Origin of the sequence: Pseudomonas sp. P5_109, assembly GCF_034009455.1 — a bacterium.
In the GTDB taxonomy this organism is placed as follows: Bacteria; Pseudomonadota; Gammaproteobacteria; order Pseudomonadales; family Pseudomonadaceae; genus Aquipseudomonas.
In genome coordinates this window covers 5,263,422-5,494,107 of record NZ_CP125380.1, presented here as the reverse complement: position 1 = coordinate 5,494,107, position 230,686 = coordinate 5,263,422, and the positions used below count along the sequence as shown (strand labels likewise).

The 230,686-nt window shown below is 59.8% G+C and carries 201 protein-coding genes, 12 tRNA genes, 3 rRNA genes, 1 pseudogene and 1 riboswitch (2 of these 218 only partly in view); of the genes and pseudogenes, 157 read left to right on the top strand and 60 right to left on the bottom strand.

Translation table 11 applies throughout. The features are described 5' to 3' along the window. Positions 1-1,217 carry the 3' portion of an alkaline phosphatase family protein gene (locus QMK54_RS24310; protein WP_223589418.1) on the top strand. It extends 2,287 nt beyond the left edge of the window, so only the last 1,217 of its 3,504 coding nucleotides appear in the window; its start codon lies off the left edge, out of view; the stop codon is at positions 1,215-1,217. Between the two features lie 306 nt (positions 1,218-1,523). Here the strand turns inward: QMK54_RS24310 and QMK54_RS24305 are convergent, their stop codons facing one another. Then, positions 1,524-2,237, bottom strand: a complete 714-nt coding sequence (locus QMK54_RS24305) for an HNH endonuclease (protein WP_223589420.1) — start codon at positions 2,235-2,237, stop codon at positions 1,524-1,526. A 715-nt stretch (positions 2,238-2,952) separates the two neighbouring features. Between QMK54_RS24305 and QMK54_RS24300 the strand changes: the two genes are divergently transcribed. The 5 genes from QMK54_RS24300 (at position 2,953) to rrf (ending at position 8,174) form a co-directional block, all read left to right on the top strand. Continuing rightward, positions 2,953-4,487, top strand: a 16S ribosomal RNA gene (locus QMK54_RS24300). A 121-nt stretch (positions 4,488-4,608) separates the two neighbouring features. Beyond that, positions 4,609-4,685 (top strand) — tRNA-Ile (locus tag QMK54_RS24295). A 10-nt stretch (positions 4,686-4,695) separates the two neighbouring features. Continuing rightward, positions 4,696-4,771 (top strand) — tRNA-Ala (locus tag QMK54_RS24290). Positions 4,772-5,010: 239 nt separating this feature from the next. Then, positions 5,011-7,902: ribosomal RNA gene (locus QMK54_RS24285) — 23S ribosomal RNA — on the top strand. Positions 7,903-8,058: 156 nt separating this feature from the next. Beyond that, a 5S ribosomal RNA gene (rrf, locus tag QMK54_RS24280) occupies positions 8,059-8,174 on the top strand. The 16S, 23S and 5S rRNA genes sit together here with 2 tRNA genes alongside, the layout of an rRNA operon. 584 nt (positions 8,175-8,758) lie before the next feature. Here the strand turns inward: rrf and QMK54_RS24275 are convergent. From QMK54_RS24275 to QMK54_RS24265, 3 genes are all read right to left on the bottom strand, one after another. Further along, positions 8,759-10,006, bottom strand: coding sequence for a ribonucleotide-diphosphate reductase subunit beta (locus QMK54_RS24275; protein WP_007978181.1), 1,248 nt, complete (start codon positions 10,004-10,006; stop codon positions 8,759-8,761). A gap of 527 nt (positions 10,007-10,533) precedes the next feature. Then, a complete protein-coding gene (locus QMK54_RS24270) occupies positions 10,534-10,809 on the bottom strand; it encodes a hypothetical protein (RefSeq protein WP_110662287.1) in 276 nt (91 codons plus the stop codon). 191 nt (positions 10,810-11,000) lie between these two features. After that, positions 11,001-11,264 (bottom strand): DUF2790 domain-containing protein, encoded by a 264-nt coding sequence (locus QMK54_RS24265; RefSeq protein WP_110662288.1) that lies wholly within the window; start codon positions 11,262-11,264, stop codon positions 11,001-11,003. Positions 11,265-11,739: 475 nt separating this feature from the next. Here QMK54_RS24265 and acs point away from each other — a divergent pair, with 475 nt between their 5' ends. The 7 genes from acs (at position 11,740) to argR (ending at position 19,799) form a co-directional block, all read left to right on the top strand. Beyond that, the gene (acs, locus tag QMK54_RS24260) at positions 11,740-13,695 is read left to right on the top strand and encodes an acetate--CoA ligase (protein ID WP_151214011.1); all 1,956 of its coding nucleotides are present in this window, start codon (positions 11,740-11,742) and stop codon (positions 13,693-13,695) included. A gap of 703 nt (positions 13,696-14,398) precedes the next feature. Continuing rightward, positions 14,399-15,175, top strand: a complete 777-nt coding sequence (locus QMK54_RS24255) for an ABC transporter substrate-binding protein (RefSeq protein ID WP_103397762.1) — start codon at positions 14,399-14,401, stop codon at positions 15,173-15,175. A 91-nt stretch (positions 15,176-15,266) separates the two neighbouring features. Continuing rightward, on the top strand, positions 15,267-15,956 hold the full coding sequence (locus QMK54_RS24250) for an ABC transporter permease (protein WP_034151464.1): 690 nt from the start codon (positions 15,267-15,269) through the stop codon (positions 15,954-15,956). After that, a complete protein-coding gene (locus tag QMK54_RS24245) occupies positions 15,953-16,651 on the top strand; it encodes an ABC transporter permease (RefSeq protein WP_110658833.1) in 699 nt (232 codons plus the stop codon). The genes QMK54_RS24250 and QMK54_RS24245 overlap by 4 nt, the downstream gene beginning before the upstream one ends. A gap of 1 nt (position 16,652) precedes the next feature. Continuing rightward, entirely contained in the window at positions 16,653-17,777 is a 1,125-nt protein-coding gene (locus QMK54_RS24240) for a M14 family metallopeptidase (RefSeq protein WP_110658831.1), read from the top strand. A 27-nt stretch (positions 17,778-17,804) separates the two neighbouring features. Continuing rightward, positions 17,805-18,569 carry an ABC transporter ATP-binding protein gene (locus QMK54_RS24235; protein ID WP_110658829.1) on the top strand — a complete coding sequence of 255 codons (765 nt, stop codon included), beginning with the start codon at positions 17,805-17,807 and terminating at the stop codon, positions 18,567-18,569. Positions 18,570-18,818: 249 nt separating this feature from the next. Next, on the top strand, positions 18,819-19,799 hold the full coding sequence (argR, locus tag QMK54_RS24230) for a transcriptional regulator ArgR (protein ID WP_110658827.1): 981 nt from the start codon (positions 18,819-18,821) through the stop codon (positions 19,797-19,799). 12 nt (positions 19,800-19,811) lie between these two features. On the opposite strand, the gene QMK54_RS24225 is transcribed toward argR, so the two are convergent. Next, a complete protein-coding gene (locus QMK54_RS24225) occupies positions 19,812-24,752 on the bottom strand; it encodes a dermonecrotic toxin domain-containing protein (protein WP_320401465.1) in 4,941 nt (1,646 codons plus the stop codon). A gap of 310 nt (positions 24,753-25,062) precedes the next feature. Here QMK54_RS24225 and QMK54_RS24220 point away from each other — a divergent pair, with 310 nt between their 5' ends. The 7 genes from QMK54_RS24220 to astE all read left to right on the top strand — a co-directional run bounded on the left by QMK54_RS24220 (position 25,063) and on the right by astE (position 32,973). Continuing rightward, positions 25,063-26,283: an aspartate aminotransferase family protein gene (locus QMK54_RS24220; protein ID WP_110658823.1), complete on the top strand. Its 1,221-nt coding sequence runs from the start codon at positions 25,063-25,065 to the stop codon at positions 26,281-26,283. Positions 26,284-26,508: 225 nt separating this feature from the next. Then, positions 26,509-27,528, top strand: coding sequence for an arginine/ornithine succinyltransferase subunit alpha (gene aruF, locus QMK54_RS24215; protein WP_110658821.1), 1,020 nt, complete (start codon positions 26,509-26,511; stop codon positions 27,526-27,528). Between the two features lie 70 nt (positions 27,529-27,598). After that, positions 27,599-28,624 (top strand): arginine N-succinyltransferase, encoded by a 1,026-nt coding sequence (gene astA / locus QMK54_RS24210; RefSeq protein ID WP_110658819.1) that lies wholly within the window; start codon positions 27,599-27,601, stop codon positions 28,622-28,624. Further along, on the top strand, positions 28,621-30,090 hold the full coding sequence (astD, locus tag QMK54_RS24205) for a succinylglutamate-semialdehyde dehydrogenase (protein ID WP_320402943.1): 1,470 nt from the start codon (positions 28,621-28,623) through the stop codon (positions 30,088-30,090). Before astA ends, astD begins: the two co-directional genes overlap by 4 nt. A gap of 164 nt (positions 30,091-30,254) precedes the next feature. Then, positions 30,255-31,601, top strand: coding sequence for an N-succinylarginine dihydrolase (astB, locus tag QMK54_RS24200; RefSeq protein ID WP_110662226.1), 1,347 nt, complete (start codon positions 30,255-30,257; stop codon positions 31,599-31,601). A 61-nt stretch (positions 31,602-31,662) separates the two neighbouring features. Continuing rightward, positions 31,663-31,950, top strand: a complete 288-nt coding sequence (locus QMK54_RS24195; RefSeq protein WP_108215213.1) for a topoisomerase II — start codon at positions 31,663-31,665, stop codon at positions 31,948-31,950. A gap of 12 nt (positions 31,951-31,962) precedes the next feature. Next, positions 31,963-32,973, top strand: a complete 1,011-nt coding sequence (gene astE / locus QMK54_RS24190; protein WP_110662227.1) for a succinylglutamate desuccinylase — start codon at positions 31,963-31,965, stop codon at positions 32,971-32,973. A 143-nt stretch (positions 32,974-33,116) separates the two neighbouring features. Here the strand turns inward: astE and QMK54_RS24185 are convergent, their stop codons facing one another. Then, positions 33,117-33,629: a 6,7-dimethyl-8-ribityllumazine synthase gene (locus QMK54_RS24185; protein WP_110660495.1), complete on the bottom strand. Its 513-nt coding sequence runs from the start codon at positions 33,627-33,629 to the stop codon at positions 33,117-33,119. 103 nt (positions 33,630-33,732) lie between these two features. Further along, positions 33,733-33,903: riboswitch (FMN riboswitch) on the bottom strand. 197 nt (positions 33,904-34,100) lie between these two features. Between QMK54_RS24185 and ltaE the strand changes: the two genes are divergently transcribed. The 7 genes from ltaE (at position 34,101) to QMK54_RS24150 (ending at position 40,065) form a co-directional block, all read left to right on the top strand. Next, positions 34,101-35,105, top strand: coding sequence for a low-specificity L-threonine aldolase (ltaE, locus tag QMK54_RS24180; protein WP_223594298.1), 1,005 nt, complete (start codon positions 34,101-34,103; stop codon positions 35,103-35,105). Positions 35,106-35,251: 146 nt separating this feature from the next. Next, complete coding sequence (gene alaS / locus QMK54_RS24175) at positions 35,252-37,870, top strand: alanine--tRNA ligase (protein ID WP_223594300.1); 2,619 nt, start codon at positions 35,252-35,254, stop codon at positions 37,868-37,870. Positions 37,871-37,962: 92 nt separating this feature from the next. After that, entirely contained in the window at positions 37,963-39,204 is a 1,242-nt protein-coding gene (locus QMK54_RS24170) for an aspartate kinase (protein ID WP_007971040.1), read from the top strand. A 186-nt stretch (positions 39,205-39,390) separates the two neighbouring features. Next, positions 39,391-39,579, top strand: coding sequence for a carbon storage regulator CsrA (csrA, locus tag QMK54_RS24165; protein ID WP_002554426.1), 189 nt, complete (start codon positions 39,391-39,393; stop codon positions 39,577-39,579). Between the two features lie 62 nt (positions 39,580-39,641). Further along, positions 39,642-39,732: transfer RNA gene (locus QMK54_RS24160), tRNA-Ser, on the top strand. A gap of 107 nt (positions 39,733-39,839) precedes the next feature. Then, positions 39,840-39,916, top strand: a tRNA-Arg gene (locus QMK54_RS24155). Positions 39,917-39,988: 72 nt separating this feature from the next. Beyond that, positions 39,989-40,065 (top strand) — tRNA-Arg (locus tag QMK54_RS24150). A 20-nt stretch (positions 40,066-40,085) separates the two neighbouring features. Here QMK54_RS24150 and QMK54_RS24145 read toward each other — a convergent pair. After that, positions 40,086-40,604: a cell envelope protein SmpA gene (locus tag QMK54_RS24145; protein WP_110660498.1), complete on the bottom strand. Its 519-nt coding sequence runs from the start codon at positions 40,602-40,604 to the stop codon at positions 40,086-40,088. Positions 40,605-40,926: 322 nt separating this feature from the next. On the opposite strand from QMK54_RS24145, the gene mgtE reads away from it, so the two are divergent. Continuing rightward, positions 40,927-42,369, top strand: coding sequence for a magnesium transporter (gene mgtE / locus QMK54_RS24140; RefSeq protein ID WP_110660499.1), 1,443 nt, complete (start codon positions 40,927-40,929; stop codon positions 42,367-42,369). Positions 42,370-42,751: 382 nt separating this feature from the next. On the opposite strand, the gene QMK54_RS24135 is transcribed toward mgtE, so the two are convergent. From QMK54_RS24135 to QMK54_RS24125, 3 genes are all read right to left on the bottom strand, one after another. Beyond that, positions 42,752-43,078 (bottom strand): Arc family DNA-binding protein, encoded by a 327-nt coding sequence (locus QMK54_RS24135; RefSeq protein ID WP_003178899.1) that lies wholly within the window; start codon positions 43,076-43,078, stop codon positions 42,752-42,754. A 413-nt stretch (positions 43,079-43,491) separates the two neighbouring features. Continuing rightward, entirely contained in the window at positions 43,492-43,671 is a 180-nt protein-coding gene (locus QMK54_RS24130; RefSeq protein ID WP_110662656.1) for a PA3371 family protein, read from the bottom strand. 23 nt (positions 43,672-43,694) lie between these two features. Then, the gene (locus QMK54_RS24125) at positions 43,695-43,928 is read right to left on the bottom strand and encodes a hypothetical protein (protein WP_110662655.1); all 234 of its coding nucleotides are present in this window, start codon (positions 43,926-43,928) and stop codon (positions 43,695-43,697) included. A gap of 291 nt (positions 43,929-44,219) precedes the next feature. On the opposite strand from QMK54_RS24125, the gene QMK54_RS24120 reads away from it, so the two are divergent. The 5 genes from QMK54_RS24120 to QMK54_RS24100 all read left to right on the top strand — a co-directional run bounded on the left by QMK54_RS24120 (position 44,220) and on the right by QMK54_RS24100 (position 49,834). Then, a tRNA-Arg gene (locus tag QMK54_RS24120) sits at positions 44,220-44,296 on the top strand. Positions 44,297-44,638: 342 nt separating this feature from the next. Continuing rightward, on the top strand, positions 44,639-46,243 hold the full coding sequence (locus QMK54_RS24115; RefSeq protein ID WP_223594303.1) for a tetratricopeptide repeat-containing response regulator: 1,605 nt from the start codon (positions 44,639-44,641) through the stop codon (positions 46,241-46,243). Next, positions 46,240-46,932, top strand: a complete 693-nt coding sequence (locus tag QMK54_RS24110; protein ID WP_223594305.1) for a sensor histidine kinase — start codon at positions 46,240-46,242, stop codon at positions 46,930-46,932. Before QMK54_RS24115 ends, QMK54_RS24110 begins: the two co-directional genes overlap by 4 nt. A 201-nt stretch (positions 46,933-47,133) precedes the next feature. After that, positions 47,134-48,378 (top strand): glutamine synthetase family protein, encoded by a 1,245-nt coding sequence (locus QMK54_RS24105; RefSeq protein ID WP_181432002.1) that lies wholly within the window; start codon positions 47,134-47,136, stop codon positions 48,376-48,378. A gap of 70 nt (positions 48,379-48,448) precedes the next feature. Beyond that, the gene (locus QMK54_RS24100; protein ID WP_110658341.1) at positions 48,449-49,834 is read left to right on the top strand and encodes an MFS transporter; all 1,386 of its coding nucleotides are present in this window, start codon (positions 48,449-48,451) and stop codon (positions 49,832-49,834) included. A gap of 63 nt (positions 49,835-49,897) precedes the next feature. On the opposite strand, the gene QMK54_RS24095 is transcribed toward QMK54_RS24100, so the two are convergent. From QMK54_RS24095 to flgA, 4 genes are all read right to left on the bottom strand, one after another. Then, positions 49,898-50,644 carry a flagellar brake protein gene (locus tag QMK54_RS24095; RefSeq protein WP_110658342.1) on the bottom strand — a complete coding sequence of 249 codons (747 nt, stop codon included), beginning with the start codon at positions 50,642-50,644 and terminating at the stop codon, positions 49,898-49,900. Positions 50,645-50,737: 93 nt separating this feature from the next. After that, positions 50,738-51,205, bottom strand: a complete 468-nt coding sequence (locus tag QMK54_RS24090; protein ID WP_110658343.1) for a flagella synthesis protein FlgN — start codon at positions 51,203-51,205, stop codon at positions 50,738-50,740. A 48-nt stretch (positions 51,206-51,253) separates the two neighbouring features. Further along, positions 51,254-51,580, bottom strand: coding sequence for a flagellar biosynthesis anti-sigma factor FlgM (gene flgM / locus QMK54_RS24085; protein ID WP_110658344.1), 327 nt, complete (start codon positions 51,578-51,580; stop codon positions 51,254-51,256). 167 nt (positions 51,581-51,747) lie between these two features. Continuing rightward, positions 51,748-52,506 (bottom strand): flagellar basal body P-ring formation chaperone FlgA, encoded by a 759-nt coding sequence (gene flgA, locus QMK54_RS24080; RefSeq protein ID WP_320401464.1) that lies wholly within the window; start codon positions 52,504-52,506, stop codon positions 51,748-51,750. Between the two features lie 83 nt (positions 52,507-52,589). On the opposite strand from flgA, the gene QMK54_RS24075 reads away from it, so the two are divergent. The 7 genes from QMK54_RS24075 (at position 52,590) to flgE (ending at position 59,150) form a co-directional block, all read left to right on the top strand. Next, a complete protein-coding gene (locus tag QMK54_RS24075; protein ID WP_007980130.1) occupies positions 52,590-53,522 on the top strand; it encodes a chemotaxis protein CheV in 933 nt (310 codons plus the stop codon). A 45-nt stretch (positions 53,523-53,567) separates the two neighbouring features. Continuing rightward, positions 53,568-54,395 (top strand): protein-glutamate O-methyltransferase CheR, encoded by an 828-nt coding sequence (gene cheR / locus QMK54_RS24070; protein ID WP_110662516.1) that lies wholly within the window; start codon positions 53,568-53,570, stop codon positions 54,393-54,395. Between the two features lie 122 nt (positions 54,396-54,517). After that, complete coding sequence (locus tag QMK54_RS24065) at positions 54,518-55,849, top strand: IS4 family transposase (RefSeq protein ID WP_320401463.1); 1,332 nt, start codon at positions 54,518-54,520, stop codon at positions 55,847-55,849. A 345-nt stretch (positions 55,850-56,194) separates the two neighbouring features. Continuing rightward, the gene (flgB, locus tag QMK54_RS24060; protein ID WP_008051530.1) at positions 56,195-56,602 is read left to right on the top strand and encodes a flagellar basal body rod protein FlgB; all 408 of its coding nucleotides are present in this window, start codon (positions 56,195-56,197) and stop codon (positions 56,600-56,602) included. Between the two features lie 3 nt (positions 56,603-56,605). Further along, on the top strand, positions 56,606-57,049 hold the full coding sequence (gene flgC / locus QMK54_RS24055) for a flagellar basal body rod protein FlgC (RefSeq protein WP_007980123.1): 444 nt from the start codon (positions 56,606-56,608) through the stop codon (positions 57,047-57,049). Between the two features lie 15 nt (positions 57,050-57,064). Next, entirely contained in the window at positions 57,065-57,787 is a 723-nt protein-coding gene (flgD, locus tag QMK54_RS24050) for a flagellar hook assembly protein FlgD (RefSeq protein ID WP_320401462.1), read from the top strand. A gap of 31 nt (positions 57,788-57,818) precedes the next feature. Further along, positions 57,819-59,150 carry a flagellar hook protein FlgE gene (gene flgE, locus QMK54_RS24045; RefSeq protein WP_317851686.1) on the top strand — a complete coding sequence of 444 codons (1,332 nt, stop codon included), beginning with the start codon at positions 57,819-57,821 and terminating at the stop codon, positions 59,148-59,150. A gap of 176 nt (positions 59,151-59,326) precedes the next feature. Here the strand turns inward: flgE and QMK54_RS24040 are convergent, their stop codons facing one another. Further along, positions 59,327-62,221: a ribonucleoside-diphosphate reductase subunit alpha gene (locus tag QMK54_RS24040; RefSeq protein ID WP_320401461.1), complete on the bottom strand. Its 2,895-nt coding sequence runs from the start codon at positions 62,219-62,221 to the stop codon at positions 59,327-59,329. 737 nt (positions 62,222-62,958) lie between these two features. Between QMK54_RS24040 and QMK54_RS24035 the strand changes: the two genes are divergently transcribed. Beyond that, positions 62,959-63,681, top strand: a complete 723-nt coding sequence (locus QMK54_RS24035; protein WP_110662302.1) for a winged helix-turn-helix domain-containing protein — start codon at positions 62,959-62,961, stop codon at positions 63,679-63,681. Continuing rightward, positions 63,678-65,288, top strand: coding sequence for an ATP-binding protein (locus tag QMK54_RS24030; protein ID WP_103397728.1), 1,611 nt, complete (start codon positions 63,678-63,680; stop codon positions 65,286-65,288). The genes QMK54_RS24035 and QMK54_RS24030 overlap by 4 nt, the downstream gene beginning before the upstream one ends. Positions 65,289-65,389: 101 nt before the next feature. On the opposite strand, the gene QMK54_RS24025 is transcribed toward QMK54_RS24030, so the two are convergent. Both QMK54_RS24025 and QMK54_RS24020 read right to left on the bottom strand, forming a co-directional pair. Further along, positions 65,390-66,115, bottom strand: a complete 726-nt coding sequence (locus QMK54_RS24025; protein ID WP_320401460.1) for a 4'-phosphopantetheinyl transferase family protein — start codon at positions 66,113-66,115, stop codon at positions 65,390-65,392. A 198-nt stretch (positions 66,116-66,313) separates the two neighbouring features. Continuing rightward, positions 66,314-67,105 (bottom strand): dienelactone hydrolase family protein, encoded by a 792-nt coding sequence (locus QMK54_RS24020; protein WP_320401459.1) that lies wholly within the window; start codon positions 67,103-67,105, stop codon positions 66,314-66,316. A gap of 145 nt (positions 67,106-67,250) precedes the next feature. Here QMK54_RS24020 and QMK54_RS24015 point away from each other — a divergent pair, with 145 nt between their 5' ends. The 3 genes from QMK54_RS24015 (at position 67,251) to QMK54_RS24005 (ending at position 70,077) form a co-directional block, all read left to right on the top strand. Beyond that, entirely contained in the window at positions 67,251-67,853 is a 603-nt protein-coding gene (locus QMK54_RS24015) for a hypothetical protein (protein WP_110660824.1), read from the top strand. Between the two features lie 203 nt (positions 67,854-68,056). Beyond that, positions 68,057-68,734, top strand: coding sequence for a response regulator transcription factor (locus QMK54_RS24010; RefSeq protein WP_320401458.1), 678 nt, complete (start codon positions 68,057-68,059; stop codon positions 68,732-68,734). Then, positions 68,731-70,077 (top strand): ATP-binding protein, encoded by a 1,347-nt coding sequence (locus tag QMK54_RS24005; protein WP_110660822.1) that lies wholly within the window; start codon positions 68,731-68,733, stop codon positions 70,075-70,077. The genes QMK54_RS24010 and QMK54_RS24005 overlap by 4 nt, the downstream gene beginning before the upstream one ends. 134 nt (positions 70,078-70,211) lie before the next feature. Here QMK54_RS24005 and QMK54_RS24000 read toward each other — a convergent pair whose 3' ends face one another. Next, positions 70,212-71,210 (bottom strand): AraC family transcriptional regulator, encoded by a 999-nt coding sequence (locus tag QMK54_RS24000; RefSeq protein WP_223594723.1) that lies wholly within the window; start codon positions 71,208-71,210, stop codon positions 70,212-70,214. A gap of 338 nt (positions 71,211-71,548) precedes the next feature. Here QMK54_RS24000 and QMK54_RS23995 point away from each other — a divergent pair, with 338 nt between their 5' ends. Together QMK54_RS23995 and QMK54_RS23990 are read left to right on the top strand one after the other, a co-directional pair. Then, complete coding sequence (locus QMK54_RS23995) at positions 71,549-72,883, top strand: dicarboxylate/amino acid:cation symporter (RefSeq protein WP_110660820.1); 1,335 nt, start codon at positions 71,549-71,551, stop codon at positions 72,881-72,883. Between the two features lie 144 nt (positions 72,884-73,027). Next, positions 73,028-74,209, top strand: coding sequence for a CaiB/BaiF CoA transferase family protein (locus QMK54_RS23990; RefSeq protein ID WP_110660819.1), 1,182 nt, complete (start codon positions 73,028-73,030; stop codon positions 74,207-74,209). 120 nt (positions 74,210-74,329) lie between these two features. On the opposite strand, the gene QMK54_RS23985 is transcribed toward QMK54_RS23990, so the two are convergent. Next, positions 74,330-74,824, bottom strand: coding sequence for a SprT family zinc-dependent metalloprotease (locus tag QMK54_RS23985; RefSeq protein ID WP_110662642.1), 495 nt, complete (start codon positions 74,822-74,824; stop codon positions 74,330-74,332). Positions 74,825-74,981: 157 nt separating this feature from the next. Next, positions 74,982-75,584, bottom strand: a complete 603-nt coding sequence (locus tag QMK54_RS23980; RefSeq protein ID WP_103397719.1) for a Yip1 family protein — start codon at positions 75,582-75,584, stop codon at positions 74,982-74,984. Positions 75,585-75,876: 292 nt separating this feature from the next. On the opposite strand from QMK54_RS23980, the gene ttcA reads away from it, so the two are divergent. Together ttcA and QMK54_RS23970 are read left to right on the top strand one after the other, a co-directional pair. After that, entirely contained in the window at positions 75,877-76,701 is an 825-nt protein-coding gene (gene ttcA / locus QMK54_RS23975) for a tRNA 2-thiocytidine(32) synthetase TtcA (protein ID WP_110662643.1), read from the top strand. Positions 76,702-76,878: 177 nt separating this feature from the next. Then, positions 76,879-77,553, top strand: a complete 675-nt coding sequence (locus tag QMK54_RS23970; protein WP_110662564.1) for a DNA-3-methyladenine glycosylase I — start codon at positions 76,879-76,881, stop codon at positions 77,551-77,553. Positions 77,554-77,642: 89 nt separating this feature from the next. Here QMK54_RS23970 and QMK54_RS23965 read toward each other — a convergent pair whose 3' ends face one another. Genes QMK54_RS23965 through arsC form a run of 3 tightly spaced genes read right to left on the bottom strand, consistent with a single transcriptional unit; the run spans position 77,643 to position 79,016 of the window. Continuing rightward, entirely contained in the window at positions 77,643-78,068 is a 426-nt protein-coding gene (locus QMK54_RS23965) for a DUF2069 domain-containing protein (protein ID WP_110662563.1), read from the bottom strand. Position 78,069: 1 nt separating this feature from the next. After that, positions 78,070-78,666, bottom strand: coding sequence for an NAD(P)H:quinone oxidoreductase (gene wrbA / locus QMK54_RS23960; RefSeq protein WP_008003645.1), 597 nt, complete (start codon positions 78,664-78,666; stop codon positions 78,070-78,072). Continuing rightward, on the bottom strand, positions 78,663-79,016 hold the full coding sequence (arsC, locus tag QMK54_RS23955) for an arsenate reductase (glutaredoxin) (RefSeq protein WP_150672588.1): 354 nt from the start codon (positions 79,014-79,016) through the stop codon (positions 78,663-78,665). The genes wrbA and arsC overlap by 4 nt, the downstream gene beginning before the upstream one ends. A 114-nt stretch (positions 79,017-79,130) precedes the next feature. Between arsC and QMK54_RS23950 the strand changes: the two genes are divergently transcribed. Then, entirely contained in the window at positions 79,131-79,598 is a 468-nt protein-coding gene (locus QMK54_RS23950; RefSeq protein ID WP_110662561.1) for a TlpA disulfide reductase family protein, read from the top strand. Positions 79,599-79,796: 198 nt separating this feature from the next. Here the strand turns inward: QMK54_RS23950 and QMK54_RS23945 are convergent, their stop codons facing one another. From QMK54_RS23945 to QMK54_RS23930, 4 genes are all read right to left on the bottom strand, one after another. Then, complete coding sequence (locus tag QMK54_RS23945; RefSeq protein ID WP_110662484.1) at positions 79,797-80,201, bottom strand: META domain-containing protein; 405 nt, start codon at positions 80,199-80,201, stop codon at positions 79,797-79,799. Then, complete coding sequence (locus tag QMK54_RS23940) at positions 80,201-80,635, bottom strand: hypothetical protein (RefSeq protein WP_007988765.1); 435 nt, start codon at positions 80,633-80,635, stop codon at positions 80,201-80,203. Before QMK54_RS23940 ends, QMK54_RS23945 begins: the two co-directional genes overlap by 1 nt. Before the next feature lie 77 nt (positions 80,636-80,712). Then, positions 80,713-81,705, bottom strand: coding sequence for a 2-hydroxyacid dehydrogenase (locus QMK54_RS23935; protein ID WP_110662485.1), 993 nt, complete (start codon positions 81,703-81,705; stop codon positions 80,713-80,715). 145 nt (positions 81,706-81,850) lie between these two features. Beyond that, on the bottom strand, positions 81,851-84,604 hold the full coding sequence (locus QMK54_RS23930) for a response regulator (RefSeq protein ID WP_223594733.1): 2,754 nt from the start codon (positions 84,602-84,604) through the stop codon (positions 81,851-81,853). A gap of 215 nt (positions 84,605-84,819) precedes the next feature. Between QMK54_RS23930 and QMK54_RS23925 the strand changes: the two genes are divergently transcribed. The 3 genes from QMK54_RS23925 to QMK54_RS23915 all read left to right on the top strand — a co-directional run bounded on the left by QMK54_RS23925 (position 84,820) and on the right by QMK54_RS23915 (position 87,523). Continuing rightward, positions 84,820-85,539, top strand: a complete 720-nt coding sequence (locus QMK54_RS23925) for a response regulator transcription factor (RefSeq protein ID WP_110657506.1) — start codon at positions 84,820-84,822, stop codon at positions 85,537-85,539. After that, complete coding sequence (locus tag QMK54_RS23920) at positions 85,529-86,887, top strand: sensor histidine kinase (protein ID WP_223594734.1); 1,359 nt, start codon at positions 85,529-85,531, stop codon at positions 86,885-86,887. The genes QMK54_RS23925 and QMK54_RS23920 overlap by 11 nt, the downstream gene beginning before the upstream one ends. A 132-nt stretch (positions 86,888-87,019) precedes the next feature. Continuing rightward, entirely contained in the window at positions 87,020-87,523 is a 504-nt protein-coding gene (locus tag QMK54_RS23915; RefSeq protein ID WP_223594735.1) for a hypothetical protein, read from the top strand. A 50-nt stretch (positions 87,524-87,573) separates the two neighbouring features. Here the strand turns inward: QMK54_RS23915 and QMK54_RS23910 are convergent, their stop codons facing one another. After that, on the bottom strand, positions 87,574-87,954 hold the full coding sequence (locus QMK54_RS23910; RefSeq protein WP_110657512.1) for a hypothetical protein: 381 nt from the start codon (positions 87,952-87,954) through the stop codon (positions 87,574-87,576). Between the two features lie 413 nt (positions 87,955-88,367). Between QMK54_RS23910 and cysM the strand changes: the two genes are divergently transcribed. From cysM to QMK54_RS23880, 6 genes are all read left to right on the top strand, one after another. Beyond that, positions 88,368-89,270 carry a cysteine synthase CysM gene (gene cysM / locus QMK54_RS23905; RefSeq protein ID WP_015096444.1) on the top strand — a complete coding sequence of 301 codons (903 nt, stop codon included), beginning with the start codon at positions 88,368-88,370 and terminating at the stop codon, positions 89,268-89,270. Further along, complete coding sequence (rlmD, locus tag QMK54_RS23900) at positions 89,270-90,622, top strand: 23S rRNA (uracil(1939)-C(5))-methyltransferase RlmD (RefSeq protein ID WP_110657514.1); 1,353 nt, start codon at positions 89,270-89,272, stop codon at positions 90,620-90,622. Before cysM ends, rlmD begins: the two co-directional genes overlap by 1 nt. Positions 90,623-90,744: 122 nt before the next feature. Continuing rightward, complete coding sequence (gene relA / locus QMK54_RS23895; RefSeq protein ID WP_110657516.1) at positions 90,745-92,988, top strand: GTP diphosphokinase; 2,244 nt, start codon at positions 90,745-90,747, stop codon at positions 92,986-92,988. A gap of 135 nt (positions 92,989-93,123) precedes the next feature. Further along, the gene (mazG, locus tag QMK54_RS23890) at positions 93,124-93,957 is read left to right on the top strand and encodes a nucleoside triphosphate pyrophosphohydrolase (RefSeq protein WP_110657518.1); all 834 of its coding nucleotides are present in this window, start codon (positions 93,124-93,126) and stop codon (positions 93,955-93,957) included. 28 nt (positions 93,958-93,985) lie between these two features. Beyond that, on the top strand, positions 93,986-94,528 hold the full coding sequence (locus QMK54_RS23885; RefSeq protein WP_110657520.1) for a DUF2058 domain-containing protein: 543 nt from the start codon (positions 93,986-93,988) through the stop codon (positions 94,526-94,528). A 186-nt stretch (positions 94,529-94,714) separates the two neighbouring features. Then, complete coding sequence (locus tag QMK54_RS23880; protein ID WP_223594736.1) at positions 94,715-95,662, top strand: hypothetical protein; 948 nt, start codon at positions 94,715-94,717, stop codon at positions 95,660-95,662. Positions 95,663-95,722: 60 nt separating this feature from the next. Here the strand turns inward: QMK54_RS23880 and QMK54_RS23875 are convergent, their stop codons facing one another. From QMK54_RS23875 to QMK54_RS23850, 6 genes are all read right to left on the bottom strand, one after another. Further along, positions 95,723-95,911 (bottom strand): hypothetical protein, encoded by a 189-nt coding sequence (locus tag QMK54_RS23875; protein WP_110657524.1) that lies wholly within the window; start codon positions 95,909-95,911, stop codon positions 95,723-95,725. 356 nt (positions 95,912-96,267) lie between these two features. Continuing rightward, positions 96,268-97,488, bottom strand: a complete 1,221-nt coding sequence (gene fabB, locus QMK54_RS23870; protein WP_007974551.1) for a beta-ketoacyl-ACP synthase I — start codon at positions 97,486-97,488, stop codon at positions 96,268-96,270. A gap of 11 nt (positions 97,489-97,499) precedes the next feature. Next, complete coding sequence (fabA, locus tag QMK54_RS23865) at positions 97,500-98,015, bottom strand: 3-hydroxyacyl-[acyl-carrier-protein] dehydratase FabA (RefSeq protein WP_003227150.1); 516 nt, start codon at positions 98,013-98,015, stop codon at positions 97,500-97,502. A gap of 247 nt (positions 98,016-98,262) precedes the next feature. Next, a complete protein-coding gene (locus QMK54_RS23860) occupies positions 98,263-100,164 on the bottom strand; it encodes an ATP-binding protein (RefSeq protein ID WP_110657526.1) in 1,902 nt (633 codons plus the stop codon). Then, positions 100,161-101,081, bottom strand: a complete 921-nt coding sequence (locus QMK54_RS23855; RefSeq protein ID WP_223593641.1) for an ABC transporter substrate-binding protein — start codon at positions 101,079-101,081, stop codon at positions 100,161-100,163. The genes QMK54_RS23860 and QMK54_RS23855 overlap by 4 nt, the downstream gene beginning before the upstream one ends. A 1-nt stretch (position 101,082) precedes the next feature. Next, positions 101,083-103,206, bottom strand: a complete 2,124-nt coding sequence (locus QMK54_RS23850) for a TonB-dependent receptor plug domain-containing protein (RefSeq protein WP_320401457.1) — start codon at positions 103,204-103,206, stop codon at positions 101,083-101,085. Between the two features lie 195 nt (positions 103,207-103,401). Between QMK54_RS23850 and QMK54_RS23845 the strand changes: the two genes are divergently transcribed. From QMK54_RS23845 to QMK54_RS23800, 10 genes are all read left to right on the top strand, one after another. Further along, positions 103,402-104,427 (top strand): NAD(P)H-dependent glycerol-3-phosphate dehydrogenase, encoded by a 1,026-nt coding sequence (locus QMK54_RS23845; protein ID WP_110657532.1) that lies wholly within the window; start codon positions 103,402-103,404, stop codon positions 104,425-104,427. Positions 104,428-104,458: 31 nt separating this feature from the next. Continuing rightward, a complete protein-coding gene (locus tag QMK54_RS23840) occupies positions 104,459-104,806 on the top strand; it encodes a DUF4389 domain-containing protein (protein ID WP_110657534.1) in 348 nt (115 codons plus the stop codon). Beyond that, a complete protein-coding gene (sixA, locus tag QMK54_RS23835; RefSeq protein ID WP_110657536.1) occupies positions 104,803-105,255 on the top strand; it encodes a phosphohistidine phosphatase SixA in 453 nt (150 codons plus the stop codon). Before QMK54_RS23840 ends, sixA begins: the two co-directional genes overlap by 4 nt. Before the next feature lie 198 nt (positions 105,256-105,453). Continuing rightward, complete coding sequence (locus QMK54_RS23830) at positions 105,454-107,121, top strand: AMP-binding protein (protein WP_110657538.1); 1,668 nt, start codon at positions 105,454-105,456, stop codon at positions 107,119-107,121. Positions 107,122-107,153: 32 nt separating this feature from the next. After that, on the top strand, positions 107,154-107,597 hold the full coding sequence (locus tag QMK54_RS23825) for a hotdog fold thioesterase (RefSeq protein ID WP_110657540.1): 444 nt from the start codon (positions 107,154-107,156) through the stop codon (positions 107,595-107,597). A gap of 252 nt (positions 107,598-107,849) precedes the next feature. Beyond that, positions 107,850-108,656, top strand: coding sequence for an alpha/beta fold hydrolase (locus QMK54_RS23820; RefSeq protein ID WP_110657542.1), 807 nt, complete (start codon positions 107,850-107,852; stop codon positions 108,654-108,656). Beyond that, positions 108,653-109,507, top strand: a complete 855-nt coding sequence (locus QMK54_RS23815; RefSeq protein WP_110657544.1) for an alpha/beta hydrolase — start codon at positions 108,653-108,655, stop codon at positions 109,505-109,507. Before QMK54_RS23820 ends, QMK54_RS23815 begins: the two co-directional genes overlap by 4 nt. A 50-nt stretch (positions 109,508-109,557) precedes the next feature. Continuing rightward, a complete protein-coding gene (locus tag QMK54_RS23810) occupies positions 109,558-110,217 on the top strand; it encodes a glutathione S-transferase family protein (protein WP_110657546.1) in 660 nt (219 codons plus the stop codon). A gap of 8 nt (positions 110,218-110,225) precedes the next feature. Further along, positions 110,226-111,032, top strand: coding sequence for a DUF4892 domain-containing protein (locus QMK54_RS23805; RefSeq protein ID WP_320401456.1), 807 nt, complete (start codon positions 110,226-110,228; stop codon positions 111,030-111,032). A gap of 69 nt (positions 111,033-111,101) precedes the next feature. After that, entirely contained in the window at positions 111,102-112,157 is a 1,056-nt protein-coding gene (locus tag QMK54_RS23800) for an AI-2E family transporter (RefSeq protein ID WP_110657550.1), read from the top strand. Between the two features lie 182 nt (positions 112,158-112,339). Here QMK54_RS23800 and QMK54_RS23795 read toward each other — a convergent pair whose 3' ends face one another. Together QMK54_RS23795 and QMK54_RS23790 are read right to left on the bottom strand one after the other, a co-directional pair. After that, on the bottom strand, positions 112,340-113,389 hold the full coding sequence (locus QMK54_RS23795; RefSeq protein WP_110657552.1) for a sensor histidine kinase: 1,050 nt from the start codon (positions 113,387-113,389) through the stop codon (positions 112,340-112,342). Beyond that, positions 113,389-114,147, bottom strand: coding sequence for a response regulator (locus tag QMK54_RS23790; RefSeq protein ID WP_110657554.1), 759 nt, complete (start codon positions 114,145-114,147; stop codon positions 113,389-113,391). The genes QMK54_RS23795 and QMK54_RS23790 overlap by 1 nt, the downstream gene beginning before the upstream one ends. A 295-nt stretch (positions 114,148-114,442) precedes the next feature. Between QMK54_RS23790 and pyrF the strand changes: the two genes are divergently transcribed. Next, positions 114,443-115,141 carry an orotidine-5'-phosphate decarboxylase gene (pyrF, locus tag QMK54_RS23785; RefSeq protein ID WP_320401455.1) on the top strand — a complete coding sequence of 233 codons (699 nt, stop codon included), beginning with the start codon at positions 114,443-114,445 and terminating at the stop codon, positions 115,139-115,141. A 140-nt stretch (positions 115,142-115,281) separates the two neighbouring features. On the opposite strand, the gene QMK54_RS23780 is transcribed toward pyrF, so the two are convergent. Further along, positions 115,282-116,286 carry an NADP-dependent oxidoreductase gene (locus QMK54_RS23780; RefSeq protein ID WP_110662289.1) on the bottom strand — a complete coding sequence of 335 codons (1,005 nt, stop codon included), beginning with the start codon at positions 116,284-116,286 and terminating at the stop codon, positions 115,282-115,284. 236 nt (positions 116,287-116,522) lie between these two features. Between QMK54_RS23780 and QMK54_RS23775 the strand changes: the two genes are divergently transcribed. The 5 genes and pseudogenes from QMK54_RS23775 (at position 116,523) to ltrA (ending at position 123,152) form a co-directional block, all read left to right on the top strand. Then, entirely contained in the window at positions 116,523-117,284 is a 762-nt protein-coding gene (locus QMK54_RS23775; protein WP_110662290.1) for an SDR family oxidoreductase, read from the top strand. Positions 117,285-117,544: 260 nt separating this feature from the next. Then, positions 117,545-118,930: a PLP-dependent aminotransferase family protein gene (locus QMK54_RS23770; protein ID WP_320401454.1), complete on the top strand. Its 1,386-nt coding sequence runs from the start codon at positions 117,545-117,547 to the stop codon at positions 118,928-118,930. A gap of 108 nt (positions 118,931-119,038) precedes the next feature. Continuing rightward, positions 119,039-120,142 (top strand): annotated as a pseudogene (locus tag QMK54_RS31285) (HAMP domain-containing protein); the annotation flags it as partial. Then, entirely contained in the window at positions 120,122-121,003 is an 882-nt protein-coding gene (locus QMK54_RS31280) for a methyl-accepting chemotaxis protein (RefSeq protein WP_411740856.1), read from the top strand. The pseudogene QMK54_RS31285 and the gene QMK54_RS31280, both read left to right, overlap by 21 nt. A gap of 832 nt (positions 121,004-121,835) precedes the next feature. Beyond that, complete coding sequence (ltrA, locus tag QMK54_RS23760; protein ID WP_320401452.1) at positions 121,836-123,152, top strand: group II intron reverse transcriptase/maturase; 1,317 nt, start codon at positions 121,836-121,838, stop codon at positions 123,150-123,152. Positions 123,153-123,249: 97 nt separating this feature from the next. Here the strand turns inward: ltrA and QMK54_RS23755 are convergent, their stop codons facing one another. Then, positions 123,250-124,008, bottom strand: coding sequence for a hypothetical protein (locus QMK54_RS23755; protein WP_320401451.1), 759 nt, complete (start codon positions 124,006-124,008; stop codon positions 123,250-123,252). A gap of 383 nt (positions 124,009-124,391) precedes the next feature. Here QMK54_RS23755 and QMK54_RS23750 point away from each other — a divergent pair. From QMK54_RS23750 to QMK54_RS23725, 6 genes are all read left to right on the top strand, one after another. Beyond that, positions 124,392-124,467: transfer RNA gene (locus QMK54_RS23750), tRNA-Glu, on the top strand. Between the two features lie 2 nt (positions 124,468-124,469). Then, a tRNA-Gly gene (locus QMK54_RS23745) sits at positions 124,470-124,545 on the top strand. 104 nt (positions 124,546-124,649) lie between these two features. After that, positions 124,650-124,725: transfer RNA gene (locus QMK54_RS23740), tRNA-Glu, on the top strand. 3 nt (positions 124,726-124,728) lie between these two features. Further along, a tRNA-Gly gene (locus tag QMK54_RS23735) sits at positions 124,729-124,804 on the top strand. Positions 124,805-124,843: 39 nt separating this feature from the next. After that, positions 124,844-124,919 (top strand) — tRNA-Glu (locus QMK54_RS23730). Positions 124,920-124,923: 4 nt separating this feature from the next. Continuing rightward, a tRNA-Gly gene (locus QMK54_RS23725) sits at positions 124,924-124,999 on the top strand. 70 nt (positions 125,000-125,069) lie between these two features. Here QMK54_RS23725 and QMK54_RS23720 read toward each other — a convergent pair. The 4 genes from QMK54_RS23720 to QMK54_RS23705 all read right to left on the bottom strand — a co-directional run bounded on the left by QMK54_RS23720 (position 125,070) and on the right by QMK54_RS23705 (position 128,672). Further along, complete coding sequence (locus QMK54_RS23720) at positions 125,070-125,339, bottom strand: DUF3613 domain-containing protein (protein WP_110661229.1); 270 nt, start codon at positions 125,337-125,339, stop codon at positions 125,070-125,072. Positions 125,340-125,357: 18 nt separating this feature from the next. After that, positions 125,358-126,068 carry a tetratricopeptide repeat protein gene (locus tag QMK54_RS23715; protein ID WP_110661230.1) on the bottom strand — a complete coding sequence of 237 codons (711 nt, stop codon included), beginning with the start codon at positions 126,066-126,068 and terminating at the stop codon, positions 125,358-125,360. A 119-nt stretch (positions 126,069-126,187) separates the two neighbouring features. Then, the gene (locus tag QMK54_RS23710) at positions 126,188-127,411 is read right to left on the bottom strand and encodes a type II and III secretion system protein family protein (protein ID WP_110661231.1); all 1,224 of its coding nucleotides are present in this window, start codon (positions 127,409-127,411) and stop codon (positions 126,188-126,190) included. Between the two features lie 634 nt (positions 127,412-128,045). After that, the gene (locus QMK54_RS23705) at positions 128,046-128,672 is read right to left on the bottom strand and encodes an alanyl-tRNA editing protein (RefSeq protein WP_223593610.1); all 627 of its coding nucleotides are present in this window, start codon (positions 128,670-128,672) and stop codon (positions 128,046-128,048) included. Positions 128,673-128,761: 89 nt separating this feature from the next. Here QMK54_RS23705 and QMK54_RS23700 point away from each other — a divergent pair, with 89 nt between their 5' ends. Beyond that, entirely contained in the window at positions 128,762-129,760 is a 999-nt protein-coding gene (locus QMK54_RS23700; RefSeq protein WP_110662825.1) for a LysR family transcriptional regulator, read from the top strand. A gap of 877 nt (positions 129,761-130,637) precedes the next feature. Here QMK54_RS23700 and QMK54_RS23695 read toward each other — a convergent pair. Together QMK54_RS23695 and QMK54_RS23690 are read right to left on the bottom strand one after the other, a co-directional pair. Next, complete coding sequence (locus QMK54_RS23695) at positions 130,638-131,045, bottom strand: PA2817 family protein (RefSeq protein ID WP_007991629.1); 408 nt, start codon at positions 131,043-131,045, stop codon at positions 130,638-130,640. A 74-nt stretch (positions 131,046-131,119) separates the two neighbouring features. After that, entirely contained in the window at positions 131,120-133,567 is a 2,448-nt protein-coding gene (locus tag QMK54_RS23690) for an acyl-CoA dehydrogenase (RefSeq protein WP_223593607.1), read from the bottom strand. Positions 133,568-133,771: 204 nt separating this feature from the next. On the opposite strand from QMK54_RS23690, the gene QMK54_RS23685 reads away from it, so the two are divergent. The 4 genes from QMK54_RS23685 to QMK54_RS23670 all read left to right on the top strand — a co-directional run bounded on the left by QMK54_RS23685 (position 133,772) and on the right by QMK54_RS23670 (position 136,939). Beyond that, complete coding sequence (locus tag QMK54_RS23685) at positions 133,772-134,431, top strand: transglutaminase family protein (RefSeq protein ID WP_320401450.1); 660 nt, start codon at positions 133,772-133,774, stop codon at positions 134,429-134,431. Between the two features lie 43 nt (positions 134,432-134,474). After that, on the top strand, positions 134,475-135,098 hold the full coding sequence (locus QMK54_RS23680) for a glutathione S-transferase family protein (RefSeq protein ID WP_223593605.1): 624 nt from the start codon (positions 134,475-134,477) through the stop codon (positions 135,096-135,098). A 132-nt stretch (positions 135,099-135,230) separates the two neighbouring features. Next, complete coding sequence (locus tag QMK54_RS23675) at positions 135,231-136,163, top strand: ABC transporter ATP-binding protein (RefSeq protein WP_223593603.1); 933 nt, start codon at positions 135,231-135,233, stop codon at positions 136,161-136,163. Further along, positions 136,160-136,939, top strand: coding sequence for an ABC transporter permease (locus tag QMK54_RS23670; RefSeq protein WP_223593593.1), 780 nt, complete (start codon positions 136,160-136,162; stop codon positions 136,937-136,939). The genes QMK54_RS23675 and QMK54_RS23670 overlap by 4 nt, the downstream gene beginning before the upstream one ends. 152 nt (positions 136,940-137,091) lie before the next feature. Here QMK54_RS23670 and QMK54_RS23665 read toward each other — a convergent pair whose 3' ends face one another. Next, positions 137,092-137,607, bottom strand: coding sequence for a DUF2062 domain-containing protein (locus QMK54_RS23665; protein ID WP_320401449.1), 516 nt, complete (start codon positions 137,605-137,607; stop codon positions 137,092-137,094). 134 nt (positions 137,608-137,741) lie between these two features. Between QMK54_RS23665 and QMK54_RS23660 the strand changes: the two genes are divergently transcribed. The 12 genes from QMK54_RS23660 (at position 137,742) to QMK54_RS23605 (ending at position 150,214) form a co-directional block, all read left to right on the top strand. Further along, the gene (locus QMK54_RS23660; protein ID WP_320401448.1) at positions 137,742-139,976 is read left to right on the top strand and encodes a DNA internalization-related competence protein ComEC/Rec2; all 2,235 of its coding nucleotides are present in this window, start codon (positions 137,742-137,744) and stop codon (positions 139,974-139,976) included. 98 nt (positions 139,977-140,074) lie between these two features. Next, on the top strand, positions 140,075-140,710 hold the full coding sequence (locus QMK54_RS23655) for a MotA/TolQ/ExbB proton channel family protein (RefSeq protein WP_110660228.1): 636 nt from the start codon (positions 140,075-140,077) through the stop codon (positions 140,708-140,710). Then, positions 140,707-141,135: an ExbD/TolR family protein gene (locus QMK54_RS23650; protein ID WP_223593586.1), complete on the top strand. Its 429-nt coding sequence runs from the start codon at positions 140,707-140,709 to the stop codon at positions 141,133-141,135. Before QMK54_RS23655 ends, QMK54_RS23650 begins: the two co-directional genes overlap by 4 nt. Beyond that, positions 141,135-142,145, top strand: coding sequence for a tetraacyldisaccharide 4'-kinase (gene lpxK, locus QMK54_RS23645; RefSeq protein ID WP_320401447.1), 1,011 nt, complete (start codon positions 141,135-141,137; stop codon positions 142,143-142,145). The genes QMK54_RS23650 and lpxK overlap by 1 nt, the downstream gene beginning before the upstream one ends. 24 nt (positions 142,146-142,169) lie before the next feature. Further along, complete coding sequence (locus QMK54_RS23640) at positions 142,170-142,355, top strand: Trm112 family protein (RefSeq protein WP_003179363.1); 186 nt, start codon at positions 142,170-142,172, stop codon at positions 142,353-142,355. After that, positions 142,352-143,116, top strand: coding sequence for a 3-deoxy-manno-octulosonate cytidylyltransferase (kdsB, locus tag QMK54_RS23635; protein WP_320401446.1), 765 nt, complete (start codon positions 142,352-142,354; stop codon positions 143,114-143,116). The genes QMK54_RS23640 and kdsB overlap by 4 nt, the downstream gene beginning before the upstream one ends. Next, the gene (locus QMK54_RS23630) at positions 143,116-143,580 is read left to right on the top strand and encodes a low molecular weight protein-tyrosine-phosphatase (protein ID WP_320401445.1); all 465 of its coding nucleotides are present in this window, start codon (positions 143,116-143,118) and stop codon (positions 143,578-143,580) included. Before kdsB ends, QMK54_RS23630 begins: the two co-directional genes overlap by 1 nt. Continuing rightward, on the top strand, positions 143,577-144,596 hold the full coding sequence (murB, locus tag QMK54_RS23625; RefSeq protein WP_223593574.1) for a UDP-N-acetylmuramate dehydrogenase: 1,020 nt from the start codon (positions 143,577-143,579) through the stop codon (positions 144,594-144,596). The genes QMK54_RS23630 and murB overlap by 4 nt, the downstream gene beginning before the upstream one ends. A gap of 1,259 nt (positions 144,597-145,855) precedes the next feature. Continuing rightward, on the top strand, positions 145,856-146,326 hold the full coding sequence (locus QMK54_RS23620; RefSeq protein ID WP_008046998.1) for a (2Fe-2S)-binding protein: 471 nt from the start codon (positions 145,856-145,858) through the stop codon (positions 146,324-146,326). Then, positions 146,323-148,644 carry a xanthine dehydrogenase family protein molybdopterin-binding subunit gene (locus QMK54_RS23615; protein WP_320401444.1) on the top strand — a complete coding sequence of 774 codons (2,322 nt, stop codon included), beginning with the start codon at positions 146,323-146,325 and terminating at the stop codon, positions 148,642-148,644. The genes QMK54_RS23620 and QMK54_RS23615 overlap by 4 nt, the downstream gene beginning before the upstream one ends. Beyond that, a complete protein-coding gene (locus QMK54_RS23610; protein WP_320401443.1) occupies positions 148,644-149,627 on the top strand; it encodes an XdhC family protein in 984 nt (327 codons plus the stop codon). Before QMK54_RS23615 ends, QMK54_RS23610 begins: the two co-directional genes overlap by 1 nt. Continuing rightward, positions 149,624-150,214 (top strand): nucleotidyltransferase family protein, encoded by a 591-nt coding sequence (locus tag QMK54_RS23605; RefSeq protein ID WP_320401442.1) that lies wholly within the window; start codon positions 149,624-149,626, stop codon positions 150,212-150,214. The genes QMK54_RS23610 and QMK54_RS23605 overlap by 4 nt, the downstream gene beginning before the upstream one ends. A 184-nt stretch (positions 150,215-150,398) precedes the next feature. Here the strand turns inward: QMK54_RS23605 and rne are convergent, their stop codons facing one another. Continuing rightward, on the bottom strand, positions 150,399-153,650 hold the full coding sequence (gene rne, locus QMK54_RS23600; RefSeq protein WP_320401441.1) for a ribonuclease E: 3,252 nt from the start codon (positions 153,648-153,650) through the stop codon (positions 150,399-150,401). Positions 153,651-154,351: 701 nt separating this feature from the next. On the opposite strand from rne, the gene rluC reads away from it, so the two are divergent. Genes rluC through QMK54_RS23585 form a run of 3 tightly spaced genes read left to right on the top strand, consistent with a single transcriptional unit; the run spans position 154,352 to position 156,977 of the window. After that, positions 154,352-155,314, top strand: coding sequence for a 23S rRNA pseudouridine(955/2504/2580) synthase RluC (gene rluC / locus QMK54_RS23595; RefSeq protein ID WP_320401440.1), 963 nt, complete (start codon positions 154,352-154,354; stop codon positions 155,312-155,314). After that, positions 155,301-155,963: an HAD-IA family hydrolase gene (locus QMK54_RS23590; protein WP_110660034.1), complete on the top strand. Its 663-nt coding sequence runs from the start codon at positions 155,301-155,303 to the stop codon at positions 155,961-155,963. The genes rluC and QMK54_RS23590 overlap by 14 nt, the downstream gene beginning before the upstream one ends. Before the next feature lie 24 nt (positions 155,964-155,987). Further along, positions 155,988-156,977, top strand: a complete 990-nt coding sequence (locus QMK54_RS23585; RefSeq protein ID WP_320401439.1) for a S49 family peptidase — start codon at positions 155,988-155,990, stop codon at positions 156,975-156,977. A 129-nt stretch (positions 156,978-157,106) separates the two neighbouring features. Here the strand turns inward: QMK54_RS23585 and QMK54_RS23580 are convergent, their stop codons facing one another. Next, positions 157,107-157,685: a Maf family protein gene (locus tag QMK54_RS23580; RefSeq protein WP_223591091.1), complete on the bottom strand. Its 579-nt coding sequence runs from the start codon at positions 157,683-157,685 to the stop codon at positions 157,107-157,109. 105 nt (positions 157,686-157,790) lie between these two features. Here QMK54_RS23580 and QMK54_RS23575 point away from each other — a divergent pair, with 105 nt between their 5' ends. The 26 genes from QMK54_RS23575 to QMK54_RS23450 all read left to right on the top strand — a co-directional run bounded on the left by QMK54_RS23575 (position 157,791) and on the right by QMK54_RS23450 (position 182,398). After that, entirely contained in the window at positions 157,791-158,318 is a 528-nt protein-coding gene (locus QMK54_RS23575; protein WP_008050439.1) for a YceD family protein, read from the top strand. A gap of 13 nt (positions 158,319-158,331) precedes the next feature. Further along, on the top strand, positions 158,332-158,514 hold the full coding sequence (gene rpmF / locus QMK54_RS23570; protein WP_003179396.1) for a 50S ribosomal protein L32: 183 nt from the start codon (positions 158,332-158,334) through the stop codon (positions 158,512-158,514). Between the two features lie 4 nt (positions 158,515-158,518). Continuing rightward, positions 158,519-159,529: a phosphate acyltransferase PlsX gene (gene plsX / locus QMK54_RS23565; RefSeq protein WP_110662400.1), complete on the top strand. Its 1,011-nt coding sequence runs from the start codon at positions 158,519-158,521 to the stop codon at positions 159,527-159,529. A gap of 125 nt (positions 159,530-159,654) precedes the next feature. Beyond that, positions 159,655-160,593 (top strand): ACP S-malonyltransferase, encoded by a 939-nt coding sequence (fabD, locus tag QMK54_RS23560; RefSeq protein WP_223591093.1) that lies wholly within the window; start codon positions 159,655-159,657, stop codon positions 160,591-160,593. Positions 160,594-160,609: 16 nt separating this feature from the next. Further along, positions 160,610-161,350, top strand: a complete 741-nt coding sequence (gene fabG, locus QMK54_RS23555; protein ID WP_223591095.1) for a 3-oxoacyl-ACP reductase FabG — start codon at positions 160,610-160,612, stop codon at positions 161,348-161,350. Positions 161,351-161,546: 196 nt separating this feature from the next. Next, a complete protein-coding gene (gene acpP / locus QMK54_RS23550) occupies positions 161,547-161,783 on the top strand; it encodes an acyl carrier protein (protein ID WP_003175607.1) in 237 nt (78 codons plus the stop codon). 111 nt (positions 161,784-161,894) lie between these two features. Next, positions 161,895-163,139, top strand: coding sequence for a beta-ketoacyl-ACP synthase II (fabF, locus tag QMK54_RS23545; protein WP_007977050.1), 1,245 nt, complete (start codon positions 161,895-161,897; stop codon positions 163,137-163,139). Continuing rightward, positions 163,139-163,954, top strand: coding sequence for an aminodeoxychorismate lyase (gene pabC / locus QMK54_RS23540; protein WP_223591097.1), 816 nt, complete (start codon positions 163,139-163,141; stop codon positions 163,952-163,954). Before fabF ends, pabC begins: the two co-directional genes overlap by 1 nt. Before the next feature lie 3 nt (positions 163,955-163,957). Further along, complete coding sequence (gene mltG, locus QMK54_RS23535; protein ID WP_223591099.1) at positions 163,958-165,187, top strand: endolytic transglycosylase MltG; 1,230 nt, start codon at positions 163,958-163,960, stop codon at positions 165,185-165,187. A gap of 19 nt (positions 165,188-165,206) precedes the next feature. Further along, positions 165,207-165,839, top strand: a complete 633-nt coding sequence (gene tmk, locus QMK54_RS23530; protein WP_110663211.1) for a dTMP kinase — start codon at positions 165,207-165,209, stop codon at positions 165,837-165,839. Further along, positions 165,832-166,818 (top strand): DNA polymerase III subunit delta', encoded by a 987-nt coding sequence (locus tag QMK54_RS23525; RefSeq protein WP_320401438.1) that lies wholly within the window; start codon positions 165,832-165,834, stop codon positions 166,816-166,818. The genes tmk and QMK54_RS23525 overlap by 8 nt, the downstream gene beginning before the upstream one ends. 65 nt (positions 166,819-166,883) lie before the next feature. Continuing rightward, on the top strand, positions 166,884-167,669 hold the full coding sequence (locus QMK54_RS23520; protein WP_110661222.1) for a TatD family hydrolase: 786 nt from the start codon (positions 166,884-166,886) through the stop codon (positions 167,667-167,669). Positions 167,670-168,011: 342 nt separating this feature from the next. Further along, a complete protein-coding gene (locus QMK54_RS23515; RefSeq protein ID WP_008050425.1) occupies positions 168,012-168,650 on the top strand; it encodes a TetR/AcrR family transcriptional regulator in 639 nt (212 codons plus the stop codon). Positions 168,651-168,787: 137 nt separating this feature from the next. After that, positions 168,788-169,756, top strand: a complete 969-nt coding sequence (locus QMK54_RS23510; RefSeq protein WP_110661221.1) for a GTP 3',8-cyclase MoaA — start codon at positions 168,788-168,790, stop codon at positions 169,754-169,756. A gap of 262 nt (positions 169,757-170,018) precedes the next feature. Next, a complete protein-coding gene (locus tag QMK54_RS23505; protein ID WP_320401437.1) occupies positions 170,019-170,627 on the top strand; it encodes a DUF4823 domain-containing protein in 609 nt (202 codons plus the stop codon). A gap of 16 nt (positions 170,628-170,643) precedes the next feature. Further along, positions 170,644-171,204, top strand: coding sequence for a DUF1285 domain-containing protein (locus QMK54_RS23500; protein ID WP_320401436.1), 561 nt, complete (start codon positions 170,644-170,646; stop codon positions 171,202-171,204). Positions 171,205-171,396: 192 nt separating this feature from the next. After that, positions 171,397-172,113 (top strand): FadR/GntR family transcriptional regulator, encoded by a 717-nt coding sequence (locus QMK54_RS23495; RefSeq protein ID WP_056727210.1) that lies wholly within the window; start codon positions 171,397-171,399, stop codon positions 172,111-172,113. A gap of 45 nt (positions 172,114-172,158) precedes the next feature. Further along, on the top strand, positions 172,159-173,034 hold the full coding sequence (locus tag QMK54_RS23490) for an SMP-30/gluconolactonase/LRE family protein (protein ID WP_223591106.1): 876 nt from the start codon (positions 172,159-172,161) through the stop codon (positions 173,032-173,034). A gap of 273 nt (positions 173,035-173,307) precedes the next feature. Further along, positions 173,308-174,126 (top strand): SDR family oxidoreductase, encoded by an 819-nt coding sequence (locus tag QMK54_RS23485; protein WP_223591108.1) that lies wholly within the window; start codon positions 173,308-173,310, stop codon positions 174,124-174,126. 142 nt (positions 174,127-174,268) lie between these two features. Next, a complete protein-coding gene (locus QMK54_RS23480; RefSeq protein WP_110662397.1) occupies positions 174,269-175,273 on the top strand; it encodes a substrate-binding domain-containing protein in 1,005 nt (334 codons plus the stop codon). A 65-nt stretch (positions 175,274-175,338) separates the two neighbouring features. Next, the gene (gene araG, locus QMK54_RS23475) at positions 175,339-176,877 is read left to right on the top strand and encodes an L-arabinose ABC transporter ATP-binding protein AraG (RefSeq protein ID WP_110662396.1); all 1,539 of its coding nucleotides are present in this window, start codon (positions 175,339-175,341) and stop codon (positions 176,875-176,877) included. 12 nt (positions 176,878-176,889) lie between these two features. Further along, a complete protein-coding gene (gene araH / locus QMK54_RS23470; protein ID WP_223591171.1) occupies positions 176,890-177,858 on the top strand; it encodes an L-arabinose ABC transporter permease AraH in 969 nt (322 codons plus the stop codon). Between the two features lie 219 nt (positions 177,859-178,077). Then, positions 178,078-178,791, top strand: a complete 714-nt coding sequence (locus tag QMK54_RS23465; RefSeq protein WP_223591112.1) for a GntR family transcriptional regulator — start codon at positions 178,078-178,080, stop codon at positions 178,789-178,791. After that, entirely contained in the window at positions 178,788-179,786 is a 999-nt protein-coding gene (locus QMK54_RS23460) for an ADP-ribosylglycohydrolase family protein (protein WP_320401435.1), read from the top strand. Before QMK54_RS23465 ends, QMK54_RS23460 begins: the two co-directional genes overlap by 4 nt. Positions 179,787-180,009: 223 nt before the next feature. Then, positions 180,010-181,476 (top strand): purine-cytosine permease family protein, encoded by a 1,467-nt coding sequence (locus QMK54_RS23455; protein ID WP_320401434.1) that lies wholly within the window; start codon positions 180,010-180,012, stop codon positions 181,474-181,476. Then, positions 181,469-182,398 carry a PfkB family carbohydrate kinase gene (locus tag QMK54_RS23450; RefSeq protein WP_320401433.1) on the top strand — a complete coding sequence of 310 codons (930 nt, stop codon included), beginning with the start codon at positions 181,469-181,471 and terminating at the stop codon, positions 182,396-182,398. Before QMK54_RS23455 ends, QMK54_RS23450 begins: the two co-directional genes overlap by 8 nt. An 87-nt stretch (positions 182,399-182,485) precedes the next feature. On the opposite strand, the gene QMK54_RS23445 is transcribed toward QMK54_RS23450, so the two are convergent. Together QMK54_RS23445 and QMK54_RS23440 are read right to left on the bottom strand one after the other, a co-directional pair. Then, the gene (locus tag QMK54_RS23445) at positions 182,486-182,809 is read right to left on the bottom strand and encodes a hypothetical protein (protein ID WP_223591120.1); all 324 of its coding nucleotides are present in this window, start codon (positions 182,807-182,809) and stop codon (positions 182,486-182,488) included. 81 nt (positions 182,810-182,890) lie between these two features. Next, positions 182,891-184,096: an MFS transporter gene (locus QMK54_RS23440; protein WP_320401432.1), complete on the bottom strand. Its 1,206-nt coding sequence runs from the start codon at positions 184,094-184,096 to the stop codon at positions 182,891-182,893. A 351-nt stretch (positions 184,097-184,447) separates the two neighbouring features. On the opposite strand from QMK54_RS23440, the gene QMK54_RS23435 reads away from it, so the two are divergent. The 6 genes from QMK54_RS23435 (at position 184,448) to QMK54_RS23410 (ending at position 190,256) form a co-directional block, all read left to right on the top strand. Next, positions 184,448-184,930 (top strand): GNAT family N-acetyltransferase, encoded by a 483-nt coding sequence (locus QMK54_RS23435; protein ID WP_057713732.1) that lies wholly within the window; start codon positions 184,448-184,450, stop codon positions 184,928-184,930. Positions 184,931-185,080: 150 nt separating this feature from the next. Continuing rightward, positions 185,081-186,073 carry a 2-dehydro-3-deoxygalactonokinase gene (locus tag QMK54_RS23430; RefSeq protein ID WP_110661750.1) on the top strand — a complete coding sequence of 331 codons (993 nt, stop codon included), beginning with the start codon at positions 185,081-185,083 and terminating at the stop codon, positions 186,071-186,073. Between the two features lie 19 nt (positions 186,074-186,092). Continuing rightward, a complete protein-coding gene (locus QMK54_RS23425) occupies positions 186,093-186,713 on the top strand; it encodes a 2-dehydro-3-deoxy-6-phosphogalactonate aldolase (RefSeq protein WP_223591124.1) in 621 nt (206 codons plus the stop codon). Between the two features lie 48 nt (positions 186,714-186,761). Further along, on the top strand, positions 186,762-187,910 hold the full coding sequence (gene dgoD, locus QMK54_RS23420; RefSeq protein ID WP_102671668.1) for a galactonate dehydratase: 1,149 nt from the start codon (positions 186,762-186,764) through the stop codon (positions 187,908-187,910). Positions 187,911-188,081: 171 nt separating this feature from the next. Continuing rightward, a complete protein-coding gene (locus QMK54_RS23415) occupies positions 188,082-189,392 on the top strand; it encodes an MFS transporter (RefSeq protein ID WP_110663167.1) in 1,311 nt (436 codons plus the stop codon). Between the two features lie 60 nt (positions 189,393-189,452). After that, complete coding sequence (locus tag QMK54_RS23410) at positions 189,453-190,256, top strand: IclR family transcriptional regulator (protein WP_223591125.1); 804 nt, start codon at positions 189,453-189,455, stop codon at positions 190,254-190,256. Here the strand turns inward: QMK54_RS23410 and QMK54_RS23405 are convergent. Further along, the gene (locus QMK54_RS23405; protein WP_320401431.1) at positions 190,253-191,305 is read right to left on the bottom strand and encodes an NAD(P)-dependent alcohol dehydrogenase; all 1,053 of its coding nucleotides are present in this window, start codon (positions 191,303-191,305) and stop codon (positions 190,253-190,255) included. The two genes, QMK54_RS23410 and QMK54_RS23405, sit on opposite strands and share 4 nt — an antisense overlap. Before the next feature lie 180 nt (positions 191,306-191,485). Here QMK54_RS23405 and QMK54_RS23400 point away from each other — a divergent pair, with 180 nt between their 5' ends. Continuing rightward, on the top strand, positions 191,486-192,376 hold the full coding sequence (locus QMK54_RS23400; RefSeq protein ID WP_110662841.1) for an AraC family transcriptional regulator: 891 nt from the start codon (positions 191,486-191,488) through the stop codon (positions 192,374-192,376). A gap of 172 nt (positions 192,377-192,548) precedes the next feature. On the opposite strand, the gene QMK54_RS23395 is transcribed toward QMK54_RS23400, so the two are convergent. Further along, positions 192,549-194,213 carry an electron transfer flavoprotein-ubiquinone oxidoreductase gene (locus QMK54_RS23395; protein ID WP_320401430.1) on the bottom strand — a complete coding sequence of 555 codons (1,665 nt, stop codon included), beginning with the start codon at positions 194,211-194,213 and terminating at the stop codon, positions 192,549-192,551. A 253-nt stretch (positions 194,214-194,466) separates the two neighbouring features. Continuing rightward, a complete protein-coding gene (locus QMK54_RS23390) occupies positions 194,467-194,763 on the bottom strand; it encodes a hypothetical protein (protein ID WP_146242066.1) in 297 nt (98 codons plus the stop codon). On the opposite strand from QMK54_RS23390, the gene QMK54_RS23385 reads away from it, so the two are divergent. From QMK54_RS23385 to QMK54_RS23330, 12 genes are all read left to right on the top strand, one after another. Then, on the top strand, positions 194,762-195,511 hold the full coding sequence (locus tag QMK54_RS23385) for an electron transfer flavoprotein subunit beta/FixA family protein (protein ID WP_007945693.1): 750 nt from the start codon (positions 194,762-194,764) through the stop codon (positions 195,509-195,511). The genes QMK54_RS23390 and QMK54_RS23385 overlap by 2 nt on opposite strands. Beyond that, positions 195,512-196,441: an electron transfer flavoprotein subunit alpha/FixB family protein gene (locus QMK54_RS23380; protein WP_320401429.1), complete on the top strand. Its 930-nt coding sequence runs from the start codon at positions 195,512-195,514 to the stop codon at positions 196,439-196,441. A 199-nt stretch (positions 196,442-196,640) separates the two neighbouring features. Continuing rightward, entirely contained in the window at positions 196,641-197,477 is an 837-nt protein-coding gene (locus QMK54_RS23375) for a substrate-binding periplasmic protein (protein WP_110662558.1), read from the top strand. 9 nt (positions 197,478-197,486) lie between these two features. Beyond that, entirely contained in the window at positions 197,487-197,843 is a 357-nt protein-coding gene (locus QMK54_RS23370; protein ID WP_223591131.1) for a DUF4398 domain-containing protein, read from the top strand. Next, positions 197,840-198,652 (top strand): OmpA family protein, encoded by an 813-nt coding sequence (locus QMK54_RS23365; protein ID WP_110662560.1) that lies wholly within the window; start codon positions 197,840-197,842, stop codon positions 198,650-198,652. The genes QMK54_RS23370 and QMK54_RS23365 overlap by 4 nt, the downstream gene beginning before the upstream one ends. Positions 198,653-198,853: 201 nt before the next feature. Then, a complete protein-coding gene (locus tag QMK54_RS23360; protein ID WP_008050371.1) occupies positions 198,854-200,293 on the top strand; it encodes a PLP-dependent aminotransferase family protein in 1,440 nt (479 codons plus the stop codon). A gap of 80 nt (positions 200,294-200,373) precedes the next feature. Then, complete coding sequence (locus tag QMK54_RS23355) at positions 200,374-200,853, top strand: translation initiation factor 2 (RefSeq protein ID WP_110661188.1); 480 nt, start codon at positions 200,374-200,376, stop codon at positions 200,851-200,853. Between the two features lie 166 nt (positions 200,854-201,019). Further along, entirely contained in the window at positions 201,020-201,274 is a 255-nt protein-coding gene (locus QMK54_RS23350) for a YkgJ family cysteine cluster protein (RefSeq protein ID WP_007973695.1), read from the top strand. A 41-nt stretch (positions 201,275-201,315) separates the two neighbouring features. Beyond that, on the top strand, positions 201,316-201,921 hold the full coding sequence (locus QMK54_RS23345) for an START domain-containing protein (RefSeq protein ID WP_110661187.1): 606 nt from the start codon (positions 201,316-201,318) through the stop codon (positions 201,919-201,921). A gap of 337 nt (positions 201,922-202,258) precedes the next feature. Beyond that, positions 202,259-204,352, top strand: coding sequence for an LTA synthase family protein (locus tag QMK54_RS23340; protein WP_320401428.1), 2,094 nt, complete (start codon positions 202,259-202,261; stop codon positions 204,350-204,352). A 444-nt stretch (positions 204,353-204,796) separates the two neighbouring features. Further along, complete coding sequence (locus QMK54_RS23335) at positions 204,797-208,900, top strand: DUF1592 domain-containing protein (protein ID WP_320401427.1); 4,104 nt, start codon at positions 204,797-204,799, stop codon at positions 208,898-208,900. Positions 208,901-208,902: 2 nt separating this feature from the next. After that, positions 208,903-210,267 carry a DUF1552 domain-containing protein gene (locus QMK54_RS23330; protein WP_110662222.1) on the top strand — a complete coding sequence of 455 codons (1,365 nt, stop codon included), beginning with the start codon at positions 208,903-208,905 and terminating at the stop codon, positions 210,265-210,267. 76 nt (positions 210,268-210,343) lie between these two features. Here the strand turns inward: QMK54_RS23330 and QMK54_RS23325 are convergent, their stop codons facing one another. Then, complete coding sequence (locus tag QMK54_RS23325) at positions 210,344-210,496, bottom strand: DUF3309 family protein (RefSeq protein WP_007973689.1); 153 nt, start codon at positions 210,494-210,496, stop codon at positions 210,344-210,346. 285 nt (positions 210,497-210,781) lie between these two features. Between QMK54_RS23325 and QMK54_RS23320 the strand changes: the two genes are divergently transcribed. The 3 genes from QMK54_RS23320 (at position 210,782) to csrA (QMK54_RS23310) (ending at position 212,334) form a co-directional block, all read left to right on the top strand. Continuing rightward, a complete protein-coding gene (locus tag QMK54_RS23320) occupies positions 210,782-211,597 on the top strand; it encodes an SDR family oxidoreductase (RefSeq protein ID WP_008048965.1) in 816 nt (271 codons plus the stop codon). Positions 211,598-211,661: 64 nt separating this feature from the next. After that, positions 211,662-211,994, top strand: a complete 333-nt coding sequence (locus tag QMK54_RS23315; RefSeq protein WP_320401426.1) for a YnfA family protein — start codon at positions 211,662-211,664, stop codon at positions 211,992-211,994. Between the two features lie 154 nt (positions 211,995-212,148). Beyond that, positions 212,149-212,334, top strand: coding sequence for a carbon storage regulator CsrA (gene csrA, locus QMK54_RS23310; RefSeq protein ID WP_150717519.1), 186 nt, complete (start codon positions 212,149-212,151; stop codon positions 212,332-212,334). 4 nt (positions 212,335-212,338) lie between these two features. On the opposite strand, the gene QMK54_RS23305 is transcribed toward csrA (QMK54_RS23310), so the two are convergent. The 5 genes from QMK54_RS23305 to mnmC form a co-directional block, all read right to left on the bottom strand. Then, positions 212,339-212,566, bottom strand: a complete 228-nt coding sequence (locus QMK54_RS23305) for a YheU family protein (protein WP_056727184.1) — start codon at positions 212,564-212,566, stop codon at positions 212,339-212,341. Between the two features lie 184 nt (positions 212,567-212,750). After that, positions 212,751-213,941, bottom strand: coding sequence for an osmoprotectant NAGGN system M42 family peptidase (locus QMK54_RS23300; RefSeq protein ID WP_223591135.1), 1,191 nt, complete (start codon positions 213,939-213,941; stop codon positions 212,751-212,753). A gap of 170 nt (positions 213,942-214,111) precedes the next feature. Continuing rightward, positions 214,112-215,860: an N-acetylglutaminylglutamine synthetase gene (ngg, locus tag QMK54_RS23295; protein ID WP_320401425.1), complete on the bottom strand. Its 1,749-nt coding sequence runs from the start codon at positions 215,858-215,860 to the stop codon at positions 214,112-214,114. A gap of 3 nt (positions 215,861-215,863) precedes the next feature. Further along, the gene (locus tag QMK54_RS23290; RefSeq protein WP_320401424.1) at positions 215,864-217,636 is read right to left on the bottom strand and encodes an N-acetylglutaminylglutamine amidotransferase; all 1,773 of its coding nucleotides are present in this window, start codon (positions 217,634-217,636) and stop codon (positions 215,864-215,866) included. Positions 217,637-217,805: 169 nt separating this feature from the next. Further along, positions 217,806-219,785: a bifunctional tRNA (5-methylaminomethyl-2-thiouridine)(34)-methyltransferase MnmD/FAD-dependent 5-carboxymethylaminomethyl-2-thiouridine(34) oxidoreductase MnmC gene (mnmC, locus tag QMK54_RS23285; protein ID WP_320401423.1), complete on the bottom strand. Its 1,980-nt coding sequence runs from the start codon at positions 219,783-219,785 to the stop codon at positions 217,806-217,808. Positions 219,786-220,128: 343 nt separating this feature from the next. On the opposite strand from mnmC, the gene pap reads away from it, so the two are divergent. The 3 genes from pap to QMK54_RS23270 all read left to right on the top strand — a co-directional run bounded on the left by pap (position 220,129) and on the right by QMK54_RS23270 (position 224,143). Further along, positions 220,129-221,652, top strand: a complete 1,524-nt coding sequence (gene pap, locus QMK54_RS23280; RefSeq protein ID WP_320401422.1) for a polyphosphate:AMP phosphotransferase — start codon at positions 220,129-220,131, stop codon at positions 221,650-221,652. Positions 221,653-221,754: 102 nt separating this feature from the next. Beyond that, complete coding sequence (locus tag QMK54_RS23275; protein ID WP_320401421.1) at positions 221,755-222,939, top strand: thiolase family protein; 1,185 nt, start codon at positions 221,755-221,757, stop codon at positions 222,937-222,939. 244 nt (positions 222,940-223,183) lie between these two features. Further along, entirely contained in the window at positions 223,184-224,143 is a 960-nt protein-coding gene (locus QMK54_RS23270) for a DMT family transporter (RefSeq protein ID WP_110657209.1), read from the top strand. 97 nt (positions 224,144-224,240) lie between these two features. On the opposite strand, the gene QMK54_RS23265 is transcribed toward QMK54_RS23270, so the two are convergent. Further along, positions 224,241-225,635 carry a class II fumarate hydratase gene (locus QMK54_RS23265; protein WP_320401420.1) on the bottom strand — a complete coding sequence of 465 codons (1,395 nt, stop codon included), beginning with the start codon at positions 225,633-225,635 and terminating at the stop codon, positions 224,241-224,243. A 192-nt stretch (positions 225,636-225,827) separates the two neighbouring features. On the opposite strand from QMK54_RS23265, the gene QMK54_RS23260 reads away from it, so the two are divergent. The 5 genes from QMK54_RS23260 to QMK54_RS23240 all read left to right on the top strand — a co-directional run bounded on the left by QMK54_RS23260 (position 225,828) and on the right by QMK54_RS23240 (position 230,157). Beyond that, positions 225,828-226,352: a DUF2059 domain-containing protein gene (locus tag QMK54_RS23260; RefSeq protein ID WP_320401419.1), complete on the top strand. Its 525-nt coding sequence runs from the start codon at positions 225,828-225,830 to the stop codon at positions 226,350-226,352. 12 nt (positions 226,353-226,364) lie between these two features. After that, positions 226,365-226,664 (top strand): BolA family protein, encoded by a 300-nt coding sequence (locus tag QMK54_RS23255; RefSeq protein ID WP_320401418.1) that lies wholly within the window; start codon positions 226,365-226,367, stop codon positions 226,662-226,664. A gap of 102 nt (positions 226,665-226,766) precedes the next feature. After that, positions 226,767-227,708 (top strand): rhodanese-related sulfurtransferase, encoded by a 942-nt coding sequence (locus tag QMK54_RS23250; RefSeq protein WP_110657203.1) that lies wholly within the window; start codon positions 226,767-226,769, stop codon positions 227,706-227,708. A gap of 36 nt (positions 227,709-227,744) precedes the next feature. Further along, positions 227,745-228,347 carry a DsbA family protein gene (locus tag QMK54_RS23245; RefSeq protein WP_110662241.1) on the top strand — a complete coding sequence of 201 codons (603 nt, stop codon included), beginning with the start codon at positions 227,745-227,747 and terminating at the stop codon, positions 228,345-228,347. Continuing rightward, the gene (locus QMK54_RS23240) at positions 228,340-230,157 is read left to right on the top strand and encodes an ABC transporter ATP-binding protein (RefSeq protein WP_320401417.1); all 1,818 of its coding nucleotides are present in this window, start codon (positions 228,340-228,342) and stop codon (positions 230,155-230,157) included. Before QMK54_RS23245 ends, QMK54_RS23240 begins: the two co-directional genes overlap by 8 nt. Positions 230,158-230,159: 2 nt before the next feature. Here the strand turns inward: QMK54_RS23240 and QMK54_RS23235 are convergent, their stop codons facing one another. Further along, a protein-coding gene (locus tag QMK54_RS23235; protein ID WP_320401416.1) for a deaminase domain-containing protein crosses the window boundary here: on the bottom strand, positions 230,160-230,686 show its 3' end. Its footprint extends 4,120 nt past the window's final position; only the last 527 of its 4,647 coding nucleotides appear in the window; its start codon lies beyond the right edge, outside the window; it ends in the stop codon at positions 230,160-230,162.

Sequence of the window (230,686 nt, the reverse complement as noted above, 5' to 3'; positions counted from 1 at the left end):
ACCCCAACGACGGCTTGCTGACCCGACCTGTCACCTCACCTGACTCGGCGCGGGTCGACCTGCAAACCGAATTCACTCTGCCACTGCGTGATGACCTGCTCGACCTCAATCACGCCGCCCAGGCCTACTTGTCGTCACCCACCAGCCAGACCGGCCTGTGGCCGCAACTGGCCCGCGATGTGGTGGTGGCGCGGGCGCTGGAGGTGCCGGCGTTCCTGTCCCGCAGCGGCCAGCGCAAACGTCGCGCCCTGGTGGTCGGCATCAACGACTATCCTGACCCAAGTGCACGCCTCGATGGCTGCATCAACGACACTTACCTGATCAGCCGCATGCTCCAGGAAAGCGGCTACGACGCTGGCGACATCCGTTTGCTGCACGACGCCCGGGCAACCCGGGCCAACTTCGTCGAGCGCCTCGAATGGCTGGTGGAAGGCGCACGCGCCGGGGACGAGCGAGTGCTGTTCTACTCCGGTCACGGTACCCAGTTGCCGGTCTACAGCAGCAGCGGCGAAGCCGATTGCATGGATGAAACCCTGGTACTCCACGACTTCGACTGGGACGACGGGAGCACCCACTTCACCGACAAACTGTTCCGCCAGTTCTATAGTCACCTGCCATTCGACCCGGACGGCCACGGCGCCAAACTCACCGTCATGTTCGACTGCTGCTACGCCGGCGGCATGACGCGCGGCAACGGCCGCGTGCGCGGCATCACGCCACCCAGCGACATCCGCCACCGCATGCTGCGCTGGGACCCCTACGCCGGTGACTGGGATCGCCGCGTCTACGCCGTCGACAGCGACCGCCGCGACTTCAGCGAACAAGACAACAAAACCCGCGGCCTCACCCGCACCCGCACCACCCAAGGCGCCGCCACCGGCCTGCGCCCCGAGAAAAAAGCCCAACTGCTGCGCCAAGGCAAACTCTACGGCCACCACGGCCCGTACATGCCCCTGATGCTTTACGCCGCGCGGGAAAACGAAAAGGCCAATGAGTATGAGGTGGGCTCCAACAGCTACGGCGCCTTCACCTACGCCCTGGTTGAGCAACTGCGCAAATTGCATCAGGAGAATGCGACGTTGGGGTTTGATCAGTTGATTGAGCGGGTGGGGAGTGTGTTGAGCGCCAGGTCGCTGGGGCAGACACCGGAGATTGTCGGACCGAATGGGGTGAGGGCGGCGGATTGTCCTTGGCGGATTAGTGGGTTGGGGAGGTGAGGTTTTAGCTTTGTTGCGGGCGAAGAAAAGGGTCGCAGGAAGATCCAGCGACCCTTATTAGCATCAAAACTCTAAAGCCTTTCTCTGATCTCTTGTGGGAGCGAGCCTGCTAGCGATTCCCAACATCAACACAGCAACCATGCCAGGCACCAACCTTGTGGCGAGGGGGCTTGCCCCCGTTGGGCTGCGAAGCGGCCCTTAATGCTGCAAGTCGGGAGTATCAGACAAACTGAGTCGCGCGGATTTACGACTCCTGTGCAGCCGAACGGGGGCAAGCCCCCTCGCCACAGGTTTTGTTCCGCTCGGTTATTCGGGTTTCAACCGTTTCACCTTTATATAAAGCGAAGCGGTGAACTCCTCCCGGTCACTCGAATGGTGACAACGACGATGGCAGTTCGGGCACAGCGCTACAGCATTGCTCGGACGATCTGAACCTTCCTGTGCCAAATGCTTAACGTGATGAACCTCAAGAAACGGCCTGCCCGACTTTTCAAATGGAGCAGGCTCGCCACACCCTTCGCACTTGCCTTCAGCCTGTTGGCGCACCCACGCTCTCACTTCCGGATCGCGAACATAAGACTTTCCGCTGGACTGAGTTTGCTCTGGTTTCTCAATCCCCTTCGGCTCATCTTTGATCGGCTTTCGCTCAAGCTTTGCAGCTCGCTGCTCCAGTGTGGCCTCGTCGGCTGTCGGGGCGAGGTCTTCGGGAGTTGCAGGACCTGGAGCATTGAGTGCGTCACGAATGCTCTTCGCAACATTGGCGCCGACATTCTTGGCGGGTTTGTATCCCTTGATAGGTTTTCGATCCAGTTCGACCATAACCGTAGAAATGTTCTGCATCCGAAACTCAACCGAACCTTTGGTCCGTCCGGCCAAAGCACCTTCGCGCAAGGTGCGATTTTCGTGAGCCTTGTTGATCGCCTGGCCGTTCTGCTCCCGCGCAAGCATGCTGAGATAGGCATCGACCGCAGCCTGAATCTCTAAGTCACTCCAATCGCTGTTGCTCTTTTCCGTATCCATACATTCGCCGAGGGTAGAAAACCCTTGGACGATACTGAGTGGCCACTACGACTGTCCACGAAAAATCCTACACAAAACAGAGACGAATCTCGCGGGCGATCCTACAAGTACATCATCTGATCCATCGAATGCTTCGACGACAGAAACACCCGCGCAACCTTCCGCCACCAAGGTTTAACCACGGGCATCCGCCGTTGCGTGTGATCAAGCAACAGGTAAGGCAGCATGGTTGGTTTTCCAGGAGGAGGGCATAGCGAGAGGGTGAAGACGTGGTCTGGCCTCTCTGCTGCCCTGATGCTTTGTACAGACGCTGGAAGTATTCACAGTGGCAACCTGGGCTCTTTAGTAAGGAAAAGAATTTTCAGGCGGGGGTTGACCATGCATTTTAATGCTGTACTATTCGCCTCCCGCTAACGAGCAGTTTGCTGCTGGTTACGGGGTAAGTGGTTGAAGTTACAAAGGAAACTTTGAAAGCTTCTGAAAAATACCACTTGACAGCAAATGAGGCTGCTGTAGAATGCGCGCCTCGGTTGAGATGAAAGATCTTAACCAGCCGCTCTTTAACAACTGAATCAAGCAATTCGTGTGGGTGCTTGTGGAGTCAGACTGCTAGTCAACAGATTATCAGCATCACAAGTTACTCCGCGAGAAATCAAAGATGTAACCAACGATTGCTGAGCCAAGTTTAGGGTTTTCTCAAAACCCAAAGATGTTTGAACTGAAGAGTTTGATCATGGCTCAGATTGAACGCTGGCGGCAGGCCTAACACATGCAAGTCGAGCGGATGACAGGAGCTTGCTCCTGAATTCAGCGGCGGACGGGTGAGTAATGCCTAGGAATCTGCCTGGTAGTGGGGGACAACGTTTCGAAAGGAACGCTAATACCGCATACGTCCTACGGGAGAAAGCAGGGGACCTTCGGGCCTTGCGCTATCAGATGAGCCTAGGTCGGATTAGCTAGTTGGTGAGGTAATGGCTCACCAAGGCGACGATCCGTAACTGGTCTGAGAGGATGATCAGTCACACTGGAACTGAGACACGGTCCAGACTCCTACGGGAGGCAGCAGTGGGGAATATTGGACAATGGGCGAAAGCCTGATCCAGCCATGCCGCGTGTGTGAAGAAGGTCTTCGGATTGTAAAGCACTTTAAGTTGGGAGGAAGGGCATTAACCTAATACGTTAGTGTTTTGACGTTACCGACAGAATAAGCACCGGCTAACTCTGTGCCAGCAGCCGCGGTAATACAGAGGGTGCAAGCGTTAATCGGAATTACTGGGCGTAAAGCGCGTAGGTGGTTTGTTAAGTTGGATGTGAAAGCCCCGGGCTCAACCTGGGAACTGCATTCAAAACTGACAAGCTAGAGTATGGTAGAGGGTGGTGGAATTTCCTGTGTAGCGGTGAAATGCGTAGATATAGGAAGGAACACCAGTGGCGAAGGCGACCACCTGGACTGATACTGACACTGAGGTGCGAAAGCGTGGGGAGCAAACAGGATTAGATACCCTGGTAGTCCACGCCGTAAACGATGTCAACTAGCCGTTGGGAGCCTTGAGCTCTTAGTGGCGCAGCTAACGCATTAAGTTGACCGCCTGGGGAGTACGGCCGCAAGGTTAAAACTCAAATGAATTGACGGGGGCCCGCACAAGCGGTGGAGCATGTGGTTTAATTCGAAGCAACGCGAAGAACCTTACCAGGCCTTGACATCCAATGAACTTTCCAGAGATGGATTGGTGCCTTCGGGAACATTGAGACAGGTGCTGCATGGCTGTCGTCAGCTCGTGTCGTGAGATGTTGGGTTAAGTCCCGTAACGAGCGCAACCCTTGTCCTTAGTTACCAGCACGTTATGGTGGGCACTCTAAGGAGACTGCCGGTGACAAACCGGAGGAAGGTGGGGATGACGTCAAGTCATCATGGCCCTTACGGCCTGGGCTACACACGTGCTACAATGGTCGGTACAGAGGGTTGCCAAGCCGCGAGGTGGAGCTAATCCCACAAAACCGATCGTAGTCCGGATCGCAGTCTGCAACTCGACTGCGTGAAGTCGGAATCGCTAGTAATCGCGAATCAGAATGTCGCGGTGAATACGTTCCCGGGCCTTGTACACACCGCCCGTCACACCATGGGAGTGGGTTGCACCAGAAGTAGCTAGTCTAACCTTCGGGAGGACGGTTACCACGGTGTGATTCATGACTGGGGTGAAGTCGTAACAAGGTAGCCGTAGGGGAACCTGCGGCTGGATCACCTCCTTAATCGACGACTCAGCTGCTCCATGAGCTCCCACACGAATTGCTTGATTCATTGAAGAAGACGATAGAAGCAGCTTTAAGCTCCAAGCTGATAGCTCACGCTAACAGTTACAAGCTCGAAATTGGGTCTGTAGCTCAGTTGGTTAGAGCGCACCCCTGATAAGGGTGAGGTCGGCAGTTCGAATCTGCCCAGACCCACCAATTTTGTTATGGGGCCATAGCTCAGCTGGGAGAGCGCCTGCCTTGCACGCAGGAGGTCAACGGTTCGATCCCGTTTGGCTCCACCATAAACTGCTTCGAAGTTTAAGAGTTTAGAAATGAATATTCGGTAATGAATATTGATTTCTAGTCTTTTGATTAGATCGTTCTTTAAAAATTTGGGTATGTGATAGAAAGATAGACTGAACGTTACTTTCACTGGTAACGGATCAGGCTAAGGTAAAATTTGTGAGTTCTCTTAGTTGAGAAATTCGAATTTTCGGCGAATGTCGTCTTCACAGTATAACCAGATTGCTTGGGGTTATATGGTCAAGTGAAGAAGCGCATACGGTGGATGCCTTGGCAGTCAGAGGCGATGAAAGACGTGGTAGCCTGCGAAAAGCTTCGGGGAGTCGGCAAACAGACTTTGATCCGGAGATGTCTGAATGGGGGAACCCAGCCATCATAAGATGGTTATCTTGTACTGAATACATAGGTGCAAGAGGCGAACCAGGGGAACTGAAACATCTAAGTACCCTGAGGAAAAGAAATCAACCGAGATTCCCTTAGTAGTGGCGAGCGAACGGGGACTAGCCCTTAAGTGGCTTTGAGATTAGCGGAACGCTCTGGAAAGTGCGGCCATAGTGGGTGATAGCCCTGTACGCGAAAATCTCTTAGTCATGAAATCGAGTAGGACGGAGCACGAGAAACTTTGTCTGAATATGGGGGGACCATCCTCCAAGGCTAAATACTACTGACTGACCGATAGTGAACTAGTACCGTGAGGGAAAGGCGAAAAGAACCCCGGAGAGGGGAGTGAAATAGATCCTGAAACCGTATGCGTACAAGCAGTGGGAGCCCACTTTGTTGGGTGACTGCGTACCTTTTGTATAATGGGTCAGCGACTTATTTTCAGTGGCGAGCTTAACCGAATAGGGGAGGCGTAGCGAAAGCGAGTCTTAATAGGGCGTCTAGTCGCTGGGAATAGACCCGAAACCGGGCGATCTATCCATGGGCAGGTTGAAGGTTAGGTAACACTGACTGGAGGACCGAACCGACTACCGTTGAAAAGTTAGCGGATGACCTGTGGATCGGAGTGAAAGGCTAATCAAGCTCGGAGATAGCTGGTTCTCCTCGAAAGCTATTTAGGTAGCGCCTCATGTATCACTGTAGGGGGTAGAGCACTGTTTCGGCTAGGGGGTCATCCCGACTTACCAAACCGATGCAAACTCCGAATACCTACAAGTGCCGAGCATGGGAGACACACGGCGGGTGCTAACGTCCGTCGTGAAAAGGGAAACAACCCAGACCGTCAGCTAAGGTCCCAAAGTTATGGTTAAGTGGGAAACGATGTGGGAAGGCTTAGACAGCTAGGAGGTTGGCTTAGAAGCAGCCACCCTTTAAAGAAAGCGTAATAGCTCACTAGTCGAGTCGGCCTGCGCGGAAGATGTAACGGGGCTCAAACCATACACCGAAGCTACGGGTATCACTTAGGTGATGCGGTAGAGGAGCGTTCTGTAAGCCTGTGAAGGTGAGTTGAGAAGCTTGCTGGAGGTATCAGAAGTGCGAATGCTGACATGAGTAACGACAATGGGTGTGAAAAACACCCACGCCGAAAGACCAAGGTTTCCTGCGCAACGTTAATCGACGCAGGGTTAGTCGGTCCCTAAGGCGAGGCTGAAAAGCGTAGTCGATGGAAAACAGGTTAATATTCCTGTACTTCTGGTTATTGCGATGGAGGGACGGAGAAGGCTAGGCCAGCTTGGCGTTGGTTGTCCAAGTTTAAGGTGGTAGGCTGAGATCTTAGGTAAATCCGGGATCTTAAGGCCGAGAGCTGATGACGAGTGTTCTTTTAGAACACGAAGTGGTTGATGCCATGCTTCCAAGAAAAGCTTCTAAGCTTCAGGTAACCAGGAACCGTACCCCAAACCGACACAGGTGGTTGGGTAGAGAATACCAAGGCGCTTGAGAGAACTCGGGTGAAGGAACTAGGCAAAATGGCACCGTAACTTCGGGAGAAGGTGCGCCGGTGAGGGTGAAGCATTTACTGCGTAAGCCCACGCCGGTCGAAGATACCAGGCCGCTGCGACTGTTTATTAAAAACACAGCACTCTGCAAACACGAAAGTGGACGTATAGGGTGTGACGCCTGCCCGGTGCCGGAAGGTTAATTGATGGGGTTAGCTAACGCGAAGCTCTTGATCGAAGCCCCGGTAAACGGCGGCCGTAACTATAACGGTCCTAAGGTAGCGAAATTCCTTGTCGGGTAAGTTCCGACCTGCACGAATGGCGTAACGATGGCGGCGCTGTCTCCACCCGAGACTCAGTGAAATTGAAATCGCTGTGAAGATGCAGTGTATCCGCGGCTAGACGGAAAGACCCCGTGAACCTTTACTATAGCTTTGCACTGGACTTTGAATTTGCTTGTGTAGGATAGGTGGGAGGCTTTGAAGCGTGGACGCCAGTTCGCGTGGAGCCAACCTTGAAATACCACCCTGGCAACTTTGAGGTTCTAACTCAGGTCCGTTATCCGGATCGAGGACAGTGTATGGTGGGTAGTTTGACTGGGGCGGTCTCCTCCTAAAGAGTAACGGAGGAGTACGAAGGTGCGCTCAGACCGGTCGGAAATCGGTCGTAGAGTATAAAGGCAAAAGCGCGCTTGACTGCGAGACAGACACGTCGAGCAGGTACGAAAGTAGGTCTTAGTGATCCGGTGGTTCTGTATGGAAGGGCCATCGCTCAACGGATAAAAGGTACTCCGGGGATAACAGGCTGATACCGCCCAAGAGTTCATATCGACGGCGGTGTTTGGCACCTCGATGTCGGCTCATCACATCCTGGGGCTGAAGCCGGTCCCAAGGGTATGGCTGTTCGCCATTTAAAGTGGTACGCGAGCTGGGTTTAGAACGTCGTGAGACAGTTCGGTCCCTATCTGCCGTGGACGTTTGAGATTTGAGAGGGGCTGCTCCTAGTACGAGAGGACCGGAGTGGACGAACCTCTGGTGTTCCGGTTGTCACGCCAGTGGCATTGCCGGGTAGCTATGTTCGGAAAAGATAACCGCTGAAAGCATCTAAGCGGGAAACTTGCCTCAAGATGAGATCTCACTGGGACCTTGAGTCCCCTGAAGGGCCGTCGAAGACTACGACGTTGATAGGTTGGGTGTGTAAGCGCTGTGAGGCGTTGAGCTAACCAATACTAATTGCCCGTGAGGCTTGACCATATAACACCCAAGCAATTTGACTACTCGAAAGAGCATCAGATTGCGGTGTGTGAAGACGAAAGAACCGAAAGTTCGAAATACTCACAAAACACCAAACTATCACATACCCAATTTTCTGAAGCGAGGCCAACTGGCCACGACTCAGTACCCGAATTTCTTGACGACCATAGAGCGTTGGAACCACCTGATCCCATCCCGAACTCAGCAGTGAAACGATGCATCGCCGATGGTAGTGTGGGGTTTCCCCATGTGAGAGTAGGTCATCGTCAAGATTAAATTCCGAAACCCCTATCTGCGTATGCAGGTAGGGGTTTTGTTTTTGCGCCTCTGTACACCTCGAACGCTGTTCCCTGTAGGAGCGAGCCTGCTCGCGAAGAACTTCAGGGCACCGCGTTACCCCAGACAACCCGCGTCATCATTGACGACCTTCGCGAGCAATACAGGGTCAATCGAAATAGTATTCTCCAAGTAAGCCTTTATGCCGGGCGCGACGTCCCTCAGCGGTGCTTCACGGCAACCGCCTGGACGGGGTTGCGCTGGTATCACCGATGGCAGCAATGGACGCGTTGGCGATTATGAGCATGATCCATATGCCTGATGCAGCTTCTTGTAGGTATTCAGCCCGATGCTTTGTTTCTGCTGCGTCAGGGCTGAGAGGCCAGCGCTGTGCTGCCTAAGGATCAAGGTGGGGGGAGATTGCTGGGCGCTTACTGGATTCAATGTGCGCTTCAAATTGCGCCCACAAAAAAGCCACCTTTGCCTTTGGGCTTAGGTGGCTTTTTACATCTATTGCTTAGGAGCAGGCCAGCGTTGCTGAAAACAGTCTAACGCTGGCTGAAAATCAGGAGCCAGGGAATCAATCCCAGCTCAACGCCCCACCAGTCTGGTACTCAATAACCCGAGTCTCAAAGAAGTTCTTCTCTTTCTTCAAGTCCATGATCTCGCTCATCCAAGGGAACGGGTTAGTCGTTCCTGGGTACTCTTCTTTCAAGCCGATCTGGCTCAGACGACGGTTGGCGATGAACTTGAGGTAGTCCTCCATCATCGCCGCGTTCATGCCCAGTACGCCGCGAGGCATGGTGTCACGAGCGTATTCGATTTCCAGTTGGGTACCTTGCAGGATCATCTGCGAAGCTTCTTCCTTCATCTCGGCATCCCACAGGTGCGGGTTTTCGATTTTGATCTGGTTGATCACATCGATGCCGAAGTTCAGGTGCATGGATTCGTCGCGCAGGATGTATTGGAACTGCTCGGCGACGCCGGTCATTTTGTTGCGGCGGCCCATGGAGAGGATCTGGGTGAAGCCGCAGTAGAAGAAGATGCCTTCCAGAACGCAGTAGTAGGCGATCAGGTTGCGCAGCAGTTCTTTGTCGGTTTCGACTGTGCCGGTTTCGAACTTCGGATCGGAGATCGAGCGGGTGTACTTCAGGCCCCAGGTGGCTTTTTTAGCGACCGAAGGGATCTCGTGGTACATGTTGAAGATTTCGCCTTCATCCATGGCCAGCGATTCGATGCAGTACTGGTAGGCGTGGGTGTGGATCGCCTCTTCGAAGGCCTGGCGCAGGATGTACTGGCGGCATTCCGGGTTGGTGATCAGGCGGTACACGGCCAGCACCAGGTTGTTGGCAACCAGGGAGTCGGCGGTGGAGAAGAAGCCGAGGTTGCGCATCACGATGCGGCGCTCGTCGTCGGTCAGGCCTTCCGGGTTTTTCCAGAGGGCGATGTCGGCGGTCATGTTGACTTCTTGCGGCATCCAGTGGTTTGCGCAGCCGTCCAGGTACTTCTGCCAGGCCCAGTCGTACTTGAAGGGTACGAGCTGGTTGAGGTCGGCGCGGCAGTTGATCATGCGCTTTTCGTCAACGGCGACACGGGCGGAGGCGCCTTCGAGTTCGGCGAGGCCTTCAGCGACGTCGAGGGAGTCCAGGGCGGCTTTGGCACGGGCAACGGCGGCGGAGTCAGCAGCGGTCACGGCACGGGCTTCCAGGGCGGCGGCACCGCCGGCGCTGTCGAGACGGTCCATGTTGGCTTCGGTGGCGTGGCCAGCGTTGGCGCTCTTGACTGCTACTTCCGTGTCTTCTTTGTCGAATTCGTCCCAGCTCAGCATGACGTGTCGTCTCCTGCGTGAGGGCCAGAGTGCCCGTGTGAAAATGGATAGGTTGGTTTTTCACACGGCCTTACTGGCCGCGGTGGATCTAAAGGAATCGTTTTTTGCAGCAGCTATACGCAGGCATCAAACAGAATTTTGTACGGGGTTCCGAGAGCCACTGATGGGCGCAGCAAGCGGCAAACGCTTGTGCGGGGCTTCAGACTGGCTTTTCATCCCTGTAAGGGGATATTGCAGGCCCGTTTAAGGCCGCATTATAGGGAAGTTTTGCGTGCTGTGGTGCGGCGAAATGGCTCACGGATCGGTCGACGGCGCCCGTTTTTCGGTCAGAGCGAGGGTTTACAGGGCTTTGGACGAGGTTGGCGGGAGAAGATTTTTTTTCTTAAATTTTTGCCCCTGATTATTTTTGTTCAATAAATAACCAAAAAAGGCTTTTTTCACTACATCTTGTGTTTCGGCGGGGTTTTCTCAGGCTCCAGACACAACTAAGCCCGACCGAAGTCGGGCTGTGAAGTCACGCTCGTGGATCAGCTCAGGCGAGTGGCACCGACGTGATCGGCACCATCGGCGGCGAGGCGGGCGGCACCGGTGTGGTCAGAGCCGTCGGAGGCCAGTTTGCCAGCACCGACGTGATCGGCACCATCGGCCGCGAAGGATGCTGAGCCGGTGTGGTCGTAACCGTCGGAAGCGACAGCAGCTTCAGTGGTGTAAGCGGCCGAGCCGGTGCGGTCGTAACCATCGGCGGCGAAGGTGTTGGCAGCCAGGACGGAAAGGGTCAGGGCGAGGATCAGTTGGGTTTTCATGGTCGTTGCTCCAGTTTCGCAGGCGTTGTTTGTCTTGGGTTGCAGTTGATTCTACGCCGACAAATTCGATTAAAAAGCGCAAATAAATGCTTAAAACGATCTACTTAATAGATCATATTGCGTCGGCGTTTCACCTGCCTGAATGTGGCGGGTGGGTCGAACCTTTTTGGGGGAGGGGGTGAAGCAGGAGATCAGCCGTTAGAGCAGCCATTGCCCATCATGCTGTAGCGCAGGATATGTCGTTGGCCATGGGAGTCTTCGTATTCCATTGTCATCGGCACAACTTCACAAACGTTCGGCGCTTCGCTCATCGAGATAACTTTGGCGATGTCCAGATGGGTGGAGTAAGTGTATTCCTCTATTGCCGGTTGTTGCTTCGCGACATCAGTCGGGACCTCGCCGGCCATGGCGGTAAGGCACACGCTGCTGAGGGCCAGAACTAATAAAGCTTTCATTCGGATTTACCTTTTAGAGGTCGGGAGGGGGCACGCAATCCTTTTGGGATTGCGTGTGGAACTTCAGTACCAGGGTGTTTGATTAACTGCCTTCGTGGGGGCTGCAACTTGGTTAATCAGGTTGCCTTGTCGGCGTGGCTGATTTTAGGTGTGTGCGCCTCGTCCATATAGCCGTGGATTTGATAAACACTTTTGACAGATCCTGTAACAATCCCTGAATAGCCTGTTCTTTTGTAGGAGCGAGCTTGCTCGCGATGAGCCAGAGAGCACCGCGGGGTGTCAGATTTGGGCGCGTTATCGTTGACGACCATCGCGAGCAGGCTCGCTCCCACAGGAGCCGCGGCGGCACTGGCTTCATAGGGATTTTCACGACAGTTTGTAGGGGCTTGTTACTACCATCGTCGAATGGTTCTATAGGCCCGGCCCGGCTACAACTGGGCCATACAAAAACAACTATTCCACCGAGGTAAGAAAGATGAGTGCGGCTTCCCTGTATCCCGTTCGTCCCGAGGTTCTGGCCAATACGCTGACCGACGAGGCGACCTACAAGGCCATGTACCAGCAGTCGGTCGTCAACCCGGACGGCTTCTGGCGCGAGCAAGCCAAGCGCCTCGACTGGATCAAGCCTTTCACCACGGTGAAACAGACCTCCTTCGACGATCACCATGTCGACATCAAATGGTTCGCCGACGGCACCTTGAACGTTTCCTACAACTGCCTCGACCGTCATCTGGCCGAGCGCGGCGATCAAGTGGCGATCATCTGGGAGGGCGATGACCCTGCCGAAAGCCGCAACATCACCTACCGCGAACTGCACGAGCAAGTCTGCAAGTTCGCCAACGCCCTGCGTGGCCAGGATGTGCACCGCGGCGACGTGGTGACTATCTATATGCCGATGATCCCCGAAGCCGTGGTCGCCATGCTGGCCTGTACCCGGATCGGCGCGATTCACTCCGTGGTGTTCGGCGGCTTCTCGCCAGAAGCCCTGGCCGGTCGCATCATCGACTGCAAATCCAAAGTGGTGATCACCGCCGACGAAGGCATTCGTGCCGGCAAGAAAATCCCGCTCAAGGCCAACGTCGACGACGCACTGACCAACCCGGAAACCAGCAGCATCCAGAAAGTCATCGTGTGCCAGCGCACCGGTGGCGACATCAAGTGGAACCAGCATCGCGACATCTGGTTCGAGGACCTGATGAAAGTGGCCGGCACCGTTTGCGCGCCGAAAGAGATGGGCGCCGAAGAAGCGCTGTTCATCCTTTACACCTCCGGCTCCACCGGCAAGCCGAAGGGCGTGCAGCACACCACTGGCGGCTACCTGCTGTATGCAGCCATGACCCACGAGCGCGTGTTCGACTACCGCCCGGGTGAGATCTACTGGTGCACCGCCGACGTCGGCTGGGTCACCGGTCACAGTTACATCGTCTACGGCCCGCTGGCCAACGGCGCGACCACGCTGCTGTTCGAAGGCGTGCCGAACTACCCGGACATCACCCGGGTGGCGAAGATCGTCGACAAGCACAAGGTCAACATCCTCTACACCGCACCGACCGCGATCCGCGCCATGATGGCCTCGGGTACTGCTGCGGTTGAAGGTGCCGATGGCAGCAGCCTGCGCCTGCTCGGTTCGGTTGGCGAGCCGATCAACCCGGAAGCCTGGGACTGGTACTACAAGAATGTCGGCAAGTCGCGCTGCCCGATCGTCGACACCTGGTGGCAGACCGAAACTGGCGGCAACATGATGAGCCCGCTACCGGGCGCGCATGCGCTCAAGCCAGGCTCTGCGGCGCGTCCGTTCTTCGGCGTGGTACCGGCACTGGTGGACAACCTGGGTAACATCGTCGAAGGCGAGGCCGAGGGCAACCTGGTGATTCTCGATTCGTGGCCAGGCCAGGCGCGTACGCTGTTTGGCGACCATGACCGCTTCGTCGATACTTACTTCAAGACCTTCCGTGGCATGTACTTCACCGGTGACGGCGCCCGTCGCGACGCCGATGGTTACTACTGGATCACCGGTCGCGTGGACGACGTCCTCAACGTGTCCGGCCACCGCATGGGCACCGCCGAGATCGAAAGCGCGATGGTCGCGCACCCGAAAGTCGCCGAAGCCGCTGTGGTCGGTGTGCCGCACGACATCAAGGGGCAGGGCATTTATGTCTACGTCACCCTGAAAAATGGTGAAGAGCCGAACGAGCAACTGCGCCTGGAACTGAAAAACTGGGTGCGTAAAGAGATCGGTCCGATTGCTTCGCCGGATGTCATCCAGTGGGCACCGGGGCTGCCGAAGACCCGTTCAGGCAAGATCATGCGGCGGATTCTGCGCAAGATTGCGACGGCTGAATATGATGGGTTGGGTGATATCTCCACCCTGGCTGACCCGAGTGTGGTGCAGCATTTGATTGATACGCACAAGACCATGAATGTCGCTTAAACGGCGGGAGTGAGTCACTGAAAGCCCTGTCAGGTGTTGGGCCTGGCAGGGCTTTTTTGTGCCTGGGGTTTTTGTGTTGGCCGGGCTGGCCTCTTCGCGGGCAAGCCCGCTCCCACAGGGGATCTCCAGTGGATGCACATTGTGTAGTCCACACAAAATCAGTGTGGGAGCGGGCTTGCTCGCGAAGGCGATCTGCCATGCGTCGAAGCAACATCTACCAATAATTATCGGGTTCCGCTGTCGGTGTTTTCCTACTGTTACCCGCGATCTTTCAGGTTACTGAATGTGTAACCGCATCGTATCAATACGGGGTATTGGGAAACGCCAGGCCCTGTATCCGGCCCTGAAAACCACGGCTGAAAAATAAGACTCCACGCTACGCTTGCCGGATTAGAAGGGTTTGCCAATAATAGGCCCGCAATTTGCAACATAGATCGGTTCAATGTCTTTTGCTCTTGCATGATTTTGCAGGGCTGTCAACGCGCTAAAACGGCTTTCTCGGTGCTTCTGTAATTAGTTGTCGCATTGAAGAAATATCGGCCTCGGGCCTGTCGTTAGAATGCCGATCACTCGCTCGTCGTTGCCCGTGTTGAATTTCAACACCCGCTTCCTAGGACGCAGCACTGCTTTCTGGTTCCACTCATTCGCATATTGGGCTGTTGCTCACTCTGCCGTTTTTGCCCTTTACCGATGGAGTCCCAAGATGAAGAAACTCGTGCTGCTTGGCGCCCTGGCACTGTCCGTGCTGTCCCTGCCAACCTTCGCCGATGAAAAACCTCTGAAAATTGGTATCGAGGCGGCTTACCCTCCGTTCGCTTCCAAGGCACCGGACGGCAGCATCGTTGGTTTCGACTACGACATCGGCAACGCTTTGTGCGAAGAGATGAAGGTCAAGTGCGTATGGGTCGAGCAAGAGTTCGACGGTCTGATCCCGGCACTGAAAGTGCGCAAGATCGACGCGATCCTGTCGTCCATGTCGATCACTGAAGATCGCAAGAAGTCCGTGGACTTCACCAACAAGTACTACAACACCCCGGCTCGCCTGGTCATGAAGGCCGGCACCCAGGTCAGCGAAGGCCTGACCGAGCTCAAGGGCAAGAACATCGGCGTGCAACGTGGTTCGATCCACGAGCGTTTCGCCCGCGAAGTCCTGGCCCCGCTGGGTGCCGAGATCAAGCCATACGGTTCGCAGAACGAAATTTACCTCGACGTGGCCGCCGGCCGCCTCGACGGTACCGTGGCAGACGCTACGCTTCTGGATGACGGTTTCCTGAAAACCGACGCCGGTAAAGGTTTCGCATTCGTCGGCCCTGCGTTCACCGACGTCAAATACTTCGGCGACGGCGTAGGCATCGCGGTTCGCAAGGGTGACAAAGCTGAGCTGGACAAGCTCAACGCAGCCATCGCCGCCATTCGCGAGAACGGCAAATACAAGCAAATCCAGGACAAATACTTCGCCTTCGATATCTACGGCAAGTAACACGTCCAAGCGACAAGTCCGAAATGGCGCAAGCAACAGGATCTCTGAGGTTTGCGCCATTTTTTCATCCCAACTTTCGAGGACCTGAATCATGTTGAAAGGCTACGGGGCTGTCATCCTCGATGGCGCTTGGTTGACGCTTCAGCTCGCCTTGTCGTCCATGGCCCTGGCCATTGTTCTGGGCCTGATCGGCGTGGCACTGCGTCTGTCGCCGGTACGCTGGCTGGCCTGGCTGGGCGATCTGTACTCCACGGTGATCCGCGGTATTCCCGACCTGGTGCTGATCCTGCTGATTTTCTACGGCGGCCAGGACCTGCTCAATCGCGTCGCACCGCTGCTCGGTTTTGACGATTACATCGACCTGAACCCGTTGGCCGCCGGTATCGGCACCCTGGGCTTCATCTTCGGTGCGTACCTGTCGGAAACCTTCCGTGGCGCCTTCATGGCGATCCCCAAAGGTCAGGCCGAAGCCGGCATGGCCTACGGCATGAGCAGTTTCCAGGTGTTCTTCCGGGTGTTGGTGCCGCAGATGATTCGTCTGGCGATTCCGGGTTTTACCAACAACTGGCTGGTTCTGACCAAGGCCACCGCGCTGATTTCGGTGGTGGGTCTGCAAGACATGATGTTCAAGGCCAAGCAGGCGGCCGATGCCACCCGCGAACCTTTCACCTTCTTCCTCGCAGTGGCGGCGATGTACCTGGTGATCACCAGTGTGTCGTTGCTGGCATTGCGTCACCTTGAGAAGCGCTACTCGGTAGGCGTAAGGGCGGCTGATCTATGATCTTCGACTACAACGTCATTTGGGAGGCCTTGCCGCTGTACTTCGGCGGCCTGGTGACCACCCTCAAACTGCTCGCGCTGTCGCTGTTCTTCGGCCTGCTATGTGCATTGCCCCTGGGGCTGATGCGTGTCTCGAAGAACGCGGCCGTCAACATGTCGGCGTGGCTCTACACCTATGTGATCCGCGGTACGCCGATGCTGGTGCAGCTGTTCCTGATCTACTACGGTCTGGCGCAATTCGAGGCGGTTCGTGAAAGCTTCCTCTGGCCGTGGCTGTCCAGCGCAACGTTCTGTGCGTGCCTGGCGTTCGCGATCAACACCAGCGCCTACACCGCCGAAATCATCGCCGGCAGCCTGCGGGCCACGCCGGCCGGTGAGATCGAAGCGGCCAAGGCCATGGGCATGTCGCGCTACAAGATGTACAAGCGCATCCTGCTGCCGTCGGCCCTGCGCCGTGCGCTGCCGCAGTACAGCAACGAAGTGATCATGATGCTGCAGACCACCAGTCTGGCGTCCATCGTGACCCTGATCGATATCACCGGTGCCGCGCGCACGGTCAACGCCCAGTTCTACCTGCCGTTCGAGGCGTACATCACTGCCGGCGTGTTCTACCTGTGCCTGACCTTCATCCTGGTGAAGCTGTTCAAGATGGCCGAACGCCGCTGGCTGGGCTACCTGGCCCCGCGGAAGCACTGATATGGAACGTATCGATCATGTTTTGCCGTGGAGCCACCTGGGCAGCGAGCGCCATATTTCGGTGTTCTGTTTCGGCAATAGGGAGCGCAGTGGCGGGCGCAAGGCCTACATCCAGGCCAGCCTGCACGCCGATGAGCTGCCGGGCATGCGCACAGCCTTCGAGCTGAAAAAGCGCCTGGCCGAACTCGAAGCCCAAGGCTTGCTCAACGGTGTGATCGAACTGGTGCCGGTGGCCAATCCACTGGGCCTCGGTCAACTGCTGCAGGGCAATCATCAAGGGCGTTTCGAGGCGGGCAGCGGCAAGAACTTCAACCGCGATTTCGTCGAGCTGAGCGCACCGGTTGCGGCTGCATTGGCAGAAAGCCTTGGTGATGATCCGCACGCCAACATTCGCCTGATCCGTCAGGCGATGGCCGATCACCTGGCCGCTTTGCCAGAGGCGAGCAGCCAGTTGCAGGGTATGCAGCGCGTTCTGCTCAGTCACGCCTGCACCGCCGATGTGGTGCTGGATCTGCATTGCGATGCCGAGGCGGCGCTGCACCTGTACGCCTTGCCGCAACACTGGCCACAGTGGCGTTCGCTGGCTGCGCACCTGAACGTGCGGGTGGGGTTGCTGGCCGAAGATTCCGGCGGCAGTTCGTTCGACGAAGCCTGTTCGTTGCCGTGGTTGCGTCTGTCGCGTCTATTCCCGGATGCCCGGATTCCGCTGGCCTGCCTGGCGACTACCATTGAACTGGGTGGTCAGGCCGACACCGGTCGCGAGCAAGCGTGCGCCCACGCCGAAGGCATTCTGGCGTTCCTCGCCGAGCAAGGCTTGATCGGCGGTGAATGGCCAAAACCTGCGCAAGATCCTTGCGAAGGCATGCCGTTCGAAGGCACCGAGTTGTTGTTGGCACCACACCCGGGTGTGGTGAGTTTCCTGCGCAGACCCGGTGAATGGGTTGAAGCTGGCGACGAGATTTTTGAAGTGATCGATCCGTTGGCGGATCGGGTCAGCACGGTGTGTGCTGGTACGTCCGGGGTGCTGTTTGCCATTGAACGGCTGCGTTATGCCCAACCCGGTTTCTGGCTGGCCAAGGTGGCGGGGCGCGAAGCGCTGCGTCACGGGCGCTTGCTCAACGACTGACTGACTGTTTTTGTGAGAACCGACCGCATGTACAAACTTGAAGTCCAAGACCTGCATAAACGCTATGGCAGTCACGAAGTGCTCAAGGGCGTGTCCCTGAAAGCGGCAGCCGGCGATGTGATCAGCATCATCGGCTCCAGTGGCTCCGGCAAAAGTACTTTCCTGCGCTGCATCAACCTGCTGGAACAGCCGCACGCGGGCAAGATCCTGCTCAATAACGAAGAGTTGAAGCTGGTGGCGAACAAGGACGGCGCGCTGAAGGCGGCCGACCCGAAACAGCTGCAACGCATGCGTTCGCGGCTGTCGATGGTGTTCCAGCATTTCAACCTGTGGTCGCACATGACCGCGTTGGAAAACATCATGGAGGCGCCGGTGCATGTGCTCGGCGTATCCAAGGCCGAAGCGCGCGAAAAAGCCGAGCACTACCTGAACAAGGTCGGCGTGGCCCATCGCAAGGACGCTTACCCTGGCCACATGTCCGGCGGCGAGCAGCAGCGCGTGGCGATTGCCCGTGCGCTGGCGATGGAACCGGAAGTGATGCTGTTCGACGAACCGACCTCGGCCCTCGACCCGGAGCTGGTTGGCGACGTGTTGAAAGTCATGCAGGCCCTGGCCCAGGAAGGCCGGACCATGGTGGTGGTGACCCACGAAATGGGCTTCGCCCGTGAAGTGTCGAACCAGTTGGTGTTCCTGCACAAAGGTGTGGTTGAAGAAAGCGGCGACCCGCGCGAAGTGCTGGTGAACCCGCAATCCGAGCGTCTGCAGCAATTCCTCTCGGGTAGCCTGAAGTAATCAGAACTGCCGTTGTGCACCGCGATAGTGCATGCTTCGCAACTTAACGGCTGGCCCCGATTCCTTGTAGGAGCCGGCTTGCTGGCGATGGCGGTATGTCTGTGAAAGATATGCATACTGACCCATCGCTATCGCCAGCAAGCTGGCTCCTACAGGTTTGATCTCTGCCGGTTTTGAGATTTGCGTTCATTTACGGGCTAGCATTGGCCCATGCCTTCATCACTGTTCTTCGCTTCGGATCGCTCGCCCATGACTGCCCATCGAATTGGTTTCCTGATTTGGCCCAGCACTAAAGCACTGACGCTTGCGCTGGCTGAGGAGGCCTTGCGTGTTGCCCAGCGTGTGCATCCGGACGTGGTTTACGAGCTGTCATTCCTGCAGGCAGAACCACCGAGCGAAAGCGCCTGGCAATTGCCGGGTGAGGCGTGGACCGGCAAGCTCGAAAACTTCCAGAAACTGTTCCTGCTCGCTGACGAACCACCGACCGCTCTGGCGCCGGCGCTCAGCAGTGCGCTCAAACAGCTGGTGCGTTCCGGTTGCGTGATCGGCGGACTGTCGGCCGGTGTTTACCCGCTGGCACAGCTGGGTTTGCTCGATGGTTATCGCGCGGCTGTGCATTGGCGTTGGCAGGACGATTTCGCCGAGCGCTTTCCGAAGGTGATCGCCACCAGTCATCTGTTCGACTGGGATCGCGATCGCCTGACCGCGTGCGGCGGCATGTCGGTGCTCGACTTGTTGCTGGCAGTGCTGGCCCGTGACCACGGTGCCGAACTGGCCGGTGCGGTATCCGAAGAACTGGTGGTCGAGCGTATCCGCGAGGGCGGTGAGCGCCAGCGCATTCCGTTGCAGAATCGCCTCGGCTCCAGCCATCCGAAGCTCACCCAGGCCGTGCTGCTGATGGAGGCCAACATCGAAGAGCCGCTGACCACCGACGAGATCGCCCAGCATGTGTGCGTGTCCCGTCGGCAGCTGGAGCGCATCTTCAAGCAATACCTCAACCGTGTGCCGAGCCAGTACTACCTGGAGCTGCGCCTGAACAAGGCCCGGCAGATGTTGATGCAAACCAGCAAGTCGATCATCCAGATCGGCTTGTCCTGCGGTTTCTCCTCGGGGCCGCATTTCTCCAGCGCCTATCGCAACTTCTTCGGTGCCACGCCGCGGGAAGATCGTAACCAGCGGCGCAGCAGTAGCCCGTTCGAATTGTCATCGGTGCCGCCGGAACGCGGCTGAGTCAGTTGCCGGTTATTCGTCCGGTTCGGAATCCCCTGAGGTCGATACTTCCAATTCAGCCTGTTCGATCACGGCTTCGACGCCAAAATCGGTGCTGGTTTTTTTGAAGTAGGCGATCAGTGTCTGCACGCTTTGCGCATCCAGCGGATTGCCCCTGAGGTTGATGCTTTCTGCAATTTCCAGGGGCAGTTCGAGAATGTCGTCGGGGATGTGACTGATAGCGTTGTTGTTCAGGTCAGCGACATCCAGGCTCGTCAGCTTCAGCAGGCCTGGCGGCAGTTCAGTGATTCCCGTGCGAGACAGATGCAGTGACGACATGTTCGGCATCTGACTGACATCGGGAGTCAGCCCCAGCGGATTGTTGCTCAGGTCGAGGTAGTCGAGGCGATCCAGTTGGGCCAGCGCCAGCACCGATTGTGTGTTCAGGGTGATGTCGCACTCGCTCAGCGACAGTGAAGTCAGCTTGCCCATGGTGAATACGGCCTCAGGTATCTGGTGCAAGGCGTATTCGCGGATGGTCAGGTGCTTCAGCTGAGGAAAACTCCGCAGAAAACCCTCGACACCGCTGGTCAGCCCGGCGTCGCTGTGCATGTACAGCAGTGAGACGTGGCTGAAGTCCGCATGCAGTTCAGGCAGTTCGCCGGTGATGATGGTGGTCAGCGCTAGCTCGAAGTTGGGGTCAAGTTGCTGATTGAGATCGTCCAGCTCGGTCTCTCGACGCCAGCAGCGCTCCACCAGTTGTTTGAATTCATCACGGGTGGCGTGTTCGACCAACAATTGCTGCGGGGTAAAGGGTTCACCGGTGTCCGGGTGCAGCGCGGGGATGTCGGCGGTCCAGGCGGCCAGTACGGTACGAAGGGTGTCGTACTCGGTTTCCAGGCGCGTTATTTCGATTCGACCCTCGGCCAGGGTTCCAGGCAGGCGATAGATGAATGCGCTGGCCTCTTCCTGATCCAGTAGCGGGTAGAGCCTTTGCAAACGCTGGATGTCGGCCTGTTCGGCAAAGATGCCAAAGTCGCGACCGGTCTGATTGAAATGGATCTTTATCCGTTCGCGGTCGGCGGAGGAAACGGGATTGCCACCCAGATCGAAACCTTCTTGAGTTTTGCCGGGCAACTTGAACAGCGCGGGGGGTAGTTCCTCGATCCGGTTGTTATTGAGCAGGGCGGTCCGCAGGCGTGGTCGCGTCAACAGGCCGGGAGGCAGCTCGGACAGTTCGGTGCCGGAAAGATCGACGTAGTTGAGGTACGGCATGTTCTCCAGGGACGGGCACAGGCCGAGCGGGTTTTTGTACAGGTCGAGCGCGCTCAATCGGCTCAGGGCCGAAAGGGTGGTGCGACTCTGCTCTGTGAGGGTCACGGCGCAGTCGCTGAGGATAAGTGCTTCGAGTTGTGGCCATTGTGCAATGGCCTCCGGTAACTGACCCAGTTCGAAGTTGCGTAGTGCCAGGCGGTTGAGCCCGGAAAACCCTCTCAGGAAATCATTCACACCGCGGGTGGCACGATGGCCTTCAAGCATCACACTGCGCACCTGAGGGAAATCGACGTTCAGCCTTGGCAGCTCGCCAAAAATCGGCGGGGAAAACTCAAAGGAAACCGGTTCGCCATGGGCGCTGTCGTAGGTGGCCTGACGCCGCCAGCAGTCGAGCAACCGGGCTATGAATTGCCGGCGTGCATGCCGTTGACTGACGATTTGTTCGACCGTCAACCGGGTCTGCGTGCCCGGAACATACAGCGGGATCTCATCGCGCCAGACGCTCAATTCGTCAAACAATTGCGTGTGTTGATTAAACAGGCGCTGGAGTTCTACGCGCGGTCCGCCGGGACTTCGTTGCAATCGTGCGGCAAAGGCCTCGAGTTCCTCTGCATTCAAATGGGGAAACATCCGATGGATGTGGTTTTGTAATGAAGGGATATTGGTCGGCATCCGTTGGTAACCATCGAGCCCGCCGAGCAAACGCATCACCGCCGGATCGTAGGCTGGCTTGAGAGTCGTTTGCTGCGCCAGCAGCATACGCAATGCTTCGCGAGTGAGGGCGTGGGTGCGAATCATCTGCTTGAGCTTTTCGCCCTCGCCGATGTTGATGTTCAGGGCGATTCGCTCGCTGTCGGGCAGTGCTTGCAACAGACTGGCATAAAGCGAGTCGGTGCTGCTGAGCTGTTCACCGGCGTCATCGTAGGCCTGATAAGCCCCTTCATCGGTCAACACCAGCACCTTGCGCAAGGGCGCGTCCGGCTCGCCAATGCTGTCGATCAGCGGTCCGGTGTGCGTGTATTGGCGGATTTCCAGGCGCAGTTGCCCCGACCAGCCAGGCAGGCGTTCCAGCGTGTGCAGCGCCAGGCGATCGGTGTCGAGGTTGTTGCGCGTCGAATGCAGGTCGAACCCTTCATAAGCGCGAGAGACGCGCACCTGCAAACCGGCCTCCTGTGCCAGTTCAGTGAGGCGTTTGGACAAAGTTCCACGCTCCAGTAGCTGGCGTTCCTCGGCGCTGGCGCTGTCGAGCAGCGCTTCGGCGAGGCTGGTTGGCAAGCCGGGTTCGCTGTCGATAATGCGCTGGACCAAGGCGCGCGCACCTTGTTCGATTTTGCGGTAGCGCTCACTGAAGAGCATTTCCCGTTTCTCTGCGGCGAGCGTTGCCAGATTGCGGCGCAATGATCTTGCGTCAGATTTGTCGAGGTGGTGCAGCAGGGTTTTGATCAGGTCGCCATCGTCCAGTTGCGCTTGATTGATCTGCACCACGACCGGGTTATCAATGACGCGCTCCCAGACGGTGTTTCCCGTTGCATCGAGCAGCCGCAGCCCCTTGTCCGCTGGCCAGTCACCGTAGTCGCACAGCAACTCCAGTTGCATGACCGGATCGGCCTGCAGGTATTGCTCTGGACGTTCGCTGCCGATTCTCTCGATGAAAATCTGCAGGTCCTGATCGATCTTGAAGCGTTTGAGTGTGTCGGCCAGCAGTGGCGGTACCTGTTCAGTGTTGACATGCATCTTGCGCAAAGCGTTTTCGTGGCAGCCGCTGATGCTGAGGATGCGCTCGCGCTCGGTCGGCGAAAAACGCTGCATGTCCGGACCGATGCGTCGCAGCAGGGTGGCCTGGTCCCAGGTCAGCGGCTGGTCGAGCTCGGTTTGCCAGGCCCCATTGCCGTTATGCTTTAGGGCCGGTTGGTAAGCGTCGGGACGAGTGGGGTGCTGGATGCGATGCTGCCCGGTCAGTGGATCTTCGGTCACTGAGTAAAGGCTGTTTTCCAGCGTCAGCAGGGTTTTGCCTTGATGGGCGTGCAGTCCCGTCGCGTCGGGTTTCGCGTCTTTGGCAATCGCGACGCTTTGTTCGTAAAACGTCAGATCGGGTTTCCAATAGCGGGTTTGGCCATCGGGGCGTTTCACCGAGTTGAAGCGGTCGATGAATTGCACGACTTCCCGGGGCAGGACCGCGCGAAACTCGTTGGCGGCAATCGCGCCTCCTGCCGCAAAAGTGCCCAGTTGCACTGCAGATTCAACCATCCCCATGAAATGCTCGAAGGCTTCGCTGGTCAGGCCTTCTGCCCAGTCGACAACACCTTCGAATGTCTCCTCAACCAGCTGATAGGCAATGTAAGCCAGCATCAGCTCGCCAAGAAAGGGTACAAACGGCAAAGCGATGAAGGCGGCGATGTTCAGCAGTGCCGAAGCGATTTCCGTGAAGGAGTCCCATAAAGCCCATCGGGCCTTGCGGTCGACCGTGGCCGTCGACACTGCGATGACGCGGGCATCATTGAGGATCTTGTCGAGTTTGCGTTGATAGAGATGAACCCACAGGTCGCCTCCGATCGGTATGACTGCCATTTGCAGATCGGGGCGCTGGTTGGGGCTTTCTCTCCAGGTCGGCCGTGGATCGCCAGGCGGGACCGGTTGCCAGGTGATGGGGTCGAGCCTGTTGTTCAGCTCGGCGAAGAAGTAACCGCGGTCTTCATGATTGATAAAACGACTGAAAAACTGTTGGTAGTCGGGCTCCCGCAATCGCTGGCTCAGTTCCTCGGCGAATGCCGCCGATGAGGGGTATTCCTTGATTGGATGCTCGGGGTCGTCAGGAATCCAGGCCACTACCCGCACCGCTTCGCGGGCGCGCTCCAGTTCCGGGGCGAACAGCACGATGCCGGTCAGGCGGGCATTCATGATGGTCAGTTCATGAGGTTTCCAGGATTGTCCGTGCGCAGCGGTGAGCAACTGATGTACGTCGCTGGCCAGCAGGTTTTGCATCTGCGCCATATGCAGGGCAGCGGTCAGCGCGGTTTTTTGGCTTTCGCGAATTTTCGGTTGCAGGATCGCCGCGGCCACCGGGTTGCTGATGCCCAGATTGTCTTCCAGGTAACTTTTATAGCGCTCGCCAATGTCGAGCTCGCGGCAAAGCCGGGTGAACGCCGCGATGGGCATCTTTTCCAGAATCAGGGGCAGGGTACTGAACTGTCCGGTGGAAGAGGGCGCCGAGATGTAAGTCGAGGCGGACTCAAAGGCGTCGGCTTCGGTTTCGGCGCTTTCGAAGTTGTGCAACGCGGCATCCAGCAGCGATACGGTCCAGGTGCGTGCGGCCCCGGACTTCAGGCGCAACCAGGGTATGTGCGCGGGAATGTAAAGACGCACAAAGATGTTACTGACGTCCGCTTCCAGGCCGAAACGTGTCTTGAGTGCGCCCTTGAGCATGGGTTCGGCGAAGGCTGCGGGGTTCAGCAGATTCGCCAGTGCCAGATCAACCTGGTTCTGGCTTGTCGTCTGCAAGCTAATGAGTTGGCCGAGTTCGGCGCGCTGATCTTCAGATATATCCCTCAAGCGGGTGGGCAACCCTGGCTTGATGCTGCTCAGCGCTTCGCGCCGTTGTGGCGTCGATTGACGAAGCCAGGGGGGAATGACGTTCATCAGATGCTGATAATGCGCGTCGGGCCTGAAGGTCTCGGGGATGTCGGGATTTTCGGTGTTCATGCGGATAGGTCCACCATCGCGGTTGAGAGACCGTCAGGAAAACCCGTAAACGCAGACGACACGCGGTACATATCTACCGCATTCATTGAATCGGCATCGGTTACAGCACAGCGACCTGCCGCAAACGCCAGCCGCCAGTTAAACTGCGCCTTTGCGACCCTATATGTCGCATTGCCGTAAACCCGGGAAAATCCGGGGTTTGCGCTATAAGAAGTTGTCGCTTGGCGGCAAGGCCGGGCTGAAAACTGTCCTTACAATCCTCACCAAGCTCGCCAGTTTCAGGCGAGTGTTTTCTCTTCAGGAGACTCCGATGTCCGTTGAGCACGCTGCGGTACAACGCGCCGATTTCGATCAGGTAATGGTTCCCAACTATGCGCCTGCCGCATTCATTCCTGTGCGTGGCGCTGGCTCCCGCGTTTGGGACCAGTCCGGTCGCGAGCTGATCGACTTCGCCGGCGGGATTGCCGTTAACGTATTGGGCCACGCACATCCGGCGCTGGTGGGTGCCTTGACCGAGCAGGCGAACAAGCTGTGGCACGTGTCCAACGTGTTCACCAATGAGCCGGCCCTGCGCCTGGCGCACAAGCTGGTCGACGCCACCTTTGCCGACCGCGCCTTCTTCTGCAACTCCGGCGCCGAAGCCAACGAGGCCGCCTTCAAGCTGGCCCGTCGTGTCGGTTTCGACCGTTTCGGCAGCGAGAAGTACGAGATCATCGCCGCGCTCAACAGCTTCCACGGCCGTACCCTGTTCACCGTGAACGTCGGTGGCCAGTCGAAGTACTCCGACGGCTTCGGTCCGAAAATCACCGGCATCACCCACGTGCCGTACAACGATCTGGCCGCGCTGAAAGCCGCCATTTCCGACAAGACTTGCGCCGTGGTGCTGGAACCGATCCAGGGCGAAAGCGGTGTGATCCCGGCTGAGCTGGAATACCTGCAAGGTGCCCGCGAGCTCTGCACCGCGCACAACGCGCTGCTGATCTTCGACGAAGTGCAAACCGGCATGGGCCGTACCGGCCACCTGTTCGCCTACCAGCATTACGGCGTGACTCCGGACATCCTGACCAGTGCCAAGAGCCTGGGCGGTGGTTTCCCGATCGCGGCGATGCTGACCACCGAAGACCTGGCCAAGCACCTGGTCGTCGGCACCCACGGCACCACTTACGGCGGCAACCCGCTGGCGTGTGCTGTCGCGGAAGCCGTGATCGACGTGATCAACACCCCTGAGGTGCTGGCCGGCGTCAACGCCAAGCACGACAAGTTCAAGGCGCGCCTTGAGCAGATCGGCGAGAAGTACGGCCTGTTCACCAAGGTTCGTGGCATGGGCCTGTTGATCGGTTGTGTGTTGAGCGATGCCTGGAAAGGCAAGGCCAAGGACATCTTCAACGCCGCTGAGCAAGAAGGCCTGATGGTCCTGCAAGCCGGCCCGGACGTGGTGCGTTTCGCCCCGAGCCTGGTGGTGGAAGACGCCGATATCGATGCCGGTCTGGACCGCTTCGAACGTGCCGCAGCAAAACTGACGCAAGCTTGATAGTCCCTTCGACGCCCGAGTTTTTCGGGTGTCGAACCCAATTTTGTATGCCGGATCCGCTCTGACTCACCACACCTGTAGGAGCCGGCTTGCTGGCGATGAGGCCCGAAAGCCTTGCGGCGATCAACCTGCCGCCATCGCCAGCAAGCCGGCTCCTACAAGGGGTGTTTCAGGGTGAACCCGGTGTTTTTTCCTATAAGAGTTTTACGAGAAAGGAGTGACACCATGCTGGTGATGCGCCCCGCGCAAATGGCTGATCTGGGCGAGGTACAGCGTCTGGCTGCGGACAGTCCGATTGGTGTCACTTCCTTGCCGGATGACGTTGAGCGCCTGAGCGACAAGATCGCGGCAAGCGAAGCCTCGTTCGCCGCCGAAGTGAGCTTCAACGGTGAGGAAAGTTACTTTTTCGTCCTCGAGGACAGTACCACCGGCAAGCTGGTCGGTTGCTCGGCCATCGTGGCGTCGGCCGGTTACTCCGAACCGTTCTACAGCTTTCGCAACGAAACCTTCGTGCACGCTTCGCGCGAGCTGAAGATTCACAACAAGATCCACGTGCTCTCGCAGTGCCACGACCTGACCGGCAACAGCTTGCTGACCAGTTTCTACGTGCAGCGCGACCTGGTGGGTTCGCCGTGGTCGGAACTCAATTCCCGTGGCCGTTTGCTGTTCGTGGCCAGCCATCCGGAGCGTTTTGCCGATTCCGTGGTGACCGAGATCGTCGGTTACAGCGATGAAAACGGCGACTCGCCATTCTGGGATGCCATCGGTCGCAACTTCTTCGACCTCAACTACGCCGAAGCAGAGCGTCTGTGCGGCCTGAAGAGCCGGACGTTTCTCGCCGAACTGATGCCGCATTACCCGATCTACGTGCCCCTGCTGCCGGACTCCGCGCAAGAAGCGATGGGCCAGGTGCACCCGCGGGCGCAGATCACCTTCGACATCCTGATGCGCGAAGGCTTCGAGACCGATCACTACATCGACATCTTCGACGGCGGCCCGACCCTGCATGCCCGCGTCTCGGGGATCCGTTCGATCGCCCAGAGCCGTGTGGTGCCGGTGAAGATCGGCGAGCCGGTCAAAGGTGTCGGTCGCCAGTATCTGGTGGCCAATGCCCAGTTGCAGGATTACCGCGCAGTGATGCTCGAGCTCGATTACGCACCGGGTAAACCAGTGACCCTGGACCTGGAAGCGGCCGAAGCCCTGGGCGTCGGCGAGGGTGCCAGCGTGCGCCTGGTGGCGGTTTAACGTCGCAATTGATGCCTAGAAAGCAGCGAAGTTTCACGGGTGGCGCAAGCGGCCCGTTTGAGGAGATAGCATGATCGTTCGTCCCGTACGCAGCAGCGATTTACCCGCTCTGATCGACCTGGCCCGCAGCACCGGCACCGGCCTGACTACCTTGCCGGCCAACGAAGAGCGTCTGGCCCATCGGGTCGGCTGGGCCGAGAAGACCTTTCGCGGCGAAGCCGGGCGGGGCGATGCGGACTACCTGTTCGTGCTCGAAGATGACGACGCTCGCGTGGTGGGCATTTCCGCCATTGCCGGCGCCGTCGGCCTGCGTGAGCCCTGGTACAACTTCCGGGTCGGCCTGACGGTCAGCGCTTCGCAAGAGCTGAACATCTATCGCGAAATCCCGACGCTGTTCCTGGCCAACGACCTGACCGGCAACTCCGAGCTGTGCTCGCTGTTCCTGCATGCCGATTATCGCAGTGGCCTCAATGGCCGCATGCTGTCCAAGGCGCGGATGCTGTTCATCGCCGAATTCCCGCAGTTGTTCGGTAACAAGATCATTGCCGAAATGCGCGGCGTTTCCGACGAAGCCGGGCGCTCGCCGTTCTGGGAAAGCCTGGGCCGGCACTTCTTCAAGATGGAGTTCAGCCAGGCCGACTACCTGACCGGTGTGGGCAACAAGGCGTTCATCGCCGAACTGATGCCGAAATTCCCGCTGTACACCTGCTTCCTGTCGCCGGATGCGCGCAACGTCATCGGCCAGGTGCACCCGGACACCGAGCCGGCACTGGCCATGCTCAAGAGCGAAGGGTTCAGCTACCAGGGCTACGTCGACATTTTCGACGCAGGTCCTGCGATCGAGTGCGAAACCGGCAAGATCCGCGCCGTGCGTGACAGCCAGGCACTGGTGCTGGCCGTCGGCACTCCGGGTGACGACGCCACGCCATTCATCATCCACAACCGCAAGCGCGAAGACTGCCGCATCACTGCTGCACCAGCACGTCTGGCCGCCGGCACCCTGGTGGTCGATCCGCAGACCGCCAAACGTCTTCAACTCAACGCTGGCGATCAAGTGCGCGCCGTGGCGTTGTCCGCAGCTCGGGAGTCGAAATAATGAAGTCGCTTTACATCGCAGGTGAATGGCTGGCCGGGCAGGGCGAAGTCTTCGAGTCGCTGAACCCGGTGACCCAGCAAGTGCTGTGGTCCGGCGCTGGCGCCACCACCGCTCAGGTCGAGTCGGCCGTACAAGCGGCACGTCAGGCGTTCCCGGACTGGGCGCGGCGTACCCTGGAAGAGCGTATCTCGGTGCTGGAAGCCTTTGCCGCCGCGTTGAAGAATCATGCGGACGAACTGGCTCATACCATCGGCGAAGAAACCGGCAAACCCCTGTGGGAAGCGGCGACCGAAGTCACCAGCATGGTCAACAAGATCGCCATCTCGGTGCAGAGCTACCGCGAACGTACCGGCGAGAAGAGCGGCCCGCTGGGCGATGCCACCGCCGTATTGCGTCACAAACCCCATGGCGTGGTTGCTGTGTTCGGTCCTTACAATTTCCCGGGTCACCTGCCGAACGGCCACATCGTACCGGCCCTGCTGGCGGGTAACAGCGTGCTGTTCAAACCGAGCGAGCTGACGCCGAAAGTCGCCGAACTGACGGTCAAGTGCTGGATCGAAGCCGGTCTGCCAGCGGGCGTGTTGAACCTGCTGCAAGGCGCTCGCGAAACCGGCATCGCCCTGGCGGCGAACCCGGGTATCGACGGGCTGTTCTTCACCGGTTCCAGCCGCACTGGCAATCATCTGCACCAGCAGTTCGCCGGTCGTCCGGACAAGATCCTCGCGCTGGAGATGGGCGGTAACAACCCGCTGGTGGTCGATCAGGTCGCCGATCTCGATGCCGCGGTGTACACCATCATTCAGTCGGCCTTCATCTCCGCCGGCCAGCGCTGCACCTGTGCCCGCCGCTTGCTGGTGCCGCAGGGTGCCTGGGGCGATTCGTTGCTGGCGCGCCTGGTGGCGGTCACCGCGACTATCGAAGTCGGTGCTTTCGATCAACAACCGGCGCCGTTCATGGGCTCGGTGGTTTCCCTTGGCGCTGCGAAAGCGTTGATGGATGCGCAAGAACAACTGCTGGCCAACGGCGCCGTGGCGCTGCTGGAAATGACTCAGCCTCAGGCTCAATCGGCCTTGCTGACCCCGGGCATCCTGGACGTGAGCGCCGTTGCCGATCGTCCAGACGAAGAGCTGTTCGGCCCGTTGCTGCAAGTGATCCGCTACGCTGATTTTGCAGCGGCGATCGCTGAAGCCAACGACACCGCCTACGGTCTGGCCGCAGGTCTGCTATCGGACTCCGAAGCGCGTTACCAGCAATTCTGGCTGGAAAGCCGGGCCGGCATCGTCAACTGGAACAAGCAGCTGACCGGTGCGGCAAGCAGCGCGCCATTCGGCGGCGTCGGCGCCTCGGGCAACCACCGCGCCAGCGCTTACTACGCGGCGGATTACTGCGCGTACCCGGTGGCTTCGCTGGAAACGCCGAGCCTGGTGATGCCTGCGGCCCTGACGCCTGGCGTGAAGATGGCGTAACGCCCATTCGCGGGCAAGCCCGCTCCCACAAGGACAGCGTCGAACACAAAATATGTGAACACTGCTGAACCTGTAGGAGCTGGCTTGCCAGCGATCGGTCGCGAAGCGGCCGCCAATCCTTTGTTACTGATGCCTATAAAAAACAGATTCGTGGAGCCTCGCTGATGAAATCCTATGAAGTCAATTTTGACGGTCTAGTGGGGCCGACCCATAACTACGGCGGCCTGTCCTACGGCAACGTCGCGTCCCAGAGCAACAGCCAGCAGTCTTCCAACCCCAAGGAAGCTGCGCTGCAAGGCCTGGCGAAGATGAAAGCGCTGATGGAAATGGGTTTCCAGCAAGGCGTGCTGGCACCGCAAGAGCGCCCGGATGTGGCCGCACTGCGTCGCCTGGGCTTTGGCGGTACCGACGCGCAAGTGATCGAGCGCGCTGCCAAAGACGCGATGCCGCTGCTGGTGGCCAGTTGCTCGGCCTCGAGCATGTGGGTGGCCAACGCCGCTACCGTCAGCCCGAGCGCTGACACGGCTGACGGTCGCGTGCATTTCACCGCCGCCAACCTCAACTGCAAATATCACCGCAGCATCGAACACCCGACTACCAGCCGCGTGCTGGGGGCGATGTTCGCTGACCAGCAACACTTCGCCCACCACGCCGCCTTGCCGGCCGTGGCGCAGTTCGGTGACGAAGGCGCGGCCAACCACACGCGTTTCTGCCGTGAGTATGGCGAAGCCGGCGTCGAGTTCTTCGTGTTCGGCCGCAGCGCGTTCGACACCCGCTACCCGGCACCACAGAAGTACCCTGCGCGCCAGACCCTTGAAGCGTCCCAGGCCGTTGCCCGTTTGCACGGCTTGAGCGATGACGGCGTGGTCTACGCCCAGCAGAACCCGTCGGTGATCGATCAGGGCGTGTTCCACAACGACGTGATCGCCGTCGGTAACGGCGAAGTGCTGTTCTATCACGAGGACGCGTTCCTCGAGACCGAAAAGATGCTGGCCGAGTTGCAGGGCAAACTCGCCAAAGCCGGTGGGAAATTTCAGTCGGTCTGCGTACCGCGTTCCGCGGTAAGCGTGGAAGACGCCGTTCGTTCCTACCTGTTCAATAGCCAACTGCTGTCGCGTCCTGACGGCTCCATGCTGTTGATCGTGCCGGAAGAATGCCGTGGCAACGAGCGTGTCTGGCAATACCTGCAGGGTTTGACCAGCTCCGGCGGGCTGATCCGCGAAGTGAAAGTCTTCGATCTCAAGCAGAGCATGCAGAACGGCGGTGGCCCGGCTTGCCTGCGGTTGCGCGTCGCACTCAACGAAACCGAACTGGCGGCCGTCAACCCAGGGGTTATCATGACGGCACCGTTGTACGGCACTCTGACCGAATGGGTCGAGAAGCACTACCGCGACCGCATGACCGAAAACGATCTGGCGGACCCGCAATTGCTGCTTGAGTGCCGGACGGCACTGGATGAACTGACGCAAATCCTTAAACTGGGCGCGGTTTATCCATTCCAGATCAATTGATCGACGGCGCGCTGCCTTGCATGGCAGCGCGTCGCTTCATCTCAAACGAGAGCGTAAAGACATGAGCGATACCCTGCAGCTGATCCTTGAAGACACCGACGGCACGCAACTGGAGACTTCCTGTACCCGTGTCGCGGTCATGTGGCAAGGCAAAGAGCTGTGGATCCAGCAGGACGGCCGTGGTCAGTTGCTGATCGGCGTGGACGTCGAAGAAGGCGATGCCGAATACGCCAACCTGCTGCTGCGCCCATTGGCGACTAATCTGGTAAGTCTGCAACTGGAGATGGAACCTGCCGACCTCACCGACGAGGAACACGTTCACGGCCCGGATTGCAACCACGATCACTAAGGAAACCGCTCTATGCTCGCCCTCGGCAAACTGCTTGAACTGACCCTCGCCGGCCGCGAACCGGCGGAGAAGACTCAACTGACTGTCGAAGGCGTGCGCATGCGCTGGTTGAGCGAAGGTGCGCTGGAAGTCCGGCCACCTGAAGCGCGTGACAATGGCCTGGACCTGCTGCTGTCGGCGGGGATCCATGGCAATGAAACAGCGCCGATCGAATTGCTCGATCGCCTGTTGCACGACATCGCCCGCGGCGACTTGAAGCCGCGCGCACGTATTCTGTTCCTGTTTGGCAATCCTGAAGCGATTCGCAAGGGCGAGCGTTTTATCGAGCAGGACGTCAATCGGCTGTTCAATGGCCGTCACGAACAAAGCAGCGGTTGCGAAGCCCTGCGCGCCTGTGAACTGGAGCGTCTGGCCGCCAGCTTCTTCAGCCTGCCGGACCGTCAGCGGTTGCACTACGACCTGCACACGGCAATTCGTGGCTCGAAAATCGAGCAGTTCGCCTTGTATCCGTGGAAAGAAGGCCGCCAGCATTCGCGTCAGGAACTGGCGCGTCTGCGCGCCGCCGGCATGGAAGCGGTGTTGCTGCAGAACAAGCCGTCCATCGTGTTCAGCTCCTACACCTACGACAAGCTCGGTGCCGAGGCCTTTACGCTGGAATTGGGCAAGGCGCGGCCGTTCGGGCAGAACGCCGGGGTCAATGTCTCGCTGCTGGAGGCGCGCCTCAAGCAGATCATCGAAGGCACTGAACCGGAACTGACGGAAGATGCACTGGACGGGTTGCAGCTGTACAGCGTGGCACGGGAAATCATCAAGCACAGCGACAGTTTCCGCCTGAACCTGCCGGCGGACATCGAGAATTTCTCCGAGCTGGAAGTGGGTTACCTGCTGGCGGAAGACATCGCCAATACCCGCTGGATCATCGAGGAGGAGGGCGCCCGGATCATCTTCCCGAATCCCAAGGTGAAGAACGGCTTGCGTGCCGGCATTCTGGTCGTACCGACCACCGACGAAAACCTGGCCTGACACCAGCATAGAACCAATGTGGGAGCGGGCTTGCTCGCGAAGACGGTGGCACATCCAGCATTGATGTGACTGTTACACCGCTTTCGCGAGCAAGCCCGCTCCCACATTTGGTTTTGAGTGAGGCCATAGACCTCACTTAGTGTTTAGACGGCCACCGCGCGTGGCTCAGTGCGGCGCAACGTACGAATCTTGTGCAGCGTATCGGCACAGGTCTTTGCCGCTTCCTGGCCTTTGTGCACGAAGTGATCGAAGAAGAACTTGTGATGCAGTTCTTCGCCGGCATGGAAGTGGTGCGGGGTCAGGGACACCGAGAACACCGGCACTTCAGTTTCCAGCTGTACCTGCATCAGGCCGCTGACCACCGACTGGGCGACGAACTCATGACGGTAGATCCCGCCATCCACCACCAGGGCGGCCGCGACGATGCCGGCATAACGACCGGTCTTGGCCAGCAGTTTGGCGTGCAGGGGCATTTCAAAGGCGCCGCCGACTTCGAAGAAATCGATGTCGGACTCCTGATAACCCTGGGCAATCATTTCGGCGACAAAGCCTTTACGGCTCTGATCGACAATGTCCTTGTGCCAGCAGGCCTGGATGAACGCAACGCGCTCGCCGTGATGGTTTTTGCTTTTGCTGTCGATTGCGGTGGGTTGCATGTTCTGACTCCTGTTTGTGTAAAAAACAGGGCGTTATGAATCGAAGGGGATCTGAGGGTGCGCACGCTCACACGAATGCTGGCGGACGGCCCTTTGGTGCCAATCCCGTTCTCTCTTCATCCGGACTATGACCGTCGGCCCCGGGATCACACCGGGTCTGCTGACCTTGCCGTCAGGCACCGCCGAAGCCGTGCTGTCACCAAGCGCTCGCGGGCTATGCGCATTGCGCGCAATTACCGCCGGTGGGGAGTTGCACCCCGCCCTGAGAACGTTTTTGCCGCCGGAATGTTTGGCGGCGCAGCGTTTTTATCACATATTTGCGGTGTGCGCATGGCCCCTTTTGGATGATTGTCATCGAGTATTTCGCTGTATTAGCGGGCATTATCCTGGTCCAAGGGTTGAATATTCACCGTCATGCCCGCAGTAATTCCTTCCTGAAAGGGATTTCCCCTGCTTACCGAGGCCAGATTCATGAGCGTTATCGATCTTCGCAGCGACACCGTCACCCAACCATCCGCCGGCATGCTCGACGCGATGGCCAAAGCAGCCACTGGCGACGACGTGTATGGCGAAGACCCGACGGTCAATCACCTGGAAGCCGAACTGGCCAAGCGCCTGGGTTTTGCCGCGGCGCTGTTCGTGCCGACCGGGACCATGAGCAATCTGCTGGGGTTGATGGCCCATTGCGAGCGCGGTGACGAGTACATCGTCGGCCAGCAGGCCCACACGTATAAATACGAAGGCGGTGGCGCGGCGGTGCTCGGTTCGATCCAGCCGCAGCCGCTGGAAGTGCAGGCTGACGGTTCGCTGGACCTGGCCCACGTCGCCGCAGCGATCAAACCGGACGACTTCCATTTCGCCCGCACCCGACTGCTGGCGCTGGAGAACACCATGCAGGGCAAGGTCCTGCCGCTGGAATACCTGGCCCGGGCGCGCAGTTTTACCCGCGAACAGGGTTTGCAGTTGCACCTGGACGGCGCACGTTTGTACAACGCGGCGGTGAAGCTGGGTGTCGATGCCCGGGAAATCACCCAGTATTTCGATTCGGTCTCGGTGTGCCTGTCCAAAGGCCTGGGCGCACCGGTCGGTTCGGTGCTGTGCGGCTCGGTCGAGTTGATCGGCAAGGCTCGACGCCTGCGCAAGATGGTCGGTGGCGGCATGCGTCAGGCCGGTATCCTCGCGGCGGCGGGCCTGTATGCGCTGGATAACAACGTCCAGCGCCTGGCCGATGACCATGCCAATGCGCAGTTGCTGGCCGAAGGCCTGCGTGCGGCTGGTTTCGAGGTCGAGCCGGTGCAGACCAATATGGTATATGTGCAGATGGGCGACCAGGCCGAGGCGCTCAAGGCGTTTGCCGCCGAGCGCGGGATCAGGCTCAGTGCCGCCGCTCGTCTGCGCATGGTCACGCACATGGACGTCAGCCGTGCGCAAATCGGGCAAGTCGTCGCGACATTCGTCGACTTTTCGCGCAAGTGATAGCGTTAGCGCTCCAATTGACCGTTTCTATCGTATAAACACGCTGTACCCCGCGCGCAGGGCCGATATAATGCGGCCCTTTGCCGTCGCTTCGTCTGTTGACGTTTCGAACAGGCCTTTGGCCGCAGCCTCCGTGGAAGAACCTAATGAAAAGCGCAGAAATCCGTGAAGCCTTCCTTCGCTTCTTCGAAGAGCAAGGCCACACCCGTGTAGCCTCCAGCTCTTTGATTCCGGGCAACGACCCAACCCTGCTGTTCACTAACGCGGGGATGAACCAGTTCAAGGACTGCTTCCTGGGCCAGGAAAAGCGCGCGTACACCCGCGCCACCAGCAGCCAGAAATGCGTACGTGCCGGCGGCAAGAACAGTGACCTGGAAAACGTCGGTTATACCGCTCGTCACCACACCTTCTTCGAAATGCTCGGTAACTTCAGCTTCGGTGACTATTTCAAGCACGACGCAATTACCTTCGCCTGGACCTTCCTGACCGGTGTCCTGAAACTGCCGAAGGAAAAACTCTGGGTCACCGTCTACGCCTCGGACGATGAAGCGTATGACATCTGGACCAAAGAAATCGGCGTGCCGGTCGAGCGCATGATCCGCATCGGCGACAACAAGGGCGCGCCATACGCTTCCGACAACTTCTGGACCATGGGCGATACTGGCCCGTGCGGCCCATGCACCGAGATTTTCTACGATCACGGCGACCACATCTGGGGTGGCCCGCCGGGTTCGCCTGAAGAAGACGGCGACCGCTACATCGAGATCTGGAACAACGTCTTCATGCAGTTCAACCGCACCGCCGATGGCGTGTTGCATCCGTTGCCAGCGCCGTCGGTCGACACCGGCATGGGCCTGGAGCGGATCAGTGCGGTGATGCAGCACGTCAATTCCAACTACGAAATCGACCTGTTCAAGAACCTGCTGAGCGCGTCGGCCGAGGCGATCGGCTGTGAAAATGGCGATCAGTCTTCGCTGAAAGTTGTTTCCGACCATATCCGTTCGTGCGGTTTCCTGATTGCCGACGGTGTCCTGCCGTCCAATGAAGGCCGTGGCTACGTGCTGCGCCGGATCATTCGTCGTGCTTGCCGTCACGGTAACAAGCTGGGCGCCACCGGCAGCTTCTTCTACAAGATCGTTGCCGCGCTGGTCGCCGAGATGGGCGAAGCCTTCCCGGAACTGAAGAAGCAGCAGAGCAACATCGAGCGCGTACTCAAGGCCGAAGAAGAGCAGTTCTCCAAGACTTTGGAGCACGGCCTGAAGATTCTCGAACAGGACCTGGCTGAACTCAAAGGCACCGTGGTGCCGGGCGACGTGGTGTTCAAACTGTATGACACCTATGGTTTCCCGATGGACCTGACCGCCGACATCGCCCGTGAGCGCGAGCTGACCATCGACGAAGTCGGCTTCGAGCGTGAGATGGAAGCCCAGCGTGTTCGTGCGCGTTCGGCCAGCTCGTTCGGTCTGGACTACAACACCTTGGTAAAGGTTGATGTGGCCACCGAATTCACCGGCTACACCGATACCAGTGGCTCGGCAAAAATCGTTGCCCTGTACAAGAACGGCCAGTCGGTCGACGTATTGAGCGAAGGCGACGAGGGCGTGATCGTTCTCGACAAGACGCCGTTCTACGCCGAATCCGGTGGCCAGGTCGGTGACTGCGGTTACCTGCAGGCTGGCGCTTCGCGTTTCGACGTGCGTGACACCACCAAGACCGGCGGCGCGTTCCTGCACCACGGCGTGCTGGCCTCCGGCAGCCTGATCATTGGCGCACCGGTGGAGACCCACGTCGAGGCCGACGTGCGTCACGCCACTTCGCTGAACCACTCGGCCACCCACTTGCTGCACGCAGCATTGCGTAAAGTGCTGGGCGATCACGTTCAACAGAAAGGCTCGTTGGTCGACAGCCAGCGCCTGCGCTTCGACTTCAGCCACTTCGAAGCGATCAAGCCTGAGCAGATCAAGGCGCTGGAAGACATCGTCAACGCCGAGATTCGCAAGAACTCCGCTGTTGAAACCGAAGAAACCGACATCGAAACCGCCAAGCAAAAAGGCGCCATGGCGCTGTTCGGCGAGAAGTACGGCGACAACGTGCGCGTACTGAGCATGGGCGGCGATTTCTCCGTCGAGCTGTGCGGCGGTATCCACGCCAACCGTACCGGCGACATCGGCCTGCTGAAAATCATCAGTGAAGGCGGTGTGGCTTCGGGTGTGCGTCGTATTGAGGCAGTCACCGGTGCGCAAGCGCTGGCCTACTTGAACGCGGCGGAAGAACAACTCAAGGAAGCGGCCAACCTGGTCAAGGGCAGCCGCGACAACCTGATCGACAAGCTGTCGGCTGTGCTGGAGCGCAACCGTCTGCTGGAGAAGCAACTCGAGCAGTTGCAAGCCAAGGCTGCCAGTGCCGCGGGCGACGATCTGTCGGCCCAGGCGCTGGACGTCAAGGGCGTGAAAGTGCTGGCCGTGCGTCTGGACGGTCAGGATGGCAAGGCGCTGCTGGCGCTGGTCGATCAACTGAAAAACAAACTCGGCCGCGCAGTGATCCTGCTCGGCAGTGTCCATGAGGAAAAGGTCGTTCTGGTTGCAGGCGTAACCAAAGACCTGACTGGCCAACTCAAAGCCGGTGATTTGATGAAGCAAGCCGCTGCGGCAGTGGGCGGGAAGGGTGGTGGTCGTCCAGACATGGCGCAAGGCGGCGGTACCGACGCTGGCGCACTGGATGCGGCACTGGCCCTGACCGTTCCGTTTGTAGAGCAGGGTCTATAAGGCAGTTTCTTGCGGCTCGTAGTCTAGTGGCGGGCCGCAACGCTGTTTGAGTGATTATTTGGGCGCCCTTCATGGGCAGAGGCGGCTTTGAAATGGCTTTGATCGTACAGAAATTTGGAGGCACCTCGGTCGGCACTGTCGAGAGAATCGAGCAGGTCGCCGACAAGGTTAAGAAATTCCGCGATGCCGGCGATGACCTGGTGGTTGTGCTGTCTGCAATGAGCGGCGAAACCAACCGTCTGATCGATCTGGCCAAGCAAATCAGTGGTGACGGCCAACCGGTTCCGCGCGAGCTGGACGTGATCGTTTCCACCGGTGAGCAGGTGACGATTGCCCTGTTGGCCATGGCGCTGATCAAGCGTGGCGTGCCAGCGGTGTCGTACACCGGCAACCAGGTGCGGATTCTGACGGATAGCGCGCACAATAAAGCGCGTATCTTGCAGATTGATGACCAGAAGATTCGTGGTGATCTGAAGGCAGGTCGTGTGGTGGTTGTCGCCGGTTTCCAGGGCGTCGACGAGCACGGCAACATCACCACCCTCGGTCGTGGCGGTTCCGACACCACCGGCGTGGCGCTGGCGGCAGCCCTGAAGGCTGACGAATGCCAGATCTACACCGACGTCGACGGCGTCTACACCACCGACCCGCGTGTGGTGTCCGTGGCCCAGCGCCTGGACAAGATCACCTTTGAAGAGATGCTGGAAATGGCCAGCCTCGGTTCCAAGGTGTTGCAGATCCGCGCGGTCGAGTTCGCCGGCAAGTACAACGTTCCGCTGCGCGTACTGCACAGCTTCAAGGAGGGTCCGGGCACCCTCATTACTATTGATGAAGAGGAAACCATGGAACAGCCGATCATTTCCGGTATCGCTTTCAACCGCGATGAAGCCAAGCTGACCATCCGTGGCGTGCCAGACATCCCGGGCGTTGCCTTCAAGATTCTCGGCCCGATCAGTGCCGCGAACATCGAAGTCGACATGATCGTGCAAAACGTCGCGCACGATAACACCACCGACTTCACCTTCACCGTGCACCGCAACGACTACCAGGCGGCGCAAGCCGTGCTGGAAAAGACCGCTGGTGAGCTGGGTGCCCGTGAGGTCGTGGGCGACACCAAGATCGCCAAGGTGTCGATCGTTGGCGTTGGCATGCGCTCTCACGCAGGCGTGGCCAGCCGCATGTTCGAATCCCTGGCTAAGGAAAGCATTAACATCCAGATGATCTCGACCTCGGAAATCAAAGTCTCCGTAGTGATCGAAGAGAAGTACCTGGAACTGGCTGTGCGCGCCCTGCATACGGCTTTCGAACTGGATGCACCGGCCCGCCAGGGCGAGTGATGCGTTTGCCAAAGGGCGCGGTCTGACCGCGCCCTTTGTTTTTTGAAAGGCGCGACCCGTTGGCTGTTCTTTTGCTCGCGCTAGTCAATACTCAGGCATGTAGGACTTCGACCGTTTTGGTTGTAGGTCGAGTGCCTTTTTTTTGCAGACGGTTGTCCCTGAAATGAAATGCGTGAGGAGAAAGGTATGCTGATTCTGACTCGTCGGTGCGCAGAAAGCCTGATTATCGGTGATGGCGAAATCACCGTGACCGTGCTCGGCGTCAAAGGAAATCAAGTGCGCATCGGTGTTAATGCCCCCAAAGAGGTGGCTGTTCACCGGGAAGAAATTTACCTGCGTATCAAGAAAGAGAAGGACGAAGAACCAAGCCATTAATTTTTATCGTTTTTTATGTTTGCAAACGGGGAAGAAGCTGGTTAATATACGCCCCGTGTTGCGGAGAGCTGGCCGAGTGGCCGAAGGCGCTCCCCTGCTAAGGGAGTACACCTCAAAAGGGTGTCGGGGGTTCGAATCCCCCGTTCTCCGCCATTATTTGCGTAGTACGTTGTAATCTGGCTTCTTCGGTAAGTTGTTGAAATTACTAGAAAAAGTGTTTGACATAGAGATTAGACGGCCTATAATGCGCGGCAACAAATGCACTCGTAGCTCAGCTGGATAGAGTACTCGGCTACGAACCGAGCGGTCACAGGTTCGAATCCTGTCGAGTGCACCATTTAAGAGTTAGTTACAGCGATGTAAGTAACTTGGCTTCAACCAGTTGTGATCTGGTATAAAAACACAAATTGCACTCGTAGCTCAGCTGGATAGAGTACTCGGCTACGAACCGAGCGGTCACAGGTTCGAATCCTGTCGAGTGCACCATACAAACAAAAAGCCCGCATTTAATGCGGGCTTTTTGCCGTCTGGGATTTGGCTTTTCCTTTCGTGCATCCCCTCTCGTCGAACTCCACCTGAGCGCTGCGGCCTCGCAGGGTGTCGTAACGGTAGCTCGTGGCTGAATTGCGAATACTGATCTTGTCCGGCTTGCCGAGCGCGCTTTCGACGTCTTGCTGGCTCATGCCGGCGATTACTCGTCGATTGATGATCGCCTCTCGGCGCTGCCTGGCACTGATCAGGTTTCCACACTTGTCCTGCACCTGACCGACCACGGTCGGCTCTTTCCTTTGGATTTTCATTCCTGATGTTTCGCGGGGTTCGGCTGGCGGCATAAGCGCCCTCGTGCTGCCTGGCGTAAAGGCGCGGGCGTCCTGAAGTGAAACATTCTCTCCCGCGGCACAACCCAGTGTGGTGAAGGTAGTGCGCCCATTGGCCGCCTCGCAGCGCTGAACAGTGGTAGCGAGCGCCGGGGGCAGGGGGTTGAGCAGGGTGAAAAGCAAAAAGAATCGTGCAACTGATGGCATCAGGCGTCCTCCATGACGTTCCTTATCAAGGGTAGCGGCTACAATTTTCGAAAAGGAGGTGTGTTTTCTTTTCTGGATGCGTCGTCGCATTTTCACGGATCAGGACGATGCTCAAGTTTGTTGTGCAAGCGCTTGTTTCAGCCGAGATTTTTTAACGTTTAAAACCGTCAGGCGGTGTATCATTGCGCCCGTCAGCCCCGCCGGGGCTTGTGGAATACCTCCATGGACTTACCCAGTAGTTACTCAGTACCCCGTTTTACCAATCATGAATTGACTGATTGATCCTTCCGGCGTGCCCCGCTGCTGGGAGTGGAGTTCGCCTATGTCTGAAATCGAAGTAAAGAAAACGCAGGAAAGCTTGCAGGATCGCCTGGCTCAGGTGGTTGAATTGCTGCAGCGCCAGCGAGTAGTAGAAGACCTGACTCACCGCCAGGAAGGCCCGCATCATGACCGGGTCGAGAACCTGGTCCACCGGCAGAATCTCGTCGAGTTGCAACGCAAGCTCGATGACCTGCACTCCGCCGACGTTGCCTACATCCTTGAAGCCTTGCCGCTGGATGATCGTCTGACGCTCTGGCAACTGGTCAAGGCCGATCGCGACGGCGACATCCTCCTTGAAGTATCCGATTCGGTTCGTGAGTCGCTGATCGCCGACATGGACGATCACGAGCTCCTGGCTGCCGCCAAGGACATGGATGCCGACGAACTCGCTGACCTGGCCTCCGAGCTGCCGCGAGACGTCGTTCATGAGCTCATGGAGACCCTCGACCAGCAACAACGCGAGCGCGTGCGTTCGGCTCTGTCCTATGACGAGGAGCAGGTCGGTGCGCTGATGGACTTCGAGATGGTGACCATCCGCGAGGATGTCAGCCTTGAAGTGGTCTTGCGTTATCTGCGCCGTCTCAAGGAGTTGCCGGGCCACACCGACAAGCTGTTCGTGGTCGATTACGACGGCGTCCTCAAGGGTGTGTTGCCGATCAAGCGCTTGCTGGTCAACGACCCGGACAAACAGGTGTCCGAGGTGATGGCCAGCGACCCGGTGAGCTTTCATCCGGACGAAGACGCCTACGATGCCGCCCAGGCGTTCGAGCGTTACGACTTGATCTCCGCGCCCGTGGTCGACAAGAACGGCAAGCTGATCGGCCGTCTGACCATCGATGAAATGGTCGACCTGATCCGTGAAGAGAGCGAAAGCGAAGTTCTCAACATGGCGGGTCTGCGTGAAGAAGAAGACATTTTTGCCTCGGTCTGGAAATCCCTGCGTAACCGTTGGGCCTGGCTGGCGATCAACCTGATTACCGCGTTCGTGGCCTCCCGGGTCATCGGTCTGTTTGAGGGTTCGATCGAGAAGCTCGTGGCGCTGGCGGCGTTGATGCCGATCGTGGCGGGCATTGGTGGCAACTCGGGTAACCAGACCATCACCATGATTGTTCGCGCCATGGCGCTGGACCAGGTGAGCACCGGCAACACCTCGCGCCTGATGCGCAAGGAGTTGGCGGTCGCGCTGATCAACGGTGTGATCTGGGGCGGGGTGATTGGTGTGGTTGCCTACCTGCTTTATGGCAGTTGGTCATTGGGCGTGGTGATGACCGCAGCGATGACGCTCAACCTGCTACTGGCGGCGTTGATGGGGGTCTTGATCCCGATGACCCTGGCGAAGATGGGGCGCGATCCGGCAATGGGTGCGAGTGTGATGATTACCGCCATGACCGACAGCGGCGGCTTTTTCATCTTCCTCGGGCTTGCGACAATCTTCCTGCTCTGAAGTCCTGCTCATTGAAAACCCGCCAATTGGCGGGTTTTTTGTGCCCGGATTTCGGGCAACCCCGGGAAGCACCGATAACGCAATCCCCGTAGGAGCCGGCTTGCCGGCGATGGACCCAGGTGCGCCGCGTTTATCCAGGTCACACGCGTTATCGTTAACGACCATCGCTGGCAAGCCAGCTCCTACAAGTGACTGCGTTTGAGCGCTGGGGAACTGTAGGAGCCGGCTTGCCGGCGATGGACCCAGGTGCGCCGCGTTTATCCGGTTCGCACGCATTATCGTTGGCGACCATCGCTGGCTAGCCAGCTCCTGCAGGAGGCTGCGTCCAGTAAAAGCCCAAAAAAAAGCCAGCGATCAGGCTGGCTTGAGCTTTCAGGCTGAATCAGGACGCGTCGGCGGCCATTTCAGCATCATGAGCGATCAGCGAAACAAGGGCGTTCTGCTGTCGATGGGAGAGTTGGCGGAAGCGTTGCAGCAGCTCGCGCTCATGCAAGGAAAGCTCCGGGCTGTCCAGGCGCATGCTCAACTCTTCTCCCAGTGCGCCTTCCTGAATAAGACTCTGCTCAAGGCGCGCAATGATTTCGGAGTTCATGCTGCGATGATGATTGCGAGCCACCTCGGCAATGCGTTCACGCATTCCGTCTGGCAGACGTACGACGAACTTGTCAGCCGTACGGCTGGAATAAATTGCCTGTTTCAATGGGCGCATATATTTAACCGGTTAGTTCAGGGGAGCGGTTTTCGGGATTGGCCGCAGGATGTCTGGTAGGACAAGCGCTCTGACCAAATGTTCAACCTGAATTGATAGAGGCGCGCATCATGCCTCAAACCAGCCAGATCCTTGGCGTCAATTCTGTGACAAATATTGAACTGGATAAAGGCGTTATGCCAGCACCAATTATCAGAAATGCGGACTGGTTTGAAAAGTTCGACCGGGCCGTATCGCTTAGCGCTTTCTCCGCCCGACGAAAGGTGTCCGGCGGGCAGGAAACAGCGCACTCGATCACTGTTCCTTACCTCTACAGAATAGTGGCAAATGGCCGATTTACTAGGGGGAGTCGTATAGAGGGGCTGAATTGGGGATGGATGGCAGGCCCTCGCACCGGGTCTGCCAAGCCAAGATTAACGCAGCACCGGATCAAACTTGATCTTGCGCCCGGCAATCAATGCGAGCACGAACAAAGCAGTGAATACACCACAGGCGATCAGGGGGAGGGTGACGACCATGTCCTGGGTCAATGACAGATGAAAAATGCCACTCGACAAGGCGAGGATGAAGAAACTCGCGGCTGATTTGGACATGCTGTGCTCCTGGTGGGGGTCATTCAAAAAACCAAACGTTCGGCAGGTGGAGTCGGCAGTGGGATGTTTTCCTGGCTGACCTCCTGGCTGACAAAGCCGTGCTGGTCGCTCATCACGGCCAACTGCGGCGCTTTTTGCAGTTGGAGGTAATGTGGCATCCGCTGGGCAACCTGCGTAGCACCACTCTCGGGGATAAAATGAAAACCCAACAAAACCGTCAGGGCGATTGCATTCGAGAGTAAAAGGGCACTGTTCATGAGGCGGGCCTCCGTTGTTCTGTGGAGAACAGCAGAAGCAGCTCGCATGCCAGAGTCTATCGGCAATTAAATTCTTTAAAAACAATGAATTAACATATTTACGCGAAAGCTCGATCTTGCATTTTGCAATGATGGCTTTTTGAGGTGATGCAATTTGCACGGTAAACAAGTCCGCGCCCGGCCGAGGCGTCTGCCTACACTTAAAAAGCCTACGGACGACATGACAAAAGCAGGCCCGGCCGTTAACATGCACGCCGTCCATCGCGTCGCGTTTCTTCGCGGCCGACTTGTGTCTCAGTAGCTCAATTGGATAGAGCATCCCCCTCCTAAGGGGAAGGTTGGCAGTTCGAACCTGCCCTGGGACACCATCATTCATCAGCACTTTGCTGTCCGGAAAAGCCCCGTCGGAAATTTGCATCCGGCGGGGCTTTTTTGTGCGCGATATCTCGTTTTCAGTAACGCCTCTACTTATTCAGGGTAAGCGTTGGGGAAGGTTCTCAAGGTAACGCCATTGTTGGCCGATAACCCGGACAGTCAGGGGCCACTTGGTCTTTTGCGGTTGGCTTGGGCGGGCTCATCTCTATGAGAAGGTGTTTGATAGCCTAGTGCCACCAGTTATCATCTGCGCGCCAAAACAGGGGCTGCGAAGCTGAGTCCGTCCGTGTATTTGCCTTTGGGTTCTTCTTCTAACAATTGCCTGGAAATCTTCGATGCTGTCGTATCACCAAAAGCGTTTTTTGATCGTCGATGATTTCTCGGACTTCCGCAGTTCGGTCAGGTCGATGCTGCGCGAACTGGGCGTCAAGGAAGTGGACACTGCCGATACCGGCGAACAGGCGCTGAAAATGTGTTCGCAGAAGGCCTACGATTTCATCCTGCAGGACTTTCATCTGGGCGACGGCAAGAAGAACGGCCAGCAGGTGCTCGAAGACCTGATGGAAGAAAAGCTGATCAGCCATGAAGCGGTGTTCGTCATGGTCACCGCCGAAACCAGCCAGGCCATGGTGCTCAGTGCGCTGGAGCATGAGCCCGATGCCTACCTGACCAAGCCGTTCAACCGTTCCAGCCTGGCCCAGCGCCTGGAGCGCCTGGAGCAGCGCAAGACCCTGCTCAAGCCGATCCTGCAGGCCCTCGACCGGGGCAAACCGATGGAGGTGCTCAACGCCTGCATCGCCCTGTGCAAGCAAGACATCCGCTATTCGCCCCTGTGCCTGCGCTATCGTGCCGATGCCCTGCGCGACCTCAATCAGAACGAAGCGTTGGAGCGGCTGTACGACGGCATCATTGCCGACCGTCCTTTGCCATGGGCGTTTGCCGGGTTGGGCAAGTTGCTGTTCAAACGCGGCCAGGTCGGGCAGGCCAAAGGCATTTACGAGAAAGCCCTGAAAGTCTTCCCGATGATGCCGTCGCTGTATGACGGCATGGCTGACGTGCTGGTCGCCGAAGGCGACACCAAGGGTGCGCAGCGCGTTCTGGAAGAGGCGATTCGCTTGTCGCCGCTGGCGGTGCGCCGGCAAGCGATGCTCGGCAAGCTGGCGATGACCAACGAGGACTTTGACACCGCCTCCAAAGCCTATCGTCAGGCTGTAGCCCAAGGCGCGCAGTCGCGTTTCAAGGATCCTGAAAGCAACCTCGGCCTGGCTCATGCCTTGATCAGCAAGGGCAGCGACAGGGGGCTGGACACCCGCACCCGACTGGAAATCAATACCACGCTGAGCGCAGTGGCCAAGGACAACCCTGGCGACCCTGGCCTGCAAATTCGTGCGCGCTTGATGAAGGCCACCAGCATGCTGATCAATGATGCGGAAACGGCTGACAAGCTCACCGAGCAGGCGCTGTTGCGCCTCGATGGCATGGAGCAATTCATGAGCGCCGAAGCGGCGTTGCTGGTGGCCAAGCAGCTGAAAATGCTCGGGCAGACCGAAGCCGGCACCGCGATGCTGAAAAACTGCGTGGAAATCTACGGCGACGATCCGGCGGTCATGAAGGACATCGCCAAGCAGACCGACGACCCGAACATCCTCAATTCCGGCAACGCCGCCGCGGAACTCAACCGTCAAGGTGTGCGCGTGTACAAGACCGGCAATCTGGTGGAGGCCCGGCAGGTGTTCCGCAAAGCCCTGGCGATGCAACCGAAGAACATCAGTATTGCCCTGAACCTGGCGCAGTCGTTGTTGCACGGCACCGATACCAGCGCTCCTTCGGCCGAGCTGGAAGAATGCCGGACCTGCCTGAAAATGGTCGGCCTGATGCCCGACTCCGACGCGCGCTATCCGCGTTATCAGAAGCTTAAAAGCAAGGCGTTTGGCCAATGAATGACAATGAGCAGGCACTGGATTTCTCCACGGTAATCGCTTCTACCGTGCACGACATGAAGAACTCGCTGGCCATGCTGATGCAGGCCCACAGCCAGTGGCTGGCGCGGTTGCCGGCGTCGGCGCAACAGACGCCGGAGCAGGGCGTGATCGACTTCGAGTTCGCCCACCTCAACGGCATGCTGGTGCAGTTGCTGGGGCTGTATAAGCTTGGCGTCAACCGGTTGCCGTTGCAGCCGGCCTACCATGAACTGGACGACTTCATCGAAGCGCAACTGGCTTGCCATCAGGAAGTGTTCGCCAGCCGCGGCATCATGGCTACCTTTGAAGTGGACCCGTTGAGCCCGCTGGGTTTCTTCGACCGTGAGTTGATCGCGTCGGTATTGGCCAACTGCATCAACAACGCGATCCGCTTTGCACGGCATGCCGTTCTGATCAGCGTCAGCGACGAAGCCGGGCAGTTGGTGTTGACCATCAATGACGATGGCCAGGGGTATCCGGCGCAGATGATCGAGCGTCAGGCCGATTACGTGCAGGGCATCAATCAAACCACCGGCAGCACCGGGTTGGGCCTGTACTTTGCCGGGCGTATTGCCGCGTTGCATCAACGCAACGGCGTCGGCGGGCGTACCGAAATCAGCAATGGCGGACCGTTGGGTGGTGGTGTGTTCCGCCTGTACCTGCCCTGACAGGTAGCATATTTATCGACGCTGCTTGAAATTCCGAACACGCGGAGCCTATTTTGTACGGTCGCCGTTCGCGGCCCGCACAATAACAAGGATAGCGTCATGACGACCGTTGGCCTGAGTTCACTCGCGCAGCGATTGACGGGCATTGATGAAGTTGAATGTGTCACGCCGGATTTGAATGGCGTTCCACGGGGCAAGGTGATGACCAGCGAGGGTTTTCTCGACGGTCGACGTTTGCAGCTGGCGCGGGGTGTGCTGCTGCAATGCATCATGGGCGGATACCCGCCAGCGCGGTTTTACGGCAGCGATGATGGTGATCTGGCGCTGATCCCGGACCCTGCACAAATCCATCGCCTGCCCTGGAGCAACCCACCACGGGCCTTCGCCATTTGCGACGCGGATGAACTGGGCACGACCACCAGCTCCAATCTGTCGACCCGTGGCCAGCTCAAGGCGGTCATCGCCCGTTACGCCGCTCGCGGCCTGGCGCCAGTGGTGGCAACCGAGCTCGAGTTTTTTATCTTCGCCCCCAATACCGATCCGACTCAGGCGTTCCAGCCGCCGCTGGGGCTGGACGGTCGTCGCGAGGACGGTCAGTCGGCGTTCAGCGTCAGCTCCAACAATGGGCTGCGCCCCTTTTTCAATGAGGTCTACGCGTGCATGGCGGCCCTGGGCTTGCCTCGCGATACCTTCATGCACGAGATGGGCGTGAGCCAGTTCGAGATCAATCTGCTGCACGGCGATCCATTGCTGCTGGCTGACCAGACGTTCCTGTTCAAGCACTTGCTCAAGGAAGTTGCCCTCAAGCACGGCCTGAGCGTGGTGTGCATGGCCAAGCCGTTGGCGCATACGCCGGGCAGTTCGATGCATATTCACCAGAGCGTCGTCGAAATTGATTCGGGGCGTAACGTATTCAGTGATGAGGCGGGGCAGGAGACGGCCATCTTCCGGCACTTCATTGCCGGTCAGCAGGCCTGCATGGCCGACTTCACTGCGTTGTTTGCGCCGAACGTGAACTCCTACCAGCGCTTGTGCCACCCATACGCCTCACCGAATAATGCCTGCTGGTCCCACGACAACCGTGCGGCTGGCCTGCGTATTCCGGCCAGCCTGCCGGTGGCCCGTCGGGTCGAGAACCGCTTGCCGGGGGCCGATGCCAATCCGTATCTGGCGATTGCCGCCAGCCTGGCGGCGGGTTTGCATGGCATCGAGAACGCGTTGGAACCGAGCGCGCCGATCCAGGGTGAGTTCCAGGTGCCGGACAATCTTTCGTTGCCGTGTACCTTGCATGCGGCACTGGAGCGTCTGAAACGTAGCCAGTTGGCCAAGGAACTGTTCGGTACGGAATTCATCGAAGGCTACATCGCCTCGAAGACCCTGGAACTGACCAGCTTCTACGATGAAATTACTCCCTGGGAACGGCGTGTTTTAGCCGCCCAGGCCTGACGATCCGTCGACATCCGGCTATCGTTTAGCGATAGCCGATTCTCACTGCAAGGAGCCGCTCGGAACGCCGATGCGCCAAATCTGGAAATCCTTTCGAGCGCTGTATTTCGCCTCGCTGATGATGTTGATCGGCTCGGGCCTGTTGAGTACCTACCTGGGCCTGCGCCTGGCTGCCGACCATGTCGACAGCCTGTGGGTTGGTGCGCTGATGGCCGCCAACTACTTCGGCCTGGTGCTGGGGGGCAAGATCGGTCACCGGTTGATTGCCCGGGTCGGGCATATCCGGGCCTATTCGGCCTGTGCCGGGATCGTCGGCGCGGCGGTGTTGGGGCATGGCCTGATCGATTGGCTGCCGGCCTGGTTGTTCCTGCGGGTGATCGTCGGCCTCGGCATGATGTGCCAGTACATGGTGATCGAGAGCTGGCTGAACGAGCAGGCCGAGGCCAAGCAGCGCGGGTTGGTGTTCAGCGGCTACATGATTGCCTCTTACCTGGGCCTGGTCATGGGGCAACTGATTCTGGTCATGCACCCGGCGCTGGGGCTGGAGCTGCTGATGCTGGTCGCCCTGTGTTTCGCCCTGTGCCTGGTGCCCGTGGCGTTGACCCGCCGGATTCACCCGGCACCCTTGCATCCGGCACCCATGGAGCCACGGTTCTTTATCAAGCGCGTGCCGCAGTCATTGAGCACGGTGCTCGGGGCGGGCCTGATCGTCGGTTCGTTCTACGGTCTGGCGCCGCTGTATGCCTCGCAGCAAGGGTTATCCACGGAGCAGGTCGGTCTGTTCATGGGTAGCTGCATTTTTGCCGGGTTGCTGGTGCAGTGGCCGTTGGGCTGGTTGTCCGACCGTTACGATCGGGCTGTGTTGATCCGCAGTTTCGCTTTCAGCCTGGCCCTGGCTGCACTGCCGCTGGCGATCATGCCGCAGGTGCCGCTTGAGGTTCTGTTTATTGCCGGTTTTATCTGTTCGCTGGTGCAGTTCTGCCTGTATCCGTTGGCAGTAGCGTTCTCCAACGACCACGTCGAAGGCGATCGCCGGGTGTCCCTGACGGCGATGTTGCTGGTGACCTACGGTGTTGGCGCGAGTATCGGGCCGCTGGTGGCTGGTGTGCTGATGAAGCTGTTCGGCAGCCAGATGCTGTATGCCTTCTTCAGTTTCTTTGCGTTGGTGCTGGTGTGGCGGATTCGCCCGAAAGCGGTGACCAACCTGCATCAGGTGGAAGATGCGCCGCTGCATCACGTGGCCATGCCAGACAACATGACGAGTTCACCACTGGTGGCTTGCCTCGACCCGCGTGTTGATGAGCAGGTGGTGCAGGATCAGATGCAAAACCCGGTGAGTGCCGGGCCAGAGCCTGAATCAGAACCTGAGGCTGATGTAACCGAAGCTGAAACCGATCAACCACCGCAAGACCCTGATACAGGGCGGGACCCTAACTTCAGTGAGGCCAGGCCTTAAATCCAGGGCATAAAAAAACGGGCAGTCACCGCAAGGGACTGCCCGTTTTTTGTTGGCGCTCTGTTACATGTCGTCTTTGTCGAACCGACGTGCTTCGCGCTGCAACTGGTAGACGAAGCGTTCGACCTGACGCTGCACCAGTCCGCTCATGTTGTGGAAGCGAACGCCGGCGAACGTAGTGGAGATCCTTTCTTCGAAGTGCAGGTAACGCAACTCGACTGGAGCGGTCATCTTGCCAAAGGGCAGGTCGGCGTTGAAGCGATCGTAAACCTGGCCCAGTTGCAGGCTGCCGGTGATGTCGCCGTCGAAACGCAATTTGCACCCGGTAGCGGAAATATCCAGCAGCTTGCCGCTGATGGGCGCCTTGAGCTTTTCGCCGTCGAGGTTGACGTTGACCAGTTGTGCCAGCTTCAACGCCGCGCGGAACGCATTGCGGCGCTGGTGGTACGAGACTTCATCGGGCAGGGGGCCGCGATAGCAGCGGCTGCCACCGGATTCGTCGATGGTCAATTGGCCGTTGCTTTCCCAGGCGATGCGCACGCCTTCGTGGAAGCCTTCGACCCTGAATGGTTCGCCGGCCATCAGGTAGCGTTCGCCATCGCGGGGGATCATTTCGTCCAGGGCAATCATGTTGCTGTCACGGTCCAGGTCCACCAGATAACTCTGGAAGCGCTGGCTGCGCTCGTGGAACGTGATGATCAGCGGGTCATGGCTTTCGAGCAGCTGGCGCAGGTTGCTGGAGATTTCCAAGGGCGTGGAGAGCACCTTGGGTGGCTGCGGCGAATCATCCACGGATAAGGCATTGGACACGGTTAATCAATCTCCAGACAAAATTTGACTACGACTGGCCAGCATTTTGCCAGCATCTTTCGCGTCTTGGATAGAGCGGGCTCATCGAGCGGCCTAAGCCTGACTGAGCGGCCTCGGCTTAGCAAGCTTGGAGAATGTTCCGCTGGCATCGTAAAGCGCCGGGGTTTCACCGCCATTGAGGATTTTCAGCTGGGTGGCCGTAGCGGCCTGCTGAGTGAGGATCGATTGACCGTTGTTGGCGTTGATGGCCTGGCACTGGGCCAGGAGATCGGTCAGCACGTCACTTTGCGCCAGCAACTGGTCGCCAATGCTCGACTGGCCGGCCAATTGCTCAAGACCGCCGCGGTTGGTCGGCAGGTTGAGGCTGGCGAGAATTTCACTGCGCTTGCGGCCATGCTGTTCGAGCAGGACGATCAATGCCTGTTTCTGCGCCAGGATGTCCTCGAGCAATGGCAGGTCGCGGCCATGCAAGGCGAGGGATTCGGTGCGCAGTAATTCCAGCAAGTGTTGCGCTGGAGCAAAGTCGTCGGTGATCAGTTGCAGTAGATTAGTGTCGTGCATGGCTGGCCTTGGGTTTTAAGCGTCCAAAAGCCTGGCGCCGGCGGTGGCCTAGCGCTGGGCTTCGAAGTTGAGCAGTTTGCTGGCTACGCGGTTGCTGTCGACTTTATAGCTGCCATCGGCAATCGCTGCTTTCAACTCGGCCACGCGGGCGTTGTCGACGGCGGGCTGATCGCGCAGCTTGTCGGTGACCTTCTGCAACTGCTGAGCCTCATTGCTGAGATGTACCGATTCCCCGCTTTTGACGGTACCGGCCTGTTCGGCCGCGGACTCCAGCGGCGCGGATTTGCCGGTTTCGGCGCTTTCCTTGCTGGCGCTGGTACGTGTACTGCCCGTAAGGGACGAGGAGCTGTTCAATCGGCTGAAATCGATGACCATGATAAAAAACCTCTGGGAATTTGGACGCTTGCCATGGTTTCGGCCATTCCCTGGAAAACTTTAGGCTCATTTATCAATGAACCTCGCGCGCGTCAGCGCTTGCCCTGCATGGAGCACAGTCTAGGGAACAGCCGCGGCAAGCGCCACATTCTGATGAGCAGAGAGCCTTACATGGACACTTCCACCTGCCCTGGCGCCATGACCTGCGCCTTGATGACCCGTTGGGAGTTGAGGTTTTTCACCCGTATCTGTTCGCTCAGGCTGCCGTTTGACAGGGCTTCGCCTGGCATTCGCACGCTGAGCGTACCGCTGCGGGCAGTAATCACCACCTGATCACCCTTGCGGATAACCTCGGCCTGTTCGATATGCACCAGGGTAATTACCTGGTCGGCGACCATTGGTCGGGTCAGTCGCTGCCCGATCGCCTGGTCGAGGGAGGTCAGGTAGCCCTGGCTGATCAGGCTGATATCGCGCTCGCGCAGCACCACGTCGCCAGGCTCGACAATGGCGGCGCGGCGCAGTGGCCGGGCGGTGCTCACGACATCGCGAAACAGGCGGACTTGAGCGGGTACGAACACGGTCCAGGGGGAGGCGCCCTCGCAGCGCACCTTGACCGTGACCCGTCCCAGTGGCTTGGGACTCTCCAGCGTTGCTGTCAATTCCTTGTCGCACATCGGCATGTGCATGCGCGGATCAAGCTGCTTGACCTCGATCTCGTAGCGACCTTCCGTTTGACTGGTAGCCAGATAGTCTTCTACGGTGAATTCAAGAAAGCCCTGAGTGACGCCGATAAGCATGTCAGGCAAGGTAACCGCGTCAGCAAGGGCAGGGCTGCCAACGTTGAACAGGCAAACAGCCGCCAGCACGCCGAGTAATTTGCGATAGGGTGTGATCAGGCGTCGAAAAAATGTCGGTTCTGTGTTCATAACGATTAAAAAAGCAAGCGCCGTGCCGTTCAGTGATGAAGGTGCGTCGCAACAACACTTGGCGTTGGTGTAGGAGTCTGGGCATGGCTGGTGTAATGGATTCGGTAAACCAGCGCACGCAACTGGTGGGGCAGAATCGCCTTGAGCTGTTGTTGTTCCGTCTCGACGGCCAGCAGCTATACGGGATCAACGTCTTCAAGGTTCGGGAGGTGCTGCAATGCCCCAAACTGACGCTGATGCCCAAGTCCAGTCCTGTCGTGTGCGGCGTGGCGAACATCCGGGGGGCGACCATTCCGATCCTTGATCTGGCGATGGCGACCGGCTCCGGTGCTTTGAAGGACAAGAACAACCCCTTCGTGATCATCACGGAGTACAACACCAAGACCCAGGGTTTCCTGGTCCGCTCGGTGGAACGCATCGTCAACATGAACTGGGAGGAGATCCATCCGCCACCCAAGGGCACCGGACGCGATCACTACCTGACGGCGGTGACGCGGGTCGACAATCAGTTGGTCGAAATCATCGACGTCGAAAAAGTGTTGGCGGAAGTGGCGCCGACGCCGGAAGCGATTTCCGTCGGCGTGGTGGATGTCGAAACCCAGCACAAGGCGCTGTCGTTGCGCGTGCTGACGGTCGACGACTCGTCGGTGGCGCGCAAGCAGGTCACGCGTTGCCTGCAAACGGTCGGCGTCGAAGTGGTGGCGTTGAACGACGGTCGGCAAGCGCTGGACTACCTGCGCAAACTGGTCGACGAGGGCAAGAAGCCGGAAGAAGAGTTCCTGATGATGATCTCCGACATCGAGATGCCGGAGATGGACGGGTATACCCTGACGGCGGAAATCCGCAACGACCCGCGCATGCAAAAGCTTCATATCATCCTGCATACTTCGTTGTCGGGGGTTTTCAATCAGGCGATGGTCAAGAAGGTCGGTGCCGATGACTTCCTGGCCAAATTCCGTCCTGATGACCTGGCATCCCGGGTAGTCGACCGGATCAAAGCAGCAGATATCAGCTAGGGGCCCGCGCCCCTGGCAGTCAACACGATTTAAGAGGCGGCATCATTGTCTACGGGTAATTTGGATTTCGAACAGTTCCGGGTATTCCTGGAAAAAGCCTGTGGCATTTTGCTCGGTGAAAACAAGCAATACCTGGTCTCCAGCCGTCTCAACAAACTGATGGAACAGCAAGGCATCAAGTCTTTGGGTGAGCTGGTTCAGCGCATGCAGACCCAGCCGCGCAGCGGTTTGCGCGAGCAGGTGGTGGATGCCATGACCACCAACGAAACCCTGTGGTTTCGTGATACCTACCCGTTTGAAGTCTTGAAGAACAAGGTACTGCCCGAAGCGATCAAGGCCAGTCCCGGCCAGCGCCTGCGCATCTGGTCGGCGGCATGCTCGTCGGGCCAGGAACCGTATTCGCTGTCGATGTCCATCGACGAGTTCGAGCGGGTCAACATGGGGCAGTTGAGGATGGGCGTGCAGATCGTTGCCACCGATCTGTCCGGCACCATGCTGAACAACTGCAAGACCGGCGAGTACGACAGCCTGGCCATCGGCCGCGGCCTGTCGCCCGAGCGCCTGCAGCGTTATTTCGATCCGAAAGGACCGGGACGCTGGGCGATCAAGGCGCCGATCAAGAGCCGGGTGGAGTTCCGCTCGTTCAACCTGCTGGACAGCTACGCAGCCCTGGGCAAGTTCGACATCGTGTTCTGCCGCAACGTATTGATCTACTTCTCCGCCGAGGTGAAGAAGGACATCCTGTTGCGCATCCACAGTACGTTGAAGCCGGGCGGTTACCTGTTCCTCGGTGCTTCCGAAGCGCTGAACGGTTTGCCGGATCATTACCAGATGGTCCAGTGCAGCCCGGGGATCATTTACCAGGCGAAGTGATTTGTTGGTGTTGTCAAAAAACGGGAGCCCTTTGGGGTAATGCCGATCAGTTAAGCCTTCTCGCTTGACCTTTGGCCGCAAGAAATCAAAATCCGATGCCTGTACTGGCATCGGATTTTTTTATGCGTCTCGCTCGGGCACTGGAACTGACCCACAACATCGCCTCCACTCCCAACACCATCGAGGGATTGGATTCCTTACTCGACCCTTCTTTGGTCGAACAGGCACTTGAGCAGGCCGGTGTAGCTACCCTGCGCAAGCGGCGTTTGCCGCTGGAAATGATGCTTTGGTGCGTGATCTCCATGGCGTTCTTTCGACGTATGTCGGCCTGGGATGTGGTCAGCCGCATGAACATCATGCTGCCGGGACAGCGTCCGCTGGTAGCGCCCAGCGCCGTAGTCCAGGCCCGTCAGCGATTAGGCAGCGAAGCTGTACGACAGGTCTTCGATCTGACTCAGAAAAGTTGGCATGAAGCAGCCGCTCATCCAACTTGGGCCGGTTTGCGCTTACTGGGCGTCGACGGTGTCGTCTGGCGAACACCCGATACCCCCGAAAACCGTGCGCATTACGACTCGGCCAGTAACCAGCATGGCGACACTGGTTTCCCTCAGGTGCGCATGGTCTGCCAAATGGAGTTGACCAGTCACTTGCTGATCGGCAGCGCGTTTGACGGCTATCGCAGCAACGAAATGAAGCTGGCAGAACAACTGATCGAAACCACGCCCGATCACTCGTTGACGCTGTTCGATCGCGGCTTTTATTCCTTGGGTTTGCTGCACCAGTGGCAGCAGGCCGGCTCCGAGCGCCATTGGCTGATGCCATTGCGCAAAGGTGCGCAGTACGAAGTGGTTCAGCGTCTGGGTCGCCAGGATGCGGTGGTTTCGTTAAGCACTTCGCCGCAGGCTCGCAAGCAATGGCCGGGGCTGCCGGAGCGTCTGACCGCGCGACTCCTGAGCAAAACCGTCAAAGGCAAGGTATGTCAGATCCTGACCTCAATGGCCGACCCGCTGCGCTTCCCGTCCGACGAAATCGTTGATCTGTACAGTCAGCGATGGGAGATCGAATTAGGCTTTCGGGAAATGAAACAGACGCTGCTCAACAGCAGCTATACGTTGCGCAGCAAAACGCCCGAGATGATCGAGCAGGAATTATGGGGAGTGTTGTTGGGCTACAACTTGTTGCGCTATCAAATGGTGGAAATGAGTCGCCACTGCCCCGGCATTTACCCATGTGAAATGAGTTTTACCGCCTGCACCTGGGCGATCCTCGGGTTTATCAACAGCGTCTCGGCCGACCGCTCCGGGAACATCCCCAAGTACCTGGCCGAGCTGCATGCCTCAGCCCCGCAGTATGTACTGCCTCATCGACGGGCGGAGCGCATTTACCCCCGGGCCATCAGGCTCAAATCCCCGAAGTATCCGATCAAAAATAAAAATGCCAGTCAGCTTAACTGACTGGCATTAGCCCTTTGGGGCTCCTTTTTTTGTGGCCGATAATTTCCAACTTACACCGCGTGCCCTTGTAGGAGCCGGCTTGCTGGCGATCCAGGCGCCGCGGTCATCCAGGCAGACTGTGTCATCGTTCATCGCCAGCAAGCCGGCTCCTACAAGGTGACACGGTGTTCTTTTGATCGTACCAAGCGGCAGAAAAGCGGCAGGCGGCGGAAAACCGTTGCCGCTTTTCTGGCATTGCCGCGTTGCCATGGCCGGCAAAGCCCCGGTTTCCGGGCTTTTTTGAATTGGCATGGGGCTTGCTAAGTTGATCCTACGAAAAATCAGGTCACCCGAAGGTTTCCCGACATGAGCATCAGCTTCGATAAAGCGCTCGGTATCCACGAACAAGCCCTGGGCTTCCGCGCCCAGCGTGCCGAAGTCCTGGCCAACAACATCGCCAACGCCGATACCCCGAACTACAAGGCTCGGGATCTGGACTTTTCGAAAGTGCTCGCCGAGCAGAACGAGAAAACCAAGAGCGGCACTTTCGCCTTGAACATGACCAACAGCCGTCATATCGAAGCTGAAGGCCTGGGCAATGGCGACGAGTCGTTGCTGTATCGCACGCCAATGCAACCGTCGATCGACCAGAACACCGTGGACGCTCAGCTGGAGCAGTCGAACTACGCGGAGAACGCGATCGGCTTCCAGGCCAGCTTCACCCTGCTCAACAGCAAATTCAAAGGGCTGGTATCAGCCCTGCGCGGAGAGTAAGCCATGTCTCTATCCAGTGTTTTCAACATTGCCGGTAGCGGCATGAGTGCGCAGACCACGCGTTTGAACACCGTCGCTTCGAACATCGCCAACGCCGAGACGGTTTCGTCGAGCATCGACCAGACCTACCGCGCGCGTCACCCGGTATTCGCCACCATGTTCCAGGGCGGCCAGAGCGGCGGCAGCGACTCGCTGTTCCAGAGCCAGGATGCCGCCGGCCAAGGCGTGCAGGTACTGGGCGTGGTCGAAGACCAGAGCAACCTCGAGGCACGCTACGAGCCGAATCATCCGGCAGCCGATGCCAAGGGCTACGTCTACTACCCGAACGTCAACGTGGTTGAAGAAATGGCCGACATGATTTCCGCGAGCCGTTCCTTCCAGACCAACGCCGAAATGATGAACACCGCCAAAACCATGATGCAGAAGGTCCTGACCCTCGGTCAGTGATAAGGGGCGACTCACATGAGTGTTAGCGATTCCACCAGCGGTTTGAGCCTCAACGACATCCTGGCCAACTCCTCGATCAAGACCAACACCACGACTGACGGCCTCGCGTCGGCAGCCGGTAGCGCTTCGGGCAACAAGGCGCTGGGCAAGGATGCGTTCCTGCAATTGCTGGTGACCCAGCTGAAAAACCAGAACCCGCTGGAGCCCCAGGACAACGGCGCGTTCGTGGCCCAGTTGGCGCAGTTCAGCAGCCTGGAAGGCATCACCACGCTCAACGATACCGTGAGCGGCCTGGCCAGCAACTACAACTCGTCCCAGGCCTTGCAGGCGTCGTCGCTGGTGGGCCGTTCGGTCATCGCGCCGGGCGACAAGGCCGTGGTCGATACCACCAAGAGCCTCAGCGGCACGGTGGTGGTTCCGTCTTCGGTGGCGTCCGCCACCTTGAAGATCACCGACTCGACCGGCAAGACCGTGCGCACCATCGACCTCGGTTCGCAGAAGGCCGGCAACGCCAGCTTCATCTGGGACGGCAAGAACGATGCGGGTGAGACGGTACCTGCCGGTACCTACACCTTCGGCGCCACGAGCACGATCGATGGCAAGTCCGTCGCGTTGATCACCAACCTGCCCGCGACCGTCAACAGCGTGACCATCAGCCAGACCGGCGGTGAGTTGATGCTCAATCTGGCCGGGCTGGGCAGCGTTGCCCTGTCCAAAGTACAAACCATTGGTATGTAAAGCCGACTAACCCGGCATAAAGGAGTGGATGATGTCTTTCAATATCGGCCTTAGCGGTCTCTTTGCAGCCAACAAACAACTGGACGTTACCGGCAACAACATCGCCAACGTCGCGACCACCGGTTTCAAATCGTCCCGTGCAGAATTCGAAGACGTGTACTCGGCGACCCGCCTGGGCACCGGCAGCAAGACCGTCGGCAACGGCGTGCGCCTGGCCAACGTTTCCCAGCAGTTCACCCAGGGTGACGTGAGCAACACCGGCAACGTGCTCGACATGGGTATCCAGGGTAGCGGCTTCTTCGTCATGAGCAACAACGGTTCGCTGACCTACACCCGTGCCGGTACGTTCAAGACCGACAAGGACGGCTACGTCACCAACAGCGACGGCACTGCCCGCCTGCAAGGCTACGGTGTAGATGCCAACGGCAAGATCGTCAACGGCGTGCTGACCGACCTGCGGATCGACACCTCCAACCTGGCGCCGAAGTCCACCAGCAGCGTGTCATCGATCATCAACCTGAACTCCACGGCGCCGGTGATCGACCAGACAGTTGCGGCGAACAAGTTCGATCCGTCCAAGACCGAGACCTTTACCAAGTCGTTCAGCACCCCGGTCTTCGATACTCAGGGTAACCAGCACCCCATGGATCAATACATGGTCAAGACTGGTCCGAATACTTGGGACACCTACACGCTGATCGATGGTCGCAACCCCGATGGCAGTGATCCAACCGTTACCGCTCCGGTTCCTTCGACCATGACGTTCGATTCCGCCGGCAAACTGACTTCGGTCAGCACACCGGTGACGCCGCCGACCACACCACCGACTTCGGTGATCAGCAGTGACCTGAAGATCACCAACTGGACCCCAGGCAGTGTCACCAATGGCGTCTGGACGGCCAACGGCGCGTCAGCCGACCCGGCTGGCGTGACCATCGCCATGGCCAGCACCACCCAGTTCAACGCCGACACCGCGCGTTCGATTCCATCGCAGAACGGTTATGCCACTGGCCAGATCACCAACCTGACCATCGACGGCAGCGGTGTGTTGCTGGCCAACTTCAGCAACAACCAGACCAAGCCCATCGGCCAGATCTCCCTGGCCAGCTTCACCAACGAGCAAGGCCTGCAGCCGGTAGGCGGCACCAGTTGGAAAGAGACCTACACATCGGGCATCCCGGGCTACGATGCGCCGCAGACTGGCACCCTGGGTTCGATCGTTTCCAACTCCCTGGAAGAGTCCAACGTCAACCTGACCAACGAACTGGTCGACCTGATCAAGGCGCAGAGCAACTACCAGGCGAACGCCAAGACCATCTCCACCCAGAGCACCATCATGCAGACCATCATCCAGATGGCTTGATGCTGGAAAGTGCTGCACAAAAAAGCCCCTCGAGAGAGGGGCTTTTTTGTGCTCGTGAAACCTGTAGGTGTAGGAGCGAGCTTGCTCGCGATGGTCGTCAACGATAACGCGTGTTGTCTGAAAACACGCGGCGGCCTCAAGACCATCGCGAGCAAGCTCGCTCCTACAGGCTCAGCTTACTGGCAAGCTTCGCAATCCGGTTCGTCGATGGCGCAAGCCTTCGGCACTGGAGCAGGGCCGGCAGGTGCTGCCAGGACCGAATCTTCACCGTGGTTGCCGCCGCTGGAAACAGCGTTCAGCTTGCCGGTGTTGATGGTCGACTTCTCGGTGCTGGTCGCGGCCAGGGCACGGAGGTAGTAAGTGGTTTTCAGGCCACGGTACCAGGCCATGCGGTAGGTCACGTCCAGCTTCTTGCCCGAGGCGCCGGCGATGTACAGGTTCAGCGACTGGGCCTGGTCGATCCACTTCTGGCGACGGCTGGCGGCGTCGACGATCCACTTGGTGTCCACTTCGAAGGCGGTCGCGTAGAGCTCTTTGAGTTCTTGCGGGATGCGCTCGATCTGCTGCACCGAACCGTCGTAGTACTTCAGGTCGTTGATCATGACCGAGTCCCACAGACCGCGAGCCTTGAGGTCGCGAACCAGGTACGGGTTGATCACGGTGAATTCGCCCGACAGGTTCGATTTCACATAGAGGTTCTGGTAGGTCGGTTCGATCGACTGCGAGACGCCGGTGATGTTGGCGATGGTCGCGGTCGGTGCGATGGCCATGATGTTCGAGTTACGGATGCCTTTCTGTACACGGGCGCGAACCGGTGCCCAGTCCAGGGATTCGTTCAGGTCGACATCGATGTACTTCTGGCCACGGGCCTCTATCAGGATCTGTTGCGAATCCAGCGGCAGGATGCCCTTGGACCACAGCGAACCCTGGAAGGTGTCATAGGCGCCACGCTCATCGGCCAGGTCGCAGGAAGCCTGGATCGCGTAGTAGCTGACCGCTTCCATCGACTTGTCGGCGAACTCGACGGCAGCGTCGGAACCGTAAGGGATGTGCTGCAGGTACAGCGCGTCCTGGAAGCCCATGATGCCCAGGCCGACCGGACGGTGCTTGAAGTTGGAGTTCTTCGCTTGCGGCACCGAGTAGTAGTTGATGTCGATCACGTTGTCGAGCATGCGCACGGCGGTGTTCACGGTGCGTTGCAGCTTGGCGGTGTCCAGCTTGCCGTTGACGATGTGGTTCGGCAGGTTGATCGAGCCCAGGTTGCAAACGGCGATCTCGTCCTTGTTGGTGTTCAAGGTGATCTCGGTGCACAGGTTCGAGCTGTGGACCACGCCCACGTGCTGCTGCGGGCTGCGCAGGTTGCACGGGTCCTTGAAGGTCAGCCATGGGTGGCCGGTTTCGAACAGCATGGACAGCATCTTGCGCCACAGGTCTTTGGCCTGGATGGTCTTGAACAGCTTGACCTTGCCCGGGTACTCGGTCAGGGCTTCGTAGTACTCGTAGCGCTCTTCGAAGGCCTTGCCGGTCAGGTCGTGCAGGTCCGGTACTTCGGACGGCGAGAACAGGGTCCACTTGCCGTCATCGAAGACGCGCTTCATGAACAGGTCAGGGATCCAGTTGGCGGTGTTCATGTCGTGGGTACGACGACGGTCATCACCGGTGTTCTTGCGCAGCTCGATGAACTCTTCGATGTCCATGTGCCAGGTTTCCAGGTAGGCACAGACAGCGCCTTTGCGCTTGCCACCCTGGTTAACGGCAACGGCGGTGTCGTTCACTACTTTCAGGAACGGTACGACGCCCTGGGACTTGCCGTTGGTGCCCTTGATGTACGAACCCAGCGCACGAACCGGAGTCCAGTCGTTGCCCAGGCCGCCAGCAAATTTCGACAGCATGGCGTTGTCGTGGATCGCGTGGTAGATGCCCGACAGGTCATCCGGCACGGTGGTCAGGTAGCAGCTCGACAGCTGTGGACGCAGGGTACCGGCGTTGAACAGGGTCGGAGTCGAAGCCATGTAGTCGAAGGACGACAGCAGGTTGTAGAACTCGATCGCGCGATCTTCTTTGTTCTTCTCTTCGATCGCCAGGCCCATGGCCACGCGCATGAAGAAGATCTGCGGCAGTTCGAAGCGGATACCGTCCTTGTGGATGAAGTAACGGTCGTACAGGGTCTGCAGGCCCAGGTAGGTGAATTGCTGGTCGCGCTCGTGGTTGATCGCCTTGCCCAGTTTTTCCAGGTCGAAGGAGGCCAGCACTGGGTTCAGCAGTTCGAACTCGATACCTTTGGCGATGTAGGCCGGCAGTGCCTTGGCGTACAGGTCGACCATCTCGTGGTGAGTGGCGCTCTCGGCCACTTCGAGGAAGCCCAGGCCTTCGGCACGCAAGGTGTCCATCAGCAGGCGCGCGGTCACGAACGAGTAGTTCGGCTCGCGTTCAACCAGGGTACGGGCGGTCATCACCAGGGCGGTGTTGACGTCGTTCAGGGCTACGCCGTCGTACAGGTTCTTCAGGGTTTCGCGCTGGATCAGGTCGCCGTCGACTTCTTCCAGGCCTTCGCACGCTTCGGTGACGATGGTGTTCAGGCGACCCATGTCCAGAGGAGCAAAGGTGCCGTCGGCACGGGTGATGCGGATCGACGGGTGAGCGTTGACCGCTTCCTCGGCCGGCGCGTGGGCGGCACGTTCTTTCGAACGACCGTCACGGTAGATCACGTAGTCGCGAGCCACTTTCTGCTCGCCGGCGCGCATCAGGGCCAGTTCGACCTGGTCCTGGATTTCTTCGATGTGGATGGTGCCGCCCGATGGCATGCGACGCTTGAAGGTCGCGGTGACCTGTTCGGTCAGGCGGGCAACAGTGTCGTGGATTCGCGACGAGGCAGCAGCGGTGCCGCCTTCAACTGCGAGAAACGCTTTGGTGATGGCGACGGTGATTTTGTCATCGGTGTAGGGAACGACAGTGCCGTTACGCTTGATCACGCGCAGTTGGCCAGGCGCGGTGGCGGACAGATCCGAATTCGAATCAGCGGCCTGCGGCAAGGTGCCCTGCGGGTTCTCGCGAGTTGTGTCGGTTTGCATGGGGGGGTGTCTCCACATTCTCTATGTTTGTTTGGGCACCATCACGGTGCCCACCGTTCTGTCCTGAAGCACTACAACCGACTTGGCGTCGGGCATAACAACTTCGGGACAGTAGGAAAAAGGCTAATGATGCCGCTTCCGTGCCGAAGTCTTTGGCCCCGAGCCTGAGCTCGAAGCCGGATTCCTTTCTGGGGTGCCAGTCATGACTGCAACACCCGTACCGTTCCGGCCATGCGGGCCTGAAAAAACGGTGCCATCCGCCTGTGCGGTTTGGGCTTGTAAAATCGTGCTTGGTTCAACCATAAACTGGCAATAAAGCGCTTGAGTTTGTGGTCTGAAATGTGGTTGGGCTTTTAAGCTAAAACCCTACATGTAGGGTTTTTTTAGCGCCCAGGTACAAGATAATGCGTTTTTGAGGGGGTTGCAACGTACTGCCTGTGGATAAACCTGTGCGTAAATTGTGTGTGAAAGATGGAACGGGCGTGTAGGCCGCGAGCTAGCTGGAGCGGACTGTTTTTCACTGATTTTCAGCGATTGAAAACAGCCGTTCGGATTTTTAAGGGCGCGAACCCTATCACAAAAAACACTGTTGTCCGAACGCATTTGCCCGCTTGTGTTCTCGACGGGCGGCGTTTATACAATCGGCCCAGCGTGTATACATATTTGTCCCCCCGAATCATTACAAAAAGACGGGCGGATCCTTCCTTATTAGTGTTTTTGGCAAGCAGAGGTCACCCGTGGAGCAAGAAGCCTGGCAGGTATTGATTGTGGAGGACGACCAGCGACTGGCCGAACTGACCCGCGATTACCTGGAAGCCAATGGCCTGCGTGTATCGATCGAAGGGGATGGTGCCCTCGCTGCGAACCGCATCATCAAGGAACAACCGGACCTGGTGATCCTCGACCTGATGCTCCCCGGTGAAGATGGCCTGAGCATTTGCCGCAAGGTCCGCTCCCGCTACGACGGCCCGATCCTGATGCTCACCGCCCGCACCGATGACACCGACCAGATTCTCGGCCTGGACCTGGGTGCTGACGACTACGTGTGCAAACCGGTACGGCCACGCCTGCTGCTGGCGCGCATCCAGGCGTTGCTGCGGCGCAGTGAAGCACCCGAAGTCGCCCCGGAAAAACAGCGGCGTCTGCAGTTCGGCCCGCTGATCGTCGACAACGCCCTGCGCGAAGCCTGGTTGCAGGGCAACGGCATCGAATTGACCAGCGCCGAATTCGACTTGCTCTGGCTGTTGGTGGCCAATGCCGGGCGCATTCTGTCCCGGGAAGAGATCTTTACCGCGCTACGGGGCATCGGTTATGACGGTCAGGACCGCTCCATCGATGTGCGCATCTCGCGTATCCGCCCGAAGATCGGCGATGACCCGGAGCATCCACGGCTGATCAAGACCGTGCGCAGCAAAGGCTATCTGTTCGTTCCCGAGGCTTGCGTAGACCCATCCCTGTGAACTCCATCTTCCTGCGCATCTATGGCGGCATGTGCGCCGCGTTGATTCTGGTGGCGGTGCTTGGCGTGCTGGCGTTGCACCTGCTCAATCAGGTGCGCAGCGAGCAGTACCGCGAGCGCCTGGCCCACGGCACGTTTTCGCTGATGGCCGACAACCTGCAACCGATGAACCAGACCGAACGCCACCGCGCCTTGCTGGTGTGGGAGCGCTTGCTGGGTATTCCGCTGGCGCTGAAAACCTTTGCCGAGACTGACCTCGACCTGACCCAGCGTACCCGTGTGTTGCGCGGCCAGGCATTGGTGGAACAGACCGGGCCGCACGCGGCGAAGGTCTACAAGCTGGTCAGCGACAAGGAACAGTTGATGCTCACCGGGGAAGTGCAGCAGATCAGCGAGCAACTGGCCCGGGCGACGATCTACCTGCTGACCGATGAACTGGTGCGCACCCCGGTCGCCGACCAGCCCTTGCGCCTGGCGCAATTGAAGGAGAACAAGGGGTTCGGCTTCGACCTGCGCCTGGTCACGGTAGATGAAGCCGATATGGACGAAGACCAGAGCCGTCGGGTGTCCGAGGGCGACACCGTGATGGCGCTGGGCAAGGGGGGCGATTCGATCCGGGTGTTTGCCGGCATGGTGGGCACGCCGTGGGTCCTGGAAATCGGCCCCCTGTACCAGATGAATCCTTATCCGCCGGAGTGGCTGGTGCTGATCGCCGCGCTGGGCCTGACGCTGATCGGTTTGATTGTCTATCTGTTGGTGCGTCAACTGGAGCGCCGCTTGCGCGGTCTGGAGGCCGCCGCCACGCGCATTGCCAAGGGCAGCCTGGAAACCCGCGTGCCGGCTCGCGGCGCGGACTCGGTGGGACGGTTGGCCTCGGCGTTCAACGGTATGGCCGAGCACTTGCAGCAGTTGCTGGCGATCCAGCGTGAACTGGTGCGAGCGGTGTCCCACGAGTTGCGCACGCCGGTGGCGCGCCTGCGCTTTGGCCTGGAAATGATCGGCTCGGCCACCACGCCGCAAGCCCTGGAAAAGTACTGCCAGGGCATGGATCACGACATCGAGGACCTCGACCGACTGGTGGACGAGATGCTGACCTATGCGCGGCTGGAGCAGGGCTCGCCGGCGCTGAACTTCCAGCGGATCGATCTGGATGCCTTGGTCAATCAGGTGATCGAAGAGCTGGCGCCGTTGCGCGCTGACGTCACGGTGCAGCGCGGGTTATGCCTGTCGGCGGCGGATAACGACGACGCCTGGGTCGAGGCCGAACCTCGCTATCTGCATCGGGCGATCCAGAACCTGGTGAGCAACGCCATGCGTCATGCGCAATCACGGGTGACCATCAGCTATCAGGTGGGGCAGCAGCGATGCCGGGTGGATATCGAGGATGACGGTCCGGGTGTGCCGGAGTCGGCGTGGGAGAAGATTTTTACGCCGTTTCTGCGACTTGATGACAGTCGCACCCGTGCTTCCGGAGGCCATGGGTTAGGCTTGTCCATTGTGCGACGTATCATCCATTGGCATGACGGGCGCGCGTTGATCGGCAAGAGCAAGAGCCTGGGCGGGGCGTGTTTCAGCCTGAGTTGGCCACGCAATCAGGAGAAGCGTTGAGATATGCGGTGGATGCTCGACCGCCATCGCCGGCAAGCCGGCTCCTACAAAAGTGAATACACCGCTGACCTGTAGGAGCCGGCTTGCCGGCGATGGCGTCCTCAGGCCTTGATACTGACCAGGCTCAACAATTGCCCATCCTTGACCCCGAACTGCGCATCCAGTTCGGTGCCGTTACGCCATTCGCTGGACAAATCCGTGAGCAGCCGCAAGCGCACCTCGCCCGACTCACGCCACTCCAGCACTTCGGCGTGTTCGAAATAAAAGCGTTTCTCAACGATCGGATAGAGCGCCTTGAACAGGCTTTCCTTGACCGAGAACGTCAGGGTGATCAGCAACGCCATTTGTTCGCGAGGACCGGCCGCCATGCGCTGTAGCTCCGGCGGGTTGAGGATTTCGCTGGCCAGGCGTTCGGCCCGATCGGCATTGAGCAGGTTTTCCAGGTCCATGCCCAGGCCGCGCCAATGGCTTTTGTTCGCCACGATGGCCGCCGCCCGGCCGGTGCTGTGGGTGATCGAGCCGGCGATATGAGCAGGCCAGACCGGTGCCCGATCTTCACCAATGGCCGGAATGAAGCTCAAGCCTTCGAGCCGCTGTAACGCGGCCCGGGCGCACACCCGCCCGGCGAGAAACTCCGCCTGCCGTTTGGCCACTGAGCGCTGGATGCTCGCGGGTACCTCGATGGCACTGCGCTGAAAGTCATCGCTGGTCAGTCGGGTGCTGTCGAAGTGAGTGCTCAACAGGACCGTATCGGGCAGCACAAATGGCAGCGGCCAATGGTCATCGAGGGGCGTGCAGCAGACGGGCAGGGCGGGGGCAGGATTCATGTCGGCATTTTGCCGATAAGCGCCAGGACTGGGTAGTAGTAGCGTGGCTTTTGTGGCGAGGGAGCTTGCTCCCGCTGGGTGGCAAAGCCACCCCCAAAACCTGCAGTCGCATTGTTGTGTCAGACAGGGCGCGGTTGCAGGATTTACGACTGCTTCGCAGCCGAACGGGGGCAAGCCCCCTCGCCACAGAGGGTGGTGTCAGCTGAAGATCTTCTTGAAAAACGCCTGCATGTCCGCCCAGGATTTTTCATCCGCCGCCTTGTTGTAACCGATGTCCGGCCCGCCATGATCGCCATGGCTCAACCGATCGGCATCCGGGTTGGTGAAACCATGCTTGGCGCCGTCGAGGCTGACGAATGTGTAGTCGGCCCCCGCCTTGTCCATCTCACTCTTGAAAGCGGTGATGTTTTCCGGGGTGACGATGCTGTCCAGCGCCCCGTGTTCCACGAGGATCTTCGCCTTCACGCTGCCGGGTGTTGCTGGCGTATTGGTCGCCAAGGCGCCATGGAAACTCACCACCCCCGCCAGTGGCACACCCTGGCGCGCGGCATTGAGCACCACGCCACCGCCGAAGCAGTAGCCGATGGCGGCGATCCTGTCCGGATCGGTTTGCGCTTGTTTTTTCAGCAGGTCGAGCCCGGCCTGGAACCTTGCGCTCGACACGGCACTGTCTTTTGCCACGGCTTGCATGAAGGCCATGGCATCTTTGGGGTGCTCGGTATTTTTGCCGTCGCCGTACATGTCAATGGCCAGGGCGCTATAGCCCAAGCCGGCGAGATCCCGGGCGCGACGCTTGGCGTAGTCGTTCAACCCCCAGAACTCATGCACTACCAACACCCCGGGGCGCGGGCCCTTGAGGGTGTCGTCGTAGGCGTAGTAGCCAATCATTTTTGTGCCATCGGCACTTTGGTAGGGGATTTCCCGAGTCTGGATGGCGGCCTGGCCGAGCCCGCTCAAGGCCATTAGGAGGACAGCGAAGAACATGCGCATGGTCGAATCTCCTGTTGAAACGTGTCGAAACATTCGCGAGGGGGCGGTTCAGCCCAGGTTCAGAGTGCGTTCAGGGGGAGTTCAGGGCGCGGTACGTAACCTTGCCCCGTACCCAAAAAACAAACGGCACATGAGGAACTCCCCAATGACTGGATTCAAAAAACTGCTACTGGCATTCACGGTTCTGGGCGCAAGCACCGCAGCCTTCGCGTCCGACGACAACTTCGCCAGCCTTACTCTTGGACAGACCAGCGACAAGGTCAAAAAATCCCACGCCCTGAACGATAACCTCAATCACCCGAACGCCGATGGCGTGATCGGCAAGGACACCACCTGGGGTGTTCGTCTGGGCCAGCAAAACACCCAGGGCCGCTACTACGCCACTTACGACAATGTGTCGGGCTCGCACAACGGCATTAAACTGCGTCAGGAAAACCTCCTGGGCAGCTACGATCTGTTCTACCCGGTGGGCGGCAGCACCAAGCTGTTCGGTGGTGCCACGGCCGGCCTGACCAAAATGACTCAGGAGTCGTCAGGCTTCAGCCGCGACAGTGATATCGGCTACGCCATCGGTGGCCAGGTGGGTGTGCTGCAACAGGTTTCGCAGAACACCTCGGTTGAACTGGGTTACCGTTACCTGCGCACTAACGCCAGCACCGAGATGAGTGAGCGCGGTGGCAGCAAGCAGGGTTCGCTGGACCTGACCAGCAGCGCCCAGACTTACCTGTCCGCCAACTACGCTTTCTGACAAGCGTTTGCGCCAACGCGATACCTGTAGGAGCGAGCTTGGTCGCGAAAGTGGTGTGTCAGGCAACATCAATGTTGACTGTGCCGCCGTCTTCGTCGGATCGCCGCCCGGAGCAAGCTCGCTCCTACAGTGACCATTGCCATGTTAGCTATTGAGGTGCGACGTTGCGCCTCTGGAGATGTTGATTTGCCCGGGAGAGCAATATGAAACTGCTGGTCGTCGAAGATGAAGCGCTGCTGCGTCATCACCTGCAAACCCGCCTGACGGAGAGCGGCCACGTGGTCGAGTCCGTGGCCAACGCCGAGGAGGCGCTGTACCAGACCGCCCAGTTCAACTTTGACCTGGCGGTAATCGACCTCGGTCTGCCGGGCATGAGCGGGCTCGACCTGATCCGCCAGTTGCGTTCAAGTGGCAAAACCTTCCCGATCCTGATCCTCACCGCGCGCGGTAACTGGCAGGACAAGGTCGAAGGCCTGGCCGCCGGTGCCGACGATTACGTGGTCAAGCCGTTCCAGTTCGAAGAACTGGATGCCCGCCTGAATGCCTTGCTGCGTCGCTCCAGTGGTTTCACCCAGTCGACCATCGTTGCCGGTCCCTTGCTGTTGGATCTTAATCGCAAGCAGGCGTCCCTCGATGACCAGCCATTGGCGCTGACCGCGTACGAATACCGCATTCTCGAATACTTGATGCGCCACCATCAGCAAGTGGTGCCCAAGGACCGCTTGATGGAACAGCTCTACCCCGATGACGACGAGCGTGATCCGAATGTGATCGAGGTGTTGGTCGGCCGTCTGCGCCGTAAACTGGAGGGGCCGGGCGGATTCAAGCCGATCGACACTGTGCGCGGCCTGGGCTACCTGTTCAATGAGCGTTGCACTTGATCCGTTCGCTGCGCATTCGCTTGATGCTCGCCGCCACGCTGTTGGCGGTGTTGTTCATGCTGGCGTTGCTGCCGGCGATGCAGGGTGCCTTCAGCCTGGCGCTGCAGGACTCCATCGAGCAGCGTCTGGCATCGGACGTGACCACGTTGATCTCCGCCGCCCGGGTGGAGAACAACAGCCTGCAGATGCCGGCGCAATTGCCCGACGAGCGCTTCAATCTCACCGACAGCCGACTGCTCGGTTACATTTATGACCGTGAAGGGCATCTGGTCTGGCGTTCGAAGGCGACCCAGGAAGAACGCATCAACTACAAGCCGCGCTATGACGGACGAGGCAACGAGTTCGCGCGGATCCGCGAAGCCAATGGCGAGGAGTTCTTCGTCTACGACGTCGAGGTCAAGTTGCTCGGCGGCAAAAGTGCAGCCTTCAGTATCGTTGCCCTGCAGCCGGTTCGCGAGTACGAACTGACCCTCGAAGGCCTGCGGGAAAATCTCTATCTGGGTTTTGGCGCGGCATTGCTGGTGCTGTTGGCATTGCTGTGGATCGGTCTGACCTGGGGCTTGCAGGCGTTGCGGCGCTTGAGCCAGGAACTGGACGAGATTGAAGGTGGTACACGAGAAAGCCTCAGTGAAGAACATCCCCGGGAATTGCTGCGCCTGACCGGTTCCCTCAACCGTTTGCTGCACAGTGAGCGTGAGCAGCGCAGTCGCTATCGTGATTCCCTCGATGACCTGGCCCATAGCCTGAAAACGCCGCTGGCGGTGTTGCAAGGCGTCAGTGAAGACATGGCCCAGCGTCCCGAAGATCGCGATCAGGCCTGGGTACTGCAAGCCCAGATCGAACGCATGAGCCAGCAGATCAGCTACCAGTTGCAGCGCGCCAGCCTGCGCAAAAGCGGTCTGGTACGTCATCAGGTGCGCTTGCATCCGGTGCTGAAAAGCCTGTGCGACACGCTGGACAAGGTCTATCGCGACAAGCGCGTGCACGTCGCGTTCGACCTGCCCGACCCGTGCTACGTACCGATCGAGCAGGGCGCTCTGCTGGAGATGATGGGCAACCTGCTGGAAAACGCCTATCGCCTGTGCCTCGGTGAAATACGCATCAGCGTGCGTGAAACCCTCAGTGGCACCGAGTTGTGTGTCGAGGACGACGGTCCCGGCGTACCGCAGGATCAGCGCGCACGGATTCTCGAGCGCGGCGAGCGTCTGGATCGTCAGCACCCGGGGCAGGGCATTGGCCTGGCGGTGGTCAAGGACATCATCGAGAGCTACAGCGCCCAACTGACCCTGGGTGATTCACCGATGGGCGGGGCGGCGTTCCGGATTCATTTTCCGGTGGTTTGACTTGAGGTTTGATGGTGCATTCGCTGGCCCCTTCGCGAGCAAGCCCGTTCCCACAAAGGCTTGCGAAAAACCTGTAGGAGCGAGCTTGCTCGCGAAGGGGCCAGTGAATTCACCCTGTAACTGAGCCTTGAACCTCAGTTTTCCTGCGCCCGATAAGCCCCTGGCGTCAGCCCCGTCCACTTCTTGAACGCCCGGTGAAACGCCGACGGCTCGGAAAACCCCAGCTGCTCGGCGATTTGTTGCAACGACAGGTCGGCACGGCTCAGGTGATAAATCGCGATGTCCCGACGCAACTGGTCCTTCAATTCCTGAAAACTCGAACCCTCTTCCCGCAAATGCCGGCGCAAGGTCTGTGGGCTGATGTGCAGGTGGGCGGCCACGGCTTCCAGGTCGGGCCAGTGTGAACTGTCGCGACTGAGCAAGCGCCGCAAACGGCTGCTCAAACTGTCGCCGTCATCCGGGCGCGAGAGCAGGTCGGCGGGGGAGCGTTCGAGGAAATGCTTGAGGGTGCGTTCGTCCTGCAGCAGCGGCATGGCCAGGTAACGGCTGTGAAACAGCAGGCTGCTCTGGTCCCTGGAAAACTCCAGTGGACAGGAAAACAGCAGGTCGTACTCGGCGCCGTGTTCAGGGCGCGGGTAGCTGAACGTGGCCTGTTCCAGGCGAATGCGCTGGCCGATCAGCCAACTGCCGAAACGGTGCCAGATCACCAGCAGGCTTTCGCTGAGGAAATGATCCGGGTCCCAAAACTGCGAGTCGTCGAGACTCAGGCGAACCCATTCATCTTCGCGGCTCAGGGTCAGGCGCGGAGCCCCGGGGAATAGGCTATAAAACAATAAGCCGCGATTGAGTGCCTTATCCAGGCTGCGGCAGTGAATCACGGCATGGCACATCATCGCGAAGCTGCCCGGCCTGCTCGGGGCTTGCCCGAACCCCAGGTACTCGTCGTCCAGTGCCAGCCATAAGGCCTGAATCAGTTGGGTGAATTGCTCAGGAGCGATGCGCGCCCGCGGCTCGTCCAGCAACTCGGGGCTGATCCCCAGTTGTTGTAGCAGTCCTGAATAGTCGTAGGCGTGTCGACGCGCGCCCCCGAGAACGGCGCGGGCGAAATGACTGGCGATGGTGCGTTCGCGCATGGCAGCAGATCTGACCGTTGAGCGACGGATGGTAGCTGCGCACTGCGGGCATGAACAGGGCGGATATCCGCCAAATTGCAGGATGACTTTTAATGGAAGGGCGGAAATCCGCCACATGCTTGTAACCGTCTGGTGACAGGGAATTTGCCGCGACCCCTGATATCAAAAGGCTTGCAGGGATTTTACCGAAGGTGGCACGGGCCTTGCGATACAACGAGTAGATGCCTGCCGTTGCGCAGCTCGAAAAAACAAATCCCTCCAGTGCAGGAGGGTTCGCAATTGCGGTGTTGCGGGCAACAGATGGATGTTGTCACCGGGCACCCTTGAGGAACTTTGCAATGACGACTCGTCAGCCACTGTACAAATCCCTGTATTTCCAGGTGATCGTTGCAATTGTCATCGGTATCGCGCTCGGTCACTTCTACCCACAGCTCGGCGTGGCCGTTAAGCCACTGGGTGACGGGTTCATCAAGCTGATCAAAATGATCATCGCCCCGATCATCTTCTGTACCGTTGTCAGCGGTATCGCCGGTATGCAGGACATGAAATCGGTCGGCAAGACCGGTGGCTACGCGCTGCTGTACTTCGAGATCGTTTCGACCATCGCACTGCTGGTCGGCCTGGTCGTGGTCAACATCGTGCAGCCGGGCAATGGCATGCACATCGATGTCGCCACCCTCGATGCCTCCAAGGTTGCCGCTTATGTTGCGGCCGGTGCTGACCAAAGCGTCGTCGGTTTCCTGCTGAACGTGATCCCGGCCACCATCGTCGGTGCCTTCGCCACCGGTGACATCCTGCAAGTGCTGATGTTCTCGGTGATCTTCGGTTTTGCCCTGCATCGCCTGGGTGCCTACGGCAAGCCGTTGCTGGACTTCATCGATCGCTTCGCCCACGTGATGTTCAACATCATCAACATGATCATGAAGCTCGCGCCAATCGGTGCCTTCGGCGCCATGGCGTTCACCATCGGTGCCTACGGTGTCGGCTCGCTGGTGCAGCTGGGTCAACTGATGGCCTGCTTCTATATCACTTGCCTGCTGTTCATCCTGGTCGTGCTGGGCTCCATCGCCCGCCTGCACGGTTTCAGCGTGCTGAAAATGATCCGCTACATCCGTGAAGAACTGCTGATCGTACTCGGTACTTCTTCTTCGGAATCGGTGCTGCCACGCATGCTGATCAAGATGGAGCGTCTGGGCGCGCAGAAATCTGTCGTGGGCCTGGTGATCCCGACCGGCTACTCGTTCAACCTCGACGGTACTGCGATCTACCTGACCATGGCCGCGGTGTTCATTGCCCAGGCCACCGATACGCACATGGACATCACGCACCAGATCACCCTGTTGGTCGTGTTGCTGCTGTCGTCCAAGGGGGCTGCGGGCGTGACCGGTAGCGGTTTCATCGTACTGGCTGCCACCCTGTCCGCCGTGGGTCACCTGCCGGTTGCCGGCCTGGCGCTGATCCTCGGTATCGACCGTTTCATGTCCGAAGCCCGTGCCTTGACCAATCTGGTCGGTAACGCCGTGGCCACCATCGTTGTGGCCAAGTGGGTCAAGGAACTGGACACCGATGTGCTGCAAGCTGAGTTGGCCTCGGGCGGTCGCGGCATTGCCGACGAGCCTAAGGGTGATGTTCTGGGCCACGTCGAAGGGGCAACCCCGACGAGCGCCAAGTAAGCCTTGTTGTAATGAAAAACCCGCTTAGGCGGGTTTTTTCATGCCTGCTGTTTGAGCACAACGGTCACTGCGCATGGCACATAAGGTGATTGCTGCAATGCCAATGGCTGCCTAGGCTGGGTGCATCGTTAAGGGAGAACATTCATGCTCGGTCCACTGGCATCACTCAAGGTTCTGGATTTCTCGACATTGCTGCCGGGGCCGTTCGCCTCGTTGTTGCTGGCGGACATGGGCGCCGAAGTGCTGCGTATCGAATCACCGACGCGCATGGATCTGCTGCGCGTGTTGCCGCCCCACGATCAAGGTGTGTCAGCCAGCCATGCCTACCTCAACCGCAACAAGCGCAGCCTCGCCCTGGACCTCAAACAGCCTGAAGCGCTGGAGGTGATCAGGTCGTTGCTGGAGGACTATGACATCGTGCTCGAGCAGTTCCGCCCGGGTGTCATGGAGCGTCTGGGCCTGGGTTACGAAGCCCTGAAGGCAATCAATCCAAAATTGATTTATGTGTCGATCACCGGCTACGGCCAGACCGGTCCCTACAAGGACCGCGCTGGCCATGACATCAACTACCTGGCCTTGTCCGGGCTGGCGAGTTACACCGGCCGGGCCGACAGTGGGCCGCTGCCGTTGGGCATGCAGGTAGCGGATGTCGCCGGTGGCTCGCTGCACGGAGTGATTGGCTTGCTGGCGGCGGTCATTGCCCGGCAGCAGACCGGTCAGGGCCAGCACCTGGATGTCAGCATGACCGACTGCGCGTTCAGCCTGAACGCGATGGCGGGTGCCGGGTATCTGGCCTGCGGTATCGAGCCGGGGCCGGAAAACCAGGCGCTCAATGGCGGCAGCTTCTACGATTACTACCGTTCCCGGGATGGGCGCTGGCTGTCGGTGGGTAGCCTGGAGCCGGCCTTCATGAAACAGTTGTGCACGGCATTGGGGTTAGAGGAATTGGCCGGCCTCGGCCTGTCACCGCAACCGGTGCACCAGAAGCAGCTTAAAGATGCGCTGAAGGTCGAATTCGAAAAGCACGACTTTGCCGAGTTGCGCGCGTTGTTCGCCGAACTGGACGCTTGTGTCGAGCCGGTGTTGAGTCTGGGAGAAGCGCTAAGTCATCCGCAGTTGCAGGCGCGGGAGTTGGTGGCCGATGTGCCTCGTGGTGATGGTTCGAGCCAGGCGCAGATGGCATGCCCGCTGAAGTTTTCCGATGGCTTGCCTGAGCCGAAGCATATCGGTGCGGCGTTGGGGCAGCATACGGATCAGGTGTTGGGGGAGTTGGGGTTCAGTGCTGAGCGGATTGCTCAATTGCGCTTCGCCAAGGTAATTCTCTAGCGTCTGCTCCGGCCTCTTCGCGGGCAAGCCCGCTCCCACACTGGTTTTGTGTCACGCCACAGATCCCCTGTGGGAGCGGGCTTGCTCGCGAAGGGGCCGATATGGCCACCACACATCCCGCTACTCGACCCGCATCTCCCCACTGAACACCAGGGTATGGCGACACCGCCGGCACAAGTACCGCCGACCCTGTCGAACCAGGCTATGGCGCTGGGCCGAGAACGGAAAGTCGCTGTCGACGCACGGGCACTTGTAGATGTAGCGGGTCACGCTGCGGCGTTTGACGTCATAGGTGTGGCAGCGGTTGGGCGGCAGTTCGTACACCCCGCGCATGATCAATTGCCACTCTTCGCCATGGGGCTGGATGCGGTCGCCGAACAGTTGGTGGGCGATCAGGTGCGCGACCTCATGGGCCACGGTCTGCTTGAGGAAATCTTCGGTGTTTTCCCGGTACAGCTGCGGGTTGAAGCGCAGCAGGTTCTCGTGCAAATGCGCGACACCGGCTTTTTGCCCACGCAGCTTGAGGCTCACCACGGGGCGCTTGAAAGGTCGTTTGAAAAAGGATTCAGCTAATTGGAAACAGTCTTCGACGCGGGTATTGAGTTGCTCGGGCATGCTTGATGGATCTCCAGAGCGCTCGAGTATGCCGTAACCCTCGGACCTTGCGAATCGCCAAGTTGCCGAATGGTCGTGTGCCGTCTCGTTGCTGAAGAATGAAAAGGCCGCCTTGCGGCGGCCCTTGTCGGCAGTTCTGATTTTCAGTGTTGTGCGTCTAGCTGGTATAGACCGGCCCCACGCCGAGTCCCCAGACAATCACAGTGAATGCCATGATGGCGACCAGCACCACCAGGCCTACGGCGAGAACCGAGCTTGAAAACAGGAAGCCCTCGTCAGATGGAATGTTCATGAACGTCGGTAAACCCACGTACAGCAAGTACACCGTGTAGCAGATGGCGGCGGTGCCGATGATCATCCCCAGCCACAAGTGCGGGTACAAGGCGGCGAGGCCACCGATGAACAGCGGTGTAGCGGTGTAGGTTGCAAACGCAATGCAGCGGGCGAGGCTTGGGTTGGCGTCATAAGTGCGGGCCATCCAGTGGATGAATGCGCCCATGACCGCGACACCCCCGAGCATCGCCAGATACGACATGACCGTCATCCATATCGCGCTTTCTACGGTCAGCATCACGGGAGGCCGATTGCCGATGACCCAGCCGACCTGCGTGGTGCCAATGAAGGCCGACACTGCGGGGATCGCCGCCAGGATCAGGGTATGAGTCAGGTACATGTGGCTGATGCTTTCCTCCTGGTCGCCACGGATTTCTTTCCATTCTTGGTCAGGGTGGGTGAAGAGCCCCACTACGTGATGGATCATGCCAGTCACTCCTCTTGTCTTTACCGTCGCCCCCCAGTGGAGCGCCTACGGGCCAATGCGGCCAAGCAAGTCACAGGTCTGAAATTTGTATGCGACCTTATGTCGCAGTATAGGGAGGAGTTTCCCCAGAGGGAGTAGGGGCTTTAGAGCAAATCGCGCTGTAAACACCACTGTTAATCGCCGTCGGGTCTGTAGGGGAATTGATGATGGGGAAGCTTTCTGTGGCTCGCCACAAGTGCAAAGAATTTGCGTAAAATGCCCGCCTTTCGTCACACCTCACGGATTCCGCGTCATGGGCACTCTCACGGTCAACCAGAACAAACTGCAAAAGCGCCTTCGCCGACAGGCCGGTGAGGCGGTTGCCGATTTCAATATGATTGAAGACGGCGACAAGGTCATGGTCTGCCTGTCCGGTGGCAAAGACAGCTACACCATGCTCGATGTGCTGATGCACTTGCAGAAGGTCGCGCCGATCAAGTTCGAGATCGTGGCCGTGAACATGGACCAGAAGCAGCCGGGCTTTCCGGAGCACGTGCTGCCGGCCTACCTCAAGGAACTGGGCATCGAGTACCACATCGTCGAGAAAGACACTTACTCGGTGGTCAAGGAACTGATTCCGGAAGGCAAGACTACGTGCTCGCTGTGCTCGCGCCTGCGTCGCGGCACGCTCTACACCTTCGCCGATGAAATTGGCGCGACCAAGATGGCCCTCGGTCATCACCGCGACGACATCGTCGAGACGTTCTTCCTGAACATGTTCTTCAACGGTTCGCTCAAGGCCATGCCGCCAAAACTGCGCGCCGATGACGGGCGCAACGTGGTGATCCGCCCGTTGGCCTACTGCAACGAAAAAGACATCCAGGCCTATTCGGACCTCAAGCAATTCCCGATCATCCCGTGCAACCTCTGTGGTTCCCAGGAGAACCTGCAGCGTCAGGTGGTCAAGGACATGCTGCGGGACTGGGAGCGCAAGACCCCGGGTCGTACCGAGAGCATTTTCCGCAGCCTGCAGAACGTGATCCCGTCGCAACTGGCGGACCGCAATTTGTTTGACTTCACCAGCCTCAAGATTGACGAAAGCGCCGCATCGCGCTTCGTCAATGTGGTCAATCTCTAACCACAACGGTGGGAGCAGACCTGTGGCGAGGGGGCTTGCCCCCGTTGGGCTGCGAAGCGGCCCCAAATCTCTGAAGAGCCAAAGATTTTGTGAGTGCTACGCACTCAAACGGGGGCAAGCCCCCTCGCCACAGCCCGCTCCCACATTTGAATATCGTTTTATTCCTCAGGAGAGGGCATGCGCGATTACAAGTGGCTTAACGAGTACTGTCTGAACCGCTTCGGTTCGGCGGCTGAACTGGAAGCCCATCTGCCCGTTCCCAAGACTCCCGCGCAACTGCGCAAGATCAGCGACGATCGCTACCTCTCGACGATGGCGCTACGGGTATTTCGCGCCGGGCTCAAGCACAGCCTGGTGGATGCCAAGTGGCCGGCCTTCGAAGAAGTGTTCTTCAAGTTCGATCCGGAGAAAGTCGTGCTGATGAGCGCCGAACATCTTGAGCGGCTGATGCAGGACACGCGAATCATCCGCCACCTGGGCAAGCTCAAGAGTGTGCCGCGCAATGCGCAGTTCATATTGGACGTGGCCCATGAAAAGGGTAGCTTCGGCGCATTGATCGCCGACTGGCCGGTGACCGATATCGTCGGCCTCTGGACCTTCCTGAAAAAACGCGGTCATCAGTTGGGCGGGCTGTCCGCCCCGCGCTTCCTGCGGATGATCGGCAAGGATACCTTTGTGCCGAGCTATGACGTGGTGGCGGCGCTGAATGCGCAGGACGTCATCGACAAGGTGCCGAGCAGTCTGCGCGACCTGGCGTTGGTGCAGGACGTGTTCAATCAGTGGCATGAGGAAAGTGGCGGCCGGCCGATGAGCCAGATTTCGATGATGCTGGCTTACACCGTGAACCATTAAGACCGGGTCGCTCCCTTCGCGAGCAAGCCCGCTCCCACATTTGAAATGCGATCAAATGTGGGAGCGGGCTTGCTCGCGAAGGCGTCGGATCAGGCAACAGAGATTTCGCCTTCACCCGCCAGCTTGCGGTTCAACTGATACCGCCAGCGTACATACAACAGCGCCGAGCAGAACACTGCCAGGCTCGCGCCCATCTCCAGCAAACCGAAGATCTGCCGGTTCGGGTCATAGGCCGCCAATGCGCCCTTGATGAAATACAGGTTCACCACAAAGCACATCCACGAGTGCCCGCGCGGGCTGCCGACGATCATGCCTGGCGCCAGTATCAGCAGTGGCACCAACTCGATCAGCAGGATCACCCAGGGGCGTGCCCCATGCAGATCGGCAATCGCCAGGTAGTAAACACACAACAGTCCCACCAGACCGAGAAAGCACAGCAGGCTGATGGCGCGCATCGCCTTGACGCGTGGTTCGAGCCATTCGCGGGCAGGCAGAATCTTTGGCTTTTTCGCCACCTCAGCTCTCCAGTTTCTGTGCAGTCTTCGCCAGGCGCATGCCCAGGGCGCGGCACAGTGCCACTTCATGGGTATCCAGGCCGCTTTTGCCGTCGGCACCGGCGTGATGGCTGGCGCCGTATGGCGTGCCGCCGCCCTGGGTTTCCAGCAGTGCCGATTCGCTGTACGGCAGGCCGGTGATCAACATGCCGTGGTGCAGCAACGGCAGCATCATCGACAGCAGGGTGGTCTCCTGGCCGCCGTGCAGGCTCGCCGTAGAGGTGAACACACCCGCCGGCTTGCCCACCAGGGCGCCGGTCAGCCACAGGTTGCTGGTGCCATCGAGGAAATACTTCAGGGGGGCCGCCATGTTGCCGAAGCGGGTCGGGCTGCCGAGTGCCAGGCCGGCGCAGTTCTTCAGGTCGTCGAGGCTGGCATACAGCGCGCCTTCGTCGGGAATTTCCGGGGACACGGCTTCGCATTCGGTGGAAATCGCCGGCACCGTGCGCAGGCGCGCTTCAAGCCCGGCCTGTTCGACACCACGGGCGATCTGCCGGGCCATTTCGTTGGTCGAGCCGCTGCGGCTGTAGTACAGAACCAGAATGTACGGTGCACTCATGGCAACAGTTCCAGGATCTGTTCCGGTGGACGGCCGATGATGGCCTTGTCGCCGACTTCGAGAATCGGGCGTTCCATCAGTTTCGGGTGGGCGGCAATGGCGGCGATCAATTGCGCTTCGCTCAGGCTGCTGTCAGCCAGGTCAAGGGTCTTGTACTCGTCCTCGCCGGTGCGCAGCAATTGCCGGGCGCTGATTCCGAGTTTGCCCAGCAGGCTCTGGATCTGCGCGGCGTCCAGCGGGGTTTCCAGGTAGCGGACCACGGTCGGCGTCAGGCCACGGGCTTCAAGCAGTTCGAGCGCACCGCGGGATTTCGAGCAGCGCGGGTTGTGATAAAGCGTCAGATCGGTCATGAGCGGGTCGCATCTTGCGTAAGGTGGCGGCTATTCTAACTGTGCAGCGCGCAATCCAGAACCGTGAGAGGCGATGGGTCGCAGGCGCATTCAATTTTTGACAAGGAACACGACATGACAAGGCGACTGGCAGCAGCATTGGCGATCATCGGAACGTTGATGCTGGGGGGCTGCGGGAATGACTATGGCATCGACCAGGACGGTCATAAAATCGCCGCTGACCGCCTGGACGGCAAATGGCTGGTGCTCAACTATTGGGCGGAGTGGTGTGGGCCTTGCCGCACCGAAATTCCGGAGCTGAATGCCCTGGCGGAGCAGCTCAAGGACAAGAAAATCGGTGTGTTCGGGGTCAACTTCGACAACGTCCAGGGGCAAGAGCTGAAGGGCGCGAGCGAGAAACTGGGGATAAAGTTCACCGTACTGGCCCAGGACCCTTCCGAACTGTTCGAGCTGCCGCGCAGCGAGGCGTTGCCGGTGACCTACATCATCGATAACAAGGGCAAGGTGCGTGAGCAGTTGATGGGTGAACAGACGGCGGCGGGGGTGATGGCGAAGCTTGAGGCGTTGCAGGCGAAAAACTGATCATTCACGTGGCCAGGGGCTTTTTGTGGCGAGGGGGCTTGCCCCCGTTCGGCTGCGCAGCAGTCGCAATGCCGGTATACGCGGTTAACCTGATCAATCGCGGTGACTGGATTTAGGGCTGCTTCGCAGCCCAACGGGGGCAAGCCCCCTCGCCACACAAGCCCCCTCACCACAGTCATTCACATGAAGCAGAGGGGATCAACCCTCTTCAAGCCACCAGCGCAGCGGCTTGCCTTCGGCTGGCCAGAAGCGGATCTGCTCGATCGGGGATACGTCCCAGCGCTGGACGTTTTCCAGGGCCTGAAGGAAACGTTTTTCCTGTTCCATCAGCGCCGGCGCGCACAGTTTGCGGGTGCTGCCGACTTTGCCGAAGGTCAGTTTGTCGCCATCCAGGGTATACGGTGCGAACCAGTGGTTGCAGCCGCCATTGCCATAGGCCCGGCCATCTTCGCCGAGGGTGATGGTCAGGTGGCTGTAATCCATCAATGGCCGCTCGCCGATCCATTCCAGTATGTAGCTGCGATTGTGTTCAAGTTGCACCGGATCGGCGGCGCAGCCCATCAGGCTGGCACCGACCATTCCAGTCAGGGCAAGGCGTTTCATCACGCAGGCTCCTGGCATTTCGGGCACAGGTGTTTCTCGCCAACGGTGGTCCAGCCCAGCTCGGCAATCCGCGCGGTGGCGGCAGGCTTTTCGGCCTTGTTGCCCAGCTTGGCGTCGACGGCGAACTCGAAGCTCAGCTCTTTGGCGCAGCTGTCGCAGTTCACTTGCCAGGTGTGGATCGCCAGTTCACCGAACACCGGGCCACTGGCCACCGCGACCCATTGGCCGGGCGGGTTGATCAGGTGGCGAACCGTTTCGACGGTCAGGCGCATGGACAAGTCCTTGGCACCCTTGAGGGTCACGACCAGCACGTCGTTGTTGCGAATCGAGCCACCGTTGCCGGTGACCTGATAACGCCCCGGCACCAGGGCGCGGCATTCGGTGAGGGTGTGTTGCGGGTTCATCAGGCTGTAGCGGAAATCATGTTCGACCATGGGTCCTCCAAATATGCGCGATATGCTAGCACGGGCTTGCACGCCGCATCGCGCAGGCAGATGACCTTCGATCCGTTTCAGTCTCCCGTCACCAGGTTTTCCGGGGTGCCTGCCGCCCAGGCGGAAATGTTGCGCAATGTGATGGTGGCAATCGCGTCCAACGCTTCGCGGGTCAGGAAGGCCTGGTGCGCGGTGACGATCACGTTAGGAAAGGTCAGCAACCGTGCCAGCACATCGTCTTGCAGCGGCAGGTCGGAACGGTCCTCGAAGAACAACTGCGCCTCTTCCTCATACACATCCAGCCCCAGGTAACCCAGGCGACCGTCTTTCAGGGCGTCGATCAGCGCCGGGGTGTCCACCAGGCCGCCACGCCCGGTATTGATCAGCATCGCGCCCGGTTGCATATGCGCCAGTGATTGGCGGTTGATCAAGTGCTTGCTCTGTTCGTTGAGGGGGCAATGCAGGCTGATGATCTGCGATTCGGCCAGCAGCTGCGGCAGGCTCAGGTAGCGCGCGCCGAGGGCTTCGACCTGCGGGTTGGGGGAGGGGTCGTAGGCCAGCAACCGGCAGCCAAAACCGTTCATGATCTTGGCAAAGGTGGCGCCGATCTGCCCGGTGCCGACCACGCCGACGGTCTTGCCTACCAGGTCGAAACCGGTCAGCCCTTGCAGTCTGAAATCCCCTTCGCGTGTGCGGTTATAGGCTCGGGGCAAGCGCCGATTCAGGGCGAGGATCAGCGCTACTGCATGTTCGGCCACGGCGTGGGGCGAATAGGCCGGGACGCGCACGATGGCCAGCCCCAGGCGCTTTGCCGTTGGCAAGTCGACGTGGTTGTAACCGGCCGAACGCAGGGCGATCAGGCGTGTGCCACCGGCGGCCAGGCGTTCGAGTACCGCCGCGCCGAGGTCATCATTGATGAACGCGCAGACCGCTTCATACCCCTGGGCGAGCGCCACTGTGTCGAGGCTCAGGCGCGCGGGTTGAAATTGCAGTTCGATGCCGGCCGGTTGTTCGGCCGCGAGAAAACTGTCGCGGTCGTAGTTCTGGCTGCTGAAAAGAATCGTACGCATGATTTCCTCTTTGTCCCATTTCTGTCGGAGCTGGCTTGCCAGCGATGGCGGCCTCAAGGGCTACATGGATTTTGAGGCCGTCATCGCCGGCAAGCCGGCTCCTACAGAGTTTGCGCTGATGTTTGATTTGCACGATTGCGCTGCATCAAGCGTTCATGCGCGCGTGGGCTGCCAGGCGATTGATCGCCCGGTCGAGCTCGTCCAGTGCCACGCTGGCTTTCGGATCTTGTTGCTTGAGCAGGGTTTCGCTGCGTTGGCAGGCCGCCCGCAATTGCGGTACGCCGCAGTAACGCGTCGCGCCATGCAGGCGATGGACCCGTTCGATCAGGGCGTTGTGGTCGTTGCTTTGCTGAGCGAGGCGAATGGCTTCGCGGTCTGCTTCCAGGGACGCGAGCAGCATCGCCAGCATGTCCGCCGCCAGATCAGCCTTGCCGGCGGCCAGGCGCAATCCTTCCTCGTGGTCGAGTACCAATAGGTCATGGGCACCCGCGTGCCCTTCGCCGGAGCGCTCGGGGCTGTGATTGCGCAGCGCCAGGCCGCTCCACTTCAGCACCACCTGGGCCAATTGCCGTTCGCTGATCGGTTTGGTCAGGTAGTCGTCCATGCCGCTTTGCAGTAGCGCGCGTTTTTCGTTGGCCATGGCGTGGGCGGTGAGGGCCACGATCGGCAACGGCGTGCTATGTCGTTCGCTTTCCCACTGGCGGATCGCCTCGGTGCTCTGGCGGCCGTCCATGCCAGGCATCTGCACGTCCATCAACACCAGATCGAATGTCTCGTTCTGCACCGCCTTGACGGCGGCATAACCGCTTTCCACCGCGAGCACCTTGGCGCCCATGTCTTCGAGCAGGGTCTGCACCAGCATCAGGTTGGCCGGATTGTCGTCGACGCATAGCACTTTCGGGGCGCGGCTGGACACCGGCTCGCCCGGCTCGCTGCGCATCGGGCGCGGGCTGACCAGATCAGACAGGGAGCGCCGCAGTTTGCGGGTGCAGGCCGGTTTCGCCTGGAGCTGGCTGTGGGGGTTGGGCACGGAAAGATGGAACAGCGTCTGTTCCGTGGTCGGGCACAGCACCAGCACTTTGCAGCCAAGATGCTCGAGGTCCCAGATGTGCTGGTTGAGGCGTTCCGGCGGCATGTCGTTGCTGGTGATGCCGAGCACGGCGAGGTCGATCGCCTGATCGGTCTGGTGGGCGGCGGTGACGCCATTGGTCAGGCTTTCCAGGGTATTGAACGGCGTGGTGCTCAGGCCGCAGTCTTCCAGTTGATGCTGCAACGCCTGCCGTGCCAGCTCGTGGTTTTCCAGCACCGCCACCCGGCGCCCGAGAAGCGGCGCGGCGGGCAGGTCTTCGGCATCGTCGCGGGTTTTCGGCAGGCTCAGGCTGATCCAGAATTCCGACCCTTCTCCCGGCGTACTGTCGACGCCGATTTCACCGCCCATCTGTTCGATCAGGCGTTTGGAAATCACCAGGCCCAGGCCAGTGCCGCCGGGTTGCCGCGACAGCGAGTTGTCGGCCTGGCTGAAGGCCTGGAACAGGGCGCGCACGTCCTGGTTCGACAGCCCGATGCCGGTGTCCTGAATGCTGATGCGCAACTGCACCGTGTCTTCGTGTTCTTCTTCGAGCATGGCGCGGGCGACGATGGTGCCTTCGCGAGTGAACTTGATTGCGTTGCTCACCAGGTTCGTCAGGATCTGCTTGAGCCGTAGCGGGTCGCCCACCAGTGACAGCGGTGTGTCCCGGTACACCAGGCTCACCAGTTCCAGCTGCTTGGCGTGGGCGGCGGGGGCGAGGATGGTCAGGGTGTCTTGCAGCAGGTCACGCAGGTTGAACGGAATATGGTCGAGCACCAGCTTGCCGGCCTCGATTTTCGAGAAGTCGAGAATCTCGTTGATGATGCCCAGCAGGCTGTCGGCGGATTTTTCGATGGTGCCCAGATAGTCGAGCTGGCGCGGGGTGAGCTCGCTTTTTTGCAACAAGTGAGTGAAACCGAGAATGCCGTTGAGCGGTGTGCGGATTTCATGACTCATGTTGGCCAGGAATTCGGATTTGATCCGGCTCGCTTCCAGAGCTTCCTTGCGCGCCAGGTCCAGCTCGATGTTCTGGATTTCGATGGTTTCCAGGTTCTGGCGCACGTCCTCGGTGGCCTGGTCGATGCTGTGCTGCAATTCTTCCTGGGCATTTTGCAGGGTGCCGGCCATGCGGTTGATGCCGGAGGCCAGCTCGTCCAACTCCTGACTGCCGAGGGGCGGCAAACGGGTTTCCAGATGACCGTCCTTGAGTTGAGCCACGGCCTGCTTGATCTGGCTCAGCGGCCGATTGATCGTGCGCCCCATGCGCAGGGCCAGCAGTGCCGCACCGATCAGTCCCCCTGCGATCAACATCAGGCTGGCGAACAGGCTGCGGTAACCGCGCAACAGCATGCCGTTATGGGACAGTTCAAGTTCGACCCAGCCCAGCAGGCGGTCGGCTTCTTCGGGAATCACGTCGCCGGCGAGATTGCGGTGCTTGCCGAATACCGGCAGCAGATAGCGGGTCGCATCACTGCCGCTGCGGCGCAGCATCTGCGTGCCACTGCCGGAGGGCGTCTGGTTGAGCATGGTCGGGCCGGCGTGGGCCAGCAGCGTGCGGTCGGGGGACAGGAAGGTCACGGCCCGTACGTCGGTTTGTTCCAGGGCCTGGGTGGCGATGCGTTCGAGCAGTTCGTTGTCCTGATGGCCCATGGCTGGCGCCGCCAGTGGAGCCAACTGTTCGGCGATCATTTCGCCGCGCTGCATGAGTTGGGTTTGCAGGTCAGCCTGTTGCATCCAGGTAAAATAACCCCCCAGCACCAACGCCATCAGGCTGGTTGGCAACAGGGTCAGCAACAGCACGCGGCCTTTTATTCCCAGTTTCTTGAGCACGCATCTCTCCTGCATCCCGCTATTTATAGACCGGCACATGCATCCGCCTGGCACCCCTTGCGCAGTGTAGCGATTTGCTCGCGGGCAATCTTCGTAAAAATGGCGATGTCATTCGTCGGCCCGGGTGGCTCATTGGCGGTACAGCCAAGCTGTGGGTTGCCCCGGACGAGGCAATCTTGAATAATCATTCAACTGAGAATTGTTTGCAGATAGCCATGACTCCCATCACTGCTGGCCTCCCCCGAATCCTGTCCATCGAAGACGACCTTGTGCTGGGTGCCTACGTACATGAGCACCTGGACCGCAGCGGCTTCCATGTGACCTGGTGCCAGAACGGCCAGGAAGGCCTGGAGATTGCCCGCCGGCAATCTTTCGACGTGGTGCTGATGGATATTCTGCTGCCGGGCATGGACGGTCTGGCGGTACTGACCCAATTGCGCCAGAGCCATTCCACCCCGGTGTTGCTGATGTCAGCCCTCGGTGCCGAGGCCGACCGCATCAGCGGCTTTCGCCTGGGCGCCGACGATTACTTGCCAAAGCCCTTCAGCATGGTGGAGTTGCGGGTGCGCATCGAAGCCATTCTGCGGCGGGTGGCACTCGACCGCCGGCCGATACCGACAGTGCCTGTCCCTTCGATGGACAGCCTGCGCTTCGACGATGAAAGCTTCGAGGTCTTTTATGGCGAACAGGCCGGCGGCCTGACCCGCAGCGAGTATCGGTTGCTGGAAACGCTGCATCGCAGCGCCGACGAAGTGTTGAGCAAAGCCTTCCTTTATCAACAGGTGTTGCAGCGCGGATACGCGGCCCATGATCGCAGCCTGGACATGCACATCAGCCAGATCCGCCGCAAGCTCAAGGCCATTGGCTACACCGAGCGCGAAGTGCGCACGGTATGGGGCAAGGGTTACATCCTGAGCGCCGCCGATGAAATGTAAACTGCCGGGCAGGCATTCGCTGTTCTGGAAACTGGCTTTTTTATTGGTCGCTTTCTGTTTGCTGATGATCTGGTTGAGTTGGTCCTGGGGCCGCTACATGGAGCAGCGCAACCAGTTCCTCTCCGATGAGGCCCGCGGCACCCTGACGCGCTACGCCGCCGAAGCCGAGCAGGCCTGGCAACAGCGGCAGAGCACTGGCGTTGATGATTGGTTACAGGGTATCCGGCAGCACGAAGACAGTTGGATCGGGGTGATCGGCGGTGATTTGCAGTCGTTGAGCAGCCAGGCGCTGACGGACATGGAAATTCAGCACCTGACGTTCCTGCGCGGCCTCGATTGGCCGATCCATAAGAAGGGCCGGCCGTGGATGCGGATACCGTTTCCCGGTGATCCCTCCACCGGCAGCCTGGTGATCGAGTTGCCCAAGCGCTTCGTACCCGGGCATTACCGGGTGTTCTGGCGGGTCATCACCAACGGCGTGATTCCGGGCCTGTTCACCTTGCTGCTGTGCGTCGGCCTGTACCGCTTGCTGGTGGTGCCGCTCAATCATTTGCGCGCGCAGGCCAATGCCTGGCGTGCCGATCAACTGAACGTACGGCTGTCGACCCGGACCACCAATCGATCGGATGAGTTGGGTGAATTGGGCCGGGCGTTCGATCACATGTCGGAACGCCTGCAAAGCACCGTGGCCTTGCAGCAACAGTTGCTGCGCGACCTTTCCCATGAATTGCGCACACCCTTGAGCCGCCTGCGGGTGGCCAGTGAAAGCGAGCAGGGCCTGGAGCAATTGCGCGAACGCATCGGCCGCGAAGTCGATGGCATGCAGCGCCTGGTGGAAGACACGCTGCAACTGGCATGGCTGGACACCGAGCGCACCCGATTGCCCGACGAAGCGATCCAGGTCCAGGCCCTGTGGGAAATGCTCACGGAAAATGCTTGCTATGAAAGTGGCTGGCCCGACACTCAGTTGCAATGCACGGTGGATGCATCCTGCTGGGTTCGAGGACACCTCAACACCCTGGCCCAGGCATTGGAAAACATTCTGCGTAACGCGATTCGCCATTCGCCCGAGCGCGCAGTGGTCCACCTTGGCGGACGGCGCGAGGGACAATATTGGCATCTGTGGCTGGAGGACCAGGGCGGCGGTGTGGCGGAAGCTGATCTTGAGCGGATCTTCCTGCCGTTTACCCGTCTCGACGGTTCAAGGCCGGGGGATGGCGGATTCGGTCTGGGCTTGAGCATCGCCCGCAATGCGGTGCAGCGTCAGGGTGGACAGCTTTGGGCGCAAAACACCGGGGCCGGGTTGCGGCTGAACATGCGGTTGTTGGTTCATACGTCGCCGGCTTAAGCGGCGATGTTCAGATTTTGTTTTGAATTGATTCGCAACATCTTCGCGGAGCGTTCAGTGAGTAAAGTTCTCAAGCTTTAAAGTTTAATGGCGATATCTAACTTGAGAATAAAAAAGCTAAGGAGATGTTTGATGAATGTTAATTTTCCGGCGTTGTCGATGAAAGCAGATGCCTACGTCGTCAAGAACCCTCTTGAGACCACCAATAGCTATACAAAGAAGAATGCCGAAGATGCTGTTGTTGTGCTGAAATTGTTTGACGAATCTTCATTGGGTGAGTTGAAAGATTCGTTGCGGGGCTACGATTTTACATCTGTCAGTACAAATGAGCTGACGAAGATTGGGCAGACGCTCTATCACGATGGCTTGATCGATATTTTTATGTACGATTTCCTTTCTTTGGGCAATATGGCGTTTGATGAGTTTGGCCATAAAGCTGAGACAGACGTGAAATTTAATGCGATTGCGATGTTCAATCAGCGACTGGAAGAAAGGCAGGCAATTGGCAGGTCGGAATCTGCGTCGATGTTTCATGAGATAACGCGTGCCTTGGTACGCGTAAATCATGTACTGGGTGCACTGTCTTTTTTTGCAAACACCACTCAGAATCACCTAGCCGTCAACATTGAGGCCTGATTAGACCGGTGCACGATGATGAGTTCCGCGTGCACCGGCAGACCACCTATTTAGCGGCCATAACGTGTAGTGCCGGAATACCCTCTGGCTACGTTTTGGTCATTTTTCAGGCGAACCCTGTAGCTGCCCAGTTCACCAAGAGTCGACACATTACTTCTATTTCCTCCATCGACCTCAGTCCAGGTTGAACCATCCAGTCTGTCAATGAATTGGCTTGGGGGAGTACCAACCCCTAAGGCCGTAATAGTAGAGGTGATATTTGCTTTTTGGCATCCGTTTGCGCCAGTGATGGTGAAGGGGCCCTGAACGATAATTTCCGAGTCGGCAGGCAGGATTCCGCTATAGGTATTCTGAATGTAAACACATGCAGCAGAGACTTGTTCGCTCGCAATTATCAGCGCGGCAAAGGGTAGGGCGAGTAAAGTCTTCATTGGTTTTCTTCCTTGATATAAATCCGGCTTGGCAAAAAAGTTTAAGGTGTGAGCATCGCAAGCGAGTTGTCGCTTGTCCGACACCCTATGAACAGTCAGACGTCTTGTTTGACTGACCATTGAAAAAATATTATCTGCTGCTTCTAACGCGCACTAGTTCATGCATTCCGTTGCAATGCGCGGGAAGTTTCCGATGAGTGCATTCTTTTTTCCTACAGAAAGCAGCATAACCTGACAGCGATTTCTTACCCTGTGCTTTCAGGATGAGCCGGAAGACTGCGACCAGACCCTCCCATGGATCGCCGAATCCGCTCTTATTCCCATAAGCCATAAGCTCCACACTTTGCGTGATATGGCTTGGGAACGTTTGCCGGTATGATAGGCGCCCCCGCAGTCTGGATTGCGAATACGCCATGACCTTGCAGTACCCAACCATCGCCGATTGCGTCGGCAACACTCCGCTGGTCCGTTTGCAGCGCCTGCCCGGCGCCACCAGCAACACCCTTTTGCTCAAGCTCGAAGGGAACAACCCGGCGGGTTCGGTCAAGGACCGTCCGGCGCTGTCGATGATCACCCGCGCCGAACTGCGCGGGCAGATCCATGCCGGCGATACGTTGATCGAAGCGACCTCGGGCAACACCGGGATCGCCCTGGCCATGGCCGCCGCGATCAAGGGTTACAAGATGATCCTGATCATGCCGGACAACTCCAGCGCCGAGCGCAAGGCGGCCATGACCGCCTATGGCGCCGAGCTGATCCTGGTCAGCCAGGAACAAGGCATGGAAGGCGCCCGTGACCTCGCGCAGAAGATGGAAGCCGAAGGTCGCGGCAAGGTACTGGACCAGTTCGCCAACGGTGATAACCCCGAGGCTCACTACACCACTACCGGCCCGGAAATCTGGCGCCAGACCGAAGGCACCATCACCCATTTCGTCAGCTCCATGGGCACCACGGGCACCATCATGGGCGTGTCGCGCTACTTGAAAGAGCAGAACGACAACGTGCAGATCATCGGCCTGCAACCGATGGAAGGTTCGGCGATCCCGGGTATCCGTCGCTGGCCTCAGGAATACCTGCCGAAGATCTACCAGGCTGATCGCGTGGACCGGATCGTCGACATGGCCCAAAGCGAAGCCGAGGACGTGACCCGTCGCCTGGCCCGCGAAGAAGGCATTTTCTGTGGCGTGTCCTCCGGCGGTGCCGTGGCGGCAATGCTGCGCCTGTCCAAAGAAGTTGAAAACGCGGTGATCGTCGCGATCATCTGCGACCGTGGCGACCGTTACTTGTCGACCGGCATTTTCGACGCGCCCAACTGATGGCCAAGCATGAAAGAGGCCTGCGCTTCCAGCCCACCGGCGGCAGCAAGGCCCCGCAAATCCCGACCGGCAAAAAGCAGCGCCTGACTATCGAGCGCCTGGCCAATGACGGTCGCGGCATCGCGTTTTTCGAAGGCCGCACCTGGTTCGTCATCGGCGCATTGGCCGGTGAAGAGATTGAAGCGCGTGTGCTCGGCGCCCACGGCAAAGTGGTCGAGGCGCGCACCGAACGGGTATTCAAGGCCAGCGAATTGCGCCGCCCCGCACCCTGTGCCCATGCTGGCCGTTGCGGCGGTTGCAGCGTGCAGCATCTGCCTCATATCGAACAACTCGCCCTGAAACAGCGCATGCTCGCCGAGCAGTTGTCGAAGGTTGCGGGCGTCGAACCCGAAGAGTGGGCGGCGCCTTTGAGTGGTCCCGAGTTCGCTTACCGTCGCCGCGCCCGCGTGGCGGTGCGCTGGGACATGAAGGCGAAAAAACTCGAAGTCGGTTTCCGCGCAGCCGGCAGCCAGGACATCGTTGGTATCAATGAATGTCCGGTGCTGGTACAGCCTTTGCAACCGATCATGACCCGTTTGCCGGAGATGCTCCGTCGCTTGAGCAAACCCCAGGCGCTCGGGCATGTGGAATTGTTCAGTGGTTCATCGCTGGCAGTTTTGCTGCGACACATGGCGCCGTTGTCTGAAAGTGACATGACCATCCTCAAGGAATTCTGCGCGTTCCACGAAGCCCAATTGTGGCTGCATGGCGAGGGCGAACCGCAACCGGTCGAGGCTGAACAGTCGCTGGGCTATCGTCTTGAACAGTGGGACCTGGAACTGGCTTACCGACCTGGGGATTTCATCCAGGTCAACGCTGGCGTCAACGAAGCAATGGTCGCCCAGGCGCTGGATTGGTTGAGGCCGACGGCGGATGAGCGTGTACTCGATCTATTCTGTGGCCTGGGCAACTTTGCCTTGCCATTGGCCAAGGCCGCTCGCGAAGTGGTGGCGGTCGAAGGCGTGCAGGTGATGGTCGATCGAGCAGCGGCGAATGCGGCTAGCAACAATCTGCATAACGCGAAGTTTTTTCAGGCCGATTTATCCCAGCCTTTGACGGACGCCGAATGGGCCGCCGAGGGCTTTTGTGCGGTACTCTTGGACCCACCGCGTGACGGTGCTTTCGAGGTTGTGCGCAAGCTCAAGACCCTGGGCGCCGAACGGTTGGTGTATGTGTCATGCAACCCGGCAACTCTGGCGCGCGACACGGTCGAATTGATCAAGCAGGGCTACCGGTTAAAACGTGCCGGGATTCTCGATATGTTTCCTCAAACGGCACATGTCGAGGCCATGGCGTTATTTGAAGCGAGCTAGGATGCTCGTCTGGTCCGACTGGCCCGCCCGTGCAGCCACGCAACCAGCCCGACGTGGGCGCACGGGCAACGAAGGTCAGCGATTTGACGCATTGAATCTGCGTCGTAGGGAAGGTAAGCAAGATGGTACAGGTGAGAGCACACCAGCCGATCAACACCGACGGCAGTATCAATCTCGAGGCTTGGCTCGATCACGCGGTGAGTGTCGATTTGGCACTGGATCGCGAAGCCTTGAAAGAAGCCTGCGAGTACGCTCGCGAGGCTGAGCAGCAAGCCAATGCTGCACAGAATCTGTGGTCGGAAGGGAACTCCACGTTCCGTACCGGCCTTGAGATCGCCGAGATTCTCGCCGATCTCAAACTCGATCAGGATTCACTGGTCGCCGCGATCCTGTATCGAGGCGTGCGCGAAGGTCAGATCAAGCTGCCGGCCGTCAGCCAGCGCTTCGGTCCGGTGGTGTCCAAGCTCATCGATGGCGTGCTACGCATGGCCGCGATCAGCGACAGCCTGAGCCCGCGCAAATCCCTGGTGCTGGGCACCCAGGGCCAGGTGGAAAACCTGCGCAAGATGCTGGTGGCCATGGTCGACGATGTTCGCGTCGCCCTGATCAAGCTGGCCGAGCGGACTTGCGCCATCCGTGCGGTGAAAACCGCCGACGACGAAAAGCGCAACCGCGTCGCCCGTGAAGTCTTCGACATCTACGCGCCACTGGCCCATCGCCTGGGTATCGGTCACATCAAGTGGGAGCTGGAGGACTTGTCCTTCCGTTACCTGGAGCCGGACCAATACAAGCAGATCGCCAAGTTGCTCCATGAGCGGCGACTTGATCGCGAGCGCTTCATCAGCGAGGTGATGAGCCAGCTGAAAAACGAATTGCAGGCCACCGGCGTCGATGCCGACATCAGCGGCCGGGCCAAGCACATCTATTCGATCTGGCGCAAAATGCAGCGCAAGGGTCTGGAGTTCAGCCAGATCTACGATGTGCGTGCCGTGCGCGTGCTGGTGCCGGAAATGCGCGATTGCTACACCGCGCTCGGTATCGTCCACACCCTGTGGCGACACATCCCGAAAGAGTTCGACGACTACATCGCCAACCCCAAGGAAAACGGCTACCGCTCGCTGCACACGGCGGTGATCGGTCCCGAGGGCAAGGTGCTGGAAGTGCAGATCCGCACCCACGCCATGCACGAAGAGGCAGAGCTTGGGGTTTGCGCGCACTGGAAGTACAAAGGCACCGACGTCAAATCCGGCTCCAATCACTACGAAGAGAAAATCTCCTGGCTGCGCCAGGTGCTCGAGTGGCATGAAGAGTTGGGTGACATCGGTGGTCTGGCGGAACAGCTGCGGGTCGATATCGAGCCCGATCGCGTCTACATCTTCACCCCGGACGGTCACGCCATCGACTTGCCGAAAGGCGCGACGCCGCTGGACTTCGCCTACCGCGTACACACCGAAATCGGTCACAACTGCCGTGGCGCCAAGATCAACGGGCGCATCGTACCGCTCAACTACAGCCTGCAAACTGGTGAACAGGTCGAGATTATCACCAGCAAGCACGGCACTCCGAGCCGCGACTGGCTGAACCCGAACCTGGGTTACGTCACCACCTCGCGGGCACGGGCGAAGATCGTTCACTGGTTCAAGTTGCAGGCTCGTGACCAGAACGTCGCGGCCGGTAAAACCCTGCTGGAGCGCGAACTCAATCGCCTCGGCCTGCCAGCGGTGGATTTCGACAAGCTGGCCGACAAGGCCAACATGAAAACCGCCGAAGACCTGTTCGCCGCCCTCGGCGCCGGGGATTTGCGCCTGGCGCAACTGGTCAACCTGGCGCAGCAACTGGTCGAGCCGGAACGCGGCAACGAACAGCTGGAATTGATTCCACGCAAGGCCACCGGCTACAAGCCGGGCAAGCGCGGCGATATCCAGATCCAGGGCGTTGGCAACCTGATGACCCAGATGGCCGGCTGCTGTCAGCCATTGCCGGGCGATGCCATCGTCGGTTACATCACCCAGGGCCGCGGCGTGAGCATTCACCGCCAGGACTGCGCCTCGGTGCTGCAACTGGGCGGGCGCGAGCCGGAGCGAATCATCCAGGTCAGCTGGGGGCCGGTGCCGGTGCTCACCTATCCGGTGGACATCGTCATCCGCGCCTACGACCGTTCCGGTCTGCTGCGTGACGTCTCGCAAGTGCTGCTCAACGAACGGATCAATGTGCTGGCGGTCAACACCCGCTCGAACAAGGAGGACAACACCGCGCTGATGTCCCTGACCATCGAGATTCCGGGGCTGGATGCATTGGGGCGGTTGCTGGGGCGGATTTCCCAGTTGCCGAACATCATCGAAACCCGGCGTAACCGTACGCCGTGAAGACCAGCGCCGATCCAATGTGGGAGCGGGCTTGCTCGCGAAGAGGGAGTGTCAGTCGACGTCAATGTTGCCTGGCCTACCGCTTTCGCGAGCAAGCCCGCTCCCACAGGGTTTTGTGGTGAGACAGAAAAAATGATGTACAGCCTTGAAGACCTGTTGCACCTCATGAACCGCCTGCGCGACCCGCAGTACGGTTGCCCGTGGGACATCAAGCAAACTTACGCCACCATCGTCCCCCACACTCTGGAAGAGGCCTACGAAGTCGCCGACGCCATTGAGCGCGGTGACTTCGATCACTTGCAGGGTGAGTTGGGCGACCTGCTGTTCCAGGTGGTTTATTACAGCCAGTTGGCCCGCGAAGAGGGTCGCTTCGAGTTCGCCGGTGTGGTCGACAGCATCACCCGCAAGCTCATCCGCCGTCATCCCCACGTGTTTCCCACCGGTGACCTGTACGCACCGCTGGATGTCCCCCGCCTGAGTGAAGAGCAGGTCAAGCAGCGTTGGGAAGAGATCAAGGCCGAGGAGCGTGCGCAGAAGTCGTCGGCACCCGAGCAGTTGTCGTTGCTCGATGACGTCCCCGCTGCACTACCTGCACTGTCGCGCTCGGCAAAATTGCAGAAGCGCGCAGCGCAGGTTGGCTTCGACTGGCCGGACGCCTTGCCGGTACTTGATAAAGTGCGTGAAGAGCTCGATGAAGTCCTTGAGGCCATGTCGGAAAACGATCCCGAGGCCGTGGCCGACGAGATCGGCGACCTGCTGTTTTCCGTGGTCAATCTGGCGCGGCATCTCAAGGTTGATCCGGAAACCGCACTGCGTGGCGCCAACGGCAAGTTTGAACGACGCTTTCGTTTTATCGAACAGGCATTGCGCGACACCCGCCGTCCCATGGAAGATTGCACCCTCGAAGAGTTGGACGCCTTGTGGGGCGAAGCCAAACGTCAGGAAAAGAATTTGCCCAGCTGCGGTTGAGCAGTAGCCTAAGTGAGTAATAAGCACCATGAGCATTTCCCTTCGCGACCAGTTGCTCAAAGCAGGGCTGGTCAACCAGAAGCAGGCCAAGCAGGTCAGCAAAGACAAGCAGAAACAACAACGCCTGGCCCACAAAGGCCAGATCGAGCTGGATGATTCCCAGCAGCGCGCGGCTCAGGAAGCCATGGCCGAGAAGGTCAAGCGCGACCAGGAGCTCAACCGCCAGCAGCAGGAAAAGGCTGAAGCCAAGGCCCGTGCCGCCCAGGTCAAGCAATTGATCGAAGCGACGCGCCTGCCCAAGCTGACGACCGAGGATTACTACAACTTTGTCGACGACAAGAAGGTCAAGCGCCTTTCGGTCAACCCCCTGATGCGCAACAAGCTCAGCAACGGTTCGCTGGCGATCGTCCATCATGCCGGCGGCTATGAAGTCATCCCCCGTGAAGCCGCGCTGAAGATCCAGGAGCGCGACCCGCAGCGCATCGTGCAGATGAACGTGAAGACCGAAGAGGTCAGCGTCGAAGACGATCCGTACGCGGCGTACCAGATTCCTGATGACCTGATGTGGTAATCGATTTGATGTCCTAGCAGGCTTACATGTTTGCTAGTACTTTTCATGATTTATACATTGAGCCCGAATGATCGTGTCGATACGATCTTTCGGGTTTTCTTTTTCCAAAAATAATCTTTCTTTATAAAGATGTTTGTGCTCGGAGAAAACAAATCGAATAAACTTTAGTCTCCAAGGATGGGATAAATGTTTGTAAGTATCGCTTCGTTACGCCAGCCAACTTTCAAGTCGCAGCTTTCACAGTCACGACCGCACGATCAATCCATTGGCGATTATCTGGACGATGAGCTGGTCGCTCGTGCCGAGCTTGTGCGCCGAAAAATCAAGATCGCCGCAAAAGCCGCTCGCGAGGATCATGGCGCAACTGCTTGTGTTTTTTTTACCCTGCCGGAGTTCTTCTGGAACATTCCCTGGCGCGAGGTCCGCAGCGAAGAGGAACTCCATGAGCTGAACTCTGCCTATCTGGAGAAGGTGCCTGGGTGTATAGCTTTATTGATGACTGAACTGCCAGTGGAGCGCTATGGCAAGATCGTATTGCTCGCGGGAAGTTGCGCGACACTCATCAAGGTTGGAGAGGGTGAGTCGAGTTATTATGACGTTATTAATTACTTGCTGGCGATCACCAATAAAGAATATGAAGCCGATAGGCCGTTGATGTCGATGTGGCCAAAGCGCCATGTATCCGGTATCGACTTCGGCAGCCACCAGGCTTCGGATAGGGAGTATTGGCTGTTTAAACTTTCCGAAGGGGTCGAAGTGAAGGTGAAGAAGCTCAGCAGTGTGCGGGCAGAACACAGTTACTTTGGTGGTTATGAAGGGAGGTTTATCAACAGTCTCGTCAATGGCTGCCCTTTTGCAATCAACTTGTGCTTGGATTACTACAGTCTGAAAGAAGGCGAGCGCGATACTCAAGTTGAACTGAGCGAGGCAAAAATCGATTTCCTGATCGCGTGCGGCATGGATTTCGATTACGCCAAGCGTCACCCGTCATCGCTGCAGTTTTCGATCCGCAATGACGGAATGGGCGATGGGGAGGTCGAGGTGGTCAGGCTTCAAGCGGGCTGGATTGTTGAAAGTGTCCCTTCGGTGCTGATCGATGACAACCTTCATTTGACGTTGATCGAGGTTGACTGATTCGGCTTGCAGCCTGCCCGCCAAGAAGAGGGCAGGCTGCGCGGTGCTGGAAGTCTGTGTTCAACCGGTTGCAAGTTCGCGTTTGCGCTCGAGCGTTTCCAGTTCGGCCTTGTAGTCTTGCGCATCGGTCTCGGAATGGAACATCCCGACCAGCAGGTCTTGTTGATGCACGTCCCAGATCCGGATGCCGGCGGCTACACCCTCGTGGGATTTATGTGAATCGTCGCGTTCAGTTACTTTTACAGTCATCTGCTAGCTCCAATCTCTGTTATCTGCAGCAAGGCGTGTGCAGGCCTCTGTTATAGAGTTTGGTAGCTTGCTAAGTAAACGCTTCGATTTGGAAACAGACTTTTGCAAAATTGGAGAAAATCCCGCAGCCCGCTAAACACGTGACATTCGGTCGCAGGCTCCTGGGTTTCATGACAAACGTTTCATGTTCAGACACCACCTGTAGGAGCCGGCTTGCTGGAGATGGCGTCCTTGAAAATGCCATCGCCAGCAAGCCGGCTCCTACGAAAAGCGACACTGGCGCCATGTTTTTGAGGCATAAAAAAAACGCCCCGAACCAGTCGGGGCGTTTTCATGTGTGGCTCAGCAGCGGGAAATTACTTGCCTTCCCAGCGCTTCAGTACCAGCGTGGCGTTGGTGCCACCGAAACCGAAGCTGTTGCTCATCACGGTGTTGATGGTGGCGTTCTCGCGGGTCTTGGTCAGCACCGGCAGATCGGCCACTTCAGGGTCCAGCTCGTCGATGTTGGCGGAACCGGCGATGAAGTTGCCTTCCATCATCAGCATGCAGTAGATCGCTTCGTGAACGCCGGCGGCGCCCAGGGAGTGACCCGACAGGCTCTTGGTGGAGCTGATGGCCGGAGCCTTGTCGCCGAACACTTCACGCACACCTTTCATTTCCGCGACGTCGCCGACCGGAGTCGAAGTGCCGTGGGTGTTCAGGTAGTCGATCGGGGTGTCGACGGTGGAGAGCGCCTGCTGCATGCAGCGGATCGCGCCTTCGCCGCTCGGGGCAACCATGTCGTAGCCGTCGGAAGTCGCGCCGTAGCCAACGATTTCCGCGTAGATCTTCGCACCACGGGCCAGAGCGTGTTCCAGCTCTTCAACCACGACCATGCCGCCACCGCCGGCGATGACGAAACCGTCACGGTCAGCGTCGTAGGCACGGGAGGCTTTTTCCGGGGTGTCGTTGCGCTTGCTGGACAGGGCGCCCATGGCGTCGAACAGGAACGACTGGCTCCAGTGCTCTTCTTCACCGCCGCCGGCGAAGACGATGTCCTGCTTGCCCATCTGGATCTGTTCCATGGCGGTACCGATGCAGTGAGCACTGGTGGCGCAGGCAGAAGCGATGGAGTAGTTCAGGCCCTTGATCTTGAACGGAGTGGCCAGGCACGCCGAAACGGTGCTGCTCATGGTCCGCGTTACGCGGTATGGGCCGACGCGCTTGACGCCTTTCTCGCGCAGGATGTCCAGCGCTTCCATCTGGTTCAGTGTCGATGCGCCACCGGAACCGGCGATCAGGCCGGTACGCGGGTTGGACACCTGCTCTTCGGTCAGGCCGGAGTCGGTGATGGCGTCTTTCATGGCCAGGTAGGCATAAGCTGCCGCGTGGCCGACGAAGCGATAGATCTTGCGATCGATCAGTTCTTCAAGGTTGAGGTCAATGGAGCCGGAAACCTGGCTACGCAGACCCATTTCGGCATATTCCGGGTTGAACCGGATGCCAGGGCGGCTTGCACGCAGGTTAGCGGAGACGGTCTCTTTGTCATTGCCCAGGCAAGAAACGATGCCCAGACCAGTGATAACGACGCGGCGCATGCGGATAACCCTTAGAAGTTGTCAGTGGAGGTGAACACGCCGACCCGGAGGCCTTCGGCGGTGTAGATTTCGCGACCGTCGACAGTCACCGAACCGTCGGCGATGGCCAGGTTCAGCTTGCCCTTGAGGACGCGCTTGATATGAATGTTATAGGTGACTTTCTTGGCGGTCGGCAGGACCTGGCCGAAGAATTTCACTTCGCCCGAACCCAGCGCACGGCCACGGCCCGGCAAACCTTGCCAGCCCAGGAAGAAACCGACCAGTTGCCACATGGCGTCGAGGCCCAGGCAGCCTGGCATCACCGGATCGCCTTCGAAGTGGCAGGCGAAGAACCACAGGTCCGGATTGATATCCAGCTCGGCGACCAATTCACCTTTGCCGTACTTGCCACCTTCTTCGCTGATCAGGGTGATGCGATCAACCATCAGCATGTTCGGGGCGGGCAGTTGCGCGTTACCTGGGCCGAACAGCTCACCGCGACTGCAGCGCAGCAGGTCTTCCCGGGTAAAGGCGTTTTGTTTGGTCATGCGAGCTCCTCAATAGTCCCATGCGGCAGGTGGGGCAAATCTTCCCGGCCGATCGAAGCGTTCATGCCTCGAACCGGCAGCCTACTCATAGACTATTGCGTTGTGGTGAAAGTCACAGCACCAAGGACATGAATGTACACTTGTGCACTGAAATTATTATTCAAGCCCCTTTTCGGGCCTGTACGGGTGCCTAAGACTGCCGCACTTTCGCCTTTCACGCCAGTCACAGATGGTCGAAAGGCCTGTTCTACTGCACCCATCGTTGCAGAATTTGCTGCAGATCAGTGCGTTTGAAGGGCTTGGCCAGGTAATCGTTCATCCCCGCCGACAGACAGGCTTCGCGGTCGCCCTGCAAGGCGTTGGCAGTCAGGGCGATGATCGGCAGGTCGCTGCAACCGGGCAGCTTGCGGATCAGTCGGGTGGCTTCATAGCCATCGATGATCGGCAAGCGGCAATCCATCAGGATCGCCTCGAAAATCAGACTCTCGGCGCTGCGTACCGCCTGGGCTCCGTCGGCGACGACACTGACCTTGAAGCCCAGGCTGCGCAACATGGCTTCGATGACCGTCTGGTTGACCGGGTTGTCTTCGACCAACAGCACATTGCGTCCTTCGCCGTCGCTGTTGCCGGTTTGCGTGCGGGGAGGTAACTGCGGCTGTGTCTGTTGGTGCAGCGCCAGGGGGATTTCCAGGGTGAACACCGAGCCGCGGCCTTCTTCACTCTGCGCGCGCAGGGTGCCGCCCATGCGTTCGGCGAGGGTGCGGGCAATCGGCAGGCCCAGCCCGGTGCCGCCGTAGCGCCTGGAAATGGAGCTGTCGGCCTGCTGGAACGCGTCGAACATCAATTCCAGGCTTTGCGCCGGGATGCCGATGCCGCTGTCGCGCACGGTGCAGGTGAACCACAGCAACTCGTGGTCCAGCGACTGCCATTGCGCCTCGATGGTGACGCGGCCCCGCTCGGTGAACTTCAGCGCATTGCCGACCAGGTTGACCAGTATCTGCCGGATACGCGTCGGGTCGCCCTTGACCTGCAAGCCTCGCATGTCGTCGGGGATCATCAGTTGCAGGTCGAGGCCGCGTTGTGCGGCGCTGTGCTGGAACGACTGGGCGCAACTGCCGATCAGGTCGGTGAGATTGAACGGAATGTGTTCCAGTTCCAGTTCTGAGCGTTCGATACGCGAGAAGTCGAGAATATCGTTGATGACCTTGAGCAAGTGCTCGGTGGATTCGGAGGCCAGCGCCGCGTACTCCACCTGCTCCTCGGTCATGTCGGTGGTTTCCAGCAACTGCAGCATGCCCAGTACGCCATTCATGGGCGTGCGCAGTTCATGGCTCATCATGGCGAGGAAGTCGGATTTGGCGTTGTTGGCCTTTTCCGCTTCTTCGCGGGTCTGGATCAACTGCGCCATGGCCTGATGCTGTTCGCGGCTGGCCTGCTCGAGACCGCTGGCGAGGTTGTTGATGTGTTGCGACAGCGCCCCCAGTTCGGCGTCATCGACAATGGGCAGCGGTGTTTTGTAGTCGCCGTCCTGAATCGCCTTGACCGCATTGCCGATATCACGGATCGGTTGCGACAGGCTGCCCGCCAGACGCCGGGCCACGAGGAAGGTAAACAGCAGGGCGAACAGCGCCAGAATCGCAGCCTTGAGGACGATTTCCTGCTGGCGACGGCTGAAGGCATCGTTGGACAGGCCGACGATCACCCGACCCAGATAGTCCTCGGTGGGGGCCGCGATAGTGGTTTTGCTGCTCTGGAAAAAGTCATTGTGCAATGCGATTCGCTGGAGCCGGATCGGTGCCTGGAACACTTCGAGCTGTTGCGCGCGGTTGTGGTGTTCGTTCGGTTGTTCGACGTACACCAGAACCCGGTTGGCGCTGTCCTGAATTTCCAGAAAGCTCACGTTGGGCGTGGCCAGCGTCGCCTTGAGCAAGGTTTCGAGCACTTCGTTGTTGCCCGATATCACCCCGTACTCGGTGGCGGGGGCCAGTTGGTTGGCGATCAACTGGCCGGTGTGAGTGATTTCCTGACGCAGATCCTGGATGCGCACGAACGTGAAGAAGCTGATCAGCAACAAGGTCAGCAGCAGGGCAGGGCCGAGGCTGATGAGTTGGGTGCGGGTGTTGATGTCCCAGCGACGGCGCAAGTTCATGGGCGGCGTTCTCCTTCAGCCAGCAATGTGGCGACAGACGCTTCGTTTATCTGCTCGATACCCAAGGAGCGCGCTACTTGCGGGTTGCTCGAGACTTTGAATCGCTGGGGATAATGGGTGCGCGGCCAGGTAGCGGGGGGGCGGTCGAGCAATTCGTTGAGTACCGCCAGCCAATCGCTCTGATCGCTATAGGTGCTGGCCAGGCTCCCGGCCTTGACGAATCCGGCGTTGGGTCCGATCAGCGCCACTTGTCGCGAGTAGCTGCTCAGCAGCAGGTTTTTTGCGGTTTGCGGGTTGTATAGGTCGGCGTCGTCCAGGCCCAGCAACACGTCGCTGTTTTTCAGCAAGGCCTGCAACGGACGACTGTCATGAATGTTGTCCCAGCGCTGGGTGACCACCTCGAGACCCAGGGGAAGGGCGGCCTCACGCAGCTCAGCCAACAGGAACTCACTGTGGTTGTCGTAGAGCACGCCGATGCGTTTGGCCTGGGGCAATAGGGTGTGGGTCAAGCGCAACTGGCGGTCCACGGGTGGATCGCTCCATAGCAGGCAAAGGCGCGCAGGCAGCGTGTTGTTCAAGCGTTGCCGGGCTTGCAGGCGGCTGATGCGCAACACCAGTGTCGCCGGGCCCTCGGCGTCTTGCAGGCGCCAGTCGAGGCTGGGCAGGTCGAGCAGTATCAAGCGGATGTTTTCCGGCAACCTGTCGGGAATCGGCAAACTGGCCAGTGCCTGGAATCGCACGTTATCGTTTGGTCGCAACTCGCTCAAGGCCTGGGTAAACGCCCGCACACCGGGGCTGTCTTCGGCCCCCGTGAGCAAAATATCGGCGGCGTTACCCGCCAGGCTGCTGGACAATAGGCACAACATGGCCAGCAACCGACCCAAGGACGGCATTTTCCAGGCCGGGCGATACCGCATCCTAAAGCTCCAGCTCCGCGCTCAAATACATCACGTGGCGCTGGTCATAATTGTTGTCGTTGAAGGTGGTTGGCTGATTATCCAACCGTTGCTGGAGCACCCCGGCCAGTTCCAGGCTGGCCTTTCCCAAGGCGATGCGTTTGGCGATGCGCGCGTCGACCCGTTCGAAGCGGTAGCCGTTGAGCGCGTCATCGCCATAGTAGAAAAGCGCACTGTTCCATCCTTGTCCCCAATCCCTCAGCCATCCGGCCGAACCGCTGTTGCGTGCGGTCTGCCTGGCATCCAGCGGGTTGCTGGCGTCGGCATCGACGTAGGCATAGGTCAATCGCAGGCGATCGAGGCTGCCGACACGCCAGTCCAGCTGGGTTTCGGCTCCCGAAAAACGCTCTTTATTCGCATTGCTGGCGATGTACTGATTGTTGCGCAGCGGTTCGCTGATCATCCCAGTGATTTCGTCGTGGAACAGCTTCACGTCGAGTGCCAGGCCGGTTTCGGGGAAATAGCCGTTGTAGCCCAGCTCCCGGGAGCGCATGTGCTCTTGATCGAGATCGCCGGGGCCACGGGTCTTGACGAAGTAACGGGCACTGGACTGGCCAAAGGCACCGGGCCTGAGGTTGGTGACCTGATAACTCCAGTTGACGTTGTTCTCGAACATGTCCGGCGAACGGATGGCTTCGGAGTACACCGCACGCAAGCCGTGGCGTGGGTTGATCAGGTAGTTGACCGCCACGCGGGGTGTCAGCGAGCTGCCGATCAACCGGGTGTCCTCGAACATGGCGCCGCCTTGCAGCAACCAGTGTTCGCTGGCACGCCACTCGAACTGGCCGAACACGCGCCAGATCGTGTCATCGAGAGTGCCATTGAAGTAGGTCTCGGAATCCGCCCGGTCGTAACGATAGTTTATCCCGCTGACCAGTCGCAGGTTATCGGCAAGGCTCAGGGTGTCCTGCAGTTCGAGGTCGTAGCGCGATTCCCGGGTGCTCTGGTCGATGTCGCCGCACAGGGTCTGGCTCGCGCCGTTACGCCATTGATCGAGAACCTGGTTGGCCAGTGCCTGTTCGGTGGGTGTGCCGGCAGGCGCGCCCGTGCCGATGAAACGCGTGATGTTGCGGGCCAGCCGTTCGGTGTAGTTCGGATTCAATTGCCAGAGTTCGGTCAGTTGCGGGCTGAACGATACTTCGGCGTCGCAGGCGCGCCAGGTTTGCTGGCGATCCCAGTGTTGGGCCGAACCCTGGATATAAAGGCTGTGATCGGGATTGATGTCCAGGTTCCAGCGCAACGAGCCGGCGTAGTCCTTGGCGGTGACGTCGGAGTCGTCGCCCGCGCGAGTAATCCCCGGGAACACCGGCCGGTAGGTATAGGGCCGCTGGTTGGTGCCGTCCTTGGCATTCAATTGCCAATCCAGGCTTTGCCGTTCGTCGAGGCTCTGGCTGACAGCGAGGTTGAATCGATCGAGGCGACGGCTGTCATGGTAATCAGCGCCGGTGCGGTCGGTGTCGAAGCCATCGTCTTGCTGGCCGGACAGGGACAGGCGCATATCGCCATCCGCCCAGCCCACTCCCTGGCTGGCGTAAAAGTCGTTGATGCCGCGTTGGCCCCGGGTGACCTTCATGCGTGTGCCGTGACTGTCGGCAGGCCGCCGGGTAATGATGTTGACCACGGCCATCAAGGCATTGGCGCCATAGCTGACGGTATTCGGCCCACGAAAAACCTCGATGCGTTCGATGTCTTCCATGGCCACCGGAATGTCGCTCCAGTCGACGGTGGCCAGGCCGGCGCGATACACCGAGCGCCCGTCGATCAGCACTTGCATGCGCCGCGCTGCAGTTGCATTGGTTCCGTGGTAGTTCACCGCCGCCTGATTGCCACTGATGTTGCCGACCATCATTCCCGGCACCAGACGTAGCAGCTCGCTGATGTCGCGGGCACCACTGGCGTGGATCAAGGCGCTGTCGACCACCGTCATGCTTCCCGGAACGGCCGCCGGCGACTGCTTCAGGCGCGTGGCCGTGAGCACTTGCGGCAGCGGTTCGCTGTCCAGGAACAGGTCGTCGGCCAGCAATGGCGAGCTGAAAACCAGCGCCAGGACCAGAGGCGAACGCGGTGAAGGAGCACCCGGAGACACAACACATCCCTGTCAGTGATTGTTGGCGCGCATGTTAACCGAGCCGAGTGACTTTTCCATTCGCGATGTCCGCATTTTCCTCGGCTTTGTTGGTCTTCTTCCTACGGGTGCCGGTATTTGACGTCGGGGCTGGCCGCCGATGGGCTGCCCCGTATAATGCCGACATCGCCACTGGTATGGATTAACGGATTGCATATGACTGAACAGCGCCCGATTGCGGTCCTGGGAGGCGGAAGTTTCGGAACCGCCGTGGCTAATCTGCTGGCCGAGAATGGGCATCAGGTCTTGCAATGGATGCGTGACCCGGAACAGGCCGAGGCCATTCGGGTCAATCGCGAGAACCCGCGTTACCTCAAAGGCATCAAGATTTTGCCTGGCGTCACGCCGGTCACCGATCTGCAAGCCACCCTGGATACCTGTGACCTGTGTTTCGTCGCATTGCCTTCCAGCGCGCTGCGCTCGGTGCTGGTGCCGCACGCCGAACGCTTGACTGGCAAATGCCTGGTGAGCCTGACCAAGGGCATCGAAGCCCATACGTTCAAGCTGATGAGCGAGATCCTCGAAGAGATCGCGCCGCAAGCGCGTATCGGTGTCCTGTCCGGACCCAACCTGGCCCGTGAGATCGCCGAACATGCTCTGACCGCCACGGTGGTCGCCAGTGAAGACGAAGAACTGTGCCAGCAGGTTCAGGCCGCGCTGCACGGCCGTACCTTTCGTGTGTACGCCAGCGCCGACCGTTTCGGCGTGGAGCTGGGCGGGGCGTTGAAAAACGTCTACGCGATCATTGCCGGCATGGCGGTGGCGCTGGGCATGGGCGAAAACACCAAGAGCATGCTGATCACCCGGGCATTGGCGGAAATGACCCGCTTCGCGGTCAATCAGGGCGCCAACCCGATGACCTTCCTGGGCCTGGCGGGCGTGGGCGATCTGATCGTGACCTGCTCGTCGCCCAAGAGCCGTAACTATCAGGTCGGGTTTGCCCTCGGCCAGGGCCTGAGCCTGGACGAGGCTGTCACCCGCCTGGGCGAGGTCGCCGAAGGGGTCAACACCCTTAAAGTGCTCAAGGCCAAGGCCCAGGAGGTTGGCGTGTACATGCCGCTGGTCGCCGGGCTGCACGCGATCCTGTTCGAAGGGCGCACGTTGGAACAGGTCATCGGTCTGTTGATGCGTGGCGAGCCGAAAACCGACGTCGACTTTATTTCCACCAGTGGTTTCAACTAACCACACTTGCCAGAAAAGCAGGGAGTTGCGCATGAACGATCCAAAAGTAGAAGCCAAATACGAGTCCATCCTCCTGCGCGCGTTGTGGATGATCGTCTTCGTGCTGGTGTGGCAAGTGGCGCAGTTCATCCTCGGCGCTGTCGTGCTGGTGCAGTTGATCTATCGTTTGTTCTATGGCGCCCCGAGCGCCAGCCTGATGAATTTCGGCGACAGCCTGAGCCAGTTTCTGGCGCAGATCGGTCGTTTCGGCAGCTTTCACAGCGACCAGAAGCCTTGGCCGTTCGCCGACTGGCCGACGCCACGTACGCCGGAAGGTGAGGCGCCGCATGTCGTGGCGCCGGCACCGCATCCGGCCCGAGATGAGGAACCCAAACTATGAAACTCTGGGTATTGCGTCATGGTGAAGCCGAGCCATACGGCACTCGAGCCGATTCCGAACGGGCACTGACCGACCACGGCCGCAAGGAAGTGTTGAGCAGTGCGGCGCGGTTGATGGGTCAGCCGTTGACGGCGATCTATGCCAGCCCCTACCTGCGTGCACAGCAGACGGCGCAACTGGTGCGCGAGGCATTGGGCTTCGAGCCCGAGATCCGCACCGTAGAGTGGCTGACCCCGGAAACCGACCCGGACAAAGTGGCCGAGCAACTGGTATCGGTGAGTAACGTCCTTTTGGTCAGCCACAACCCGCTGGTAGGGCATTTGTTGAGTTACCTGCAACATGGTGCCGGGCATCCGCCGGAAAAAGTCAGCACCGCCGGGTTGGCCGAACTCAAAGGCGATGAGTTACTGGTCGGGTCGATGAAGCTCGACAGCATCAAGCACCCTTAGCGCCGCTTTTCTGTGGGAGCGTGGCTTGCCCGCGAAGGCATCGACTCGGTTTACCTGATAAACCGCGGAGCCTGCATCGCGGGCAAGCCACACTCCCACAGGTACGCCATACCCCGAAAGTTTTGTACGAAATAGTCAACCAAGCACTTGCTTGGTTGACTACGCTTGCTCCAGACCAAAATCACAGGAGCGAGTCGCATGTCTGCTGCTTTTCGTTTGCCACTGGACGTTTTCTACGAGCGTGAGGCCCGTCATCCCCGCCAGCGCTTTTTGGTCCAGCCTGTCGGAGGCGGCCAGGTCGAGACCTTGACCTGGGCGGACGTCGGTCATCAGGCCCGTTGCGCGGCCCATTGGTTGCGAGCGCGGGAACTGCCGCAGGGCAGCCATATCGCCCTGATCTCGAAGAACTGTGCGCACTGGATCATTGCCGACCTGGCGATCTGGATGGCTGGGCACGTTTCAGTGCCGTTGTACCCCAATCTCACGGCCGAGTCGGTTTCCCAGGTGCTTGAACACTCGGAAGCGGCGCTGGCGTTCATCGGCAAGCTCGACGACTGGCCAGGCATGTCCCGGGGCGTCAGCCCCGACCTGCCGACCATCAGCCTGCCCCTGCATCCTCCGGGTACGTTCGATTTCAGTTGGGCGGACCTGCAACGCAGCTCGCCGATCCAGGACGATCCCAAACCTGCCGCCGATCAACTGGCAACCATCATCTACACCTCCGGCACCACCGGCCTGCCCAAGGGCGTCATGCACAGTTTTGGCAACCTGGGGTTTGCCACCACCCGCGGCACGTCGTTGTTCGGTCTTAACGAGTCTGACCGGCTATTGTCCTACCTGCCGCTGTGCCACGTTGCCGAGCGGATGTTCGTCGAACTGGCATCGATCTATACAGGCCAGACGGTGTTTTTCGCCGAGAGCCTGGACACCTTTCTCACTGACCTGCAGCGTGCGCGCCCGACCGCACTGTTTGGCGTGCCGCGTATCTGGACCAAATTCCAGATGGGCGTGTACAGCAAGATCCCGGCAAAACGCCTGGACTTCCTGCTCGGCCTGCCGATCATTGGCAAACGGGTCGGGCATAAAGTCCTCGCCGGGTTGGGGCTGGATGCTTTGCGCATTGCGCTGTCCGGCGCTGCACCGGTGCCGCAGACCTTGTTGCTGTGGTACCGCAAATTGGGCTTGGACGTGCTGGAGGTCTACGGCATGACCGAGAGTTGCGGTTATTCGCACATCTGCATGCCGGGACAGAACAAACCAGGCTGGATCGGCAAGCCGTGCCCGGAAGTCGAAGTGCGAATCGCCGAGAGCGGGGAGGTGATGGTACGCAGTGGCGCCACCATGCTCGGTTATTTCAAGGAACCTGAAAAAACCGCCGACACCATTACCGAGGACGGCTTCCTGCGCACCGGCGACAAGGGTGAGGAGGACGCCGAAGGCAATCTGCGCCTGACCGGACGCCTGAAGGAAATCTTCAAGACCAGCAAAGGCAAATACGTGGCTCCGGCACCGATTGAAAATCGCCTGGCCGTGCATTCACGCATCGAACAGGTCTGCGTGGTGGGCGATGGCTTGAGTGCGCCGCTGGGGTTGTGCGTGTTGTCGGCGGTCGGCCAGCAGGATGCCGGCGGGGCTGCGCGCGCCGGCTTGCATTCCAGCCTGGAAAAACTGCTTGAAGAGGTCAATGGCGCCCTCGACAAGCATGAGCGACTGCGGCGCCTGGTGGTGGTCAAGGACAGTTGGGCCGTGGAAAACGGCTTCCTCACCCCGACCTTGAAGATCAAGCGCAATGTGATCGAAGCGGCTTACGGTGAGCGCTTTGAAGAATGGAGCGAGCGCAGCGAAGCGGTGCTGTGGCAGGATTGATCCACGAACAAAACCAACAAGGAAACTCTGCGATGAGCCTGTGGCGCACCCTCCCAAACATCGAGCAGTTGAACGCAATCCAGAAAAATACCATCGGCGAAGTGCTGGACATCCGTTTCGAGGCCTTCGACGACGAGTCCCTGACCGCCAGCATGGTCGTCGATCACCGCACCCATCAGCCTTACGGCTTGCTGCATGGCGGCGCTTCGGTGGTGCTGGCCGAATCGGTCGGTTCGATGGCCAGCTACCTGTGCATCGATGCCAGTAAATTCTATTGCGTGGGCCTGGAAATCAACGCCAACCATTTGCGCGGCCTGCGCAGCGGGCGGGTGACGGCGGTGGCAAAGGCGATCCACATCGGCCGCACGACCCATGTCTGGGACATTCGGTTGACCAGCGATGAGGGCAAGGCCAGTTGTGTGTCGCGGCTGACCATGGCGGTAGTGCCGTTGGGAGAGAATCCGCCAGCGCGTTAAACAGGGGGGAGTCGCAGCCTGAAGATGCTCTTGTGGCGAGGGAGCTTGCTCCCGCGGGGCTGCCCCAATAGCTTTTACGACGGCTGCGCAGTCGGGCGCGAGCAAGCTCGCTCGCCACACAAGCTTGTTCAACGGTGACTTTGGCCACATGGCTTTGACCGGACTGTCACCCTTCCTGTCAGTTACGGTCATTGCTGTAGGACGCGGTCTTGCGGACAATCAACGCCTGTTCTCGCTCATGGATTTGCAGGTATGTCGCAACAGATCTTTTTCGCCCACGCCAATGGATTTCCTTCGGGGACCTACGGCAAGTTGTTTGCGGCGCTGGCACCCGAGTTTCAGGTGACGCATCTGGAGCAGCACGCCCACGACCCGCGTTTCCCGGCGGACGACAATTGGTACAACCTGGTGGATGAGCTGATCCATCACCTGCAACAACAGGCTGAGCCCGTGTGGGGCGTCGGTCACTCCTTCGGTGGCGTGTTGCACCTGCATGCGGCTTTGCGTTGCCCTGAGTTGTATCGCGGGGTGGTGATGCTCGACTCGCCAGTGCTGACCCGGACCGATCGATGGGTCATCCGGGCGGCCAAACGCTTCGGTTTCATCGACCGCTTGACGCCGGCCGGGCGTACCCTGGGCCGCCGTGAAGAGTTCGCCGACTTGGACAGCGCGCGGAAATATTTCGCCGGTAAAACCCTGTTTCGCGGCTTCGACCCGGAGTGCTTCGATGCCTACCTGCAACATGGTTTGCACCGGGTCGACGACAAGCTGCGCCTGCGGTTCGACCCGGCCACGGAAATCAGCATCTATCGCGGCGTGCCGCACACCAGCCCGGGCAGCACCCGGCAGTTGCGGGTGCCGCTGGCGGTGGTTCGCGGGCACAGCAGCCGCGTGGTGATGCGCCATCACGCCAGTTCGGTCGACCGCCTGCCATTGGGTGAGTCGTTGACCATGCCCGGCGGCCACATGTTTCCGCTCGAACGTCCCCTGGATACCGCTGAAATGCTCAAAGGCCTGTTCCATCGCTGGGACGGCCGTCGACAACAGGATTGCGCATGAGCCACGTCGTCGAAGAGGTCCGCCTGAGCCTGCCGCACATCGAACTGGCGGCGCACCTGTTCGGTCCTGAAGACGGATTGCCGGTCATTGCCCTGCATGGCTGGCTGGACAATGCCAACAGCTTTGCCCGTCTGGCACCCAAGCTCAAAGGCCTGCGCATCATCGCGCTGGACATGGCCGGTCACGGTCATTCCGGGCATCGCCCGCCAGGCGCCGGTTACGCCATGTGGGACTATGCCCACGATGTGTTGCAGGTCGCCGAACAGCTTGGACTGCGCAAGTTTGCGTTGATGGGGCATTCGATGGGCGCCATTGCTTCGCTGATCATCGCCGGGTCGATGCCCGAGCGAGTCACTCACCTGGCGTTGATCGACGGCATCATTCCTCCTACAGACAAAGGTGAAAATGCTGCCGAGCGAATGGGCATGGCCCTGCAGGCGCAACTGGATCTGCGGGAAAAGCGCAAACCGGTCTACGACACCCTCGACCGAGCCATCGAGGCGCGCATGAAGGGCCTGGTGGCGGTCAGTCGCGAGGCCGCTGAACTGCTGGCGCAGCGTGGCCTGATGCCGGTGCCGGGCGGCTACACCTGGCGCACCGACAATCGCCTCACGCTGCCATCGCCGCTGCGTCTTACCACCGAACAGGCCATGGCCTTCGTCCAGCGGATCAAGTGTCCTGCAACGCTGGTGTTCGCTGCCGACGGCATGCTCGCCAAACACCCGGAATTGCTGGAGCGTCTACCCTTTAGCCGGGAACAGCTGCCAGGCGGCCACCATTTGCATCTCAATGACGAGTCCGGTGCAGATCTTGTCGCAGACTGTTTCAATCGGTTCTTCGCCATTCCTTGACTTGTGCCGGGCAACTGTCGAGGCTTGGCGGGTTGAAAAGGGAGACAACCATGATAGATCTCTACACCGCTGCGACCCCGAATGGCCACAAGGTCTCTATCGTGCTCGAGGAACTCGGCCTGCCCTACACGGTGCATGCCTTGAGTTTCGACAAAAAGGAGCAGAAGTCCGCGGACTTCCTCAAGATCAACCCCAATGGCCGGATTCCGGCGATTGTCGACCGCGCCAACGGCGATTTTGCCGTGTTCGAATCCGGCGCCATCCTGATTTACCTCGCTGAACAGACCGGCAAGCTGATGCCTTCCGATCCGAAGGGTCGTTCGCTGGTATTGCAGTGGCTGATGTTCCAGATGGGAGGTATCGGCCCGATGCAAGGGCAGGCCAACGTGTTCTTCCGCTACTTTCCGGAAAAACTCCAGGGCGCCATCGACCGCTATCAGCATGAAACCCGTCGCCTCTACGAAGTGCTCGATACGCGTTTGCAAAGCGTGGAGTTCCTCGCCGGCGAGTACAGCATTGCCGACATCGCCACCTTTCCCTGGGTGCGTGGTTACGAGTGGTCGGGCGTCTCGGTGGAGGGCTTGACGGCGTTGCAACGCTGGATGGCCACCCTGGAGGCCCGGCCGGCGGTGCAGCGGGGTCTGCAGGTACCGCAACGTGCCGATGAAGCCAGTGTCATCAAGGGCGCCCAGGCCATGCTGATCCGATGAGTCTATCCATGCGTTCATTCAGTTTGCTGGTGCTGTGCGGTTTCAGTCCCTTGTTGTTCGCCGCCGATGTTCCGGGCAGTCAGGACCTCCCGATAGTGCCGCGCATGGTCGATGCCCAGATTGTCGACTATCGCCCTGCCGCCGAACTGGAGCGGAACTACCCCTTGGGCTCGATCCGCAAGATCAGTGGCCAGTTGCGTTTCGACGGTCAGGTCAGTGCCCGCGGCAACGTCACTTCGGTGACCTACGAGTTGCCACCGGAGCATTCATCCATCGAGGCGTTCACCGCTGCCCGCGAAGCTTTGCAACAGCAGGACGCCGGACTGCTCTTCTGGTGCCAGGCGCGCGATTGCGGCGAAAGCAGCCTCTGGGCCAATGAAGTCTTCGGCAACGCCAAGTTGTACGGTGCCGACGATCAACAAGCCTATTTACTGCTGCGACTTGCCGCACCACGGGATAACACGCTCGTCGCGCTGTACAGCATCACCCGCGGCAATCGCAAAGCCTACCTGCATGTCGAGCAGTTCGACGCGTCGGCACCGCTGGGCGAGTTGTTGCCCACCTCCGCGACCTTGCTGCGTGAACTCAAGAGCACCGGTGAGCTCGATTTTTCCACATTGAACAGCGCACCTGACGAAACCTGGCTACGCCTGATTTCTCGCGGACTGAATCTGGACACCACCTTGCGGGTCAGTATTTCCGGAGCCAACGCCGAAGCCTGGCGTCAGGCCCTGGTTGGCCAGGGTGTGCGTGCCGCCCGGATGGAAACCGGCAGCGCCGAAGGCTCTGGCCTGCACATCGAGCTATTGCGATAGGCTGTACCGGGCGAACGTGTACGCTGCGTTCGCCTACTCTTTTGTTGACTGACTTTTTCGAGACATTTGATGATCAATAATGATCGCCTGTTGGTGCAGATCCTGCTCGTGGTGCTGTTTGGCGCGAGCTTCTGGGTGATGGCGCCGTTCTGGTCGGCGATGTTCTGGGGCGCGGTCCTGGCATTTGCCAGTTGGCCACTGATGCGCTTGTTGACCCGATGGCTCAACGGCCGCGAGTCTCTGGCGGCGGCATTGCTGACGCTGGGCTGGATGGTGCTGGTTGCGGCGCCGCTGGTGTGGCTGGGTTTCAACCTCGCCGACCATATTCGCGATGCCACGGCATTCATCAAGGATGCGCAGGTCGAGGGGCTACCGGAAGCACCGGTGTGGCTGGGTTCGATTCCCCTGGTGGGCGAGCGGTTGGTAGGGATCTGGAACAGCATCGATGAGCAGGGCGCGGCGATGATGGTGTCGCTCAAGCCTTATCTGGGGCAGGTGGGTAACTGGTTGCTGGCGCGCAGCGCGCAGATCGGCGGCGGTATTCTCGAGCTGACCCTGAGCATCGTCTTCGTGTTCTTTTTCTATCGTGACGGACCGCGCCTGGCGGCGTTTGTCCACACTTTGCTGGAGCGGCTGATCGGTCAGCGGGCCGGTTACTACATTGAACTGGTGGCGGGCACGGTACAGCGGGTGGTGAACGGTGTGATCGGCACTGCGGCGGCCCAGGCGATCCTGGCGCTGATCGGGTTCCTGATTGCCGGTGTGCCGGGAGCGTTGGTGCTCGGTATCGTGACGTTCATGCTCAGCCTGATCCCGATGGGCCCGCCGCTGGTATGGATTCCTGCGACCGCGTGGCTGGCCTGGAAAGGCGAATACGGGATGGCCATATTCCTCGGGATCTGGGGCACATTCGTCATCAGCGGTGTCGACAACGTGCTTAAACCGTACCTGATCAGCCGTGGCGGTAACCTGCCGCTGGTCATCGTGCTGCTTGGGGTGTTTGGCGGGTTGATTGCCTTTGGTTTTATCGGCCTGTTCATCGGCCCGACATTGCTGGCGGTGGCCTACAGCCTGTTGATCGACTGGAGCAAGACCCAGGCGCGGGTTGAAGATCGCCGGCCCTGAGATTTGCATTGGGTTTCAGGACCTCTTCGCGAGCAAGCCCGCTCCCACACTGGATTTGTGATCGACACAGATTGGTGTGGGAGCGGGCTTGCTCGCGAAGAGGGAGTGTCAGTCGACGAAAATATTGTCTGGCACACCGCTTTCGCGAGCAAGCCCGCTCCCACAATGGGCCGGTGTGGCTTTCAGGCGCGGGGCAGGCGAATCACCGCCGTCAGGCCGCCACCTGGGGTTTCTTCCAGTGTCAGCTGTCCGCCCATTCGTTGCGCGGCTTCGCGGGCAATGGTCATGCCCAGGCCAACGCCGCCGGAGTTGCGATTGCGCGAGCCTTCAAGGCGAAAGAAGGGTTCGAATACGGCTTCACGTTGCTCCGCGGCGATACCCGGGCCATGATCGATGACCCGAATCACCAGCTGTTCACGATGGTCTTGCAGGGTAATCAGTGCCTGTCCGGCATAGCGCAGGGCATTGTCCATCAGATTGTTGATGCAGGAACGCAAGGCCATCGGTTGCACTTGCAGGGGGGCACAGTGGCCGCTGGCCTGGACGTTCGCGCCCTGGTCCTGGGCATTTTCGCTCAGGGACTCCACCAATGCCTGCACGTCCATCCACTGCGCAGCTTCGCTGGTGCGCTGTTCATGCAGGTAGGTGAGGGTGGCGTCGAGCATGTTGATCATGTCGTCGAGGTCTTGGCGCATCTGGCCTTGCAGCTTGTCGTCGTCGATCTTCTCCAGCCGCAGCTTGAGCCGCGACAGTGGCGTGCGCAGGTCGTGGGACACTGCGCCAAGCATGCGCGAGCGCTGCTTGACCTGTTCCAGGATGCGCCGCTGCATTTTGTTGAACGTGTGCGCCGCTTGGCGTGCTTCCCGTGGCCCGGATTCTTCCAGTGGCGGGCTGTCGAGGTTTTCGCTCAGGCGCTCGGCTGCGTCACTCAGGCGCTGGATCGGCCGGCTGAGCAGTTTGGCACCGTACCAGGCGGCAATGATCAGCGAGACCAATTGAAACGTCAGGGGCACCAAGGGGCCGCCGAACCACGGCCGTGGCGGCCGCTTCTCGAAGCGTGGGTCCAGTGGCGGACGTGGCCCGTCCAGGCCTTCGGAAAACTCCGGAGGCGGCGGAGGTGGCGGCGGGCCGTAATGGTGAAACCAGGCAAAGGCCAGCAGGTGCGCGAGGATAATCGCCAGCAGCAGCACGCCAAACAGGCGGCCGAACAGCGTATCGAAGCGCCCGCGCATCAGCCGATGTCTCGGGCATCGAACAGGTAACCCTCGCCGCGAACGGTCTTGATCAACTGCGGAGCCTTGGGATCGTCGCCGAGTTTCTGGCGCAGGCGCGACACCAGCAGGTCGATGCTGCGGTCAAAGGCTTCAATCGACCGACCGCGGGCGGCGTCCAGCAGTTGTTCACGGCTGAGCACGCGGCGCGGACGTTCGATAAATACCCAGAGCAGGCGGAATTCGGCGTTGGACAGCGGCACCACCAGGCCATCGTCGGCAATCAGTTGGCGCAGCACGCTGTTCAGGCGCCAATTGTCGAAGCGAATGTTCGCGCGCTGTTCGCTGCGGTCATCGCGTACCCGACGCAGGATGGTCTGGATCCGCGCCACCAGTTCGCGGGGTTCGAACGGCTTGGCCATGTAGTCGTCGGCGCCGAGTTCGAGGCCGATGATCCGGTCGGTGGGTTCGCAGCGGGCGGTGAGCATCAGGATCGGGATGTCCGATTCGGCACGCAACCAGCGGCATAGCGACAGGCCGTCTTCACCGGGTAGCATCAGGTCGAGCACCACCACGTCGAAATGTTCCGCCTGCATCGCCTGGCGCATCGCGGTGCCATCGGTGACGCCGCTCGCGTGGATGTTGAACCGGGCCAGGTAGTCGATCATCAATTCGCGGATCGGGACGTCATCGTCGACGATCAGGGCGCGAATGCTCCAGCGTTTGTCGTCACCGGGCGTTTTTTGATCGTCGTTCACGGGTGCTTGGGTGTTGTGCATGCGTGCATTCATCTGCCAGATAGGCTGCCAACCACAAAGATAGGCTGCGAGGTTGTGGTTCCAGCATAGGCGTCCGGCCCGGAGGCGGGAAGTGCTGTTGTAAGGACCTGTTGCGGTTGCCGAGGGTAGCGGGCCTGGGTGTTGAAGGCGTGTCGTGTGTGTATCGAACTCGACACAATCGCCTCAAGGGCTAGTCTTGCCGGAGCGACGCGACGATTTACCGATCATCGGGTCCCGCAGCGGCGCTGGTTCCGCTACAATGCGCGCCGATTTCGACTTGCCTGAGAGCCCACTCATGTCCGCCTGCCAGACTCCTATCATCGTCGCCCTGGATTTCCCTACCCGTGACGCCGCACTGAAGCTGGCCGATCAGTTGGACCCGAAGCTGTGCCGGGTCAAAGTCGGTAAGGAGCTGTTCACCAGCTGCGCCTCGGAAATCGTCGGCACTCTGCGCGACAAGGGTTTCGAAGTGTTCCTGGACCTCAAGTTCCACGACATCCCGAACACCACCGCGATGGCCGTCAAGGCCGCTGCGGAAATGGGCGTGTGGATGGTCAACGTGCATTGCTCCGGTGGCCTGCGCATGATGGCCGCGTGCCGTGAAGTGCTGGATCAGCGCAGCGGTCCGAAGCCACTACTGATCGGCGTGACCGTGTTGACCAGCATGGAGCGTGAAGATCTGGCGGGTATCGGTCTGGACATCGAGCCCCAGGAGCAGGTGCTGCGCCTGGCCGCCCTGGCGGAAAAAGCCGGGATGGACGGCCTGGTGTGCTCGGCCCTGGAAGCCCAGGCCCTGAAAACGGCGCATCCGTCGCTGCAACTGGTGACCCCGGGGATTCGCCCGGCGGGCAGCGCGCAGGACGATCAGCGCCGCATCCTGACCCCGCGTCAGGCGCTGGATGCCGGTTCCGACTACCTGGTGATTGGCCGTCCGATCAGCCAGGCGGCAGATCCGGCGAAAGCCTTGGCCGACGTTGTGGCCGAACTCGCCTGATCAAACACCGCACAACCCAATGTGGGAGCGGGCTTGCTCGCGAAGAGGGCGTGTCAGTCAACGAAGAGTTTGTCTGACACACCGCATTCGCGAGCAAGCCCGCTCCCACAATTGGTTTTTGGGTTGTTTCAAATATCGGGTTAGACCTTCAGCACCAACTTCCCGAAATTCTCGCCATTGAACAATTTCATCAGCGTCTCCGGGAAGGTCTCCAGTCCTTCGACAATATCTTCCTTGCTCTTGAGCTGCCCCTTGGCCATCCAGCCGGCCATTTCCTGTGCGGCGCTGGCGTATTGGGCGGCGTAGTCCATCACCACAAAACCTTCCATGCGCGCGCGGTTGACCAGTAGCGACAGGTAGTTGGCCGGTCCCTTGACCGCTTCCTTGTTGTTGTACTGGCTGATGGCACCGCAAATCACCACGCGTGCCTTCATGTTCAGACGGCTCAAAACCGCGTCGAGAATGTCGCCACCGACGTTATCGAAGTACACGTCGACGCCTTTCGGGCACTCGCGCTTGAGGCCGGCGAGGACGTCTTCGCTCTTGTAGTCGATAGCGCCATCGAAACCCAGTTCATCGACCAGGAACTTGCACTTGTCCGCACCGCCGGCGATGCCGACGACACGGCAGCCTTTGATCTTGGCGATTTGCCCGGCGATGCTGCCCACGGCGCCGGCCGCGCCCGACAGCACCACGGTGTCACCGGCCTTCGGAGCGCCGACGTCAAGCAGGGCGAAGTACGCCGTCATCCCGGTCATGCCCAGCGCCGACAAGTAACGTGGCAGGGGGGCCAGTTTCGGATCAACCTTGTAGAAACCTCGCGGCTCGCCGAGGAAAAAATCCTGCACGCCCAGGGCGCCGTTGACGTAATCCCCGACCGCGAACCCTGGGTTGTTCGACGCAATGACTTTGCCCACGCCCAAGGCGCGCATGACTTCGCCGAGCCCGACCGGCGGGATGTAGGACTTGCCCTCATTCATCCAGCCACGCATGGCCGGGTCCAGGGACAGGTATTGGTTTTCGACCAGGATCTGACCTGCCGCCGGCTCGCCGACCGGTATTTCCTGATAAGTGAATGTCTCGCGGGTCGCCGCGCCCACCGGACGTTTGGCGAGCAGGAATTGGCGATTGGTCTGGGAAGTCATGGCAGGCGCTCAAGTTGAATGAAGCTTTGTTGATAGCCGGTCAGCGACGATGCCGCAAGTTCGGCTGATGCGGCGAATGCACGTTGATCCAGTGCAGTGATAGTTGGTACGGCAGTTCCATCACTGCAACTCATGGGGGCTCAACCGGAGTCTTGATAGTGCTGCCGTGTTCAAGATATCCATGGCTAGACTGGCCCCATGCGATTCCCGGCTTTCTTCTCTTCGAGGACATAACAATGAGCATGACGTTTTCCGGCCAGGTGGTCGTAGTGACAGGCGGGGCGGCCGGTATTGGCCGTGCGACCGCCCAGGCATTTGCCGCCGAGGGCCTTAAGGTCGTAGTGGCCGATATGGACACTGCGGGCGGCGAGGGCACGGTGGCGCTGATTCGTACGGCCGGTGGCGAAGCGACCTTCGTGCGCTGCAACGTTTCTCTGGAAAACGATGTAAAAAATCTGATGGATGAGGTGATCAACACTTATGGTCGCCTCGACTATGCCTTCAACAACGCCGGCATCGAAGTCGAGAAAGGCAAGCTGGCTGAAGGTACGCTCGACGAGTTCGACGCGATCATGGGCGTCAACGTCAAAGGCGTCTGGCTGTGCATGAAATACCAGTTGCCGTTGCTGCTGGCGCAAGGGGGCGGCGCGATCGTCAATACGGCATCGGTAGCCGGCCTTGGGGCAGCGCCGAAAATGAGCATCTATGCAGCCTCCAAGCATGCGGTGATCGGCCTGACCAAGTCGGCGGCCATCGAGTACGCGAAGAAAAAGATCCGGGTCAACGCCGTGTGCCCGGCGGTGATCGACACCGATATGTTCCGTCGCGCTTATGAGGCTGATCCGAAAAAAGGCGAATTCGCCAACGCCATGCATCCGGTCGGTCGCATCGGCAAGGTCGAAGAGATCGCCAGCGCGGTGCTGTACTTGTGCAGCGATGGTGCGGCGTTCACCACGGGGCATTCGTTGGCCGTGGATGGTGGTGTCACCGCGTTTTAAAACGAAGCACCGATACCAGGTGCGGGAACCTGTGGGAGCGGGCTTGCTCGCGAAGGCAATCTGTCAGTTGATACATCAGTTGACTGATACACCGCTTTCGCGAGCAAGCCCGCTCCCACTTTTTTTGGGTTTCCGCTAAAGGACCAGGCAATGTGTTTCAAATGATTAGATCGAACGGTTTTGGCGGCGTTGTCGCACATGTCTTCGAACACTCCTGTGATTAACTGCTTTTCGCAAAATCAACAGGAGTTTGCTTGCTCATGGAGTTGAGAATCGATCGACAGGCGCTTGTGCCCGTCGTACAGCAAATTGTTGACGCACTGACCTGCTGGCTTCACTCCAGCGGGGTATCGCCCGGTACGCGCCTGCCTTCGGTGCGACAGATTGCGCGGATTAATTTGCTCAGTCAGTTAAGCGTCGTTCAGGCCTGCGAACGCCTGGTGACGCAGGGGATGCTGGTGTCAGGTCATGGGGCCAGCTATACGGTTGCCGCCCCGGCTTTGATCGCGAGCGCGAAGCACGAGCCTGTGTGGATTGAGGGAGCTGAGCCCGAACATGGGCCCTGGTCGGGTGAGTTGAGGCTGGGCTGTGGCGGGTTGCCTGAAAGCTGGCGCGAGACCGACGATCTGATTTACGCGATTCGGCAGGTCAGTCGTACCGATACGGCCAGCCTGTTCAACTACAGCACGCCGCTGGGTTTGCCAGCCTTGCGCCAGCAGATACTCAAGCGCCTCAGGCAACTGGATATCCCGGCGCAGGAAAACCGGATCATGACCACGGCAGGTGCCAGTCAGGGGCTGGACCTGATTGTGCGGACACTGTTCAAGGCCGGCGACTGTGTGGTCGTGGAGAGTCCCGGCTATCCGGTGTTATTCGATCTGTTCAGGCTACACGGCATCCATATGGTGAATGTGCCGCGAACACCGCGTGGGCCGGACGTGGACGTACTCGAATCGTTGCTGGTCAAACACCGGCCTCAGGGGCTGTTGATCAATAGCTTTTATCACAACCCGACCGGCAGCAGCCTTGCACCGGTGGTGGCGCGCCGCGTGCTGCAACTGGCCAAAACCTTTGACGTGCAGGTGGTCGAAGACGACGTTTATGCGGATCTGCGCAGTGGTTCCGGTACACGTCTGGCTGCGCTGGACGACAACGTGATTTATGTGGGCAGCTATTCCAAAACCCTCAGCAGTTCCTTGCGGGTCGGTTTCGTGGTGGCCGGTGCCGCAGTCACTATGCGTCTGGCCGAGGTCAAGATGATCACTGGCATGGGGGCCTCACGATTTTGCGAGTCGGTGCTGGCCTGCCTGTTGGCAAACGGTGCCTACGGCAAACTGGTGCAACGCCAGCGCCAACGCTTGAACAACGACCGGCGGGTGGTGTTGCAAATGCTCGAGGATGCCGAATGGGAAATTTTCGGCAAACCGGCGGGAGGCCTGTTCATTTGGGCGCGATCAAGAATGGCCGACTACGATCAGGTGCGCACCCAGGCACGTCGCCTGGGTGTGCTGCTGTCATCGAAGACCGCCTTCAACTCCTCGGGTGGGGCCAGCGACTGGCAGCGTATCAACGTGGCCTATGCCTGCGACCCGCGTGCCCGTGCGTTCTTTCAGGCCACTGCCCGGGATCGACCTCAAGCGTTCTGAAAACGACGTGGGCGTAGCTTTTTGCCATTATTCCGGCGCCAGAGCCTTGTGTTGCTACTGGCCCGTTGCGAATCTGCGCCTACAGACTTTGGCAGGGGACTAAGTGCAATGATTTCGGCCGTGCAAGGACGTTTTGCCAACCTCGGGATGGCGAAAAAACTGGGTGTCGGGTTTGTCCTGGTGCTGTTGTTGACAGCACTGGTAGCGGGCATTGGCGTGTGGTCCCTGCAAGTCATCAGCCAGCGCTTCGACGGGCTCAAGCAAATGTCTTCGCTCAACAGCGGTTTGCTGAAGGTGCGGCTGCTGGAGCAGGAATACGCCTTGCACGGCAGTCCGAAAACCGTCGATGCCCTGCACGAGGGCGTCGATGGCTTGATCGCTCTGGCCGGCCAGCTCAAAGCGGTGTCTGCGGCCAATGTGGCGGTAATGAATGATGTCGAACAGTCCCTGGGCGCCTATCGCAAGGCCTTCGACGAGTTTGTCTCGCTCACCCAGGCCAAGGACCTGGCGCTGGAAATGGCCAGTTGGTCGGTGTCCAGCGTGGCCAATAATCTTGATGTATTGCAATCGGGGCTCGCCGATGACGGCGCCTATACGCTGAAAGACTCCGAAGGCAAGGACGGTGCCCAATTCATCGAGCAGGCCAGTCAAGTCAGCCAGGTTTCACGCTTGATGCTGCAAGCCATGAATGAAGCACGCGTGCGTCTGGATCAAAGCCGTAAAGGCGACGACAGCGCCGGGCAAGGCAAGATCGAACAGGCCAGCCAGGCATTGGACCAGGCCGAGCAGCTCAAGACCTCGGTCAAGGACGAGGGTTACCAGACCGTCCTCAATGAGGTGACGGGACACATAGCCAGTTTCAGCGACAAGCTGGCCGAGTACACCGGCCTGCTGGAGCAGGAAAAAACCGTCTACCAACAGTTGCACCAACGCGCCGCCCAAGTGGTCGAGCGGGTGGATCAGGCTTATGTCGCGCAAGACCAGGCCATGCAGGCTGAACTGAAAAAGAACTCGCTGCTGATAATCGGCTCTTCCGCTCTGGCTTTGCTGGTCGGACTGGTTGCCGCATGGTTCATCACCCGTTTGATCGTGGCGCCGTTGCGCAGTGTGATTCAGGTGGCGCAGCAGATTGCCTCGGGGGATCTGAGTGCGACCGTTGACGTGACCCGCCGTGACGAAATCGGCCAGTTGATGCAGGCAATGCAGCAAATGGGCGCGGGGCTCAGCCACATAGTCAGTGGCTTGCAGTCGGGTATCGAGCAGTTGGCGACTTCCGCCCAATCGCTGTCGGCGGTGACTGAGCAGACCAATCTTGAGGTCAGCACGCAGAAGGAGGAAACCGAACAGGTCGCCACTGCAATGAATCAGATGACGGCCACGGTGCATGATGTCGCACGAAATGCAGAGGAAGCAGCCCTGGCTGCGCAAACGGCTGACGGCAAGGTCGAAAGCGGTCAGCAGGTGGTACGCCAGAGCATGGCGCGGATCGAACAGTTGGCGGACTCGGCCAATTCCGCCAGTTCGAGCATCGAAAGCCTGAGTGCGGAGATCCAGAACATCGGCACGGTTTTGAGTGTGATCAAGAGCGTGGCGGAGCAGACCAACCTGCTGGCATTGAATGCGGCGATCGAGGCGGCCCGGGCCGGCGAGCAGGGCAGGGGCTTTGCCGTGGTGGCCGATGAAGTGCGGGCGTTGGCCAAGCGAACCCAGCAATCGACCGAGGAGATCGAACGCCTGGTCAGTGCTTTGCGCACGGCTGCGCAGTCGTCGGTGCAGCAGATCCAGAGCAGTGGCGAGTTGGTGAAATTGGCAGTCAGCGATGCCTTGCAGACCGAGAGTGCGCTGGGCAGCATTGCCGCGGCGGTATCGTTGATCCAGCAGATGAACCAGCAGATCGCCGCGGCGGCCGAGGAACAGAGCTCGGTGGCCGAAGAGATCAACCGCAGTGTCACCAGTATCCGCGCCAGTGCCGATCAGTCATCGCTGGCGATGCAGGGCACCGCGGCGTCCAGTATTCAACTGGCGCAACTGGGGGTTGAGCTGAAGGGCATGGTGGGGCATTTCAGGCTTTGAGTTTTGTGGCGTTAATGGCGGGGGTTGGCCTGGAAAATGTGGGAGCGCGCTTGCTAGTCAACTCAACCTGACAGCCAACCTGCTCTCGCGAATGTACCCGGAACCCTGTGGGAGCGGGCTTGCTCGCGAAGACGGCCACACAGTCGATGCGTTTATCCCCGGCTGGACTCATCACCCAAACCCGATACAAAAAAAGGGTTCTTCACGCATTCCCGGGAAACTGTAGGAGCCGGCTTGCTGGCGATGGACTCAAGTGCGCCGCGTTTATTCAGTTCACACGCGTTATCGTTAACGACCATCGCCAGCAAGCCGGCTCCTACAAGGGACCATGCCCACGCGGAAAATGAAGTGACCTCCAAACCAGTGAAAGTCCCAAAAAAAGGCCACCTCTCGGTGGCCTTTCTGTTGTGCGCCCAGCATGGGCGCAATCTTGTGGGTGAAAGTCCCGCCGTGAGCTGACCACAGCGAACGAAGTGAAGCGCAACTGCATGAGGGTGACCGAGTGTGGGGAGGAAGCGTGAATCGAAACCGTGAGCCGATGGACAAGAACCGGATATAAGGCGATGCCGACCAGGGCGAGCGGGCAATAAATCGCAAAGCTCTTGTGGTCAAAGGGCGGCAACGTAAATCCGGCGGTTGTGCGGGGAAGGATTGCGTTCTTACCTGGGGAGATCTCGCCTCGTGCCTGAAAGGGCGACGGCGTAAGCCGGAGCGAGAAGTCAGCAGAGGCCGTAGTAGTCTTTTTTTTGACGAAGGGCCGAACGAGAGAAAGCGTTATAGGCCATGTTGATGCGAACGACCGGAAGTCAGATGCCTGCCAAACGCGGGGCGGATGGAGACTGCGAACGGTGAAACCGTGAGAAGCTCCGTCAGCGACGAGGTCAATCGCCCGCAAAATGAACCCGACAACGCAGGGCAAGGGCTGCTGGAGCGGGCCTTTGCGAGAGAAAACCTGAAACGGGCGTGGAAGCGGGTCAAGGCCAACAAAGGTGCGGCGGGAGTCGACGGTCTGGATATTGAACAGACCGCCGAGCATCTGCTGACTCGATGGCCAACGATTCGTGAACAGCTTCTATCAGGTGTCTACCGGCCCAGTCCGGTACGCCGAGTGGTCATTCCCAAACCTGACGGCGGTCAGCGCGAGTTGGGTATTCCCACGGTCACCGACCGCTTGATCCAACAAGCGTTGCTGCAAGTCTTGCAGCCAATACTCGATCCGACGTTCAGTGAACATAGCTACGGCTTTCGCCCGGGGCGCTCGGCGCAGGATGCCGTTCTAGCGGCTCAGCGTCATGTGTCTTCAGGGCGCAGAGTGGTGGTGGATGTTGATCTGGAGAAGTTCTTTGACCGGGTCGATCACGACATTTTGATTGATCGTCTAGGCAAAAGGATCGCGGACCGGGCGGTTGTTCGCTTGATCCGGGCTTATCTGGATGCGGGAACGCTGATCAATGACGTGGTCGAGAAAAGCCGCTGCGGGGCGCCGCAAGGCGGTCCGCTGTCGCCGTTGCTGGCGAATGTGCTGCTGGACGAAGTGGATCGGGAGCTTGAGCGTCGAGGTCATTGCTTCGTGCGCTATGCCGACGATGCGAATGTGTATGTCCGCAGTCATAAGGCGGGGCAACGGGTGATGGACTTGCTGAAGCGTCTGTATGAAAGGCTGCACTTGAGCGTCAACGAGAGCAAGAGTGCGGTGGCGAGCGCGTTTGGCCGCAAGTTTCTGGGATACGCCTTCTGGGCTTCTCCACAAGCCGTCAAAAGAGCAGTGGCGGTCAAGGCGCGCAAGCAGTTCAAACAACGGATACGCGAACTCACCCGTCGCTCAGGCGGTCGCAGTCTGCGACAAGTTGTCGAGAACCTACGCCCTTATCTTATGGGCTGGAAAACTTACTTCGGGTTGTCACAAACGCCGAAAATCTGGCGAGAGCTGGACGAGTGGATGCGACACCGATTGCGAGCGATCCAGCTTAAACAATGGAGGCGTGGTCCGACGATTTACCGCGAACTGCGGGGGTTGGGAGCCAGCAGCCAAACGGCTCGGAAAGTGGCGGCCAACTCTCATAGCTGGTGGCGTAACAGCCGCTTTGAGCTCAATCGAGTGTTGAATGTGGCGTGGTTCGACAGACTGGGTCTGGTGCGACTCTCATAACCTCAATCTCTCGAACCGCCCGGTGCGGACCCGCATGCCGGGTGGTGTGGCAGGGGAGCGGCCTATGAAGGCCGCCCCCCTATGCCGATTTCGCTGATCAGTCGTAGATCACTTTCTTTTTCCAGTCCGCATCGGCCTCGACGTCTTTGAGGCCTTCGGTCAGCTGGTTGACCTCGCCTTCGACCGGTGCAATGCGATCCATGACCTGGTCATTGGCGCGGGCCAGGAGTTTTTCCAGGTATTCCAGTTGCTCGGCGTAGAGCTGTGGTTCCTGTTGTTTGCGCAGATATTGCACGCCGCGCTCGAACGCCAGGCGGGCCTGCCCGGGCTGGTTCTGTTGCAGGGAATGCTGGCCGAGGTTGTTGAAGAACTCGATGTGTAGCAGCACCAGGATGTGGCGAACTTCACGGATCCAGCGTTTGGCCTCGTTGGGGGGCAGGAAACCGTCCTGTGCCGCGCGGGTGATTTGGCCATGCAAGGCTTCGAGCAGGAAGCGTACATCCTTGGCCTTGGCTTCGGTCTGGATCGGTGCTGGTGGATTGTTGACCGGGATGGATTCTCCCTGGCCGACAAGAGCTTCCAACTCGGCGATCCGTGCCTTGAGGTTGGCGCTGGATTTTTCCAGGTTGAGCCGGCGCTGGCAGACGTTCAGTTCCAGGCGGGCCAACAGCAGCTTGAGTGCCGGGGTCATCAACTGGCCAGGGAAAGTCTCGGTGATTTCGCCGCAGCGTCGCAGGCGATCGTTGAGCTCAATCTTGGTACGGGCCTTTTCCAGCTTGTTGTTTTCCACCACATGGTTCATGTAGCCAATGGCGATCAACAGCGCGATCCCGGCTACTACTAGCAGGGTGATCATGAGTGGCGTCACCGGTAAGACCTCTTTTTAGGGTACGCATGCGAGTTTAGTGGCTTGGCATTTGAGCGCCTAGGCCCGCATGACGGGTTGGATCGGACATGCCTGCGCTTATATCGGCCGCAGCCCCGCTTCTATAAATGGTGGCACGCGATATACAGATTGCCATCACTGGGTGGACTATAACGTCTTGGCGGGTGTCAGAATATAGGCGTCAAACGCCGGGCAGCGGAAAAGCCGCAACGGCGCTCAAAGCACGGCGAAGTCATTGATTTAAATAAATTTATATCAGGGGGTTGACGACTTCTCAATCCATCCATAGAATGCGCGCCACTTGCAGCGTAAAGCACACAGCGAAACGAAGCAGGGAGTGAATGTTGTAGCGTGTCCCCTTCGTCTAGTGGCCTAGGACACCGCCCTTTCACGGCGGTAACAGGGGTTCGAGTCCCCTAGGGGACGCCAATGCGGGAATAGCTCAGTTGGTAGAGCACGACCTTGCCAAGGTCGGGGTCGCGAGTTCGAGTCTCGTTTCCCGCTCCAATTTTAAACAGCTTTGCTTTCGGGCGGGGCTGAGTGAAACCAGAACCAAGTCTTCGGATGCGGATCTGGACACCGAAACACACACCATGTGTTCCGGGTAGCGTGTCCCCTTCGTCTAGTGGCCTAGGACACCGCCCTTTCACGGCGGTAACAGGGGTTCGAGTCCCCTAGGGGACGCCATTTGCGGGAATAGCTCAGTTGGTAGAGCACGACCTTGCCAAGGTCGGGGTCGCGAGTTCGAGTCTCGTTTCCCGCTCCATATTTAACGAAAGCGCCGCTTATTGAGCGGCGTTTTTGTGTCCCCTTCGTCTAGTGGCCTAGGACACCGCCCTTTCACGGCGGTAACAGGGGTTCGAGTCCCCTAGGGGACGCCATTTTGCGGGAATAGCTCAGTTGGTAGAGCACGACCTTGCCAAGGTCGGGGTCGCGAGTTCGAGTCTCGTTTCCCGCTCCATGTTTAACAAAAACGCCGCTCATTGAGCGGCGTTTTTGTTTGCGTGTAAAAAGCGAAATGTCGTCATGCTTCAGTTGCCGATGTTCATTTTTCCCGATTCATCCTGATCATAAAATTCCGGAATCGGATAGTTGAAGCTGTTGAGCCAGCGCTGCATGGCCAGGTCACGTTCGGTAGCCGAAGCGGTTTGCAGAATAGGGGAGGCAACCACGCCGCGAATCTGCAGTTGCAACCACTGTTCGGTGCCTTGTTGCTGCACCGAAGAGGGGCCCGGCTCAATGGCCCAGGCAGCGGTGGACAGGCAAGCCATGCACAGGATCAACAGCCTTTTGGTATTCATCTGGACTCCTCGTACGCTCTACTGGTTCGCACTGGAAGAGGCATCGGCTACCTCAGTCCCGCGACTCCCCCCGGAAGCCAACACTTTTTGGGTGGAGGCCTTGAGTTTTTCTGCGCGGGTTTGGGCCTCTTCGACTTGCTTGGGGCTCAAGTCGGCGCGGGTCACGAGTTCGGCAGCCACCTTCCAGTTATCCTGGTAGATCAGCAGCGTCACCATATTGAGTGCCGCCAGTGAGTTTGACTGCTTGAGCTCCATGGCGGTCATGAATTCAAAGCGTGCTTCAGGGATCCGTCGCTGATTGAGGTAGACGACCCCCAGGTCATTTCGCATCCTGTCGTCGGTGGGGTCCATTTTCACCGCACGCTCAAGGTGAGTGGCAGCGGTGGCGTTATCATTTCTGGCGGCGGCCAACTGGCCCAGGCCTTGTTCCCCTTCGGCCGCCAGACAAGTGCCGAGCAAGCTTTGATACAACGGACCGGCCTCGCTTCGCCCCATCAAACGCAGCACCCGAGCCTTGCGCAGGCGAACCTGGACCAGGCTATCGGGCAATCCTTCCAAATTCGCCAGGCTGGCATACAAACGACCTTCGTTGGCCATGCTGTCGGCCAGGTTCAGGGCCAGTTCTTGATCCGAACCGGGCTTGGCGCAGTCCGCCGGCCGCGAAGACATGCCATTGCTGGCACAACCTGCGAGCATTAATGTCGCCGCTATTGCTATGACTGCTTTCATCAAAGGTCCCCTGGCTACAACAGTTGGAACGCCTGGCCAATGGCAAAAAGGCTGGCCCGGCAGGTGTCCAGAGTCGCCGTTACGAGTGAGGGCGAGGCAACTCAGGTTCAGGCTCCGGCTCATTGCGAGAGCCCGCTGAGACTGTCGAAGTCGCCATTTTCCAGGAAGAACATGCGATAGAAGTTCGGGTCGTAGTTGCGCAGCTGCTCGCCAGGCAATGACGGTAGTTGTGCATTGGCAGCCAGCGGCTGGACCAGATGGGGAGTGACGATCATCAGCAGTTCGCGCTCTTCACGGTTGATGGTGCTGTCGCGGAAAAACGCGCCCAGAACCGGGATATCGCCCAGCCCCGGAAACTTGTTCACCCGTGAATCGTTGTGGGTGCTGATCAGGCCGCTGATGACGAAGCTTTCGCCGTCGGCCAGGGAGATGCTGGTATCGGTACGGCGCACGGTCAGGGCCGGGACTATCGTGCCGGCGATTTTCACTGCGTTGGTGAAGTCCAGTTCACTGACTTCCGGCGCCACCTTCAGCGCGATGCGGTTTTTCCCGACGATGGTCGGCGTCAGGGTCAGGCGGATACCGAATTCCTTGTACTCGATGGACACGTTATCGCTGCCTGAACTGGGCACCGGAATCGGTACTTCACCGCCGGCCAGGAAGCTCGCGCTCTGCCCGCTGAGCGCTACCAGGCTTGGCCGCGCCAGGGTGTAGGCGAAACCGCTGCCCTCCAGCGCGTTGAGTGCCACCAGGGTATTGCCGGTAGCAAAGGTGAGGTTGAACATGTCGTTGTTCACCGGTATCGACGGCGTGACGATGCCGCCGATGGTGGGCAAGGTTCTCGGCGAGCCGAACAGGAAGTTGCCCCGGACGCCGAAAATCGAGGCGGAGGCTTCCTTGAGTTTGGTCCGGCTGACTTCAACGAAGCGGATATCGGTCTGCACCTGGCTCGGCAACTGCGGATCGTCGGAAGGCACAGAAGGTACGCTGGTCAGCGCCGAGGTGGCTTTACCCCTGACGAAGACCATGCTTTGGCGCGGCGTTTTCGAACAGGCGGTCCAGACCATCAGGCTGGTGGTTCCCGGTGCAATACCGGTGAGTATGAAAGCGTCGCTGCCGCTGGGTTGCACGTCGGCAATTTTCGGGTCCCCCACCGCCAGTTTTGTTATCGGAGCGGGGCTGCGCAGTTCATTCTGCAGCCCCTGACCGACCTCGTACGTTGCCGGCCAATTGTCCAGTTGCGGACAGCTGGACAGCGCGGCCTGAGCCGCATCCACGCTGAGGCCCATCCAGAACAGACCATGGATAATTCGCTTGAAAGCAGGCATGGGACGAAAGCACATTAAGTACATCCTTGCTGGATAGGTCTTCAGGCTGATTGAGTTGTCTGGGATCACTTCGTGGGGTTAGGGCTATCCGCCCCAAAGCGCCAGGCCACTTATCCATGGCCTTGGCGTTATTCCTTGCGTGCTACATCCGAGCGGGCGCAATTCGCTGATCGGGCTGGACCGCGAGTCGACCTTTGCAAAAGACGGTTTTGAGTGATTCGGTTACCTGGGCTGCCCGCCAGAGCGGTACACGCGGTTTTGGACTGCACTGTCCGCCGACCTGGTTTCCCCGGAAAATGGTCGGCAGTGAAGGTACAGCGCCGGAAAAGGCTTGCCAGGATCATAGTGAGGTAACTCCTTTTGCCAATCCGCTATCTGATCACTGAAGCTAACGTGGAGATTCGAGCCGTTATGACTTCTTGTTCTTTGACGTTAGTTCAATCAAATCAAAGTGCCATGAGTTAAAAGAAAACTATTGGTGCAAGGACTGGAGACAGGGTGGCGGGCAGGGTCGCAGCGCAGTGCGGTTGCCTGGTGTTGACGGGGGGGGTGAAGCAAAAAAAGCCCGCCAGTCTGACTGGGCGGGCCTTTTGCGTTCAGGGCAATGCTTGTATCGATAAAATCAGGCGTATTCACGAACGCCCTGTGCTCAGTCCACGTGATAGTGGACGGACAGCGTGCCTTTTTTCTGCGAAAGGGAGGCGATGGTGACCGCGCCCAGATCCTTCAAGCTGCGTACATGGGTACCGCCACAACCGTAGGCGGGCAGTTCACCGAAGCCGATTTCCCGGACACCTTCGCGCAGTGAAGTCAGGCGCGGCAGGTCGTGGTCGACCCACTGTCCGATGCCATGCTCAATTGTCCGGGCCTCAATGTCCTGCGCGCAATTGCCCGGCTTGAATTGCACACGGCCTTCACCAGGCCAGTGATGCGCCTTGATCGGCATCCAGCCCATGGTTTGTACAAAGTGCCCGATCAAATGCCCGGCCGAATGCATGCGCGTGTTGAACAACCGGCGCTGCTCATCGACGCGGATTTGCGTCATCCCGGTTTTTACCGGCTGGTCGACAAAATGAATGATCCGCTCGGGATCCTGCATCACGCGCAGCACCTGGCTTTCGCCGATCCAGCCGGTGTCAGAAGGCTGTCCGCCACCCTGAGGGTGGAACAGGGTCGCGCGCAAGACCACGGCAAATTCGTTTTCGTGAGGGGTGCATTCCAGGACTTCCACGTTGGCCTTGAGCTCATCACTATGGAAAAAAAGGCGCAGCGTCATATTCCAGGCTCGTATTGATTATCAGTTTTTATTATAGAAAGCCTGTAAATGCGTGATAATCCTGGCAAACATCAAAGGACTTTTGCGCTGTGAGCATAAATCTTCCACTGCCGCTGCTCGGTGAAATGGCGATCTTCGTCAAGGTTGTCGAGACGGGCAGTTTCTCCGAGGCGGCTCGTCAGTTGGGCTCTTCACCTTCGGCGGTCAGTCGTAGTATTTCACGTCTGGAGAAGGCGCTCGCGACCCGATTGCTGCAACGCACCACGCGCAAGTTGCGCCTGAGCGACGGTGGCGAGGAGGTGTTCAAGCGCTGCCAGGAAATGGTCAACGCCGCCCGTTCGGTGATGGAAATCAGTGGTCAGTTCACGGATGAACCCGAGGGGCTGGTGCGTATCAGCGTGCCGAAAGCGGTGGGCCGGATCGTGATTCACCCGCATATGCCGGAGTTTTTGCGCCGTTATCCCAAGGTGGATGTGGAACTGTTGCTTGAGGACCGCCAGGTTGATTTGATTGACGACCACGTCGACCTGGCGATCCGCATCACTGATCGGCCACCTGCGGGACTGGTGGGGCGGCGGTTGCTGACGATCGATCATATGCTCTGCGCGACGCCGCAGTACCTGGCCGAGCACGGTACGCCGACTCACCCCCACGACTTGCTCAACCACAGTTGCATTTACCTGGGCGAAACCCCGAGCGATGCGCGCTGGAAGTTCAAGAAAGGCAGCCAATCGGTCACCGTCGGTGTGCGCGGTCGCTATGCCGCCAATCACACCGGCGTACGTTATGGCGCGGTGCTGCAGCACATCGGGATTGGCAGCCTGCCGTATTTCACGGCGCGCCATGCCCTGGAGAAAGGGCTGATGGTGCAGGTGCTGCCGGACTGGACTTTTCTCGCGTCTTATCACGGAGGCGCCTGGTTGCTGCATTCGCCAACCCGGTACTTGCCTCCCAAGCTACGGGTGCTGATCGATTACCTGGTGGAGTGCCTGGAGAAGGAGCCGACGCTGGGCAAGCCGGGTAAGTCCAACGGTCCGGGCTGGTCGCCGTCGGAGTATGAACTGCCGGAAAGTGACGGCTTGTTCTGAACGAAAAAAAGGTTCTTCACGCAATCCCGGGAAACTGTAGGAGCCGGCTTGCTGGCGATGGACGCAAGTGCGCCGCGTTTATCCAGTTTGTACGCGTTATCGTTAACCACCATCGCTGGCAAGCCAGCTCCTACAGGAGACCGCGTCCGAGATGTGAACACCAAACTGTAGGAGCCGGCTTGCTGGCGATGGACTCCAGTGCGCCGCGTTTATCCGGTTCACAGCGTTATCGTTAACGACCATCGCCGGCAAGCCAGCTCCTACAAGGGACCGCGTCCGAGATGTGAACACCAAACTGTAGGAGCCGGCTTGCTGGCGATGGACTCATGTGCGCCGCGTTTATCCGGTTCATGCGCGTCATCGTTAACGACCATCGCTGGCAAGCCAGCTCCTACAAGGGACCGCGTCCGAGATGTGAACACCAAACTGTAGGAGCCGGCTTGCTGGCGATGGACTCAAGTGCGCCGCGTTTATCCGGTTCACAGCGTTATCGTTAACGACCATCGCCGGCAAGCCAGCTCCTACAAGGGACCGCGTCCGAGATGTGAACACCAAACTGTAGGAGCCGGCTTGCTGGCGATGGACTCATGTGCGCCGCGTTTATCCGGTTCATGCGCGTCATCGTTAACGACCATCGCTGGCAAGCCAGCTCCTACAAGGGACCGCGTCCGAGATGTGAACACCAAACTGTAGGAGCCGGCTTGCTGGCGATGGACTCATGTGCGCCGCGTTTATCCGGTTCATGCGCGTTATCGTTAACCACCATCGCTGGCAAGCCAGCTCCTACAAGGGACCATGTCCACGCTGAAACCAGTGAAAGGCACAAAAAAGGCCCGCATGTTCAACCATGCGGGCCTTTTGCATGACCAGTCGGGGATCAGTGCTTGCTGTCCTGGTTTGACAGCGCCAGCAGCTGCTTTTCCTGGTTCCAGTCGAAAGGCTCGTCGTTCTGTTCGGCTTCGAAACGGCGCTCTTCCAGTGCCTGATACAGGTCGATTTCTTCATCGGACAAGTAGTGCAGGCAGTCACCGGCGAAATACCACAGCAGATCCCGTGGAATCAGGTGGGCGATTTGCGGATAACGGGAAATGACTTGAGTCAGGATGTCCTGGCCCAGGTATTGGCTTTCGATCGGATCGATCGGCAGTGACGCCAGCAGTTCGTCGAAGCGCTCAAGGAACAAGGCATGGCTTTCTTCGGGAACCTGCTCGGCCTCACCTACGGCGACCAGGATGCTGCGCAGGTGGTCGAGTAAAACGAGATGATCGGCAACGATGTTGGACACGAGATAAGTCCTCAAGAGCAAAACGGGCGCGGGAGTATAAAGCGCCCGCGCCCGTTTTTACATGTTTGAAGGGATCAGCGGACTTTTCCCTCGGCCAGTGCCAAAGCCTCCTGGTCAAAGTCATCGACATCGATCACCTTGCGCCGTGCCGCTTCGGCTTCACGCAGGGTTTGGGCTTCCACCGGCTGCAACACGCCCGCCTCGAGTGCGGCATCGATCACCGATTCGCCGGCCACCGGTTTGACCTGGCCACTCTTGAGTGCCACATGCAGCTTTTTCTGCAACGGCTGTGCGGCGCCCAGCAGATTGCAGGCGTGTTGCAATGCACCGACCGGATCGTCGCTCGCTTGTGGGCGATAGCATCCCAGGAGCAATTCCTCCAGGGCTGGGTCGCCCTTGGCGCGGCCAATCAACGCAGCGACTTCGGCTCCGAGTTTGTCCGATGGTCCTTTGTGTCGGCGACCGAACGGGAACACGATCACCCGCAACAGGCAGCCCACGACTTTGTTCGGGAAGTTGTTCAGCAGCTCATCCATAGCCCGTTCCGCCTGGCCCAGGCTTTCCTCCATGGCCCAGGCCAGCAGCGGTGTCATGTACTGCGGTGAGTCGAGATCGTTGTAGCGTTTGAGTGCGGCCGAGGCCAGGTAAAGGTTGCTGAGCACGTCGCCCAGTCGAGCGGACAGGCGTTCGCGGCGTTTCAATGCGCCGCCCAGCAACATCATGCTGAGGTCGGCGAGCAGGGCGAAAGCAGCGGCCTGACGATTGAGGGCGCGGAAATAACCTTGGCTGAGTTTGTCGCCCGGGGTGTGTTCCAGGTGCCCGAAACCGAGATTCAACACCAGCGTACTGGCAGCGTTGCCCACGGCAAAGCCGATGTGCTTGAGCAGCAGGCCATCGAACTCTCTGAGCGCCTGATCCTTGTCTTCACGGCCGGCGAGGGCCATTTCCTTGAGCACGAAGGGATGGCAGCGGATCGCGCCCTGGCCGAAGATCATCAGGTTGCGCGAGAGAATGTTCGCGCCTTCCACGGTGATGAAAATTGGCGCGCCGTTCCACTTGCGGCCAAGGTAATTGTTCGGCCCCATGATGATCGCCTTGCCGCCGTGCACATCCATGGCATCGCTGATGCAGTCGCGGCCGCGCTCGGTCAGGTGGTACTTGAGAATCGCTGACAGCACCGACGGTTTCTCGCCCAGATCGACCGCATTGGCGGTGAGCATGCGGGCGGCGTCCATCATCCAGGCATTGCCGCCAATGCGGCCCATGGCTTCCTGAATGCCTTCGAAAGCGGCAATCGGCACGTTGAACTGTTCGCGAACCTGAGCGTATTGGCCCGTCACCAGGCTGGTGAACTTGGCCATGCCGGTGCCCACCGCCGGCAGGGAAATCGAACGCCCGACCGACAGGCAATTCATCAGCATCATCCAGCCTTTGCCGAGCATTTCCTGGCCACCGATGAGGAACTCCAGCGGGACGAACACATCCTTGCCGGAGTTCGGGCCATTCATGAACGCGGCGCCCAGCGGCAGGTGCCGGCGGCCGATCTCGACACCGGCGGTGTCGGTCGGAATCAGCGCCAGGCTGATACCCAGGTCTTCCTTGTCACCCAACAGGTGATCCGGGTCGTAGGCCTTGAAGGCCAGGCCGAGGAGGGTGGCCACCGGGCCGAGGGTGATGTAGCGCTTTTCCCAGTTCAAACGCAGGCCGAGGACTTCCTGGCCTTCCCATTCACCTTTGCAGATCACCCCGGAGTCCGGCATGCCGCCGGCGTCGGAGCCGGCCAGCGGACCGGTCAGGGCAAAGCACGGGATGTCGTCGCCGCGGGCCAGGCGTGGCAGGTAATGATTGCGTTGTTCATCGGTGCCGTAATGCAGCAACAGTTCAGCCGGGCCGAGGGAATTGGGGACCATCACGGTGGAGGCGAGGTCGCCGCTGTGGCTCGCCAGTTTCATCGCCACTTGCGAGTGGGCATAGGCGGAGAAGCCCTTGCCGCCAAACTCCTTGGGGATGATCAGGGCGAAAAAGCCATTGTCCTTGATGAAGGTCCAGACTTCGGGCGGCAGGTCCATGGTTTGACCGAGCTGCCATTCATTGACCATGGTGCAGAGTGTTTCGGTCGGCCCGTCGATGAAAGCCTGTTCCTCTTCGTTCAATTGCGCCTTGGGATAGGACAGCAGTTTGCTCCAGTCCGGGCGGCCGCTGAACAGTTCACCGTCCCACCACACCGTGCCGGCGTCGATGGCGTCGCGTTCGGTTTGCGACATCGGCGGCAGGGTCTTCTGGAACCAGCTGAACATCGGTGCACTGAACAATTTGCGACGCAGGTCGGGCAGCAGCAGTGGCGCGGCGACGGCGGCGATCAATACCCATAAAACCAGCAACAACCAGCCCGGCGCGCGACTGAGCGCACCCATCGCCACGACATAGACGGCCACGATGACCAGGGCGGGCAGCGGGGCGATGCGACGGTGAGCCAAATAAGCAATCCCGACCAGCAGAACCAGTATCCACAACAGCAGCATATTCATTCCTCCGTGAAACCAGGGCGAACCAACCCTCGAAGCTTAGACGGCATCCGTAAAACAGGCTGGCTGGAGCGATGTGATTGGAATCGTGGGAAAAGCGTTGATTGAGCGAGCGGCAAAGCGCCCATGTTTGGCCGAAACGTCGTTATCTCTGTGCTCAAGCGCTCGCTAGACTCGGGGCTTCCCCAGGAGATTATTCTCATGCACGAGTATCTGAGTCCCGGCCGCTTCATCGATAGTGACCATCCGTCCGTGGTGGAGTTCGCCGAAAAACACCGTGGCGCCAGTCGCGATCCGCTTGAGCAGGCGATCAGTCTCTATTACGCCGTGCGTGAAGCGGTACGCTACAACCCCTACACCTTCAGTCGCGATCCGCAGACCCTGCGCGGCAGTTATGCGCTGGCGACCGGGGAAAGTTACTGCGTACCCAAGGCCACGCTGCTGGCCGGTGCCGCGCGGCATTGCGGGATTCCCGCGCGGATCGGCCTGGCGGATGTGCGCAATCATTTGTCGACGCCACGGCTGCTTGAGCTGCTCAAGAGCGACATGTTCGCCATGCACGGCTACACCGAGTTTTATTTGCAGGGTCGCTGGATCAAGGCGACACCGGCGTTCAACCGCAAGCTCTGCGACCTGTTCAATGTGGCGCCGCTGGAGTTCGACGGGATCAACGACAGCGTTTTTCATCCCTACAACCGCGAGGGCGCGAAGCTGATGGAGTACCTCGTCGATCACGGCCAGTTCGCCGACGTACCTGAAGCGTTCTTTTTCGAACACCTGGAAAAATGCTATCCGCACCTGTTCGGCGAGCAACAGCAACCGCTGTTGGGTGACATGCAGAGCGATTTGAGTCGCGCCTGATCCGGCGTATGCTGCCTGCCCACTTATCGAAAAAGAGGCGGTCATGCTGAAGATCTGGGGTCGGAAAAACTCGTCGAATGTCAGGAAACCGTTGTGGGCCGCCGAAGAGTTGGGGCTGGCCTATGAAGCCATCGATGCCGGTGGCGCCTTTGGAGTCGTCGATACCCCCGAGTACCGAGCGATGAACCCGAACGGTCGGGTTCCGGTGATCGAAGACGATGGTTTCGTATTGTGGGAATCCAACGCCATCGTGCGTTACCTGATGGCCCGTCACGCCGGCGGTACGGCCTGGTATCCGGCGGATCTGCAAGCCCGTGCCACCGCCGACAAGTGGATGGACTGGACCACCTCGAGTTTTGCCGGACCGTTTCGCACCGTGTTCTGGGGCGTACTGCGCACCCCGGCAGACCAGCAGGATTGGGCGGCCATCAAGGCGGCGATCAAGGAATGCGACACGCTGCTGGCGATGGCCGATCAGGCGTTGGCGAACTCGCCCTACCTGTCCGGAGACGAGATCGGCATGGGCGATATTCCCCTGGGCAGTTTCATTTATGCCTGGTTCGAGATGCCGATCGAGCGTGTGCCACAACCGCATCTGCAGGCCTGGTATGCACGGTTGAAACAGCGTCCGGCGTATCGCAAAGCCGTCATGACCGCGTTGACTTAATACTCACTATCGACACGCTTGACTGTACTTGTGTGGCGGCGACAAGCACCATTGTGCCAGTTCGCTGCGGTTGTATTGTTCGCCGTCGCCCATACTTATCCCTTTCTTCCCTTCTTGGTGCGTAAATCCGATATGAGTTCCGCTCTGTCCATCCGGCAGCTAACCAAAACCTACGGCAACGGTTTCCAGGCCCTGAGTGGTATCGATCTGGATGTCGCCGAGGGTGACTTTTTCGCCTTGCTTGGCCCCAACGGCGCCGGCAAATCCACGACCATCGGTATTCTCTCGACCCTGGTGAACAAGACCAGCGGCACGGTGAATATCTTCGGTCACGACCTGGACAGGAATCCTGCGCAGCTCAAACGCTGCATCGGCGTGGTGCCTCAGGAATTCAACTTCAACCAGTTCGAAAAGACCTTCGACATCGTCGTGACCCAGGCCGGCTACTACGGCATCCCGGCGAAAATCGCCAAGGAACGCGCCGAGCAGTACCTGACCCAGCTCGGCTTGTGGGACAAGAAGGACGTGCCGTCGCGTTCGCTGTCCGGCGGCATGAAGCGGCGCCTGATGATCGCCCGCGCGCTGGTCCATGAACCGCGCCTGCTGATCCTTGACGAACCGACTGCCGGGGTGGACATCGAACTGCGTCGCTCGATGTGGAGCTTCCTCACCGAGCTGAACCAGAAAGGCATCACCATCATCCTCACCACCCACTACCTGGAAGAGGCTGAGCAGTTGTGCCGCAACATCGGCATCATCGACCACGGCACCATTGTCGAGAACACCAGCATGAAGCAGTTGCTTAGCCAATTGCATGTGGAAACGTTCCTGCTGGATATGAAGAACACGTTGCACGTGGCGCCTCAGTTGATCGGCTACCCGGCCAGACTGGTCGATAGTCACACCCTGGAAGTCCAGGTGGACAAGTCCATGGGCATCACCGCGCTGTTCACCCAGTTAGCGCAGCAAAACATCGAAGTGCTGAGCCTGCGTAACAAAACCAATCGCCTCGAGGAGTTGTTCGTGTCCCTGGTGGAGAAAAATCTGTCGAAGGTGGCGGTATGAGTTCCGAGCTGCGCCCCAACCTCATTGCCCTCAACACCATCGTTTACCGTGAAGTCCGGCGTTTCACCCGGATCTGGCCGCAGACCCTGCTGCCACCGGCCATCACCATGGTCTTGTACTTCGTGATCTTCGGTAATCTGATCGGTCGGCAAATCGGCGACATGGGTGGCTTCACTTACATGGAGTACATCGTGCCGGGGCTGATCATGATGTCGGTGATCACCAACTCCTACGGCAACGTGGTGTCGAGTTTCTTCGGCAGCAAGTTCCAGCGTTCCATTGAAGAACTGATGGTCTCGCCGTTGTCGCCGCACACCATCCTGATCGGCTACACCCTGGGCGGCGTACTGCGCGGGTTGATGGTGGGGATCATCGTGACCCTGCTGTCGCTGTTCTTCACCGACTTGCAGGTGCATCACCTGGGCGTGACCATCCTGGTGGTGGTGCTGACCGCGACGATTTTCTCGTTGCTGGGTTTCATCAACGCCGTGTTTGCGCGCAACTTCGATGACATTTCGATCATTCCGACGTTCGTGCTGACGCCACTGACCTACCTGGGCGGGGTGTTCTATTCGATCTCGCTGTTGCCGCCGTTCTGGCAGACCGTGTCCCTGGCCAACCCGGTGCTGCACATGGTCAACGCATTCCGCTACGGCATCCTCGGCGTGTCGGATATCCGCATCAGTATTGCGATTACGTTCATGCTGGTGGCGACCGTGGTGCTTTACCTCGGATGTGCGCGGTTGCTGGTCAGCGGACGCGGAATGCGTACCTGAGAAATACCGAGTCGTCTGTTTCGCGAGCAAGCTCGCTCCCACACTGGATCTATGTAGCACTGAGGATCCCTGTGGGAGCGGGCTTGCAAGCGAAGGCGTCAGCCCAGACACTACAAAAAAACGGCCTCCCAAGTGGAGGCCGTTTTGCATTCTCACATCCGGCTCTTCTTGCGCCGCTTCCATTGCCTGGCCACCCACCAACGCCAATACGTCATCACCAGGAAGTAGGACAGCGCTCCGAGTGCCAGCCCCGTCACGACCGAACCCAGCAGAAACGGTTGCCACAAGGTCGAGATTTCACCCTTGATCCATTCCCAGGTCAGCGAGTCCGGTAACTGCCGGGCGGGAACGTCCATCAACCAGGCACCGGTCTGGTACGTGCAAAAGAATACGGCAGGCATGGTGATCGGGTTGGTCAGCCAGACCAGGCTCACGGCAATCGGCATGTTGCCGCGCACGATGATGGCGAGGATTGCTGCCAGCAGCATCTGCAACGGGATCGGCAGGAACGCGGTGAACAGACCTACCGCCATGGCGCGGGCAACAGAGTGGCGGTTGAGGTGCCACAGGTTCGGGTCATGCAGCAGAGTGCCGAGAAAGCGTAAGGACTTGTGTTCCCTGATGCTCATCGGGTCTGGCATGTAACGTTTGAATAAGCGCCGGGGCATAAGGCTTCTCGGTCGGTCAGGGTGGCAAGTATGTCTGGATTCTACGAACTGCCCATTCAGACTTTGTGACAATTATTGACGACGTCGAGGCCAAGGGCGGGCTAAGCCTAGAGGGTACTCTCAAGGACGGGCTTATGCGCACAGGGATGATGGCGCTGGCGCTGGGTCTTTTGACCTTGCGTTTTTTACCGGCATTACCGCCGGTCTGGTTGTGGCTGGCGATGCCGGTGGCGGGTTTGATGTTGCTGCCGTTCAGGACCTATCCGGTGGCGTTTTACCTGTTCGGCTTGAGTTGGGCCTGCGCCAATGCGCAGTGGGCGCTGGATGACCGACTGCCACCGGTGCTGGACGGAGAAACCCGCTGGGTCGAAGGGCGGGTCACTGGCTTGCCCCGGCATGACGACGGTGTGGTGCGTTTCGAATTGACCGACATCCAGTCCCGGCGTACCCGGCTGCCGCGGCAAATGCGTCTGGCCTGGTACGGCGGGCCGCCGGTGAACAGTGGTGAGCGCTGGCGCCTGGCAGTCAAATTGAAGCGCCCGGTCGGGCTCCTCAATCCGCAGGCGTTCGATTACCAGGCCTGGTTGCTGGCACAACGCATCGGGGCAACCGGGACGGTCAAGCAGGGTGAGCGCCTGGCGCCAGCTCAATGGGCCTGGCGCGATGGAATCCGCCAGCGATTGCTGGCGGTGGATGCCCAAGGGCGAAGCGGCGCGTTGACCGCATTGGTACTCGGGGACGGCGCCGGGCTAAGTCGCGAAGACTGGCAGGTACTGCAGGACACCGGCACGGTGCATCTGTTGGTGATTTCCGGACAGCATATCGGGTTGCTGGCGGGCGTTGTGTATCTTCTGATCGCGGGCCTGGCCCGTTTTGGGTTATGGCCGAACCGTTTGCCATGGTTGCCTTGGGCATGTGGCCTGGCATTCGCCGCGGCGCTCGGTTACGGGATGCTGGCCGGTTTCGGGGTGCCGGTACGACGGGCCTGCCTGATGATTGGCCTGGTGTTGTTGTGGCGTCTACGGTTCCGTCATCTCGGTGCTTGGTGGCCACTGTTGTTGGCACTCAACGGCATTTTGCTGCTGGAGCCCCTGGCGAGTCTTCAGCCTGGCTTCTGGCTGTCGTTCGCTGCCGTTGCAGTCTTGATCTTGACCTTTGGCGGCCGTTTGGGACCGTGGCGCTGGTGGCAAACCTGGGCCCGTGCCCAGTGGCTGATTGCAATCGGGTTGTGCCCGTTGTTACTGGCACTGGGATTGCCAATCAGCCTCAGCGGGCCGCTGGCCAATTTGTTCGCCGTGCCCTGGATCAGTCTGGTGGTGCTGCCACCGGCATTGCTCGGGACTCTATTGCTACCGGTGTCCTATGTGGGTGAGAAATTGCTGTGGCTGGCGGGCGGCTTGATCGACTGGTGGTTCAGGGGATTGGGACTCATTGCCGGTCAGGTTCCCGCCTGGGTGCCCACGGCGGTTCCGCTATGGGCCTGGTTGATCGGTGCCTTTGGCGCTGTTCTGCTATTACTGCCGCGAGGCGTACCGATGCGCCCGTTAGGGTGGCCCATGCTGTTGATGCTGGTTTTTGCGCCTAGGCCGATGTTGCCGGAAGGCATGGCCGAAGTCTGGCAACTGGATGTCGGCCAGGGCCTGGCGATCCTGGTGCGCACCCGGCATCACGCGATGCTGTATGACGCCGGACCGCGTTTCGGTGAACTCGACCAGGGGGAGCGGGTGGTGCTGCCGGCGTTGCGCAAACTGGGGGTGAAGGACCTCGACCTGATGCTGATCAGCCACGCCCATGCCGACCACGCCGGTGGTGCCCGGGCGGTTACCAAGGGCTTGCCGGTGAACCGGGTGGTCAGTGGTGAGCCGTCGGACTTGCCTGTGGAGTTACGGGCCGAGCGTTGTGAGAGCGGTCGACAATGGACCTGGGATGAAGTCGATTTCCAGCTTTGGCACTGGCCATTGGCCGGGGACAGCAACCAGAACTCCTGCGTCTTGCTGATCGAGGCCAATGGCGAACGGTTGCTGTTGAGTGGCGACATCGATGCCGCCGCCGAGCGCGCTTTGCTGGACAGTCCGTTGGCCCTGCCCACCGATTGGCTGCAGGCGCCACACCACGGCAGTCGCAGTTCTTCGTCAAACGCCCTGCTGGAGGTCTTGCAACCCAAAGGGGTGCTGATCTCACGCGGTCAGGGCAATTCGTTTGGCCATCCGCATCCCACGGTCATCGCGCGTTATCAAAAACGTGGAATGGCGATCTACGACAGCGTCGAACAGGGTGCCATTCGTCTGCAACTGGGGCGCTTCGAGCCGCCGTGGTCAATGCGCCAGGAACGGCGTTTCTGGCGCGATCCGCCGCCTTTGCACCAATAACCGGGCGTTACTCAAGCCCGACCGGATGCGACATACCGGTCTTCGGTGCCAGCACCCCCTATGTTAGAGTGGCGCACTTTTTCGAGGGGATTGTCACTGTGTGGGAATTGGTCAAATCCGGCGGCTGGATGATGCTGCCGATCATTCTGAGTTCCATCGCGGCCATGGCCATCGTCGCCGAGCGTCTCTGGACGCTGCGCGCCAGCCGCGTGACCCCGGAGCATTTGCTCGGGCAGGTCTGGGTCTGGATCAAGGACAAACAGCTCAATAAAGACAAACTCAAGGAGCTGCGCGCCAACTCGCCTTTGGGCGAGATCCTGGCGGCGGGCCTCGCCAACTCCAAACATGGTCGCGAGATCATGAAGGAGTGCATCGAAGAGGCCGCTCAACGGGTCATCCATGAGCTTGAACGCTATGTCAGCGCCCTGGGCACCATCGCCGCCATGGCGCCATTGCTGGGCCTGCTGGGTACAGTGCTGGGCATGATCGACATTTTCAGCGCATTCACGGGCTCGGGCATGACCACCAACGCCTCCGTTCTGGCGGGTGGTATTTCCAAGGCCCTGATCACCACGGCTGCGGGCCTGATGGTGGGTATCCCATCGGTGTTCTTCCACCGTTTCCTGCTACGGCGTATCGATGAGCTGGTGGTGGGCATGGAGCAGGAAGCGATCAAGCTGGTCGAGGTGGTGCAGGGCGACCGTGATGTGGATCTGTCCGGGAGCAAAGCGTGAAATTCCGCCGCAAACAACGGGAAACGGTGGACATCAACCTCGCGTCGCTGATCGACGTGGTGTTCATCCTGCTGCTGTTTTTCGTCGTGACCACCACTTTCACCCGTGAAACCCAGTTGCGCGTCGATCTGCCGGAAGCGGTCAGCGGCACGCCCGCCGACGATCAAAGCAAGCCTCTGGACATCACCATCAGCGCCGACGGCGTGTTCTCGGTGAACAACCAGATCCTGGCGAAGAGTGACCTGGCCTCGTTGATGGACGCGCTGCAAAAAGAAGCCAACGGCGACACCAACCGGCCGCTGTCCATCAGCGCTGACGGCAAGACTCAGCATCAATCGGTTATCACTGCCATGGATGCGGCCGGCAAACTCGGTTTCAGTCACTTGCGCATGACCACTATCGAGGCGGCGCCTCCCGCGCCCTGATGGCCATGTCCGATCGATTGCTCGCCGCGTGGTATGACGGTCATCCGGCCCTGAAGCTGTTACAGCCACTGGAATGGCTGTACCGGCGCGTGGTCATGAACAAGCGCAAGCGCTTTCTGGCGGGTGAAGGCGAGATCTATCAGCCGCCGGTGCCGCTGATCGTGGTCGGCAACATCACCGTGGGTGGCACCGGCAAGACACCGCTGATTCTATGGATGATCGAGCACTGCCAGCGCAGCGGCCTGCGGGTCGGCGTGGTCAGTCGCGGCTACGGCGCCAAACCGCCGCAGTTGCCGTGGCGGGTCGAGGCCGAGCAGAGCGCCGACGTTGCTGGTGACGAGCCGTTGCTGATCGTCCAGCGCACGGGCGTGCCGCTGATGATCGACCCCAATCGCAGCAACGCGGTCAAAGCCTTGCTGGCCAGTGAACCGCTGGACCTGATCTTGTCCGACGACGGCATGCAGCACTACCGCCTTGCCCGTGACCTGGAACTGGTGCTGATCGACGCCGCCCGCGGCCTGGGCAACCGTCGTTGCCTGCCTGCCGGGCCATTGCGTGAACCGGCCGAGCGCCTGCAAAGCGTCGACGCGGTCCTCTACAACGGTGCCGCGGCTGATCGCGATGATGGATTTGCCTTTCAATTGCAACCCACCGCGCTGGTCAATCTGCGCAGCGGCGAACGGCGTACCCTCGACCATTTCCCCAGTGGCCAGGCCCTGCACGGGGTGGCGGGCATCGGCAATCCGCAACGTTTCTTCAAGACCCTCGAAACGCTACACTGGCAGCCGGTTCCACATGCGTTTGCCGACCACGCCGAATACAGCGTGCAGGCTTTGAATTTCACGCCGTCATTGCCGCTGGTGATGACGGAAAAGGACGCGGTGAAATGCCGTGCCTTTGCCGCCGCCGACTGGTGGTACCTGGCGGTCGATGCCGTGCCGTCGCCGGCCTTCGTGGCCTGGTTCGACACACAGCTGATGCGCCTGCTGCCGGCTCGTTTGTTGCCTTAACTCCGTTTTTTCCAGGGAATGCTCATGGACACCAAATTGCTCGATATCCTCGCTTGCCCGGTCTGCAAAGGCCCGCTCAAGCTCAGCGCCGACAAGACCGAGCTGATCAGCAAGGGCGCAGGCCTGGCCTACCCGATTCGCGACGGCATCCCGGTGATGCTCGAATCCGAAGCTCGCACCCTGACCACCGACGAGCGCCTGGATAAATGACCACAGCCTTTACCGTCGTCATTCCATCGCGTTATGCCTCCACCCGCCTGCCGGGCAAGCCGATGCTGTTGATCGCCGGCAAGCCGATGATCCAGCACGTCTGGGAACAGGCGAGCAAAAGCAGCGCCGAGCGGGTGGTGGTGGCCACCGACGACCCGCGCATCGTCGAGGCTTGCAAAGGCTTTGGTGCCGAAGTGGTGCTGACCCGTGAAGATCACAACTCCGGCACCGACCGCCTGGCCGAAGTCGCAATGAAACTGGGCCTGGCGCCCGATGCCATCGTGGTCAATGTCCAGGGCGACGAACCGCTGATCCCGCCGAGCGTGATCGATCAGGTCGCCGCCAACCTGGCCGCCCACGCGCAAGCGCGCATGGCCACCCTGGCTGAGCCGATCGAAGACGCGGACACCCTGTTCAATCCCAACGTGGTCAAGGTCGTCAGCGACCTCAATGGCCTGGCGTTGACATTCAGCCGCTCCACCTTGCCCTGGGCGCGGGATGCGTTCGCCGTGAACCCTGAGCAGTTGCCGGAAGGTGTGCCGTATCGCCGCCATATCGGCATCTATGCCTACCGTGCCGGTTTCCTGCAGGATTTCGTCAGCTGGGGTCCCTGCTGGCTGGAAAACACCGAGTGCCTGGAACAGCTGCGTGCCCTGTGGCACGGCGTGCGGATTCATGTGGCCGACGCACTGATCGCGCCGCCCGCCGGCGTCGATACCGCTGAAGACCTTGAGCGCGTTCGTCGCCTGCTGGAGGCGTGATGCGGGTTTTGTTTGTCTGCCTGGGCAACATCTGCCGCTCTCCCACGGCCGAAGGCGTGCTGCGACACAAGTTGCGCGAGGCCGGCTTGGTCGATCAGGTTGAAGTGGCCTCCGCCGGTACCGGCGACTGGCATGTCGGCAAGGCGCCGGACAAGCGCAGTCAGGCCGCGGCGAAGCTGCGCGGTTATGACTTGTCCGCCCAGCGCGCCCGGCAAGTCAGCCGTGCCGATTTCGCCACTTATGACCTGATCCTGGCGATGGACAACAGCAACCTGCGCAACCTCAAGGCCTTGCAGCCGGTCAAGGGCAAGGCAGAGCTGGATTTGTTCCTGCGCCGTTATCAGTCGGAAATCGATGAAGTGCCGGACCCGTATTACGACGGCGACCAAGGCTTCGAACAGGTGCTGGACCTGATCGAGCGCGCCAGCGATTTGCTGGTGATCGAATTGAAGGGACGGTTATGAGTTTGCAGGTTCGGTCGCAGGTTTCGCTCAAGCCGTTCAACAGCTTTGGCGTGGATGTCCAGGCCCGGCTGTTTGCCGAGGCCCACAGCGACGCCGATGTGCGCGAAGCCCTGGCCTATGGGCTGGAGCACAAGGTCCCGGTGCTGGTGATTGGCGGGGGCAGCAACCTGTTGCTGACGGCAGATATCGATTCGCTGGTCCTGCGCATGGCCACTCGCGGCATTCGTGTGCTGAGCGATGACGGCGGCAAGGTGGTGATAGAAGCGGAGGCGGGTGAGCCCTGGCATCCGTTCGTGCAGCACACGCTGGCGCTGGGGTTGTCCGGGCTGGAAAACCTCAGCCTGATTCCCGGCACTGTCGGTGCGGCACCGATGCAGAATATTGGCGCCTATGGGGTCGAGATCAAGGACGTATTCGCCGGCCTGACCGCCCTCGATCGCCAGACCGGCGAACTGCGCGACTTCAGCCTGGCGCAGTGCAACTTCGCTTACCGCGACAGCCTGTTCAAGCAGGAGCCGGGACGCTGGTTGATCCTGCGTGTGCGTTTCGCCCTCGACCGCGCCGCGCATTTGCATCTGGAGTACGGTCCGGTACGTCAGCGCCTGACCGAACAGGGCATTGAGCATCCGACCGCCACCGATGTCAGCCAGGCCATTTGCAGCATCCGCAACGAAAAACTCCCGGACCCGGCGGTACTGGGCAATGCCGGCAGTTTTTTCAAGAATCCCCTGGTATCGGCGGCGCTGGCTGCACGGCTCAAGGGGGAGTACCCGGACCTGGTGGCCTATGCGCAACCTGATGGCCAGATGAAATTGGCCGCCGGCTGGCTGATCGAGCGGGCAGGCTGGAAAGGTTTTCGCGATGCTGACGCGGGTGTCCATAAGCTGCAGGCGCTGGTGCTGGTCAACTATGGTGGCGCAACGGGCCTGCAACTACTGAACCTGGCGCAGCGTATCCAGAAAGACATTTCAGAACGTTTCCATGTCGACCTGGAAATGGAACCAAACCGGTATTGAGCTAAGCTTTCAAGACGGATTAAAAAGCCCTGCACGATGTTTATTGTGCAGGGCTTTTTTTGGGGCATTCTCTGGTTTGGAGGTCATTTCATTCTCGACCAGAACGCGGTCTCCTGTAGGAGCTGGCTTGCCAGCGATGGTCGTTAACGATTACGCGCATGAGCTGGATAAACACGGCGCACGTGAGTCTATCGCCAGCAAGCCGGCTCCTACAGTTTGGCGTTCACATCATTTCGACCAGGACGCGGTCCCTTGTAGGAGCTGGCTTGCCAGCGATGGTCGTTAACGATAACGCGCATGAACCGGACAAACGCGGTGCACTTGAGTCCATCGCCAGCAAGCCGGCTCCTACAGTTTGGCGTTCACATCATTTCGACCAGGACGCGGTCCCTGGTAGGAGCTGGCTTGCCAGCGATGGTCGTCAACGATGACGCGCATGAACCGGACAAACGCGGCGCACTTGAGTCCATCGCCAGCAAGCCGGCTCCTACAGTTTGGTGTTCACATCATTTTCGACCAGGACGCGGTCCCTTGTAGGAGCTGGCTTGCCGGCGATGGTCGTTAACGATAACGCGCATGAACCGGACAAACGCGGTGCACTTGAGTCCATCGCCAGCAAGCCGGCTCCTACAGTTTGGTGTTCACATCATTTCGACCAGGACGCGGTCCCTTGTAGGAGCTGGCTTGCCAGCGATGGTCGTTAACGATGACGCGTACGAACCGGATAAACGCGGCGCACTTGAGCCCATCGCCAGCAAGCCGGCTCCTACAGTTTGGTGTTCACATCATTTTCGACCAGGACGCGGTCCCTTGTAGGAGCTGGCTTGCCAGCGATGGTCGTTAACGATGACGCGTACGAACCGGATAAACGCGGCGTACCTGAGCCCATCGCCAGCAAGCCGGCTCCTACAGTTTGGCGTTCACATCATTTCGACCAGGACGCGGTCCCTTGTAGGAGCTGGCTTGCCAGCGATGGTCGTTAACGATGACGCGTATCAACTGGATAAACGCGGTGCACTGGAGTCCATCGCCGACAGGCCGGCTCCTACAGGTATTGCATTATCGGTGTTTCCCGGGATGTTAATGCTCGGTTAACTTAGTCAGCTAACGATGCACACTCTTGCTTCACCAAAGGCCCGGTGCAGACGTCTGCGTCCGCACAAGAGAGCCCATTAGCCTGAGTCGATCTGCGTGCGACCCACCGAGATCCAGCGGCAGATTGCTCGACCCCATAACTCAAGAAATATGCGGGCGTGCCCATGATTACCCTGAAGCTCAATGGTCAAGACCATCAACTCGACGTCACCGAGGACATGCCGCTGCTCTGGGCGATCCGCGACGTGGCCGGTTACAACGGCACCAAGTTCGGCTGCGGCATGGGCCTGTGCGGCGCCTGCACCATTCATATCGAAGGGGCTCCGGCACGCAGTTGCATCACGCCCATCGGTTCCGTCGTCGGGCAGAATGTCAGCACCATCGACAACCTGCACGCCGACCCGATCGGTAAAGTCGTGCAGCAAGCCTGGCTCGACACGGCGGTCGCCCAATGTGGCTTTTGCCAGGGCGGGCAAATCATGTCGGCGACGGCGCTGCTCAAGACCAATCCGAACCCCAGCGACGAGCAGATAGAAGAGGCGATGGTCGGCAACATCTGCCGCTGCGGCACCTACAACCGCATCAAGACGGCGATCCGCCAGGCCTCCACTCACCTGAAGGAGGCCAAGGCATGAGCCAGTTACCGAATGATTTCGCCCTGAGTAATCTCAGTCGTCGTGGCTTTCTCAAAGGCGTGGGCGCCACCAGTGCGTTAGTGCTGGCGGCGAGCTGGGGCTGGCAAGACGCATTTGCCGAGGACAAAGAGAAAAAGTTCGGCGCCGACGGCATGCCCCACGGCTGGGTCGATGATCCCAAGGTCTATGTGAGCATTGCCGCCGATGGCACGGTAACCGTGATCTGCAACCGCTCGGAGATGGGCCAGGGCGTACGCACCAGCCTGACCATGGTGGTGGCCGATGAACTGGAAGCCGACTGGGCGCGGGTCAAAGTACAACAGGCCCCGGGCGACGAAGTACGCTTCGGCAACCAGGACACCGATGGCTCACGCAGCATGCGCCATTGGTACGAACCGATGCGTCGTTGCGGGGCCGCGGCACGCGCCATGCTGGAGCAAGCCGCCGCTGACCAATGGAAAGTGTCGGTCGGCGAGTGCCATGCGCAACTGCATAAAGTCATCCATAAACCGTCAGGCCGCGAACTGGATTATGGTGCGCTCGCCGCCGCTGCTGGTGCTTTGGCCGTACCGGCGCGGGACAGCCTGAGGCTCAAGCAACCTTCCGAGTTCCGCTACATCGGCAAGGAAGGCACCAAGGCCATCGATGGTGAAGACATCGTCAACGGCCGTGCGGTGTACGGTGCCGATGTGCATTTCGACGGCATGCTGTACGCGACTATTGCACGGCCTGCGGTGTATGGCGGCAAGGTCAAAAGCTTCGATGGCAGCGCGGCGATGAAAGTCCCCGGCGTGGTCAAGGTGGTGCAGATCGAAAGCCGGCCCTTGCCTTCGGAATTTCAACCGCTCGGCGGTATCGCCGTGGTGGCGAGCAATACCTGGGCAGCGATCAAGGGCCGCGAGGCGCTGAAAATCGAGTGGGACGACGGCCCCAACGCCAGCTACGACTCGATCGCCTATCGCAAGGAACTGGAAGCGGCCTCGCTCAAGCCCGGCAAGGTGGTGCGCAATACCGGCAATATCGACGAGGCGATGTCCAGCGCCGCCAGCACGCTGGAAGCTTCCTATTACCTGCCGCATTTGTCGCAGTCGCCGATGGAACCGATGGTCGCCATTGCGCGGTTCAAGGACGGTGTGTGCGAAGCCTGGGGGCCGAGCCAGGCACCACAGGTCACCCGGGAACGAATTGGTGAAAGGCTGGGCCTGCCATTCGACAACGTCATGTTCAACGTGACCTTGCTGGGCGGCGGGTTCGGGCGCAAGTCCAAGCCTGACTTCATCATCGAGGCGGCGATCCTCGCCAAGGAATTCCCCGGCAAGGCGGTGCGGGTGCAATGGACCCGCGAAGACGACATCCACTGTTCCTACTTCCACACCGTGTCCGCCGAATACCTCAAGGCCAGCCTGAACAAGGATGGCCTGCCGTCCGGCTGGTTGCACCGTACGGTGGCGCCGAGCATTACCGCGTTGTTTGCGCCGGGCATGAACCATGAGGCGGCATTCGAACTGGGCATGGGATTCACCAACATGGCGTATGCGATCCCCAACATTCGCCTGGAAAACCCCGAGGCCACAGTACATACCCGGGTCGGCTGGTATCGCTCGGTGTCGAACATCCCCCACGGCTTCGCGATCCAGAGCTTTATCGATGAACTGGCGCACAAGGCCGGGGAAGATCCGCTGAAGTACCAGATCAGATTGCTCGGCCCGGATCGTCAGATTGATCCGCGCACCTTGAGTGAAGAGTGGAACTACGGCGAATCCCCCGAGCGTTATCCGATCGACACCGCACGCCTGCGCACGGTACTGGAGACCGCCGCCAAAGCCGCCGGATGGGGGCGTGAATTGCCCAAGGGGCGCGGCCTGGGCCTGGCGGTGCATTACAGCTTCGTGACGTACGTGGCGGCGGTGATCGAGGTGGAGGTCAAGGACGACGGCACGCTGGTGGTGCACAAGGCCGACATCGCGGTCGATTGCGGGCCGCAGATCAATCCCGAGCGGATTCGCTCGCAATTCGAAGGCGCCTGTGTCATGGGCCTGGGCAATGCGGTGCTGGGGGAAATCAGCTTCAAGGACGGCAAGGTCCAGCAGGATAACTTCCACATGTACGAAGTGGCGCGCATGTCCCTGGCGCCAAAAGAGGTGGCCGTGCATCTGGTGACGCCGCCGGGCGAGGTGCCATTGGGCGGTGTGGGTGAGCCGGGGGTGCCACCGATTGCGCCGGCGCTGTGCAATGCGATCTTTGCCGCCACCGGCAAGCGCATTCGCAATCTGCCGGTTCGTTATCAACTGTCGGGCTGGCAGAAGGCCGAAGCCTGATGGACAGCGCCGATCTGAACGTCCTGCGCAGTGTGCTGCAATGGCATCGCGCCGGCCAGCGGGTGGTGTTGTACAGCGTGGTCGAAACCTGGGGCACCGCGCCCCGGGCACCCGGCGCCATGCTGGCCTTGCGCGAAGACGGCATGGTGATTGGTTCGGTCTCGGGCGGGTGTGTCGAAGATGACTTGATCGCCCGGCTGCACGACGGGCGCCTCGCGCTTGAGGGCCCGCCGGTGCAATTGATCACGTACGGCGTGACCCGCGAGGAAGCCGCACGTTTCGGCTTGCCCTGCGGTGGCACCTTGCGCTTGACCGAGGAGCGTATCGACGATGGGGACTGGGTCGAGCAATTGCTCGGCCGTTGCGAGGCCCATGAAATCGTTGCGCGGGAACTGAACCTGGCCACCGGCGAAGTGCTTTTACAGCCTGCCAGTAAAGCTGACGTGTTGACGTTCGATGGCCAGACCTTGCGCGCGATCTACGGCCCGCGCTGGCGCCTGCTGCTGATTGGCGCGGGGCAGCTGTCGCGCTACGTGGCGGAAATGGCCCGGCTGCTGGATTTCGAGGTGCTGATTTGCGACCCGCGCAGCGAGTTCGTCTACGGCTGGGAGGAACAGCACGGACGATTCGTTTCGGGGATGCCGGATGAGGCGGTATTGAATATCCAGACCGATGAACGCACGGCCATTGTCGCCTTGACCCATGATCCACGCCTGGACGACATGGCCCTGCTCACGGCCCTCGACTCCAGGGCTTTTTACGTCGGAGCACTGGGGTCGCGGGTCAACAGCCAGAAGCGCCGGGAAAACCTCGCTCAACTGGGTTTGTCGCAACCGGCGATTGACCGCTTGCACGGTCCCATCGGTTTGCACATCGGCAGCCATAATCCAGCGGAAATTGCCTTGTCGCTCATGGCGGAAATCGTGGCGGTCAAAAATGGCGTTGAACTGAAGCAGAAAAAAATCTTGCAGGAGAGGGTATGAGTGAATCGATCGGCGTCATTGTGTTGGCGGCGGGGCAGGGCAGCCGGTTTCGTCAGGTGGCGGGCGCCGATAAGGATAAATTGCTCGCTGATTGTACCGGGCGTGATGGCGCGGTGCGGTCCGTCATTGAGCACACGCTGGTTAACCTGCCGGTCGCACTGGACAAGCGTGTACTGGTGACGACCGCTGACCGCCCGCAGGTTGTACGCATGGCTCAGGCTTATGGCTGCGAGATCGTATTGATCGAGTCGACGGGAATGGGCGACAGCATTGCCGCTGGAGTCGCTGCTTGCCAGCAACTCGATGGTTGGCTGATGGTACTGGGTGATATGCCGTTCATCCTGCAGTCCAGTATCGGGCAAGTGGTGGCGGGTATCAGCGCAGACAGTATCAGCGTGCCCGTGCAGGACGGCGAGTACGGGCATCCGGTCGGGTTCGGACGGGACTTCGCGGCGGGGTTGATGGCGCTATCGGGGGATCGTGGCGCCAAACCGTTGTTCGCCCAAGGGCGGGTGGTTGAAGTGACAGTGGATGATCCTGGCGTGTTGTGGGATGTGGATGTGCCGCAGGCGTTAGTCTTCAAGTAGTGCCGGAGATGATCCCCTGTGGGAGCGGGCTTGCTCGCGAAGGCGGCCTGACAGTCAACTGAGATGTTGGATGATCCAACGCCTTCGCGAGCAAGCCCGCTCCCACAAGGGGTTGCTGTGAATTCCAGATATAAAAAAGCCCCGCCTGGGATCACCAGGCGGGGCTTTTTAGTAGCCGATGGAATCAGACGAGCGGTTTAGGCTCGTGCTCTTTTTCCTGGGCTTGCTCGTGTTGCTCTACCGCTTCCTGAACGGAGCGCGGCGCTTCGTTGATCACCGACTCAACCGGCTCGGCAGCCACTTCAGCGGCCGGGGCAGGAGCTGCCTCAACCACTTCAGCTGCAACCGGTGCAGGCTCGGCAGCGACAACCGCTTCAGCAGGCGCAGCCAGTTCGGCTTCCTTCTGCAGACGCTCGGCTTCACGCTTGCGACGACGCACTTCACGTGGGTCATTAGGCGCGCGGCCACTTGGCGTCAGGGCGCTGACAGGAGCCGCCTCGACGACCGGAGCAGGTGCTTCGGCAACGACCGGGGCTTCAACGACTGGCGCTTCAACCACCGGTGCTGGAGCCGGTTCTGCAGCGGCGACTACCGGCTCGGAAACCATGGCTTCAGCCACTTGAGTTTCAGCAGCTGGTGCAGCGCCTTCAGCAACGGCTGGCTCGGCCACCCAGTTGAATGCGGTTTGCTCTTCGCGAACTTCACGCACGTTTTCAGTCACGGTTTCAACAACCGCTTCTGCAACCACGGCAGGTGCTTCAACCACTGGAGCCGGCTCGGCAGCCGCTTCAACGGCAGGCTGTGCTTCTGGCGCTACTTCGATTTCCGGCGCAGCGGTGATTTCGACCGGCGTGGTCGCTTCCACGACTGGCGCTTCGACTGGAGCAGTTTCCAGGGTAGCGGCAGTGGCGCGTTCGGCTTGCACGTTGGCTTCTGCTTCAGCCGGAGCGCTGATCACGCTGCTGGCAACGGCTGCGGTAACAGCCAGGCCAGCGGCCAGATCGGCAGTGCTTGGCGCTTCAGCGTTTTCGCCGGACTCGGACTCTTCCGAACCTTCGATCACGTTGCCGTTGGCATCACGCTGACGCTCGCGACGGTTGCTGCGACGACGCTGGCCACGGGAGCGGCGACGTGGACGATCGCCTTCGACGCCTTCCTGACCGTCTTCCGGCAATTGCTCTTCGTTGGTGACCGATTCTTCTTCAGTTGCGGCTGCGGCAGCTTGTTCGGCACGTGGCTGACGTTCTTCACGCGGTGGGCGTGGAGCGCGTTCTTCACGTGGCTGGCGAGCTGGACGCTCTTCAGCGGCAGCAGCGGTAGCAGCGGCGGCCGGAGCAGCAGGAGCTGTCGGAGCGGCATCCAGAGGCTCGCGCAGTTCACGAACGCGTTCTTCACGCTCGCCACGTGGCTTGCGATCTTCACGCGGAGCGCGCGGTGCACGTTCTTCACGAGGCGCGCGTGGTGCGCGTTCTTCGCGGGCTACTGCTGGCGTTTCTTCGCGGGTCTCGCGCGGTTCGCGCACTTCGCGTGGCTGACGCTCTTCACGCGGTTCACGTGGTGCGCGTTCTTCACGCGGTGCACGCTCTTCGCGAGGCTTGCGTTCTTCATCGCGGCGACCGTTACGGTTGCGGCTTTGCTGGCGACCGTTGCGACGCTCTTCGTTGCGGGCCGGACGCTCGGCGGCTGGCTTTTCAACCACAACCGGCGCAACAGGCTCTTCCTTGGTGGCGAACAGGCTCACCAGCGACTTCACCAGGCCTTTGAACAGGCTTGGCTCTGGCACGGCGGCCGGAGCCGGGGCAGGTGCTGCCACTTCGGTCGGAACCGGAGCGTTGGCGCGGGCCGGCGCCGTCTTGACCGCTGCTTCCTGGCGAACCAGGGTGCGGGTCGCAGCGGCTGGCTGGACTTCTTCGACTTCGGCAGCGGCAGCGGCGATTTCGTAGCTGGACTGGTTGGTCGCCGCTTCCGGGCTGTCGTCACGCAGGCGCTGCACTTCGAAGTGCGGCGTCTCGAGGTGATCGTTCGGCAGGATGACGATGCGGGCGCGGGTGCGCAGTTCGATCTTGGTGATCGAGTTGCGTTTTTCGTTGAGCAGGAACGCAGCCACCGGGATCGGCACTTGTGCACGAACTTCGGCGGTACGGTCTTTCAGGGCTTCTTCTTCGATCAGGCGCAGGATCGCCAGGGACAGCGATTCAACGTCACGGATGATGCCGGTGCCGTTGCAACGCGGGCAGACGATGCCGCTGCTTTCGCCCAGGGATGGACGCAGGCGCTGACGGGACATTTCCAGCAGGCCGAAGCGCGAGATGCGACCGACTTGCACGCGAGCGCGGTCGGCTTCCAGGCATTCGCGGACTTTCTCTTCCACGGCGCGCTGGTTCTTGGCAGGGGTCATGTCGATGAAGTCGATGACGATCAGGCCGCCGATGTCGCGCAGGCGCAACTGACGGGCGATTTCTTCAGCGGCTTCAAGGTTGGTCTGCAGAGCGGTTTCTTCGATGTCGCTGCCTTTGGTGGCGCGCGCCGAGTTGATGTCGATGGACACCAGGGCTTCGGTCGGATCGATGACGATGGAGCCGCCGGAAGGCAGTTCGACAACGCGCTGGAATGCGGTTTCGATCTGGCTTTCGATCTGGAAACGGTTGAACAGCGGCACGCTGTCTTCGTACAGCTTGATCTTGCTGGCGTACTGCGGCATCACCTGGCGGATGAAGGTCAGGGCTTCATCCTGGGCTTCAACGCTGTCGATCAGCACTTCGCCGATGTCCTGGCGCAGGTAGTCGCGGATCGCGCGGATGATCACGTTGCTTTCCTGGTAGATCAGGAACGGCGCGGAACGGTCCAGCGAAGCTTCTTTGATGGCGGTCCAGAGTTGCAGCAGGTAGTCGAGGTCCCACTGCATTTCTTCGCTGCTGCGGCCAAGGCCGGCAGTGCGCACGATCAGACCCATGTCAGCCGGGGCAACCAGGCCGTTCAGGGCTTCACGCAGTTCGTTGCGCTCTTCACCTTCGATGCGACGGGAAATACCGCCGGCACGCGGGTTGTTCGGCATCAGCACCAGGTAACGACCGGCCAGGCTGATGAAGGTGGTCAGGGCGGCGCCCTTGTTGCCACGTTCTTCTTTTTCGACCTGAACGATGACTTCCTGGCCTTCGCTCAGGACGTCCTTGATGTTGACGCGACCTTCCGGGGCTTTCTTGAAGTATTCGCGGGAGATTTCTTTGAGGGGCAGGAAGCCGTGGCGCTCAGAGCCGAAATCGACAAAGGCAGCCTCAAGGCTTGGTTCGATGCGAGTAATCCGGCCTTTATAGATGTTGGCCTTCTTCTGCTCGCGTGCACCGGATTCGATGTCCAGGTCGTAGAGGCGCTGGCCATCTACCAGTGCAACACGCAACTCTTCGGGTTGAGTTGCGTTAATCAGCATTCTTTTCATGTAGTACCGTCGGTTTCCGGGCTGCCGGAAACGGCGTTCGGCACACACGACTTCTCACGGTCGGTGTCAGGTGCGTCGGGAGTGGTTGGCCATTTCCCGTGTCCAGCGAAGTCCGGCCAATGTGGGCCTTCATCGCGACGTACGCGTCCTGCTTGCTGTGGCTACTTAAGCACTCAGTCAGGAGGAGGAATCAACCAGCGGCTGTGGACGAGATAAAGCGTCTTGAGAAAGCCTGTTGCTACACAGTCCGGCGGTTGTGCATCTCCACCCTACACGTATCCCTGATAATTCGGGTGCTGCCGCGCGCAGAATCCGCAGCGGGTTGGCATTTACCGTGAGCTCCGAAAGGGGAGGTCACGCATCATGGCTAATTTAGGCGTTGTTTCCGATGCCTTCGCTCGGGGTCATTCGCAGCTGACTGCACTTTGTGAACTGGCCGTGAATATGGCTCGCAAAACGAGTGAAAACTCTGCTTTGTGGCGTGATTCAGGCCTCATGTCACCTGCGCTCGTTACACCTGCAAACTCCACCGTTACGTAGCGAAAGCCCCGTAGGACGGCCTCGCGTCCTGGTGAATTGCGTTGGTCAGGGCCGGTTTTTGACCGTTGGTCCGCTGTCCAGGCCGCTTTTGGCGGCGTTCGCGACTATAGCAGCAATGATTAAGTGCTTCAATTCCATAAAAAATTGTTATCATCCGCGGCATGACGACGACTACCCCCCCGACTCCAGGCGTACAACTGCTTGAGGTCTCGCCGGAATATGCCGGCCAACGTATTGATAATTTCCTTCTCGCCCGACTCAAAGGCGTGCCCAAGACCTTGATTTACCGCATTTTGCGCAAGGGCGAAGTGCGCGTGAACAAGGGGCGGATCAAGCCCGAGTACAAGCTGCAGGCGGGCGATATCGTGCGCGTGCCGCCGGTACGTGTGCCTGAGCGCGACGAGCCGGTGCCACTGGCACAAGGCCTGCTGCAGCGCCTCGAAGCCTCGATTGTCTTCGAAGACAAGGCGCTGATCGTGATCAACAAGCCTTGCGGCATCGCCGTTCACGGCGGCAGCGGCCTGACGTTCGGTGTGATCGAGGCCTTTCGTCAGTTGCGCCCCGATTGCAAGGAACTCGAACTGGTTCACCGTCTCGACCGTGACACCTCCGGCCTGTTGATGATCGCCAAGAAGCGCAGCATGTTGCGCCACTTGCACTCCGCGTTGCGCGGTGATGGCGTCGACAAGCGCTACATGGCGCTGGTTCGCGGTAACTGGGCGAGCTCGATCAAGCAAATCCGTGCGCCTCTGGGCAAGAGCAATCTGCGCTCCGGTGAGCGTATGGTCGAGGTCGACGAGGAGGAGGGCAAGGAATCCGTGACCGTGTTCAAGGTCCTGCGTCGTTTTGGCGACTTTGCCACCCTGGTCGAAGCCAAGCCCATTACCGGTCGTACTCACCAGATCCGCGTCCATACCTTGCACGCCGGGCATTGCATCGCTGGCGACACCAAGTATGGCGAAGAAGGCTTCAGCAAGGAAATCCGTGACCTGGGCGGCAAGCGCCTGTTCCTGCACGCCTACATGCTGACCGTGCCGCTGCCCGATGGCGGTGAGTTGAAGTTGCAGGCGCCGGTTGACGAAATGTGGGCCAAAACCGTGGAGCGATTGAGTGCGCCCATCTGATTACAAGCTGCTGATCTTCGATTGGGACGGCACGCTGGCTGACTCCATTGGCCGTATTGTCGAGGCGATGCACGTTGCCTCACAGCGCTCCGGTTTTGAGCAGTGCGACGATTTTGCCGTCAAGGGCATCATCGGCCTGGGCTTGCCGGAAGCGATTCGCACCCTGTACCCGGAGATTGGTGATGCCGAGTTGATCGCGTTCCGCGAGCACTATGCCGAGCATTACATTGCGTCGGAGGCTGTGCCTTCGCCGCTGTTCGAGGGGGTGGTCGAGTCGCTCGAGGCATTTCGTGCCGAGGGTTATCATCTGGCCGTGGCGACCGGCAAGGCCCGTCGCGGGCTGGATCGGGTGTTGAAATCCCACGGCTGGGAAGACTTCTTCGATATCACCCGCGCCGCCGACGAGACCGCCAGCAAGCCGCATCCGTTGATGCTCGAGCAGATCCTCGCCCATTGCGAAGTTCGCCCGGAACAGGCGCTGATGGTCGGTGATTCGTCCTTTGATTTGCAGATGGCGCGCAACGCCGGCATGGGCTCGGTGGCTGTCAGCTATGGCGCCCAATCGATCGACGCGTTGAGGTTGTATGAGCCGCGATTGGCCATCGACCGCTTTTCAGAATTGCATGCCTGGCTGAATCAGCAGGCTTAACCGGTTGTTTTTGGGGTGGATGGCATGACCGACGAATGGAAGGCACCCGCCAAGGCGAGTGCAGAGAGCGGTGACGACAAAAGCTGGAAGCTGCTGGAAAAGACGCTGCTGGCCAGCGTGCAGGAGCAGCGCCGGTCCCGCCGCTGGGGCATATTCTTCAAGCTTCTGACTTTTGTGTATCTGTTCGGCGCAATTGCCCTGTTTTCGCCGCTGATGGATATGGAAAAAGCCGCCACTCGCAGCGCCCATTACACGGCGCTGATCGATGTGACCGGCATGATCGCCGACAAGGAGCCGGCCAGCGCAGACAATATCGTTGGCAGCCTGCGCGCGGCTTTCGAGGACGAGAAGGTCAAGGGCGTCATCCTGCGCATCAACAGTCCGGGTGGCAGCCCGGTGCAGTCGGGTTATGTCTATGACGAGATCCGTCGTCTGCGCGGCCTGCACCCGGACACCAAGCTGTATGCAGTCATTTCCGACCTGGGGGCTTCCGGTGCTTACTACATCGCCAGTGCGGCGGACCAGATCTACGCCGACAAGGCGAGCCTGGTCGGCTCCATCGGTGTGACGGCGGCGGGTTATGGTTTTGTTGGCACCATGGAGAAGCTGGGCGTCGAGCGTCGTACGTACACTTCTGGCGAGCACAAGTCGTTCCTCGACCCGTTCCAGCCGCAAAAGCCGGAAGAAACTGCCTTCTGGCAGGGCGTGCTCGATACGACCCACAAGCAGTTCATCAATAGCGTCAAGCAGGGGCGCGGCGATCGCCTGAAGGACAGGGAGCATCCGGAACTGTTTTCCGGCCTGGTCTGGAACGGCGAGCAGGCGCTGCCACTGGGGTTGATCGATGGGCTGGGCAGTGCCAGCTCGGTCGCGCGGGATGTGATCGGCGAGAAAGAACTGGTGGACTTTACCGTTCAGGAGTCGCCATTCGATCGCTTCTCGAAAAAACTCGGTGCCAGCGTGGCTGAGCACTTGGCAATGTGGATGGGATTCAACGGTCCATCGTTGCGCTGATCTTTCGAGTGCACAAAAAACCGGCTATTGCCGGTTTTTTTGCCTTCGCACGACCTGTAGGAGCTGGCTTGCCAGCGATGGCGGCATGCCTGGCACGCCACGTCACCCGGTTTGCCAGCAGTCCGGCTCCTACGGGATTTGCACGCCCTCGGCCAATAGCATGTCGATCAGGCGAATCAGCGGCAGGCCGACCAGGCTGGTGGCGTCAGGTCCCTCGGTGCTGCGAAACAGGCTGACCCCCAGGCCTTCGGCCTTGAAGCTGCCTGCGCAGTCGTAGGGTTGCTCGGCGCGCAGGTAGCGCTCGATGCGGCTCGCGTCGAGTGTGCGCATGTGGACGGTGAACGGCACGCAGTCGACCTGGCAGTGCCCGGTCCGGGTGTTGAGCAGGGCCAGGCCGGTGAGGAACGTCACGCTGGCACCGCTGGCGGCCAGCAGTTGTTCGCGGGCTTTTTCGAAGGTGTGGGGCTTGCCGATTATCCGCTCTCCCAGCACGGCGACCTGGTCGGAACCGATTATCAGATGAGCGGTATGGCTGTCGGCCAAGGCGCGGGCTTTCTCTTCGGCGAGGCGCTTGACCAGCTCGATGGCGGATTCCCCCGGGCGATGGCTTTCGTCGATATCCGGCGAGCTGCACGTGAAAGGCAGCTGCAAACGAGCGAGCAATTCCCGGCGATAGACCGAGCCGGAAGCGAGTAATAAAGGCAGCATGCGCATCTCCATAAGGCAGGTGCGAATTCTAGCGAGGCTTCCAAGTGACGGACAGGGCTGAATTTCCTTTGACATGGGCGGGTGCATCCCTATAATGCTGCGCCTATGTTGAATGACCCGATTCCACCTCACGTTGACCCGCGCAAATTGGCTGATCGTGGCACCACCCTTCAAGGTGAAATGCTGCTGGCCGATTTGGAGAGACTCTGCGACCCGCTTTCCGACAATGTCGGTACGGTGCAGGCTAAATTCGTTTTTGAACGAGATGAACGTAAATCTGTGGTCATCCACAGCTTTATCGACACTGAAGTCAAAATGGTTTGCCAGCGTTGTCTTGAGCTGGTCACCCTGCCGATCCATAGCGAATGCAGTTACGCTGTGGTGAAGGAGGGTGCGAATACCCAGTCGTTGCCGAAAGGTTATGACGTGCTGGAACTGGGCGAAGATCCTTTGGATCTGCAGTCACTGATCGAGGAGGAGCTTCTGCTCGCCTTGCCCATTGTGCCTGCTCATCATCCGGAAGAATGCCAGCAGCCGGCGGGTCTCGATGAGCCCGAACCGAGCGAGGACGAGGTAACGCGGTCCAACCCGTTCAGTGTATTGGCGCAGTTAAAGCGTGACCCAAACGTTTAGGAGTTAATCAATTATGGCTGTTCAGCAGAACAAAAAATCCCGCTCCGCCCGTGACATGCGCCGTTCGCACGACGCTCTCGAGGCTAGCACCCTGTCTGTAGAAAAAACCACCGGTGAAGTTCACCTGCGTCACCACGTATCGCCAGAAGGCGTATACCGTGGCCGTAAAGTGATCGACAAGGGCGCTGACGAGTAATCACTTGTCCGCTCAAGTCATCGCGATTGACGCAATGGGCGGGGACTTCGGTCCCCGCAGCATTGTCCAGGCCAGTCTTGCTTGCCTGTCTGCTACGCCCTCGCTGCACCTGACCCTCGTCGGTCAACCCTCCCTTCTTGAAGAATTGATCGCTGGCCATTCGGCTGTGGATCGCGCGCGCCTGTCGATTGCCCCGGCGAGCGAAGTCATCACCATGGACGAAAAACCTGCCCAGGCCTTGCGTGGCAAGCCTGACTCATCGATGCGCGTGGCCCTTGAGCTGCTGCGCGACGGCAAGGTCCAGGCCTGTGTCAGTGCCGGCAATACCGGCGCGCTGATGGCGTTGTCGCGGTTCGTGCTCAAGACCCTGCCGGGCATTGATCGTCCGGCCATGGTGGCGGCGATTCCGACACAAAAGGGTTACTGCCAATTGCTCGACCTGGGTGCCAACGTCGATTGCAGTGCCGAGCATCTGTTGCAGTTTGCGGTCATGGGGTCGGTAGCGGCCGAGACCCTGGGCATAATCCGTCCACGAGTGGCGTTGCTGAATATCGGCACCGAAGACATCAAGGGCAATCAACAGGTCAAGCTGGCAGCGACCTTGTTGCAGGGCGCCAGGGGTATCAATTACATCGGCTTTATCGAAGGCGACGGTTTATACCGTGGCGAAGCGGATGTGGTGGTATGTGACGGTTTTGTCGGCAACATCCTGCTCAAATCCAGTGAGGGCCTGGCGACCATGATTGCCGGGCGTATCGAGGCGTTGTTCAAGAAGAACATGGCCTCGCGCGCGGTCGGCGCACTGGCGCTGCCCTTGATGAAGCGCCTGCAGGCCGATTTGGCGCCTGCCCGGCACAACGGTGCGAGCTTTCTCGGCCTGCAGGGGATTGTGGTGAAAAGCCACGGTTCTGCCGGCGTCCAGGGTTTTCAAAGTGCCATTCAGCGCGCCTTGATCGAGATTCAGGAGAATCTTCCCGAACGCCTGCACGGTCGTCTGGAGGATTTGTTGCTTTAGGCGTTTTCGTCGGACAATGCTTAAATGTGACCGCTTGGTTCAATGGGCCATCCAACTGTCAGTTTCTTGCGTCCCCAAAGCGGGGCGCCATTTCTCCGACGACAAGATCATTAGGGGCTTGTTACATGTCTGCTTCCCTCGCATTCGTCTTTCCAGGACAGGGTTCGCAGTCCCTCGGCATGCTGGCCGAGCTGGGCGCGCAACATCCGGTTGTCCTCGAAACATTCAAAGAAGCTTCCGATGCACTGGGTTACGACCTGTGGGCACTGACCCAGCAAGGGCCGGAAGAGCAACTCAATCAAACCGATAAAACCCAACCGGCCATCCTGACCGCCTCTATCGCCCTGTGGCGTCTGTGGCTGGCAGAAGGCGGCGCGCGCCCGGCTTATGTTGCCGGTCACAGCCTGGGTGAATACAGCGCACTGGTTGCCGCTGGCAGCCTGGGCCTGGGCGACGCGGTGAAACTGGTCGAGCGTCGTGGCCAACTGATGCAGGAAGCCGTTCCGGCCGGGCAGGGCGGTATGGCTGCCATCCTGGGGCTGGACGATGCTGACGTACTGGCAGCCTGCGCCGAAGCGGCGCAAGGCGAAGTCGTCAGTGCGGTCAATTTCAACTCGCCAGGCCAGGTGGTCATCGCCGGTGCCAAGGCAGCCGTCGAGCGCGCCATCGAAGGCTGCAAGGCACGTGGTGCCAAGCGCGCCATGCCATTGCCGGTCAGCGTGCCGTCGCACTGCGAACTGATGCGTCCGGCTGCCGAGCGTTTCGCCGAGTCGATCGCCGCGATCGACTGGCAGGTGCCACAGATTCCCGTGGTGCAGAACGTCAGTGCCCAAGTGCCGGCCGATCTGGAAACCCTCAAGCGCGATTTGCTCGAACAACTGTACAAGCCGGTACGCTGGGTCGAGTCCGTACAGGCTCTGGCAGCCAAGGGCGCGACCAATCTGGTCGAGTGCGGCCCGGGCAAAGTGCTGGCCGGTCTGAACAAGCGTTGCGCCGAAGGCGTATCGACATCCAACCTCAATACCCCAGACGCTTTCGCTGCCGCCCGTGCAGCGTTGGCCTGAATCAGGAGAAACTTGCATGAGTCTGCAAGGTAAAGTTGCACTGGTCACCGGTGCAAGCCGTGGCATCGGCCAGGCTATCGCCCTGGAACTGGGTCGTCAGGGCGCCATCGTCGTCGGTACCGCGACCTCCGCGTCGGGTGCCGAACGCATTGCCGCCACCCTGAAGGAAAACGGTATTCAAGGCACTGGCCTGGAACTCAATGTCACCAGCGACGAGTCCGTGGCAAGTGTCCTGGCGAGCATCCAGGAGCAGTTCGGTGCGCCGGCGATCCTGGTCAACAATGCCGGTATCACCCGCGATAACCTGATGATGCGCATGAAAGACGACGAGTGGCATGACGTTGTCGATACCAACCTGAACAGTCTGTTCCGCCTGTCCAAGGGCGTTTTGCGTGGCATGACCAAAGCCCGTTGGGGCCGAATTATCAGTATTGGTTCGGTTGTGGGTGCCATGGGCAACGCAGGCCAAGTAAACTACGCTGCCGCCAAGGCCGGTCTGGAAGGTTTCAGCCGTGCTCTGGCGCGTGAAGTCGGTTCGCGTGCGATTACGGTAAACTCGGTGGCCCCAGGGTTCATCGATACCGATATGACCCGTGAACTTCCCGAGGCGCAGCGTGAAGCCTTGCAGACGCAGATTCCGCTGGGTCGTCTGGGGCAAGCTCAAGAGATCGCGTCCGTGGTCGCTTTTCTTGCGTCGGACGGTGCGGCTTACGTTACCGGAGCTACAATCCCGGTGAACGGCGGGATGTACATGTAATTCAAATGTGACGGATTGCTTCAAAAAAATGTCATACGAGCTGTCTAAAATCCGTTATAAAGCTGCAATCTATTTATAGGCAGAGGGTCACCGGGTTCGAGGAGTGAAGCTTTCAGTTGAAAAGCTGAAAAGCCTTTCTATACACTTACCCACTGGCCAGCTGCCTGAATTTGTCCATTAGGAGTGAAAACAAGGTATGAGCACCATCGAAGAGCGCGTCAAGAAAATCGTTGCTGAGCAACTGGGCGTTAAAGAAGAAGAAGTGGTCAACACTGCTTCCTTCGTTGAAGACCTGGGTGCCGACTCCCTTGACACCGTTGAGCTGGTGATGGCTCTGGAAGAGGAATTCGAGACCGAAATCCCTGACGAAGAAGCTGAGAAGATCACTACTGTACAAGCTGCAATCGACTACGTTACTAGCCACCAGGCGTAATAGTTTGTAATCGTTGCTCGCTGTCATGGAAAAACCGCACTGCCATCACGGCGTGCGGTTTTTTCTTTAGGCCTGATGCAAAGTCGTCATTTGAAAAAAAAGGAGAGTGCTGTGTCGCGTAGACGCGTCGTAGTCACCGGTATGGGTATGTTGTCGCCACTGGGCACGGATGTGCCGAGCAGCTGGCAGGGCATTCTGGCTGGCCGCAGTGGCATTGGTCTGATCGAACACACCGACCTTTCTGCCTATTCCACCCGTTTTGGCGGCTCGGTAAAGGACTTCAATGTCGAGGAGTACCTGTCGGTCAAGGAAGCCCGCAAGCTCGACCTGTTCATTCAGTACGGTCTGGCCGCAGGTTTTCAGGCGGTACGCAATTCCGGTCTGGAAGTCACTGATGCCAACCGTGAGCGTATCGGCGTGGCCATGGGCTCGGGTATTGGCGGTCTGACCAATATCGAAGAAACCGCCCGCACGCTGCACGAGACCGGCCCACGACGGATCTCTCCGTTCTTCGTGCCAGGCTCGATCATCAATATGATTTCCGGTTTCCTGTCCATCCACCTCGGTGCACAGGGACCCAACTATGCCATCGCCACGGCCTGTACCACCGGTACTCACTGCATTGGCATGGCGGCCCGCAACATCATGTACGACGAAGCCGACGTGATGATTGCCGGTGGCGCCGAGATGGCCGCTTGCGGCCTGGGCATGGGTGGCTTCGGTGCCTCCCGCGCGCTGTCGACCCGCAACGACGAACCAACCCGCGCCAGCCGTCCATGGGACAAGGGCCGTGATGGCTTCGTATTGTCCAACGGTGCCGGTGCGCTGGTGCTGGAAGAACTCGAGCACGCCAAGGCGCGTGGCGCGACCATCTACGCCGAGTTGATCGGCTTTGGCACCAGTGGCGATGCCTACCACATGACCTCGCCGCCAGCCGATGGCGCGGGTGCTGCGCGCTGCATCACCAATGCGCTGCGCGATGCCAAAATCAATGGCGATCAAGTGCAGTACATCAACGCCCACGGCACCTCGACTCCCGCAGGTGACCTCGCTGAAGTCAACGCGATCAAGTCGGTGTTCGGTGAGCATGCCTACAAGCTGGCCGTCAGTTCCACCAAGTCCATGACCGGCCACTTGCTGGGCGCGGCGGGCGCGGTCGAAGCGATCTTCAGCGTGCTGGCCATCAATAGCCAGGTAGCGCCGCCGACCATCAACCTCGATGAGCCGGACGAAGGCTGCGACCTCGATTTCGTGCCGCACACGGCGCGCAACATGGATATCGATGTGGTCGTTTCCAATTCCTTCGGTTTTGGCGGCACCAATGGCTCGCTGGTGTTCCGCCGGTTCGCCGGCTGATGGACAGCTGGGTCGACGGTCAGCCGGCTGACGCTTTGTCGCTGAAGGATCGCGGCCTGGCTTATGGCGACGGTCTGTTCGAGACCATCGCCGTGCGTAACGGGCAGCCGGTGTTGCTGGAGCGACACCTGTCGCGCCTGGCGGATGGCTGTTCGCGTCTGGCAATGACTGCCGATCATGAGTTGGTCCGTAGCGAACTGCTGGCCTATGCCGCAGCCCTGGGTGACGGGGTGCTCAAGCTCATCCTCACCCGCGGCGACGGTCTGCGCGGTTACGCCCCGGATCCTTCGGCCCAGGCCCGACGCATCCTGCAAGGCAATCCACCCGCGGCTTATCCTGCAGTGCATGGCGAGCAGGGTGTTCGTTTGTTTCCTTGCGCCACGCGATTGTCCAGGCAGCCATTGCTCGCCGGCCTCAAGCACCTGAATCGTCTTGAACAAGTCCTCGCCCGTGCCGAATGGCAGGACACCGAGCATGCCGAAGGCTTGATGCTCGATCAGGCCGGGCGCGTGATTGAAGGCGTGTTCAGCAATTTGTTCCTGGTGCGTGATGGTGTACTCATCACCGCCGACCTCAAGCGCTGTGGTGTGGCCGGCGTGATGCGTGCCGAAATATTGTTTCAGGCCAAGTCGCTGGGAATCTCCACGCAAATCACCGATATTCCCCTCGAACAGCTGCAATGGGCTGACGAAGTCTTTGTCTGCAACAGCGTGTATGGTATCTGGCCGGTGCGCGCCTATGCTGCTCTTCACTGGCCGGTTGGGCCGCTCACCCGTAAACTCCAAACCATTGCCCGTGTGCTACTGGATGCTTGATACGTGAGACGTAAACTCTTGCTGCTGCTGGAAACCGGAGTGGTTCTGGCGGGGCTGCTGTTGGGTGCTTCAGCCTGGAAAATTCATTCGGCGCTGGTACAGCCGCTGAACATTGCCCAGGAACAATTGCTGGATGTGCCCAAGGGCACCACGCCGACCCGCACCTTCTATCGACTCGAAGCCAATGGCGTCATCAAGGACGCATTCTGGCTGCGTGTGTATTGGCGCTTCAATCTCGCCAAACAACCCCTGCACAGCGGCGAATATCGCCTGCAACCGGGTATGACTGTCGAAGGCCTGATCGACCTGTGGAAACGCGGGGAAATGGTTCAGTACAGCCTGACCCTGGTCGAAGGCTGGAATTTCCGTCAGGTCCGCGCAGCGCTGGCCAAGGAAGAGAAGCTCGATCATGACCTCAACGGTTTGAGCGATAGCCAGGTCATGGACAAGCTTGGCCACAGCGGGATTTTTCCGGAAGGGCGCTTCTTCCCTGACACCTATCGCTATGTACGCGGGATGTCCGATCTCGAGTTGTTGAAGACCGCTTACGACCGTCTTGACGAAGTGCTCGCCAAGGAGTGGGAGCAGCGCGCCGCCGATGCGCCGTACACCGAACCCTATCAGGCGCTGATCATGGCCTCGCTGGTGGAAAAGGAAACCGGCGTACCGCAGGAGCGCGGGCAGATTGCCGGTGTGTTTGTGCGACGCATGGCGATAGGCATGCTGCTGCAGACCGACCCGACAGTGATCTACGGCCTCGGCGACCGCTACAGCGGCAAGCTGACCCGGGCTCACCTCAGGGAGTCGACGCCCTATAACACCTACATGAATGCAGGCCTGCCGCCGACGCCGATCTCCATGGTCGGGCGCGAAGCCATCCATGCGGCGCTCAATCCGGTGGAGGGCAACAGTCTTTACTTCGTGGCGCGCGGTGATGGTACGCATGTGTTCTCCGACGACCTGGATGCCCACAACAATGCGGTGAAGGAGTTCCAGCTCAAGCGTCGCTCCGATTACCGCTCCAGCCCGGCGCCCGCTACCACGGCAGAGACACCGCCAACCCAGGCTGAGCAGGCGGGTACGCAGGAGGCCAGGGCTTCGCAGGAGACGCCGATCCCGGCCGCTTCGCCGAACACCGCTCCCGAGGCGCTGCCGCAGGTACCGCCGCAAGATCCTGCGCCGGCCCCTGAAACGCCGGCCGCCGATGCAAGCGCGGCGAAAAGCTCGCAATGACTCTGACTAAGGACTGCCTGTGACTGGCTTGTTTATTACTCTGGAAGGCCCGGAAGGCGCCGGCAAGAGCACCAATCGCGAATACCTGGCCGAGCGCTTGCGCGCCGCCGGCATCGAGGTGGTGCTGACCCGCGAGCCGGGTGGCACGCCGTTGGCCGAGCGCATCCGTGAAGTGCTGCTGGCTCCGGTCGACGAAGTCATGAACCCGGATACCGAGTTGCTGCTGGTGTTCGCGGCGCGTGCCCAGCACCTGGCCGAGGTGATTCGCCCGGCGCTGGCCCGGGGTGCCGTGGTCTTGTGTGATCGTTTCACCGACTCGACATACGCCTACCAGGGTGGTGGTCGCGGCTTGTCGCTGGAGCGCATCGCGGCCTTGGAAACCTTCGTTCAAGGTGATCTGCGGCCGGACCTGACGCTGATTTTCGATCTGCCTGTCGAGGTGGGTCTGGCCCGCGCCAGTGCTCGCGGTCGCCTGGATCGCTTTGAGCTCGAAGGCCGGACCTTTTTCGATGCCGTACGCAATGCCTTCCTCAAGCGGGCCGAGGCGGATCCGGCGCGTTATGTGCTGGTCGATGCTGCCCAACCGTTGGCACAGGTCCAGCAATCGCTGGATACCTTGCTGCCGCGCCTGCTGGAGTTGAGCCGTGGCTGAGGCCTATCCGTGGCAGGAAAGCCTCTGGCAGCAACTGGCCGGTCGCGCCCAGCATGCACACGCCTATCTGCTGCATGGCCCGGCCGGGATCGGCAAGCGCGCACTGGCCGAGCGCCTGATGGCCCGCTTGCTGTGCCAGCGCCCGGTCGCGCTGGAAGCGTGCGGCGAATGCAAATCCTGCCTGCTGCTCAAGGCTGGTAGCCATCCGGATAACTACATCCTGGAGCCGGAAGAAGCCGACAAGGCGATCAAGGTCGACCAGGTTCGCGACCTGGTCGGTTTCGTGGTGCAGACCGCGCAGTTGGGCGGGCGCAAAGTGGTGCTGATCGAGCCGGTCGAGTCGATGAACATCAACGCCGCCAACGCCTTGCTCAAAAGCCTCGAAGAACCGTCCGGCGATACCGTTCTGTTGCTGGTCAGCCACCAGCCGAGCCGCTTGTTGCCAACCATCAAGAGTCGCTGCGTGCAGCAGGCCTGTCCGCTGCCGGGCGAGGCCATGAGCTTGAAGTGGCTGGCCGAGGCTTTGCCGGAGTGTTCCGAAGAAGAGCGCGTCGAACTGCTGACGCTGGCCGCCGGTTCGCCACTGGCGGCGGTCAATCTTCAAGCCCAGGGCGTGCGTGAACAACGCTCGCAAGTGGTCGAAGGGGTGAAAAAGCTCCTCAAGCAACAGCAGTCGCCAACGCAACTGGCCGAAGAGTGGAAGAGCATTCCGATGCTGCGCCTGTTCGATTGGTTCTGCGATTGGTCGAGCCTGATCCTGCGTTATCAGTTGACCCAGGACGAAGCCGGCCTCGGCCTGCCCGACATGCGCAAGGTCGTGCAATACCTGGCGCAGAAAAGCGCCCAGGGCAAAGTCCTCGATATTCAGGACTGGATACTCGCCCAGCGCCAGAAAGTCCTGAGCAAAGCCAACCTCAACCCGGCCTTGCTGCTGGAGGCATTGCTGGTGCAGTGGGTGTCGTTGCCTGGCCAACGATGACTGTCAGCGCCTAGACTCCGAGTAACCCGACCGTCCCACCCATTCGATACAAGTTGCAGCCCTTTATGCTCGTAGATTCCCATTGTCACCTTGATCGCCTTGACCTGGCCGCCCACGACGGCTCCCTGGACGCTGCCCTGGATGCCGCCCGACAGCGCGGGGTAGGGCACTTTCTGTGTATCGGCGTCAGCGCGGACAACGCAGCCGACGTCAAGGCCCTGGCCGAGCGTTATGACGACGTCGACTGCTCTGTGGGCGTACACCCTCTGGATTTGCAGCCAGGCGCCGCGCCGGCGCTGGACTGGCTGTTGCACGAGCTCAATCACCCGCGGGTCGTCGCCATTGGCGAAACCGGCCTTGATTACCACTACGAGCCGGAAGCGGCAGAGTTGCAGCAGGAGTCCTTCCGCCTGCACCTGCAAGCGGCGCAGCAGACCGGCAAACCGGTGATCATCCACACCCGTGGCGCTCGTACCGATACCCTGGACTTGCTGCGTGAAGCGGCGCTGCCCCAGGCGGGCGTATTGCATTGCTTTACCGAAGACTGGGAAATGGCCAAGGCTGCGCTGGACATGGGCTATTACATTTCCCTGTCCGGGATTGTCACTTTCCGCAATGCCGATGCGTTGCGCGATGTGGCCAGCAAGGTGCCTGCCGACCGCTTGCTGGTGGAAACCGACTCGCCGTACCTGGCGCCGATCCCTTATCGCGGCAAGCCAAACCTGCCGCAGTACGTGCGTGAAGTTGCGGAATTTCTGGCAATGTTGCGTGGTGAGCCCTACGAGCGGTTTGCCGAGCAGACCACCGCCAATTTCAAGCGGCTGTTCCCGCTGGCACACGTAAAAGGTTAAATCGCAGGCAAAAAAAACCCGGGTTCTGGGGGGTGAATCCGGGTTAAGACCATTAGGAGTAAAACAATGGCACGCGGTCCGTTGGTACCAATATCGGCGTAACACTTGGGGGAGATGTCCCGCCGACAGTTCAAGTATTGATCAGGATTGCGCCTCGTCCAGTTTAGCGGCCCGGGTTTTTAAACATATTTGGAATACGTGCGCTTCGGAAGAGTTCTCATCAACCTGTAAACGTACGCGGAATGACCAGAAAGCGCAGATATGGTCGGATGATCCGTGCATTTTTGCGTAAGTTAGGCATAATACGCGGCTTCGAATTTTGACCCCGACAGACCTTTTCTTATGCATAAAGAACCCCGTAAGGTCCGTGAATTCCGTCGCCGCGAGCAGGAAATTCTCGATACCGCGCTCAAGCTGTTCCTCGAACAAGGTGAAGACAGTGTCACCGTCGAGATGATTGCTGATGCCGTCGGTATCGGTAAAGGCACGATCTACAAGCACTTCAAATCCAAGGCGGAAATCTATCTGCGCCTGATGCTCGACTACGAGCGCGATTTGAACGAGCTGTTGCATTCGGCCGATGTCGACAAGGACAAGGAAGCCCTATCCCGGGCCTACTTCGAATTCCGCATGCGCGATCCACAACGCTATCGCTTGTTCGACCGCCTCGAAGAAAAAGTGGTCAAGGGCAACCAGGTGCCGGAGATGATCGAGGAGCTGCACAAGATCCGTGCCTCGAACTTCGAACGCCTGACCCTGCTGATCAAGGGCCGGATCAGCGAAGGCAAGCTCGAAGACGTGCCGCCTTACTTCCATTACTGCGCGTCCTGGGCGCTGGTGCACGGTGCCGTGGCGCTGTATCACTCGCCGTTCTGGAGCAATGTGCTGGAAGATCAGGAAGGTTTCTTCCAGTTCCTCATGGATATCGGCGTGCGCATGGGCAACAAGCGCAAGCGCGACACCGACACTTCCGGCAGCTGAGCCATTCAGTTGCCTTATTGCGCCATGATTTCGCTACTTGGCGCAGTGCCGCAGGAATATACTCAGGTAGAGGACTTGCTAAAACTTGATTTCTGAGTCAAGTTTTAGCAGCCCGATATTCTTCCGCCGGAGTAACCATGATCGTTGACCGTCAAGGCAGGCGTTTTCGCAACTTGCGAATCAGCCTGACCTCAGCCTGCAATTACGCCTGTACCTACTGCGTGCCCAACGGCAAGCGGCTGGTGGCTGCGCAGGATGAGTTGTCGGCCGAAGCCATGGCGCGCGGTGTGGCTTATCTGATTGAAGCGGCGGGGATCGAGCGCCTGCGCATTACTGGCGGCGAGCCGCTGGTCAGCCCGAAACTCGAAGCGTTCATGACGGCGGTCGGGCAGATGGGCCTGGAGGACATCAGCCTGACCACCAATGGCCAGTTGCTGGCGAAGAAACTGCCACTGCTGGTGAACGCAGGCATTCGGCGCCTCAACGTTTCCCTCGATACCCTCGACGCCAGTGCGTTTCGTGGCATTGCCCGGGGCGGCGACCTGGCCACCGTGCTCGACGGCATGAACGAGGCCAGTGCGGCCGGCATGAAGATCAAGGTCAACATGGTGCCGCTGCGCGGGCAGAACCTCGATCAAGTGATGCCGCTGCTCGACTACTGCCTGGAGCGCGGTTATGAACTGCGCTTCATCGAGCTGATGCGCATGGGCCACCTGGCCAACGATTCCAATGCCTTTTTGCAGCAGTTCGTCAGCCTCCAGCAGCTGCTGAGCCTGATCGGCGAGCGCTACGAATACCTGCAGGCGGATGCCCCGGTCGATGCGACGGCCGTTCGCTATGAAATTCCCGGCCAGGGCTATTTCGGCGTGATCGCCAACGAGAGCGTGCCTTTCTGCCGGACCTGTTCACGCTTGCGTTTATCTTCCACCGGGTGGCTGCATGGCTGCCTGTCGTCGAGCAATCGCCATTACATCGGCGACCTGCTGGACAAGCCGCGTCATCAAGCGCTGCCCGCGCTGCAGCGACTGCTGGTCAAAGCCTTGGGTGACAAGCAGGAAGTGGCATTCTCGGGCGGCGCGACTGTCATGAAGATTATCGGCGGCTGAACCGGACTTTGTGACTGGGAGCTTTTGTGGCGAGGGAGCTTGCTCCCGCTGGGTTGCGAAGCAACCCCAAAACCATTTCCAAGTTGCACCGGGCATAATGCATACAGCGGTTTACGACTGCTGCGCAGCCGAGCGGGAGCGAGCTCCCTCGCCACAGATCATCATTCGCAGTCCTGATATATAAACAGGCTCAAGGACTGGCGCGGAAGCTGCATCCAACGGCCATTCGCCGGTTTTCCGACACCGGCCTCTGGAGGATAGGATGCGTAGCCTGGTTTTGCTGCTGGCCGTTTTGGCACTTGGTGGCTGCATGAACATCAGCGATATGGCCGAAGGGACTCGTTACCATATGAGCGATGCGGGGCTGCTCGACCACAGCGACAGCCGTCGCGTAAACAACCTGCGCATCCAGCCGGACTCGTTCGTCTACATCGCCCAAGGCGTTTTCATGCCGCCGGGCAGCGTCGTTTACCCACGGCCCAACGTGATTGCCGAAGTCGCCTTCGATGGCTTCGTCGAATACTTCCCGATGGTCCGCCGTGCCCGTACGCCGGAAGGCCTCGACCAGGCCATGGGCGAAGCCCGTGCCGCCGGTGCGCACTATCTGCTCTACACCCGATTTGCCAAGTCTGACGACCGTATCGGCAACTCGGACGAGTGGCTGGACCAGGAAGCCCTGGATCGTCTTGGCATCGATAGCGGTATGATTCAGATCATGTTGATCGAGACCAGCACCCAGTATTTGATTGATACTGCGACCATCAAGAGTCGTGGCGGTTTACTGACGTTCCACGATAAAAAACCCGAAGACCTGATGGGCCCGCCGCTGGAACAATACGCGCGTAGCCTGCTGGGGCTCAGCGACCAGTAAAACCAAGGAGAACGCCATGAGTGGCCCGCAAAAAGCCAACGACCTGCTGGGGCAAATCCCCAAGACCAAAGGCTTGCCGCCGGTGCACCTGTGGAATCCCGATTTCTGCGGCGACATCGATATGCGTATCGCCCGCGACGGCACCTGGTACTACCTGGGCACGCCGATCGGGCGCAAGCCGATGGTCAAGCTGTTCTCCACCATCATTCGCCGCGACGGCGATGATTATTTCCTGATCACTCCGGTGGAAAAAGTCGGTATCAAGGTCGACGACGTGCCGTTCGTGGCAATCGCGGTGGACGTGGAAGGCGAGGGCGAGGCGCAGGTGTTGCGCTTTACCACCAACGTCGATGAAACCACCGAGGCCGGCGCCGAGCATCCAATGCGCGTGGTCATCGACCCGGTCACGCAGGAGCCAGCGCCTTACGTGCATGTGCGCAGTAATCTTGAGGCGTTGATTCACCGCAACGTGTTCTATCAATTGGTCGAGCTGGCGGTGAGTCGCGAGATCGACGGTCAGCGCTGGCTGGGTGTATGGAGCGGCGGCGAATTCTTCCCCATCGGTCTTGAGCCCTGACGCAAAACCCTGTGGGAGCGGGCTTGCTCGCGAAAGCGCCGGGTCAGCCGACATCGTTGTCGGATGTGACTCCGTCTTCGCGAGCAAGCCCGCTCCCACAGTAGATCTCTGTCGTTCTCTATAAAATCAAATTGACACTCAATCATATGATGATTAGCGTGAGCTTCCATCGCGTTCGACCTTGAGGTGTCCATGTCCAGCAGCTTTCATGCGTCGACGGTTGACTGGCTGGGATGCTGGCTCGCCACGGGGCAGGTCAAGCCGGGTGAGTCCCTCAAGGTCGAAGCCGACCTTGGCGAACAACTCGGCGTGAGCCGCACGGTCATCCGCGAAGCGATCAAGACCCTGGTTGCCAAAGGCATGCTCGAGGTCGGTCCGAAAGTCGGCACGCGGGTGTTGCCGGTGCGACGCTGGAACCTCTTCGATCCCCAAGTCGTCGGCTGGTTGTCACGCAGCGGCTTGCCGGAAAACTTCGTCGACGATTTGCTCGACCTGCGCCGCACCATTGAACCCATGGCCGTGCGCTGGGCCTGCGAGCGCGCAACCGGCGAACAAGTGAATGCAATCCTGCTGGCCTGCAACGCGCTGGAGCGTGCGGTGGACAGCGGCATCGATTACAACCGTGCCGACCAGTTCTTCCACGAGTGCATTCTCGCTGCCAGCCACAATCAATTCATCGAACAAATGGTTCCGGCCCTCGGCGCGTTGCTGGCGGTGGCCTTTGAAGTGTCCGCCGCCGACCCGGATGAATTGCGTCGCACCTTGCCGATCCACCGGGACCTGGCCGAGGCCATAGCGGCCCGTGATACCGCCCGGGGTGTCTGGGCCTGCATGACCCTGATCGATAACGCCGACCTGGCGATCAAGCGTTACTACCCGCAAGTCATGGCCGATAAAAAGGCCAGTTGAAAACAAAAAACCCCATATAAAAACAAGAACAATGCAGGAGGTTTCATGACGTTGACGGCGGTTACCGGACATCGGGCGAAACTGGGCGAAGGCCCGTTCTGGGATGCGCCCACCCAGGCCCTGTACTGGGTGGATATCGCCGGTAAACAGGCGTTGCGCTTGATCGGCGCCAACGTGCAGATCTGGCAGATGCCGGAGCACGTATCGGCGTTCATTCCCTGCGAAAGCGGCGACGCGCTGGTGACACTGAGCAGCGGCGTGTATCGGCTCGATCTCGACTCTCCAGGCCTGGAACCGCGCCTGACATTGTTCTGCGTGGCCGATCCGCAATCGGGCAACCGCCCCAACGAAGCTCGCTGCGACGCCCTGGGCCGGCTCTGGCTTGGCACCATGCAAAACAATATCGGAGAACACGGCGAAGACCTGCCCATCGTCCATCGTTCGGGTGGGCTGTTTCGCATCGATCGCGCCGGACGGGTTGTGCCGTTGTTGCGCAACCTGGGCATTCCCAACACGTTGCTGTGGAGCGATGACGCCACCAGCGTTTACTTCGGTGACAGCCTCGAAGGCACCCTGTATCGACATTTCATCCGTACCGACGGAGCCCTCGATGCGCCGCAAGTCTGGTTGGGTGCGCACGCGCGTGGCGGCCCGGACGGTTCGGCGATGGATGCCGAAGGTTTTATCTGGAATGCCCGTTGGGATGGCAGCTGCCTGCTCAGGTTGAACCCGGACGGCAAAGTCGATCGGATCATTGAACTGCCGATCAGTCGTCCCACCAGTTGCGTGTTTGGCGGCACAGACCTGAAGACCCTGTACATCACCAGCGCGGCAAGTCCGCTGGGCCATCCGTTGGATGGGGCCGTGTTGTCGATGCCAGTGGATGTGCCTGGAAAGCATTGCACGCGTTTCGCTGGATAGATCCCTAAATATGGGATGCAAATATATATATTGAGATTTATCGCGGGCCGGGTTTATAGTCGGCCTCACCAGGTACATGCACTCACACTTAAAAAAACAAAACAGGTGAAGTGATGCAGCGAAGTTCCCCCATGCTCCCTTGCGGAGACACTGCCTCAGGCCGTTTCCGAGCTGAAACGTTTACGCTTTCACCTGTTTCTTCCTTAACGCCTTTTGACCGGACATCGACAGATGCCCGGTTTTCGTCGTGTTTTCGAACAGGAGTCTTGATCCATGGCTGAACCACTGTCATTACCACCGGTACCCGAACCACCCAAGGGCGAGCGCCTGAAAAACAAGGTCGTGTTGCTGACCGGTGCCGCCCAGGGCATTGGCGAAGCGATTGTGGCGACCTTCGCGTCCCAGCAGGCCAAGTTGATCATCAGCGACATTCAGGCCGAAAAAGTCGAGAGAGTCGCAGCTCACTGGCGAGACAAAGGTGCCGACGTGGTGGCGATCAAGGCCGACGTGTCGCGTCAGCAGGATCTGCACGCCATGGCCAGGCTGGCAATCGACCTGCATGGCCGGATCGATGTGTTGGTCAACTGCGCCGGGGTCAACGTGTTCCGTGATCCGCTGGAAATGACCGAGGAAGACTGGCGTCGCTGTTTTGCCATTGACCTGGACGGTGCATGGTACGGCTGCAAGGCGGTGTTGCCGCAGATGGTCGAGCAGGGCATCGGCAGCATCATCAATATTGCGTCCACCCATTCCAGCCACATCATTCCGGGTTGCTTCCCGTACCCGGTGGCCAAGCACGGCCTGCTCGGCCTGACCCGCGCGCTGGGCATCGAATATGCGGCCAAGGGTGTTCGCGTCAATGCCATCGCGCCGGGCTACATCGAAACCCAGATCAACGTCGATTACTGGAACGGCTTCACCGACCCCCACGCCGAGCGCCAGCGCGCGTTTGACCTGCACCCGCCGCGCCGCATCGGCCAGCCGATCGAAGTGGCAATGACCGCCGTGTTCCTGGCCAGCGATGAAGCGCCGTTCATCAATGCCTCGTGCATCACCATCGATGGCGGACGCTCGGTGATGTACCACGACTGAGTGATCGGGCTTTCAGCCGCACTACTACGTCTGAAATCCAATCATCATACGATATGACTATTGGCAGTGCGGCTTTACCGCCCATTGGTTTACGAAGAACGCTTTCAAAGAACGCTCAAGAACAATAACAAGGAGTCAGCTTATGAATCGTCGTCATGCTATTCGTTCCCTGTGCTGTGCCGCGTTGGCGGTCTCGGCGGTCAGCCTGAGCAGCACGCTGCTGGCGGCCGAGGAAGTGAAAATCGGTTTCCTGGTCAAGCAAGCGGAAGAACCCTGGTTCCAGACCGAATGGGCCTTTGCCGAAAAGGCCGGGAAAGAGAAGGGCTTCACCCTGATCAAGATCGCCGTGCCGGACGGGGAGAAAACCCTATCCGCCATCGACAGCCTCGCCGCCAACGGCGCCAAGGGTTTCGTGATCTGCCCGCCGGACGTATCCCTGGGACCTGCGATCATGGCCAAGGCCAAGCTCAACGGGCTGAAAGTAATTGCGGTCGATGACCGTTTCGTCGATGCCAGCGGCAAGTTCATGGAAGACGTGCCGTACCTCGGCATGGCTGCGTTCGAAGTCGGCCAGAAACAAGGCAATGCCATGGCCACCGAAGCGAAGAAGCGCGGCTGGGACTGGAAAGACACCTACGCGGTGATCAACACCTACAACGAACTCGACACCGGCAAGAAGCGCACTGATGGTTCGGTGAAGGCGCTGGAAGATGCCGGCATGCCCAAGGACCACATCCTGTTCTCGGCCCTCAAGACTCTCGACGTACCGGGCAGCATGGACGCCACCAACTCGGCCCTGGTGAAACTGCCGAGTGCGGCGAAGAACCTGATCATCGGCGGCATGAACGACAACACCGTGCTCGGCGGCGTACGTGCCACCGAGAGCGCCGGTTTCGCTGCGGCCAACGTGATCGGCATCGGCATCAATGGTACCGACGCCATCGGCGAGCTGAAGAAACCCGACAGCGGTTTCTACGGCTCGATGTTGCCGAGCCCGCACATCGAGGGCTACAACACCGCGAGCATGATGTACGAGTGGGTCACCACCGGCAAAGAACCGGCGAAATTCACCGCCATGGACGACGTGACGCTGATCACCCGCGACAACTTCAAGCAGGAGCTGGAAAAGATCGGCCTGTGGAACTGACGGTCGTTTGATTTCAGCGGTGGCCCCGGCGACGGGGTCGCCTGATCGGTGTGAAGAGGTGGGTTATGCACGCGCAAACAAATACACAACCACACAGCGGCAGCTTGCGCTTCAACGGGATCGGCAAGACCTTTCCCGGGGTGAAGGCGCTGGACAACATCAGCTTTGTCGCCCATCCGGGGCAGGTTCATGCCTTGATGGGCGAGAACGGTGCCGGCAAGTCGACGCTGCTCAAGATCCTCGGCGGGGCCTACATACCCAGCAGCGGCGCCTTGCAGATCGGTGAGCGGACGATGGACTTCAAGTCCACCGCCGACAGCATCGGCAGTGGCGTCGCGGTGATCCACCAGGAGCTGCATCTGGTGCCGGAAATGACCGTGGCCGAGAACCTGTTTCTCGGGCATTTGCCGGCCAGTTTCGGCCTGATCAATCGCGGCACCTTGCGTCAGCAGGCACTGGCCTGTCTCAAGGGCCTGGCCGATGAAATCGACCCGCAAGAGAAAGTCGGGCGCCTGTCCCTCGGCCAGCGGCAACTGGTGGAAATCGCCAAGGCGTTGTCCCGGGGTGCCCATGTGATTGCCTTCGACGAACCCACCAGCAGCCTTTCGGCGCGAGAGATCGAGCGCTTGATGGCGATCATCGGCCGGCTGCGCGACGAGGGCAAAGTGGTGCTCTATGTCTCTCATCGCATGGAAGAAGTGTTCCGCATCTGTGACGCGGTGACGGTGTTCAAGGATGGGCGCTATGTGCGCACGTTCGACGACATGAGCCAGCTGACCCACGATCAACTGGTCACCTGCATGGTCGGGCGCGACATCCAGGACATCTACGATTACCGCCCCCGTCAGCGCGGTGCGGTGGCGCTCAAGGTCGACGGTTTGCTCGGGCCGGGGTTGCGTGAGCCGGTGAGTTTCGAGGTGCACAAAGGCGAAATCCTTGGGCTGTTCGGGCTGGTCGGTGCCGGTCGTACCGAGCTGTTGCGCCTGCTCAGCGGCCTGGCACGCAACAGCGCCGGACAGCTGAAGCTTCGTGGCCATGAACTGAAGCTGCGTTCACCTAGGGACGCGATTGCCGCCGGGATCCTCTTGTGCCCCGAGGACCGCAAGAAGGAAGGCATCCTGCCGCTGGCCAGCGTCGCCGAGAACATCAACATCAGCGCACGCGGCGCCCATTCCACCTTCGGCTGCCTGTTGCGTGGCCTGTGGGAAAAGGACAACGCCGACCAGCAGATCAGGGCGCTCAAGGTGAAAACGCCACACGCCGGGCAGCAGATCAGATTTCTTTCCGGCGGTAATCAGCAGAAGGCCATTCTCGGCCGCTGGTTGTCGATGCCGATGAAGGTGCTGCTGCTCGACGAACCCACCCGCGGCATCGACATCGGAGCCAAGGCCGAGATCTATCAGATCATCCATAACCTGGCGGCCGAGGGGATCGCGGTGATTGTCGTGTCCAGCGACCTGATGGAAGTGATGGGTATTTCCGACCGCATCCTGGTGCTGTGTGAAGGCGCGATGCGCGGCGAACTGAGCCGCGACCAGGCCAACGAATCCAACCTGCTGCAACTGGCTTTGCCGCGCCAACGCGCCGACGGCACGGCGAACTGAGAGGTGACTATGATGACAACCCAAAACAACACCCTGCCGACCACGCGCAAACCCTTGGATATGCGGCGCTTCCTCGATGACTGGGTCATGCTGCTGGCGGCCGTCGGCATCTTTGTCGCCTGCACCTTGCTGATCGACAACTTCCTCTCGCCGCTGAACATGCGTGGCTTGGGCCTGGCGATTTCCACCACCGGGATCGCGGCGTGCACCATGTTGTATTGCCTGGCGTCCGGGCATTTCGACTTGTCGGTGGGCTCGGTGATCGCCTGTGCCGGGGTGGTCGCGGCGGTGGTGATGCGCGACACCGACAGCGTGTTTCTCGGCGTCTGTGCGGCGCTGGTGATGGGACTGATCGTGGGGCTGATCAATGGCATCGTGATTGCCAAGCTGCGAGTCAACGCGTTGATCACCACCTTGGCGACCATGCAGATCGTGCGTGGCCTGGCCTACATCTTCGCCAACGGCAAGGCGGTGGGGGTGTCCCAGGAATCGTTCTTCGTCTTCGGTAACGGCCAGATGTTCGGCGTGCCGGTGCCGATCCTGATCACCATTGTCTGCTTCCTGTTCTTCGGCTGGCTGCTGAACTACACCACCTACGGGCGCAACACCATGGCCATCGGCGGCAACCAGGAAGCGGCGTTGCTGGCGGGTGTGAATGTCGACCGGACCAAGATCATCATCTTCGCCGTGCACGGCGTGATCGGTGCGCTGGCCGGGGTGATCCTGGCGTCGCGCATGACCTCGGGCCAACCGATGATCGGCCAGGGTTTCGAACTGACCGTGATCTCGGCCTGCGTGTTGGGTGGGGTGTCGTTGAGTGGCGGGATTGGCATGATCCGGCACGTGATCGCCGGGGTACTGATCCTGGCGATCATCGAGAATGCGATGAACCTGAAGAACATCGATACGTTTTACCAGTATGTGATTCGGGGTTCGATTTTGTTGTTGGCGGTGGTGATTGACCGCCTCAAACAACGCTGACCACCGAAGTCTGAAGGTACAGGTGATCTCCTGTGGGAGCGGGCTTGCTCGCGAAAGCGATCTGTCGGTGACATCGATGTTGGATGTGCTGACGTCTTCGCGAGCAAGCCCGCTCCCACAGTTGAACTGTGTCGACCGCTGGTCCTTGCGCCATTCCTTCCGTCACCTCCCTGAAATTTTTCTTGCCCGCCCGAACCCGTTTCGGTTATCACTTTGTACATGATTAGACAGGTACGATTTGACAAGAAACAACGGGTGGTCGACGAACTCATCCGGCGCATCGAAAGCGGCCTCCTGGAGGACGGCTTTCAGTTGCCGGGCGAGCATCAGTTGGCTCAGGAATTCAAAGTCAGCCGAGGCACTTTGCGTGAGGCCCTGGCCGAATTGAAACGGCGCAACTACATCGCGACGCAGAGCGGGGTGGGTTCCATCGTCACGTTTGACGGCGTGGTACTCGACCAGCGCAGCGGCTGGGCGCAGGCGCTGGCCGACAGCGGGGCGCTGGTCAATACCGAAGTGTTGCGGCTGGAGGCGGTAACCCGTCCTGATCTGCTGCCGCGTTTCGGCACCGACCAGTTCATCACCCTCGACCGTCGTCGCCGTTCCAATGACGGCACGCTGGTCTCTCTCGAACGTTCATTGATGCCCGCGACCGGCGGCCTGGAAAGCCTGCCGCGTGTGGGACTGATCGACAACTCCCTGACCATCACCCTGGCCGCCTACGGCTACATCGGTGAACGTGGCGATCAGTGGATCGGCGCCGAGCCATTGAATGCCGAGGATGCCGAGCTGCTGGGACGTCCGGTTGGCACGGTGTTCCTCAAGGCCTTGCGCACCACCTATGACCGGCAAAACCGTTTCATGGAACAGGTCGAAAGCCTGCTCGATCCCGTGCACTTCCGCCTGCACCTGCAATTTGGACATTCGAAATGACTGTGCTCAATCGTGCCCTGGGCGCGTTCTATGGCCTGGCCCTGGGCGATGCACTGGGCATGCCGACCCAATCCCTGAGTCGCGCACAGGTCCAGGCGCGCTTCGGCGAAATCACCAATCTTGAGGACGCCGGCCCCGATCAGCCGATCGCCGCGAACATGCCCAAGGGCTCGATCACCGACGATACCGAACAGGCCATCCTGGTCGGCCAGTTGTTGATTGATGGCAAGGGCAAGATCGAACCGTCGGTGCTCGCGCAACGCCTGATCGAATGGGAAGCCGTCATGCAGGCCAAAGGCTCGCAGGACTTGCTCGGTCCTTCGACCAAACGCGCCATCGAGATGATTCTCGCCGGTCATTCTCCGGAAGAAGCGGGGCGCTACGGCACCACCAATGGCGCGGCGATGCGCATTACGCCTGTAGGGATCGCGGCGAACGTCGCCAATCCGCAGCGTTTCATTGAGGCTGTCGTGCAGGCCTGTCAGGTCACTCACAACACCACGCTGGGGATCTCCAGCGCGGCGGCGGTGGCGGCGGTGGTGTCGGCCGGCATCAACGGCATGGACCTGGGCGAGGCCTTGAACCTCGGCCAGCAAATCGCCCAGCAAGCGGAAAGCCACGGTCACTGGGTGGCCGGTGGACGAATTGCCTCGCGCATCAGTTGGGCGCGCAGCATCAGCGTCGACAGTGACAATGGGCTGCTCGCCGATTTGCTGTACGACGTGATCGGCACATCGGTGGCTTCCCAGGAGTCAGTGGTGGTGTCGTTCGCCCTGGCCCAGCAAGTGGCCATCGGTGAAATGAACGCCTTCGATGCACTGTGCATGGCTGCCAGCCTGGGTGGCGACACGGACACCATCGCGGCGATCCTGGGCGCGATGCTTGGCGCCTGCCTGGGTCTTGAGAGCTGGCCGGTCGAGATGATCGACAAGATCAAGGTGGTCAATAAGCTCGAGCTTGAACCTCTTGTGATAGGGCTTCTTGCTTTGCGTTGACTGGACTGGCGCCTTCGCGGGCAAGCCCGCTCCCACAGGTACTGCATGTGCCTTGAGGTTTTCGCTTTCCCTGTGGGAGCGGGCTTGCTCGCGAAGGGCGCACCGCGCAATCAAGATTTTTCACGCGTAAAGGAGCGCACGAACTTGGCCAGGATGGCCGGGCTGTTGTGTCGATTTCCCGAATTGCCCACAACCACAACAAATGGCAACAGGAGCATTTTTCATGAGTTCAACCAACGCCGGGCAAAGCGCCGGGCAACTGGAAACCCGTGGCATCGAACCGGTGCCGGAATCCGAGTGCAACGGGCATCCGCTGCAACTGTTCTGGGTCTGGTTCGCCGCCAACATTTCCATCCTCGGCCTGCCGCTGGGCGCGACCCTCGTGGCCTTTCGCGGGTTGGCGATCTGGCAGGCGATCATTGTCGCGATCCTCGGTGCCGCCGGTTCCTTCGCGGTGGTCGGGATCATCTCCATCGCCGGCCGTCGCGGCCGTGCGCCGAGCCTGACCCTGTCGCGAGCGATCTTCGGTGTGCGCGGCAACATCGGCCCGACGCTGGTCTCGCTGATGTCGCGCCTGGGCTGGGAAACGGTCAACACCACCACCGCTGCGTTCGTGCTGCTGTCGCTGTGCTCGATCCTGTTCGGCTCGCCGGTGGAAGCCAAGAGCGCACCGCTGCTGACCCTGGTGTTCATCGCGATTTTCGTGCTGCTGACCTTGTCGGTGTCCGGCCTCGGCCATGCGACTTTGCTGGTGATTCAGAAGTGGGCGACCTATGTGTTCGGCGCGCTGAACATTCTGGTCGGTGGTTTCCTCTGCGCGACCATCGACTGGAGCGCGGTGTTCAACGCCACGCCTGCACCGCTCAGCGCGATGATCATCGGCGTCGGCACCATGGCCGCCGGCACCGGCATCGGTTGGGCCAATGCGGGCGCGGATATGTCGCGCTACCAGCACCGCAGCGTCAAGGCCGTGCGCCTGGTAGCGTCGGCGGCGTTCGGTGCGGGGATTCCGCTGGTGCTGCTGATCACCCTTGGCGGCTTGCTGTCGGTGGGCAACAACGACCTGGCGCAAGCCACTGACCCGATCATCGCGATCCGCGACATGCTGCCGACCTGGATGGCCGTGCCGTACCTGATCACTGCCTTCGGCGGCCTGCTGCTGTCGAACAACCTGTCGGTGTACTCCGCCGGCCTGACCACGCTGACCCTCGGCCTGAAGGTCAAGCGCGTCTATGCCGTGGTGGTCGACATCGTCGCGATCTTCGCCGGTTCGATCTACTTCATGCTGATCGCCGACAGCTTCTACGGTCCGTTCATTACCTTCATTTCCCTGCTGGCGGTGCCGATCACGGCGTGGGTCGGGATCTTCGTGGTCGACCTGATTCACCGTCACTACTACAGCCCCAAGGACCTGCTGGACGTCAGCCCGAGCAGTGCCTACTGGTATCGCGGCGGCATCGAGTGGCGCGCATTCGGCGCGTGGGCGATCGCCATTGTGCTGGGTTTCAGTTTCACCACCATCGGCACCACCGCGCAAAACGTCTGGTTCAAAGGTTTTCTGTCCGATTCATGGCTGGGCCACAACGGCCTCGGCTGGATCGTGACCTTCGTGGTCGCTGGCGGGATTTACTTTGTACTCGGCGGGGCCAGGGATCGCCGCGCCGCCATGATCGAGAATGCTCATGCCTAGAATGCTGCACACCGGTCAGGTCATCATCGACCTGGTCATGGCCGTGGACAAACTACCCGAGGCGGGCGGTGACGTGCTGGCGCAGTCCGCCAGTTTCGAAGCCGGCGGTGGTTTCAATGTGATGGCCGCTGCTCAGCGCAATGGTCTGCCGGTGGTCTACCTTGGCCGCCACGGTAGCGGACGCTTCGGTGATCTGGCCCGTGACGCGATGAACGCCGAAGGTATCCGTATTGGCATTGCTGGCCGCGCCGAGCGCGACACCGGGCTGTGCGTGGCCATCACGGACGCTTCGGCCGAGCGCAGTTTCGTCTCCTACATCGGCGCCGAAGGCGAGTTAAGCGCACAGGATCTGGCCAGCGTGCCGGCCGAGGCGGGCGATTACGTTTATGTCAGCGGCTACAGCCTGCTGCACGTGGGCAAGGCGCAAGCGCTGGTGGATTGGACGTTGGCGCTGCCGGATGGAGTCAATGTGGTGTTCGATCCGGGCCCGCTGGTGGATTCGCCGGACGCGCCGCTGATGCAAGCCTTGCTCGCGCGCATCGATGTGTGGACCAGCAATGCCGTGGAAGCGCTGAAATTTACCGGCGCGTCGGACATTGCCCAGGCGCTGGATTGCCTGGCCGAACATTTGCCGGTCGGGGTGCTGATGGTGGTGCGCGACGGGCCCAACGGTTGCTGGATCAGCCAGGGCGGCGAGCGCCGGCATGTGCCGGGATTCAAGGTCGACGCAGTGGACAGCAACGGCGCCGGCGATGCCCATGCCGGTGTGTTTGTGGCGGGGCTGGCGCAGGGCTTGTCGGCGTTTGATGCGGCGCGGCGGGCCAATGCGGCAGCGGCGCTGGCGGTCACCCGCTGGGGGCCGGCGACTTCGCCGGGGGTGGCTGAAGTGGATGAGTTGATCAGTAAGACCTTCAGCGGCTGATCTGCCGCCATCGCGAGCAAGCTCGCTCCTGCAGGGGGCTGCGTTTGGCACAGATCTTGGCGAGGCATGCGGTTTTCCCCGGGTTCACTATTCGCGCATATGGCTTTCCTTGTCCTCGGTGGTGCTTGAGCCGAGGCCGCCGCTGCTGGGGGTTTTGCTGTCAGGCAGATTCGTCCCGCCCTGACGTCCCATGTCATTGCCCTGGGTGCGTGGATCGGTGCCGGTGGAGGGGGGGAGGTTTTGATCGATCGTGGTGCCGTCGGTGTTCATCCCGGGGGCACTCTGAATGGCGGGGGCCCTGGGCTTTTCCACCGGGTTGGTCGGGCCGGTGCTCGAGCCGATGGTCCCGGCGAACGCGGCAGAGGACAGCAGAGCAGTGAGGGCGAGGGCGGTCAACCTGGACAGGATCATGGTGTTGTCTCCAACGAGTAGAGTCCTTACCTGATTAGTCCGTCCTCGGTCCGGATGGGTGCATTATTCGCGACGAACGGCTCAGGCTTGCTGCAGCGCCTTGGTCGTGGTCACCCGACGCCAGATCAACCGACCCACGGTGATCAGCCAGTTGAACGAGGCAACCGCCAACATCGTGAGCAACAGTGTGGCCATGCCTTGCTCGACGATGATTTTCCCGGCCAGCAATGGGAAGCCGAACACGCCGATGAAGTACGACAGGCTGAACAGCAGCAAGGATTGCGCGGTGGTGCCGTTCGGCGCTTCATTGGCGGCCAGGCCGTTGATCACCGAGTAAGTCAGGCCGTAACCGATCCCGAGCATCACCGCCGCGAGGACGTAGCTGACGCTGCTGTCGACGACAAAACCGAACATCACGATCGATGCCAGCATCAGCCCCGAAAGCAGGCACGAGGCGCGCAATGGATCGCGCTTGACCACGAACCCGGCAACCAGCATGCGGCCGCTGATCGCCGCGCTCATGAAACCGAGGAAGAACAACGAATAGTCGAGTGAGCGCGCCGCCGCGTAACTGGTTTGAAAGCTCGACAGGCCGCCGAACACGCAGCCGCCTAGACCGACCATGATGATCGGGAAAATGGCCCGGGACGACAGGACCTGACCTGCTGCGCGCCAGGAAATCCGCGACACGCTGGTTGATTGGGTGTTCGCCTGTTTCAACTGCCGATCCAGGCGCCAGAACAGCAGCACACCGATCAGGCTGGCCAGCGCGGCCAGATAAAACGCAGCGGTCACCGGATAACCAAGGGCGCTCGCCGCGCGACCGAGCAAGGGGCCGCTGCCGATCCCGGTCATCATGCTGCCCGACAGCAGGGCGAAGTACTTGGCGCGTTGTGCGGGCGTCACCAGGCTCGCCACGATGATCGGCCCAAGCGTGTAGAACACGCCCCAGCCCAGGCCCAGCAGCAGGCCGAAAAACAACAACAGCTGGCCGAAACCCGGCGTCAGGGCGAAACCCAGGCTGGCCGCCACCAGCAATACACCGAACAACGCCACGGATCGGGCGGCACCGAGCAAGTCGGACAAATGGCCGGAAACGATCACCGCCGCAAAGGTGCTGAGCATCGCCGCCGAAATCACACTGCCGGCGTCGTGCTCGTTGCCACCGCGTGAGCTGATCAACAGCGACAGCAAAAAAGTCGAGCCATAGGACAACGACAACAGGTAACTGGCGAGGCAAAACAGGCCGAACAACCTGCTTGAAACAGGGGGTGTCGCGGTAGACATGACGCGGTTCCTTGACCGGATAAATGAGCAGCGTTGCTATCTAACCATGCAGCGCGCGAATGTTAGGTTCGAGGTTATCGATGCCAGGGTTAGTGCCTGCCGGAGTAACGATCTGCCATAAGAGCGCTTTTGTGGCGAGGGGGCTTGCCCCCGTTGGGTTGCGCAGCAACCCCAATAAAAACACTGGAGTCTTTCTGGTGTAACGCAATCGCTGAGAAAGGGCCTGCTTCGCAGGCCAACGGGGGCAAGCCCCCTCGCCACAGGCAAACCCCCTCACCACAGGCAAGCCCCCTCGCCACAAGTACCGCGCCGACTTAGTATGGCGTTTTCCACTTTTGACAAGGCACGTCCATGACGATCGAAATCCGCCCGGCGACCCCCAGTGACGCACCGCAAATCCTCGCGTTCATCACTGAACTGGCCGACTACGAACGTGCCCGCCATGAAGTCATCGCCAGCGTTGCCGACATCGAGCGCAGCCTGTTCAGCGAAGGCGCCACCGCCCATGGCCTGATCTGCCTGCGCGAGGGTGCACCCATCGGTTTCGCGGTGTTCTTCTTCAGCTATTCCACCTGGCTGGGTAGCAATTGCCTGTACCTCGAAGACCTGTACATCACCCCGGAACAGCGCGGCGGCGGTGCGGGCAAGACCCTGCTGCGGCATCTGGCGAAAATCGCCTGCGCCAACGACTGCGGCCGTTTCGAGTGGAGCGTGCTGGAGTGGAATACGCCGGCCATCGACTTCTACAAGTCCCTGGGGGCGCAGCCGCAGGAGGAGTGGGTTCGTTATCGGATGGATGGCGCGGTGCTGCGGGATTTCGCCGCGGGCAACTGAACTGATCGCGTTTAAAAAATCGCAGCCTTCGAGCTGCGATTTTTTTGTGATGTCTCATAATATGGGATTGATATTTATATATTGAGATTTTCCCCTGCCCAGGTTTATAGTCCAGCTCACTCACTGCCAAAAACCAAAACAGGTGAAGCGATGCAGGCGCAATTGATCGCGCTCGACTGGGGGACAACCTCATTACGTGCTTACAAACTGGCTGAAGGCGGGCAAGTGCTCGAACAGCGATCGCTGTCGTCGGGGATCATGCAGCTGCCGAAGGCGCCGCGAATCATTGGCGGCCGCGAATGCACCGATGGTTTCGAACTGGCCTTCGATGAGGCGTGCGGCGACTGGCTCGATGCGCAGCCGCAATTGCCGGTGATTGCCTGCGGCATGGTCGGCAGCGCCCAGGGCTGGTGCGAAGCTGCTTACCGCGACACGCCGGCAAACGTCGCCACTCTCGGTACTTCCTTGCAAACCGTGCGCAGCGTGCGCGGTGTCGATGTGCACATTGTGCCCGGCGTTATCCAGCGTTCGCGTTTGCCGAACGTGATGCGCGGCGAAGAAACCCAGGTGCTCGGTGTACTGCAAAACCTGGCGGGCGGGGCGGGCGCTGATCTGCTGATCGGCCTACCGGGCAGCCATTCGAAATGGGTGGAAGTGGCCGACGGTTGCATCGTGCATTTCGATACGTTCATGACCGGCGAAGTGTTCGCCGTGCTCAGCGAGCACAGCATTCTCGGGCGCACCCAACAGCGTGGTGGGTCCTTCGATGGCGACGCATTTGATCGCGGTGTGCAGGTCGCGTTGTCGGCGGACGGCGAAACCGGCCCGCTGTCGACCCTGTTCAGCGCCCGCAGCTTGGGGCTGACCGGCGAATTGAGCGCCACCGCCCAGGCGGACTACCTCTCCGGCCTGCTGATCGGCCACGAGTTGGCGGCCCTGGCTTGCGTGCAGCGACGCCGCCGCAACAGCGTGCATCTGCCGTCGATCATCCTCATCGGTAATACCCAACTCTGTGCCCGCTACAGCCGCGCGCTCGATGCCTGCGGTTTTGCCCGGGTAACCCTGGCCGAACAGGCCACCGAACGCGGATTGTGGCAACTGGCGCTCGCTGCCGGCCTGGTCACGTCCACCGCATCCCGTTAAACCTGCCTGGAGACCTGACATGCTCAAACAAGCGCTGGCGCAAAACGGCCTGATCGCGATCCTGCGCGGCCTGCGTCCACAGGAGGCCGCCGCCATTGGCGAAGTCCTGTACGCCGCCGGATTTCGCGTCATTGAAGTGCCGCTCAATTCCCCTGAGCCGTACGAAAGTATCCGCATCCTGCGCAGTACCTTGCCTGCCGATTGCCTGATCGGTGCCGGCACGGTGTTGACGCCGGAACAGGTCGAGCAGGTGAAAGCCGCGGGCGGCCAGGTGATTGTCATGCCCCACAGCGATCCGAAAGTCCTGCGCGCAGCGAAAGCGGCGGGGCTTTACCTGTCGCCAGGTGTCGCTACACCGACCGAGGCTTTTGCCGCGCTGGCTGAAGGCGCGGATGTGCTGAAGCTGTTCCCTGCCGAGCAGATGGGCCCGGCAGTCGTCAAAGCCTGGCTCGCCGTATTGCCTGCCGGAACCATTCTGGCGCCGGTCGGCGGTATCACACCGGACAACATGCAGTCGTTCATCGACGCTGGCGTCAAAGGTTTCGGCCTCGGCTCCGGTCTGTTCAAACCGGGCATGACCCCTCTGCAAGTGGCGGCCAATGCCAAGGTCTACGTCGCTGCCTGGAAAGCCCTTCGCTAAGACTTCTTTGAGCGCCGAGCGCGCTGCATCTAATAAGAGAGCCAAAAGATGAAAATCACCAAACTGACTACCTTCATCGTTCCGCCGCGCTGGTGCTTCCTCAAGGTCGAAACCGACGAGGGCGTGACCGGTTGGGGCGAGCCCGTGGTCGAAGGTCGCGCCCACACCGTTGCCGCCGCCGTTGAAGAATTGTCCGACTACCTGATCGGCAAGGACCCACGCAACATCGAAGACATCTGGACCGTGCTGTACCGAGGCGGCTTCTACCGTGGCGGCGCGATCCACATGAGCGCCCTGGCCGGTATCGACCAGGCCTTGTGGGACATCAAGGGCAAGGCGCTGGGTGTGTCGGTCAGCGATCTGCTGGGTGGTCAGGTGCGGGACAAGATTCGTGTGTATTCGTGGATCGGCGGCGACCGTCCGGCGGACACGGCGCGTGCGGCGAAAGAGGCGGTCGAGCGTGGTTTCACCGCGGTGAAAATGAACGGCACCGAAGAGCTGCAATTCCTCGACACCTTCGACAAGGTTGACCAGGCCCTGGCCAACGTCGCGGCCGTGCGCGATGCGGTCGGCCCGAACGTCGGCATAGGCGTGGACTTCCATGGCCGGGTGCACAAGCCCATGGCCAAGGTGCTGATGAAGGAGCTTGATCCGTACAAGCTGATGTTCATCGAAGAGCCGGTGCTCAGCGAAAACTATGAAGCGCTGAAGGAGTTGGCGCCGCTGACCAGCACGCCGATTGCCTTGGGTGAGCGGCTGTTCTCGCGCTGGGACTTCAAGCGCGTGCTCAGCGAAGGCTACGTCGACATCATCCAGCCGGATGCCTCCCACGCCGGCGGCATCACCGAAACCCGTAAGATCGCCAACATGGCCGAAGCCTACGACGTCGCGCTGGCGCTGCATTGCCCGCTGGGTCCGATTGCCCTGGCGGCCTGCCTGCAACTGGACGCGGTTTGCTACAACGCGTTCATCCAGGAGCAGAGTCTGGGCATCCATTACAACGAGAGCAACGACCTGCTCGACTACGTCAAAGACCCACGGGTGTTCGACTACGACAAGGGCTTCGTGAAGATCCCGAACGGCCCGGGCCTGGGCATCGAGATCAACGAGGAATACGTGATCGAGCGCGCGGCCATCGGCCACCGCTGGCGCAACCCGATCTGGCGCCATGCCGACGGCAGTTTTGCCGAGTGGTGAGTGATCTCTAACCCACCACAGATCCCTTGTAGGAGCCGGCTTGCTGGCGATAGCGGCACATCATTCAATATTGATGGTGCCTGACACACCGCTATCGCCAGCAAGCCGGCTCCTACAGGGTTAGCGCCAGTCTTGGAACGACCTCAATAAACATAAGAAGAGGCACCCCTCATGCAACCGCAAACCCTCACCGGGCAGGCGTCGTTGGTGACGCCCAGCCGTAAGCGTTTTTTCATCATGGTGCTGTTGTTCATCACGGTGGTGATCAACTATCTGGATCGCAGCAACCTGTCGATTGCTGCGCCGGCGCTGACCAGCGACCTGGGCATCGATCCGATCCATGTCGGTCTGATTTTCTCCGCATTCGGCTGGACCTACGCCGCCATGCAGATCCCCGGCGGTTGGTTGGTGGACCGCGTGCCGCCACGGATCCTGTATAGCGTCGCCTTGCTGCTGTGGTCGGTGGCCACGGTGATGCTCGGCTTCGCTGCCAGTTTCATCGCACTGTTCGTGCTGCGCATGGCGGTCGGTGCCCTGGAAGCGCCGGCGTACCCGATCAACAGTCGCGTGGTCACTACTTGGTTCCCCGAGCGCGAGCGCGCCACGGCCATCGGTTTCTACACCTCCGGGCAATTCGTCGGCTTGGCTTTCCTGACGCCGGTGCTGGCCTGGCTGCAGCACGAATTCGGCTGGCATATGGTGTTCGTTGCCACGGGTTCGGTGGGCATTGTGTGGGCGCTGATCTGGTACGCGGTGTATCGCGAGCCGCGGGATTTCAAAGGCGCCAATGACGCGGAAATCGACTTGATCCGCGAGGGCGGCGGGTTGGTGGATATCCAGGCCGAGCAGGCCAAGGTCAAAGCCAAATTCAGCTGGACCGACCTTGGCATTGTCCTGACCAAGCGCAAGCTCTGGGGTATCTACCTCGGGCAGTTCTGCCTCAACTCGACGTTGTGGTTTTTCCTGACCTGGTTCCCGACTTACCTGGTGAAATATCGCGGCATGGACTTCATCAAGTCCGGGCTGTTGGCATCGCTGCCGTTTCTCGCCGCGTTTGTCGGTGTGCTGTGTTCCGGGTTCTTCTCGGACTTTTTGATCCGTCGCGGCTGCACGGTAGGTTTCGCCCGCAAGTTGCCGATCATCAGCGGCTTGCTGATTTCCACCTCGATCATCGGCGCCAACTTCGTTGAGTCGACACCGCTGGTGATTGCCTTCCTCGCGCTGGCGTTTTTCGGCAACGGCCTGGCTTCGATCACCTGGTCGCTGGTGTCGACCCTGGCTCCGGCGCGCCTGCTCGGGCTGACCGGCGGGGTGTTCAACTTCATCGGCAACCTGTCGGCGATCGCCACGCCTATCGTGATCGGTTTCCTCGCGACAGGTGATTCCTTTGCCCCGGCGATCACCTACATCTCGGTATTGGCGTTGATTGGCGCGCTGTCCTACATCCTGCTGGTGGGCAAGGTCGAGCGTATCAAGTTGTAGTCGTGGCACGCGGGCGACCATAATGCCGCCCGTTCACTCGCACAACGGTAAAGGCTGGATATGCAGGAAGACGCCCCAAAAATCGCCAAGGACGCCGCACCGACCGGCACCCAGACCCTGCTTCGCGGGTTGGGTGTGGTTCATGCCGTGGCCAGCGGTGCCCGCGATCTCAAGGAAATCGCCCGGCTGATCGGCACCACGCGCAGCACCACCCATCGCCTGGCCAGTTGCCTGGTGGAGGAGCGTTATCTGCGGGTGGTGCCGCAAGTCGGTTATCTGTTGGGGCCGAAACTGATTGAGCTGGGCTTTCAGGCCCGTGAAGAGTTGCCCTTGGTGACCCTGGCCGGGCCGTATCTGGATGAGTTGTCGGCGTTGACCGGCGACACCATTCACCTGGCGATTCGTGAGGGCGACGAAGTGCTGTACCTGCACAAGAACCCGGGGCGCAATGGCCCGGAAATGCGTTCGCGGGTTGGCCATCGCATGCCATTGGCGCGCACCGGCATCGGCAAGGCGCTGATGCTCGATGATTCGCCGCAAGAGTGGCAGCGCCTGTACGAAGTCAGCCTGCCGGTGGGTGGCAAAAACCAGTTCTGGCCGCAGCACCCGGAGCAATCCTGGGAGCAGTTCGAGCAGCGCATGGTCGAGTACGTAGCTGGCGGTTATGCCTTCGACCTGGAAGACAACGAACCGTCGATCCGTTGCGTGGCGGCGCCGATCCGCGATGCCAGCAAGCGCATCGTCGCTGGCATCAGCATCGCCAGCACCGTGCCCTACATGCCGCTGGAAAAAATGGCCGAGCTGATTCCCCTGATCAAAGGGGTCACGGCCCGGCTGTCGGCGGAGCTTGGCCTCAAGGTTTAAACCTTGAGGGTCGCCATGTCGATGACGAAGCGGTACTTCACGTCACCGGCGATCATGCGCGCGTAAGCCTCGTTGATCTGGTGGATGTCGAGCATCTCGATGTCGCAGGTGATGTTGTGTTCGGCGCAGAAATCCAGCACTTCCTGGGTTTCGGCGATGCCGCCGATCAGCGAACCGGCGAGCACGCGACGCCCCAATACCAGTTTGGCGGCATGCACCGGCGGCTCCACCGGTTCGATCAACCCCACCAGAATATGCACGCCGTCGAATCGCAGCGTATCGAGGTAAGGGTTGAGGTCGTGCTGTACCGGAATGGTGTCGAGCAGGAAATCGAAGTGGCCGGCGGCGGCCTGCATCTGCGCGTCATCGGTGGACACGACCACATGGTCCGCACCCTGGCGGCGAGCCTCTTCGGCCTTGCTTGCCGAACGGGTGAACAGCGTCACTTCGGCGCCCATGGCCTTGGCGAACTTGATGCCCATGTGACCGAGGCCACCCATGCCGAGAATCCCGACCTTGTCACCGGCCTTCACGCCGTAGTGCTTGAGTGGTGAGTAGGTGGTGATGCCGGCGCACAGGATCGGCGCGGCGCTGGCCGGGGCCAGTTTTTCCGGGATGCGCACCACAAAGTGCTCACTGACCACGATGCTGTCGGAGTAGCCGCCCATGGTGTTGCTGCCGTCGACCCGGTCCGGGGTGGCGTAGGTCATGGTCGGGCCTTCGAGGCAGTATTGCTCCAGGTCGGCCTGGCAAGCTTCGCAGCGGCGGCACGAGTCGACCATGCAGCCAACACCGACCAAATCGCCGACTTTGTGTTTAGTGACGTTTGCACCGACGGCGGTAACTTTGCCTACGATTTCATGGCCAGGCATCAACGGGTAAACGGCAATGCCCCACTCGTTGCGGGCCTGGTGGATGTCGGAATGGCAGACGCCGCAGTAGAGAATCTCGATGGCAACGTCGTCAGGCCTTGGGCTGCGACGTTCGAATTTCACGGGGGCGAGGGGAGTGCTAGCCGACTGAGCGGCGTATCCGATGGCGGTGTACATGGTGAACCTCGCAAAAGCAGTGACAGGTGAGGTGGCGCATTCTGGGCGCCGTCCCCCGTACCGACCATGGCGATTCCTCCGGGTGTCATGCCTATTCCTCCGGCATCGGCCTTTGATTGATCGCAATGGCGATCAGACCTGCGATGATGTTTTCATCCCTTTTTCCGTGAAGCTTTTTCAATGCAGTTGACCCGTCACCTTGATGCCAATGCCACGCTGGTTTCGCTGATCGAGCCGCTGTCCACCCGCGACGGTTTCGTCCCGACTGGATTGCCGGGCGTACAGGTTCTGCGGGCCAGTTGCGATGTGGCCCGTGGGCCGCAGATCTACGAGCCGAGCCTGGTGATCATCGCCCAGGGCAGCAAACTGGCGTACCTGGGGCCGCGCACCCTGGAATATGGTGCAGGTCACTACCTGATTCAGGCGCTGCCGGTGCCGTTCGAGTGTGAAACCTTTGCCGCGCCGGATGGACCGATGCTCGGGGTATCGGTCGCGATCGATCGGGTGATGCTGGGCGAGCTGGTATTGGCGATGGGCCTGGCGCCAGGGCGGCATATTCCGGCGCAAACGCCTGAGTCGATGACCTCGGCAGTACTCGACGACGCCATGCGCGGTTGTGTCGAGCGACTGCTGCGTTGCCTGCACGATCCGCTGGAATGCCAGATCATGGGGCCAGCGCGTTTGCGCGAGTTGCTGTTCGTCGCATTGCGCGGTCCGCAAGCGGATGTATTGCGGGCGCTGGTGGAGCAGCAGGGGCAGTTCGCCCGGATCGCGGCGTCGCTCAGTCATCTGCACGCGCATTACACCGAACCGCTGAACGTCGAGACCCTGGCCAGTTGCGCGAACATGAGTGCCTCGACCTTTCATGAGCATTTCAAGCGCAGCACCTTGTTGTCGCCGGTGCAGTATCTGAAGCGATTGCGTTTGCTCAGGGCGCAGCAGTTGTTGCTGGGCGAGGGACTGGGTGTGGCGCAAGTGGCGCACCGGGTGGGGTATCAGAGCACGTCGCAGTTCAGTCGCGAGTACAAGCGCTACTTCGAGCGCAATCCGGGAGAAGAACGCGCCGCCTGACCCACCGCCAACCCTTGTAGGAGCCGGCTTGCCGGTGATAGCGGTGTGACAGAAGACATCCATTTCGACTGATACGCCGCCATCGCCGGCAAGCCGGCTCCTACAAGGGGGGATCATAATTTCAGGCAACAAAAAGGCCCCCAATCGGGAGCCTCGATGTTCGCGGTTCGGCTTACATGTTCGGGTAAGTCGGGCCGCCAGCGCCTTCCGGCGTTACCCAGGTGATGTTCTGTGCAGGGTCCTTGATGTCGCAGGTCTTGCAGTGAACGCAGTTCTGGGCGTTGATCTGGAAGCGCTTCTCGCCATCTTCCTTGGTGATCACTTCGTACACACCAGCCGGGCAGTAACGCTGTGCCGGCTCATCGTACAGCGGCAGGTTCTTGCTGATCGGGATGCTTGGATCGGTCAGCTTGAGGTGGCACGGCTGCTCTTCTTCGTGGTTGGTACCGGAGATGAACACCGAGCTCAATTTGTCGAAGCTGAGCTTGCCGTCCGGTTTCGGGTAGTCGATCTTCTTGCAGTCGGCCGCCAGTTTCAGGCACGCGTAGTCCGGCTTGGTGTCGTGCAGGGTGAACGGCAGTTTGCCGCCGAAGATGTTCTGGTCGAGCCAGTTGAAACCGCCACCGACGATGGCGCCGAACTTGTGGATCGCCGGGCCGAAGTTGCGGCTGGCGAACAGTTCTTCGTAGAGCCAGCTCTTCTTGAACGCATCCACGTAGGTGGTCAGCTCTTCGCTGCCATCCTTCTCGGCGAACAGCGCGTCAGCCACCGATTCTGCGGCGAGCATGCCGGACTTCATCGCGGTGTGGCTGCCTTTGATCTTGGCGAAGTTCAGGGTGCCGAGGTCGCAACCGATCAGCGCGCCGCCCTTGAAGACCATTTTCGGCAGCGAGTTCAGGCCGCCCTTGCAGATGGCGCGAGCGCCGTAGCTGATGCGCTTGCCGCCTTCCAGGTGCTGGGCAAGCACCGGGTGATGCTTGAGGCGCTGGAACTCATCGAACGGCGACAGGTAGGTGTTGCTGTAGGACAGGTCGACGATCAGACCCACCACGACCTGGTTGTTTTCCAGGTGATACAGGAACGAGCCACCGGTGTTCTCGGTGCCCATGATATCCATCGGCCAGCCGGCGGTGTGTACCACCAGGCCAGGCTGGTGCTTGGCCGGATCGACTTCCCAGATTTCTTTCAGGCCGATGCCGTAGTGCTGGGCATCAGCGTCAGTGTCCAGGTTGAAACGCTTGATCAACTGCTTGCCGATGTGGCCGCGGCAACCTTCGGCGAACAGCGTGTACTTGCCACGCAGTTCCATGCCCGGCGTGTACAGGCCTTCCTTTGGATGGCCTTCGCGGTCGACGCCGAGGTCACCGGTGATGATCCCGCGCACTACGCCGTTCTCGTCGATCAGCGCTTCCTGGGCAGCGAAGCCCGGGTAGATTTCCACGCCCAGGTTCTCGGCCTGCTGGGCCAGCCAGCGGCACAGGTTGCCCAGGGAGATGATGTAGTTGCCTTCGTTGTGCATGGTCTTGGGCACAAAGAAGTCAGGAATTTTCTGCGCGCTTTCAGCGTTCTTCAGAACAAAGATGTCGTCGCGGGAGACGGGGGTGTTCAGCGGCGCGCCGAGTTCTTTCCAGTCCGGGAACAGTTCGTTCAGGGCGCGTGGTTCGAACACGGCACCGGACAGAATGTGAGCACCGACTTCGGAGCCTTTTTCGACCACGCAGACGCTGATTTCCTTACCGGCTTCGGCGGCCTTCTGCTTCAAGCGGCAGGCGGCGGAAAGACCAGCGGGGCCGGCACCGACGATGACAACGTCGAATTCCATGTATTCGCGTTCCACAGGTTATCTCCTACTCAAGGCTCAACAGTTTTTTTTCTAATTTGGAGGTTGGGTGTCGCATCCATGAATCCCAGCGCAACGCCGGGAGCGGACAATCGATTGACCACCTTTCTCTTTGGGTGGCGCATTATATCTACACCACTCTCAGCGTCCAATACAAACGTTTGTTTGAATCGGCTCAAAGCCAGAGAAATCAAAGTCACGCGCCTTATGAACGGCTATTTTGGCGTATTGACCGGAATAGGCGTTCCGGTCAAGATACGGTCGGTTTTGCGCTCGCCGTAGGCTGACTGTTGGTTTCAAGAGCACCTCTAAAGACAGGGCGATGGCAGTAGAGAGTGATGCGCTGCGCGGGTTTGATGCGCAGTTTACACGCCGCGATGTTGAATGACTCGTCAGTCACCACTGACGAACGGTCATCCAGATCATGAGCGATGGTCACTTGACACCTTTGCCGGCGTTTTTGGAGGTGCCCTTGCGCCCGATGAGCATCAACCGCCAGGTTCGCCCAGGCGATTTTCTTTTCACCGGAGAGTAACGAGGAATCCATGAAGGTTCTTGTAGCTGTCAAACGCGTTGTGGATTACAACGTCAAGGTTCGCGTCAAGGCGGACAATTCCGGCGTCGATCTTGCCAACGTCAAGATGTCGATGAACCCGTTCTGCGAGATCGCCGTGGAAGAAGCCGTACGCCTGAAAGAGAAAGGTGTTGCGACTGAAATCGTCGTCGTCTCCGTAGGCCCGTCCACCGCTCAAGAGCAACTGCGCACCGCGCTGGCTCTGGGTGCCGACCGTGCCATCCTCGTCGAGTCCGCCGAAGACCTGACTTCCCTGGCTGTTGCCAAACTGTTGAAAGCTGTTGTCGACAAGGAACAGCCTCAGCTGGTGATCCTTGGCAAACAGGCCATCGACAGCGACAACAACCAGACCGGCCAGATGCTCGCTGCATTGAGCGGCTACGGTCAGGGCACGTTCGCTTCGAAAGTCGAAATCAGCGGCGACAGCGTAGCTGTAACCCGCGAAGTCGACGGCGGTGCGCAGACAGTTTCCCTGAAACTGCCGGCCATCGTCACCACCGACCTGCGTTTGAACGAGCCGCGCTACGCGTCTCTGCCAAACATCATGAAAGCCAAGAAGAAGCCTCTCGAAGTGCTGACTCCGGACGCTTTGGGCGTTTCCACCGCCTCCACCAACAAGACCGTGAAAGTCGAAGCGCCAGCTGCACGCAGCGCGGGTATCAAGGTCAAGTCGGTGGCTGAACTGGTCGAGAAACTGAAAAACGAAGCGAAGGTAATCTAAATGACTATCTTGGTTATTGCTGAACACGACAACAAAGTAGTGGCCCCGGCCACGCTGAATACTGTGGCTGCCGCCGCCAAGATTGGTGGTGATATCCACGTTCTGGTTGCTGGTCAAGGCGTTGGCGCCGTGGCTGAAGCTGCTGCGAAAATCGCTGGCGTGGCTAAAGTGCTGGTAGCCGATAATGCTGCCTACGCTCACCAGCTGCCGGAAAACGTCGCTCCTCTGGTTGCAGAGTTGGGCAAGAGCTACAGCCACATCCTGGCTGCCGCGACTTCCAACGGCAAAAACATCCTGCCGCGCGTTGCCGCTGCACTGGACGTTGACCAGATCTCCGAGATCATCTCGGTAGAAAGCGCCGACACCTTCAAGCGTCCGATCTACGCCGGTAACGCCATCGCTACCGTTCAGTCGAACGCTGCGGTCAAAGTGATCACCGTGCGTGCCACCGGTTTCGACCCGGTTGCCGCTGAAGGTGGTTCGGCTGCCGTTGAAGCCGTTGCTGCTGCACACGACGCTGGCATCTCCAGCTTCGTTGGCGAAGAACTGGCCAAGTCCGATCGTCCGGAACTGACCGCTGCCAAGATCGTCGTTTCCGGCGGCCGCGGCATGCAGAACGGCGACAACTTCAAACACCTGTACGCCCTGGCCGACAAGCTGGGCGCTGCCGTTGGTGCTTCCCGCGCCGCGGTCGACGCAGGTTTTGTACCGAACGACATGCAGGTCGGTCAGACCGGCAAGATCGTTGCGCCACAGCTGTACATCGCCGTCGGTATCTCCGGCGCGATCCAGCACCTGGCCGGCATGAAAGACTCCAAAGTGATCGTTGCGATCAACAAGGACGAAGAAGCGCCGATCTTCCAGGTGGCCGATTACGGCCTGGTGGCAGACCTGTTCGAAGCCATCCCTGAGTTCGAGAAGCTGGTCTAATCCGGCTGCTTCACTTATAAAGAGCCCGACCTTATGGTCGGGCTTTTTTTTGCCTTTTTCCCTTGTGGTAGCGAGCCTGCTCGCGATGGTCTCATATGCACCGCGTGTATCCAGGATCCCCGCGTCATCGTTGACGCCCATCGCGAGCAGGCTCGCTCCTACAGGGGGGGCATAACCGGTTTGAGTGGAGTGAACTGCCATGGATCTGCGTCTTGCGTGGAGCTTGCTGGGATTGGCGTTATTGCCGACGTTGACGGTCGCCGCAGGCAAATGCGAACGCCTGGTGGTGACCGGCAGCCCGGACGCGCCACCGTACCTGTGGCAAGACCCGCAGAATCCCAAGCACCTGATCGGTGCCAGCGCCGATTTGCTGCAGCAAGTGGCGGGGGAGTTGGGGCTCAAGGTCGAACTGCTTTATGCCGGCAAGCGTTCCCAGGCCCTGGACGAAGTGCGCAGCGGGCGCATGGACATGCTGGCGGACGCAGCGTTGACAGTCAGCGAGTTGGAAACCCTGGATTACATCCACCCACCCTTGCTGGAAAACGACTATCTGGTCTGGACTCGCAAGGACTCGGTGCTGGTCTACAACGAAGCACAGGACTTGCACGGGCATTCCGGAGCTGTGTCGGAAAAAGCTCGATTGACTCAGGAATTCAGCACCTTTGCCGGACAGCAACTGACCCTCGCGCGCACGTCCAACCTGACCCAGGCCTTTCAGAAATTGCTGTTGGGCGAGGTCGAATTTGTCCTGGCAGGGCGTTACTCGGGCATGGCGACCGCACAGACACTGGGCATGGCCGGCGATCTGAGCGCGCGCTCGCAACCGGTCGACAAGCCTGGCCTGTACCTGGCGATTTCCCATGACTCTGCCTGCAACGATCCATGGTTGCGCGGACAGTTGGCTAAAAAGATGACAGAATTGCCCGCGTCCGGACTGACGGAGGCCGTGCTGATGCGCAATATCGAGCGTTGGAAGGCTCAACGTTCACAGCCGCAGCAACCCCCGCAACAACCCGTCAGTACCCCAAAACAGTAGGGATATTTAGTGAGTATTCGACCTCTTTTCGCTGCCATGGCCATTGCCGCCCTGGCGGGTTGTGCAACCGATCCTGCGCCGAATGAACAATTTCGCCTGACCGAGCAGGCGCTCGAACAGGCCAAGGCCGTGGGCGCCACCGCCGACGATGTGCCGGAAATGAAACTGGCCGAAGACAAGTTCAACCGCGCCAAGGGCAACATGACCGATCAATCCTTCAAAAATGCACGCATGCGGGCCGAACAGGCCGAACTCGATGCGCGCCTGGCTGAAGCCAAGGTGTTGACGGCCAAGAGCGAAGAACAGTTGAGCGTGCTGAACACCCGCATCGCCCGCTTGCACAAGCAACTGGGAGATGCCGAATGAGCCTCAAGAGCAAAGCCCTCGGCGGTTTGATCCTGGCAGGTTGCGCAAGCCTGTTTGGCTGCGCCAGCCAGCACAGCGAGACCGCGTTGCAGCAGGCCGGTGCCGACTTTCAGAAGGTCAAGGAAGATTCCAATGTGCTGCGCATCGCCCCCAAGGACGTGATTCGCGCCGGTGAGTCCCTGGCCCGTGCCGATCGCCTGTCCAGCTATTGGGGCAGCGGTTCGGACGTGGTGCATTACGCCTACCTGAGCCAGCGCTATAGCGCCATTGCCCGGGAACACACCAATCAGGCGCTCAACGAAGAGCAAGCGGCAAAACTCGAACTGGAGCGCCAGCGCCTGCAACTGGCCCTGCGCGAATCCAAACTGTTCAGCGTGCAGCAGCAAGGCAAATGGCTCGAAGAACAGATCCTGGCATTGACCACCACCCAGACCGACCGCGGTCTGGTGATGACATTGGGCGACATGCTGTTCGACACCGGCGAAGCGGAATTGAAACCGTCGGCCAACCGCGTGGTGTTGAAGATCGTGCAGTTCCTGCAACTCAATCCCAAGCGTGTGGTGCGGATCGAAGGTTATACAGACAGTACCGGGGGCAAGCAGGAAAACCTCAAGCTGTCCCGCGACCGCGCGCAATCGGTGGCTGATGTGCTGATGGACCTGGGTATCGACGACAAGCGCATCCAGGTCGAGGGTTATGGCGACGAGTATCCGGTGGACGCGAATGCGTCGGAACGGGGCCGAGCGCAGAACCGTCGGGTAGAAATTGTGTTTTCCGACGAAAAGGGCCAGCTCGGCGCCGCCCGCTAAGGGTTGCGTCGCTGGAAAGCCCGGCCTGCCATGCAGCGCCGGGTTTTTTTACGCCTGCCGATTACCGCACAAAACAGTACAGATTTTGCTGACACTGCACTGTACGGTCGACTATTGTGGCAACTGTCCCCGTACACTTCTAAACTGTTCCGGTATTGTTTTACACAAGAATAAAATGCCCGTGAAATCGAGTGCTGCGTCATGACCAATCTTTTGCTCTATCAACGTATTGCTCAACAACTGGCCGAAGACATCCGTCGTGGGGTCTATCAGCCGGGAGAGCGCGTGCCTTCGGTGCGCAAGATGAGCTCGCAGCTCAATGTCAGCCATGCAACGGTGTTGCAGGCGTATGCCAATCTCGAAGATCAGGGTCTGATCCGCGCCCGGCCGCAGTCAGGCTACTACGTGCACCAGACGCCGGCACTCACCGCGCCGACGCCGGACATCGCCCGGGTCGAGCGCCCGGGCCTGGTCACCCGCAGCAGCATCATTCAACAAGTGCTGGTCGAATCCCGTCGTGAAGGTGTCTTCCCGCTGGGCGCCGCGGTGCCGAGTGTCGACTATTTGCCGGTGCGGGCACTGCATCAACAATTGGCCAAAGTCACCCGTTTCCATAGCCCGCGGGCCTTCAGCTACATGTTCAGCCCCGGTTTCGAACCGTTGCGCCGACAGGTGGCGATCCGCATGCGCGATGCCGGCGTGGTGGTCGATCCGTCGGAAGTGGTGATCACACACGGCTGCGTCGATGCGCTGCAGATGTCCTTGCGCGTATTGACCCGTCCCGGCGATCTGATCGCCGCCGAATCGCCGACCTATTACGGGTTGCTGCAACTGGCCGATCTGTTGGGCCTCAAGGTCATCGAGATCCCCAGCGATCCCGCCACGGGCATGAGCCTGGAAGCCCTGCAACTGGCGGCCAACCAATGGTCGATCAAGGCGTTGGTGCTGACTACGCGGCTGAGTAATCCATTGGGCGGCACCATGCCTGAAGAGCGGCAGAAACAACTGCTGCGCCTGGCGTCGGACTTCGATATCCAGATTGTCGAAGACGATATCTACGGTGAGCTGATGTTCGAGCAGGGGCGCACCAAGTCCCTCAAGGCCTACGATCGGCTGGACCGGGTGATCTATTGCTCAAGCTTCTCCAAGACCCTGTCGCCTGGCGTGCGGATCGGCTGGATGATTGCCGGCAAATATCAGCAGGAAATCCAGCGCTTGCAGACCTTCAGCACGCATTCGGCGTGCAGCGTGACCCAGATGGGCATTGCCGCTTATCTGGAAAATGGCGGGTACGACCGGCATTTACGCTTCATCCGTCAGGAGTACCGGAAAAACCTCAGTGCCTTCCAACTGGCCGTGCAGCAGTATTTCCCCGAAGGCACGCAGATGACCCGGCCTACCGGGGGCTTCATTCTGTGGGTCAGTCTGCCGGGACGGGTCAATACGCAAGAGTTGCATGTGCGGGCATTGCAGCAGGGCATCAGTATTGCGCCGGGGCTGATCTTCAGTAATACCGAGCAGTTCAATCACTGTATTCGTCTCAATTGCGGCATACCCTGGAACCGTGAAGCCGAGCGCGCGTTGATGACGTTGGGCATGTTGGCCACTCAACTCTGCCAGGAAATGGCAGGCGGTTTGTAACAGGCGGCTACTTCGCTTGTCTTGTGGGCTGCAACAGGCGAGCATATGCACCTCTGCCGCTTGCACCCACCGTGGGATCCATGAAACCGATTTTTCCTGCCGCCTGGCTTTTGCTCTGCCTGTTCATGAGTATTCAGCCAGCATCCGTCATTGCCGCCACCGAGCAGGAACAGGCTACCGGCAGTTTCCACGTTGCACCGATAAAACCCGAACCTGTGAAAAAAAACTCGCCGGCCAAAAAAGCGGCGACACCTGTGAAAAAGCGTCCGCCCATTGCCTCCAAATCGAAACCTGCCAGTGAGGTGGTAAAGACCGAGCTGCCATCCGCCAAGCTGGACCTGAGCTTGCCCAAGGATATGGTTCAGGAGCTGAAGCCGGTCGGAACGGTGCCGTTGATCAGGCGTGAACCGCTGTTGCCCCAGTTGTTCGGTGACAAAAGCGGCAGTAGCCCGTTCCAGCTCAACGGCCGCCTGCTCACCAATGAAATGCAGCTGCAACTGCGCAATGAAGAGCGCCGCGAGGTCGAAGGCGCAGCACTGGATTTCGAGTTCAAGCAGTAACCTGATCCCGATCCGCGAGCCTCGGACCAGACGCTTTGTCGGAGACTGGCCGGTCATGCACGTTTGCACTGAAAAACCCGCTCGCAGGTAATTTAAAACAACTGTTTTAGCGGGTACTCTGTGCCCCGTCCTTTTACACATTGCTCGTCGCGAGGAGCTTGTCGTCATGAAATGCCGTGAGGGCTGTGGCGCTTGTTGCATTGCCCCATCCATCAGTTCACCGATTCCCGGTATGCCCAACGGCAAGGCCGCGGGGCAACGTTGCCTGCAACTTTCCGCCGATAACCTGTGCAATATTTTCGGCCAGCCGGAACGGCCGGCGGTGTGTTCTGCCTTCGAGGCCGACCCCGAGGTGTGCGGAAGCAGCAGCGAAGAAGCCATCCGGTTGATTGGCTGGTGGGAGCAAATGACGGCGGCGTGATGTGTACAACGAACGGAACTTCAACAATAAGGAATAAGACTATGGGTTCGCTGCATCGTATGGCTGTGCTGTGTGGTTTGACGGTTGTGCTGGCTACCTCGACGGCCCAGGCCGAAGACTGGAAAGTCAAAAAAGACGAAGACGGCATCAAGATCTCCCTGAGTGAAGTGGCCGGGTCCGACTACAAGGCTTACCAGGGCGTCACGCTGATGAAAACCACCATGGCCAAGCTGCGTGCGTTGCAGGAAGACGTGTCCGGAGCCTGCGCCTGGATTCACGAATGCAAAACCCAGAAGCTGCTCAAGCACGAAGGTGACCAGAGCTGGACTTACACTCAGTTCAACACCCCATGGCCGGTTACTCCGCGTGATTCGGTGCTGCACGTCACTACCACCGAAGGTGCCGATGGCAGCGTGACCCGCAAGCTCGAAGGCGTACCGAAGTACATTCCTGAAGAAAAAGGCTTCGTCCGGGTCGCCAAGGTCGACGGTTTCTGGAAGTTCGTACCCAAGGGCGACCAGATCGAAGTGACCTATCAGGTGCACACCGAACCGGGCGGCAGCGTGCCGTCGATGGTGGCCAACAAGTTCGTGGTGGATGCCCCGTTCAATACCCTCAAAGCCCTCAAGGAACGCGCCGAGAAGTAAGGGCGTGGTGCTTTCAAGGTGACTTCGCAGCGCCCCGACCGGTTCGGGGCGTTTGCGTTTTTGACAGGGCAGGGTGCTTTAATTTGTTTCCGAATATGCGTTGCACGAAATTTTCACCCGATCTCCAAGACAATTCGCCGGCTCTCCCGCAACACGTTGCGTATTCCCGAGTGCAGGATGAAACAGTCGGGATGCGGGTAGTAATCAATGGCAATGCTGCCTTCGATCGTGCAACATTTGCGCACCGCGCAAACCCCCAGGCCTTATACGGGCCGAAAAGAGGGCAAGGCGCAGCTGTATTTTTGAAACTTCAACTTCCAATGGGTCCTAAAACGACATGGCAATCCCGGACGCCCTGAATCAGCAGCGAGCTTCTAGTCGCCTGCTGCAACCGACCGTCAAATCGCATCTGGCCTACACGCTGTTGTGTGCCCTGGTCATGATGGTCATGTTCAGCCTGCTGCGCGTCGCGCTGCTGGTTTACAACCGCTCGATGATCCTCGACACACCGGCATCGACCTTCCTCGAGGCATTCGCCAACGGTCTGCGTTTCGACCTGCGTCTGGTGGTCTATCTCAGTATTCCGTTGCTGCTGGCATTGTTCAGCGCCCGGGCCATGGTGGCACGCGGACTGTTCCGCCTCTGGCTGACGATCGTTTCCAGCATTGCGCTGTTCCTGGGCCTGATGGAAATGGACTTCTACCGTGAGTTCCACCAGCGCCTCAACGGCCTGGTCTTCCAGTACGTCAAGGAAGATCCGAAGACCGTGATGAGCATGCTCTGGTACGGTTTCCCGGTGGTTCGTTACCTGCTGGCCTGGGCCGTGGGCACCTGGATCCTGAGTCTCGCCTTCAAGGGCGCGGACCGTGCGACCCGCCCTCGTGGCCCTTTCAGTGGCGGCAGCATCGGCACGCGGCAGATTGCCCCGTGGTATGCGCGCATCGGGGTATTCGTGGTGTGCTTGCTGATCTGCGTGGTCGCCGCGCGTGGCACCCTGCGCCAGGGCCCGCCGCTGCGTTGGGGTGACGTCTATACCACCGACTCGAACTTCGCCAACCAGTTGGGCCTCAACGGCACGCTGTCGCTGGTAGCGGCTGCCAAGAGCCGGATGTCCGAGGATCGCGACAATATCTGGAAGGCGACCCTGCCACAGCCACAAGCCCAGCAAGTGGTGCGTGACATGCTGGTAGTGCCGGCCGACAAACTGGTGGATGTCGACACCGCGGCGGTACGTCGCGATTACACGCCGCCAGCCGACAAGACCCTGCCGATCAAGAACGTCGTTGTGATCCTGATGGAAAGCATGGCCGGTCACTCGGTCGGCGCGCTGGGCGGGCCGGGCAACATCACGCCGTACCTCGACAAGCTGTCGAAGGAGGGCTTGCTGTTCGACCGCTTCTTCTCCAACGGCACCCATACCCACCAGGGCATGTTCGCCACCATGGCCTGCTTCCCGAACCTGCCGGGTTTCGAATACCTGATGCAGACCCCGGAAGGCAGCCACAAGCTGTCCGGTTTGCCGCAGTTGCTCAGTGCCCGTGACTTCGACGACGTGTATGTCTACAACGGCGATTTCGCCTGGGACAACCAGTCGGGGTTCTTCAGCAACCAGGGTATGACCAACTTCATCGGCCGTAACGATTACGTGAATCCGGTGTTCTCCGATCCGACCTGGGGCGTGTCTGACCAGGACATGTTCGACCGCGGCCTGGTCGAGCTCAAGGCAAGGGAAAACGGCAAGCCGTTCTATGCCTTGCTGCAAACCCTGTCCAACCACACGCCTTACGCCTTGCCGACGCCATTGCCGGTCGAGCGCGTGACCGATCGTGGCAGCCTGAACGAACACCTGACCGCCATGCGTTACTCGGATTGGGCACTGGGCCAGTTCTTTGAAAAGGCCCGCAAGGAGCCGTACTTCAAGGAAACCCTGTTTGTCATCGTCGGTGACCACGGCTTTGGTAACGAACAGCAGATCACCGAAATGGACCTGGGCCGCTTCAACGTGCCGATGCTGATGATCGCGCCGGGCATCCAGGAAAAGTTCGGCCAGCGTGACCACACGGTGGGCACCCAGATCGACATCGTGCCGACCATCATGGGCCGCATCGGTGGCGAAGTGCGTCATCAGTGCTGGGGGCGCGACCTGCTCAATCTGCCGGAAGGCGACGCCGGCATTGGTGTGATCAAGCCATCGGGCAGTGAGCAGACTACGGCTATCCTCACCGCCGACCAGATTCTGGTCCTGCCGAAAGACAAAGACATGGCGCCGAAGTTGTATCGGTATGAATTGGGTGCCAATCCTCGCGCCGAAATCATTGCTGATGCGCCGCGTACCGCCGAGTTGAAACTCAAGCTCGAATCGTTCCTGCAAACGGCGACCAAGAGCCTGCTGGACAATACTGCCGGTGTGATTGACGGCAAGCCGGACTAAGTACTCCGTCAGGCCTTGCTGCCTGATCTCAGGCAACAAAAAATCAGAATCCGATGCCTGCACTGGCATCGGATTTTTTTATGCCTGCCGGGTGGCGATGTACCGCACTCGAGGGTGATACCTGTCAACTTTGACAGTAGACACCCTTGGAGTGTGGGTATTTCATACAGGTGCTTCGGGTATCTGTTCCAACGTTTGCAACAGCGACGTTGCGAGCGGGCAGTGTCGCAAGGATGAGTGTCTGCCGTTCCTGTCTCTATGGCTTTCGAGCCATGTCTTGGTCATGCAGTGGAACCGCATTGGAAGACATTCCAATCGAAACGCCGGGGTTGGCTTGGCATTTTTCAGCCCGCCACTTCGGTTCAGGTGGTTCGCCGCAGGACACTGAATCTGCAGATTTGTCCGATGGGTTGAAACACTTGGCTGACGAGTGAGGCTCGCTTCATGAACAAGTCTGTCGGTGTGCTTCGTATGCTGTGGCTCGCGTGTCTGGTGGTGCTAGCGGTATTGACCAGAACAGCAGAGTCAGCTCCCTCACCTCGGTCCTGTACCGCACCCGCTTATGAGAAGGACACGCCCTATGAACAAGGGCAACAGGTACAGCACGCCGGCCAGCAGTTTGAATGCTGGAAAGATGACGAGGCACCGCTGGGTGTCGGCAGTTGGCAATGGTGCCGGCAACCGTCCTACGAGCCACTCCTTCCAACCAACCACTGGAAAGACGCCTGGAAGGAGCTCGGTGAATGCGGCGGCTTCGAGGGCAATCGGCTAACGCTGAGCTTTTCCACCCTTAGCGGCAAAGCACCGCTGAAACCGGCGGTGCCCGGTGTCGCTCGCGCTGATCAGATGCTCACCGGGACTTTGCGCTGCAAGGCCGAAGAGATTTCCATCAGCGCGAAGGCCAGCGAAACGATCCACCTCGATAATCTGAAAGCCTGCGACTACCAATTGGTGATGAACAGCGCTGATGGATACATCCCGCTGAACACGCCACGCATTGTCACGTTCAAAGAGGCGCAAGGGGCAGAGCAAGCCGTGACGGTGAAGTATCGTCCACCGGTGGATGTGAGCAAGCTCAGTGGTTTGCCGGGGATAAAGATCGAGCTGTTTGCCCAGGGTCTTATTCAACCCAGGCAGATGGCCATGGGCAAGAACGTATTGTATGTCGGCTCCAGTGCAATCCCTTCGTACGTCTATGACGGAAAAATCGGCGACATGATCTACGCACTGCCGCTGGATGGGGCCGGTAAACCGACGGGCATTCATGTCATTGCCAGCGGCCTGGAAGAGCCTCATGGCGTGGCGTATCGCAACGGTGATCTGTATTACTCGACCACGGGTGGTCTGTATCGCTTGCGTAACGCGGACGATCATTACAAAGACCCAAAACCCGAACTGGTTTTAAAATTTCCGGCAGACGACAACTTGTTTCCCTTGCCCCCTCTGTCGTCCGGTTCGAACACTCGCATCTGGCACATGAAACACCCCTTGCGCTTCAATCCACTGGATCCATTAGACAAATGGGTTTATACGGCGGTCGGCATTCCGTGCAACTTGTGCATGATTCCTGCTGACAAGCGCTATGGGACGGTCTTGCGCTACTCCCTGGAAACGGGGGCGTCCGAGATTCTGGCCACGGGGGTGCGTAACTCTGTCGGCTTCGACTGGAACCCCAAGGACGGCAAAATATGGTTCAGTGACAATAATCGCCAAGGCTTCCCCAACCCTGACGAGGTCAACTTTATCCGGAGCCCCGGATTGCATTTCGGCGTGCCTTATCGGTTTGGCAAGGACACGCCCGGATTCACCCAGGAGGAGTACCAGAACCCGGGTGTGATCCAGCCACCGCTGGTGCCCGGGGCCATTGTGTCCGACAAGTCGCTCGAGCAGATCAACCCCGCTGATTATGTGCCGGCAGCGTTTGAGTCGGGTACCAATACGGCGCCGCTCGGGGTCAAGTTCTGGTCAGGTTACCCGGCCGCTGCCGATACCCAGCATTTGCTGGTTGCCGTGCATGGTGCGGGCTCCACCACCCGTCCAGGCATGGACATACAAATGCTGACCATCCAGGGTGGTACCCGAGTGGTCAACCAGATCCCGCTGATCAATGGATTTGTGCAGGACCCGGATCGGTTTGATGTCTATTGCCTGGACAACTCGTGCATTGGGCGCCCCGTCGAGTTTCTTGAGCTGGCGGACGGCAGCCTGTTGATCAGCGACGATGTCGCCGGGGTCATCTATCGCGTGCGCTATGACGCAACCGGGTTGCCACAGACCGAATTGACGTTACGTCCAATGCTGGCACCCCCCGGCCTGGAAGACGAAATGATCAGCGGTTTTCTGATTGCCCCCGATGGCAATAGCCGGCTGGTGCAAATGTCATGGAATCCGTCAGACAATGAGTCCGCGCTGGTTCTCAAGGGGTTGCCGTATGGTGAGTATCAGTTGCGGTTGAATGATGTGAAAAACTGGATTCCCGAGGTGCGCAACACATCCTTCACGCTATCGGAAACCAACAAGACTCATACGATTATCCAGCGTTACCGCGAGCGGCCGATCAAGGTTGAGGTCAAGATTACGATCCAGGCACCGGCTAAACCTGCTTCTGTCACCGATGGCCAATGGCACATCACCCTGGTCAACGAGGCCCAGAGCAATGCTCAGCCACAGGTCATGAACATTCCGTGGGGCGGGACTACGACGCTGATCCTCGACTACGGCAAATACAAGGTTATCTACCCGTTTTACTCGAAGGAAAAGCCGGAGCCGGAACTGGAGACTGTGGTGATTGATGAGTCCAGTCAGGACCGGCAACTACCCGTCATAACTTACCAACATGTCGAGCGCCTGGGCGAAGCGGTCTTGGCGGGGGCCTGTACCAAGTGCCATGCGGTCGAGTACTTCAACAGTGCGAGCAAGGCCTTGCTCTGGAGCGTGGCGGGTCGGGACGCGCTGGTCAGACAAATCAAGACCATGCCGGTTTCAGGGCATTGCGACACAACCTGTGCGACGGAAATCAGTAATCACTTGTTCGACGTCGTCTGGAAACCTTACCTGGATCAGGGCGAATCCTATGGCGCGCGGCAGTTGCGATTGCTGACGCCAAGTGAGTATGCCGTCACCGTCTGGGACATTCTGGGTGTCGAAGTCAATCCCGAGAAGCTGCCGGCCGACAAGTCCGAAAAAGACTTCAAGTACCCAGGGGAAGCGAACATGGGCGTTCTGCAGGCAGAGGACGTCAAACTGTTTTACGACATGGCATTGTCGGTGGCAGAAAAGGTTTCGCCATCGCGGTTGAGAACGCTGGCAACCTCCCGGACAGGCATCGATCTGGTCACCTCACTGGGTTATCAGTTGTTCCGACGGCCTTTGACTGACGCCGAGCGGTTGCGTTACCAGAAAATCCTCGACGAGCAAGGGGCACCGGCTGTAGTCACGGCTCTGATGATGTCGCCGATCTTTCTCTATCGTTCTGAACTGGGGGCGGCGACAGCCTTGGCAAACAACGTGTACGAGTTGACGCCGTTCGAGGTAGCGACTGCGCTCTCTTACGCGTTCGAGGGCACGACGCCGGATGTTGAGCTGCTGGCCAAGGCGCAGCGTAATGAACTGCGGACCTCACAACAGATCTCTGCAGAGGTTGAGCGAATGATGCAAACGGATCGCGGCATCGAGCAGTTCAATCGATTCGTCAGCTACTACGTCAAGACCGCTCGGGGCGTGCAGGAAAAACCGGGGCTGAGCAAACACATGATCGAACTCATGGCCCAGGAGCAGTATTTGCTGAGCAAAAACATGTTGCTGAACTCGGGAACCCTGAGTGAGTTGTTCAACCCTGGTTACACCTATTTGAATCAGGACCTGGCCGCGCATTATGGAATCGGCGGTGTCACGGGCAGCACGATGCAAAAGGTCGTGGTGGACGAAAAACGGGGAGGGTTGTTGCATCTGGGGCTGACTCAAGCTGCCACGTCAGACTTGGTGAGCACTTCATTGGTCAAGCGTGGAATCATGGTGCGTGAGCAGATGTTCTGCCGTGAATTCGGTGCCCCGGTGGAGGCCCAACCTGAAGGCCCTAAGCTTCCAACCCGGGCAATTACCACCCGAGAATACTGGGATCTGGTAAACGGCGAACATGCTTCAAACGGGCGTTGCTGGCAATGCCATCAATTCATGAATGACACCGGGGCAGCGTCACAGAACTACGATGCGGCCGGCCGTTATCGCACCTTGGAAAACGCCTACAACTACGACCTGTATCCACAAATCATGCCGATCGACGCCTCCGGTCCGTTTATCACTTCGACCGGAACCGAACATATCAACGACGTTCGGGATATTGCCCGAATAATTCCACGTCATCCGGCATCTCAGTTCTGCATGGCCGACAGTTACTTCCGGTTTGTATTCGGTACCAAATCCGATGCCTCGACCTCGGGGACCGTGAAAGCGCTTGCCGATGGTTTGAAAACCTCAGGGTCCCTGGCAGAAATGTTGCGAACTCTGGGTACCTCCAAGGCGTTCATCTACAAGACCGAGAGGAACTGATCATGGGCATTTTGAAAAGTCGTCGACGCTTTCTTGCGGGTCTGGCTGCGACGAGTATTTTTGGTCCGTTGACCCAATTCGGATTAGCGCGAATGGCACTGGCGGGGCAATCCGAGCAAGCCAGGTTGAAGGTCGTGTTTGCGGTGATCCCCGATGGACTGGCGGTGGACTCCTACAATGGCGATGGTTTTGGTGATGGGCGCGGATTGTGGCATCCCACTGCACAGGGGATGGATACCACTGCCTTTACGCTGAATGAAGTCAGTTCAGAGCTGGCCGCCTATCGCAACCAGTCGTTGTACCTGCGCGGGATTATTCTGGGGCCGGGGAACGAGGGTCATAATGGCTGGAACTGGGTATTGCGTGATAGCGAAAAGAGTCAATCGTCTATTGACGTGTTGCTGGGGCAAGCGTTGCCGGGCACTGAGCCGTCCCACCGAAGTCTGTTTGCCGGCCCCCACGCCGGAATCGATGGAACGCCCTGGTTTGTGTCGTTTCAGGGAAGTGCGATTCGTACCCCCTACCGTGACCCCATGTTGATGGCTGAATCGTTGTTCAAGTCGCCCGCTCAGGCTCGGGGCGCACTACAGCCTGGGGCCGGTGCGCTGCTGGAGGCATCCCTGGTGGATATCCAGGAGCTCAGAGTCAAGCTTTCTGCCGGAGAGCGGCAAAAGCTTGATACCCATCTCGACTCGGTGGAGCAGGTCATCAAGGACCTGGAGGAAACACGGCCGCCCGTGGGGGCATGTGAGCCTGTGACGCTCGAGCCCCTGGATTACCGATCGGCAGTGCACCGTACCCGCATCCAGGCTGATCATCACAAAGTGGTGGCCACCGCCCTGGGTTGCGGGATAACCCGGGTCGCCACCCTTCAGATCGGGCGCTCGGCGGAGTCGCTCAATATCGTTGATGTCACTTCCACCAAGAATCCCCATGAGTGTGCACATCGTTACGCCGGGGTGGAGCCCTGGAGTGGAACACGGAAATGGTACGTCAAGCAGATCAAACTGTTTATGGATGAACTGGCCAGGTACCAGGACCCGCACGTGCCCAGCGACAATCTGCTCCAACATACACTCGTCATTCTCACCAGCGAAATGGCCGATGGAGCCCCTGAGCACATGGTCGATATGCCGATGTTATTAATGGGAGGCGCGAGCGGATTATTAAAAAGCGGGGACGGTTCAGGACGGTACTTCAACGTTACGTCGCAAGCCGATCGTAAGCACCACGCGGGGAATCCGGTGATCGGCAAGAATTTCGTCGACATGCAGCGTATTTGGGCAACAGTAGCCAAGGCCGCCGGAACCAGCGTGCCTTATGAAGGCAATATCGATCCCCTCAGCGGAATATTCACTAACGTATGAATCAAAACAACGATGCCAGTCAGATTGACTGACTGGCATCGTTTTTTTCGCTGGTTTCTATCTGCTTGTCAGACGTTCATATCCTGCCGAGCAAGAGCAGGATCAATAGCACCACCAATACGACGCCGATGATTCCGGACGGGCCATAACCCCAACTTCTGGAGTGCGGGAAGACCGGTAAACCACCGATCAGTAACAGGATCAGAATGATGATCAGTATTGTGCCCATGTCTTTTTCCTTGTCGAAAATGCAGTGGATTGACCTTGCCAATCAAGTTCAGCGGGAATGAAGTAAATTCGAGCTGCTTAAAAATTCCGACTCTTGCGACTGCAGGAAAATTCCAAGTTTTTTTGAAGTATTTCGCACGGGTTCTTATTTCTTTTGTGCTTGCCTTAGTTGCTTCAGGCGCTCCCGCGGTTTGCTCGGGCCATTCAGCAATCTGATGGAGCGTGGGTCGGGCAATTTCCTTCGCTACACTCGGTGCATCTTCCAAGAACGACAAGGCTGTTTGCTATGCAAAATCGCATGATGATCACTGGTGCAGGCTCTGGTCTGGGTCGCGAAATCGCGCTGCGCTGGGCGCGTGAAGGCTGGCAACTGGCTTTGTCGGATGTCAGCGAGCCCGGCTTGCAGGAAACCCTCAAGCTGGTCCGTGAAGCCGGTGGCGATGGTTTTATCCAGCGCTGCGACGTACGCGATTACAGTCAGTTGACGGCGTTCGCCCAGGCCTGCGAAGTCAAGCTCGGCGGTATCGATGTCATCGTCAACAACGCCGGCGTGGCGTCTGGCGGGTTCTTCAGTGAGTTGTCGCTGGAGGACTGGGACTGGCAGATCGCGATCAACCTGATGGGTGTGGTCAAGGGCTGCAAGGCTTTCCTGCCATTGCTGGAAAAAAGCAAAGGCAAGATCATCAACATCGCGTCCATGGCCGCGCTGATGCAAGGCCCGGCGATGAGCAACTACAACGTGGCCAAGGCGGGCGTGGTGGCGCTGTCCGAAAGCCTGCTGATCGAACTGGCGCATCAGGAAGTCGGCGTGCATGTGGTGTGTCCGTCGTTCTTCCAGACCAACCTGCTGGATTCCTTCCGCGGCCCGACCCCGGCGATGAAAGCCCAGGTCGGCAAGTTGCTGGAGAGCTCGCCGATCAGCGCCGCCGACATCGCCGACTACATCTACCGGCAGGTCGCCGCTGGCGAGTTCATGATCCTGCCCCACGAACAGGGCCGCATGGCCTGGGCGATCAAGCAGAAGAACCCGCAATTGCTCTACAACGAAATGACCGCCATGGCCGACAAAATGCGCGCCAAGGCCAGGCAGTCCGCAAGCTGATCTTGCTCGCAGGCAACGCTGTGGTTAGGGTGGCCGCCATCGGCCATCCTCGCGAGACGCTTACATGCTCAATTACCTGTGGTTTTTCCTCGCCGCGCTGTTCGAAATTGCCGGTTGCTTCGCTTTCTGGATGTGGCTGCGCCAAGGTAAAAGCATGTGGTGGGTGCTGCCAGCGCTCCTCAGCCTGACCCTGTTTGCCCTGCTGCTGACCCGTATCGAAGCGAACTACGCCGGCCGCGCCTACGCCGCTTATGGTGGCATCTACATCATTGCGTCAATTGGCTGGCTGGCCGTGGTCGAGCGGATTCGTCCGCTGGGGTCGGACTGGCTCGGCGTGGCGCTGTGTGTGGTCGGCGCGAGCATCATCCTGTTCGGGCCGCGATTCTCCGCGTCCTGACAGAGGGTTCCTACAATCCGCCGGCTTGTCGGACCTTTCCGTAAGCGCGGTGGCTCAGGGGCTGTCAGCTCGCTCCGGTTTGCTGTCGGAGCATTGTAGGCGTACGGCGGGCCGGGCATCTTCAGGGGCCGGTAACCCCTGAAGGACACTCCTCATGCTCGTACTCACTCGCGTTGTGGGCGAAAACATTTCCATCGGTGACAACATTACCGTGCGGGTTCTCGCGATCAACGGAAACAACGTTCGCTTTGGCGTCGAAGCGCCTCAGGAAGTGAATGTGCACCGCTGCGAAATCTACGAACGCATCCAGAAAAAACTGGCGAAAACCAAGGGACGCTGAAGATTCAGTCAAACAGGTGCTTGGGCACGTCGTGCTTGAGCATCAGTTGGCATTGCTCGCTTTCCGGGTCGAAGACAATCAGCGCCTGTCCCTTGGTCAATGCCTGGCGCACGCGCAGAACGCGGGTTTCCAGTGGCGTGTCGTCACCATTGTCCGTACCGTCGCGGGTCACGAAGTCCTCGATCAGGCGGGTGAGGGTGTCGACTTGAAGTTGGTCGTGGGGAATCAGCATAGGCACCTCGGTTGAATCAATGGCGCGATGCTACGGCGAATGGGCTGTTGCGGCTAGCCTTGGGCTGATGTGTTGTCTGGTCCGGCGTCTTCGCGAGCAAGCCCGCTCCCACAGTCGGTCGCATTCCCCTGTGGGAGCGGGCTTGCACCGCGAAGGCGGTTTACCAGGCAATGAACAGCCCGGATCAGTTCTCCGACCGCTGCCCCACCAGGCTGTCCACCGAAGGCACCCGCGTATCGCTTTCCATCTGTGTGTCATGTTCGAGTTGATGACTGAAGCGGTCCAGAGAGCCCGTGGCCGGTTGTGCATCGCTGGCAAACACCGGCGGGCTGAGGATGTACGCACCGAGCAGACGGCTCAGGGCGGCGAGGCTGTCGATGTGGGTGCGTTCGTAGCCATGGGTGGCGTCGCAGCCGAAGGCGAGCAGGGCGGTGCGAATGTCGTGGCCGGCGGTCACCGCCGAATGGGCGTCGCTGAAATAGTAGCGGAACAGGTCGCGGCGTGCCGGCAACTCGTTGTCGCTCGCCAGGCGCAGGAGGTGGCGCGACAGGTGATAGTCATACGGCCCGCCGGAATCCTGCATCGCGATGCTCACCGCATGCTCGCTGGAGTGTTGGCCGGGCGCGACCGGTGCGATGTCGATGCCGACGAATTCACTGACGTCCCAGGGCAACGCTGCCGCTGCGCCGCTGCCGGTTTCCTCGGTGATGGTGAACAGCGGATGGCAGTCGATCATCAGGTCTTCGCCACTGTCGACGATGGCCTTGAGCGCCGCCAGCAGCGCGGCTACCCCAGCCTTGTCATCAAGGTGACGAGCGCTGATGTGGCCGCTTTCGGTGAACTCCGGCAGCGGGTCGAAGGCGACGAAATCGCCGACGCAGATGCCCAGCGACTCACAGTCGGCACGGGTGGCGCAGTAGGCGTCCAGGCGCAATTCGATGTGATCCCAACTGATCGGCATCTCATCCACGGCGGTATTGAACGCGTGTCCGGACGCCATCAGCGGCAAGACGCTGCCGCGGATCACGCCGTTGTCGGTGAACAGGCTGACCCGACTGCCTTCGGCAAAGCGGCTGGACCAGCAACCGACTGGCGCAAGGGTCAGGCGGCCGTTGTCCTTCACCGCACGCACCGCCGCGCCGATGGTGTCCAGGTGGGCGGAGACGGCGCGGTCGGGGCTGTTCTTCCTGCCCTTGAGCGTGGCGCGGATGGTGCCGCGACGGGTCATTTCGAAGGGAATGCCGAGTTCTTCGAGGCGCTCGGCGACGTAGCGCACGATGGTGTCGGTGAACCCGGTGGGGCTGGGAATGGCGAGCATTTCCAGCAGCACTTTTTGCAGGTAAGCGAGGTCTGGCTCGGGGATTTTGCTGGTCATGGAAACTCCTGATGAGTTGAGCGCATCGATGGTTTCGATGAGGGGATTGGTTGCCTGTCACACCGCCTTCGCGAGCAAGTCGAATCGTCGCACCGCCGCTCCCACATTGGATCGCATTCCCCAGTGGGAGCGGGCTTGCTCGCGAAGGGGCCAGTCCTGACAGCACAGAACTAAGAGACCACCGGCTGACTGTGCGGAAACAACAAATCGACAAACCGCTCCGCCGTGGGCTGCGGTTCGTGGTTGGCCAGCCCGGCCCGTTCGTTGGCTTCGATAAACACGTAGTCCGGCTGGTCAGCGGCGGACACCATCAGGTCGAGGCCGACCACGGGAATATCCAGCGCCCGGGCGGCTCGCACAGCCGCGTCCAGCAGCGTCGGGTGCAGGATCGCCGTGACGTCTTCAAGCACGCCGCCGGTATGAAGGTTCGCCGTGCGCCGTACGAACAGATGTTCACCGGCCGGCAGAATGCTGCTGTAGTCGTAACCGGCGGCACGCAAGGTGCGCTGGGTTTCCTGGTCCTGCGGGATCTTGCTTTCGCCGCCCGTGGCCGCTTGCCGCCGCCGGCTCTGGGCTTCGATCAAGGCGCCGATTGCGTGCTGGCCGTCGCCGATCACCTCGGCCGGCCGGCGAATCGCGGCTGCTACCACGTCAAAACCGATCACCAGGATTCGCAGGTCGAGGCCTTGGTGAAAGCTTTCCAGCAGCACGCGGCTGTCAAATTGGCGGGCGGCCTCAATGGCTTGCTGCACCTCTTCGATGGACTGCAAGTCGACCGCCACCCCCTGGCCCTGTTCACCGTCCAGTGGCTTGACCACCACGCGCTGGTGTTCATCGAGGAACGCCAGATTGTCATCGGCGTTACCCGCCAGTTGCTGTGCCGGCAGGTTCAACCCGGCAGTCTTGAGCACTTTGTGGGTCAGGCTTTTGTCCTGGCACAGGCTCATGCTGATGGCGCTGGTCAGGTCGCTCAAGGACTCACGACAACGCACCCGACGCCCGCCATGGCTGAGGGTGAACATCCCGGCGTCGGCGTCATCGACCTGCACGTCGATACCGCGACGGTGAGCTTCCTCGACAATGATCCGCGCATAGGGGTTGAACGCGGCTTCCGGGCCCGGCCCGAGAAACAACGGCTGATTGATGCCGTTCTTGCGCTTGATGGCGAAGGTCGACAGGTTGCGAAAACCGAGCTTGGCGTAAAGGCTCTTGGCCTGGCGGTTGTCGTGCAGCACCGACAGGTCGAGGTAAGCGAGCCCGCGACTCATGAAGTGTTCAATCAAATGCCGAACCAGCACCTCACCGACACCCGGCCGCGCACATTGCGGGTCGACCGCCAGGCACCACAGGCTGCTGCCATGTTCCGGATCGTTGAAGGCTTTTGCATGATTGAGGCCCATGACGCTGCCGATGACTGCACCGCTGTCTTCGTCTTCGGCCAGCCAGTACACCGGGCCACCCAAGTGGCGCGCAGTGAGCAGGGTGGCATCGATCGGCAGCATGCCGCGCGCCTGATACAGATGATTGATGGCCTGCCAGTCGGCGTCGCTTTGCGCGCGCCGAATGCGGAAACCGCGAAACACCCGGGTCGCCTGGCGGTAATCGCTGAACCACAGGCGCAGGGTATCGGACGGGTCGAGGAACAGCTGCGTCGGCTCCAGCCCCAGCACTTGCTGGGGCGCGGCGACGTACAGGGCAATGTCCCGTTCGCCGGGCTGCTCGTTGAGCAACTCTGCAGCGAGGCTCGCGGCATCGGCAAAGGTGTGGCCGATCAGCAAGCGGCCCCAGCCGCAATGCACGGCAATCGGCGCGGCGCCGAGCGCACAGCCATCTTCGGCCAGGCGTGCCTGCAAGCGTTCGTAGGAGGGCGTCTGGCCGCGCAACAGGCGTTGGCTGAAAGCCGTGGCGTGAGGTTTCATCGGTCAGATTCCTTGTTCGCTGAGCCACAGGTTGAGGGCCGCCAGTTGCCACAGCTTGGAGCCGCGCAACGGCGTCAATTGTCCCTGAGGATCAGTCAGCAGACGGTCGAGCATCGCGGGGTTGAACAGGCCGCGATCCTGACTTGGATCGAGCAGCAGTTCGCGCACCCACTCCAGCGTATCGCCCTGCAAATGCTTGAGGCCCGGTACCGGGAAGTAACCTTTCTTGCGGTCGATCACTTCACTGGGAATCACTTGCCGCGCGGCCTCCTTCAACACTTGCTTGCCGCCGTCCGGAAGTTTGAAACGCCCCGGAATCCGTGCCGACAACTCCACCAGGCGGTAGTCGAGAAACGGCGTGCGCGCTTCCAGCCCCCAGGCCATGGTCATGTTGTCGACGCGTTTGACCGGGTCGTCCACCAGCATCACCGTACTGTCCAGGCGCAAGGCCTTGTCCACCGCCGCCTCGGCACCGGGCTTGGCGAAATGGGCTTTGACGAAGTCACCGGCGGCGTCATTCGCAGTCAGCCATTTCGCTTGCACCGTGGCGGCGTAGTCGTCGTAGCTGCGGTCGAAAAACGCTTCGCGGTACGCGGCATACGGGTCACTCGCGCCGTCTACTGGCGGATACCAGTGGTAACCGGCAAACAGCTCGTCGGCGCCCTGGCCGCTTTGCACCACCTTGCAATGTTTGGCCACTTCCCGGGACAACAGGTAGAAGGCAATGCAGTCGTGGCTGACCATCGGCTCGCTCATGGCGCGGAATGCGGCGGGCAGTTGTTCGATGATCTCTTTTTCATCGATGCGCAGTTGGTGATGCCGCGTTCCGTAGTGTTGGGCGATCAGGTCGGAGTACTGGAATTCGTCACCGCGCTCGCCACCGGTATCCTGGAAACCGATGGAGAAAGTCGACAGATTGTCCACGCCGACTTCGCGCAACAAGCCCACCAGCAGGCTTGAATCGACCCCGCCCGACAGCAGCACTCCGACATCCACGGCTGCCCGTTGGCGAATGGCGACAGCTTCGCGGGTGCTGTCGAGCACACGGTCGCGCCAGTCTTCGAGGGTCAGGTTCTGCTCATCGTCGTGTGGGCCGTAGGGCAGGGTCCACCAGGTTTCCTGCTCGGTGCGGCCATCGGCTTCGATGCGCATCCAGGTGGCCGGCGGCAGCTTTTCGATGCCCGCCAGCAAGGTGCGCGGTGCCGGGACCACTGAATGGAAGTTCAGGTAGTGATTGAGCGCCACCGGATCGAGGATCGGGTTGACGTCGCCACCCTTGAGCAACGCCGGCAGCGCGGAAGCAAAGCGCAGGCGCTGGCCGGTGCGCGACAGGTACAGCGGTTTCACGCCGAGACGGTCGCGGGCGATGAACAGACGTTGGGCATCGCGCTCCCAGATGGCAAAGGCAAACATGCCGTTGAGCTTCGGCAGCAAGGCCTCGCCCCAGGCGTGATAGCCCTTGAGCAATACTTCGGTGTCGCCGCCGGAGTAGAAGGCGTAGCCCAGGCTTTCAAGCTCCGTGCGCAGTTCCGGGAAGTTGTAGATCGCCCCGTTGAAGGCCAGGGACAAGCCCAATTGCGGGTCGATCATCGGCTGCGCCGAGCCGTCCGACAGGTCCATGATTTTCAGGCGTCGATGGCCCAGGGCAACCGGCCCCTGGCTATGAAAGCCCCAGGCGTCGGGGCCGCGGGGGGCCAGGTGATGGGTGATTCGTTCGATGGCTGCAAGGTCTGCAGGTTGATGATCAAAACGTAACTCGCCAGCTAATCCGCACATAAATTCCTTACCGGTTTTTCCGTTGGGGAGGGTCGATCGATACCGCGCCAAAACGGCGGGTACTCAGAAAGTGACCTGTATCGGTAAGGGGAGTTTTAGATCGATGAGTTATAAGCTGGCGAGCCTGGGTCGAGAGGCGCTGTGCGGGCGCTCTCGACGGCGGTATCGACTATTTGCCGCGGATCAGGCGTCGCAAGGCAAACCGGTTGGGGTGACAGGCTTCGGCCACGCTTCTGGGCAACGGCAGGGGTTCGTTGTCCAGCCACGCCGCCAGCAGTTCTCCGCACAGCGGCGCGGTGATCAGGCCGCGCGAGCCGTGGCCGCTGTTGATGTACAAACCGTCAAGCCATGGACATTCGACGTCCGGCACCTGTCGGGCATCCTTGCCCAGCGCTGCATACGCCTGAGCGAACGCCTGGGTATCGGCCAATGGGCCGACGATTGGCAAGTAGTCAGGGCTGGTGCAGCGAAATGCAGCGCGCCCCTGGAGGCTTTCAACCGCCAGTTTATCGGCCTGTAGACGTTCGACCAGATCGTGGGAAATCTCTTCGAGCATGGCCAGGTTGCCCAGGTGTTCGGCCGTGGTCGGCGTCAGGTCATCGCTGTTGAAATCAAAACTGGCTCCCAGCGTGTGTTCGCCCAGCCGCGCGGGGGCGACATAGCCTTCGGCGCAGACCACGGTGCCCAGGGCCTGGCTTTGCGGGGTTTGCGCCAGGCGGGTGATTTGCCCGCGAATGCGTTTGAGCGGTAGCTCGGCACTTTCGGGGAAACGCCGGATTTCGGCGGCACCGGCGAGTACCACCACCGGCGCGCTGGCGAGCAAGCACTCGCCGTTCCAGGCTTGCCACTGATCCCCAACCTTGTGCAGTTCCAGCGCATCGCGATGCGTCAGTAATTGAACTCGCGGGTGCCCGGCCTGCCACTGGCACAGCGCCGGGGGGTGAACCCAGCCGCCTTCGGGATAGAACAGGCCTCCGTTTGCCAACCCGATACCGGCCACGGCCTGCGCCTCGGATTGATCCAGCAGGTGCAGCAAGTTTGCCGGAAACGCCGCCGCCAACTGCGCCTGACGCTCGGCCTCCTTGGCATTGAAGGCCAGTTGCAACACGCCGCAGTCGTCCCAGTCGCGGCCCCGTTGCAAGTGTTCGAGCAGTCGCCGGGTGTAGCCGAACCCGCTGACGATCATTTGCGACAGCGCCGTGCCATGGGCCGATAACTTCAGGTAGAGCACGCCCTGCGGATTACCCGAAGCTTCCCGGGCGATGTCGTCGTGACGCTCCAGCAAAGTCACTTGCCAGCCCCGCGCGGCGAGGCTGGCGGCGCTGGCACAACCGGCCAACCCGGCACCGATCACCAGCGCCCGGCGCTCGCCGGTCAGCGCAGCCGGGCGGGCAAACCAGGGTTTATCGGCGGCCGGGGCAGGCGTTTCCTGGGGCCAGCCGAGGAACTCGCCGCGCAGGATCTCCCATTTGTGGCCGATGCCGGGGGTGCGTTTCATCTTGAAGCCGGCGGCATTGAGCAGGCGCCGCACCCAACCAGTGCTGGTGAAGGTGCTGATGGATGCACCGGGAGCGGCCAGGCGAGCCAGTTCGGCAAACAGTTCGGCGGTCCACATGTCGGGGTTTTTCGCCGGAGCGAAACCGTCGAGAAACCAGGCGTCGATCCGGGCATCGAGTTGCGGCAGTTGCTCCAGTGCATCGCCGATCAGCAGCGTCAGGGTCACGCGGCCGTTATCCAGCGTCAGGCGTTGAAAGCCCTGATGGATGGCCACGTACTGCGCCAGCAATTGATCGGCAAACACCTTGAGTTCCGGCCACAGCGCCAGGGCCCGTTGCAAGTCGGCCGGGCTCAACGGGTACTTCTCGACGCTGACAAAATGTAACCGCGCTCCGGCTGCCGCGTGTTGCTCGAACACCTGCCAGGCACACAGGAAATTCAGCCCGGTGCCGAACCCCGTTTCACCAATGACCAGCCGCCCGCCCTCGGGCAGGGCGGCAAAGCGTTCGGCCAAGCGATTCTGCTCGATGAACACATAGCGGGTTTCATCCAGCCCTGACTGGTCGGAGAAGTACACGTCGTCGAACACTCGCGAATACGGGCGACCGTGGTCGTCCCAGTCGAGTTGGGCGTGGGGCAATACAGGTTTCATGGCAGGCTCGGCAACGGCAAGGCGGCCATTCTAGCCGATTGAAGGTGTGGTGCTTGATCCGTGGCAAGGAAGGTGTTTCTGGATCAGCGAAACTTCGAGGTCGGGCGAAGGGCGATGTGCTTTTGTGGCGAGGGGGCTTGCCCCCGTTGGGTTGCGAAGCAGCCCCAAACCAGGCGACTACTTTGTGCCAGGAATCCCGAGTCTATCGATTTGACGACTGCTTCGCAGCCGAACGGGGGCAAGCCCCCTCGCCACAGGATTCGGGTCTGCTCCATGAATGGATTTCTTCCCCGCAGAAGAACTCCATCCGCTAGTCTTGCTCACATCTGGAAGGGAGCCGCTCATGTTTGAATCCGCCGAAATCGATCACGCCATCGACAAAGATACCTACGACGCCGAAGTCCCGGCCCTGCGCGAAGCGTTGCTCGAAGCTCAATTCGAATTGCAGCAGCAACGCCGCTTTCCGGTAATCATTTTGATCAATGGCATCGAAGGTGCCGGCAAGGGCGAGACGATCAAGTTGCTCAACGAGTGGATGGACCCGCGCCTGATCGAGGTGCGCACGTTCGATCAGCAAACCGACGAAGAACTGGCGCGGCCACCGGCCTGGCGGTACTGGCGAATGCTCCCGGCCAAGGGGCGCATGGGGATTTTTTTCGGCAACTGGTACAGCCAGATGCTGCAGGGACGGGTCCATGGCGAGTTCAAGGACCCGCGACTCGACCAGGCGATCAATGCCGCCGAGCGCCTGGAAAAGATGCTCTGCGATGAAGGTGCGCTGATCTTCAAGTTCTGGTTTCACCTCTCCAAGAAGCAAATGAAGGCACGCCTCAAGGCGTTGGCCGACGACCCGCTGCACAGTTGGCGCATCAGCCCGCTGGACTGGCAGCAATCGCAAACCTACGACAGGTTCGTGAAGTATGGCGAGCGAGTGCTGCGCCGCACCAGCCGCGACTATGCACCCTGGCATGTGATCGCCGGGGTGGATGCCCATTATCGCAGCCTGGCCGTGGGGCGGATTCTGCTGGCGGGGCTGCAGGGCGCATTGACGCGGCCGACGATCCATCCGGAAAAGGTCAGCGCCGCGCCAGTGGTCCCCAGTGTCGACCAAGTGAACCTGCTCGACAGCCTGGACTTGAACCTGAAGTTGGACAAGGACGATTACGAAGAACAGCTGATCACCGAGCAGGCGCGGTTCTCCGGGCTGATGCGCGACAAGCGCATGCGCCGCCACGCGCTGGTGGCGGTGTTCGAGGGCAATGACGCGGCCGGCAAGGGCGGGGCGATCCGCCGGGTGGCGGCAGCACTTGACCCACGCCAGTACAACATCGTGCCGATTGCCGCACCCACCGAAGAAGAGCGGGCGCAGCCCTATCTGTGGCGCTTCTGGCGGCACCTTCCGGCCCGGGGCAAGTTCACTGTGTTCGACCGCTCCTGGTATGGCCGGGTGTTGGTGGAGCGCATCGAGGGTTTTTGCAGTCCGGCAGACTGGTTGCGCGCGTACAGCGAGATCAACGATTTCGAGGAGCAACTGACCGATGCCAGGGTGATCGTGGTCAAGTTCTGGCTGTCCATCGACAAACAGACGCAACTGGAGCGCTTCGAGGCGCGCGAAAAGATCCCCTTCAAACGCTTCAAGATCACCGATGACGACTGGCGCAACCGTGAAAAATGGGATGACTATCGCGCGGCGGTCGGCGACATGGTCGACCGTACCAGCACCGAGATCGCGCCATGGACCCTGGTGGAAGCCAACGACAAGCGCTGGGCGCGGGTCAAGGTCTTGCGCACCATCAACCGGGCACTGGAACAGGCTTTCGAAAAGTCCGATCGGCATGAGAGCAAGAAGCACAAGGAAAAGGACTGAAACGATGGTTACGCATACGCGAGGTGAATGATTGTCGCGGTCGGTGAAGAGCTGGACTTATGCTCGGTCCACTCTCAACCGATAACAACAATGAGGTATGCCATGCGTGAAGTGGTGATCGTCGATAGCGTGCGGACCGGTCTGGCCAAATCCTTTCGCGGTAAATTCAACATGACCCGCCCGGACGACATGGCGGCACACTGTGTCGATGCGCTGTTGGCGCGCACCGGTATCGATCCGGCGAGCGTCGAGGACTGCATCGTTGGCGCCGGCTCCAACGAAGGCGCCCAGGGTATCAACATCGGTCGCAATGTCGCGGTGCTCTCGCGCCTGGGCATCGGCACCGCCGGCATGACCCTCAACCGCTTCTGTTCCTCGGGCTTGCAGGCGATCGCTATCGCCGCCAATCAGATCGCTTCGGGCTGCAGCGACATCATCGTCGCCGGCGGCGTCGAGTCCATCAGCCTGACCATGAAAAGCGTCAACACCGACAATCTGATCAACCCGTTGCTCAAGGAGCAGGTGCCGGGCATCTACTTCCCGATGGGCCAGACGGCTGAAATCGTCGCCCGACGCTACAGCGTCAGCCGAGAAGAGCAGGACTTGTACGCCCTGCAAAGCCAGCAGCGTACCGCGCAAGCTCAGGCCGCCGGGCTGTTCGCAGATGAGATCGTGCCGATGGCGGTGAAGTACCGCGTTGAAGACAAGGCAACCGGTCAGGCACAGATTCTCGATGGCATTGTCGACCGCGATGACTGCAACCGTCCGGACACCACCCTGGAAAGTCTGGCCGGGTTGAAGCCGGTGTTTGCCGAAGATGGCTCGGTCACGGCCGGCAACTCGTCGCAACTGTCTGACGGCGCCTCCATGACCCTGGTGATGAGCCTGGAAAAAGCGCTGGAACTGGGACTCAAGCCGAAAGCGTTCTTCCGCGGTTTTACCGTGGCCGGTTGCGCGCCGGACGAGATGGGCATCGGCCCGGTGTTTTCGGTACCGAAACTGCTCAAGGCCAAAGGCTTGCAAATTGCCGATATCGATTTGTGGGAGCTCAACGAAGCGTTTGCCTCGCAGTGTTTGTATGCGCGTAATCGCCTTGAAATCGATAATGACAAGTACAACGTCAACGGCGGCTCGATTTCTATCGGCCACCCGTTCGGCATGACCGGCTCGCGCCAGGTCGGGCATCTCGTTCGTGAGTTGCAGCGTCGCAATCTGCGTTACGGCATTGTCACGATGTGCGTGGGTGGCGGGATGGGGGCAACCGGGTTGTTTGAAGCGGTGCGTTAGTTTTCACTGTTTTGTGTGACTTGTCAGATCGCATTCGCGAGCAAGCCCGCTCCCACATTTGACCGAGTACTCAAGTTATATACGGTTGAATGTGGGAGCGACACGATTTGCCGACTCATCCAAAGCCCCCCTCAAAGATTACGACCTGCACAGTTTCATTCGCGGCCAGCCTCAAACTGTGCCTGTGTACACCACCGCTCCCGGCCTAGAATGACGGCTCCTGTCAGTTGGCGTTGGGGTTCACATGCACATTTCATCGGGTCGCTGGGTTTACGGCTTGTTCCTGGCCTTGTTGACCGCGTTGTTGTGGGGAATCCTGCCGATCAAGCTCAAGCAAGTGCTGCTGGTGATGGACCCGGTGACGGTGACCTGGTTTCGCCTGATGGTCTCTGGTAGCTGTCTGTTCATCTATCTGGCGGCGACCAAGCGCCTGCCCAGCCGCAAAGTGCTCGGGCCTCGCGGAGGCTGGCTGGTGCTGATGGCAGTGCTCGGCCTGGTCGGTAACTACGTGTTGTACTTGATGGGCCTGAACCTGCTCAGCCCCGGCACGGCGCAACTGGTGGTGCAGATGGGCCCGATCATGCTGCTGATCGCCAGTCTGTTTGTGTTCAAGGAACGTTTCAGCCTGGGGCAGGGGATTGGCCTGCTGGTGCTGCTGATCGGCTTTGCACTGTTTTTCAACCAGCGCTTGAGTGAGTTGCTTACCTCGCTGACCGACTACACCGCCGGCGTGCTGCTGGTGCTGCTGGCGTCCACGGTCTGGACCTTCTATGCCCTGGGGCAGAAACAATTGCTGACGGTGTGGAATTCGCTGCAGGTGATGATGGTGATCTACCTGTTTTGCGCCGCGCTGCTGACGCCGTGGGTGCATCCGCTCGAAGCGCTGCAATTGAATCCGTTGCAGGGATGGTTGCTGCTGGCGTGCTGCCTCAACACCCTGATTGCCTATGGCGCATTTGCCGAGGCCCTGGCCCATTGGGAAGCTTCCCGGGTCAGTGCGACACTGGCCATCACGCCGTTGGTGACCTTTGCGGCGGTCGCCATGGCGGCATGGCTGTGGCCCGACTATGTGCATGCCGAGACGATCAATGGTCTGGGTTATGGCGGCGCGGTGCTGGTGGTGCTGGGTTCGGCGCTGGTGGCGTTGGGGCCGTCGTTGATTGCCGGGTTGAAGGCGCGCAAGGTGCGGATGGCAGCCAGTTAGATCGCGTTATCGTACTTCGCGAGCAAGCCCGCTCCCACATTGGATCCCTGTGGGAGCGGGCTTGCTCGCGAAGACGGACTATCAGGCGCTACAGCACTCAGCCTTTGGCCCCAGCCTCCAGCATATTCTCCGGCCTCACCCACGCCTCGAACTCTTCGTCAGTCAGATACCCGAGTTGCAACGCCGCCTCGCGCAAGGTCAGGCCTTCGCTGTAGGCCTTCTTGGCGATCTCCGCCGATTTGTCATAGCCAATGTGCGGATTGAGTGCCGTCACCAGCATCAGGCCTTGTTCCAGGTGTTCAGCCATTTTTTCCACATCCGGCTCCAGGCCAGCCACGCAGTGCTGCTGGAAGTTGCTGCAGCCATCGGCCAGCAGGCGGATCGATTGCAGCAGGTTATGGATGATCACCGGTTTGAACACGTTCAACTGCAAGTGGCCCTGACTGGCCGCAAAGCCGATGGCGACGTCGTTGCCCAACACCTGGCAGGCCAGCATCGACAGCGCTTCGCACTGGGTCGGGTTGACCTTGCCCGGCATGATCGAGCTGCCTGGTTCATTGGCTGGTAGCTTGACCTCAGCGAAACCGGCGCGCGGACCGGAGCCCAGCAGGCGCAGGTCGTTGGCGATTTTCATCAGCGCCACGGCGAGGGTTTTCAGCGCGCCGGACAACGTGGTCAGCGGCTCATGGCCGGCCAGAGCGGCGAATTTGTTCGGCGCGGTGATAAACGGCAAGCCGGAGAGGGCGGCCAATTCTGCGGCAATGGCCTCACCGAAGCCGTGGGGTGAATTCAGCCCGGTGCCGACGGCCGTTCCGCCTTGGGCCAGCTCGCAGACCGCGGGCAGTGCGCTGCGGATCGCCCGCTCGGCGTAGTCGAGTTGCGCGATGAAGGCTGAAACTTCCTGACCGAAGGTGATCGGTGTCGCATCCATCATGTGCGTACGGCCGGTCTTGACCAGTTTCATATGGCGCGCGGCCAGCTCGGCCAGGCCACCGGACAGTTCGCTGATCGCCGGCAGCAATTGCTGTTGCACCGCCTGGACAGCCGCGATGTGCATGGCGGTGGGGAAGCAGTCGTTGGAGCTCTGGGAACGATTGACGTGGTCGTTGGGGTGCACTGGGGACTTGCCGCCCCGGGGGTTGCCGGCCAGCTCGTTGGCGCGACCGGCGATCACTTCGTTGACGTTCATGTTGCTCTGGGTGCCGCTGCCGGTTTGCCAGACCACCAGCGGAAACTGGTCGTCGTGGTCGCCGGCGAGCACTTCGTCGGCCGCCTGCTCGATCAGGCGGGCGATATCGGCGGGCACGTCGCCGTTGCGATCATTGACCCGCGCCGCGGCTTTCTTGATCAGCGCCAGGGCATGCAACACCGCCAACGGCATGCGTTCGTTGCCGATGGCGAAGTTGATCAGCGAGCGTTGCGTCTGAGCGCCCCAATAGGCTTCATCCGGGACTTCAACCTGGCCGAGGCTGTCGGTTTCGATACGGCTCATCTTGCTCACTCCTGTAGGTCCGATTGCGCAGTTTAGGCCGTGGTCGACGGCCGGGGTTCCATCTGTCTCGAATTCAACCATTGAAGCCCTCTAAATCAGGCGCGACAAGGCTTGGGGTTGAGCGACACAGTTTTTTAGGCGCAGAATGGACGCCCTTGGGGTCTTACCTCGCCAGCTAGAAAAGGAAACTCGATGACTCGTCTTCGTGCCATCTGTACCGCCGTTGCTTTGGTCTGCGCCAGCGGCCAGGTTCTTGCCGACACCGCTAGCCATAACGCCAGTGCCGAGGCTTTCCTGACCATGGCGCACGCTGACAAACTGGGCACCCCGGTGTACATGCAAGTACAGCAGATGTTTGCCCAACGGTTTGAACAGACCAAAGCCCCTGAGTCGAAAAAAGCCGTGCTGGAAACTTACCAGGCCAAGGCCAACGCCGCTCTGGACCAGGCCATTGGCTGGAACAAGCTGAAGCCGGACATGGTCAAGCTCTACACCACTAACTTCACCGAATCCGAGCTCAAGGACCTGGTCGCGTTCTACCAGTCGCCACTGGGCAAGAAAGTCCTGGAAAAAATGCCCCAGCTGACCCAACAATCGGCCCAGATGACCCAGGCCAAGCTGGAAAGCGCAGTGCCGGTGGTCAACAAGCTGCTGGCTGACATGACCGCCGAACTGTCGCCGAAAGACGCGGCTGCGCCAGCCAAGAAAAAGCCTTAAGCGGAGTTCGGTATGACCATGCAACAACGCATTGAATCGACGCTGGGCCTGCTTCAGCCCGAGCATCTGCAAGTGCTGGATGAGAGCCACATGCACAGCCGTGGGCTGCAAACCCATTTCAAGGCCGTGGTGGTCAGTGCGCAGTTCGATGGCCTGAACCGGGTCAAGCGCCACCAGAAGGTCTACGGCACGCTCGGCGAGCTGATGGGCGAGTTCCATGCGTTGGCGCTGCATACCTACACGCCGGAGGAATGGGCACGGATCGACGCGGCCCCGGCCTCGCCGACCTGTGCCGGCGGCAGCAAGCACTAAACCCCCGTTTTTTGTTAGAATGCCCAACGCGCCGCTGACCCGGCGCGTTTTTTTTCGCATCCGGTTCACCCCTTACGAGGGTAGCCACCTGGAGATTTACCCATGACACAACAGATTGTCGTGGCGGCACTGTATAAGTTCGTCACCCTGGAAGATTACGTCGCCCTGCGCGAGCCACTGCTGCAAGCGATGGTCGACAACGGCATCAAGGGCACCCTGCTGATTGCCGAAGAAGGCATCAACGGCACCGTGTCCGGTAGCCGCGAAGGCATCGACGGGCTGATGGCCTGGCTCAAGAATGACCCGCGCATGGACGACATCGACCATAAAGAGTCGTTCTGCGACGAGCAGCCGTTCTACCGCACCAAGGTCAAGCTCAAGAAAGAAATCGTCACCCTCGGCGTGGAGGGCGTGGACCCGAACAAAAAGGTCGGCACCTACGTCGATCCGCAGGACTGGAATGCGCTGATCAGCGACCCGGAAGTGTTGTTGATCGACACCCGTAACGACTACGAAGTCTCGATCGGTACCTTCGAAGGTGCCATCGACCCGAAAACCACCAGTTTTCGCGAATTTCCTGACTACATCAAAGCTAACTTCGACCCGGCCGTGCACAAGAAGGTCGCGATGTTCTGCACCGGCGGCATCCGTTGCGAGAAAGCGTCGAGCTACATGCTCAGCGAGGGTTATGGTGAGGTTTACCACCTCAAGGGCGGCATCCTGAAGTACCTCGAAGAGGTGCCGCAGGAAGAAACCAAATGGCAGGGCGACTGCTTCGTGTTCGATAACCGCGTGACAGTTCGTCATGACCTGAGCGAGGGCGACTACGACCAATGTCATGCCTGCCGCACACCGGTCAGCGTGGAAGACCGCGCGTCCGAGCATTATGTGGCCGGCATCAGTTGCCCGCATTGCTGGGATAAGCTGAGCGAGAAGACCCGTCGCAGTGCCATCGACCGGCAGAAGCAGATCGAACTGGCCAAGGCTCGCAATCAGCCTCACCCGATCGGCTACAACTATAAGCAAGCATCCTCCGAGGCCTGAACCATGTCTGCGCGCCTGCTCTATGTGATGGACCCGATGTGTTCCTGGTGCTGGGGGTTTGCTCCAGTGGCCAACGCGCTAGTCGAGCAGGCGCAAGCCGCGGGTGTGGAGGTGCACTTGATCGTGGGCGGTCTGCGCACCGGCAACGGTGCCGCGCTGGAGCCGAGTACCCGGCGCTACATCCTTGAACACTGGCAGGCGGTCACCGAGGCCACCGGCCAGCCCTTCAAGCTTGAAGGCGCGCTGCCCGACGGCTTTGTCTACGACACCGAGCCTGCCTGCCGGGCGCTGGTGACGGCGCGCGGGCTGGCGCCGGACTGTGCGTGGAAACTGCTCGGGCTGATTCAGCACGCCTTTTACGCTGAAGGTCGCGATGTCACGCGCGCCAGTGTCCTGGTGGAGCTGGCAGAGCAGGCAGGTCTACCGCGAATTGAATTCGCCGCCGCGTTCGACCGTGCCGATACGCACGCCGCGACAGCTGCCGATTTCACCTGGGTCCAGGACCTGGGCATCGCCGGTTTTCCGACCCTGCTGGCTGAACGTAACGGCCAAGTGGCGTTGTTGACCAATGGCTATCAGCCCTTGAGCGAGTTGTCCCCGCTGCTCGGCCGCTGGCTGGAGCGTGCTGCCTGTGCATGATCTGCCCGATGACGTCGCTCCCGCCAAACATGTCGACCGTCTGAGCTGGGCGGAAATCCGTCGCCTGGCCCTGCATCACAAGAAGTCCCTGTGGATCGCCAACGGCGTGGCCGTGCTGGCGACCTTGTGCAGCGTGCCGATTCCCTTGCTCCTGCCATTGCTGGTGGACGAGGTGTTGCTGGGGCACGGTGATGCCGCGCTGAAGATCATGAACCACGCGCTGCCCGAGGGCTGGCAGAAAGCCGCGGGCTACATCGGCCTGATGCTGTTGGTGACCTTGACCTTGAGGTGTATGGCGTTGCTGTTCAACGTGGTGCAGGCGAAATTGTTCGCCGGGTTGGCCAAGGACATCGTCTACCGCATTCGCATTCGCCTGATCGAACGGCTCAAGCGTATCTCGCTGGGTGAATACGAAAGCCTGGGCAGCGGCACCGTCACCACGCACCTTGTGACCGACCTGGACACGCTGGACAAATTCGTCGGCGAAACCCTCAGCCGTTTCCTCGTGGCCATGCTGACCCTGGTCGGCACGGCGGGCATTCTGATGTGGATGCACTGGAAGCTGGCCTTGCTGATTCTGCTGTTCAACCCGCTGGTGATCTACGCCACGGTGCAGTTGGGCAAGCGGGTCAAGCATCTGAAGAAACTTGAGAACGACAGCACTTCGCGCTTTACCCAGGCTCTGACCGAAACGCTGGACGCCATCCAGGAAGTTCGCGCCGGCAACCGCCAGGGTTTTTTCCTCGGTCGCTTGGGGCATCGCGCCCGTGACGTGCGCGACTATGCGGTGAATTCGCAATGGAAAACCGATGCATCGAACCGGGCCAGCGGTTTGCTGTTTCAGTTCGGCATCGATATTTTCCGGGCCGCGGCCATGCTCACGGTGTTGTTTTCCGACCTGTCCATCGGCCAGATGCTCGCGGTGTTCAGCTACCTGTGGTTCATGATCGGTCCGGTCGAACAGCTGCTGAACCTGCAATATGCCTACTACGCCGCCGGCGGTGCGCTGTCGCGGATCAATGAGCTGCTGTCCCGAGCCGATGAGCCCGAATACCCGGGCGGCGTCGACCCGTTCATCGGTCGCGAGACGGTTGGGCTGGAAGTACAAGGGTTGAGTTTCGGTTACGGCGATGAACTGGTCCTGAACCAGATGAACCTGTCGATCGCCCCCGGCGAAAAGGTCGCGATCGTCGGCGCCAGTGGCGGTGGCAAGAGCACGCTGGTGCAACTGCTGCTGGGCCTGTACACGCCGTTGGCCGGAACCATTCGCTTTGGCGGTTCGACCCAGCAAGAGATTGGCCTGGAAACCGTGCGGGAAAATGTTGCCGTGGTTCTGCAACATCCGGCGCTGTTCAACGACACCATTCGGGCCAACCTGACCATGGGCCGCGAGCGCAGTGACGAGGCTTGCTGGCGTGCACTGGAAATCGCCCAATTGCACGGTACCGTCCGGGATTTGCCCAATGGACTGGACAGCATCGTCGGGCGCTCCGGCGTGCGTTTGTCCGGCGGCCAGCGTCAACGCCTGGCCATCGCCCGGATGGTGCTGGCCGAGCCCAAGGTGGTGATCCTCGACGAAGCCACCTCCGCGCTGGATGCCGCCACCGAATACAACCTGCACCAGGCGCTGGCGCGGTTTCTGAGCAATCGCACCACGCTGATCATTGCCCACCGCCTTTCAGCAGTGAAACAGGCCGACCGGGTGCTGGTGTTCGACGGCGGGCAGATCGCGGAGGATGGCGACCATCAGCAACTGATTGCCGATGGTGGTTTGTACGCCAAGCTGTATGGGCATTTACAGCAGTTGTAGGTTCAACTCCACAGCACCTGAAGCGCGTTTTCCCCACCGTCGTAGCCGAATTGTTTCATCACGATCGAGCACGACTCGCAGGGGGGCATCGTCGTGGCGATATCGACGGATTTGATCGCCTTGGGGTCGGGGTATTTTTCCCGAATCACGCGGATCAACTTGCTTTCGCTGTCCAGTGACGTCGGTTTTATCGACTGCACTGGCTTGTAAGTGTCGATGTCCTTGATGGTCGTCGGTATGGCCAGCAGCTTGCCTTCAGCGGTCACATCGAGGGAGGTGTGGGGAAAGCTCTGATTCATGTCGATATTGAAGTAGGTCGATCCACCGACCGGAACTGAATCCGCACCAAGATGCTGCTTGAACAGCGGCAAGTGACCGGTGGCTTGCTGGGCACCGGAAACGCTGACGTAGATTTCCCGTTGCCCACTGCTGGTCATGACGTCGGCGTAGGCAATGTTTCTCGGATTGAAGGAGCGGCGCCTGGGTATCAACTGGTGCAGCTTCTGCATGGTCTGGTTGATCCTTAGCG

Coding starts and splice junctions, on each gene's coding strand:
- QMK54_RS24145 (WP_110660498.1), bottom strand. CDS start 40,604: ATGCCATCAGTTGCACGATTCTTTTTGCTTTTCACCCTGCTCAACCCC.
- QMK54_RS24000 (WP_223594723.1), bottom strand. CDS start 71,210: ATGCGCGAACGCACCATCGCCAGTCATTTCGCCCGCGCCGTTCTCGGG.
- rpmF (WP_003179396.1), top strand. CDS start 158,332: ATGGCTGTTCAGCAGAACAAAAAATCCCGCTCCGCCCGTGACATGCGC.
- QMK54_RS23445 (WP_223591120.1), bottom strand. CDS start 182,809: ATGATCCTGTCCAGGTTGACCGCCCTCGCCCTCACTGCTCTGCTGTCC.
- QMK54_RS24015 (WP_110660824.1), top strand. CDS start 67,251: ATGACTGGATTCAAAAAACTGCTACTGGCATTCACGGTTCTGGGCGCA.
- QMK54_RS24185 (WP_110660495.1), bottom strand. CDS start 33,629: ATGCAACCCACCGCAATCGACAGCAAAAGCAAAAACCATCACGGCGAG.
- QMK54_RS23245 (WP_110662241.1), top strand. CDS start 227,745: ATGTGTTCCTGGTGCTGGGGGTTTGCTCCAGTGGCCAACGCGCTAGTC.
- QMK54_RS23715 (WP_110661230.1), bottom strand. CDS start 126,068: ATGAAAGCAGTCATAGCAATAGCGGCGACATTAATGCTCGCAGGTTGT.
- QMK54_RS23690 (WP_223593607.1), bottom strand. CDS start 133,567: ATGCTGCTGTTGTGGATACTGGTTCTGCTGGTCGGGATTGCTTATTTG.
- QMK54_RS23350 (WP_007973695.1), top strand. CDS start 201,020: ATGAAATGCCGTGAGGGCTGTGGCGCTTGTTGCATTGCCCCATCCATC.
- QMK54_RS23710 (WP_110661231.1), bottom strand. CDS start 127,411: ATGTGCTTTCGTCCCATGCCTGCTTTCAAGCGAATTATCCATGGTCTG.
- alaS (WP_223594300.1), top strand. CDS start 35,252: ATGAAAAGCGCAGAAATCCGTGAAGCCTTCCTTCGCTTCTTCGAAGAG.
- QMK54_RS23935 (WP_110662485.1), bottom strand. CDS start 81,705: ATGCGTACGATTCTTTTCAGCAGCCAGAACTACGACCGCGACAGTTTT.
- QMK54_RS24125 (WP_110662655.1), bottom strand. CDS start 43,928: ATGAACAGTGCCCTTTTACTCTCGAATGCAATCGCCCTGACGGTTTTG.
- QMK54_RS24225 (WP_320401465.1), bottom strand. CDS start 24,752: ATGAACACCGAAAATCCCGACATCCCCGAGACCTTCAGGCCCGACGCG.
- QMK54_RS23495 (WP_056727210.1), top strand. CDS start 171,397: ATGTCCAGCAGCTTTCATGCGTCGACGGTTGACTGGCTGGGATGCTGG.
- QMK54_RS23355 (WP_110661188.1), top strand. CDS start 200,374: ATGAAACCGATTTTTCCTGCCGCCTGGCTTTTGCTCTGCCTGTTCATG.
- QMK54_RS23680 (WP_223593605.1), top strand. CDS start 134,475: ATGCTGAAGATCTGGGGTCGGAAAAACTCGTCGAATGTCAGGAAACCG.
- arsC (WP_150672588.1), bottom strand. CDS start 79,016: ATGACCGATCTGACGCTTTATCACAACCCGCGCTGCTCGAAATCCCGC.
- QMK54_RS23830 (WP_110657538.1), top strand. CDS start 105,454: ATGTCTGCTGCTTTTCGTTTGCCACTGGACGTTTTCTACGAGCGTGAG.
- QMK54_RS23250 (WP_110657203.1), top strand. CDS start 226,767: ATGACACAACAGATTGTCGTGGCGGCACTGTATAAGTTCGTCACCCTG.
- QMK54_RS23575 (WP_008050439.1), top strand. CDS start 157,791: ATGTTGAATGACCCGATTCCACCTCACGTTGACCCGCGCAAATTGGCT.
- QMK54_RS23880 (WP_223594736.1), top strand. CDS start 94,715: ATGTTTGTAAGTATCGCTTCGTTACGCCAGCCAACTTTCAAGTCGCAG.
- flgC (WP_007980123.1), top strand. CDS start 56,606: ATGTCTCTATCCAGTGTTTTCAACATTGCCGGTAGCGGCATGAGTGCG.
- QMK54_RS23265 (WP_320401420.1), bottom strand. CDS start 225,635: ATGAGCCGTATCGAAACCGACAGCCTCGGCCAGGTTGAAGTCCCGGAT.
- QMK54_RS24130 (WP_110662656.1), bottom strand. CDS start 43,671: ATGTCCAAATCAGCCGCGAGTTTCTTCATCCTCGCCTTGTCGAGTGGC.
- QMK54_RS23675 (WP_223593603.1), top strand. CDS start 135,231: ATGAGTTCCGCTCTGTCCATCCGGCAGCTAACCAAAACCTACGGCAAC.
- QMK54_RS23910 (WP_110657512.1), bottom strand. CDS start 87,954: ATGAAGACTTTACTCGCCCTACCCTTTGCCGCGCTGATAATTGCGAGC.
- QMK54_RS23390 (WP_146242066.1), bottom strand. CDS start 194,763: ATGGATTCCTCGTTACTCTCCGGTGAAAAGAAAATCGCCTGGGCGAAC.
- QMK54_RS24275 (WP_007978181.1), bottom strand. CDS start 10,006: ATGCTGAGCTGGGACGAATTCGACAAAGAAGACACGGAAGTAGCAGTC.
- QMK54_RS23780 (WP_110662289.1), bottom strand. CDS start 116,286: ATGACTTCCCAGACCAATCGCCAATTCCTGCTCGCCAAACGTCCGGTG.
- QMK54_RS23980 (WP_103397719.1), bottom strand. CDS start 75,584: ATGATCCATCACGTAGTGGGGCTCTTCACCCACCCTGACCAAGAATGG.
- ltrA (WP_320401452.1), top strand. CDS start 121,836: ATGGAGACTGCGAACGGTGAAACCGTGAGAAGCTCCGTCAGCGACGAG.
- QMK54_RS23365 (WP_110662560.1), top strand. CDS start 197,840: ATGAGCCTCAAGAGCAAAGCCCTCGGCGGTTTGATCCTGGCAGGTTGC.
- QMK54_RS23505 (WP_320401437.1), top strand. CDS start 170,019: ATGCGTAGCCTGGTTTTGCTGCTGGCCGTTTTGGCACTTGGTGGCTGC.
- QMK54_RS24250 (WP_034151464.1), top strand. CDS start 15,267: ATGTTGAAAGGCTACGGGGCTGTCATCCTCGATGGCGCTTGGTTGACG.
- QMK54_RS23770 (WP_320401454.1), top strand. CDS start 117,545: ATGGAGTTGAGAATCGATCGACAGGCGCTTGTGCCCGTCGTACAGCAA.
- QMK54_RS23755 (WP_320401451.1), bottom strand. CDS start 124,008: ATGATCACCCTGCTAGTAGTAGCCGGGATCGCGCTGTTGATCGCCATT.
- QMK54_RS23805 (WP_320401456.1), top strand. CDS start 110,226: ATGCGTTCATTCAGTTTGCTGGTGCTGTGCGGTTTCAGTCCCTTGTTG.
- QMK54_RS23510 (WP_110661221.1), top strand. CDS start 168,788: ATGATCGTTGACCGTCAAGGCAGGCGTTTTCGCAACTTGCGAATCAGC.
- QMK54_RS23620 (WP_008046998.1), top strand. CDS start 145,856: ATGATTACCCTGAAGCTCAATGGTCAAGACCATCAACTCGACGTCACC.
- rlmD (WP_110657514.1), top strand. CDS start 89,270: ATGGCCAAGCATGAAAGAGGCCTGCGCTTCCAGCCCACCGGCGGCAGC.
- QMK54_RS23610 (WP_320401443.1), top strand. CDS start 148,644: ATGGACAGCGCCGATCTGAACGTCCTGCGCAGTGTGCTGCAATGGCAT.
- QMK54_RS23660 (WP_320401448.1), top strand. CDS start 137,742: ATGCGCACAGGGATGATGGCGCTGGCGCTGGGTCTTTTGACCTTGCGT.
- QMK54_RS23255 (WP_320401418.1), top strand. CDS start 226,365: ATGACCATGCAACAACGCATTGAATCGACGCTGGGCCTGCTTCAGCCC.
- QMK54_RS23950 (WP_110662561.1), top strand. CDS start 79,131: ATGACAAGGCGACTGGCAGCAGCATTGGCGATCATCGGAACGTTGATG.
- QMK54_RS23670 (WP_223593593.1), top strand. CDS start 136,160: ATGAGTTCCGAGCTGCGCCCCAACCTCATTGCCCTCAACACCATCGTT.
- QMK54_RS23275 (WP_320401421.1), top strand. CDS start 221,755: ATGCGTGAAGTGGTGATCGTCGATAGCGTGCGGACCGGTCTGGCCAAA.
- mnmC (WP_320401423.1), bottom strand. CDS start 219,785: ATGAAACCTGTATTGCCCCACGCCCAACTCGACTGGGACGACCACGGT.
- QMK54_RS24075 (WP_007980130.1), top strand. CDS start 52,590: ATGGCTGGTGTAATGGATTCGGTAAACCAGCGCACGCAACTGGTGGGG.
- QMK54_RS24090 (WP_110658343.1), bottom strand. CDS start 51,205: ATGCACGACACTAATCTACTGCAACTGATCACCGACGACTTTGCTCCA.
- ltaE (WP_223594298.1), top strand. CDS start 34,101: ATGAGCGTTATCGATCTTCGCAGCGACACCGTCACCCAACCATCCGCC.
- QMK54_RS23945 (WP_110662484.1), bottom strand. CDS start 80,201: ATGAAACGCCTTGCCCTGACTGGAATGGTCGGTGCCAGCCTGATGGGC.
- QMK54_RS23415 (WP_110663167.1), top strand. CDS start 188,082: ATGCAACCGCAAACCCTCACCGGGCAGGCGTCGTTGGTGACGCCCAGC.
- QMK54_RS23810 (WP_110657546.1), top strand. CDS start 109,558: ATGATAGATCTCTACACCGCTGCGACCCCGAATGGCCACAAGGTCTCT.
- QMK54_RS23940 (WP_007988765.1), bottom strand. CDS start 80,635: ATGGTCGAACATGATTTCCGCTACAGCCTGATGAACCCGCAACACACC.
- QMK54_RS23775 (WP_110662290.1), top strand. CDS start 116,523: ATGAGCATGACGTTTTCCGGCCAGGTGGTCGTAGTGACAGGCGGGGCG.
- QMK54_RS24255 (WP_103397762.1), top strand. CDS start 14,399: ATGAAGAAACTCGTGCTGCTTGGCGCCCTGGCACTGTCCGTGCTGTCC.
- fabD (WP_223591093.1), top strand. CDS start 159,655: ATGTCTGCTTCCCTCGCATTCGTCTTTCCAGGACAGGGTTCGCAGTCC.
- QMK54_RS23400 (WP_110662841.1), top strand. CDS start 191,486: ATGCAGTTGACCCGTCACCTTGATGCCAATGCCACGCTGGTTTCGCTG.
- dgoD (WP_102671668.1), top strand. CDS start 186,762: ATGAAAATCACCAAACTGACTACCTTCATCGTTCCGCCGCGCTGGTGC.
- ttcA (WP_110662643.1), top strand. CDS start 75,877: ATGGGCACTCTCACGGTCAACCAGAACAAACTGCAAAAGCGCCTTCGC.
- QMK54_RS24170 (WP_007971040.1), top strand. CDS start 37,963: ATGGCTTTGATCGTACAGAAATTTGGAGGCACCTCGGTCGGCACTGTC.
- QMK54_RS23705 (WP_223593610.1), bottom strand. CDS start 128,672: ATGACGCTGCGCCTTTTTTTCCATAGTGATGAGCTCAAGGCCAACGTG.
- QMK54_RS23320 (WP_008048965.1), top strand. CDS start 210,782: ATGCAAAATCGCATGATGATCACTGGTGCAGGCTCTGGTCTGGGTCGC.
- kdsB (WP_320401446.1), top strand. CDS start 142,352: ATGACCACAGCCTTTACCGTCGTCATTCCATCGCGTTATGCCTCCACC.
- QMK54_RS23925 (WP_110657506.1), top strand. CDS start 84,820: ATGACTCCCATCACTGCTGGCCTCCCCCGAATCCTGTCCATCGAAGAC.
- flgE (WP_317851686.1), top strand. CDS start 57,819: ATGTCTTTCAATATCGGCCTTAGCGGTCTCTTTGCAGCCAACAAACAA.
- QMK54_RS23840 (WP_110657534.1), top strand. CDS start 104,459: ATGAACGATCCAAAAGTAGAAGCCAAATACGAGTCCATCCTCCTGCGC.
- csrA (WP_150717519.1), top strand. CDS start 212,149: ATGCTCGTACTCACTCGCGTTGTGGGCGAAAACATTTCCATCGGTGAC.
- QMK54_RS24105 (WP_181432002.1), top strand. CDS start 47,134: ATGACCAGCGAGGGTTTTCTCGACGGTCGACGTTTGCAGCTGGCGCGG.
- QMK54_RS23875 (WP_110657524.1), bottom strand. CDS start 95,911: ATGACTGTAAAAGTAACTGAACGCGACGATTCACATAAATCCCACGAG.
- flgA (WP_320401464.1), bottom strand. CDS start 52,506: ATGAACACAGAACCGACATTTTTTCGACGCCTGATCACACCCTATCGC.
- QMK54_RS23995 (WP_110660820.1), top strand. CDS start 71,549: ATGACGACTCGTCAGCCACTGTACAAATCCCTGTATTTCCAGGTGATC.
- QMK54_RS24245 (WP_110658833.1), top strand. CDS start 15,953: ATGATCTTCGACTACAACGTCATTTGGGAGGCCTTGCCGCTGTACTTC.
- rne (WP_320401441.1), bottom strand. CDS start 153,650: ATGAAAAGAATGCTGATTAACGCAACTCAACCCGAAGAGTTGCGTGTT.
- QMK54_RS23430 (WP_110661750.1), top strand. CDS start 185,081: ATGCAGGCGCAATTGATCGCGCTCGACTGGGGGACAACCTCATTACGT.
- QMK54_RS23405 (WP_320401431.1), bottom strand. CDS start 191,305: ATGTACACCGCCATCGGATACGCCGCTCAGTCGGCTAGCACTCCCCTC.
- QMK54_RS23385 (WP_007945693.1), top strand. CDS start 194,762: ATGAAGGTTCTTGTAGCTGTCAAACGCGTTGTGGATTACAACGTCAAG.
- fabA (WP_003227150.1), bottom strand. CDS start 98,015: ATGACCAAACAAAACGCCTTTACCCGGGAAGACCTGCTGCGCTGCAGT.
- QMK54_RS23500 (WP_320401436.1), top strand. CDS start 170,644: ATGAGTGGCCCGCAAAAAGCCAACGACCTGCTGGGGCAAATCCCCAAG.
- araH (WP_223591171.1), top strand. CDS start 176,890: ATGACAACCCAAAACAACACCCTGCCGACCACGCGCAAACCCTTGGAT.
- astB (WP_110662226.1), top strand. CDS start 30,255: ATGAAATCCTATGAAGTCAATTTTGACGGTCTAGTGGGGCCGACCCAT.
- QMK54_RS23375 (WP_110662558.1), top strand. CDS start 196,641: ATGGATCTGCGTCTTGCGTGGAGCTTGCTGGGATTGGCGTTATTGCCG.
- sixA (WP_110657536.1), top strand. CDS start 104,803: ATGAAACTCTGGGTATTGCGTCATGGTGAAGCCGAGCCATACGGCACT.
- murB (WP_223593574.1), top strand. CDS start 143,577: ATGAGTTTGCAGGTTCGGTCGCAGGTTTCGCTCAAGCCGTTCAACAGC.
- argR (WP_110658827.1), top strand. CDS start 18,819: ATGACTGCCCATCGAATTGGTTTCCTGATTTGGCCCAGCACTAAAGCA.
- QMK54_RS24220 (WP_110658823.1), top strand. CDS start 25,063: ATGTCCGTTGAGCACGCTGCGGTACAACGCGCCGATTTCGATCAGGTA.
- QMK54_RS23845 (WP_110657532.1), top strand. CDS start 103,402: ATGACTGAACAGCGCCCGATTGCGGTCCTGGGAGGCGGAAGTTTCGGA.
- QMK54_RS23990 (WP_110660819.1), top strand. CDS start 73,028: ATGCTCGGTCCACTGGCATCACTCAAGGTTCTGGATTTCTCGACATTG.
- QMK54_RS24135 (WP_003178899.1), bottom strand. CDS start 43,078: ATGCGCCCATTGAAACAGGCAATTTATTCCAGCCGTACGGCTGACAAG.
- cysM (WP_015096444.1), top strand. CDS start 88,368: ATGACCTTGCAGTACCCAACCATCGCCGATTGCGTCGGCAACACTCCG.
- relA (WP_110657516.1), top strand. CDS start 90,745: ATGGTACAGGTGAGAGCACACCAGCCGATCAACACCGACGGCAGTATC.
- QMK54_RS23685 (WP_320401450.1), top strand. CDS start 133,772: ATGCACGAGTATCTGAGTCCCGGCCGCTTCATCGATAGTGACCATCCG.
- QMK54_RS23270 (WP_110657209.1), top strand. CDS start 223,184: ATGCACATTTCATCGGGTCGCTGGGTTTACGGCTTGTTCCTGGCCTTG.
- rluC (WP_320401440.1), top strand. CDS start 154,352: ATGACGACGACTACCCCCCCGACTCCAGGCGTACAACTGCTTGAGGTC.
- QMK54_RS23885 (WP_110657520.1), top strand. CDS start 93,986: ATGAGCATTTCCCTTCGCGACCAGTTGCTCAAAGCAGGGCTGGTCAAC.
- QMK54_RS24010 (WP_320401458.1), top strand. CDS start 68,057: ATGAAACTGCTGGTCGTCGAAGATGAAGCGCTGCTGCGTCATCACCTG.
- QMK54_RS24020 (WP_320401459.1), bottom strand. CDS start 67,105: ATGCGCATGTTCTTCGCTGTCCTCCTAATGGCCTTGAGCGGGCTCGGC.
- QMK54_RS23795 (WP_110657552.1), bottom strand. CDS start 113,389: ATGCGCGGGCGCTTCGATACGCTGTTCGGCCGCCTGTTTGGCGTGCTG.
- QMK54_RS23335 (WP_320401427.1), top strand. CDS start 204,797: ATGAACAAGTCTGTCGGTGTGCTTCGTATGCTGTGGCTCGCGTGTCTG.
- QMK54_RS23585 (WP_320401439.1), top strand. CDS start 155,988: ATGACCGACGAATGGAAGGCACCCGCCAAGGCGAGTGCAGAGAGCGGT.
- QMK54_RS23480 (WP_110662397.1), top strand. CDS start 174,269: ATGAATCGTCGTCATGCTATTCGTTCCCTGTGCTGTGCCGCGTTGGCG.
- mazG (WP_110657518.1), top strand. CDS start 93,124: ATGTACAGCCTTGAAGACCTGTTGCACCTCATGAACCGCCTGCGCGAC.
- QMK54_RS24040 (WP_320401461.1), bottom strand. CDS start 62,221: ATGCAAACCGACACAACTCGCGAGAACCCGCAGGGCACCTTGCCGCAG.
- acs (WP_151214011.1), top strand. CDS start 11,740: ATGAGTGCGGCTTCCCTGTATCCCGTTCGTCCCGAGGTTCTGGCCAAT.
- QMK54_RS23580 (WP_223591091.1), bottom strand. CDS start 157,685: ATGCTGCCTTTATTACTCGCTTCCGGCTCGGTCTATCGCCGGGAATTG.
- QMK54_RS23970 (WP_110662564.1), top strand. CDS start 76,879: ATGCGCGATTACAAGTGGCTTAACGAGTACTGTCTGAACCGCTTCGGT.
- QMK54_RS23520 (WP_110661222.1), top strand. CDS start 166,884: ATGCTCGTAGATTCCCATTGTCACCTTGATCGCCTTGACCTGGCCGCC.
- QMK54_RS23305 (WP_056727184.1), bottom strand. CDS start 212,566: ATGCTGATTCCCCACGACCAACTTCAAGTCGACACCCTCACCCGCCTG.
- QMK54_RS23340 (WP_320401428.1), top strand. CDS start 202,259: ATGGCAATCCCGGACGCCCTGAATCAGCAGCGAGCTTCTAGTCGCCTG.
- QMK54_RS23815 (WP_110657544.1), top strand. CDS start 108,653: ATGAGCCACGTCGTCGAAGAGGTCCGCCTGAGCCTGCCGCACATCGAA.
- QMK54_RS23455 (WP_320401434.1), top strand. CDS start 180,010: ATGAGTTCAACCAACGCCGGGCAAAGCGCCGGGCAACTGGAAACCCGT.
- QMK54_RS24195 (WP_108215213.1), top strand. CDS start 31,663: ATGAGCGATACCCTGCAGCTGATCCTTGAAGACACCGACGGCACGCAA.
- QMK54_RS23490 (WP_223591106.1), top strand. CDS start 172,159: ATGACGTTGACGGCGGTTACCGGACATCGGGCGAAACTGGGCGAAGGC.
- QMK54_RS24305 (WP_223589420.1), bottom strand. CDS start 2,237: ATGGATACGGAAAAGAGCAACAGCGATTGGAGTGACTTAGAGATTCAG.
- aruF (WP_110658821.1), top strand. CDS start 26,509: ATGCTGGTGATGCGCCCCGCGCAAATGGCTGATCTGGGCGAGGTACAG.
- QMK54_RS23325 (WP_007973689.1), bottom strand. CDS start 210,496: ATGGGCACAATACTGATCATCATTCTGATCCTGTTACTGATCGGTGGT.
- csrA (WP_002554426.1), top strand. CDS start 39,391: ATGCTGATTCTGACTCGTCGGTGCGCAGAAAGCCTGATTATCGGTGAT.
- flgD (WP_320401462.1), top strand. CDS start 57,065: ATGAGTGTTAGCGATTCCACCAGCGGTTTGAGCCTCAACGACATCCTG.
- QMK54_RS31280 (WP_411740856.1), top strand. CDS start 120,122: ATGCAGGCAATGCAGCAAATGGGCGCGGGGCTCAGCCACATAGTCAGT.
- QMK54_RS23300 (WP_223591135.1), bottom strand. CDS start 213,941: ATGACCAGCAAAATCCCCGAGCCAGACCTCGCTTACCTGCAAAAAGTG.
- QMK54_RS23515 (WP_008050425.1), top strand. CDS start 168,012: ATGCATAAAGAACCCCGTAAGGTCCGTGAATTCCGTCGCCGCGAGCAG.
- QMK54_RS24110 (WP_223594305.1), top strand. CDS start 46,240: ATGAATGACAATGAGCAGGCACTGGATTTCTCCACGGTAATCGCTTCT.
- QMK54_RS23985 (WP_110662642.1), bottom strand. CDS start 74,824: ATGCCCGAGCAACTCAATACCCGCGTCGAAGACTGTTTCCAATTAGCT.
- QMK54_RS23450 (WP_320401433.1), top strand. CDS start 181,469: ATGCCTAGAATGCTGCACACCGGTCAGGTCATCATCGACCTGGTCATG.
- astA (WP_110658819.1), top strand. CDS start 27,599: ATGATCGTTCGTCCCGTACGCAGCAGCGATTTACCCGCTCTGATCGAC.
- QMK54_RS23615 (WP_320401444.1), top strand. CDS start 146,323: ATGAGCCAGTTACCGAATGATTTCGCCCTGAGTAATCTCAGTCGTCGT.
- QMK54_RS23425 (WP_223591124.1), top strand. CDS start 186,093: ATGCTCAAACAAGCGCTGGCGCAAAACGGCCTGATCGCGATCCTGCGC.
- ngg (WP_320401425.1), bottom strand. CDS start 215,860: ATGAAACCTCACGCCACGGCTTTCAGCCAACGCCTGTTGCGCGGCCAG.
- pap (WP_320401422.1), top strand. CDS start 220,129: ATGTTTGAATCCGCCGAAATCGATCACGCCATCGACAAAGATACCTAC.
- QMK54_RS23440 (WP_320401432.1), bottom strand. CDS start 184,096: ATGTCTACCGCGACACCCCCTGTTTCAAGCAGGTTGTTCGGCCTGTTT.
- QMK54_RS23790 (WP_110657554.1), bottom strand. CDS start 114,147: ATGCACAACACCCAAGCACCCGTGAACGACGATCAAAAAACGCCCGGT.
- QMK54_RS23920 (WP_223594734.1), top strand. CDS start 85,529: ATGAAATGTAAACTGCCGGGCAGGCATTCGCTGTTCTGGAAACTGGCT.
- QMK54_RS23720 (WP_110661229.1), bottom strand. CDS start 125,339: ATGAATACCAAAAGGCTGTTGATCCTGTGCATGGCTTGCCTGTCCACC.
- fabG (WP_223591095.1), top strand. CDS start 160,610: ATGAGTCTGCAAGGTAAAGTTGCACTGGTCACCGGTGCAAGCCGTGGC.
- QMK54_RS23855 (WP_223593641.1), bottom strand. CDS start 101,081: ATGCGGTATCGCCCGGCCTGGAAAATGCCGTCCTTGGGTCGGTTGCTG.
- QMK54_RS23260 (WP_320401419.1), top strand. CDS start 225,828: ATGACTCGTCTTCGTGCCATCTGTACCGCCGTTGCTTTGGTCTGCGCC.
- astE (WP_110662227.1), top strand. CDS start 31,963: ATGCTCGCCCTCGGCAAACTGCTTGAACTGACCCTCGCCGGCCGCGAA.
- QMK54_RS23800 (WP_110657550.1), top strand. CDS start 111,102: ATGATCAATAATGATCGCCTGTTGGTGCAGATCCTGCTCGTGGTGCTG.
- QMK54_RS23605 (WP_320401442.1), top strand. CDS start 149,624: ATGAGTGAATCGATCGGCGTCATTGTGTTGGCGGCGGGGCAGGGCAGC.
- lpxK (WP_320401447.1), top strand. CDS start 141,135: ATGGCCATGTCCGATCGATTGCTCGCCGCGTGGTATGACGGTCATCCG.
- QMK54_RS23330 (WP_110662222.1), top strand. CDS start 208,903: ATGGGCATTTTGAAAAGTCGTCGACGCTTTCTTGCGGGTCTGGCTGCG.
- pyrF (WP_320401455.1), top strand. CDS start 114,443: ATGTCCGCCTGCCAGACTCCTATCATCGTCGCCCTGGATTTCCCTACC.
- QMK54_RS24065 (WP_320401463.1), top strand. CDS start 54,518: ATGCGTCTCGCTCGGGCACTGGAACTGACCCACAACATCGCCTCCACT.
- fabB (WP_007974551.1), bottom strand. CDS start 97,488: ATGCGCCGCGTCGTTATCACTGGTCTGGGCATCGTTTCTTGCCTGGGC.
- acpP (WP_003175607.1), top strand. CDS start 161,547: ATGAGCACCATCGAAGAGCGCGTCAAGAAAATCGTTGCTGAGCAACTG.
- flgM (WP_110658344.1), bottom strand. CDS start 51,580: ATGGTCATCGATTTCAGCCGATTGAACAGCTCCTCGTCCCTTACGGGC.
- QMK54_RS23860 (WP_110657526.1), bottom strand. CDS start 100,164: ATGAACTTGCGCCGTCGCTGGGACATCAACACCCGCACCCAACTCATC.
- QMK54_RS24100 (WP_110658341.1), top strand. CDS start 48,449: ATGCGCCAAATCTGGAAATCCTTTCGAGCGCTGTATTTCGCCTCGCTG.
- QMK54_RS24240 (WP_110658831.1), top strand. CDS start 16,653: ATGGAACGTATCGATCATGTTTTGCCGTGGAGCCACCTGGGCAGCGAG.
- araG (WP_110662396.1), top strand. CDS start 175,339: ATGCACGCGCAAACAAATACACAACCACACAGCGGCAGCTTGCGCTTC.
- QMK54_RS23630 (WP_320401445.1), top strand. CDS start 143,116: ATGCGGGTTTTGTTTGTCTGCCTGGGCAACATCTGCCGCTCTCCCACG.
- flgB (WP_008051530.1), top strand. CDS start 56,195: ATGAGCATCAGCTTCGATAAAGCGCTCGGTATCCACGAACAAGCCCTG.
- QMK54_RS23315 (WP_320401426.1), top strand. CDS start 211,662: ATGCTCAATTACCTGTGGTTTTTCCTCGCCGCGCTGTTCGAAATTGCC.
- QMK54_RS23465 (WP_223591112.1), top strand. CDS start 178,078: ATGATTAGACAGGTACGATTTGACAAGAAACAACGGGTGGTCGACGAA.
- QMK54_RS23820 (WP_110657542.1), top strand. CDS start 107,850: ATGTCGCAACAGATCTTTTTCGCCCACGCCAATGGATTTCCTTCGGGG.
- QMK54_RS23380 (WP_320401429.1), top strand. CDS start 195,512: ATGACTATCTTGGTTATTGCTGAACACGACAACAAAGTAGTGGCCCCG.
- QMK54_RS24270 (WP_110662287.1), bottom strand. CDS start 10,809: ATGAAAACCCAACTGATCCTCGCCCTGACCCTTTCCGTCCTGGCTGCC.
- QMK54_RS23485 (WP_223591108.1), top strand. CDS start 173,308: ATGGCTGAACCACTGTCATTACCACCGGTACCCGAACCACCCAAGGGC.
- QMK54_RS23435 (WP_057713732.1), top strand. CDS start 184,448: ATGACGATCGAAATCCGCCCGGCGACCCCCAGTGACGCACCGCAAATC.
- wrbA (WP_008003645.1), bottom strand. CDS start 78,666: ATGAGTGCACCGTACATTCTGGTTCTGTACTACAGCCGCAGCGGCTCG.
- QMK54_RS23460 (WP_320401435.1), top strand. CDS start 178,788: ATGACTGTGCTCAATCGTGCCCTGGGCGCGTTCTATGGCCTGGCCCTG.
- mgtE (WP_110660499.1), top strand. CDS start 40,927: ATGTCTGAAATCGAAGTAAAGAAAACGCAGGAAAGCTTGCAGGATCGC.
- QMK54_RS24025 (WP_320401460.1), bottom strand. CDS start 66,115: ATGAATCCTGCCCCCGCCCTGCCCGTCTGCTGCACGCCCCTCGATGAC.
- QMK54_RS23640 (WP_003179363.1), top strand. CDS start 142,170: ATGGACACCAAATTGCTCGATATCCTCGCTTGCCCGGTCTGCAAAGGC.
- QMK54_RS23410 (WP_223591125.1), top strand. CDS start 189,453: ATGCAGGAAGACGCCCCAAAAATCGCCAAGGACGCCGCACCGACCGGC.
- QMK54_RS24115 (WP_223594303.1), top strand. CDS start 44,639: ATGCTGTCGTATCACCAAAAGCGTTTTTTGATCGTCGATGATTTCTCG.
- QMK54_RS24265 (WP_110662288.1), bottom strand. CDS start 11,264: ATGAAAGCTTTATTAGTTCTGGCCCTCAGCAGCGTGTGCCTTACCGCC.
- QMK54_RS24235 (WP_110658829.1), top strand. CDS start 17,805: ATGTACAAACTTGAAGTCCAAGACCTGCATAAACGCTATGGCAGTCAC.
- QMK54_RS23345 (WP_110661187.1), top strand. CDS start 201,316: ATGGGTTCGCTGCATCGTATGGCTGTGCTGTGTGGTTTGACGGTTGTG.
- QMK54_RS23665 (WP_320401449.1), bottom strand. CDS start 137,607: ATGCCCCGGCGCTTATTCAAACGTTACATGCCAGACCCGATGAGCATC.
- QMK54_RS23360 (WP_008050371.1), top strand. CDS start 198,854: ATGACCAATCTTTTGCTCTATCAACGTATTGCTCAACAACTGGCCGAA.
- QMK54_RS23825 (WP_110657540.1), top strand. CDS start 107,154: ATGAGCCTGTGGCGCACCCTCCCAAACATCGAGCAGTTGAACGCAATC.
- QMK54_RS23915 (WP_223594735.1), top strand. CDS start 87,020: ATGAATGTTAATTTTCCGGCGTTGTCGATGAAAGCAGATGCCTACGTC.
- pabC (WP_223591097.1), top strand. CDS start 163,139: ATGGACAGCTGGGTCGACGGTCAGCCGGCTGACGCTTTGTCGCTGAAG.
- QMK54_RS23290 (WP_320401424.1), bottom strand. CDS start 217,636: ATGTGCGGATTAGCTGGCGAGTTACGTTTTGATCATCAACCTGCAGAC.